Origin of the sequence: Mesorhizobium sp. NZP2234, assembly GCF_013170765.1 — a bacterium.
Classification (GTDB): Bacteria; Pseudomonadota; Alphaproteobacteria; order Rhizobiales; family Rhizobiaceae; genus Mesorhizobium; species Mesorhizobium loti_D.
On record NZ_CP033364.1, the window covers coordinates 4,135,245 to 4,362,842 of the forward strand.

General features: G+C 61.2%; 229 protein-coding genes, 2 tRNA genes and 1 pseudogene (2 of these 232 running past the window's edge). 81 read left to right on the forward strand and 151 right to left on the reverse strand.

What is annotated here, in order from left to right:
- A protein-coding gene (gene dusA, locus EB230_RS20350) for a tRNA dihydrouridine(20/20a) synthase DusA (RefSeq protein WP_172373767.1) crosses the window boundary here: on the forward strand, nt 1-414 show its 3' end. It extends 585 nt beyond the left edge of the window; the window shows 414 of its 999 coding nt (coding positions 586-999); its start codon lies off the left edge, out of view; its stop codon occupies nt 412-414.
- A 15-nt stretch (nt 415-429) separates the two neighbouring features.
- Here the strand turns inward: dusA and EB230_RS20355 are convergent, their stop codons facing one another.
- Complete coding sequence (locus tag EB230_RS20355) at nt 430-1,137, reverse strand: TIGR02281 family clan AA aspartic protease (protein ID WP_056577157.1); 708 nt, start codon at nt 1,135-1,137, stop codon at nt 430-432.
- A 10-nt stretch (nt 1,138-1,147) separates the two neighbouring features.
- Complete coding sequence (locus tag EB230_RS20360) at nt 1,148-1,378, reverse strand: DUF1289 domain-containing protein (RefSeq protein ID WP_010909481.1); 231 nt, start codon at nt 1,376-1,378, stop codon at nt 1,148-1,150.
- 201 nt (nt 1,379-1,579) lie between these two features.
- On the opposite strand from EB230_RS20360, the gene EB230_RS20365 reads away from it, so the two are divergent.
- A complete protein-coding gene (locus EB230_RS20365; protein ID WP_172375137.1) occupies nt 1,580-2,578 on the forward strand; it encodes a nicotinate-nucleotide--dimethylbenzimidazole phosphoribosyltransferase in 999 nt (332 codons plus the stop codon).
- A gap of 35 nt (nt 2,579-2,613) precedes the next feature.
- Here the strand turns inward: EB230_RS20365 and EB230_RS20370 are convergent, their stop codons facing one another.
- Nucleotides 2,614-4,134, reverse strand: coding sequence for a HAMP domain-containing sensor histidine kinase (locus tag EB230_RS20370; protein ID WP_056577164.1), 1,521 nt, complete (start codon nt 4,132-4,134; stop codon nt 2,614-2,616).
- Nucleotides 4,135-4,210: 76 nt separating this feature from the next.
- Here EB230_RS20370 and EB230_RS20375 point away from each other — a divergent pair, with 76 nt between their 5' ends.
- From EB230_RS20375 to EB230_RS20390, 4 genes are all read left to right on the forward strand, one after another.
- Entirely contained in the window at nt 4,211-4,834 is a 624-nt protein-coding gene (locus EB230_RS20375) for a thermonuclease family protein (protein WP_172373768.1), read from the forward strand.
- 31 nt (nt 4,835-4,865) lie between these two features.
- On the forward strand, nt 4,866-5,477 hold the full coding sequence (locus tag EB230_RS20380) for a glutathione S-transferase (RefSeq protein WP_056577170.1): 612 nt from the start codon (nt 4,866-4,868) through the stop codon (nt 5,475-5,477).
- Nucleotides 5,417-6,091, forward strand: a complete 675-nt coding sequence (locus tag EB230_RS20385; protein ID WP_056577173.1) for a uracil-DNA glycosylase family protein — start codon at nt 5,417-5,419, stop codon at nt 6,089-6,091. Before EB230_RS20380 ends, EB230_RS20385 begins: the two co-directional genes overlap by 61 nt.
- Before the next feature lie 108 nt (nt 6,092-6,199).
- Nucleotides 6,200-6,691 (forward strand): Lrp/AsnC family transcriptional regulator, encoded by a 492-nt coding sequence (locus tag EB230_RS20390; RefSeq protein ID WP_006205209.1) that lies wholly within the window; start codon nt 6,200-6,202, stop codon nt 6,689-6,691.
- Nucleotides 6,692-6,702: 11 nt separating this feature from the next.
- Here the strand turns inward: EB230_RS20390 and EB230_RS32685 are convergent, their stop codons facing one another.
- The 14 genes and pseudogenes from EB230_RS32685 to moaA all read right to left on the reverse strand — a co-directional run bounded on the left by EB230_RS32685 (nt 6,703) and on the right by moaA (nt 16,509).
- On the reverse strand, nt 6,703-6,996 hold the full coding sequence (locus EB230_RS32685) for a DUF3299 domain-containing protein (protein ID WP_281410906.1): 294 nt from the start codon (nt 6,994-6,996) through the stop codon (nt 6,703-6,705).
- A 9-nt stretch (nt 6,997-7,005) separates the two neighbouring features.
- Entirely contained in the window at nt 7,006-7,269 is a 264-nt protein-coding gene (locus EB230_RS32690) for a hypothetical protein (RefSeq protein WP_246738824.1), read from the reverse strand.
- Nucleotides 7,270-7,313: 44 nt separating this feature from the next.
- Nucleotides 7,314-7,826: a GNAT family N-acetyltransferase gene (locus EB230_RS20400; protein WP_244494142.1), complete on the reverse strand. Its 513-nt coding sequence runs from the start codon at nt 7,824-7,826 to the stop codon at nt 7,314-7,316.
- 25 nt (nt 7,827-7,851) lie between these two features.
- A pseudogene (locus EB230_RS20405) lies at nt 7,852-8,554 on the reverse strand (DNA alkylation repair protein).
- 8 nt (nt 8,555-8,562) lie between these two features.
- Nucleotides 8,563-9,432 (reverse strand): NAD(P)-dependent oxidoreductase, encoded by an 870-nt coding sequence (locus EB230_RS20410; protein ID WP_056577186.1) that lies wholly within the window; start codon nt 9,430-9,432, stop codon nt 8,563-8,565.
- Nucleotides 9,433-9,647: 215 nt separating this feature from the next.
- Nucleotides 9,648-10,469, reverse strand: coding sequence for an ABC transporter permease (locus EB230_RS20415; RefSeq protein ID WP_172373769.1), 822 nt, complete (start codon nt 10,467-10,469; stop codon nt 9,648-9,650).
- Nucleotides 10,466-11,185 carry an ABC transporter permease gene (locus EB230_RS20420; RefSeq protein WP_056577192.1) on the reverse strand — a complete coding sequence of 240 codons (720 nt, stop codon included), beginning with the start codon at nt 11,183-11,185 and terminating at the stop codon, nt 10,466-10,468. The genes EB230_RS20415 and EB230_RS20420 overlap by 4 nt, the downstream gene beginning before the upstream one ends.
- Nucleotides 11,186-11,265: 80 nt before the next feature.
- Nucleotides 11,266-12,051, reverse strand: coding sequence for an ABC transporter substrate-binding protein (locus tag EB230_RS20425; RefSeq protein WP_056577195.1), 786 nt, complete (start codon nt 12,049-12,051; stop codon nt 11,266-11,268).
- A 157-nt stretch (nt 12,052-12,208) separates the two neighbouring features.
- Entirely contained in the window at nt 12,209-12,712 is a 504-nt protein-coding gene (gene mobB / locus EB230_RS20430; protein WP_065005081.1) for a molybdopterin-guanine dinucleotide biosynthesis protein B, read from the reverse strand.
- Nucleotides 12,712-13,335, reverse strand: coding sequence for a molybdenum cofactor guanylyltransferase MobA (mobA, locus tag EB230_RS20435; protein ID WP_172373770.1), 624 nt, complete (start codon nt 13,333-13,335; stop codon nt 12,712-12,714). Before mobA ends, mobB begins: the two co-directional genes overlap by 1 nt.
- 50 nt (nt 13,336-13,385) lie before the next feature.
- Entirely contained in the window at nt 13,386-14,306 is a 921-nt protein-coding gene (locus EB230_RS20440) for a DMT family transporter (protein WP_056577203.1), read from the reverse strand.
- 181 nt (nt 14,307-14,487) lie between these two features.
- Entirely contained in the window at nt 14,488-14,847 is a 360-nt protein-coding gene (locus EB230_RS20445) for a hypothetical protein (protein WP_056577206.1), read from the reverse strand.
- Nucleotides 14,848-14,984: 137 nt separating this feature from the next.
- Entirely contained in the window at nt 14,985-15,458 is a 474-nt protein-coding gene (locus EB230_RS20450) for a hypothetical protein (RefSeq protein WP_056577210.1), read from the reverse strand.
- A gap of 55 nt (nt 15,459-15,513) precedes the next feature.
- A complete protein-coding gene (gene moaA / locus EB230_RS20455; protein WP_056577212.1) occupies nt 15,514-16,509 on the reverse strand; it encodes a GTP 3',8-cyclase MoaA in 996 nt (331 codons plus the stop codon).
- Between the two features lie 195 nt (nt 16,510-16,704).
- Here moaA and EB230_RS20460 point away from each other — a divergent pair, with 195 nt between their 5' ends.
- Nucleotides 16,705-17,058 carry a DUF971 domain-containing protein gene (locus EB230_RS20460; protein WP_056577214.1) on the forward strand — a complete coding sequence of 118 codons (354 nt, stop codon included), beginning with the start codon at nt 16,705-16,707 and terminating at the stop codon, nt 17,056-17,058.
- Nucleotides 17,059-17,121: 63 nt separating this feature from the next.
- Entirely contained in the window at nt 17,122-17,733 is a 612-nt protein-coding gene (locus EB230_RS20465; protein WP_056577216.1) for a pyridoxamine 5'-phosphate oxidase family protein, read from the forward strand.
- Between the two features lie 147 nt (nt 17,734-17,880).
- Here EB230_RS20465 and EB230_RS20470 read toward each other — a convergent pair whose 3' ends face one another.
- On the reverse strand, nt 17,881-18,333 hold the full coding sequence (locus tag EB230_RS20470; protein WP_027028975.1) for a MarR family transcriptional regulator: 453 nt from the start codon (nt 18,331-18,333) through the stop codon (nt 17,881-17,883).
- 47 nt (nt 18,334-18,380) lie between these two features.
- On the opposite strand from EB230_RS20470, the gene EB230_RS20475 reads away from it, so the two are divergent.
- Nucleotides 18,381-19,292, forward strand: a complete 912-nt coding sequence (locus EB230_RS20475; RefSeq protein ID WP_056577219.1) for an alpha/beta hydrolase — start codon at nt 18,381-18,383, stop codon at nt 19,290-19,292.
- Between the two features lie 69 nt (nt 19,293-19,361).
- On the opposite strand, the gene EB230_RS20480 is transcribed toward EB230_RS20475, so the two are convergent.
- Nucleotides 19,362-19,757, reverse strand: coding sequence for a rhodanese-like domain-containing protein (locus EB230_RS20480; RefSeq protein ID WP_056577222.1), 396 nt, complete (start codon nt 19,755-19,757; stop codon nt 19,362-19,364).
- A 61-nt stretch (nt 19,758-19,818) separates the two neighbouring features.
- Nucleotides 19,819-20,433: a TetR/AcrR family transcriptional regulator gene (locus tag EB230_RS20485; RefSeq protein WP_056577225.1), complete on the reverse strand. Its 615-nt coding sequence runs from the start codon at nt 20,431-20,433 to the stop codon at nt 19,819-19,821.
- 99 nt (nt 20,434-20,532) lie between these two features.
- Between EB230_RS20485 and EB230_RS20490 the strand changes: the two genes are divergently transcribed.
- Both EB230_RS20490 and EB230_RS20495 read left to right on the forward strand, forming a co-directional pair.
- Nucleotides 20,533-21,279: a 3-oxoacyl-ACP reductase family protein gene (locus EB230_RS20490; protein WP_056577456.1), complete on the forward strand. Its 747-nt coding sequence runs from the start codon at nt 20,533-20,535 to the stop codon at nt 21,277-21,279.
- Between the two features lie 210 nt (nt 21,280-21,489).
- Complete coding sequence (locus tag EB230_RS20495; protein WP_056577228.1) at nt 21,490-23,370, forward strand: murein L,D-transpeptidase; 1,881 nt, start codon at nt 21,490-21,492, stop codon at nt 23,368-23,370.
- A gap of 4 nt (nt 23,371-23,374) precedes the next feature.
- Here EB230_RS20495 and EB230_RS20500 read toward each other — a convergent pair whose 3' ends face one another.
- The 4 genes from EB230_RS20500 to EB230_RS20515 form a co-directional block, all read right to left on the reverse strand.
- On the reverse strand, nt 23,375-23,857 hold the full coding sequence (locus tag EB230_RS20500) for a hypothetical protein (RefSeq protein WP_056577231.1): 483 nt from the start codon (nt 23,855-23,857) through the stop codon (nt 23,375-23,377).
- 223 nt (nt 23,858-24,080) lie between these two features.
- On the reverse strand, nt 24,081-24,338 hold the full coding sequence (locus EB230_RS20505) for a PepSY domain-containing protein (protein WP_056577234.1): 258 nt from the start codon (nt 24,336-24,338) through the stop codon (nt 24,081-24,083).
- 150 nt (nt 24,339-24,488) lie between these two features.
- Nucleotides 24,489-24,563: transfer RNA gene (locus EB230_RS20510), tRNA-Val, on the reverse strand.
- Nucleotides 24,564-24,702: 139 nt separating this feature from the next.
- On the reverse strand, nt 24,703-25,386 hold the full coding sequence (locus EB230_RS20515) for a phosphoglycolate phosphatase (protein ID WP_172373771.1): 684 nt from the start codon (nt 25,384-25,386) through the stop codon (nt 24,703-24,705).
- Between the two features lie 210 nt (nt 25,387-25,596).
- On the opposite strand from EB230_RS20515, the gene rpiA reads away from it, so the two are divergent.
- The 3 genes from rpiA (at nt 25,597) to gor (ending at nt 28,426) form a co-directional block, all read left to right on the forward strand.
- A complete protein-coding gene (gene rpiA, locus EB230_RS20520; protein WP_056577240.1) occupies nt 25,597-26,328 on the forward strand; it encodes a ribose-5-phosphate isomerase RpiA in 732 nt (243 codons plus the stop codon).
- Nucleotides 26,315-26,917, forward strand: a complete 603-nt coding sequence (locus EB230_RS20525; protein ID WP_056577241.1) for a DUF2059 domain-containing protein — start codon at nt 26,315-26,317, stop codon at nt 26,915-26,917. The genes rpiA and EB230_RS20525 overlap by 14 nt, the downstream gene beginning before the upstream one ends.
- A 120-nt stretch (nt 26,918-27,037) precedes the next feature.
- The gene (gene gor, locus EB230_RS20530) at nt 27,038-28,426 is read left to right on the forward strand and encodes a glutathione-disulfide reductase (RefSeq protein WP_172373773.1); all 1,389 of its coding nucleotides are present in this window, start codon (nt 27,038-27,040) and stop codon (nt 28,424-28,426) included.
- A gap of 116 nt (nt 28,427-28,542) precedes the next feature.
- Here the strand turns inward: gor and mgtE are convergent, their stop codons facing one another.
- The 4 genes from mgtE to EB230_RS20550 form a co-directional block, all read right to left on the reverse strand.
- Nucleotides 28,543-29,907: a magnesium transporter gene (mgtE, locus tag EB230_RS20535; RefSeq protein ID WP_056577247.1), complete on the reverse strand. Its 1,365-nt coding sequence runs from the start codon at nt 29,905-29,907 to the stop codon at nt 28,543-28,545.
- Nucleotides 29,908-30,178: 271 nt separating this feature from the next.
- Complete coding sequence (locus EB230_RS20540) at nt 30,179-32,071, reverse strand: ABC transporter ATP-binding protein/permease (RefSeq protein ID WP_056577250.1); 1,893 nt, start codon at nt 32,069-32,071, stop codon at nt 30,179-30,181.
- Between the two features lie 492 nt (nt 32,072-32,563).
- Nucleotides 32,564-33,244, reverse strand: coding sequence for a DsbA family protein (locus EB230_RS20545; RefSeq protein WP_172373775.1), 681 nt, complete (start codon nt 33,242-33,244; stop codon nt 32,564-32,566).
- 16 nt (nt 33,245-33,260) lie between these two features.
- Nucleotides 33,261-35,078 (reverse strand): extracellular solute-binding protein, encoded by a 1,818-nt coding sequence (locus tag EB230_RS20550; RefSeq protein ID WP_056577256.1) that lies wholly within the window; start codon nt 35,076-35,078, stop codon nt 33,261-33,263.
- A gap of 233 nt (nt 35,079-35,311) precedes the next feature.
- Here EB230_RS20550 and EB230_RS20555 point away from each other — a divergent pair, with 233 nt between their 5' ends.
- A complete protein-coding gene (locus EB230_RS20555) occupies nt 35,312-35,941 on the forward strand; it encodes an invasion associated locus B family protein (RefSeq protein WP_056577459.1) in 630 nt (209 codons plus the stop codon).
- A 108-nt stretch (nt 35,942-36,049) separates the two neighbouring features.
- On the opposite strand, the gene hspQ is transcribed toward EB230_RS20555, so the two are convergent.
- Nucleotides 36,050-36,373: a heat shock protein HspQ gene (gene hspQ, locus EB230_RS20560; protein ID WP_056577259.1), complete on the reverse strand. Its 324-nt coding sequence runs from the start codon at nt 36,371-36,373 to the stop codon at nt 36,050-36,052.
- Nucleotides 36,374-36,521: 148 nt separating this feature from the next.
- On the reverse strand, nt 36,522-37,736 hold the full coding sequence (locus tag EB230_RS20565) for a UbiH/UbiF family hydroxylase (RefSeq protein ID WP_172373777.1): 1,215 nt from the start codon (nt 37,734-37,736) through the stop codon (nt 36,522-36,524).
- A 70-nt stretch (nt 37,737-37,806) separates the two neighbouring features.
- Here EB230_RS20565 and EB230_RS20570 point away from each other — a divergent pair, with 70 nt between their 5' ends.
- The 8 genes from EB230_RS20570 (at nt 37,807) to EB230_RS20605 (ending at nt 46,056) form a co-directional block, all read left to right on the forward strand.
- Nucleotides 37,807-38,754 carry a DUF2182 domain-containing protein gene (locus tag EB230_RS20570; protein WP_172373779.1) on the forward strand — a complete coding sequence of 316 codons (948 nt, stop codon included), beginning with the start codon at nt 37,807-37,809 and terminating at the stop codon, nt 38,752-38,754.
- Nucleotides 38,751-39,365 (forward strand): DUF1326 domain-containing protein, encoded by a 615-nt coding sequence (locus tag EB230_RS20575; protein WP_056577265.1) that lies wholly within the window; start codon nt 38,751-38,753, stop codon nt 39,363-39,365. Before EB230_RS20570 ends, EB230_RS20575 begins: the two co-directional genes overlap by 4 nt.
- Nucleotides 39,362-40,180, forward strand: coding sequence for a phosphatidylcholine synthase (gene pcsA / locus EB230_RS20580; protein ID WP_056577267.1), 819 nt, complete (start codon nt 39,362-39,364; stop codon nt 40,178-40,180). The genes EB230_RS20575 and pcsA overlap by 4 nt, the downstream gene beginning before the upstream one ends.
- Before the next feature lie 22 nt (nt 40,181-40,202).
- Nucleotides 40,203-41,180 (forward strand): quinone oxidoreductase, encoded by a 978-nt coding sequence (locus tag EB230_RS20585; RefSeq protein WP_172373781.1) that lies wholly within the window; start codon nt 40,203-40,205, stop codon nt 41,178-41,180.
- Between the two features lie 133 nt (nt 41,181-41,313).
- Nucleotides 41,314-42,891, forward strand: coding sequence for an ABC transporter ATP-binding protein (locus EB230_RS20590; protein ID WP_056577274.1), 1,578 nt, complete (start codon nt 41,314-41,316; stop codon nt 42,889-42,891).
- Nucleotides 42,888-44,018: an ABC transporter permease gene (locus EB230_RS20595; protein WP_172373783.1), complete on the forward strand. Its 1,131-nt coding sequence runs from the start codon at nt 42,888-42,890 to the stop codon at nt 44,016-44,018. Before EB230_RS20590 ends, EB230_RS20595 begins: the two co-directional genes overlap by 4 nt.
- Nucleotides 44,018-44,938, forward strand: a complete 921-nt coding sequence (locus tag EB230_RS20600; protein WP_172373785.1) for an ABC transporter permease — start codon at nt 44,018-44,020, stop codon at nt 44,936-44,938. The genes EB230_RS20595 and EB230_RS20600 overlap by 1 nt, the downstream gene beginning before the upstream one ends.
- Before the next feature lie 50 nt (nt 44,939-44,988).
- Nucleotides 44,989-46,056: a BMP family ABC transporter substrate-binding protein gene (locus EB230_RS20605; protein WP_056577282.1), complete on the forward strand. Its 1,068-nt coding sequence runs from the start codon at nt 44,989-44,991 to the stop codon at nt 46,054-46,056.
- Nucleotides 46,057-46,136: 80 nt separating this feature from the next.
- Here EB230_RS20605 and rimO read toward each other — a convergent pair whose 3' ends face one another.
- The 6 genes from rimO to EB230_RS20635 all read right to left on the reverse strand — a co-directional run bounded on the left by rimO (nt 46,137) and on the right by EB230_RS20635 (nt 51,462).
- Nucleotides 46,137-47,450, reverse strand: coding sequence for a 30S ribosomal protein S12 methylthiotransferase RimO (gene rimO, locus EB230_RS20610; RefSeq protein WP_172373787.1), 1,314 nt, complete (start codon nt 47,448-47,450; stop codon nt 46,137-46,139).
- A 164-nt stretch (nt 47,451-47,614) separates the two neighbouring features.
- Entirely contained in the window at nt 47,615-48,301 is a 687-nt protein-coding gene (locus EB230_RS20615) for a TerC family protein (protein ID WP_056577290.1), read from the reverse strand.
- Between the two features lie 186 nt (nt 48,302-48,487).
- Nucleotides 48,488-48,895, reverse strand: coding sequence for a DUF930 domain-containing protein (locus EB230_RS20620; RefSeq protein ID WP_056577293.1), 408 nt, complete (start codon nt 48,893-48,895; stop codon nt 48,488-48,490).
- A 56-nt stretch (nt 48,896-48,951) separates the two neighbouring features.
- A complete protein-coding gene (locus EB230_RS20625) occupies nt 48,952-49,650 on the reverse strand; it encodes a DUF2161 domain-containing phosphodiesterase (RefSeq protein WP_056577296.1) in 699 nt (232 codons plus the stop codon).
- 67 nt (nt 49,651-49,717) lie between these two features.
- The gene (locus EB230_RS20630; protein ID WP_056577297.1) at nt 49,718-50,524 is read right to left on the reverse strand and encodes an alpha/beta hydrolase; all 807 of its coding nucleotides are present in this window, start codon (nt 50,522-50,524) and stop codon (nt 49,718-49,720) included.
- A gap of 140 nt (nt 50,525-50,664) precedes the next feature.
- On the reverse strand, nt 50,665-51,462 hold the full coding sequence (locus tag EB230_RS20635; RefSeq protein WP_172375139.1) for a sterol desaturase family protein: 798 nt from the start codon (nt 51,460-51,462) through the stop codon (nt 50,665-50,667).
- A 708-nt stretch (nt 51,463-52,170) separates the two neighbouring features.
- Between EB230_RS20635 and EB230_RS20640 the strand changes: the two genes are divergently transcribed.
- From EB230_RS20640 to EB230_RS20675, 8 genes are all read left to right on the forward strand, one after another.
- Nucleotides 52,171-53,346, forward strand: coding sequence for a site-specific integrase (locus tag EB230_RS20640; protein WP_172373789.1), 1,176 nt, complete (start codon nt 52,171-52,173; stop codon nt 53,344-53,346).
- A gap of 121 nt (nt 53,347-53,467) precedes the next feature.
- Complete coding sequence (locus EB230_RS33000) at nt 53,468-53,770, forward strand: AlpA family phage regulatory protein (RefSeq protein ID WP_281410907.1); 303 nt, start codon at nt 53,468-53,470, stop codon at nt 53,768-53,770.
- On the forward strand, nt 53,767-54,024 hold the full coding sequence (locus EB230_RS20650) for a hypothetical protein (protein WP_172373791.1): 258 nt from the start codon (nt 53,767-53,769) through the stop codon (nt 54,022-54,024). Before EB230_RS33000 ends, EB230_RS20650 begins: the two co-directional genes overlap by 4 nt.
- 114 nt (nt 54,025-54,138) lie before the next feature.
- Nucleotides 54,139-55,467, forward strand: coding sequence for an AAA family ATPase (locus EB230_RS20655; protein ID WP_172373793.1), 1,329 nt, complete (start codon nt 54,139-54,141; stop codon nt 55,465-55,467).
- 180 nt (nt 55,468-55,647) lie between these two features.
- Nucleotides 55,648-55,875, forward strand: coding sequence for a hypothetical protein (locus EB230_RS20660; RefSeq protein WP_172373795.1), 228 nt, complete (start codon nt 55,648-55,650; stop codon nt 55,873-55,875).
- A 1,275-nt stretch (nt 55,876-57,150) separates the two neighbouring features.
- Entirely contained in the window at nt 57,151-57,756 is a 606-nt protein-coding gene (locus EB230_RS20665; protein WP_172373797.1) for a hypothetical protein, read from the forward strand.
- On the forward strand, nt 57,753-58,538 hold the full coding sequence (locus EB230_RS20670; RefSeq protein ID WP_172373799.1) for an HK97 family phage prohead protease: 786 nt from the start codon (nt 57,753-57,755) through the stop codon (nt 58,536-58,538). The genes EB230_RS20665 and EB230_RS20670 overlap by 4 nt, the downstream gene beginning before the upstream one ends.
- 599 nt (nt 58,539-59,137) lie before the next feature.
- Nucleotides 59,138-59,518, forward strand: coding sequence for a hypothetical protein (locus EB230_RS20675; RefSeq protein WP_172373801.1), 381 nt, complete (start codon nt 59,138-59,140; stop codon nt 59,516-59,518).
- Between the two features lie 5 nt (nt 59,519-59,523).
- Here EB230_RS20675 and EB230_RS20680 read toward each other — a convergent pair whose 3' ends face one another.
- Nucleotides 59,524-60,891, reverse strand: coding sequence for a hypothetical protein (locus EB230_RS20680; RefSeq protein WP_172373803.1), 1,368 nt, complete (start codon nt 60,889-60,891; stop codon nt 59,524-59,526).
- 354 nt (nt 60,892-61,245) lie between these two features.
- Here EB230_RS20680 and EB230_RS20685 point away from each other — a divergent pair, with 354 nt between their 5' ends.
- The 3 genes from EB230_RS20685 to EB230_RS20695 all read left to right on the forward strand — a co-directional run bounded on the left by EB230_RS20685 (nt 61,246) and on the right by EB230_RS20695 (nt 66,187).
- A complete protein-coding gene (locus tag EB230_RS20685) occupies nt 61,246-63,768 on the forward strand; it encodes a phage tail length tape measure family protein (RefSeq protein WP_172373805.1) in 2,523 nt (840 codons plus the stop codon).
- A 125-nt stretch (nt 63,769-63,893) separates the two neighbouring features.
- A complete protein-coding gene (locus EB230_RS20690; RefSeq protein WP_172373807.1) occupies nt 63,894-65,372 on the forward strand; it encodes a hypothetical protein in 1,479 nt (492 codons plus the stop codon).
- Between the two features lie 131 nt (nt 65,373-65,503).
- Nucleotides 65,504-66,187 carry a sialate O-acetylesterase gene (locus tag EB230_RS20695; RefSeq protein WP_172373809.1) on the forward strand — a complete coding sequence of 228 codons (684 nt, stop codon included), beginning with the start codon at nt 65,504-65,506 and terminating at the stop codon, nt 66,185-66,187.
- Between the two features lie 452 nt (nt 66,188-66,639).
- Here the strand turns inward: EB230_RS20695 and EB230_RS20700 are convergent, their stop codons facing one another.
- Together EB230_RS20700 and EB230_RS20705 are read right to left on the reverse strand one after the other, a co-directional pair.
- Nucleotides 66,640-67,770, reverse strand: coding sequence for an acyltransferase (locus EB230_RS20700; RefSeq protein WP_281410908.1), 1,131 nt, complete (start codon nt 67,768-67,770; stop codon nt 66,640-66,642).
- 219 nt (nt 67,771-67,989) lie between these two features.
- Nucleotides 67,990-68,220 carry a hypothetical protein gene (locus EB230_RS20705; RefSeq protein ID WP_172373813.1) on the reverse strand — a complete coding sequence of 77 codons (231 nt, stop codon included), beginning with the start codon at nt 68,218-68,220 and terminating at the stop codon, nt 67,990-67,992.
- A 318-nt stretch (nt 68,221-68,538) separates the two neighbouring features.
- On the opposite strand from EB230_RS20705, the gene EB230_RS20710 reads away from it, so the two are divergent.
- A complete protein-coding gene (locus EB230_RS20710; RefSeq protein WP_172373815.1) occupies nt 68,539-69,300 on the forward strand; it encodes a Stf0 family sulfotransferase in 762 nt (253 codons plus the stop codon).
- An 8-nt stretch (nt 69,301-69,308) separates the two neighbouring features.
- On the opposite strand, the gene EB230_RS20715 is transcribed toward EB230_RS20710, so the two are convergent.
- Nucleotides 69,309-69,446, reverse strand: a complete 138-nt coding sequence (locus EB230_RS20715) for a hypothetical protein (protein ID WP_172373817.1) — start codon at nt 69,444-69,446, stop codon at nt 69,309-69,311.
- A gap of 70 nt (nt 69,447-69,516) precedes the next feature.
- Nucleotides 69,517-69,705, reverse strand: coding sequence for a hypothetical protein (locus EB230_RS20720; RefSeq protein WP_172373819.1), 189 nt, complete (start codon nt 69,703-69,705; stop codon nt 69,517-69,519).
- 52 nt (nt 69,706-69,757) lie between these two features.
- Here EB230_RS20720 and EB230_RS32695 point away from each other — a divergent pair, with 52 nt between their 5' ends.
- Complete coding sequence (locus EB230_RS32695) at nt 69,758-70,231, forward strand: glycoside hydrolase family 108 protein (protein ID WP_246738825.1); 474 nt, start codon at nt 69,758-69,760, stop codon at nt 70,229-70,231.
- Between the two features lie 233 nt (nt 70,232-70,464).
- Here the strand turns inward: EB230_RS32695 and EB230_RS32700 are convergent, their stop codons facing one another.
- On the reverse strand, nt 70,465-70,794 hold the full coding sequence (locus EB230_RS32700; protein ID WP_246738826.1) for a hypothetical protein: 330 nt from the start codon (nt 70,792-70,794) through the stop codon (nt 70,465-70,467).
- On the opposite strand from EB230_RS32700, the gene EB230_RS20730 reads away from it, so the two are divergent.
- From EB230_RS20730 to EB230_RS20740, 3 genes are read left to right on the forward strand one after another with little or no spacing between them, the layout of a single operon-like run.
- Nucleotides 70,784-71,050: a hypothetical protein gene (locus EB230_RS20730; RefSeq protein WP_172373821.1), complete on the forward strand. Its 267-nt coding sequence runs from the start codon at nt 70,784-70,786 to the stop codon at nt 71,048-71,050. The genes EB230_RS32700 and EB230_RS20730 overlap by 11 nt on opposite strands.
- A gap of 48 nt (nt 71,051-71,098) precedes the next feature.
- Complete coding sequence (locus EB230_RS20735; RefSeq protein ID WP_246738827.1) at nt 71,099-71,470, forward strand: DUF1515 family protein; 372 nt, start codon at nt 71,099-71,101, stop codon at nt 71,468-71,470.
- 49 nt (nt 71,471-71,519) lie between these two features.
- Nucleotides 71,520-71,855: a hypothetical protein gene (locus tag EB230_RS20740; RefSeq protein ID WP_172370959.1), complete on the forward strand. Its 336-nt coding sequence runs from the start codon at nt 71,520-71,522 to the stop codon at nt 71,853-71,855.
- A gap of 184 nt (nt 71,856-72,039) precedes the next feature.
- Here the strand turns inward: EB230_RS20740 and EB230_RS20745 are convergent, their stop codons facing one another.
- Nucleotides 72,040-72,789: an outer membrane beta-barrel protein gene (locus EB230_RS20745; RefSeq protein ID WP_172373825.1), complete on the reverse strand. Its 750-nt coding sequence runs from the start codon at nt 72,787-72,789 to the stop codon at nt 72,040-72,042.
- A 920-nt stretch (nt 72,790-73,709) separates the two neighbouring features.
- Nucleotides 73,710-73,928 (reverse strand): hypothetical protein, encoded by a 219-nt coding sequence (locus tag EB230_RS20750; RefSeq protein ID WP_172373827.1) that lies wholly within the window; start codon nt 73,926-73,928, stop codon nt 73,710-73,712.
- A 71-nt stretch (nt 73,929-73,999) separates the two neighbouring features.
- Here EB230_RS20750 and EB230_RS20755 point away from each other — a divergent pair, with 71 nt between their 5' ends.
- The 4 genes from EB230_RS20755 to EB230_RS20770 all read left to right on the forward strand — a co-directional run bounded on the left by EB230_RS20755 (nt 74,000) and on the right by EB230_RS20770 (nt 75,347).
- Nucleotides 74,000-74,590 (forward strand): hypothetical protein, encoded by a 591-nt coding sequence (locus EB230_RS20755; protein WP_246738828.1) that lies wholly within the window; start codon nt 74,000-74,002, stop codon nt 74,588-74,590.
- A 68-nt stretch (nt 74,591-74,658) separates the two neighbouring features.
- Nucleotides 74,659-74,859: a hypothetical protein gene (locus EB230_RS20760; RefSeq protein ID WP_348646670.1), complete on the forward strand. Its 201-nt coding sequence runs from the start codon at nt 74,659-74,661 to the stop codon at nt 74,857-74,859.
- 11 nt (nt 74,860-74,870) lie between these two features.
- Entirely contained in the window at nt 74,871-75,101 is a 231-nt protein-coding gene (locus EB230_RS20765; RefSeq protein ID WP_172373831.1) for a hypothetical protein, read from the forward strand.
- A gap of 24 nt (nt 75,102-75,125) precedes the next feature.
- Nucleotides 75,126-75,347: a DUF768 domain-containing protein gene (locus EB230_RS20770; RefSeq protein WP_172373833.1), complete on the forward strand. Its 222-nt coding sequence runs from the start codon at nt 75,126-75,128 to the stop codon at nt 75,345-75,347.
- Between the two features lie 192 nt (nt 75,348-75,539).
- Here the strand turns inward: EB230_RS20770 and EB230_RS20775 are convergent, their stop codons facing one another.
- The 3 genes from EB230_RS20775 to EB230_RS20785 form a co-directional block, all read right to left on the reverse strand.
- Nucleotides 75,540-76,232, reverse strand: coding sequence for an SOS response-associated peptidase (locus EB230_RS20775; protein ID WP_172373835.1), 693 nt, complete (start codon nt 76,230-76,232; stop codon nt 75,540-75,542).
- Nucleotides 76,233-76,241: 9 nt separating this feature from the next.
- Complete coding sequence (locus tag EB230_RS20780) at nt 76,242-76,487, reverse strand: hypothetical protein (protein WP_172373838.1); 246 nt, start codon at nt 76,485-76,487, stop codon at nt 76,242-76,244.
- Between the two features lie 134 nt (nt 76,488-76,621).
- Complete coding sequence (locus tag EB230_RS20785; protein ID WP_172373840.1) at nt 76,622-77,209, reverse strand: hypothetical protein; 588 nt, start codon at nt 77,207-77,209, stop codon at nt 76,622-76,624.
- A gap of 120 nt (nt 77,210-77,329) precedes the next feature.
- Here EB230_RS20785 and EB230_RS20790 point away from each other — a divergent pair, with 120 nt between their 5' ends.
- Together EB230_RS20790 and EB230_RS20795 are read left to right on the forward strand one after the other, a co-directional pair.
- Nucleotides 77,330-77,542 (forward strand): hypothetical protein, encoded by a 213-nt coding sequence (locus EB230_RS20790; RefSeq protein WP_172373842.1) that lies wholly within the window; start codon nt 77,330-77,332, stop codon nt 77,540-77,542.
- Nucleotides 77,539-78,000, forward strand: coding sequence for a hypothetical protein (locus EB230_RS20795; protein WP_172373844.1), 462 nt, complete (start codon nt 77,539-77,541; stop codon nt 77,998-78,000). The genes EB230_RS20790 and EB230_RS20795 overlap by 4 nt, the downstream gene beginning before the upstream one ends.
- A gap of 164 nt (nt 78,001-78,164) precedes the next feature.
- Here EB230_RS20795 and EB230_RS20800 read toward each other — a convergent pair whose 3' ends face one another.
- Nucleotides 78,165-79,004 (reverse strand): plasmid partitioning protein RepB C-terminal domain-containing protein, encoded by an 840-nt coding sequence (locus EB230_RS20800; RefSeq protein ID WP_172373846.1) that lies wholly within the window; start codon nt 79,002-79,004, stop codon nt 78,165-78,167.
- Complete coding sequence (locus EB230_RS20805) at nt 79,001-80,560, reverse strand: recombinase family protein (protein WP_172373849.1); 1,560 nt, start codon at nt 80,558-80,560, stop codon at nt 79,001-79,003. The genes EB230_RS20800 and EB230_RS20805 overlap by 4 nt, the downstream gene beginning before the upstream one ends.
- A gap of 303 nt (nt 80,561-80,863) precedes the next feature.
- Here EB230_RS20805 and EB230_RS20810 point away from each other — a divergent pair, with 303 nt between their 5' ends.
- Together EB230_RS20810 and EB230_RS20815 are read left to right on the forward strand one after the other, a co-directional pair.
- Complete coding sequence (locus tag EB230_RS20810) at nt 80,864-81,181, forward strand: YMGG-like glycine zipper-containing protein (RefSeq protein ID WP_172349661.1); 318 nt, start codon at nt 80,864-80,866, stop codon at nt 81,179-81,181.
- Between the two features lie 591 nt (nt 81,182-81,772).
- The gene (locus EB230_RS20815) at nt 81,773-83,152 is read left to right on the forward strand and encodes a hypothetical protein (RefSeq protein WP_172373851.1); all 1,380 of its coding nucleotides are present in this window, start codon (nt 81,773-81,775) and stop codon (nt 83,150-83,152) included.
- Between the two features lie 47 nt (nt 83,153-83,199).
- Here the strand turns inward: EB230_RS20815 and EB230_RS20820 are convergent, their stop codons facing one another.
- The 4 genes from EB230_RS20820 to EB230_RS20835 all read right to left on the reverse strand — a co-directional run bounded on the left by EB230_RS20820 (nt 83,200) and on the right by EB230_RS20835 (nt 90,344).
- Nucleotides 83,200-84,993 carry a phospholipase D-like domain-containing protein gene (locus EB230_RS20820; RefSeq protein ID WP_172373853.1) on the reverse strand — a complete coding sequence of 598 codons (1,794 nt, stop codon included), beginning with the start codon at nt 84,991-84,993 and terminating at the stop codon, nt 83,200-83,202.
- Between the two features lies 1 nt (nt 84,994).
- Complete coding sequence (locus EB230_RS20825) at nt 84,995-88,588, reverse strand: ATP-binding protein (protein ID WP_172373855.1); 3,594 nt, start codon at nt 88,586-88,588, stop codon at nt 84,995-84,997.
- Nucleotides 88,589-88,785: 197 nt separating this feature from the next.
- Entirely contained in the window at nt 88,786-89,424 is a 639-nt protein-coding gene (locus EB230_RS20830; RefSeq protein WP_172373857.1) for a hypothetical protein, read from the reverse strand.
- The gene (locus EB230_RS20835; protein ID WP_172373859.1) at nt 89,421-90,344 is read right to left on the reverse strand and encodes a hypothetical protein; all 924 of its coding nucleotides are present in this window, start codon (nt 90,342-90,344) and stop codon (nt 89,421-89,423) included. Before EB230_RS20835 ends, EB230_RS20830 begins: the two co-directional genes overlap by 4 nt.
- Before the next feature lie 712 nt (nt 90,345-91,056).
- On the opposite strand from EB230_RS20835, the gene EB230_RS20840 reads away from it, so the two are divergent.
- The 4 genes from EB230_RS20840 to EB230_RS20855 all read left to right on the forward strand — a co-directional run bounded on the left by EB230_RS20840 (nt 91,057) and on the right by EB230_RS20855 (nt 107,806).
- Nucleotides 91,057-92,244, forward strand: a complete 1,188-nt coding sequence (locus EB230_RS20840; RefSeq protein ID WP_172373861.1) for a DUF3800 domain-containing protein — start codon at nt 91,057-91,059, stop codon at nt 92,242-92,244.
- A gap of 783 nt (nt 92,245-93,027) precedes the next feature.
- A complete protein-coding gene (locus EB230_RS20845) occupies nt 93,028-95,202 on the forward strand; it encodes a type I secretion system permease/ATPase (RefSeq protein WP_172373863.1) in 2,175 nt (724 codons plus the stop codon).
- 3 nt (nt 95,203-95,205) lie between these two features.
- Nucleotides 95,206-96,651, forward strand: a complete 1,446-nt coding sequence (locus EB230_RS20850; protein ID WP_172373865.1) for an HlyD family type I secretion periplasmic adaptor subunit — start codon at nt 95,206-95,208, stop codon at nt 96,649-96,651.
- A 547-nt stretch (nt 96,652-97,198) separates the two neighbouring features.
- Nucleotides 97,199-107,806 (forward strand): DUF4214 domain-containing protein, encoded by a 10,608-nt coding sequence (locus EB230_RS20855; RefSeq protein WP_172373867.1) that lies wholly within the window; start codon nt 97,199-97,201, stop codon nt 107,804-107,806.
- 939 nt (nt 107,807-108,745) lie between these two features.
- Here the strand turns inward: EB230_RS20855 and EB230_RS20860 are convergent.
- The 3 genes from EB230_RS20860 to EB230_RS20870 all read right to left on the reverse strand — a co-directional run bounded on the left by EB230_RS20860 (nt 108,746) and on the right by EB230_RS20870 (nt 110,191).
- Complete coding sequence (locus EB230_RS20860; RefSeq protein WP_172373869.1) at nt 108,746-108,940, reverse strand: hypothetical protein; 195 nt, start codon at nt 108,938-108,940, stop codon at nt 108,746-108,748.
- A complete protein-coding gene (locus EB230_RS20865) occupies nt 108,937-109,254 on the reverse strand; it encodes a hypothetical protein (RefSeq protein ID WP_172373871.1) in 318 nt (105 codons plus the stop codon). The genes EB230_RS20860 and EB230_RS20865 overlap by 4 nt, the downstream gene beginning before the upstream one ends.
- 847 nt (nt 109,255-110,101) lie before the next feature.
- A tRNA-Ser gene (locus EB230_RS20870) sits at nt 110,102-110,191 on the reverse strand.
- Between the two features lie 376 nt (nt 110,192-110,567).
- Here EB230_RS20870 and EB230_RS20875 point away from each other — a divergent pair.
- Nucleotides 110,568-110,810, forward strand: coding sequence for a hypothetical protein (locus tag EB230_RS20875; RefSeq protein ID WP_056577303.1), 243 nt, complete (start codon nt 110,568-110,570; stop codon nt 110,808-110,810).
- Nucleotides 110,811-111,067: 257 nt separating this feature from the next.
- Here EB230_RS20875 and EB230_RS20880 read toward each other — a convergent pair whose 3' ends face one another.
- Entirely contained in the window at nt 111,068-111,358 is a 291-nt protein-coding gene (locus tag EB230_RS20880; protein WP_172373873.1) for a hypothetical protein, read from the reverse strand.
- Nucleotides 111,359-111,785: 427 nt separating this feature from the next.
- Here EB230_RS20880 and EB230_RS20885 point away from each other — a divergent pair, with 427 nt between their 5' ends.
- The 7 genes from EB230_RS20885 to EB230_RS20915 all read left to right on the forward strand — a co-directional run bounded on the left by EB230_RS20885 (nt 111,786) and on the right by EB230_RS20915 (nt 119,454).
- Nucleotides 111,786-113,015 (forward strand): septal ring lytic transglycosylase RlpA family protein, encoded by a 1,230-nt coding sequence (locus tag EB230_RS20885; protein ID WP_172373875.1) that lies wholly within the window; start codon nt 111,786-111,788, stop codon nt 113,013-113,015.
- A 98-nt stretch (nt 113,016-113,113) separates the two neighbouring features.
- The gene (locus EB230_RS20890) at nt 113,114-114,277 is read left to right on the forward strand and encodes a D-alanyl-D-alanine carboxypeptidase family protein (RefSeq protein ID WP_056577312.1); all 1,164 of its coding nucleotides are present in this window, start codon (nt 113,114-113,116) and stop codon (nt 114,275-114,277) included.
- 139 nt (nt 114,278-114,416) lie between these two features.
- Nucleotides 114,417-115,091 carry a dTMP kinase gene (tmk, locus tag EB230_RS20895; protein WP_056577315.1) on the forward strand — a complete coding sequence of 225 codons (675 nt, stop codon included), beginning with the start codon at nt 114,417-114,419 and terminating at the stop codon, nt 115,089-115,091.
- Nucleotides 115,088-116,143: a DNA polymerase III subunit delta' gene (locus EB230_RS20900; RefSeq protein WP_172373877.1), complete on the forward strand. Its 1,056-nt coding sequence runs from the start codon at nt 115,088-115,090 to the stop codon at nt 116,141-116,143. The genes tmk and EB230_RS20900 overlap by 4 nt, the downstream gene beginning before the upstream one ends.
- A 138-nt stretch (nt 116,144-116,281) precedes the next feature.
- Nucleotides 116,282-117,835, forward strand: coding sequence for a methionine--tRNA ligase (gene metG, locus EB230_RS20905; RefSeq protein WP_172373879.1), 1,554 nt, complete (start codon nt 116,282-116,284; stop codon nt 117,833-117,835).
- Nucleotides 117,835-118,629, forward strand: coding sequence for a TatD family hydrolase (locus EB230_RS20910; RefSeq protein WP_172373882.1), 795 nt, complete (start codon nt 117,835-117,837; stop codon nt 118,627-118,629). The genes metG and EB230_RS20910 overlap by 1 nt, the downstream gene beginning before the upstream one ends.
- 3 nt (nt 118,630-118,632) lie before the next feature.
- The gene (locus EB230_RS20915) at nt 118,633-119,454 is read left to right on the forward strand and encodes an MBL fold metallo-hydrolase (protein WP_056577326.1); all 822 of its coding nucleotides are present in this window, start codon (nt 118,633-118,635) and stop codon (nt 119,452-119,454) included.
- Nucleotides 119,455-119,922: 468 nt separating this feature from the next.
- Here the strand turns inward: EB230_RS20915 and EB230_RS32710 are convergent, their stop codons facing one another.
- The gene (locus EB230_RS32710; RefSeq protein WP_172373884.1) at nt 119,923-120,393 is read right to left on the reverse strand and encodes a hypothetical protein; all 471 of its coding nucleotides are present in this window, start codon (nt 120,391-120,393) and stop codon (nt 119,923-119,925) included.
- A gap of 195 nt (nt 120,394-120,588) precedes the next feature.
- Between EB230_RS32710 and EB230_RS20925 the strand changes: the two genes are divergently transcribed.
- Entirely contained in the window at nt 120,589-121,494 is a 906-nt protein-coding gene (locus EB230_RS20925) for an agmatinase (RefSeq protein WP_172373886.1), read from the forward strand.
- A gap of 18 nt (nt 121,495-121,512) precedes the next feature.
- Here EB230_RS20925 and EB230_RS20930 read toward each other — a convergent pair whose 3' ends face one another.
- The 5 genes from EB230_RS20930 to EB230_RS20950 form a co-directional block, all read right to left on the reverse strand.
- Nucleotides 121,513-122,397 carry an aldose 1-epimerase family protein gene (locus tag EB230_RS20930; protein WP_172373888.1) on the reverse strand — a complete coding sequence of 295 codons (885 nt, stop codon included), beginning with the start codon at nt 122,395-122,397 and terminating at the stop codon, nt 121,513-121,515.
- Between the two features lie 177 nt (nt 122,398-122,574).
- Complete coding sequence (locus EB230_RS20935) at nt 122,575-123,291, reverse strand: Bax inhibitor-1/YccA family protein (RefSeq protein ID WP_056577346.1); 717 nt, start codon at nt 123,289-123,291, stop codon at nt 122,575-122,577.
- 21 nt (nt 123,292-123,312) lie between these two features.
- Nucleotides 123,313-124,086: an anti-sigma factor gene (locus EB230_RS20940; RefSeq protein ID WP_056577349.1), complete on the reverse strand. Its 774-nt coding sequence runs from the start codon at nt 124,084-124,086 to the stop codon at nt 123,313-123,315.
- On the reverse strand, nt 124,083-124,634 hold the full coding sequence (locus EB230_RS20945) for a sigma-70 family RNA polymerase sigma factor (protein ID WP_172373897.1): 552 nt from the start codon (nt 124,632-124,634) through the stop codon (nt 124,083-124,085). The genes EB230_RS20940 and EB230_RS20945 overlap by 4 nt, the downstream gene beginning before the upstream one ends.
- Nucleotides 124,635-124,719: 85 nt before the next feature.
- Nucleotides 124,720-125,313, reverse strand: a complete 594-nt coding sequence (locus EB230_RS20950) for a histidine phosphatase family protein (protein ID WP_056577356.1) — start codon at nt 125,311-125,313, stop codon at nt 124,720-124,722.
- Nucleotides 125,314-125,492: 179 nt separating this feature from the next.
- On the opposite strand from EB230_RS20950, the gene EB230_RS20955 reads away from it, so the two are divergent.
- The gene (locus tag EB230_RS20955; protein ID WP_172373898.1) at nt 125,493-126,677 is read left to right on the forward strand and encodes an amino acid aminotransferase; all 1,185 of its coding nucleotides are present in this window, start codon (nt 125,493-125,495) and stop codon (nt 126,675-126,677) included.
- A gap of 79 nt (nt 126,678-126,756) precedes the next feature.
- Nucleotides 126,757-127,581, forward strand: a complete 825-nt coding sequence (mazG, locus tag EB230_RS20960; RefSeq protein WP_172373899.1) for a nucleoside triphosphate pyrophosphohydrolase — start codon at nt 126,757-126,759, stop codon at nt 127,579-127,581.
- Nucleotides 127,582-127,641: 60 nt separating this feature from the next.
- Here mazG and hflX read toward each other — a convergent pair whose 3' ends face one another.
- The 8 genes from hflX to dusB form a co-directional block, all read right to left on the reverse strand.
- Nucleotides 127,642-129,033: a GTPase HflX gene (gene hflX, locus EB230_RS20965; protein WP_172373900.1), complete on the reverse strand. Its 1,392-nt coding sequence runs from the start codon at nt 129,031-129,033 to the stop codon at nt 127,642-127,644.
- Nucleotides 129,034-129,279: an RNA chaperone Hfq gene (hfq, locus tag EB230_RS20970; RefSeq protein ID WP_006202172.1), complete on the reverse strand. Its 246-nt coding sequence runs from the start codon at nt 129,277-129,279 to the stop codon at nt 129,034-129,036.
- A gap of 145 nt (nt 129,280-129,424) precedes the next feature.
- Nucleotides 129,425-130,288, reverse strand: a complete 864-nt coding sequence (locus EB230_RS20975; protein WP_056577368.1) for a D-amino-acid transaminase — start codon at nt 130,286-130,288, stop codon at nt 129,425-129,427.
- A gap of 101 nt (nt 130,289-130,389) precedes the next feature.
- Complete coding sequence (locus tag EB230_RS20980) at nt 130,390-131,751, reverse strand: sigma-54 dependent transcriptional regulator (RefSeq protein WP_010909346.1); 1,362 nt, start codon at nt 131,749-131,751, stop codon at nt 130,390-130,392.
- On the reverse strand, nt 131,741-134,026 hold the full coding sequence (locus EB230_RS20985) for a PAS domain-containing sensor histidine kinase (RefSeq protein ID WP_056577371.1): 2,286 nt from the start codon (nt 134,024-134,026) through the stop codon (nt 131,741-131,743). The genes EB230_RS20980 and EB230_RS20985 overlap by 11 nt, the downstream gene beginning before the upstream one ends.
- Before the next feature lie 129 nt (nt 134,027-134,155).
- The gene (gene ntrC / locus EB230_RS20990) at nt 134,156-135,616 is read right to left on the reverse strand and encodes a nitrogen regulation protein NR(I) (RefSeq protein WP_172373901.1); all 1,461 of its coding nucleotides are present in this window, start codon (nt 135,614-135,616) and stop codon (nt 134,156-134,158) included.
- Nucleotides 135,613-136,755, reverse strand: a complete 1,143-nt coding sequence (locus EB230_RS20995) for a nitrogen regulation protein NR(II) (RefSeq protein WP_056577376.1) — start codon at nt 136,753-136,755, stop codon at nt 135,613-135,615. The genes ntrC and EB230_RS20995 overlap by 4 nt, the downstream gene beginning before the upstream one ends.
- The gene (gene dusB, locus EB230_RS21000) at nt 136,752-137,780 is read right to left on the reverse strand and encodes a tRNA dihydrouridine synthase DusB (protein WP_172373902.1); all 1,029 of its coding nucleotides are present in this window, start codon (nt 137,778-137,780) and stop codon (nt 136,752-136,754) included. Before dusB ends, EB230_RS20995 begins: the two co-directional genes overlap by 4 nt.
- Before the next feature lie 243 nt (nt 137,781-138,023).
- Here dusB and EB230_RS21005 point away from each other — a divergent pair, with 243 nt between their 5' ends.
- Together EB230_RS21005 and EB230_RS21010 are read left to right on the forward strand one after the other, a co-directional pair.
- Complete coding sequence (locus tag EB230_RS21005) at nt 138,024-139,247, forward strand: bifunctional 2-C-methyl-D-erythritol 4-phosphate cytidylyltransferase/2-C-methyl-D-erythritol 2,4-cyclodiphosphate synthase (protein WP_172373903.1); 1,224 nt, start codon at nt 138,024-138,026, stop codon at nt 139,245-139,247.
- The gene (locus EB230_RS21010; RefSeq protein ID WP_056577384.1) at nt 139,244-139,753 is read left to right on the forward strand and encodes a CinA family protein; all 510 of its coding nucleotides are present in this window, start codon (nt 139,244-139,246) and stop codon (nt 139,751-139,753) included. Before EB230_RS21005 ends, EB230_RS21010 begins: the two co-directional genes overlap by 4 nt.
- On the opposite strand, the gene EB230_RS21015 is transcribed toward EB230_RS21010, so the two are convergent.
- The 11 genes from EB230_RS21015 to eno all read right to left on the reverse strand — a co-directional run bounded on the left by EB230_RS21015 (nt 139,729) and on the right by eno (nt 149,872).
- On the reverse strand, nt 139,729-140,187 hold the full coding sequence (locus EB230_RS21015) for a type II toxin-antitoxin system RatA family toxin (RefSeq protein WP_056577387.1): 459 nt from the start codon (nt 140,185-140,187) through the stop codon (nt 139,729-139,731). The genes EB230_RS21010 and EB230_RS21015 overlap by 25 nt on opposite strands.
- A gap of 110 nt (nt 140,188-140,297) precedes the next feature.
- On the reverse strand, nt 140,298-141,263 hold the full coding sequence (gene lipA / locus EB230_RS21020; protein ID WP_056577389.1) for a lipoyl synthase: 966 nt from the start codon (nt 141,261-141,263) through the stop codon (nt 140,298-140,300).
- Nucleotides 141,264-141,400: 137 nt separating this feature from the next.
- On the reverse strand, nt 141,401-141,658 hold the full coding sequence (locus EB230_RS21025) for a GlsB/YeaQ/YmgE family stress response membrane protein (RefSeq protein WP_027142753.1): 258 nt from the start codon (nt 141,656-141,658) through the stop codon (nt 141,401-141,403).
- A gap of 99 nt (nt 141,659-141,757) precedes the next feature.
- Nucleotides 141,758-143,203, reverse strand: coding sequence for a dihydrolipoyl dehydrogenase (gene lpdA, locus EB230_RS21030; RefSeq protein WP_056577392.1), 1,446 nt, complete (start codon nt 143,201-143,203; stop codon nt 141,758-141,760).
- Between the two features lie 16 nt (nt 143,204-143,219).
- Nucleotides 143,220-143,855, reverse strand: a complete 636-nt coding sequence (locus EB230_RS21035; RefSeq protein ID WP_056577395.1) for an SGNH/GDSL hydrolase family protein — start codon at nt 143,853-143,855, stop codon at nt 143,220-143,222.
- Nucleotides 143,856-144,089: 234 nt separating this feature from the next.
- On the reverse strand, nt 144,090-145,049 hold the full coding sequence (locus EB230_RS21040) for a 2-oxo acid dehydrogenase subunit E2 (RefSeq protein ID WP_246738830.1): 960 nt from the start codon (nt 145,047-145,049) through the stop codon (nt 144,090-144,092).
- Between the two features lie 56 nt (nt 145,050-145,105).
- Nucleotides 145,106-145,465, reverse strand: a complete 360-nt coding sequence (locus EB230_RS32715; protein ID WP_246738831.1) for a biotin/lipoyl-containing protein — start codon at nt 145,463-145,465, stop codon at nt 145,106-145,108.
- 18 nt (nt 145,466-145,483) lie between these two features.
- Nucleotides 145,484-146,869 carry a pyruvate dehydrogenase complex E1 component subunit beta gene (locus tag EB230_RS21045; RefSeq protein ID WP_056567935.1) on the reverse strand — a complete coding sequence of 462 codons (1,386 nt, stop codon included), beginning with the start codon at nt 146,867-146,869 and terminating at the stop codon, nt 145,484-145,486.
- 14 nt (nt 146,870-146,883) lie between these two features.
- Entirely contained in the window at nt 146,884-147,921 is a 1,038-nt protein-coding gene (gene pdhA / locus EB230_RS21050) for a pyruvate dehydrogenase (acetyl-transferring) E1 component subunit alpha (RefSeq protein ID WP_056567938.1), read from the reverse strand.
- 193 nt (nt 147,922-148,114) lie between these two features.
- Nucleotides 148,115-148,438, reverse strand: coding sequence for a septum formation initiator family protein (locus EB230_RS21055; RefSeq protein ID WP_019858020.1), 324 nt, complete (start codon nt 148,436-148,438; stop codon nt 148,115-148,117).
- A gap of 159 nt (nt 148,439-148,597) precedes the next feature.
- On the reverse strand, nt 148,598-149,872 hold the full coding sequence (eno, locus tag EB230_RS21060; protein ID WP_056567941.1) for a phosphopyruvate hydratase: 1,275 nt from the start codon (nt 149,870-149,872) through the stop codon (nt 148,598-148,600).
- A gap of 199 nt (nt 149,873-150,071) precedes the next feature.
- Between eno and EB230_RS33005 the strand changes: the two genes are divergently transcribed.
- Nucleotides 150,072-150,197: a hypothetical protein gene (locus tag EB230_RS33005; RefSeq protein ID WP_281410909.1), complete on the forward strand. Its 126-nt coding sequence runs from the start codon at nt 150,072-150,074 to the stop codon at nt 150,195-150,197.
- 57 nt (nt 150,198-150,254) lie between these two features.
- Here the strand turns inward: EB230_RS33005 and EB230_RS21065 are convergent, their stop codons facing one another.
- The 6 genes from EB230_RS21065 to EB230_RS33010 all read right to left on the reverse strand — a co-directional run bounded on the left by EB230_RS21065 (nt 150,255) and on the right by EB230_RS33010 (nt 153,566).
- Nucleotides 150,255-150,620, reverse strand: a complete 366-nt coding sequence (locus EB230_RS21065; RefSeq protein ID WP_056568065.1) for a PRC-barrel domain-containing protein — start codon at nt 150,618-150,620, stop codon at nt 150,255-150,257.
- Between the two features lie 83 nt (nt 150,621-150,703).
- The gene (locus tag EB230_RS21070; protein ID WP_056567944.1) at nt 150,704-150,907 is read right to left on the reverse strand and encodes a dodecin family protein; all 204 of its coding nucleotides are present in this window, start codon (nt 150,905-150,907) and stop codon (nt 150,704-150,706) included.
- Nucleotides 150,908-150,994: 87 nt separating this feature from the next.
- Nucleotides 150,995-151,855 (reverse strand): 3-deoxy-8-phosphooctulonate synthase, encoded by an 861-nt coding sequence (gene kdsA / locus EB230_RS21075; RefSeq protein ID WP_056567947.1) that lies wholly within the window; start codon nt 151,853-151,855, stop codon nt 150,995-150,997.
- Nucleotides 151,852-152,739: a VOC family protein gene (locus EB230_RS21080; protein ID WP_172373904.1), complete on the reverse strand. Its 888-nt coding sequence runs from the start codon at nt 152,737-152,739 to the stop codon at nt 151,852-151,854. The genes kdsA and EB230_RS21080 overlap by 4 nt, the downstream gene beginning before the upstream one ends.
- Before the next feature lie 232 nt (nt 152,740-152,971).
- Entirely contained in the window at nt 152,972-153,262 is a 291-nt protein-coding gene (locus EB230_RS21085; protein WP_056567950.1) for a Dabb family protein, read from the reverse strand.
- A gap of 169 nt (nt 153,263-153,431) precedes the next feature.
- Complete coding sequence (locus tag EB230_RS33010) at nt 153,432-153,566, reverse strand: hypothetical protein (RefSeq protein WP_274534552.1); 135 nt, start codon at nt 153,564-153,566, stop codon at nt 153,432-153,434.
- 136 nt (nt 153,567-153,702) lie between these two features.
- Between EB230_RS33010 and EB230_RS21090 the strand changes: the two genes are divergently transcribed.
- From EB230_RS21090 to EB230_RS21100, 3 genes are all read left to right on the forward strand, one after another.
- Entirely contained in the window at nt 153,703-153,843 is a 141-nt protein-coding gene (locus EB230_RS21090; protein WP_244493995.1) for a DUF1365 domain-containing protein, read from the forward strand.
- Between the two features lie 59 nt (nt 153,844-153,902).
- Nucleotides 153,903-155,159, forward strand: a complete 1,257-nt coding sequence (locus tag EB230_RS21095; RefSeq protein ID WP_056567957.1) for a cyclopropane-fatty-acyl-phospholipid synthase family protein — start codon at nt 153,903-153,905, stop codon at nt 155,157-155,159.
- Between the two features lie 184 nt (nt 155,160-155,343).
- The gene (locus EB230_RS21100; RefSeq protein WP_056567961.1) at nt 155,344-155,649 is read left to right on the forward strand and encodes a hypothetical protein; all 306 of its coding nucleotides are present in this window, start codon (nt 155,344-155,346) and stop codon (nt 155,647-155,649) included.
- A 144-nt stretch (nt 155,650-155,793) separates the two neighbouring features.
- On the opposite strand, the gene EB230_RS21105 is transcribed toward EB230_RS21100, so the two are convergent.
- Both EB230_RS21105 and EB230_RS21110 read right to left on the reverse strand, forming a co-directional pair.
- A complete protein-coding gene (locus EB230_RS21105; RefSeq protein WP_056567963.1) occupies nt 155,794-157,773 on the reverse strand; it encodes a bifunctional 2',3'-cyclic-nucleotide 2'-phosphodiesterase/3'-nucleotidase in 1,980 nt (659 codons plus the stop codon).
- Between the two features lie 148 nt (nt 157,774-157,921).
- Complete coding sequence (locus tag EB230_RS21110; RefSeq protein WP_172373905.1) at nt 157,922-159,187, reverse strand: NAD(P)/FAD-dependent oxidoreductase; 1,266 nt, start codon at nt 159,185-159,187, stop codon at nt 157,922-157,924.
- Between the two features lie 164 nt (nt 159,188-159,351).
- Here EB230_RS21110 and EB230_RS21115 point away from each other — a divergent pair, with 164 nt between their 5' ends.
- On the forward strand, nt 159,352-160,014 hold the full coding sequence (locus EB230_RS21115) for a 5-formyltetrahydrofolate cyclo-ligase (RefSeq protein WP_172373906.1): 663 nt from the start codon (nt 159,352-159,354) through the stop codon (nt 160,012-160,014).
- Nucleotides 160,015-160,147: 133 nt separating this feature from the next.
- Here the strand turns inward: EB230_RS21115 and EB230_RS21120 are convergent, their stop codons facing one another.
- Nucleotides 160,148-160,621, reverse strand: a complete 474-nt coding sequence (locus EB230_RS21120) for an Lrp/AsnC family transcriptional regulator (protein WP_010909317.1) — start codon at nt 160,619-160,621, stop codon at nt 160,148-160,150.
- Nucleotides 160,622-160,778: 157 nt separating this feature from the next.
- On the opposite strand from EB230_RS21120, the gene ald reads away from it, so the two are divergent.
- Both ald and EB230_RS21130 read left to right on the forward strand, forming a co-directional pair.
- Complete coding sequence (gene ald, locus EB230_RS21125) at nt 160,779-161,894, forward strand: alanine dehydrogenase (RefSeq protein ID WP_056567969.1); 1,116 nt, start codon at nt 160,779-160,781, stop codon at nt 161,892-161,894.
- A 212-nt stretch (nt 161,895-162,106) separates the two neighbouring features.
- Nucleotides 162,107-163,381 carry an outer membrane beta-barrel protein gene (locus EB230_RS21130; protein WP_056567972.1) on the forward strand — a complete coding sequence of 425 codons (1,275 nt, stop codon included), beginning with the start codon at nt 162,107-162,109 and terminating at the stop codon, nt 163,379-163,381.
- Nucleotides 163,382-163,608: 227 nt separating this feature from the next.
- Here EB230_RS21130 and EB230_RS21135 read toward each other — a convergent pair whose 3' ends face one another.
- From EB230_RS21135 to EB230_RS21160, 6 genes are all read right to left on the reverse strand, one after another.
- Nucleotides 163,609-164,076: a DUF1203 domain-containing protein gene (locus EB230_RS21135; protein WP_172375145.1), complete on the reverse strand. Its 468-nt coding sequence runs from the start codon at nt 164,074-164,076 to the stop codon at nt 163,609-163,611.
- 179 nt (nt 164,077-164,255) lie between these two features.
- Nucleotides 164,256-164,813 (reverse strand): OmpA family protein, encoded by a 558-nt coding sequence (locus tag EB230_RS21140; protein ID WP_172373907.1) that lies wholly within the window; start codon nt 164,811-164,813, stop codon nt 164,256-164,258.
- A 99-nt stretch (nt 164,814-164,912) separates the two neighbouring features.
- On the reverse strand, nt 164,913-165,476 hold the full coding sequence (locus EB230_RS21145) for a GNAT family N-acetyltransferase (RefSeq protein ID WP_172375147.1): 564 nt from the start codon (nt 165,474-165,476) through the stop codon (nt 164,913-164,915).
- Nucleotides 165,477-165,481: 5 nt separating this feature from the next.
- The gene (sseA, locus tag EB230_RS21150) at nt 165,482-166,363 is read right to left on the reverse strand and encodes a 3-mercaptopyruvate sulfurtransferase (protein ID WP_056567982.1); all 882 of its coding nucleotides are present in this window, start codon (nt 166,361-166,363) and stop codon (nt 165,482-165,484) included.
- A gap of 35 nt (nt 166,364-166,398) precedes the next feature.
- The gene (locus EB230_RS21155) at nt 166,399-167,142 is read right to left on the reverse strand and encodes an alanyl-tRNA editing protein (RefSeq protein ID WP_172373908.1); all 744 of its coding nucleotides are present in this window, start codon (nt 167,140-167,142) and stop codon (nt 166,399-166,401) included.
- Nucleotides 167,142-168,176 (reverse strand): cysteine synthase A, encoded by a 1,035-nt coding sequence (locus tag EB230_RS21160; protein ID WP_172373909.1) that lies wholly within the window; start codon nt 168,174-168,176, stop codon nt 167,142-167,144. The genes EB230_RS21155 and EB230_RS21160 overlap by 1 nt, the downstream gene beginning before the upstream one ends.
- Before the next feature lie 227 nt (nt 168,177-168,403).
- Here EB230_RS21160 and EB230_RS21165 point away from each other — a divergent pair, with 227 nt between their 5' ends.
- Both EB230_RS21165 and EB230_RS21170 read left to right on the forward strand, forming a co-directional pair.
- Nucleotides 168,404-169,225 carry an SDR family oxidoreductase gene (locus tag EB230_RS21165; RefSeq protein WP_172373910.1) on the forward strand — a complete coding sequence of 274 codons (822 nt, stop codon included), beginning with the start codon at nt 168,404-168,406 and terminating at the stop codon, nt 169,223-169,225.
- A 93-nt stretch (nt 169,226-169,318) separates the two neighbouring features.
- Nucleotides 169,319-170,293 (forward strand): alpha/beta fold hydrolase, encoded by a 975-nt coding sequence (locus tag EB230_RS21170; RefSeq protein WP_172373911.1) that lies wholly within the window; start codon nt 169,319-169,321, stop codon nt 170,291-170,293.
- A 109-nt stretch (nt 170,294-170,402) separates the two neighbouring features.
- Here the strand turns inward: EB230_RS21170 and EB230_RS21175 are convergent, their stop codons facing one another.
- The 3 genes from EB230_RS21175 to EB230_RS21185 form a co-directional block, all read right to left on the reverse strand.
- Entirely contained in the window at nt 170,403-171,824 is a 1,422-nt protein-coding gene (locus EB230_RS21175) for a DEAD/DEAH box helicase (protein WP_056567996.1), read from the reverse strand.
- 362 nt (nt 171,825-172,186) lie between these two features.
- Nucleotides 172,187-172,474, reverse strand: coding sequence for a type II toxin-antitoxin system RelE/ParE family toxin (locus tag EB230_RS21180; RefSeq protein ID WP_056567998.1), 288 nt, complete (start codon nt 172,472-172,474; stop codon nt 172,187-172,189).
- A gap of 6 nt (nt 172,475-172,480) precedes the next feature.
- A complete protein-coding gene (locus EB230_RS21185) occupies nt 172,481-172,717 on the reverse strand; it encodes a hypothetical protein (protein WP_056568001.1) in 237 nt (78 codons plus the stop codon).
- Between the two features lie 63 nt (nt 172,718-172,780).
- Here EB230_RS21185 and EB230_RS21190 point away from each other — a divergent pair, with 63 nt between their 5' ends.
- Complete coding sequence (locus EB230_RS21190; RefSeq protein WP_056568004.1) at nt 172,781-174,313, forward strand: acyl-CoA carboxylase subunit beta; 1,533 nt, start codon at nt 172,781-172,783, stop codon at nt 174,311-174,313.
- A gap of 30 nt (nt 174,314-174,343) precedes the next feature.
- Here the strand turns inward: EB230_RS21190 and EB230_RS21195 are convergent, their stop codons facing one another.
- Together EB230_RS21195 and EB230_RS21200 are read right to left on the reverse strand one after the other, a co-directional pair.
- A complete protein-coding gene (locus tag EB230_RS21195; RefSeq protein ID WP_172373912.1) occupies nt 174,344-176,344 on the reverse strand; it encodes a hypothetical protein in 2,001 nt (666 codons plus the stop codon).
- Complete coding sequence (locus EB230_RS21200) at nt 176,341-177,879, reverse strand: NAD(P)H-hydrate dehydratase (RefSeq protein WP_172373913.1); 1,539 nt, start codon at nt 177,877-177,879, stop codon at nt 176,341-176,343. The genes EB230_RS21195 and EB230_RS21200 overlap by 4 nt, the downstream gene beginning before the upstream one ends.
- Before the next feature lie 357 nt (nt 177,880-178,236).
- Here EB230_RS21200 and EB230_RS21205 point away from each other — a divergent pair, with 357 nt between their 5' ends.
- On the forward strand, nt 178,237-178,575 hold the full coding sequence (locus EB230_RS21205; protein ID WP_006205430.1) for a P-II family nitrogen regulator: 339 nt from the start codon (nt 178,237-178,239) through the stop codon (nt 178,573-178,575).
- Between the two features lie 64 nt (nt 178,576-178,639).
- On the forward strand, nt 178,640-180,049 hold the full coding sequence (gene glnA / locus EB230_RS21210) for a type I glutamate--ammonia ligase (RefSeq protein WP_172373914.1): 1,410 nt from the start codon (nt 178,640-178,642) through the stop codon (nt 180,047-180,049).
- Between the two features lie 892 nt (nt 180,050-180,941).
- Here the strand turns inward: glnA and EB230_RS21215 are convergent.
- The gene (locus EB230_RS21215; RefSeq protein WP_065005076.1) at nt 180,942-181,982 is read right to left on the reverse strand and encodes a glutamine synthetase beta-grasp domain-containing protein; all 1,041 of its coding nucleotides are present in this window, start codon (nt 181,980-181,982) and stop codon (nt 180,942-180,944) included.
- A 316-nt stretch (nt 181,983-182,298) separates the two neighbouring features.
- Between EB230_RS21215 and EB230_RS21220 the strand changes: the two genes are divergently transcribed.
- Nucleotides 182,299-182,490, forward strand: coding sequence for a DUF2735 domain-containing protein (locus EB230_RS21220; RefSeq protein ID WP_081294729.1), 192 nt, complete (start codon nt 182,299-182,301; stop codon nt 182,488-182,490).
- An 83-nt stretch (nt 182,491-182,573) separates the two neighbouring features.
- Here the strand turns inward: EB230_RS21220 and EB230_RS21225 are convergent, their stop codons facing one another.
- The 43 genes from EB230_RS21225 to rpsL all read right to left on the reverse strand — a co-directional run bounded on the left by EB230_RS21225 (nt 182,574) and on the right by rpsL (nt 215,003).
- Nucleotides 182,574-184,463: an MFS transporter gene (locus tag EB230_RS21225; protein ID WP_056568018.1), complete on the reverse strand. Its 1,890-nt coding sequence runs from the start codon at nt 184,461-184,463 to the stop codon at nt 182,574-182,576.
- A gap of 181 nt (nt 184,464-184,644) precedes the next feature.
- The gene (locus EB230_RS21230; RefSeq protein ID WP_172373915.1) at nt 184,645-185,436 is read right to left on the reverse strand and encodes an ATP12 family chaperone protein; all 792 of its coding nucleotides are present in this window, start codon (nt 185,434-185,436) and stop codon (nt 184,645-184,647) included.
- Between the two features lie 12 nt (nt 185,437-185,448).
- Entirely contained in the window at nt 185,449-186,321 is an 873-nt protein-coding gene (locus EB230_RS21235) for a DMT family transporter (protein WP_056568077.1), read from the reverse strand.
- Nucleotides 186,322-186,368: 47 nt separating this feature from the next.
- The gene (locus EB230_RS21240; RefSeq protein WP_056568026.1) at nt 186,369-187,349 is read right to left on the reverse strand and encodes an RluA family pseudouridine synthase; all 981 of its coding nucleotides are present in this window, start codon (nt 187,347-187,349) and stop codon (nt 186,369-186,371) included.
- A 62-nt stretch (nt 187,350-187,411) separates the two neighbouring features.
- Nucleotides 187,412-187,786 carry a fluoride efflux transporter CrcB gene (crcB, locus tag EB230_RS21245; protein WP_056568029.1) on the reverse strand — a complete coding sequence of 125 codons (375 nt, stop codon included), beginning with the start codon at nt 187,784-187,786 and terminating at the stop codon, nt 187,412-187,414.
- A gap of 45 nt (nt 187,787-187,831) precedes the next feature.
- Nucleotides 187,832-188,200, reverse strand: coding sequence for a DUF779 domain-containing protein (locus EB230_RS21250; RefSeq protein ID WP_056568080.1), 369 nt, complete (start codon nt 188,198-188,200; stop codon nt 187,832-187,834).
- A 104-nt stretch (nt 188,201-188,304) separates the two neighbouring features.
- On the reverse strand, nt 188,305-189,822 hold the full coding sequence (gene adh, locus EB230_RS21255) for an aldehyde dehydrogenase (protein WP_056568032.1): 1,518 nt from the start codon (nt 189,820-189,822) through the stop codon (nt 188,305-188,307).
- Nucleotides 189,823-189,963: 141 nt separating this feature from the next.
- The gene (locus EB230_RS21260) at nt 189,964-190,935 is read right to left on the reverse strand and encodes a helix-turn-helix domain-containing protein (protein ID WP_172373916.1); all 972 of its coding nucleotides are present in this window, start codon (nt 190,933-190,935) and stop codon (nt 189,964-189,966) included.
- A gap of 400 nt (nt 190,936-191,335) precedes the next feature.
- Nucleotides 191,336-192,166 carry an aspartyl/asparaginyl beta-hydroxylase domain-containing protein gene (locus tag EB230_RS21265; RefSeq protein ID WP_056568035.1) on the reverse strand — a complete coding sequence of 277 codons (831 nt, stop codon included), beginning with the start codon at nt 192,164-192,166 and terminating at the stop codon, nt 191,336-191,338.
- A gap of 176 nt (nt 192,167-192,342) precedes the next feature.
- Entirely contained in the window at nt 192,343-193,014 is a 672-nt protein-coding gene (locus EB230_RS32720) for a DUF930 domain-containing protein (protein WP_246738832.1), read from the reverse strand.
- Between the two features lie 5 nt (nt 193,015-193,019).
- A complete protein-coding gene (locus EB230_RS21275; protein ID WP_172373917.1) occupies nt 193,020-194,327 on the reverse strand; it encodes a replication-associated recombination protein A in 1,308 nt (435 codons plus the stop codon).
- A gap of 39 nt (nt 194,328-194,366) precedes the next feature.
- Nucleotides 194,367-195,860, reverse strand: a complete 1,494-nt coding sequence (locus EB230_RS21280; RefSeq protein ID WP_056568045.1) for a DegQ family serine endoprotease — start codon at nt 195,858-195,860, stop codon at nt 194,367-194,369.
- 181 nt (nt 195,861-196,041) lie between these two features.
- Nucleotides 196,042-196,473 carry a 50S ribosomal protein L17 gene (rplQ, locus tag EB230_RS21285; RefSeq protein ID WP_010909289.1) on the reverse strand — a complete coding sequence of 144 codons (432 nt, stop codon included), beginning with the start codon at nt 196,471-196,473 and terminating at the stop codon, nt 196,042-196,044.
- Nucleotides 196,474-196,577: 104 nt separating this feature from the next.
- Nucleotides 196,578-197,588 (reverse strand): DNA-directed RNA polymerase subunit alpha, encoded by a 1,011-nt coding sequence (locus EB230_RS21290; protein ID WP_006205443.1) that lies wholly within the window; start codon nt 197,586-197,588, stop codon nt 196,578-196,580.
- 104 nt (nt 197,589-197,692) lie between these two features.
- The gene (gene rpsK, locus EB230_RS21295) at nt 197,693-198,082 is read right to left on the reverse strand and encodes a 30S ribosomal protein S11 (protein ID WP_006205444.1); all 390 of its coding nucleotides are present in this window, start codon (nt 198,080-198,082) and stop codon (nt 197,693-197,695) included.
- 140 nt (nt 198,083-198,222) lie between these two features.
- Nucleotides 198,223-198,591 (reverse strand): 30S ribosomal protein S13, encoded by a 369-nt coding sequence (gene rpsM, locus EB230_RS21300; protein WP_006205445.1) that lies wholly within the window; start codon nt 198,589-198,591, stop codon nt 198,223-198,225.
- 218 nt (nt 198,592-198,809) lie between these two features.
- Complete coding sequence (locus tag EB230_RS21305; protein WP_056568048.1) at nt 198,810-199,406, reverse strand: adenylate kinase; 597 nt, start codon at nt 199,404-199,406, stop codon at nt 198,810-198,812.
- Nucleotides 199,403-200,743 (reverse strand): preprotein translocase subunit SecY, encoded by a 1,341-nt coding sequence (gene secY / locus EB230_RS21310; RefSeq protein WP_056568050.1) that lies wholly within the window; start codon nt 200,741-200,743, stop codon nt 199,403-199,405. The genes EB230_RS21305 and secY overlap by 4 nt, the downstream gene beginning before the upstream one ends.
- 194 nt (nt 200,744-200,937) lie before the next feature.
- Nucleotides 200,938-201,411, reverse strand: a complete 474-nt coding sequence (rplO, locus tag EB230_RS21315) for a 50S ribosomal protein L15 (protein ID WP_056568053.1) — start codon at nt 201,409-201,411, stop codon at nt 200,938-200,940.
- Nucleotides 201,412-201,433: 22 nt separating this feature from the next.
- Nucleotides 201,434-201,631, reverse strand: coding sequence for a 50S ribosomal protein L30 (gene rpmD, locus EB230_RS21320; RefSeq protein WP_006205449.1), 198 nt, complete (start codon nt 201,629-201,631; stop codon nt 201,434-201,436).
- Nucleotides 201,632-201,654: 23 nt separating this feature from the next.
- The gene (gene rpsE, locus EB230_RS21325; protein ID WP_032933400.1) at nt 201,655-202,218 is read right to left on the reverse strand and encodes a 30S ribosomal protein S5; all 564 of its coding nucleotides are present in this window, start codon (nt 202,216-202,218) and stop codon (nt 201,655-201,657) included.
- A 77-nt stretch (nt 202,219-202,295) separates the two neighbouring features.
- The gene (rplR, locus tag EB230_RS21330) at nt 202,296-202,655 is read right to left on the reverse strand and encodes a 50S ribosomal protein L18 (protein ID WP_010909284.1); all 360 of its coding nucleotides are present in this window, start codon (nt 202,653-202,655) and stop codon (nt 202,296-202,298) included.
- A 140-nt stretch (nt 202,656-202,795) separates the two neighbouring features.
- Nucleotides 202,796-203,329, reverse strand: coding sequence for a 50S ribosomal protein L6 (rplF, locus tag EB230_RS21335; protein ID WP_013895694.1), 534 nt, complete (start codon nt 203,327-203,329; stop codon nt 202,796-202,798).
- An 88-nt stretch (nt 203,330-203,417) separates the two neighbouring features.
- Nucleotides 203,418-203,816, reverse strand: coding sequence for a 30S ribosomal protein S8 (gene rpsH / locus EB230_RS21340; protein ID WP_006205453.1), 399 nt, complete (start codon nt 203,814-203,816; stop codon nt 203,418-203,420).
- 12 nt (nt 203,817-203,828) lie between these two features.
- A complete protein-coding gene (gene rpsN / locus EB230_RS21345; RefSeq protein WP_056568056.1) occupies nt 203,829-204,134 on the reverse strand; it encodes a 30S ribosomal protein S14 in 306 nt (101 codons plus the stop codon).
- 27 nt (nt 204,135-204,161) lie between these two features.
- Entirely contained in the window at nt 204,162-204,740 is a 579-nt protein-coding gene (rplE, locus tag EB230_RS21350) for a 50S ribosomal protein L5 (RefSeq protein ID WP_056568059.1), read from the reverse strand.
- A complete protein-coding gene (gene rplX, locus EB230_RS21355) occupies nt 204,733-205,047 on the reverse strand; it encodes a 50S ribosomal protein L24 (protein WP_006205456.1) in 315 nt (104 codons plus the stop codon). The genes rplE and rplX overlap by 8 nt, the downstream gene beginning before the upstream one ends.
- A 12-nt stretch (nt 205,048-205,059) precedes the next feature.
- Nucleotides 205,060-205,428: a 50S ribosomal protein L14 gene (gene rplN, locus EB230_RS21360; protein WP_006205457.1), complete on the reverse strand. Its 369-nt coding sequence runs from the start codon at nt 205,426-205,428 to the stop codon at nt 205,060-205,062.
- 72 nt (nt 205,429-205,500) lie between these two features.
- Nucleotides 205,501-205,740, reverse strand: a complete 240-nt coding sequence (gene rpsQ / locus EB230_RS21365; protein ID WP_010909280.1) for a 30S ribosomal protein S17 — start codon at nt 205,738-205,740, stop codon at nt 205,501-205,503.
- 11 nt (nt 205,741-205,751) lie between these two features.
- Nucleotides 205,752-205,952, reverse strand: a complete 201-nt coding sequence (gene rpmC / locus EB230_RS21370; protein WP_006205459.1) for a 50S ribosomal protein L29 — start codon at nt 205,950-205,952, stop codon at nt 205,752-205,754.
- Between the two features lie 13 nt (nt 205,953-205,965).
- Complete coding sequence (gene rplP / locus EB230_RS21375; RefSeq protein WP_010909279.1) at nt 205,966-206,379, reverse strand: 50S ribosomal protein L16; 414 nt, start codon at nt 206,377-206,379, stop codon at nt 205,966-205,968.
- Between the two features lie 27 nt (nt 206,380-206,406).
- Nucleotides 206,407-207,132, reverse strand: a complete 726-nt coding sequence (rpsC, locus tag EB230_RS21380; protein ID WP_010909278.1) for a 30S ribosomal protein S3 — start codon at nt 207,130-207,132, stop codon at nt 206,407-206,409.
- The gene (rplV, locus tag EB230_RS21385) at nt 207,132-207,521 is read right to left on the reverse strand and encodes a 50S ribosomal protein L22 (protein ID WP_010909277.1); all 390 of its coding nucleotides are present in this window, start codon (nt 207,519-207,521) and stop codon (nt 207,132-207,134) included. Before rplV ends, rpsC begins: the two co-directional genes overlap by 1 nt.
- 2 nt (nt 207,522-207,523) lie before the next feature.
- A complete protein-coding gene (gene rpsS / locus EB230_RS21390) occupies nt 207,524-207,802 on the reverse strand; it encodes a 30S ribosomal protein S19 (RefSeq protein WP_006205463.1) in 279 nt (92 codons plus the stop codon).
- A gap of 16 nt (nt 207,803-207,818) precedes the next feature.
- The gene (rplB, locus tag EB230_RS21395) at nt 207,819-208,652 is read right to left on the reverse strand and encodes a 50S ribosomal protein L2 (protein ID WP_010909276.1); all 834 of its coding nucleotides are present in this window, start codon (nt 208,650-208,652) and stop codon (nt 207,819-207,821) included.
- 22 nt (nt 208,653-208,674) lie between these two features.
- Entirely contained in the window at nt 208,675-208,968 is a 294-nt protein-coding gene (locus EB230_RS21400; protein ID WP_010909275.1) for a 50S ribosomal protein L23, read from the reverse strand.
- Nucleotides 208,965-209,585: a 50S ribosomal protein L4 gene (rplD, locus tag EB230_RS21405; RefSeq protein ID WP_019857964.1), complete on the reverse strand. Its 621-nt coding sequence runs from the start codon at nt 209,583-209,585 to the stop codon at nt 208,965-208,967. Before rplD ends, EB230_RS21400 begins: the two co-directional genes overlap by 4 nt.
- A complete protein-coding gene (gene rplC / locus EB230_RS21410) occupies nt 209,585-210,298 on the reverse strand; it encodes a 50S ribosomal protein L3 (protein WP_056568062.1) in 714 nt (237 codons plus the stop codon). The genes rplD and rplC overlap by 1 nt, the downstream gene beginning before the upstream one ends.
- 61 nt (nt 210,299-210,359) lie before the next feature.
- The gene (gene rpsJ / locus EB230_RS21415; protein WP_010909272.1) at nt 210,360-210,668 is read right to left on the reverse strand and encodes a 30S ribosomal protein S10; all 309 of its coding nucleotides are present in this window, start codon (nt 210,666-210,668) and stop codon (nt 210,360-210,362) included.
- Nucleotides 210,669-210,737: 69 nt separating this feature from the next.
- Nucleotides 210,738-211,913 carry an elongation factor Tu gene (tuf, locus tag EB230_RS21420; protein ID WP_010909256.1) on the reverse strand — a complete coding sequence of 392 codons (1,176 nt, stop codon included), beginning with the start codon at nt 211,911-211,913 and terminating at the stop codon, nt 210,738-210,740.
- A 67-nt stretch (nt 211,914-211,980) separates the two neighbouring features.
- Nucleotides 211,981-214,071 carry an elongation factor G gene (fusA, locus tag EB230_RS21425; RefSeq protein WP_056568340.1) on the reverse strand — a complete coding sequence of 697 codons (2,091 nt, stop codon included), beginning with the start codon at nt 214,069-214,071 and terminating at the stop codon, nt 211,981-211,983.
- Between the two features lie 29 nt (nt 214,072-214,100).
- On the reverse strand, nt 214,101-214,571 hold the full coding sequence (rpsG, locus tag EB230_RS21430; protein ID WP_008875664.1) for a 30S ribosomal protein S7: 471 nt from the start codon (nt 214,569-214,571) through the stop codon (nt 214,101-214,103).
- A 60-nt stretch (nt 214,572-214,631) separates the two neighbouring features.
- Nucleotides 214,632-215,003: a 30S ribosomal protein S12 gene (gene rpsL / locus EB230_RS21435; protein ID WP_006333356.1), complete on the reverse strand. Its 372-nt coding sequence runs from the start codon at nt 215,001-215,003 to the stop codon at nt 214,632-214,634.
- Between the two features lie 492 nt (nt 215,004-215,495).
- Between rpsL and EB230_RS21440 the strand changes: the two genes are divergently transcribed.
- Together EB230_RS21440 and EB230_RS21445 are read left to right on the forward strand one after the other, a co-directional pair.
- On the forward strand, nt 215,496-215,777 hold the full coding sequence (locus EB230_RS21440) for a hypothetical protein (RefSeq protein ID WP_056568343.1): 282 nt from the start codon (nt 215,496-215,498) through the stop codon (nt 215,775-215,777).
- Nucleotides 215,778-215,888: 111 nt separating this feature from the next.
- Nucleotides 215,889-216,824 carry a Gfo/Idh/MocA family oxidoreductase gene (locus EB230_RS21445; protein WP_172373918.1) on the forward strand — a complete coding sequence of 312 codons (936 nt, stop codon included), beginning with the start codon at nt 215,889-215,891 and terminating at the stop codon, nt 216,822-216,824.
- Nucleotides 216,825-216,909: 85 nt separating this feature from the next.
- Here the strand turns inward: EB230_RS21445 and EB230_RS21450 are convergent, their stop codons facing one another.
- Nucleotides 216,910-217,308 (reverse strand): hypothetical protein, encoded by a 399-nt coding sequence (locus tag EB230_RS21450; protein WP_056568349.1) that lies wholly within the window; start codon nt 217,306-217,308, stop codon nt 216,910-216,912.
- Nucleotides 217,309-217,408: 100 nt separating this feature from the next.
- Between EB230_RS21450 and EB230_RS21455 the strand changes: the two genes are divergently transcribed.
- On the forward strand, nt 217,409-217,987 hold the full coding sequence (locus EB230_RS21455; RefSeq protein WP_172373919.1) for a DUF2975 domain-containing protein: 579 nt from the start codon (nt 217,409-217,411) through the stop codon (nt 217,985-217,987).
- A gap of 10 nt (nt 217,988-217,997) precedes the next feature.
- The gene (locus EB230_RS21460; protein WP_172373920.1) at nt 217,998-218,210 is read left to right on the forward strand and encodes a helix-turn-helix transcriptional regulator; all 213 of its coding nucleotides are present in this window, start codon (nt 217,998-218,000) and stop codon (nt 218,208-218,210) included.
- 145 nt (nt 218,211-218,355) lie between these two features.
- On the opposite strand, the gene rpoC is transcribed toward EB230_RS21460, so the two are convergent.
- The 4 genes from rpoC to rplJ all read right to left on the reverse strand — a co-directional run.
- Nucleotides 218,356-222,552, reverse strand: coding sequence for a DNA-directed RNA polymerase subunit beta' (gene rpoC / locus EB230_RS21465; RefSeq protein WP_056568394.1), 4,197 nt, complete (start codon nt 222,550-222,552; stop codon nt 218,356-218,358).
- Between the two features lie 129 nt (nt 222,553-222,681).
- Nucleotides 222,682-226,818, reverse strand: a complete 4,137-nt coding sequence (gene rpoB, locus EB230_RS21470) for a DNA-directed RNA polymerase subunit beta (RefSeq protein ID WP_056568373.1) — start codon at nt 226,816-226,818, stop codon at nt 222,682-222,684.
- Between the two features lie 250 nt (nt 226,819-227,068).
- Nucleotides 227,069-227,446 (reverse strand): 50S ribosomal protein L7/L12, encoded by a 378-nt coding sequence (rplL, locus tag EB230_RS21475; RefSeq protein WP_010909265.1) that lies wholly within the window; start codon nt 227,444-227,446, stop codon nt 227,069-227,071.
- A gap of 54 nt (nt 227,447-227,500) precedes the next feature.
- Nucleotides 227,501-227,598, reverse strand: partial view of a 50S ribosomal protein L10 gene (rplJ, locus tag EB230_RS21480; protein WP_019857958.1) — the 3' portion only. It continues 421 nt past the right edge of the window; the window shows 98 of its 519 coding nt (coding positions 422-519); its start codon lies beyond the right edge, outside the window — the gene reads right to left on this strand; the stop codon is at nt 227,501-227,503.

The following is a 227,598-nucleotide window of genomic DNA, read 5'->3' on the forward strand; positions in this document are numbered from 1 at the left end:
AAGGCTGGAAAACCGAGCAAGTTCATAGGCATTAATGGCGGCATTCAGTCGCTTGAAGAGGCGCGGGCGCATCTCGATCAGGTTGACGGCGCCATGCTTGGACGCGCCGCCTACCACACGCCAGGCATTCTGGCCGGCGTCGACGCCGGCTTCTACGGCACAAAGCCCGAGGCGTTCGACTTCGCAACGCTTATCGACGCGATGGCCGGTTATGCCGCGCGCCACATCGAACAGGGCGGGCGGCTCGGTCATGTCACCCGGCATATGGTCGGGCTGTTCCACGGCCTGCCCGGCGCGCGCCGCTACCGCCAGATCCTGTCGACCGACGCAAACCGGCCCGGCGCCGGGCCTGACGTGCTGAAGACGGCTTTCGCGGCAGTCGGTTTTGGTGGGGCAGCCGCCGAAGCCGCCTGACGGGTTGGGTTAACCTCAGTCCCTGAGGATCATCCGGTCGCCGCGCACGTCGAAGCCTGACAGCGAGCCGATGAAGTTCATGCCGAGCAGGCTTTGGCTCAGCATGCCGGGGGCCGCGACCATCACCGACATGTCCTTGCGCACGATGCCGCCGATCGCCACCGCGTCGGTTTTGACCGCCGCGGCGCGCGCCATGCCGTTGGCTGTCGAAACCGGTATCGTGTAGTTGAGCGCCGCCGGGTTGAAGCCGGCGGCTTGCGCGTCTTCCGATGTCAGCACCGTGCTGGTCGCGCCGGTGTCGACAACGGCGCGCACCGGATTGCCGTTGACCAGGATGCGCGCTTCGAAATGGCCATTGTCGGCCTTGTCGAGGGTCACGGTGGCGTGGCCGTCTTCGATGCCAAGCGCCAGCGGACTGCCGGGAACGAGGCCCGCCGTCACCCGGCTGGCGACGTCCTGCAGTTCGTAGCGATACTGGTAGCCGGTGATCAGGGCGAGCACGATTGCCGCCCAGGCGCCAAGGTTGCGGGCCATCGCGCCCAGCGGGCGACCTGACCGCAGCAGGCCGGCGCCGATCAGCGCGCCGAAGGCGCCAAGCCAGATCAGCCGGCCGAAATCGTAATTTTCCACGCCAAGCGTGCTGCCAGCGGAATCGTTGAGCATGAGCAGGACCGCGCCCACGCCGATCACCGCCATCATAATCCAGAACAGCCGGCTGCTCATCCGTGCCTCGCTAAAGTGCGTCGCGTTCGCGCGCCATGCGGGTGCGGCGCGTTTCCCGGCGCGGCCGGCGCTCGACCGTTTCCAGCCGGGCCGGCAGTTCGGCCATCACATTGCGGCGCGTTTCGGGCGTCATCCCCATCCAGGCGCCGATTTCCTCGCGCGTGCGGCCGCAACCGAAGCAGAAGCCGGTTTTCATGTCGATCGAACAGACAAGGATGCAGGGAGATTCGATGGCCGTCATGACTTTCTCACGAGCGACCCGTTCGGATTCCGCTCTTCCATCTCCACATGGTGCAACGGCAAAGCCAATGCAAGCCCTCGCGATCGCGTCTTCTCAGGCCATCTTTGCGGCAATCAAGGCGGATGTTTGGGGGAGGTTGTGCCGATCACCCAACGCGGCTATGCCGCTCACCAACTCTAGGAATGAATGATTGCTCACGACATGACCAGCGCGCTACCTTTTGACGATTTTCGCAACCTGCTCGACAATTTGCCAGCAGCCGACCTCAAGACGCAAGCGCGCGTGCACGCGCTGTTCGCCAAGGCGGACAAGCCAGCGCATTCGCTCGGCCGCATCGAGGAGATCGCCGCGTGGCTTGCTGCCTGGAGCGGTAGGGCTCCGCCCGCAGTGACAAGGCCGCTGATGGCCGTCTTTGCCGGCAATCATGGCGTGGTCAGACATGGCATTTCGCCACGCCCGGTGGCGGCGACAGCCAATGCGGTCGAGCTCTGCGCGGCCGGTGGTGCGGCGATCAACCAGATCTGCATCGCCAACGATCTCGGACTGAAGGTGTTCGATCTTGCCTTGCACATCCCCACAGGCGACATCACCGATGATGCCGCGCTTGATGAGCGCGGTTGCGCGGCGACCATGGCCTTCGGCATGGAAGCGATCGCCGGCGGCACCGACCTGCTTTGCCTCGGCGATCTTGGCGTCGGCAATTCCACTGTCGCCGCGGCGTTGTTTGCGGCACTGTTCGGGGGCAGGGGTGTCGATTGGGTCGGCCCGGGATCCGGCGCGGACGCGGCCATGCAGGCGCGCAAGGCGGAGGTGGTCGATGCGGCGCTGGCGTTTCACAGCGACCATCTAGAGGACCCGCTGGAGGTGTTGCGCCGGGTCGGCGGCCGCGAGTTCGCGGCGATAGCCGGCGCCATCCTCGCCGCGCGGATGCAGAAGATTCCCGTGCTGATCGACGGATTTGCGGCAACGGCCGCCGCGGCGGTGCTTTATGCCGCGAACCCCGCAGCGCTAGAGCATTGTCTTCTCGCCAGCCTGTCGCCCGAGCCCGCGCATACAAGAGCCGCCGAGCTCCTTGGTTTGCGCCCGCTGCTTGACCTCGGCATAAGCCACGGCGAGGGGGCAGGAGCAGCGCTTGGCGCAGGCCTCGTCAAGGCGGCGGCGCTGACCAGTTCGGGCATGGCGGCAGCTGTTCGGGGCTAAGCCGCGAGACGTACGCGGCGTTGACGAGGTGGCTCCTACCGGCGTCGCGCCGCCACTGCCGCGGTCGGCAGTGCCGGCAGCTCTTCCATCACCCGGCTCAGCGGGAAGATGGCAATCGCCTCGGTGCCTTCGCGCAGCTTGGAATGGAGCTCGAATTCGCCGCCATGCATGGCAAGCAGCCCTTGCACGATCGGCAGGCCAAGCCCGGTGCCTTGCTCGGCGCTCTTGATGGCGATCGAGCCCTGGCCGAAGGCTGAAAGCACGATCGGAATCTCGTCCTCGGGAATGCCGGGGCCATTGTCCTTGATCGAAATGTATTGCCCGCCGCCAGCCGTCCAGCCGACGCGGACGCGGATTTCGCCGCCGGTGGCGGTGAATTTTATGGCGTTGGACAAGAGGTTGAGCGCGATCTGGCGCACGGCGCGCTCATCGGCGAACAGACGCGGCAATGTCTGTTCGAAATCCTGGATGACGCGGATGTCCTTGTTGCGCGCCCTCAACTCCATCATATGGCAGCAATCCTCGACGATGTTCAGCAACATCACCGGCTCTTCGTTGAGTTGGTAGCGGCCGGCCTCGATGCGCGACAGGTCGAGGATCTCGTTGATCAGGTCGAGCAGATGCTGGCCGGAATCGTGCACGTCATGGGCGTAGTCGCGATAGGTGGGGTTGCTCATCGGCCCCAGCACTTCGTTCGCCATCACCTCGGAAAAGCCGAGAATGGCGTTGAGCGGCGTGCGCAATTCATGGCTCATCGAGGCAAGGAAGCGCGACTTCGCCAGATTGGCATCCTCGGCCCGCCGCCGCGCCTCGTCCGACATCGATTTGGCCGTCTCGAGTTCGGCGATCAGTGCATCTTTTTCGGAGCGGAACGACAACAGCATCAGGGAGGAGCGGTTGAGTTGACGGGCGACATAGGCGAAGAAAGGCAGTGACACGACAAGCAGCCCGGTCATGATCACCTCTACCGGCATCCACAATTTGGTGCCGACATAGGCATAGAGCGCGACAGGCACGGCAAAGGTCGCCAGCAGTGCTCCGCTGAGCGACGAGGCCATGAGAGCCGTCCCGGCCATGGCAAGCAGCATCACCACCGCCTTGACCACCTGGAACTGGTCGACCTCGCAGGCGGCGCAGCCGAGCAGGACGAACCAGGCCCAGCCGAGGCCGCAAAGGAAGTGGCCGACCAGGAATTCGCGTCGCGTTTGCAAGGGGTTGAGCTCGGAAGCTTCCGTGCGCTCAATGCGCCGGGCCATGAAGGCGACGATGGTATAGCAGGTGAGCGTGAACAGCGCCCAGAGCCCGATCTCGTTGCCGACGCCGGCGAGCCGGCCGGCCGCGGCGATCGCCAGGACCAGCAGCGGGATGGCCACGGCACCGCTTGTCATGGCGCGGGCGTGGAGATTCAGCAGTTCACGGTCGAAATCGGGATTGCCCGCCTGCTGCGAAAGACGGTCGCGCGTCTTGCGCACCGCGCGCGCCACATCGCTGTTGCGATGAGGTTTCCTGCGGTCCACAATGAACTTGTCCGCTGTGTTCGAGCGTTGCAAGGGCATCAAAAACTTCAATTTATGCGTGCAGCGGTTCCAAGGTGTTAAGCTACGTTCGAATGATTAACCAACCGTTTGCCATATGAGCCGTTCCTGGTCGCCAAGATCGCGCCGGCGGTACGCGGCACCGCGCCCGAGAAGCCTGTGGCGCAAGCTCATGGACTACGGGCTGGCCATCATCATTCTGGGGCTGCTGATCCTGCTGGCGGCACGCCTCGACCGGGTCGAGACCCGCCAGACGCAAGGTGCGGCCGTCATCAATGACGGCGATTCGATCACGCTCGGCGCCGAGCGCATCCGCATGCGCGGCATCGACGCGCCCGAATACACCCAGACCTGCCGCAGGAACGGCGCCGATTATGCCTGCGGCACGCTTGCGCGTCAGTCGCTGGTGCGCCTGATCGCAGGCAGGCCGGTCACTTGTAGCGGCTGGCAGCGGGATCGTTATGGGCGGCTGCTTGGCGACTGCAAGGCAGGTGACACGGATCTCAACCGCGCCCAGGTCGAGGCTGGCTGGGCCGTTGCCTATGGCGACTTCGAAAGCGAGGAAGCGATTGCTCGCACGGCAAAGGTCGGTATCTGGGCGGGCACGTTCGATCGGCCGCAGGACTGGCGCGATAGTCATCACGGCGAAGTCGTGGAGCGAAAACACGGCACGCTGGCGTCGATCGGTGATGCCGTGCGGGAGATTTTTCGCTTCTGGTGAAACGCATCTGGCGGAAGGGAAGGAGGATCGAATGAAACTCTTCGACGGTGGCCGGGCACCCAACCCGCGGCGGGTTCGCGTTTTCCTTGCCGAGAAGGGGATCGCGGTTCCAATCGTGTCCGTCGACATGGGCGCGCTGGAGCACAAGAGCCAAACGGTGAGTTCGCGCAACCCTTTACAACGCCTACCGGTTCTGGAACTTGACGATGGCACCATCATCACGGAATCCGTCGCAATCTGCCGCTATTTCGAGGAGTTGCAGCCCGAGCCGGCCCTGTTCGGACGCGGCGCGCTCGGCAAGGCGCAGGTCGAGATGTGGCAGAGGCGGATGGAGCTCAATCTGCTGAGCAGCGTCGCGCAGGCCTTTCGCCATATCCATCCAGCCATGAAGGAATGGGAAATCCCGCAGATCCCGGAATGGGGCGAGGCCAACAAGCCGAAGGCGGTCGAGTTCCTGAAGATACTCGACCGCGAGTTGGCGAGCCGCGAGTTCGCCGCCGGCGACAGCTATTCGATTGCCGATATAACCGGCCTGATCGCGATCGACTTCATGAAGCCGGCCCGCATCAAGGTGCCGGAGGAATGCACCAATGTGTTGCGCTGGCATCAGGCGATCTCCAGCCGGACGAGTGCCGCCGCTTGAGTGTGGAACTGGATAGCTTTGCCGCGACGGTCCGGGCCTGCCGTATCTGCGTCGAAAATCCCGTCGGCAAACCGCTGCCCCATGAGCCAAGGCCGGTCCTGCGGCCGTCGTCCAGCGCGCGCATCCTGATCGCGAGCCAGGCGCCGGGAACCAAGGTGCACCTGTCAGGCATGCCGTTCACCGATGCCTCCGGCGACCGCCTGCGCAACTGGCTTGATGTGACCCGCGACGAATTCTATGACACCGAGAAATTCGCCATCGTGCCGATGGGCTTCTGCTTTCCCGGTCAGGATGCCAAGGGCGGCGACTTGCCGCCAAGGCGCGAATGCGCACCGGCATGGCGCACGCCCTTGATGGCCCTAATGCCGCGAATAGACCTCGTGCTGACGATCGGCATCTATGCGCAGTCCTGGCACATGGGCGCCGCGCGCCGACCCTCGCTGACGGAAACGGTGATGGACTGGCGTGCCATCTGGGAGAATTCGGTCGGTGCGAAAGTGCTGCCGCTGCCGCACCCGTCATGGCGCAACACCGGCTGGCTGAAGCAGAATCCATGGTTTGAAATGGATTTGCTGCCTTTCCTTCGGTCGGAAATCCGCTATCGCATTGGCTAGGCATTCAGCAAGAAATCACTCGCTTTATTGGCGATTGGCAGAATTTCTTTCTTGTGAAAGCCTCGAATAAGAGGGAATATAGATAAACTATTCCCTCAGGAGCCTCCGATGGACCGCCTTGACCGAAAAATTCTACGCCTCCTGCAGGAGGACGCGACGCTCGCGGTCGCCGATGTCGCCAAGAAAGTCGGCCTGTCGACCACGCCGTGCTGGCGCCGGATCCAGAAGCTCGAGGAGGAGGGCGTCATCAAACGGCGCGTCGCCATTCTCGACCATGAAAAGGTCAATGTGCGGGTCACCGTCTTCGTCTCGATCCGCACCAACTCACACAGCCATGAGTGGCTGCGGCGGTTTTCCGAGGTCATCCAGGAATTTCCCGAGGTGGTCGAGTTCTACCGCATGAGCGGCGACGTCGATTATCTCTTGCGCGTCGTGGTGCCCGACATCGCCGCCTACGACGCCTTCTACAAGCGGCTGATCGCCAAGATCGAGATCCGTGACGTGTCGTCGTCCTTCGCCATGGAGCAGATCAAGTACACGACCGAAATCCCGCTCGACTACATGGTGCTGGACAAGGAATCGGGTGCCAATGCCGCGTGAGCGCCAACCCGTTAGTTCTTCTTCTTGTTGAGGAAACTCCAGGGCGAGGTCACCGGTAGGGCAATGGCGTCCGGCACGGTGTCCACGCCGACAACCTCCGCCTTGCGCACGCTATAGCCGGACTGGATGATGCTGACGCCATCCAGAATGAACAGCTGGCTTTTTTCCATGTCCGGCCTCAGGGCGCCGGTGACGGCTACCGGCTGGTAGGCTTGCGACATCTTGTAGGGGTGGGCTGGCGTGACAAGCACGATCTGGTTGGGCGGTGGCGTCGGCATGTGGCTGCAAGCGCCCGTCCACGGCACCAGCAGGAACTAATAGACAAGGTCACCGTCGCGATCGACCGGCAATGCATAGCCGGCTAATTGTATCGTCTTGTCCTGCAGGCCAAGCGACAGCGTCTCGCCATGGTCGGGCAATTTTGCCGCGATCATCGGCAGGCCGGCGTCTTCGGCAACCGCCTGGCTCGCCGGGCGCAGATCCTTCCAGAAGATGTGAATGGTCTCGGCCGAGGCGCCGGCGGCGCAGAGAGACAGCGCGGCCGCGAGCGTCAGGATTGATTTGAAATGGATGCTCATGCCGCTTCCTTTGCGGGCGAGTAAAGACGCCGTGCCCAATGACGTCAATGCTCGAGCCGCATGACATGTCGGCGAGAACTGGCCATGCCGGTCTCGCGGAAGCCACGCGACGCAAACATGTCGCGAAAACCCATGAAACGGTAGCTCGGCGACGCCTCGGCCACTGGATAGGCCTCAATGACACGGGCGCCCTTGGCGAAGGCATGATCAATGGCGGCATCGAGCAACGCCGAAGCAAGGCCACCGCCGCGCAAGACCCTCGGCACATAGAAGCAGACGATCGACCAAACGCCGCTCTCGCCGTCATCCTGCTGCTTTGAAAGCTTGCGATAGGTCCCGCGTGGCGCGACCGAGCACCAGCCGATCGTCTTGCCGTCGAGCTCGGCGACGATGCCGACCGGGGTGCTCGCATCGATGAGCGCCATCATCTGCCGCTTCTTCCCGTCGCCCTGGACGTGCTCGCGGCCGGACTGCCGCCAGGCCATGCACCAGCAGTATTTTGGCGCGCCCGGCCGCTCGAACAAAGTCTCGAAGCCGCCACGGGTCGCCCGCGTCACCTCGGTGAAGCGGATGTTGGCGACGTCAAACGTTTCTGGCGGCGATCCGCGCGAGCGTTTTGGTATCGGTCAGTTCCTTCACGGCATTCCTGCCGTTCCAGCGTGCCGTCTTGTCGGTCGACCGCGCGAGCCTTTCGGCGACAGCAAGGGCAGCGCCGTGCATGGCCATCGATCGCTTGCCGATCGAACGAAGCGCCCAGTTCACGGCTTTCTTCACGAAATTGCGGTCGTCGGTGGCATGCGCCTCGATGATCGGCAGGAAGGTGAGAAAGGTCGCCTCCGGCTCTTTTTTCCGGTGGACGACAGACCAGGCCATCATGGCAAAAGCCGTGCGTCGAACGAATTCCCTTTCATCGGCCGCGAACTCGCTGATCAGTTCCTTCCAGGCGTCGGTGTCGACGAAGAGGTCAGAGACACCGTCGACGATATCCCAGGAATCGAAACTCGACGCCCATTGCCTTGCGTTCGCGGCAGAAAACCGGTTCGGGTCGGCCGTGACGGAAGCGATGAATTGCGCCTCCATAATGCCTGACTCCCACAGCTCAAAAGCGCTCATGGTTGCGTTTGATCTTCCGAGCGATCTGCCGCTGGACGCCATGTGGAATTCCAAGCGCGCGTTCGATCCTGATACCGTAGCGCAGCATGCCAAGGCGATTTTCCTCCGAGCCGATCAAGCGCAGATGCGCGACGATTTCGTCGGCACTGGACTGGGGCGAAAGCTCGGCCATCGCAAATCCTACTTCTCCAGCCGCGCCAGCAGCGAGGACGTGTCCCAGCGCTTGCCGCCCATGGCCTGCACGTCCTTGTAGAACTGGTCGACAAGCGCGGTCACCGGCAGCCTGGCGCCGTTGCGATCGGCCTCCTCCAGGCAAATGCCGAGATCCTTGCGCATCCAGTCGACGGCAAAACCGAAATCATATTTTCCCGCATTCATGGTCTTGTGCCGGTTTTCCATCTGCCAGGATCCGGCCGCGCCCTTGGAAATCACCTCGATCACCTTCTCGATATCGAGCCCGGCCTTCTTGCCGAAATGGATGCCTTCCGACAGGCCCTGCACCAGCCCGGCGATACAGATCTGGTTGATCATCTTGGTCAGTTGGCCGGCGCCCGCCGAGCCCATCAGCCCGACCATGCGGGCATAGGCGTCGATGACCGGCCTGGCCCTGTCGAACGTGGCCTGGTCGCCGCCCACCATGACGGTCAGCACGCCATTCTCGGCGCCGGCCTGGCCACCGGAGACCGGCGCGTCGAGAAACGAGAAGCCGCCGGCTTGCGCGGCCTGCGCCAATTCGCGCGCGACCTCGGCCGAGGCCGTGGTGTTGTCGATGAAGACCGAACCTTTCTTCATCGATTTGAAGGCACCATCCGGGCCTGTCGTAACCGAGCGCAGATCGTCGTCATTGCCGACGCACGAAAAGACAAAGTCCTTGTCCTTGGCTGCCTCCGCCGGCGTAACCGCAAGGCTGCCGCCATGCTGGCCAACCCATTGCTCGGCCTTGGCCTTGGTACGGTTGTAGACAGTGACGTCGTGGCCACCCTTGTTCCTGAGGTGCCCGGCCATCGGATAACCCATCACGCCAAGACCGAGAAATGCCACGGATGCCATAAGCTTGTCCTTCAGACTGAAAATGGAATTTGCTGCGAAAGCTCTAGAGCAATTCCTGGAAAAATGTGAAGCGGTTTCCCACAGGAATTGCGTCAAAACAAAGAGATAGAGCGGTCCGCCGTTATCGCGAAACGATGAACCGTTCTAGACACTGCGTTCAATTCGTCAAGACGCCCGGCACCCGATCGACTGGTGCAGCCGAAGCCGAGAGCGGCTCAGCGTTTCAGGTGAATAGTGATCCGACGCTCGATCCATTCAACGCCATGGCGCAAGATCTCGACCATCACCAGATAGACGATGGCGACCCAGATATAGGCTTGAATGTCGAAGCTGTTGGCGAAGGCGAGCTTTGCATTGCCCATCAGATCATAAACCGTGATGATGGCGACGATGGCGGACGCCTTGACCATCAGGATCAGTTCATTGCCATAGGGTCGCAAGGCGACAATCAAGGCCTGCGGCAGGACGATCTTGCGCAGCGTCTGCAGTTTGTGCAGGCCAAGCGAGGCTGCTCCTTCCCATTGCCCTCTTGGCACGCTCTCGATTGCGCCGCGCAGAATCTCGGCCTGATAGGCGGCGGTGTTGAGCGCAAAGGCAAACACGCCGCAATTGAAGGCGTCCTTGAAAAAATCCCAGAGGCCAACCGACTGGAGTTCGACGCGGAACGAACCCAATCCGTAGTAAACAAGATAGGTTTGGACCAGCAGCGGCGTGCCGCGGAAGAAATAGACGTAGCAATAGGCGAGGCCGGACAGGATCCGGTTCCTGGACATGCGCCCATAGGCGACAGGCACCGACAGCATCGCGCCCAGCGCCATCGATATGGAAACCAGCGCCAGGGTAACGCCAAGGCCTCTCAAATAGGCTGGCGCATATTTGGCGAAGAAGTCGGCATTCCACGCAAAGAAGAGATAGCTGACGATGCCGACGCCGAACAAAATCCACAAGCAGACCAGCGCATAGCCGGCGACACGCTTGCGCGGCCAGCCGCGTGCCCGCGGCGGGGGCCGTTCAACCATGGTGGCCGTGGCGCTCATCGCTGCGCCTCGCGTCGGCCAAGCGAGCGCAGAATCGCGCTGCTTGCAAAGGACGACACTACGGCCAGAGCAAGAAAAACCAGTGCCGCCACACCATAGAAAAGGAATGCGTGCTTGGTGACGCGCGCGGCGGTATAGGCATTGCGCAACGTCTCCGCGAGGCCAACGACGGACACGAGCGACGTGTCCTTGAGCAGGCTGAGCCAGCAGTTTTCCAGTCCGGGAAACGCGATCCGCAACAGTTGCGGCACGATCACCTTACGCATGGTGAGTCCGTAGGAAAGACCGATGGCATAGCCACCCTCATACTGGCCTTTCGGAATGGCGCGGAAGGCCGACAGGAAAACCTCGCTGGCATAGGATGAGAAGATCAGGGCAAGCACGATCATGCCGGCGACGAAGCTGTTGACGTCGATGGTGGCGTCTGGTCGGAAATACCTGACAAGATGCTGCAGCAGGATCGGCATGCCGAAGAAGAACAGGAAAAGCGTCACCAGTTCCGGCAAGCCGCGAAAGACCGTGGTGTAGATGTTGGCGGCGAGACGCAGCGAAGGCTCTTCGGATTGCTTGCCCAGCGCAATGAAAAACCCAATTGTCAAACCAATGGGAAGCGTCGCCAGCGCCAAGAGAACCGTTACTACCGCGCCATAGGCAATATCGTCACTCCAGCCATCGGGTCCCCAACTGAGAAGTGTCCATATGCTTTGGGCTGGCATTGACGGGTCTTATCTCCACGGCATTTCCAGGACGAATAGAAAGACGGCGGGGAAATTCCCCGCCGTCTTGATCCAGTCTATCAGGACTCGGCGCCGTAGACGTCGAACTTGAAGTACTTGTCGTTGATTTCCTTGTATTTTCCGTTGGCTCGTATGGCGTCGATGGCCTCATTGAGCTTGTTGACCAGGTCGGTCTCGCCCTTGCGCACGGCAATGCCGGCGCCCGGTCCGAAGATCTCGACCGGTTGCGGCGAGGGCTGGCCGAGAATCTTGCAACAGGCGCCATCGGGCGAGTCCAGCCACTGCTGCAGCACGACGATATCGTCCTCGATCGCGTCGAGACGGCCATTGGCAAGATCCGCCTGCTCCTCGGGGCTGCTCGGATAGCCCTTCACGGTGCTGTCGGTGTAGGTTTTCGAGGCATAGTTGAAATGCGTGGTCGTGGTGGCGACACCGATGGTCTTGCCGGCGAGATCTTCCTTGGTCACGCCCTTCAGCGTCGAGTCTTTCGGCACGGCGAGAGCCGAAGGCGTGTTGTAGTATTTGTGGGTGAAGTCGACCTTTTCCTTGCGCTCCGGGGTGATCGACATCGACGCGACGATGGCATCGAACTTGCCGGCCTGAAGCGCGGGGATGATGCCGTCCCAATCCTGGGCGACGAAGGTGCACTTGACCTTCATCTGGTCGCAAAGCGCCTGGGCGATGTCGATGTCGAAGCCGACGAGCTTGCCGTCGGAGGTGAGATTGTTGAACGGGGGGTAGGCGCCTTCGGTGCCGATCCGCAGGGTCTTTTCCTGGGCCTGGGCTACGCCGAGCGTCAGCAGCGCGGCCGATGCGGCGAGCGCGATACGCAGTGCAATACGCATGATAGTCCTCTCTTTAGGTCCCGGCCGTCGTTCCGTAACGGCTCTGTGGGGCGGTGCTTTTGACCGCCCGCTGAAGCGATACTCCCACTCTTTCCAAGAAAAAAGCAACTGCAAAACCACCAAAATCGGTAACGGGGTTCTGCCGTTACGTTACATCTCAAGCAACGAGGCCGGTGGTGCGCTCGATGAAGTCGACTATCGATTTTACGTCGTCGAGGTCGAATACCGGCAGGCTCTTGTCCGTGACGGTGAAATCCGCGGCGACGGCGACAATATTGGGATCGTCAGCCGAAAGCGGCGTCCGGTCCTTTGCCGCCAGCCGCCGTGTTTCGATCTTGCGGTGGGACTCGCGCTTGTAGCCTTCGATCAGCACGATGTCGCATGGGGCGAGCCGCGAAAGGATGCCCTCCAGCGGTGGCTCGTCCTCGCCGCGCAATTCGTGCATCAGCGCCCAACGGTTGCCGGACACGATCGCGACCTCCGTGGCGCCGGCCTGCCGGTGGCGGAAGCTGTCGGCGCCAGGCTTGTCGATGTCGAAGTCATGATGGGCATGTTTGACCGTCGAGACCTTCCAGCCGCGCCGCACAAGCTCGGCGACCAGCTTTTCGGTCAATGTGGTCTTGCCGGAGTTTTTCCAGCCGGTGATGCCGAAGATGTTCATCATGTCATGCTCCGCAACAGGCGTCTGGCCTCGGCAAGATCGTCCGGCACGTTGATGTTGAAGAAAGGATCGAGCCCTGTGGATTGCAGGATCGGGAATTCCACCTCGACATGGCCGTGGCGCTCGATGAAGGCCAGTACCCGCCGGCTATGCTCCTCGACCAGGAAATGCCGCAAGGCATCGCGACAATCGGTGGGCCATAGCGCGAAGGTCGGGTGGAGCCTGCCGGCCGAGGACGCGACGGCAATAGAGCCGGGATGTTCGTCGGCCGCTGACGCCAGGCGATCGACGAGATCAAGCGGCAGGAAGGGTGTGTCGCCGGCAGCGGTGACGACCGCCTTGCAAGGTGTACTCGCAGCGGCCCATTCGAGGCCGGTCAGGATTCCGGCAAGCGGGCCGGCAAAGCCTTCGACGGTGTCGGCAAGCACGGCCAGTCCGAAACGGGAGAAGCGTGCCGGATCGCCATTGGCACTGAGCGCCAGGGTTTCAATCTGCGGGCCAAGGCGCGACAGGACCTGGTCAAGCACGCAGCCGGCGCCAAGCGGCAACAGGCTCTTGTCGCCGCCTCCCATGCGCCGTGACTGGCCGCCGGCCAGAATGATCCCCGCGACATCCCGTTTCATGCCGCCCAGCCTCTACGCCAGCCGCCGGAAATCGCAAGCAGCTTCAAGGGTTAGATTCCGTCCGGCGCCATGGCCGGCCCGGTGCTTTCGGCGACGATCCTTCGCCGGCCGACCAGCCGTTCGCGGTAAAGCGTATAAAGACCCGAGCCGACGACTATCGCCGCGCCGACGATCATCGGCATGTCCGGGAAATCGCCGAAGACGATCAAGCCAAGCAGTATGGACCAGAGGAGCGCGGTGTAACGGAATGGCGCGACGAAGGAGATCTCGCCCGAGCGCATCGCCATGATGATGAACTGATAGCCGACAAGCACGAGCACCGCGGCCAGCGCCAGCAGCGTCGTGCTCTTGACGGTCATCGGCGTCCAGCCACCCATCGGCGACAACAGCGCCGCGCCGACGACGGTCATTGCCAGCGCGGTGGCGGTCGAGACCAGCATCGTCGGTATGGCTTGGGGGATACGCTTGGTGGCGAGATCCCGCACGGTGCAACATGCAACGCTGACCAGCGCCACGAGGGAATAGACGCTGAAGCCGTCGAAGCCCGGTCGCACGATGATCAGCACGCCGGCAAAACCGATGGCGATCGCCATCCAGCGTCGCCAGCCGACTGGTTCGCCGAAAAACAGCGCGGCACCCATCGTCACCGCCAGCGGCAGCGCCTGAAGAACCGCCGAGACGCTGCCGATCGGCAAATGGGCCAGCGCCACGAGGAATGACACGGTGGCACCCGCTTCGCCCAAGACTCGGATCGCCACCAATGGCTGCAGCATCAGGCGCGGCTGCAAAAGCGCGCCACGTTGCCAGGCCAGCAAGCCAACGAAGAGTGAGGCAAAAGCCCCCCTGATCAGCATGACCTGCGCCATGTTCATCGATTGCGAAGAGTATTTGGTGATGGCGTCGTTGAGCGTGAAGCCAACCATCGCCACCATCATGAACAACGCGCCGCGAAGATTTGGAGATAAGGGCAAGACATCTACCGATTGCCTGAGCAAGCAAGCATGTACCAGCCCACCGCGAAACAGCAATGGCAAAGGGCTGTGCCAGAACAGGGAGAATCGCCGTGGCCCGGGTTGAAATCACATTCCGGCTTCGTCACGGATCGTTCCGGGAGGCCGCTCCGCCTCCCGGAACCAACCAGCCTGGGCGATGCTATTTCTTCGGCGTCAGCACTTCGGTGCCGTTGCCTTCCTTGCCCGCGATCGTCCACAGGCCATGCAGCGAGCCGTCCTCCTCGACCTTGTAGACAACGAGGCCGATATCCTTGTCCATGACATAGCCGGCGGAGAATGCGTCGTCATTGCGCATGCAGATACCGTCCGAGGAGGAGCCGCCCGTCTCCCAATGGATCGTGCAGGTCGTCCCGCTGGTCAGCGTGATGGTGGCTTCGCCGCCATAGGCCGAGCCATCGAAGTTGGTGCCGGCGACAGTGTAAGTGCCGCCGATCGACTGTGCTGCCGCGGGCAGGGCGGCAAGCCCAAGCAGAGCCAGCGAAAGCAGAAATTTGTGCATGATGTATTCCCCCAAAGAGCGACAGCCGCTACGAAACGAACGCTAGGCGGGAAACCGTCACCAGTAAATCAGATGGACATTGCAGGCAGAGATTTGTTCGCGGTGTGGCTAAAATGCTCTTGGGCGCGCCGCAGTTTTCATGGCCCCTTGAGGCTGCCGGCGATGGCGCCGACCAGTGGATCATATTTCGACCTGAGAGCCGGCGGGTAATCGATCCAGACCGTGCGGATAACACCATCGCGGCCGAACAGGCGCCGCTCGTAGAAGATCTTTCCATCCTTCGTCCCCGACAGCACCGCCCAGTTCCTGCCGGTCTTGCTATAGGTGACGGTATAGCCGGGTTCCTTGCTTGCCTTTTCTTCCGCGACAAAGCCTCTCGGCGTATCGTCGTCGACATTGAGGATGCCGGAGCAGGTCAGGCCGGCGCCGTCCGCGCTCAACCATACCTGTCCGTCGCCATTTTCGGGCTCGGGCTGACGATCGGTGAAGATCTCATCGGGAAAGGTGCAGACGGTGCCGAAGCGCTCATTCACATAGGTGAAGGGTGCCGCGATTGCGCTGCTTGCTGCAATAGTCGCGAAAGCCACAATCACCGAAAAAAGCCGCGGCATCTGCTGCCCCAAAGCCAATGACCGGGAGCAATCCTTGCACAGATCGACAGGAAGGTCAGCCGCCCGTCACGCTCATATGCCGGGACACCGACGGGCGGCTGGTGCGACGGTCGATGATGAAATCGTGGCCTTTCGGCTTGCGGCCGATAGCCTCATCGATAGCATCGGCGACAAGTTCGTCACCTTCGGATGCGCGCAAGGGCGCGCGCAGGTCGGCGGCGTCCTCCTGGCCGAGGCACATGTAGAGCGTGCCGGTGCAGGTCAGCCTGACCCGGTTGCAGCTTTCGCAGAAATTATGCGTCATCGGCGTGATGAAGCCGAGCTTTCCGCCGGTCTCGGCGACGTGGACGTAGCGGGCCGGGCCGCCGGTCTTGAAGGGAATGTCGGTCAGCGTGAACTGGCGCTCCAGCGAAGCGCGCAGCAGCGACAGCGGCAGGTACTGGTCGGTGCGGTCGGCGTCGATCTCGCCCATCGGCATGGTTTCGATGACGGTCAGGTCCATGCCCCGGCCGTGCGCCCAGCGCATCATGTCGGGCAGTTCGGCGTCGTTGAAGTCCTTCAGCGCCACGGCGTTGAGCTTGACTTTCAGCCCGGCCGCCTGAGCGGCGTCGATGCCTTGCATGACCTTGTCGAGATGGCCCCAGCGGGTGATCTGGTGGAATTTGTCGGCGTCGAGCGTGTCGAGCGAGACGTTGATGCGCTTGACGCCGCAATCGGCGAGTTCGGCGGCGAAGCGCGACAGCTGCGAGCCGTTGGTGGTCAGCGTCAGTTCTTCGAGCGCGCCGCTGTCGAGGTGGCGCGAGAGCTGGCGCACCAGATGCATGATGTTCTTGCGCACCAGCGGCTCGCCGCCGGTGAGGCGCAGCCGCCTGACGCCCTTTTGGATGAAGACGGTGCAGAGCCGGTCCAGCTCTTCCAGCGACAACAGGTCCTTCTTCGGCAGGAAGGCCATGTCTTCGGCCATGCAATAGGTGCAACGGAAATCGCAGCGGTCGGTGACCGACACTCTGAGATAGCTGATCGTGCGACCAAAGGGGTCGATCATGTTCATGTTCGAGCGTTTCCGTGGCCGTTATCGGCGTCGTTATATACAGCTATGTGATACGATCCAGCCCGCCATTCAAGATACCGCTTCTCGATCTTTGGTAACATCCCGGAGCCGACACGGTGTGTCGGTCGTCTATCAGGACTTTTCCCCTTTCGCGAAGCGGCGTAGGGAAGGGCAATCGATACGGGATGAAACTGCATGACCGCGCCAAAAGAACTCAGGGTCTCCAAGGACCGCAAACTGCTGTCGGTCACCTTTCCCAATCACCAGCCATTCGAATTGCCGGCGGAGCTGTTGCGGGTTGCCTCGCCATCGGCCGAGGTGCAGGGGCATTCTCCGGAGCAACGGGTGACGGTTCCCGGCAAGCGCAACGTGGCCATCCTGAAGATCGACCCGGTCGGCAACTACGCGGTGCGTATCACCTTCGATGATTTCCACGACACCGGGATTTTCACCTGGAACTACCTCCATACGCTCGGCCATGAGAAGGATGAGCGCTGGAATGCCTACCTTGCCGAGCTTGCGGAAAAGGGGCTGAGCCGTGACCGCTAAGCTGGCGTCGTAAAGGCGTCACACATCTGGAGTAGCGCCGGCAAAGATCCGGAGACGAAAAAGATGTCGCTCATCACCACTGTCGAACAGCTTGAAGCGCTCTATGGCTTTCCCGGCGAAGCCTCGCTGGTCAAGGAACTCGACCACGTCATTCCCGAATATGCCGCTTTTATCGAGGCCTCGCCCTTTGTTGCACTGGCCACCAGCGGCCCGGAGGGGCTGGACTGTTCACCGCGCGGCGATCTCGCCGGCTTCGTGCGCATCGTTGATCCGAAGACGTTGATGATGCCGGACCGGCGCGGCAACAACCGCGCCGATTCGCTGAAAAACATCATCAGGGATCAGCGCGTCGGGCTGCTGTTCCTGGTGCCGGGCTCCGGTACGACGCTGCGCATCAACGGCCGCGCGCACCTCACCACGGATGCCGCCCTTTGCGCATCGTTCATGGTCGACGGCAAGGCGGCGCGTTCGGTGACCGTCATCGACGTCGATTCGGTCTATTTCCAATGCGCTCGCGCCATTGTGCGGTCCGAGTTGTGGAACCCGGCGAAACATGTCGACCCGAAGTCGCTGCCGACGCCCGGAAAAATCCTGGAAATCACCAGCCGCAAGAACATCGACGGCGAAACCTATGACAAGGAATGGCCGGAGCGGGCGAAGAAAACGATGTGGTGACCGGTGCACCGACATTCAGGTCAGGCTGGCCTGCAAATGGCGGCCTCCTGCGCTTCCGGTGCTCACGTACTTTGAGTACGCTCCGCTCCGGCTCTCGAAGCCACCATTTTCGGCGCATCCTGACCTGAATCCCGGCCCACCTTGGTGCTAGGCTTCCTTCAGCACATCGTAAATCTTGCGCATCTGTTCGCCGATCATGTCGCACTGTTCCGGTGTCGACTGGCTCATCGCTTTTTCGATCAGCGCCATATGCACTTTCAGCGCCTGCATCAGCAGCGCCTCGCCGGCCTCGGTCAGGGCCAGCCGCAGGATGCGCTTGTCCTTCTCGTCGCCCTCGCGGCGCAGCAGGCCGCGCGTCTCCAGCTGCGGCAACAGCATTGTGATGTTGGAGCGGCCGACGAGCAGCTTGCGTGCAAGGTCGTGCTGCGACATGCCGGGATGGCGGTAGAGGTTCATCAGCACGTCGAGCTGCGCAGGCTTGAGATCCAGCGGCGCGAGCTTCACCGCCAGCGTGCGCTCCAGCACATGGCAGGCGCGCGCCACCGCGACCCAGTTGCGAAAACGCGGGTTGTCCCAGGGCAGCTCTTGTTTATTGTTCATCTTTGAACTATTATGTTCATGCTTGAACGTATGGATGGATTCCCACTATGGCATCATTCGGGCTGAAGGTCATCCGAGGTGTGTTTGGTGCGGCCGAACATATTGCGCCGCGCATCACCGGGCGGGCGGCCTTCGAACTGTTCTGCCGTACGCCGAGCGCCAGGGCGCTGACCGACGCTGAGCGTCGTGCCATCGGCCGTGCCGCTGAATTCATGACCGAGGCGCGCCATCATCGGCTGAAGACGGCGACCGGCTGCGTGGCGGTGCACGAATTCCGGCCGGAGCCGGGAAGGGCGGCTCCCGGCACCGTGCTCGTCGTCCATGGCTGGCGTTCGCGCACCGAATACATGCGTGCATTGATCGAAGGCTATCGCGCCGCCGGCTACAGGGTCGTTTCGCTGGACCTGCCGGGCCACGGACATTCGCAGGGCCGGCATCTCAACATGGTCAACGCGGTTGACGCGGTGCGGGTCGCCGGCGAATGGTTCGGTCCGTTCGTTGCGGCGGTGGGCCATTCCTTCGGCGGCGCCGTTGCCGCCAACGCCATCGCAGGTTCGGTCAAGAACATTCCGCCGCTGGCGGCCGGGCGTCTTGTGCTGATCGCGGCGCCAAGTTCCTTGCCGGCGATCTTTGCCGACTTCAGCCGCATGCTCAATGTCGGTCCCCGCTCGCAGCTTGCCATGGCGGACCGTGTCGAACACTTGTCCGGCCGGCCCCTGCATGAATTCACCGGCGACCGCCAGCTCGCACAGGCGCCGGTGCCGACGCTTATCATCCACGCGCCTGATGACCGCGAGGTACCGGCTGAGCATGCGAGACGCTATGCCGGCGCCGGCGGTCATGTGCGGCTGCACTGGGCCGACGGGCTCGGCCACCGCCGCATTCTTGCGGACAAGGGTGTTGTCGAACGCGCCGTTGCCTTCGTCGCGGGGAACCACGAGCCGTCATTGCTGCATTGAGCCGCGGTCCTCGTTCCATGCATATCGTTGTCTCAAACCCGGGACCACTTTTGAGCGACATGCATTGGGCTACTTCTTCTTCTCGCCGGGCTCGATCGGCAGTCCGGCCGCCTTCCAGGCTGTGTAGCCGCCAAGGATGTGCTTGACCGGCGTCAGTCCCATGTCCTGCGCGGTCTTGGTGGCGAGCGCCGAGCGCCAGCCGCCGGCACAAAAGAAGACAAAGCTCTTTCCCGAGGCGAAAAACGGCTTGTGATAAGGGCTCTCGGGATCGATCCAGAATTCCAGCATGCCACGAGTGACATGTTTGGCGCCGGGTATTCTCCCATCACGTTCGACCTCGCGAGGGTCGCGCAAGTCGACGAAGATCGTGCCCTCATCTTCGAGCAATCCCGCCGCTTCTTCAGGCGAAACCACTTCGATCTCGGCATTGGCCTCGTCGAGCAGTTCGCGATAACCCTTTTTCACCGTCGTCCCCTCCCGGCCCTTGGTGGCAGGTCCGAATTTCGAGCACACCAGCTTGCGTTTGTCACGCCGCCTCGGTTGCGGCCATCGTCTTCCACGCCGCCATCGCCCCGGCCACGGTCGCCAGCAGGGCGGCGCGCGAGGCACCATCCCGCGCCTGGATCGACATGCCATGCTGAACCGTGGCGAAGAAGGTCGCCACGGCACGACAATCGAATTTCGCCGGCAATTCGCCCTCGGCCACGCCGCGCTCGAGGCGCTTGCGCAGGGCTGTGAGGTTTCCGGCGCGACGCCGGCGCAAATCCGCGCAGATGGCGCCGCTGCTTGAGTCCTCGTGCAGTGCACCCAGTGCAATCAGGCAGCCCTGCGGGCGATCGGTCCGCGAATAAGCCTTGGCTGTCTGCCGCAGGAAGTTCTCGATCGCCTTGCATGCCGTCGATGCCTGGTCCAATGCGGCCCAGATTTCCGTTCCTTCGGCTTGCGTGTAATATTCGGTCGCTTCGAGGAACAGCGCCTCCTTGCTGCCAAAGGCGGCATAGAGGCTGGGCGAATTGATGCCCATCGTCGCGGTCAGCTCGGCAATCGAAGTGCCCTCGTAGCCTTTGGCCCAAAAGAGTTCCATCGCGCGCCGCAGGGCCGCGGTTCGATCGAATGTACGGGGACGGCCTCTTTCCGGCATGGCGCTTTTTCTGTGTTGACCGATACATAAATCAGTTGACGCAACCGGGCAAGACTGCCAGACATTTATGTATTGATCGATACATAAATGGAGAAACGCATGTCTTCCAGCAATTTGAACGACAAGGCCGCCCTCGTCACGGGTGGCAGCCGCGGCATCGGGGCGGCGATTGCACGGCGCCTGGCCACCGATGGCGCGGCCGTCGCACTGACTTATGTGAACGGCGAGGAGCAGGCTCTCTCCGTTGTTGCCGATATAGAGGCCAAGGGCGGCCGTGCCATTGCGATCAGGGCCGACAACCGGGATGCCGTGGCGATAGACAGAGCCGTCGATCAGGCCGTTGGTGCCTTCGGCCGGCTCGACATCCTGGTCAACAGTGCCGGCATCTGGCGCGCGGCACCCATCGATACGCTGTCGCTTGCCGATTTCGATGAGACCATGTCGGTCAACCTGAGAGCTCCGTTCATCGCCTCGAAGGCCGCGGCGGCTCATATGGGCGAGGGCGGCCGGATCATCTCGATCGGCAGCAATCTCGCCGAACGCGTCACCGACACCAGCCTCGGCGCCTATTCCGCCAGCAAGGCGGCGCTGGTCGGGTTGACCAAGGCCCTGGCGCGCGACCTCGGTCCGCGCGGCATCACCGCCAATGTCGTCCACCCTGGCTCGACCGACACCGACATGAACCCGGCGGACGGACCGCATGCCGAGCACCAGCGCCAGAAGATGGCCATGCCGCGATTCGGCAAGGCCGACGACATCGCCGGCATGGTCGCGTGGCTTGCCGGCCCTGAAGGACGTTTCGTGACCGGCGCCGCATTGACCATCGATGGCGGCGCCAACGCCTGAGTTTTGCGGAGTTCCCAGGCGGGAGCTGAAACACCCTCGCTCCCGCCGTCACGATGTTGTGAAACCGTTCTGCAACAGGCTTTCCGAAATTTATGAAAGCTTAACGAAATCGGTATGAATCAGTATAGTCGCGCCTTACATCCGCCATGCGGTGAGCGAGACGGTCTAGCGTGCGGAACGGGAACCGGTTGCGACCGGAGCGGGTGATTGATGAAATTCCTCGGAAACAAAGCAACCGCGATGCCGCTGATGGCGATCGCGGCAACGCTCGCCCTGGGCGCGCCTCAAGCCGGTGCGCAAGGGCTTTTCGACATGCTGTTCGGCGGTGGTGTCAAGCATGAGCCGCAAGGGGAATTTCCGCCTCCGCCCAAGCACAAACCCAAGCCCAAAGTTCCTGCTGGCGGCGGCGTAAAGATCAGCAGCCCGTCCTATTACACCTACAAGGCCGATAGACTGGTGCGCGTCGACTTCTCGACGCTGTCGGCGGCACCCCAGCCCGCAACGCCGCAGGACGCGGCGTTCGTTCCGTCAGCCACTGGAGCTGCTTTCCACGATGCCATTGCAGGTCTCAGCGACTACGAACTCTATGCCGAGCCCGATATCGCCAAGGCGCTGATCGCATACTATTCGGCCAATCCGGACTTCATCTGGGTGAGCGGAACCAGCCTCAACAACCGAGCCCAGGATGCGGTTCGGGTGCTCGGCGAGGCCGCGAGCTATGGCTTGACGCCAGCCGACTATACGGTCGACGTACCGGCCGTGAATTCGGCTTCCGTGGACGACGCAGCCAAGCTGAAGGAACTGGTGCGCTTCGAAATGGCGCTTTCGGCGCGCGTCTTGCGCTACGCCCATGATGCCCAGAGCGGCCGTGTCGAGCCCAACCGGATGACCGGCTATTATGATTTCCCGGCCAAGCCGCTCGACATGGTCGGCGTACTGAAGACCTTGGCGCATACGCAGGAAGTGCGCACTTACCTCGAATCGCGGCATCCGCAGAATGCGGAATATCAGGCGCTGCGCGTCGAGCTGGAATCCCTGCAGGCAAGTGCCGAGAACGAGATCGTCGTCGACCCCAAGCTGCTGCTGAAGCCGGGGCAGACCAGCCCCGAACTGCCGAAGCTGCTGTCGCTGATCGCGCGCAATCTCGATGACGACATGGGCGGCACCTATGGCGAGCTCCTGTCGCGGCTGGCGACCAGCGAGGTCTACGTCCCCGAACTGGTGCCGCTGATCAAGGCGGTGCAGGTCAAGGAAGGCATGAAGGGCGACGGCGTCATCGGTCCGCGCACCGTCGCCTTGCTGGCCGGTACCTCGAAGGCCGACAGGCTGCTCAAGGTACAGGTGGCGCTGGAGGAGCTGCGCTGGCTGCCTTCCGATCTCGGCAGCCCGCGTGTCTTCATCAACCAGCCCGCGTTCACCGCCAGCTACATCGACAATGGCGAGGAAAAGCTGAAGACGCGCGCCGTCGTCGGCCGGGTCACCAACCAGACGGCGTTCTTCTACGACCAGATCAAGCAGGTCGATTTCCATCCCTATTGGGGCGTGCCGCAGTCGATCATCGTCAACGAGATGCTGCCCAGATTGCGCAGTGACCCCGGCTATCTCGACCGGGCGGGCTACGAGGTGACGGACTCGCGCGGGAAGCGCATTCCGTCGTCCGCGGTCAATTGGGGCGCCTATGGCGCCAACATTCCCTACAGCGTGCGCCAGCAGCCGAGCGAGGCCAATGCCCTGGGCGAACTGAAGATCCTGTTCCCCAACAAGCACGCGATCTACATGCACGACACGCCGCAGAAATCATTCTTCAAGCAGGACATGCGCGCGCTCAGCCATGGCTGCGTGCGCCTGCAGGACCCGCGCGGCATGGCAGCCGCTGTGCTAGGCACCTCGGTCGACTATGTCGCCGAGAAGCTTAAGCACGGACATTCGACCGAGGATGTCACGCGCAAGATCCCGGTCTACGTCGCCTATTTCACCGCGTGGCCCGACATGTCCGGCAAGGTCGAGTATTTCGACGATGTCTACGATCGCGACTCGCGGCTGAAACAGGCCCTGGACGCGACCGAGGCGGTGCGTTCGCCGTCCAGCTGATCGTTCAGAGTTGCGACAATGGGCGGCGGAAGCCCGCTTCCCGCCCGGCGATCAGCCAGTAGATCAGGCCAGCGACAAGGCCGGCGGCGGCGATGATGCCGATGTCGGCCCATCGCTCCGGGTCCATGTCCTCCGCCGAACTCGGCCAGATCAGGAAGAAGCCGCCCGCGGCGGCAGCGGCGCCGAAGACCATGTGCATCAGGACATTGCGCAACGAGAAGAACTCCGCGATCAGCGCGAAGATCAGCGTCTGCAGCGCGGTCACGACAATCGTCAGGAAATAGATGAACATGCCAAGCGGCGGCACCACCAGGGCGGCGATCGGTGTAACCCCCATGACGTCGAAATACGCCGGCGCGTTGGGCAAGGAACTGAGCGCGGCATAGATAGCCACCACGGCGACGAGGCCGACCAGTATCGCGACGAGATAGCCGGCCAGCATCATCAGGATGCGCTTCATCACGTGCTTCGCCGTCGCCATGCCCATCCCCCTAAGGCGCAGTCAACCGGTTCAGTCAGCCATCAAAGACGATCCGGCGCAAGGGCAGGCGCCCTTGCCGGCATGCAAGGCTTTCCTCAAACACCAAGCACGACGATCAGGCGCCGCCACACGCACTCCAAGGATAGACAATTTGCGGCACTCCGATCGTCGATCAAGGCGCGTGGAGAAAACGGCAGGCCCGTCGAATGGAGAGTGTCCGGCGCGACTCCTACTTAGGCTCGGCCGACACCGGATCGTAGGTGATTTCGACCTTCGCCTTATCCGACGTGTAGTAGGTGACGGTGTAGGCGCCATTGTCCCAATCGACTTCCTTCACATAGCGGAAGCCGTCGCGTTGCTCGACCTTGGCGATGATCTCCGAAAGCTTCTTGGCATTGGGTGGCGGCAGCGGCTTGTCATCCGCGGCCAGAGCCGGACCGGCAGCAAGAAGAACGGCAACGCTGGTTGCCACGATAAATCTGGACATGGTTTTCCCTCAAGTTTCGACGCAAGGAAACTCGCTGGCGTGGTGGTTGGTTCCAGATGGCCGCGATGCTTGGCAGGTCGCGCTTGCGGACTGCAATTCGCCGGAGCGTCGAAGCAGGGGGCTGAGACTGAAAAACCATTCCGGGGAAAATGGTGGGCGATGCAGGGATTGAACCTGCGACCCCACCCGTGTGAAGGGTGTGCTCTCCCGCTGAGCTAATCGCCCGCTCGTTGCCCGAAGGCCAAGCGAGCCGCGATATAAGGGAGGCCAACCGGTTAAGTCAAGGCGGTGTCTGGCATTCTCACAGCGATCGGATTCTTCACTCTTTCTGGTCTGTTCCGACAGGATGCCGGTCGCTGCCCGCTCAATGTCCAGCGGCGCTGATCAGCCTTTCCGCCAGATCCACGGTCAGCGCATCGAAATGCGAAATTATCGCCGAGGGCTCGAATTCGCGGACGTGGCGGTCGGTGTAGCCGAAATCGACAGCCACCACAGGAATGCCGGCGGCCTTGGCGGTGTCGATGTCGGTCTGCGAATCGCCGACCATCAAGGCGCGGTGGGGATCGCCGCCGGCCAGCCGGATGGTTTCGGTCAGGTGGCGCGGATCGGGCTTGCGGAAGGCGAACGTGTCCTGCCCGGCGATGGCCGCGAAATGCCTGGTCAGGCCGAGCGCTTCGATCAACGCCAGCGAGTTGGCCTGGTATTTGTTGGTGCAGATAGCCAGGAGGTAGCCCGCCTTCTCGAAGCGTGCGATCGCCTCGATGACACCAGGGTAGGGGCGGGACTTGCCGGGAATGTTGTCGGTATAATGATCGAGGAACAGTTTTAGCAGCCGGTCATGCTCGGTGACATCGAGCGAGCGGTGCTGCGCGGCGTGCGCCCGCTCTATCATCACGCGACCGCCATGGCCGACGAAGCGCTTGAAGCCGGCTTCGTCGACGGCCGCGAGCTCACTGGCGGCCAGGCTGTGGTTGAGGCTGTCGAGCAGGTCCGGTGCTGTATCGATCAGCGTGCCGTCGAGGTCGAACACGATTGTCGGGCGAATCATTGTCTGTCCACGCAGGTTTGTACAACTGGCAGGCGATAAAGGCTGGCGCGCGTCAAGGCAAGCAGGGCGGTGGTGGTATGGCCACCAGGGGCTTTGACCGGACCGGCAAAAATGCTAGGAGCCCAAAACACTAAAGCGGGTCGCATGTGGTTCCCAAAACCACGGTTACTTTTGGGCGACATGCATCACATTTCGGGACGGCAAGGCAGCATGGATGCGAGGCAATTGAAGGTCGAGGCCGCGCGGGCGGCTCTTGCCCATGTCGGCGATGGCATGCGTCTGGGCATCGGCACCGGCACCACTGCCGAAGAGTTCGTACGATTGCTCGCCGACAAGGTCGCGACGGGCATGACTGTCATCGGTGTCCCGACGTCGGAGCGCACCGCTGCATTGTGCCGCGAGCTTGGCGTGCCGCTGTCGACATTGGAGGAAACGCCCGAGCTCGACCTCACCATCGACGGCGCCGACGAGGTCGACCCGGAGCTGACCCTGATCAAGGGCGGGGGCGGCGCGCTGCTGCGCGAGAAGATCGTGGCCGCGGCCTCGCAGCGCATGATCGTCATCGCCGACCGGTCGAAGATGGTCGAGACGCTCGGCCGGTTTCCGCTGCCGATCGAAGTCAACCAATTCGGCCTGCGCGCCACCGAGATCGCGGTAGCGGCGGCGGCTGCAAATCTCGGCCTTTCCGGTCCGATTACATTGAGGATGACGGGAGGCCAGGCTTTTGTTACAGACGGCGGCCATTTTATCCTCGATGCATCTTTTGGCCGCATTCCGGATACAAGAGCGCTTTCGAATGCTCTCCACGCCATTCCGGGCGTGGTCGAGCATGGTCTTTTCATCGGGCTGGCGTCAGCGGCCATCATCGCCGGTGGCGACGGCATCCAAACCGTCCATGCCGCCCGAAAACCAGGGAGTTCTACCGATCATGATGTTGCATAACCGGGTTCGCGGCCTTTGCGTCGTTCTGGCGGCCTCGGCCGTTTTCGCCTTCTCCTCGCCGGCGTTCTCGCAGGACGTCACGGAATCGCACCTGAAGGCGGCCCGGGCGGCGGTCTCGGCGATCCATGCGACCGATCCGTTCGACAATATCCTGCCGCAGGCGGCAGCCGCGCTCGAATCGCAGCTCATCCAGAAGAACCCGGACATGCAGGAGCTGATCGGCAAGACCATCAACGAGAAGGCACTGGCGATGGCCTCGCGCCGCGCCGATCTCGAGAAGGAAGCGGCCCTTGCCTATGCGAAGGTGTTTTCCGAAAAAGATCTCAACGACATCGCGGCCTTCTACGGCTCCGAGGCCGGCAAGAAGCTGCTCGACAATGGTCCGGCCGTGACGCGTGATTTGGTCAAGGCAGCCGACATCTGGCAGAACGGCCTGGCCCGCGATCTCGCCCAGCAGGTCGGCGAAACGCTGGCCGCGGCCGCCAAGGCCAAGGCGCCGGCTGCACCGGCGCCCGCTGATGGGGCTGCTCCGGCGGATGGCGCCGCACCCGCCGATGGTTCGGCTCCTGCCGACGGCACGCAGAACTGATCCCGCGTTTTCAAATGTGGCCTTGCGGCCATCTGTGAAGCCCGGCTTGTCCGGGCTTTTCTTTTGGCCTTTGGCGGCCTACCTGTCACCCACATTTTCCGACGTTCAAGGAGCTGCCTCATGGCCGGTTATGATTACGATCTCTTCGTCATCGGCGGCGGCTCCGGCGGGGTAAGGGCGGCACGCGTTGCGGCGGCACTCGGCAAGCGCGTCGGCATCGCCGAGGAATACCGCTTCGGCGGCACCTGCGTCATCAGGGGGTGCGTGCCGAAGAAGCTCTATGTCTACGCCTCGCAATTTCCGGAGCATTTCGCCGACGCGGCCGGCTATGGCTGGACGGTGCCAGAGGCCAGTTTCAACTGGCAGACACTGGTCGCCAACAAGGATCGCGAGATCAGCCGGCTGGAGGCGATCTACAAGAGGAATGTCGAGGGCGCCGGCGGCGAGACCTTTCATTCGCGGGCGATGATCGTCGATCCGCACGTGGTCCATCTTCTGGGCGAGGACCGCACCGTGACCGCCGACCAGATCCTGATCGCCACCGGTGGCCGTCCTGCGGCGCATCCGGCGCTGCCCGGCCACGAACACTGCATCTTCTCCAATGAGGCTTTCGATCTCAAGGCGTTGCCGAAGGCGATCATGATCGAAGGCGGCGGCTACATCGCTGTCGAATTCGCCAACATCTTCCACGGCCTCGGCGTCGACACAACCCTGGTCTATCGCGGCAAGGAGATACTCAGCCGCTTCGACATGGATCTGCGTCACACCCTGCACGAGACGATGGAAAAGAAGGGGATAAAGATACTCTGCCATTCGGTGACCGAACAGGTGCGCAAGCGGCCGGATGGCCGGCTCGACGCCCTCCTGACCAGTGGCAAGACACTGACGGTGGACCAGGTCATGCTGGCTATCGGGCGCATCCCCAACACCGAGAACATGGGCCTGGAAGGCGTCGGCATCGAGATGACCTCGACCGGCGCGATCAAGGTCGACGATTATTCCCGCACCAATGTCGACAATATCTGGGCGATCGGCGACGTCACCAACCGCGTGCAGCTGACGCCGGTGGCGATCCACGAAGCGATGTGCTTCGTGGAGACGGCGTTCAAGAACAACCCGACCGCGCCCGACCACGAAACGATCGCGACCGCCGTCTTCTCACAACCGGAAATCGGTACGGTGGGCTTGTCGGAAGACGAGGCGGTCAAGCGTTTCGCGGATATCGAGATCTACCGCGCCAGCTTCCGCCCGATGCGGCATACGCTGTCGGGCCGCGACGAAAAGATGCTGATGAAGCTGGTGGTCGACGGCACTTCCCGCAAAGTGCTTGGCGCCCACATTCTTGGGCCGGATGCGGGCGAGATGGCGCAACTGCTCGGCATCCCGCTGAAGGCCGGTCTGACCAAGGATGATTTCGATCGCACAATGGCCGTGCACCCGACCGCGGCGGAAGAGCTTGTCACCATGTACAAGCCAACCTACCGCGTGCAGGACGGCCAGCGCGTCTGATTTCGCCCGCCGGAAGCGCGGCCGTCGAGGGAGCAATCAACCCCGGTGACCGCCAGGCATTGGATCTGACGGTGGGGTTCCGACCAGCGCGGCCACGGCCAGCGGCGGAGGGAGTGCTAGAGCAGGGTGCCGCGCAGGATGACGAGCGCCACCGAGAAGTAGATCACCAGCCCGGTGACATCGACCAGCGTCGCGACAAATGGCGCCGATGCGCTGGCGGGATCAAACCCGATCCGTTTCAGGGCGAACGGCAGCATCGACCCCGAGAGGGAGCCAAAGGTGACGATGCCGACCAGCGCTGTGCCAACCGTCGCTGCAATCAGCGGCCAGTGCGGGCCGTAATCGTAGAAACCGAAATACTGCCACAGCGTGATACGGCAGACACCGACAACGCCAAGGATCGATCCCAGCACGAGGCCGGTCGGCAATTCTCGCAGCGCAACCCGCCACCAGTCGCCGAGGCCGATCTCGCGCAGTGCTAGCGCGCGGATAACCAGCGAGGTCGCTTGCGAGCCGGAATTGCCGCCGGAACTCATGATCAGCGGGATGAAAAGGGTGAGCACGATCGCCTTCTCCAACTCGCTCTCGTAGCTCTGCATGGCGTTGGCGGTGAGCATTTCGCTGAGGAACAAGGCGCAGAGCCAGCCGGCCCGCTTCTGGATCATGGCGAGGAAGCTCATCTTCATGTAGGGCTCGTCGAGCGCCTCCATGCCGCCGAAGCGGTGCACGTCCTCCGTCGTTTCCTCGATCATCGTATCGATGATGTCGTCGATGGTGACGATGCCGAGAATCTTGCCATGGTCGACGACCGGGACGGCGAGCAGGTCGTATTTGGAGATCGTCTGCGCCAGGTTTTCGCGATCGGTCAGCGGTGTGACCGTGACCGGCATGCGGTCCGGCGCCACCGACAGGATCGGATCGTCCGGCTCACCGGTGATGAGCCGGCGCAAGCCGGTCGACCGCACCAGAAGGTGCGTCTGCGGATCGACGATGTAGATCGCGTAGACGGTTTCGCGCGTCCGCTCGACCTTGCGGATATAGTCGAGCGTGCGCCCGACGGTCCAGTCCGAGGGAACGCTGACGAACTCCGTCGTCATGATCGATGCGGCGCTGCCTTCGGGATAGCCCAGAATGGAAAGCAACGTCGCGCGCAACGGCGGCGCCAGCGCGCCGAGCAGTTCGGAGCGTGCCGGCTCGTCGAGCTCGCGCAGGATGTCGGCCGCCCGGTCGACAGACATGGCGGTGAGCAGCTTGCTTGCCTTGGAGCGGGGCAGGGCCTCCGCGAGTTCAGGCGCACTCTCGAGTTCGGGCTGATCGAAAATCTCGACCAGCCGCTCGAAGGGTACGGCGCAAAGCAGTTCCGTCGCGGTTTCACGCGATTCATGGTTGAGAGCCTCGACCACGTCGGCGACATGGTCGTTTGCAAGGATGCGGGCGATGGCGACGGCCTCGTCGTCCGCTACAGGGAAGAAATCGTTCATGGCTCACTCCTTGCCGTCCGGCAGGACATGAACCATTCAGGTCACGTCTAGGCGGACGGCGGTTGCGTTCGACTAATACTGTCGCCAGGCATGGCGCGGTGACCTTTCTGCTTGCGGGTTCGCGTTTGACTATCAGCAAGCCGGCGCAACATAGGAGCGCGCCTTGCCGAGTCAATCGCGGTGACGATGGAAAACGGTGCCTGATCGCTCCGATCGCGACACTGTGATCGCCGACTGCCGTTTTGTCCGGCAAGTCGAAGTGAATGCATCGTTATTTCTGTTTCAGCCGACGCGAGAAACGCAACCATTTGTCTTCGACCGCCCGCGGCTGGGCCAGGATCGTGGTGAGTTCGACGGGCAGGGTCGGAACCAGCGGCTTCTTGGTGGCGACACCGTCGGCGATCATGACGAGCGAGTGGTAGAACTCGGTGCCGGCAGCCGATCTGGGCGCTACCGCCTCATGCATGACGCTGATCACCGTGACATCGGGGCAATTGTCCTTGATCGCCTGGTGGAAGGCAATCTTGCCCTCCGGGTCGAGCGCACCGGTCGCCTCGTCGAGGAACAGGAGGCCCGGCTGCTGCAGGATGATGCGGGCCACCACCAGCTTCTGTTTCTGGCCGCCCGACAGGACCTGATCCCAGCTTTTGCCCTCGCGGTTTTCATTGGCCATGTGTTCGATGAAGTCACCAAGGCCAGCCTTGTGCAGCGCCGACGCGACTTGAGCATCGCCGTGGTCGTGTTCGGAGCCCGGCAGGCAGACCAGCTGTTTCAGCGACACCTGCTGCAGCTTGACCTCCTGGGCGGCATAGAAACTCTTCACTCCGTCGGGGAAGACGATGGTGCCGCGGCCATAGGGCCAGAGGCCGTTGATCGCCTTTATCAACGAGGTCTTGCCGCAGCCGGATTCACCTTTCAGGAACGTCCACTCGCCGCGCCGGAAGCGCAGGTTCGCGGCGCTGAGGAACGGCGTCGCATCCTCGCCCTGATGCGCCAATTCGAGTTTCTGGATGGTCAGGCCGAAAACCGGATTCTGGCTGGCATAGTGGAAGTCCGAGCGGCCGGTCTGGCTGTAGAATTCCTGCGGGTGCTGGACGTTCTCGATGGCTCTCGCCAATTCGGTGACACGCTGGCTGTTGGCACGCAGCGTGGCGATGGCAGGCATGACATGGATGAACCACGAACACTGGCTGATAAGTTGGGCGACCATTTCCGAGCCCGTGATGTAGCCCTTGTAGTCCAAGCGGCTGTGGATGAAGGGCACGAGCCCCGGCGCATAGGCCACGATACGGGCGCCGACGAAATTGTAGATCAGTTCGAACGACATATAACTGGTGTTGACGACATTCAGCCGGCCCCACGTGCGATCGATATCGATGTAGAGACGGTCGTGCATCATTTTCTGCACGTCCTCACCGTGCGACGCGGCGACATGGAAGCTGCGGCGCAGGAATGTCGTCAGCTCGCCGCGATAGCTGCCCTCGGCTTTCTGCATGCGGATATTAAGTCGTTCCAGCAGGCTGCCGAGCTTGACGGCGATCCAGGTGTTGAGCGGCACGTAAGTGGCAACAGCCAGAAGCGCGAGGACAGCGCTGCCATAGCTACCCAGGAACTCCAGGCCTTTGACCTCCACCGACGACTGGATCAGGTTCTGACCGATAAAATAGAGCGAAGTTGCCAGGCCCAGCACGCCCATAGCGAGACCTATAGCGCCGCCGGTCATGTCCTTGATCGATTCCTGGATGCGCTGGTCGATGTTGTCGGGCGTGACGGCGCCGCCGGCCACGGACCCATGCTGTGCATGGAAATGGGTATGATTGCCGTCGAGCAAGGCCTGGTTGAACTTGCCGTTCAGCCAGCCACGCCATTTGCGGTGCAAGGTCGCGGAGACGAGATTGCGCACGCCGGTAAAGCCGACGTCCTTGAGAACGACCAGCAACACCAATATGCCGGCATTGGTCAGGATGGTCTCAAGCGGGCGGGTATTGGCGGCATCGTGGAGAAAGGCAATCGAATTGACCAATTCGCCGGAAGCCATGGCAAACCAAACGCTGGCCTTGCTGGATAGGGCGGTCAACAGCGCGATGACGATGGTCAGCGTCCAGGCTTCTTTCCACCGATCCGACAGCCAGTAGGCCCGCATCAGCCCCCAGAAACTGCGCATCGAGGATACCGGCGTCAAATGCGACGGCCCTGTGGCGCCGCTGTGTAGTCCATCCGGTACTGACTCCTGCGATCGTCTGCCGATCCGAATCACGATCCCGCCCAAACCTTTTTTGTTTTGTTACGGATGGTAACACCAATTGATCATTTTCCATTAATTTTTGTAGAGGGGCGGCCGGATAAAGGGCGCCGGCCGTGTCGGCAAGGCAACAGAGCGGGTTTCCAGGACGTCGCGCGCAAGCCTGCTGAAAAGCGATTTAATATAATGATATCATTTGTTTACCGGGTGCGATGACGTGGCACACACACCTTCCCCAGGGGAAGGTATTCACACGATTTCGTGACCTTGTTTTGGCTTGTTGGATTTGCCGATTTTTCATTGCAGGCTAACCAGATTCCGGAAAACAGCCCGTCACAATGTGTCAACGGCCCTGTCCCAAAGGCCGAACAATGACCTGAAAAAGTCTCCGCGGCAGGCGAAGGGAATGACAGGTCAGCCGACTGTGTCCAGCTCGCCGCGGGCCTTGGCCGCCGCCACCTCACGGATGGCATCGGCCAGCGTGTCGACGTCCTGCGCGCCCATCACGGCATATTTGCCTTCAAGCAGAAAACACGGCACGCCTGATATGCCCATGCGCGAAGCCGTGGCGATCTCGGTGCGCACCTCTTCGACATCGGCGTCGGTCGGCAAGAGCGTCGCCACCACGGATGCGTCCATGCCGGCCTCGCGGGCGGCTTCGACCAACACGGCATGGTCGCCAATGTTGACGCCCTCCTCGAAATTCAGCTGGAACAGGCGGCGGACCAGTCTGTTCTGCACCGCTTCACTGGCGGCGCCAGCCCAGCGGATCAGGCGGTGCGCATCCAGCGTGTTGGGCGCCACCTTGATGGCATCGAAGGCAAAGGAAATGCCCTCGGCGTCGCCAAGCGGTTCGATGCGGGCATGGATCTCGCGAATGCGCTCGTCGCTGCCGAACTTGGCCAGCATATACTCCCGGCGGTCCTTGCCCTGCGGCGGAATGGTCGGATCGAGCTGGAACGGCCGCCAGCGTATGTGCACATCTACATCACCGGCCGCGGCAACCGCCTTGTCCAGCCGCTTCTGACCGATGAAGCACCACAGACAGACGACGTCCGACACCACATCAACGGTTATGGCGTTCGCTTCGCTCATCTCGATCTCCGGATTTTCAGTTCGGTTTGCGCCACCATGTCGGCAGCTGATAACCGAATATGGGCGTCTTCCGCGGATGTTCCAGATAATTCCAGTACGCCAGCCACTGCTGCGTGTTGTACTGCATCGGCACCATATAGTTGCCCGAGATCAGCAACCGGTCGAGAACGCGAACGGCGGCGACATAGTCCTCCTTGGTGTGTGCGTTCAGCATGGCGTCGATCGCGGCATCGATTGCCGGGTCGGCGACACCGGCAAGATTGAACGATCCTTCGGTCCTGGCCGCAGTGGACGACCAACGCCCGATCTGCTCGATGCCCGGGGACAAGGAATTGTTGAAGCCGCTCGAGCCGACCAGCACCTCGAAGTCGAAACGTTGCTTGCGCGACTGGATCTGGTCGCCGTCCAGGCTGCGGATGCTGACGTTGATGCCGATCTTTTCCAGTGTGCGCTGGTAGATGCCGGCCAAGCGTTCTTCGTCCTGCGAAGCGGTCAGGATCTCGAATCCGAAAGGTTTGCCGTCAGAATCGAGCATTATGCCGTCCTGCACGCGGTAACCGATGCTTTTCAGGAGATCGAAAGCGGCCTTAAGCACCTTGCGGTCCTGGCCTGAACCGTCGGTGACCGGCGGTTTCCATGTACCGTCCATGATTTCGGCCGGCACGCGGCCGGGGTAGGGGGCCAGCAACGCCCTTTCCCTGTCGTCGGCCGGGTGGCCAAGCGCGGAGAGCTCGGAATTCTGCCAGTAGCTCATCGTGCGCGTGTATTTGCCGCCGAACAGGTTCTTGTTGGCCCATTCGAAATCGTAAAGCATGCCGAGCGCGCGCCGAACCACCGGGTTGGAGAATTTCGGCAGCCTGGTGTTGAACAGGAAACCGGTCACGACAGGCGGGATGCCAGTGTCGAAAGTTTCGGAAACCACCTCACCCCTGTGGAAGGCGGGAAAGTCGAGATCGCGCTCGCGCTTCACCGGATCACCGTCGTCGTCGATGGCGCAAAGGCCCTTCTTGAAGGCTTCGAGCTTGGCGTTGGCATTGAGGAAATATTCGATGGTGATCTGGTCGTAATTGTCGAAGCCGCGCTTGGCGGGTACGTCCTTGCCCCAGTAGTCCGGATTGCGCTTGAAGACGATGCGCTGGCCGGGCGTCACCTGCGCGATCGTGTAGGGTCCGCTGCCGATCAACGGCTTCAGCGTCGTCCTGTCGAATGTGTCCATGTCAAAGGCATGCTTGGGGATGATCGGCGTCAGCGCGATGATCAGGGGAAATTCGCGATCGGCCTTGTCGTTAAAAGTGAAGCGCACGCTGTGGTCGCCGGTCTTTTCGAGCTTGGCGATCCTTGCCATGCGGTCGCTGTAGGGTGGGCGGCCCTTTTGCGTAAAGGCATCATAGGTGAACAGCACGTCTTCCGGTGTCACCGGCTGTCCGTCCGACCATTTGGCCTTCGGGTTGAGATGGAATTCGATGCTCTTGCGCTCCGGGTCCATGTCGGCGGTATCGGCGAGCAGCCCATAGAGCGTGAAAGCCTCATCCGCGCTGCGCTGCATCAGCGGCTCGAAGACCAGATTGCCGAAGATCGTGTCCATCATGCCGCGCGCGGTCGTACGCAGGCTTTTCAGAATGAAAGGGTTGAGGTTGTCGAAGCTGCCGACGACGCAATAGGTGATGCTGCCGCCCTTCGGCGCGTCGGGATTGACGTAGCTGAAATGCGCGTAGTCCGGCGGCAGGGCCGGTTCGCCCTGCATGGCAATCGCGTATCTTGGCTCCGACAGCGCCGGCAGCGACAGGGTGAGAAACGATATCGCGGTGATCAGCCAAACAAGAACGCGGCCCATGACCGTCTCCTTAACAGGTCGGCTTGATGATTCGGTGCGCACCCTAGCATGAGGCAGCTGCGTGCCGGCCAATGGTGTCATCAAGAATTACAAGTGAGCGGGCTGGATTCGGCACCGCTTGCAGTGTAACACGCCGTCCGAAGTCATTCTGTTGCCTCATTTCGGCAACAGGTAGCTGGACCACGCGGCGCAGAGAAGCCGGTTCCGGGATCATTTGAGAGGAAATGCACGACATGACGAGCCTGAACAGCAACGCGTACCGCCTGTCGGTCATGGCCGCTGGCGTGATCGGCTTTCTGGGCGCAGGACTTCCCGCGGCTTCCGCGCAGCAACAGCAGCAGATACCTCAGGGCTGGTTCAAGGCCTGCACCAAGCAGGAAGACGTCGATATCTGCAACGTCCAGAACATCGTCACCGCCGGCAACGGCCAGCTCGTCACCGGTGTCAGCCTGATCGAACTCAAGGGCAAGGTTAACCGCAAGGTATTCCAGGTCACGGTGCCGACCGGCCGCCTCGTGCCTCCCGGCATCGGCCTGCAGATCGACACCGGCAAGACGCAGAAGCTCGACTATGTCATCTGCTTCCCGGATCGTTGCGTGGCGGAAGTGCCGCTGACCGACCAGCTCGTCGCCTCGTTCAAGAAAGGCCAGGGTATCACGCTGACCTCGATCAATTTCCAGAACCAGGCCAACCCGATCAAGATCGCGCTGCAGGGCTTCAGCGGTGCCTATGACGGCCCGCCGCTGCAGCAGTCGGACATCGAGGACCGGCAGAAGAAGCTCCAGGACTTCGTGGCCAAGAACAACCAGGACTTCGCCAAGAAGCTCAAGGACGAGCAGGACAAGGCGAAGACCGCCAACTGATCACCGGCATCCGGCCAAGACCGGCGCCAAAGAAAAAGCGGGGCCATGCCCCGCTTTTTTTCGTTCCCGCCCCTGGATTTCCCGGCGGACGGCTGGAGTGCCGGAAGGTCAGTGCCTGGACTGCCGTTTCGGCTCGTAGCGTCCATCCGGCTTCTTGTCGAACATCTCCTTGATCTGCGGGTGGCGAACGGGCTCGCCCGACCGGTCCTCGAGCAGATTCTGCTCGGACACATAGGCTATGTATTCGGTTTCCGAATTCTCGGCGAGCAGATGGTAGAATGGCTGATCCTTGCGAGGCCGCACGTCGGCGGGGATGGCTTCGTACCATTCGTCGGTGTTGGCGAATTGCGGATCGACGTCGAAAATGATGCCTCGAAACGGAAACAGCCGGTGGCGAACCACCTGTCCGATCGCGAATTTGGCCGTTTTCATCGTACTCACCACTGAATTCCTTGACTTTATTTGGCGCAGACTCCGAGTCAATTCAATCCCGAAGCGTTTGAGCGTCTTCAAGCTACGCAGAATTCGGCGCAAAGGTTTTGATTGATGTCGCGATGTCGCGATAAAGTCCGCAAGATCGCTACCGCTGCCGCGCCGGCTTTCGCAGGCCACCCACAAGTGCTGCAAAGCCGCTGCCTGGACGAAGCCCTTCGCGCATGAAGAAGGCGCGCAGCGGCGCAAAACCGCCGAGCACGCCCAGACCAGCGCCCCGCGCGATCTGCGCCGGCAACATGTCGGAAAGCAGCGACATGTTGAGCAGATTGACTGCACCGCTGCGCGCCAGAATATCGGGGCGACGCTTGAAATCGTAGGCGGCGAGGGCCTTGGCCCCGCCGGGATCCTCACGATTTTCGCTCGCAATACCAACCAGGTCGTCAATATCCCTGATGCCAAGATTGAGGCCTTGCGCACCGATTGGCGGAAACACATGCGCGGCTTCGCCGACAAGTGCGACCCTCTCTCGCGCGAAGCGCAGGGGCGTCACGGTCGAAAGCGGATAGATCTGCCTGCCCGGTTCCACGGTGACCCGACCCAGCATTGACTGCATCTGCTGCTCGACCCGCATTGAAAGCGTTGCGTTGTCCAGGGCGGCAAGTGCCTTGGCTGTCTCGGGCTTGACCACCCAGACGAGACTTGAGCGATTGCCCGGCAGCGGAACCTGGGTGAACGGGCCTGTCTCGGTGTGGAACTCCGTCGAGGTGAAGGCATGGTCTCGGCTGTGGCTGAAATTGAGCACGAGCGCGGCTTGCGGGTAGGAGCGTGCGGCAGTCGAGATATCCGCCGCCTCGCGGGCGGGCGATTGGCGTCCATCGGCGGCGACCGCCAGCGACGCGCCAACCTCACTGCCGTCGGCGAGATCGGCGCGGGCCTTGTCGGCGCCGAGATGCCAGGCGTTGACCATCGACCTGCGCCATTCGATCCCGGAATGCGCGGCCACCTTGGCGGCAAGCGCCGGGCCAAGGACGCTGTTGGGCAGGTTCAGTCCAAACTGCTCCTCGTCGATCTCGGCGGCGCGGAAGGTGACGACGGGACTACGGATCAGCCGGCTGGTCGCATCGACGATGCGCATGACCTTCAACGGCGCGGCCATGGGTTTGATGTCTTCGAGGAGATCAAGCCGCTCAAGCACTTTCAGGGCAGGGTTCATCAGCGCCGTGGTGCGGCCATCGGGGGCCGACGCCTCGGGCCCGACAAGCGTCACCGGAAAGCCGGCATCGGCGAAAGCGAGCGCTGCAATCAGCCCCGCAGGCCCGGTGCCGGCAATCAGTATGCGCGCTGTTTCCTGATGCTCCAAGGTCGGCTTCCGGCTTACGATGCGAGGCGGGCCACCAGACCTGCCAGTCGATAGGCATATAGGTCAGATCATGCCGCTTGATCAACGCGGCGATTCGGCCCATTCGGGTGTCATGACCGGCCACCAGGACGATTTCAGCCATCTCGACCGCGCCGGCCGCGCCATGGCAAATGTCGCGCGCGACCCGCGCTTGACGGTCAACATCGTCGTCGTCGCCGGCATCGTATTCGCCTGGCTGTTACTCGGGGCGATGGCGATTCGCGGCGCCGAGGTCCGAGGCAGAGCGCCCGGCGACACCCTCCTGCACGACTTGCCACAACTGCCGCTGCCCGATTTCCTGGAGCGGTTCTTCGCGCTTTGCCTATCGCCGGCGCCGCTGGACGCAAGCATCGGCTTGCGTGCCGTTGCGCTCGTCGTCATGTGGTTCCTGATGGCGATCGCCGCCATGCTGCCGTCCGCTGCCCCGATGATAAGGACCTATTGCGAGATCGCCGATACAGCCCGGATCAAGGGCGAGCCGGTCGTTCATCCTCTGGTGCTGGTTGCCGGCTATCTCGGCGTCTGGCTCGCTGCCTCGGCCCTGTTCTCGGCACTGACGCTCAGCGTGCACACAGTCGCCGCATCCAGCGAGATCTACGATCCAGTGCTTGGGATTGCCGGCGCGCTCGCGTTGCTGATTGCCGGCCTCTATCAGTTCAGCGGCCTCAAGGAGGCCTGCCTGAAGAAATGCCGCAACCCGTTCTCGATCCTGTTTTCGAACTGGAGCGCCAAAGCCGGCAGCGTCTTCCGGCTCGGTGTCGTGCAAGGCATCTGGTGTTTCGGCTGCTGCTGGGCGCTCATGCTGGTGATGTTCGCCGTCGGCGTGATGAACATCTTCTGGATGGCGCTGATCGGCGTATTCACCCTGATTGAAAAACAGATGACGGGCAGTCTTCCAACCCGACTGGCCGGTGCGATACTGCTTGTCTGGGCAGCCGCGCTGCTAGTAGTCTCGCTTTCAGTGGGGGAAATTCGATGACAGATCAGGGCTGGGCAATGAAAGGAGAGCTCGTACTCTCCTGCAATTGCACGGTTTTTTGCCCTTGCGTGCTGTCGCTCGGCAGTCACCCTCCGACCGAGGGTTATTGCCAGACCTGGGCGGGTTTCCGTATCGATGCCGGTCATTTCGGCGAGGTCGACCTGTCAGGCCTCAACCTTGGGCTGATCATGGAAATCCCCGGCTATATGAGCCGAGGCAACTGGACCGCCGGCCTGTTCATCGACAAGCGCGCCTCGATTTACGCGGTCAAGGCCTTGACGAAGATCTTCACCGGCAAGGCGGGCGGGACCACGTCGCTGCTGTCGATCCTCGTTGGAAAATTCCTGGGTGTGGAACAGGCGCCGATCACCTATGAGACCCGGGACAAGACGCGTATCTTCCAGATACCGAAGATCATCGATGGCGCGGTGACGCCAATCGCCGGCAAGGATCGCGAGAAGGATACGGTGATCACGAATTCCGAATACTGGATCGCGCCGGAGATCATCGTGGCGAGGTCCGACAAGAGCAAGATGCGCGCCTTTGGCCGCAACTGGAATTTTGCTGGCCGCTCGGCCGAGATCTGCAAGCTGGATTGGCGGGGCCCGTGAGCAAGAACACAACGGCCAGAAAGGCCGCCAAGAAGATCGCGGACCGGATTCCGCGACCGAAGAAGAAGGTCACCTGGCCGCAGGCAAGGGCGTTCTCCGTCCACCTGCTGACCGCGTCAGGCTCGTTCCTTGCGTTCCTGTCGCTGGTGGCGGCGAGCGAGGAGCGCTGGACGGCAATGTTCTGGTGGCTGGGACTGGCGCTGTTCGTCGACGGCATCGACGGGCCGATCGCCAGGAAGCTCGAGGTCAAGGAAATCCTGCCGACCTGGTCGGGCGAACTCCTCGACAACATTATCGACTATGTGACCTATGTGCTGATTCCGGCCTTCGCGCTCTACCAGCGCGGCTTCATGGGCGAGGGCCTGTCGTTCCTTTCAGCCGCGATCATCGTCGTTTCCAGCGCGATCTACTATGCCGACACCGGCATGAAGACGAAGGAGAATTTCTTCAAGGGATTCCCCGTGGTCTGGAACATGGTGGTGTTCACATTGTTCGTCATCGAACCGGGGCAATGGGTGTCGTTCGCTGTCGTGGTGGTGGCTGGCATCCTGACCTTCATCCCGATCAATTTCATTCATCCGGTGCGGGTGGTGCGGCTGCGGCGCATCAATCTCACAATGACCCTTTTGTGGTGCGCCTTCGGCGCGCTTGCGCTTGCGCAGGCGGCTCTCGCAGCCTTCTACGATCAGATCGGCGTGCTGGGCGAACAGGTAGGCACTTTCACCAAGATTGGCATTACCGTTACAGGGCTTTATCTGGCCTGCATCGGTGGCATCATGCAGTTCTTTCCAAATCTCGGTGCCAAGAAGGCCTGACCAGCCAGAGGAATCCCAATCCATGTCCAAAGCGATCCGTATCCACGCCCATGGCGGTCCGGAAGTTCTGTCCTATGAGGACGTCGATCCCGGCCAGCCGGGTTCCGGGCAGATCCTGGTCAGGCATACGGCCATCGGGCTCAACTTCATCGACGTCTATCATCGCTCCGGTCTTTATCCGCCGCCCGGAGGTTTTCCGCTTGTTCCGGGCAGCGAGGCCGCCGGCGTGGTGCTGGAGGTAGGGCAGGACGTCGATTGGCTGAAGCCCGGCGACCGGATCGCCTATGCCGTGACGACAGGAGCTTATGCCGAAGAACGCGTCATCGATGCCAGCCGGGTCGTCAAGATTCCGGATGGTATCAGCGACGAACAGGCCGCCGCGATGATGCTGAAGGGCATGACTGCCGAATATTTGCTGCGCCGGACCTTCAACGTGAAAGCGGGTGACACGATCCTGTTCCATGCCGCGGCCGGCGGCGTCGGGCTCATTCTCGGCCAATGGGCGAAACATCTCGGCGCGACCGTGATCGGCACGGCAAGCTCGACCGACAAGATCGAGCTCGCCAAGGCGCACGGCTTCGACCATGTCATCAACTACAAGGAGCAGGATTTCGTCGCCGGCGTCGCCGCCATCACCGGCGGCAGGAAATGCGACGTCGTCTACGATTCGGTGGGCAACGACACATTCCCGGCTTCGCTCGACTGCCTGAGGCCGCTCGGCATGTTCGTCAGTTTTGGCCAGTCGTCGGGACCGATCCCGCCATTTTCCATGTCGCTCTTGGCGCAGAAGGGCTCGTTGTTCGCCACAAGGCCGACGCTGTTCGTCTACAACGCAAAACGCGAGGACCTCGATGCCTCCGCAGCCGCGCTGTTCGACGTGGTTCTCAGCGGCGCCGTCGAGATCAAGATCAACCAGCGCTATGCGCTGAAGGATGCGGGCAAAGCACATTCGGATCTCGAAGGCCGCAGGACAACGGGGACGACTATTCTCGTTCCTTAGTCACGCCTGCCTTGTTATCCCTTGAATTTCCGCTGAAATTCTTGAAGCTCTTTCAAGACGCGTGCCGCTTTGCGTTGAGAGCCGGCGGCGCCTACCATGCTTGCGGGAACACAGAACATATCTGGCGAACCAGATGGGAGGCACTGTGAGTGCAGATCATGACGGGGCGAACCTGCTTGAGGTTCGTGGCCTGACCAAGATATTCGGCACGCTGACCGCGTGCGATCATGTCGATCTCAACATCGCCAAGGGTGAAATCCACGCGCTGCTTGGCGAGAATGGCGCCGGCAAGTCGACGCTGGTCAAGATGCTGTTCGGCTCGCTGGAGCCCAATTCCGGCGAGATTTTCTGGAACGGCCAGGCGGTGCGCATCACCAGCCCGGGTGCCGCCAAGAAGCTCGGCATCGGCATGGTGTTCCAGCACTTTTCGCTGTTCGAGGCGCTGACCGCGGCCGAGAACATCGCGCTGTCGCTCGATGACGGCTCGCCGATCAGCAGCATCGCCGCGAAGGCGAGGGCGCTTTCCTACAGCTACGGCCTGCCGCTCGATCCGGATTCGCTGGTCGGCGACCTGTCGGTCGGCGAACGCCAGCGTATCGAAATCATCCGCTGCCTGCTGCAGACGCCGCAGCTCATCATCCTTGACGAGCCGACCTCGGTGCTGACGCCGCAGGAAGCCGACAAGCTGTTCGAGACGCTGGAGCGGCTGCGCGCGGAAGGCAAATCGATCCTCTACATTTCCCATCGGCTGGAAGAGGTCAAACGGATCTGCGACCGCGCCACCGTGTTGCGGCATGGCAAGGTGGTCGGTCACTGCAATCCGCGCGAGGAGACAGCCGCCTCGCTCGCCCGCATGATGGTCGGCAACGAGGTGCAGGCCGTGGTGCGCGCGCCGGTCGAGGGGATCGAAACCGCAGATCCGCTGCTCGAAATCCGCCGCCTCAGCCGCAAACCGGCGACGCCGTTTTCGATTCCGCTCAAGAACATCAGCCTGAATGTCCGCGCCGGCGAGGTGATCGGCATTGCCGGTGTTGCCGGCAACGGCCAGGGCGAGTTTTTCGAATCCGTTTCCGGCGAGGTGTTGCAGCAGGATGCCGCCTCGGTGCGTATCCGGGGCAAGGATGCAGGTGGTCTCACCATCACCGGACGGCGCCTGCTCGGTGCCGCCTTCGTACCGGAGGAGCGCCTCGGCCATGGTGCCGCGCCGCGCATGAAACTCTCGGAAAACCTTTTGCTGTCGCGCCACGCGACCGACGGCACAGCGTTTGTCGGCGCTGGCGGAATGGTCAAAAGCGGCGCCGTCTACGCTGCCGCGCAACGCATCATCGTGGCGATGGATGTGCGCAAGAGCGCGCCGGATCCGGAAGCGGCCGCACTTTCGGGCGGCAATCTGCAAAAATTCATCGTCGGCCGCGAACTCGACCGCCGCCCAAGCGTCATGGTGGTCAACCAGCCGACCTGGGGCGTCGACGCCGGTGCGGCCGCCCATATCCGGCAGGCCTTGATCGAGCTGTCGCGCAGCGGCTCGGCGGTTCTGGTGATCAGCCAGGATCTCGACGAATTGTTCGAGATATCGGACGCGATCGCGGTCATGCACAATGGCGAATTGTCCAAGCCGATGCCGATCGCGGAGGCGACCTTCGAGAAGGTCGGCCTGCTGATGGGCGGCGCCGAGCCGGGCCACGCCGAACATACGCTGGAGACGGCATGATGCGCCTTGAACTCGTCAAACGCCCGCAGCGCTCGGCGCTGTTTTCGATGCTGTCACCCTTCATCGCCTTCGCGCTCACCATTATCGCCGGCGCCATCATGTTCGCTCTGCTCGGCGTCAATCCGCTGACGGCGTTCCGGATCTACTTCATCGAGCCGATCAGTCAGGTCTGGCAATTGCATGAGCTGGCGATCAAGGCGGCGCCGCTGATCCTGATCGCGGTCGGCCTGTCGGTCTGCTACAAGGCCAACATCTGGAACATCGGCGCCGAAGGCCAGTTCATTTTCGGCGCCATCTTCGGCTCGGCCATTCCGGTCCTGTTTCCTCAGTTCGAAGGCCCGCTGGTGCTGCCGCTGATGCTTCTGCTCGGCATGCTCGGCGGTGCCGCCTATGCGGCGATCCCGGCCTTGCTCAAGACCCGGTTCAACACCAACGAGATCCTGACCAGCCTGATGCTGGTCTATGTCGCCCAACTCTTCCTCGACTGGCTGGTGCGCGGCCCATGGCGCGATCCGCAGGGCCATGGTTTCCCGCAGACGATCCAGTTCGGCGATTCGGCAGTCCTGCCGGAACTGATGCCGGACGCCGGACGCGCCAACTGGGGTTTTGTCTTCGCGCTGGTTGCGGCGGTGCTGATCTGGATCCTCATGGGCCGCATGCTCAAGGGCTTTGAGGTCCGCGTGCTGGGCTCCAGCCCGAGGGCAGGGCGCTTCGCCGGCTTCGGTCTCAGCCGCATGGTGTTCTTCGCCTTCCTGCTGTCGGGCGCACTGGCCGGCCTTGCCGGCATCTCGGAAGTCTCCGGCGCCATCGGGCAATTGCAGCCGGTGATTTCTCCCGGCTACGGCTTCACGGCCATCATCGTGGCGTTCCTCGGCCGCCTCAACCCGCTCGGGATCGTCGCTGCGGGCCTGGTTCTGGCGCTGACCTATCTCGGCGGTGAAGCGGTGCAAAGCGCGCTTGGCATTTCAGACAAGGTGGCGAGGGTGTTCCAGGGCATGCTGCTGTTCTTCGTGCTCGGCTGCGACACGCTCATCCACTACCGCATCCGCCTGATCGGCCTGGCGTTGACGAAGCCGCAGGGCGCGGCACCGCTCGAAGCCGCGCCGAAGTTGAAGGAAGCCCGCTGATGGACATCACCGTCAACATCCTCCTGACCATCGCCACGGCGGCGACGCCGCTTTTGATCGCGGCGATCGGCGAACTGGTGGTCGAACGCTCCGGCGTGCTCAATCTCGGCGTCGAAGGCATGATGATCATGGGCGCGGTCGGCGGCTTCGGGGCCGGCTACATGACCGGATCGCCCTGGATCGGCCTTCTCGCGGCAATCGCCATGGGCGCGCTGTTCTCGCTGCTGTTCGCCGTCATGACGCTGTCGCTGGCCACCAATCAGGTGGCGACCGGCCTGTCGCTGACGCTGCTTGGCCTCGGCCTCTCCGGCATGATCGGAACGAGCTTCGTCGGCCAGCCTGGCGTCAGGCTGCCCAATCTCGACATTCCCGGCCTCAGTTCGATCCCGGTCGTGGGTAGGTTGCTGTTCGGCCAGGATCCGATCTTCTACATCTCGATCGCGCTGACCGCCGCCGTCATGTGGTTCCTGTTCAAGACGCGTACAGGCCTGACGCTCCGCTCTATCGGCGACAGCCATGCTTCGGCGCACGCGCTTGGCATCAAGGTCATCCGCTACCGCTATCTCTCGGTCATCTTTGGCGGCGCCTGCGCGGGTCTGGCCGGCGGCCATCTGTCGCTGGTCTACACGCCGCAATGGGTCGAGAACATGACCGCGGGCCGCGGCTGGATCGCTCTGGCGCTCGTGGTGTTCGCCTCGTGGCGGCCGTGGCGGGTGCTGGCAGGCGCCTACATCTTCGGCGCGGTGTGGATCGGCCAGCTTCATGCACAGGCTTTTGGCATTCCCGTGCCCTCGCAGATGCTTTCTTCTCTGCCCTATCTGGCAACCGTCGTGGTTCTCGTTCTAATCTCGCGCAACAAGCGTCTGACGATGATGAACACGCCGGCATCCCTGGGGCAGCCATTCGTTCCGGATCGTTGACAATAATAACAAACGGGAAGCTCCAAGGCTTAACACAGAGAGGTAACACGATGAAAAAACTGCTTATTGCCCTGATGACGACGACAGCGGCATTGTCGCTGGCCGCGTCCGCGGAGGCTGCCGACAAGTTGAAGGCCTGCTGGGTCTATACCGGTCCGATCGGCGATTTCGGCTACTCCTACCAGCATGACCAAGGCCGCCTTGAGGTCGAGAAAGCGCTCGGCGACAAGGTCGAGACCGCCTATCTGGAGAACGTCTCCGAAGGGCCCGATGCCGACCGCGCCTTCGAGCGCCTGGCACGCGAAGGCTGCAAGATCATCTTCGGCACGTCGTTTGGCTTCATGGACGCGGAAGTGAAGGTCGCCAAGAAGTTTCCCAAGGTGATGTTCGAGCACGCCACCGGCTACAAGACCGGCGACAATCTCGGCATCTACAATGCCCGCTTCTACGAAGGCCGCTACGTACTCGGCCAGATCGCCGCCAAGGAATCGAAGTCGGGCGTCGCCGGCTACATTGTTTCCTTCCCGATCCCGGAAGTGGTGATGGGCATCAACTCCTTCATGCTGGGCGCGCAGTCGATCAACCCGAACTTCAAGGCCAAGATCGTCTGGGTGAACTCGTGGTTCGACCCGGGCAAGGAAGCCGACGCCGCCAAGGCGCTGTTCGACCAGGGTGCCGACATCATCGTCCAGCATACCGATTCGACCGCTGCCCTGCAGGTGGCCGAGGAGCGCAAGCTGCACGGCTTCGGCCAGTCGTCCGACATGATCAAGTTCGCGCCGAATGCGCAGCTGACCTCGCTGACCGACGAATGGGGGCCGTATTACATCAGCCGCGTGCAGGCAGCCATCGACGGCACCTGGAAGCCGGACAATGTCTGGCTCGGCATCAAGGACGGCGCGGTGAAGCTCGCGCCCTACACCAACATGCCCGACGATGTGAAGGCGATGGCCGAGACGACCGAGAAGAAGATCGCCGGTGGCTGGAACCCCTTCACCGGACCGATCGCCAAGCAGGACGGCTCGGCGTGGCTGAAGGACGGCGAGGTCGCCGACGACGGCACGCTGCTCGGCATGAATTTCTACGTGAAGGGCGTCGACGACAAGCTACCGCAGTAAGCGCGGCGCACCACGTTTCAAAATAGGAAAGGGCGCCGCGAGGCGCCCTTTTTATGTGCCCGGAGAAACGGTAGGGAGGCTCAGACAGCCGAACCGTAAAGGTCATAAGCGTCGGCACGCTCAATCTTCACCGTGACGATGTCGCCGGCACGCATAGGGCGGCGCGACTGGATGTGGACCGAGCCGTCGATCTCGGGCGCGTCGTATTTGGTGCGGCCCTTCGCCGAGGTGCCGTGCGCCTCGTCGATCAGCACCGGCAGGCGCTTGCCGACCTTCCTGGCCAGCTGCGTCGCCGAAATCTTCTGCTGGCGCTGCATGAAGCGGTGCCAGCGTGCTTCCTTGACTTCCTGCGGAACCTGTTCGAGGCCGAGGTCGTTGGAACGGGCGCCCTTGACCGGCTCGTATTTGAAGCAGCCGGCACGGTCGATCTTGGCCTCGTCCAGCCAGTCCAGCAGCATCTCGAAATCCTCGTCCGTCTCGCCGGGAAAGCCGACGATGAAGGTCGAGCGGATGGCGAGATCGGGGCATACGTCGCGCCAGCCGCTGATGCGTTCGAGCGTCTTTTCGCCATGCGCCGGACGACGCATGTTCTTCAGCACCTGCGGCGAGGCATGCTGGAATGGAATGTCGAGATAGGGAAGGATCTTGCCGTCGGCCATCAGCGGGATGACGTCGGCGACATGCGGGTAGGGGTAGACATAGTGCATGCGCACCCAGATGCCGAGCTTGCCCAGTTCTTCCGAGAGATCGAGGAGTTTCGCGCGCACTTCGCGATCGCCGAACATCGACGTCTGATACTTGATGTCGATGCCGTAGGCACTTGTGTCCTGCGAGATTACGAGGAGTTCCTTGACGCCGGCCTTGGCCAGTTTTTCAGCTTCGCGCAGCACATCGGCGGCCGGGCGCGAAACGAGATCGCCACGCAGGGCGGGAATGATGCAGAAGGTGCAGCGGTTGTTGCAGCCTTCCGAGATCTTCAGATACGCATAGTGGCGCGGCGTCAGCTTGACCCCTTGCGGCGGCAGCAGGTCGATATAGGGATCGTGCGAAGGCGGAGCTGCCTCATGGACGGCCGCCATCACGCTCTCGTAAGCCTGCGGTCCGGTGATCGCCAGCACGTTGGGATGCTTCTCGCGGATCACGTCCGGCTCGGCACCGAGGCAGCCGGTGACGATGACCCTGCCGTTTTCGGAAAGCGCGGAACCAATGGCATTGAGCGACTCGTTACGGGCGGAATCCAGGAAACCGCAAGTGTTGACCACAACGAGATCGGCACCATCATGCTTGCGGGCGATCTCATAGCCTTCGGCGCGCAGCCGCGTGATGATACGCTCGGAATCCACGAGCGCCTTCGGGCATCCAAGGCTGACGAAACTGACGCGAGGGGCGGACATAGGCTGGTTTCCAATGGGGGTACGGGCCGAACGCTGATCCGGCCTCAAATCGCTGTAAATGTCGGTCTGTGGCGCGTGGCTGAAGCCAATACGCGCGGCGCAATAGCATGGCTTCCGCAATCAAGCAAACCGGCCGACAGGCCGGTCCGGGCCATAAGGCTGCCTCAGTGGCCTCCGGACCCGAACCAGGGTGCCAGGAAAGCGAAGTGTTCGGGGAATTGCTGCACGGCCCCGTCAAGCAGCATTTTGACCGCGACATAGAGGATGATCACCAGGCCGAGATAGGCAATCCAGCGGTACTTGTGCAGCAGGCGCGCAACGAACGAGGCGGCAAACCCCATCAGGGCGATCGACAGCGCGAGCCCGACAATCAGCACCGTCGGATGGTTCATGGCCGCGCCGGCTACCGCCAGAACATTGTCGAGCGACATCGAAACGTCGGCAATGACAATCTGCCAGGCCGCCTGCGAGAAAGTCTTGCTTTGCCCCTTGCCGCCGATGACCCCATCCTTGTTGAAGTCGCCGTTCGACAGCGCTTCCGTTGCGTCACGCTCCTGCTCGTGGCTGACGCGCAATTCGCGCCACATCTTCCAGCAGACCCACAGCAAGAGCAGGCCGCCGCCGATAAGCAACATCGGCCCGATGGTGAGCAGCCATTGCGTGATCAAGGCGAAGAAAATGCGAAGGACGGTGGCCGCTGCGATGCCGACGAGAATGGCCCGTTTGCGCTGGCTGGCCGGCAGTCCGGCCGCGGCGAGGCCGATGACGATGGCATTGTCGCCCGCAAGCGCAAGATCGATGGCGATGACCTGAAGAAGGGCCGATAGGCCCGCGGCGGTAAATATTTCCATCGACCTGGAAGCCCTTCGCCGAGTGTTCGTCGTCGACTATTCCGACGGGCCTAAAGGCATGGTCCGCTGCCGTCAAGGCGCCGCATTGGACAACGCTGGAAAACCACTTTCGTGGCAGTGGCATTACAGGAGATTTTCAGCCGCCGCCGGCTCGTGAACCGAGGCCGATACAAGCCCGCGAAAAAACTAGTCGTAGAGATTGTATTTTGCCCAGTCGGCTTCCGGAATCTCATCGCCGATCCGGTAGCGAAGCTGGAGAACTTCCATATGGTCCGGCCCCGTCTGGCATTTGAACTTCAGCCGGTACCATTGCCCCTTGCTGCGGAACGCCGCACCGGGGCTCCTGATCGCATCGGCGCTCATCTCAGGCGTGGCGAAGGCGTAGGCGACAACACGGTCGGCCTTGAACTTGCGATCGTCGTGGGTGATCCGGTCCAGGACTTCAGCATCGCACCGCTGCTCGAGGCGTGTTTGCGGATCAAGTTTCATCAGCCCGGCACGCAAGGCGTTGTCCATCGCGCTGGCCGGGAAAGCTAGCGTCAAGGACGCCATGGCCATCATGCAGAGTGTCTTCATGGGCGGGACAAGCAGCATGTTTTGTCTGAAAAATCAACCAAGAGGGGCGCTTCATGCCGGGCAAGCGGCCGCATTCAGGGGGTCGACGCAATCAAAATCTCGTGTCGGACATCCTCGTGCGAGGCCTGCGGCCAACGCACCAGCGAGGCGCGGCCGGCATCCGTGAGATCATAGAGGCCGCGGTCCACGCGCGCGAACCAGCCATAGACGTTGTGCTGCAGGATTTTCGGGGCGATCGGCGTCAGCGCCTTCAGATCGCGCGGCCGTTTGGGGCCGTGGACAAGCGCGGCGGCACAGGTGAGGGCGCTCTGGCGGTAGGCGGTCATGATCGGATTGCGCGATCCTCCGCCCGCGACAGGATCGCCGCGGCGGCGCTGGTGTTCGTCGACAAGGCGAGAGCGTCGCCGGGCATTCCTGCGTGGCTCAGGCGCGGCCGGGCTGACAAGCACTTCGACCTTGTCATTCGCGGTCACACCAAGCAAACCGAAACCGAGCCGGCGGCAGAGGTTGCGGAACCGGGCGTCGCTTTCGCGTCCCTTGCCCCGTGCCGACATACGCGCCGCCAGCCACACTTCGTCGCAAGCGGCCGCGCGGTCGACACCCTGCAGCACCAGTTCGAGGTTGAACTGCAGTTTCAGTTCGCAGATGACGACAATCGGCGGCTCGCCCTCGCGCAACGCGACGATGTCGCAGCCGCCAATCTCCCCCTTCACCAGGAAGTCGAGACTTTCGAGGAACCGCTTCACCGGCGCATAAAGGGAGGTTTCGTTCATGTCCCAAGGCTTAGCCGATTCGAGGCAAAAAGCCTTCCTGCTTCAGGGAGCGCAGTGCGCCGGATGCTCAGGAATGGATATTGCCCAGGAAAGCCAAGAGCACGCTGTTGAACTGCCCTGGGCGTTGCAGCGGTGCGAAATGGCTGACGTCAGGCAGGATGATCAATTCCGATGCCGGGACGTTTTGGGACAGATAGTTCGCGTGCTCCCGCTTGATGAATTCGTCATGTTCACTTTGAACGATCGCCACGGGCACGCTCGTCCGTGCCAGGTCGGCGGCGGAATAATTGGGCTCGGTCTTCATCATCAGGCCGACGGCTTTGACGAATGCATCGAACTGGCCCGGCGTTGCCGATAGTTCGGCATAGTCCTTGGCGTGCCGGCCCAAACATCGATCGATGACCGGACCGGGCTCGAATTCCCTGGTGCCGCTCGGATCCATGTTGCAGCCGAAGAAGAACACACCTGTGATCCGATCGGCGGCCTTCATGCCAAGGATGAGCGCAACGCACGCGCCATCGCTCCAACCCACCACAGCCGCCTTTTCCAATTGCAGCGTGTCCATCACGGCCAGGACGTCGGACGCCATCAGCTCGTATTTGTACGGTCGCCCGTCACGGGTGCTGCGCCCATGGCCACGGCTGTCGATCACCACGACCCGATAGCCGGCCTTGACCAGCTCGGGAACCTGAAATCCCCAATTTCCGCTGTGACCAAGGCCGCCATGCAACAAGATTACGGGAAGGCCGGCCCCAAACGTGGCGTACCAGATTTTCGCGCCCTCGTTTTCCACCCGGCCTTCGTGCCTGGCGGCCGGCAGGGGTGCGGCGCCATGCGCTTCGAATCTGCTGAGGTCGTCGTCTTGATAATCCATGCCGAGAACGCTCCGAGGCCAACGCGCAGCACCTATAATTATTGCTGGTGCCCGCCAAAACCAACCCACGACGCAATCTCCTCTGCCGGGCGACACCGCCATTTCGAGCAGCAGATGGCGGTTCCCATTGATATGAGCCGTCAGGTTTCCGTGCTCGGCACTGCCGGTTTCGATAGCTTGCCGCGAGGCATAAGCGGATAGCCGACCTGACCGAAGTAGCTGGACGGGATCGGATCATCGACACCGTATTTTTCCGGCACCTTGTTGCCGGTGGCATTGTAGGTGCCGAACACCATGTCGAGGAGAGGGAGTTGGCCGGCGAAGTTCTTGTCATAAGCCTCGCGCTGGTTGGCATGATGCCAGCGATGGAATTGCGGGCTGGCGATCAGCCACTTCAAGGGCCCAAACGGAATCCGCAGGTTCGAATGCACAAGCAGCGTGTGCCAAAAATATATGACCGAGAAGGCGGCGATCGAGGCATCGGAGAATCCGAGGAAAAAGATCGGCGTCAGCGATATCGCCTTTGTGGCAATCGCGTCGACCGGATGGGAGTGGAAAGCCCCGAGCCAGTCCAGTTCCTCAATGCCGTGGTGTACCGCGTGGAACCTCCAAAGCGCAGGGATTTTGTGGAAGGCCCGGTGCGCCCAATAGACGCCGATGTCGGTGATCAAGATGATTTCGGCGACCTGCAACCAGACGGGCTGACCGCCGACGGCGCGCATCATCGATTGCGGGACCACGAGTGCGGCGGCGTCAAGCGTGTAGGCCGCTATCAGGACGACGGCCACTTTTATGATGAAGCCGTTAAACAGCACATAGATCAGATCCACACCCAAGCCCTTGCGGAAGGTCTTCTGGGGCCGCTCGTGGAACAGATGTTCGAACGGAATGAATATCAACGCGGAGATCAACAGCGCCTTGATGCCAAAAATATCCATTCGCCCGCCTCTATAGCCCGGCCTTTGGCCAGCACCCGCTCGCACTTCAGCTTCTGGACAGAACCATATTTCTCCTTTCCAAAGGCTTGATGCCGACTTTCGTCTTTGCGGCCGGGCAGGTGACGGAGGCGCCCGCCGGCATGTCACACCTGTGTCGCACCCGGGCGATATCGGTGTAGCGCGCGGTGGCGAACGCAGCGCGTCGCGCGTCCTCCCAGGACTAACCCCTCCGGTTCCCTGCCGGCGGGGTTTTCTATTTCAAGTCTTGGCGTCGTCCTTGCTATTGCGACCCCACGGTCAGCACAGGACCTCTATCATGAATGGGTGCGATCGGCGACACCCTCATGAGGATCGGAGACTGGTGCCCTGGATTTGAATCTGCGTCGTGTCACGCCAGGCAGTTGAGCTTAGGCATTGAGGCTCTTCCTTCGGAAAATACCCGGTTTTCGGAAGGACGATACCCGGTTTTGTGCCCGGCTTTCAATGCGATCAACTGGTATTGAAATCGACCGAATTTGGACTCTGGAATTGGACGAATGGTAGCGTTTTCAGTGCCTTATGGTATCAATTTCAATCAAAAGGATGGGCATCTGGCGGAGGGAGTGCCCGCCGCTCCGCCGTTTTTGGTGATTTTTGTGCTCATAACCCGTTGTAAATACTCTAAAATCACCATATTCAATATGGCGGTTATGATAACGGTTACGGTTGATGGCCCGAAACAAGCTTACAGAAACCAAAATCAAGGGTCTGACTAAGCCGGGCATTTATGGTGACGGAGACGGCCTCTACATTCGAGTCCAAGCGGGTGGTAGCCGTAACTGGATATTCATCTGGCGCCGCGGAAAAGCCAGGAACGAAATGGGGCTGGGTGGCTACGGGCAGGGGACTGCCCCGGTGAGCTTGGCGCTAGCTCGAGAAAAGGCCGAAGTCGTTCGCAATCAGATAGCCCGCGGCGAGGATCCGCGAGCAGATCACAAGCCGGCTGCGGTGATCACCTTTGCGCACTGCATGGATGGGCTTCTCGCATCGAAGGCGAATGACTGGAAGAATGCAAAGCATAAGGCGCAATGGGAGATGACCTTGCGCGATTATGCGAAACCACTTCACGACCTCCCTGTTGCGGACATTGTGATGGGCGACGTGAAGGATTGCTTAATGCCGCACTGGCAGGAACGGCCAGAAACGGCCGACAGGCTACGGTCTAGGATCCAGGCAGTCATCGACTACGGCATCGCCCACGAATGGCGTACGGCTGGCAACCCGGCGCGCTGGCGGGGGCTTCTTGACAAGGTGATGCCCGCACGGAAGAAACTCCAGCGAGGTCATCATGCTGCGCTCGCATACGATCATGCGCCGACATTAATCTTGAGGCTTCGGGAGTCGAAAGGTGTCGCGGCCCGGGCGGTGGAGTTCATCGTTCTTACCGTGGCGCGGTCTGGAGAGGCACGGCGAGCCACATTTGCCGAGATCGATCTCGACGCCGCCCTGTGGGTTGTTCCTGCAGACCGGATGAAGGGTGGCGTGGAGCATCGTGTGCCGCTTACGGCGCGAGCTGTAGAAATCGTGCGAGCGATGAAACAGCGCGCAACTGGGGCCTACATCTTCGGCGGCGACCGCGACGAGACGCCGATCTCTGATACGGCTATGACCAAGGCGTTGCGCGCGGCATCTCCTGACAAGACAGTCACGTTGCATGGACTACGATCGATGTTCCGAGACTGGGCTGGGGACAAGACTTCGCACGACCGAGAGGTCGCAGAGGCTGCGCTGGCGCACCAGGTCGGCAATGCAGTCGAACGTGCGTACCGACGCGCCGACGCACTCGAAAAGCGGCGTACGCTAATGGATGATTGGGAATTGTACTGTGGAAAAGCATCTTCCTGATCCTTGAGTGGACGTCAAAGTCGCCTGCCTGTATTGACTTTAGCTTGGTAAAGGGGACTTATTGCTTCCGTTGGCGCTAGTTCGCCACCAAGCGCGATTTCAATCGCCGGGATTGGTGCCCGTGATCGCACCCGCGCCTCGCTGGCGTGACTTAACCTCCACCCTACGCACATTTGCAGCGCCCGCTTTTTTGGCGCCATGGAGGATTGCTTTGCAACCAAACAACGACAATGGCGCACCGCGCTTGATCTCGATCAAAGCGGTGTCGCAACTAACCAGCATGTCCAGAACACTAGTGAAAGCCCTGATAGCGGATGGGCAATTTCCACTACCAGTCAGACTTGGCGAGCGTCGGTTCGCTTTTGTACGCGCTGAGGTCCAAGCCTGGATCGACCGCCGTATAGCTGCGAGGGCCGCAGCATGAACGCACAGCTATCAGTATCAGAGCCGGCACCAGCACCGATACCGATATCAGAATATGACACCAGGCGCCTTTTCTTCATGCTTGGCGTCCTGACTTTCAATGCGATCGCCCTCGAAGAAGAGGAGGTCGTCAGCGTCGAGCATATGCGCGCGCACCTTGGTAAAATGTTTGAGCTCTCCCGAACTGAACTCGAAGCCCGCATCGACGCCTCCAAACTCTTTCGCCAGATTCTGAAGGCATCAAACCCCGATTAAGTCACCGTCAACCGAGCTATTTGGCGCAACAGGAAAGCGCCGGAACCAACCGGCGCCAACCTATCCGCACAACCGGACCAACCACATGAAATCAGAAGCACCGAGGGTGACGCGATGAGCGTCACGGAGGCCTCGCTCGCCTTTCAGAGCGCTGTCATCGACCTTCAGCTTGGCCAGGCGCTGGACAAGCAAGATCTTGACGAACGTGTTGAACGCCTGCGCGCCGCGAGCGAGGCGCTCAACTCCCAGATTATTAGAAGTGCGGCGGGTAAGGCGCGCCGAGCCGATAACGACAACGTACCGGCGACATTTCCCGGCATAATGCCGAGCGGAGAATTCGTGCGGAGCTTCACCCCGCCCGACTACCTGGTAGATGGACTGATTCAGTCCGGCTTTCTGTACTCGATTACCGGCCAGACGGGATCCGGCAAAACTGCAGTTGCCCTGCTCCTTGCAGCCTGCATTGCACTGGGTGCCCCGATTGCCGGCCAAGAGGTCAAGGAGGGGAGAGTCCTCTATTGCGCCGGCGAAAACCCGGACGACGTTCGCATGAGATGGATAGGCCTGTGTCATGAACTTGGCCTCAACCCTGAAGACATCGACGCGCACTTCGTTGAGGGAGTTTTCTCCATCTCGGAATTCGCAGACCGAATAGCCAGCGATGTTGAAAAGCTGGGTGGGGTCGCCGCGATATTTGTGGACACAACGGCTGCCTTTTTTCCTGGCACCGATGAGAACTCAAATGTCGAGATGGGGCACTACGCGCGTTTGTTGCGGTCACTGACCAGGATGGAATGCAGACCTGCCGTGATTGCTGCAAGCCATCCGATCAAGAACGCCTCTTCGGACAATTTGCTGCCTCGGGGCGGTGGCGCGTTTCTGAACGAAGTCGACGGCAATTTATCGTTGGCGAAGAAGGCCGACCGCAGCGCAGAATTGCATTGGCAGGGGAAGTTCCGCGGGCCGGATTTTCGCCCGATAATGTTTGATCTTCCGGAGATCAAGGTGCCGACGCTAATCGACAGCCGCGGGCGGCAAATACCCACGGTCCGCGCCAAGGTCGTCGGAGAAGAAGAGATCGCTGCGCGAGCTCATGCGGCGACCCGTGACGACCAGCGAATGCTTCTAGCCATACGCCAGGATGGCAGCCGATCATTGCGCGAACTGGCCAGTGAACTCGGTTGGAGAGACGCTGAGGGCGATGGCGATAAGAGGCGAGCGCAGACGGTGACTGACCGGCTGAAACGTGGCCAGTTCGCAATTTACGAAGTAGGTGCCTGGAAGTTGACCCGAAAGGGCGAGGAGGCCGCTATCGAGGCGGCAAAACAATTAAACCAAGTTGATCGTGGCGCTACTTTGGCTGCTGGCGTTGTGAAGGCGGCGCGGCGCAAGCGTACCGGGCGCACGTACCGTGCAACCGACGCTGGTGCGGGCGGCGAGTAAATGTTGTTAAATCAATAGCTTAAGCCCGTACCAGAGTTGAAGTCGTACACTACAGAAACCCTTTCCTTGGGTTGGTGGGGGTTTCACCCACCTACCCAAGGGCAAAAATTGAACCGTACCGTACCGTCCTTTTTCCTATGGGGGTGCACGTACGGTACGGCACCGAAAGGAGACTAACAGATGCGTATTGATGCGATGGGCACTGCAGCCCTCGGCGAAGCCGCCTTTGACGCAGCCCACCCTGTCAGCGGCGCGCCGGTTCGCGTTCTGGCCGTCAACGATGACGATCCTCAGCAAATCAAATGGCTAGTTGGATACACAGACGGCGCTGGCAACAAGCGCGTAGAGACGGTGGACGCCGTTGCGCCACGACGTTCTCTGGGTCGCAGGCTTCCTTGGACCTGGTGAAAGAGGGCTAACATGGCCAACATCATCCAACGCCCGTCAGAGCGAGCCGTACCTCGGCGCGTAACCGGCGCCGACGCCGTGGCAGAGAGCGCTCGGCCATCTCGCGGCCGGCGCCTGTCGTGGGAAGAATTCTATTTGCTTCGTCCCGATCGGCGGCCGGCGAACGACAACATCTCCAACGGCAAGCAGGAGGCGGCATGACGACAGCTACCGATCGCGCGAAGCTGCTCCGCGACGCGGACAGGTTACTTGCAGCTAACGACAATAGGCCACAGGAGGCCCGTGTGCGCTTTCGAGGTAGTCGGCCCGCATGGAACTGGCTCGCCAAGCACGACGCGCATGGTGCCGCGTGCCTGTGGCTTGTAATGCGTCAGCGCTTGCCGCAGCCCGCAAACGACAATTGCGCCGACGCGGTCGGCTTGAGCCTTGATCGGCGTAAAGGCGGCAAGGTGCGAGGACGGGATCCGGCGCCCCAGAATCTGGAAGCCTATTTGGCGCTACCTCCGGCCAAACCGCGACTGGGTAGTTCCGAGCCTATTGCGCCGGCGCTGCGCGGTTGGTTCGGATGGTTCGAGATTAAGCCGCAACCCGACGAGGTACCGTTTCACAATGACTGTCGCTTTGGGTTCGGTCCGCCCGCTATCGCGCAGGGTGCGTTCTTCCTCGGCGCGCAAAGCGGGGTAGGCCAGCCGCGACCATACACTCGTCACGGTGATGTAAGGCGGACTGACTCGGTCGAGTTCGCTATGGCTCCGCCTGAAGTCGACACAGTGATCGAGGCCGTGTTGGCACGGGCGACTTTACATGGCGTTGGCGAGGCACTCGGGGCGCGCGGCGGCTATGCCGATAGGCGAGGGCGGAAAGGTCTTATGGAAGCCGCGCGTTGGGCCAAGGCGGCTTCACCAATGCAGCAACAGGTTTAGCATAGTCAGCAATATCGGCATAAGCTTGAACACTTCTTCCCTCGAGAGGTGCCACCATTTTCGCTTCTTGGGAGGTGGTCGGCGCATACAATTCTCCATTTGAAAAACTCAAATCGAGAATCCTTTCGGGCCGATTTCTTATGTAACGCCCGAGATGGTTGGTTTCGCAAGCGGTTTCTTTGGAAAAATTCAGCAGAGCAGCGCTATCTGCAGATTGCCAGGATTAACTGATTGTTTTCAAAGAGATGTCCTGTTCCTACGGGACCGGGAACTGGGCCGTCTCCGGTTTTGAATCTGGTTTAGACCTGGTGTGATGTGCCAAATCGCGCCCGCTCGCGCCCTAAGGATACGAGTGGTTGTCAAGCTAGCCCGGCCGAAGGTGCGCGACGTCGCGCCGCGCATCGCCAACGAGATCGAGCCGAAAATGCAGAAGCTCGGCATCGAAAAAGCGGCTTTAGAAGAGGAGGGCCGACAGATACAGCGCAAGTCCGATCAGCACGATATGGGCGTGGCTGATGCCGCCAGGCAGGCGCGGATCGCCGCCATCCTCGGCCACCGATTGCCGGAGCAGCCCAAGCCGCAACGGACAAGATTGCACGAAATCATTGAGCGCGTTGGCGACATCGAAGCGGCATTGGCCATTATGAATGAAGACGCGAAGGTTGAGCGCAAACAGGCTGCAGCGAAGATCCTTGCTGCCGTCGAGCCCGTCCATCGACGTCTGGCCGAGACGCTCGGAGACGCGTTGTTAAAACTGCAGGCGGCGAACATGGCGCTCTGGCGCTTCTACAACGACCTGGATGGAGATGGCGTCAACATTGGCAGATTGGGCGACTTTCGATCGACCCGCCTCGGCAACCCACAAGACCAATACAGCGCTGTGCCCGCTCTCCTCTGTGAACTCGCTGGCGCCGGCTTTGTTTCGAAGTCTCAACTTCCAGCCGAGGTACGCCCGTGAGACCCAATCCGATCAAAGTACCCGGCGTCAACTTGCACCGGATGGCCGAGCGCGCGGCGTTTGCCGGTCGGGTGTCAGCCCGAGGCTTTGGGGTCGCTCCAACCGGTATGATGCTTGCAAACCATCAGGAGTCGGAATTCGTGCGTCCGGCACTGCGCGGTTTGGCTGTCAGCTACGGACAGGTATTCGAACGCGATGGCGATCTCGTGGCCTTCTTGCAAGGATGTTTTTCTGAGTCGCTGGCAAGCGACGTGATCAAGCTGCAGGTCGATCATATCGCCGACACTGAGGCTGGCGACACGCAGTCCGGATTGCGGTTTGTCGACCATGCAGACGCTCTCGCTTTTGAGTTTGAGGTTCCATCGACCCAGCGCGGTGCAATGCTTGCCAGCATGGTAGCGAGCAACGGACGAACGGACGTTTCGGTGGGCGTTGACGTGCTTGCCCGCACCGAAAAGGAATTCCGCGGTCACAAGGTGCGCTTGGTCACGAAAGCGAAGTTGCGCGAGATCAGCATCTGCAAGTCGGGTGCGGTAAAAAACGCCAGTGTTCGGCTGTTGGATCTTGCTGCAACGAGCCTCACGCTCGAGGACGATTTGAAGCATGGTGTGCTTGGCACCGTCGCCAGGATCAATGAGTCCGTTACAGGCATAAAAGAAGGCGTCGATCGTCTAGCAGCCGCAGTAAATGCCAGGCGTAACGCTGCGCCTTCAACGACACGCAATGCCGAGCATGCCGAGTGGGCGAAACAGATGCGCATCAGGCGCCTGATGCCGAATTAGTCTGAATTGGCGTCCTCAATGAGGGTTGCGAGGGCTAGTGCTTCTTCGCGAACAGATCGTGGCGCTAGCCGGTAGTCTCGTTGGGATACAGCCTCCGCCAACGCCACCCGCTCTGCTAACATCTGGTGACGGGGATTGATTTCTTCGGCTGTCGCCTCGATAGATGAATAAGCTCGCAAGCCAAGACCCATCTTTGCGCTCATGGCTCTCTGGGTTAGCCCCAGTCTCCTGCGCAGTAACGTTAGCTCGCGCCCATCCATTGATGCAGGCTCCAGGTCTTGCTATGTTTGGCGCCGGATGAGGGCTGCAATCCCTCATCCGGCTCCGGCTCATCGGTCGAGGGAGAACGAGATTCTCCATCGGCCTAGCCGGACACGGAAGTTAAGCAGAACGCTCATTTGGACCTCCTGTCCGTCACCGAGGCGTAATTGCCTCGGTGACGGACTCATATCAAATGAGCATTTTGTGCGCAAGGCAAAAGCATTAATTGCATATTTGCCTCGGGGTGGGGGGGTGGTCGGATATCTAGGACCGATGGTCCTAAGGACCGGCGGGGGTACCATCGTACGCAATGCCACAATTCAGGACATGGGGGTGAAATGCCCAGACCAAGAAAAAGTCTCGAGCAGTTGCGGCTTTCAGGTGCCCTTAAAAAGAACCCTGGGCGCTATGCACAACGCACAGAACTAGCGGACGATAGGCCGATCGGCGAGCCCTACGAATGGCTTCCATCGTCCGCTCAGGACGCGTGGGGCGAGATGGTGCCTACACTGCCTTGGCTGCGCTTCTGCCACCGCAGCATCGTTGGTATCACTGCGCTGTTACTTGGAAAGATGCGCAACGGCGATCTGGGCGTGGCGGGTATGACGCTACTGAATCAGTGTCTCGGCAAACTTGGTGCGACACCGGCATCATTCCCGAAGGTTGGATGGTCACCGCAGTCGAGCGCTGAGGATCTAGCGGACGAGTATTTCCGGTAGCTTCCCTACTGCCGATTGTTGTTATCCCGCTCAAGGACGTCAATCACCCACTCAATGTAGGCGCGTAGTTCAGGTGAGTGATTGAAAAATGCGAGCAAATCCGTAGCGTTTGAACGCAGCAGTGGTACTGCGTTTCTTATGAACTCCATGTTCGGATCACCGGCGTATGCAGAGACGGTCATCGCAGCTCCCAGAACTCCCAAAATGCTTAGATCGCCAAGAAGTATCTTCGTGGATGAGACGACGGTATTTCTGACCGCAATGTATGCCGAGTAACCAGCTCGCGATCCCGTCCAGCCAAAGTGAGCAACGTAGTCGGCGACGGGCCGATTTATCTCAATCGTCTCTGCTTCGATGATCTTTTTGTTGACAACAAAACTGTTGAGAAGGGTGTTGCCAGGCGCCTCGATCTCACGAATTCGTTGAGCATCGAGGAGGAACTCATCAGATTTCCTGACAAGATCTGCCCCTTCTTCAAAACCCATAATGAAGGCGCCGTGAATGCGTGATATGGCTTGCAATGCAGCCGCAGTCTGAGGCTCAATTGGTTCCGCTAAGGTGCGATCTATATTTTGCTCACGGTAGGCATCAGCAAAGCTCAACAGTGACGCACCCACGGAGTATACTGACACGATGTCAATTTCGCTTGTGTTCGGCTCCAGCAATAGTGTGTATTCACGAGCGGCCCGAACAAGTTCGGGAAATTTGTTCTCCAACTTAGCAAAATTTGCCGCTGAGCCGGCCAGCGTCGCCCTTAAGCGCTGATGAAGTCCCGATTGCGCTTTTTCGCTGAAATTGCCAAGCGGCAACGCTGTCCCTGCCAGTTTACCATCGCGCAGTTCGAACTGCGGACCCTCCGACAGCTGCGGCTCTGGCGGCTTCGGGTATTGCCTACTTATTGGGAGCGTCCGGTTCGGGCCGCCAAAGCTGAAATGCGCCTTCCCTCCGTCCTGCGTAGGCTTTCCAGTCTCTGGTTGCAGATTTGTAATCGTTGGCTGCTGTGCTTGAGGTTGTGATAAGCCCTGATAGCCGAATGAGGCGAGCTCACTCTCCATCTTGGCGAACTCATCGGCTAGGTCAGGTGCTACAGCCGGCTGCTTGTTGCGGTCGATGGAGGAAGAGATGTGCTCCAGTTCGGCGAGCGGATCCGTTTCCGGCGCGCGATTGGAATAACCTCCCTCGACCATCGAGATGGCGTCTTCCAGCGAGAGCATCTGGCTGGCCTTGTCGGATGCGGGAATCGGCGGCGAAAACTCCGCTAGCTTCCTCGCCAACGTGGCACGAACGCTTTCATAAATGCGCACACGCTTTTCGGACGTCTCGTCGCCGTGCCTAGCGAGTGCCTTTTTCAGAATGCCAATGAAATCTGCCATTTACAAACCCTCCCGGCAATTCGGGATAACAGGTCGGCAGTCTGCTGAATAGCTGGCCATTCCATCCACTGTAACCCTCAGAAAGACTTCGTACCATGATCGACCAACGTGCTTCGGCGCGATCGCCCAACTGTGCGCTTATACAAGAAACCACCGCTCTTGAGCTTCTAGAAAACTACGTGGCATCGGCCGCGACGGCCGACCTTGTTGGCGAGCTTCGCAGCCGCGGGTTCACGGATAGCTACGTTGTGTCAGCGCTGCTCGCCGGCGCCATCACTCTAATCCGCGGCCTCTCGGATCCAACGGCCTGGGCAGCGCTCCTTGAGCAGACTGCGAACGACCTGAGGGATGCCGATGGCCGCTAGTAGCGACGACCTGCTAATTTCGGTCAGCACCGACCTCACCACGGTCAAACGCCAACTCAAGCAGCTTGTTAGCGACATCGGCACCGCTACGGGCGGGATTCAAAAGCAGTTCGACAGCGTCGGACGTGGCATCGACAAGTCCATGACTACCGCGCTGCAGGCGCGCATCAACGACATGGTTGGGATAGGTGCCAAAGCAGGCAAGGAATGGAACGGCGTCCTTGCTGACCAGGGCCGTGAGCTTGAATCGCTGCGCGCGAAATACAGCCCGCTGTTTGCCGCCCAGCAGACCTATCTGAACAATCTCAAGAATATCAAAATGGCGCAGGCCATCGGCGCCATCAGCGGCGACGAGATGTCTGCTGCCATCGCGCGCGAAAAGGCGGCCTTCACAGGCAACGTCATCGCCATCAATACTCACGATGCTGCAATGCAGAAAGTGCGCAGCACGGCAAAGCTCACCGCCAACCAGATGCTCAATCTGTCGCGGCAGGGCAATGACGTGATCACCATGTTCGCGCTTGGTGCGCCTCCGATGCAGATCTTCGCATCGCAGGCCGGCCAGATCTATGACGCGCTCGAGCAAGGCCCGAATGGCGTCAAGGGATCGTTGAAGGCGATTGGCGAGAGCGCGTTAGGGCTTGTCACAAAGTTTCCGTTGGCGACGGCTGCTATAGCTGCGGCTGGCGTGGCGTTCCTGGCCTACCAGGCGTACGGCGGCAGCAGCCTCAAAACGCTAGATGAAATCCTCAAAAACCACGAGGAAAACATCAAGCGCCTTGGCGACGCCTACGACGTGGTGGCAACCAAACAGCACAAGTATGCGAGCGATACCGCAAACACGGTCAACGCCCTCAACGAAAAGAACGTCCAAGACCTAAAGAACCTGCTTGGCGCGCAGGTTAAGGAGGTTTTCGACTCCATCTACAAGACGATTGGCGCTGGCGGTGGCAACCAAGGGCCACTTTCCAAGACGCTGATCTCGACCTTTGAGCCGTTCCAGGCTGCCATCGAAAAACTTGCCGAGGGTACTCGCAACGGCACGCCAGACATCAAGGCGTTTCGAGACGAGGTTACCAACGTCGCCAAGACGGATCCGAGCAATCTAAACGCTGCCCGCGACACGCTTCTTGCCATAACGGCCGAGGCAACAAAGACGGCCGACGCGCTACCGATCGTGAGTGCCGCAGTTTCAGGCACGATAGATGTCGTCGATCAATTCAATCGTGCACTCGCAAACGTAGATTCGAAACCGGTCCAAGACGAGCTGCAGGCCCTGTTCGACAAGGCTTTGGCTGGCAGGGAGCCGATTGAAGGCATCCTCATTGAACTTGCCAAGCTGGAGCAGGCTAATCCGAGTTTCGCGGGAATCCTCTCGGGCTTCCAGGGCATCCTAGCTGCTGCAGCGAATACCGCAGCTGCGCTGGACAATCTCGGCTCCCACTACTTTGCCAATCAGGGCACGCCGACGAATGGCCGTCAGAAGCTGCCTGTTGGGTTGCTGCCAGACACTGCTCCTACCCCAGATTTCGCACCGAACCGGGAAGACCTCGGCCACGAATACGACAAGGCGGTAGAGGCGGCACAGCGCAAGGCAGATGCGGCCGCACGCAGAGCCAACCGTCCGCAGCAAAAGACCTCTGACGACAGGTTTGCCGAGGACATCCAAGCGATCAAGGATCGCACTGCGGCGCTCAACGAGGAAATCTCGACGCTGGGCCTTTCCTTTGAGGAGCAAACCAAGCGCAAGACGTCGCTTGACCTCGAGCAGGAAGCACTAAAGCAGGTCCGCGAAGAAGCTCGCAAGAAGGGCGACGCCGACTGGCAGAGCGTCCAACTGTCACCCCAGCAGGTGCAGGCGATCAACGACGTCTCGGCTGCCTATGCCAAGCAGGCGGAGGAACTGCGCAAGGCGCAGGAAATGTACGACCTTCAGCGCGACGTGCTGAAGGGTGCATTTGACGACATGCGGTCCGCGTTGGACGACGGCAAGTTGTCCTGGCAGGACTTTGGCAACATTGCCATGAACGCCCTCGATAAGATCATCGACAAAATCGAGAATGATCTCATCGACGCAATCATGCAGGCCAACTCGGCCGGTGGCGGCGGAAGCGGCGGCATACTTGGTGGGCTGTTCAGCCTGCTAGGGCTTGGTGGTGGGTCATCATTCAATCCGACATCCGGCGGCTTCGCCCAGATGTTGGGCATCCCTGGCTACGCGAACGGAACGGACAATCATCCCGGCGGTCTAGCCGTTGTTGGCGAAAAGGGGCCGGAGCTTCTTAATCTGCCACGCGGCTCGCAGGTGATCCCGAAGATGCCGATGATACTTGCTCCTGCAAACCAGAATAGCGCTGGATACAACGATAACCGGCAGATCACAATTGATGCCCGTGGTGCTCAGAAGGGTGTTGGCGAGGAAATTAAGCGCGCCCTTGCCGAATACGACAAGAGCTCGATCCCTCGCACGCTATCAGCCATTCGGACAGCCAAGATACGGGGAATGGTGTAATGCCCGACACCAAAGCCGAAGTTGAAGCGGCGGTAGCAAGTATAGCGCCGCTCGGGGCGGCTATCCTGGCGAAAGCCGAAGCCGCCCGTAAGGCCCGCAAGGACAAGAAGTAAGGAATTCCCAAATTGTCGACTTACAAAACCGGCACGGTTTCCGTGACGAACGGCAGCGCTGCGTTTACAGGCACCGGCACCGCATGGGCTATAGCCCTTGTTGCGGGAGGCACGCTCTACGTTGAGGCGCCGGGCAATCCGATGCCCATCGCATCCATAACGGACGACACACATGGCACCGCTGCTATTAAATGGACGGGCGCGACTGGCACGTACAACTACGTCATCGAGTTGGAGAACTCGGCGGCCGCCAACGTCGTAGATATGAATAGCACACTTAGTCGCGTGCTCGTTACGTTGTCGCTGGCTGGCATTACGCCCGACGCCTCCGGCTCCTTGACTGACCGCGCCGCCATTACGCTTACTGTGGCGAACAAAGGCTTTCTGTTCCTACATGCTGAGATCGGCGTTGCGTTCGCGTTCTATCGCTGGACGGGCACCGCCTGGGATGGACCTTTCCCTGTAGCCAGTTCGTCGTCTGGCGGCCCAGTAAGCAGCCTGACCGCAGGCACGGGCATTACAATCGATGCCACCAATCCGACTGTTCCGGTTGTTAGTGCAACTGGTTTTGCCCCTCCGCAAGGCAGGCTGACGCTCACCAGCGGGACCGCGATCACCGCAACTGACGTCAGCGGCGCGACGTCAGTGTACTACATCCCGGCCAGCGGGAACGTCGTTCCTGTGTGGACCGGATCATCGTTCTTCAACAAGGTATTTTCCGAGCTTACCCTCGCCCTAGACGCTACTTCCGGTCACACCGGTTATCACCAGTCGGGTAAGAATTTTGATCTGTTTGTTATCAATGACAGTGGGACGATGAGGCTGGTTAGCGGCCCAGCATGGTCCTCGGATACTACGCGCGGAACCGGTGTAGGAACAACTGAACTGGAGCTCAAGAACGGAATCTGGACGAACAAGAACGCGTTGGCGGCTGCGCGTTTCGGCAGTGCATCAAGTAGCACGCTGGCGGTTGCTGCGAATAGAGCTACGTTCGTCGGGTCAATGCGCATGACGGCGGATGGGACCACCGAGGACAGCGTGGTAAAGCGCTTCATTTCCAATGCATCGAATCTTGCGCAGCGCCGTCTAAGAAGAGCAGACCCAGCGTCACCATGGACTTACTCGCTTGCGACCGAGCGTCAGGCCAACGGCAACACGGCGAACAAGGTCGAGGTGCTTAATTGTCTCGCTGGTCGCATCAGCGACGTGATGCTGATGATTGCAGCCACAAACAGCACCACCACGCCAGCCCTATGTGTGGCTGGCATTGGGTTCGACAGCATCACAGCGCGAAACGGGGCAGTGCAGATGAACGGCCTCACCTATGCCGTTAGCTCGGAAGCTTATCGATCGATTTTCGCCAAGTTCACAGGCGATTGCGGCCTTGGATATCATTACCTGTCCTGGCTTGAACGAGGCGCCGGCACTGCTGACACGCAGACCTGGCAAAACACGCCGGTCTTTGGTTTGTCGGGGTTAACGATCGGATGAGTGTATTCGGAAGTGCGTCGCTAGACCCTTACGTAATCAAAACGCTAGGTATGCCAGCCTCCCAGCCGTACCAGAATACAGATGGGCGCACACTGGTCTATCCCGGCTTGGTTAGTGGCGAGAACACAGCCTTGTTCATCACAGCCGGCCAATCAAACGGTGCCGGCGCCAATCATGTTACCGCAGCCTATACGCCAACAAACGGCGCAAAAAACCAAACCCTGTACCTTTTCAACGGCGGCATCTATCGTACCGCTGACCCCCTGCTGGGCGGGGGGACTGGCTCCCTTGGAAGTTGGGGTGGCCGGCTGGCCGACAAACTCATCGATGCCGGCGTCTTTGCACGAGTAGTTATTTTGCCAACTGACGTCGGGAGTACAGCCGTAGCCGACTGGCAACCTGGCGCGTCGTTTTTCGATCGTCTCATCGTTGCCACGAAACGGGCTTTGTCACTCGGTCTACCCGTCACTGGGTATCTTTGGCATCAAGGAGAAACGGACCAGGCGGCAGGAACATCGCAGGTTGCCTATGCATCTGCACTATCCAGTATCATCACTGGCGTGCGAGCTTATGGCTCTGGTTTCCAGGCTCCGTGGTTCATCGGAAAATGCTCATACAACGGCGGTAACACGAGCGCCGCAGTTCGTGCGGCACAGGCGGCCATCATAGACGGTGCTACGATTTTCGCGGGCGGCGACACAGACAGCCTGACGGGAGCCGGGACAAATCGAGAGGCTGGGAATCTGCATTTTAATGCAACTGGTGCGGACGCGGCGGCGTCCCTCTGGAAAGCCGCGCTCGACGTGGTCTTTTAGGGCGCGCTTATGCTGTCCAGATAGCTGCGCTCGGTCTCGGTCTTGCTCATGGATCGCCACTGCCATCCGTCTGCTGTGCGGCGGCACATCAGAAGTCCTCGCGACACTGAACCGTCAATGAGGCGCCTTCGTTTGAGTGAAAGATGCTCGTGCCAAGATCCGTCGCGACTAATCCTGTACGCGCCATAGTTTAGCGCGATCAGGACCGCGAGCATGCCAGCGAAGAGAAGCGAGCCGTTTGTCATGAAAACTAATATCACTCAAACACCGACAGGCACGCAACCGCTTTATTTCGTATCGACGACTTGTTCGTGGCGGCGGCAAAGCTCTAGTTCGGCTTCCGTAGTGCATTCAACACCATATCGGCATCGTTCGCGTCGCCGCCGTACAGAACTTGGCACACGCCATCCACCAGACTGACGTGCCCGTCCAGGCGGCCCTTGCCGCGAAGACTAGGCAAGGGCAGTGAGCCTGCTGCGGAAACGCTCCTTCATCAGCAGGGCGGGAGTTTCGATGTACCTGAATGACATGCCTGCCATGGCATAGGAGGCGGGCGCCAGGATGAATAAACCGATTGCTTGCTTTTCTCCGACAGACAGCGCGGCTCCGTACTTGTGCACCGTCAAATACCAGATCGGGTAATGGTAGAGGTAAAGACCGTAAGAGATCCTGCCCGTGTAGACGAGCCAGTCAGCCGACATTGCCAAGTGCATGCGCGAGCCTGCATTTGACGAAAGATGGAGCACGATGACGGCGACCGACGCAACAACAAGCGGCTGCTTCCAGGCGAGGTAGTCGGCAGGCAACAGCATCACAAGAACGATTACCATGACGCCAGCAGACGCCGCCGACCAAAGCCACCGCTTGAACTGTTCGGATATCCCGCCGTGGGCGACGATGGCAGGCAGCGCTCCGGCAAATATCGCGTCTGCGCGAGTGTGGAATGCCGCGGAGACCCACATCTCCGGAGCGCCACGGGCCACCAACGTGTAGCGGTTCACCTCTATTGCCAGAACCAAAAACAGCACACCGGCAAAAATCGCGGTGAAGTTCCGGACGCGACCAATCAGGAACAGGAGCGCTATCGGCCAGATAAGATAGAACTGCTCTTCGATTGCCAGCGACCAAGTGTGCCCGAATTCATACATATTCCACAGATCTGTGGCGCGCACCCAGTTGCTCACATAGAAGATAGCGGCAGGAATTGATCGCAGGATGATATTGTGGGGGAATATTCCAAATGCGAGATCGATAGCGCCGAAAAGAAAAACACAGACGAGCAGAGCCGGAGCCAACCGCAGGACGCGGCGGGCATAGAAATTGGCAAGGCTGACGGTGCCTGTGTCGGCAATTTCACGAAGCAGCAGCGACGTGATTAGAAAACCACTCAGTACGAAGAAGATGTCGACGCCGAGATTGCCTTTAGTGATGCCGAAAAGTCCGTCGAAGTGAGAGCACATCACAATCAGCACTGCGCACCCGCGAAGTCCGTCCAGTGACGGATTCCGCTGGCGTTCTACAGTCGCTTGAGCATCGGCTGGCGCTGATCTCGGGAACAGTCTTTTTGCAAGCGACTTAAGCAAGCCGGTCTCTCATTTGGAAAATTGGGCGCAACCTATTCGCAGTCATGCTTCATGACAATTGAAAGAGAACGCAGAGAACAACGTCTGCGGGACCTTAGGCCGGTCGAAATCAAGTCGGCCCCCATATCATCCGAAAGGAAAATTCATGGCTCTTCCCGTGAAAAGGAATCGCTCGCCCGCGTACTCGCGCAATGAGGGCGGCTGCAGCGCTTCAGAAAGCTACCTGAGTGGACCGAACCACTTGGTTCCAAACGTCGCCTCGATGATCGTGATCAGCGAGAAGATTGCGATGAACATGAACATGGCGAAGCTGACCCATTTCAGGACGACAAACTGAAATAGTACGGGTTGCCAAGCGTCATGCAGGCCGTGCAGAAGGGCAAGCGAAATGACGATGGCGGCCAGACTTCCGCATATCGCAAAACCGCGCTCTACCAGTCTTTTCAGCATTACGACCCAGGGGCTCTCCGAGCCGAACTATAGCAAAACTGATAGCAAGACAATCTTCCGCCCAGCTTGATGAGGCTGTCCGCAGCCGAGCTAGTTCGGCTTTCGCAGCGCGTTCAAGATCACGTCGGCCTCATTGCTTTCGCCGTTGCGCCCCACCCGGACTTCCAACGCGGCGCGCCGGTTTGCGCCGGATCGGCCGGTTGTTTATACCGACGAACCAGGCGCCACGACTTTTGTTCTGGCTCCAGGTGAAGGCCCGGCCGTAAAGCTCGCTCCCCAAGCGCTCGGCTTTTGTCGACGATTCCGCAGGAGGTCAGTGTGAAGGGGGTTGCGCTTTTAACAATGCCCAGGAGCGGCTCAGAATGGCTCGGAAGTCTGGCGAATGCCGCCGGCACCATGGGCCGTTTTGGCGAATGGCTGGATCTGTATCACCACTCGGCGAAGCCGCAATCATTTCATGAGTTGGAAACGTCGGTCTTGAAGTTGGGGACTTCGGCAAACCGGCGCTTCGCCATAAAGCTTTTCCCCAACCATCTTCGTGAAACGCACGACAGATTTGGGACGGATTTCTTGTTCGAAATGCTCTCGAAGCATGAAATCGGGCTGGTGTTTCTGGAACGACGGGACCGGCTGAGGCAAGCCATCTCGTACCATCGCGGCAATGTTTCCAAAAAGTGGACAAGCAGGCTTGAAGGGACAGGAGCCTCGGCCGATTACGATTTTGCGGCAATCCTCCGAAGTTACGCCCATCTCGAGGACGGATACCGGTTTTGGTCGAAATATCTCGGCATGATGGGCCTGCCTTTCAAGCATGTTGTCTACGAGCAAGTCCTTGAAGATCCCACGCCTTTTGTGGAAATTGTGGCGGCCTACATGGACGTTGCCCCGCCTGCGCAGGTGGCGCCGTCCGCACTTAAGATCCAGCGTGACGACCTGACAGAAGAATGGGCGGTACGGTTTCGGTCAGATGCAAAAGCTGGCGGAATCATTGACCTGTTGCTGGAGGATGAGAAGCCGGCAGCAAGAACGCTCTCAAATCTCAGTCGATTTTTGAAAAAGCGCCCGCTGAAAAGGGCCTGAGCAAAATTTCAGTTCGGCTTCCGCAGCGCGTTCAACACCATATCGGCATCGTTCGCGTCGCCGCTGAACACGACCTGCCACAACCCATCCACCAGCCCGACATGCCCGCCATCATACGTGTGGATCTCGCCAGCCTTGGCCGCCACCTAATCGCGTAGGCAGGGGCGCAGGTCAGCCCACGGCTTCGGCAACTTTACCCAGTCTCGTTTCATCGGCTTAACGATCCATCTCAAACCAAGTTGTCGTGCAGCCGTCCGGGTGCGTCACCCTGATCCATTCGCCGGTATCGGGCGGGATCGTTACCGGCCCCCAAATCGTCGCGGCCTCGACAACGTTCTCGGCCTCGAAGTCCGCACGCCGCACTGCATTGCAGTCGCGGATCAACTCCACCGTGTAGTCCCCCATCGGCTCGCTCCCGCGCCGACCATAGCCAGATCATCACCCGACAGGAAACATCATGGCAGCGTCCCGTGAAAAGGAATCGCTTGCCCGCGTGCTCGCGCATGAGGGCGGCTACAGCAACCATCCCAAGGATCCTGGCGGCGCCACCATGAAGGGCGTCACCCAGCGGGTCTATGACGGCTATCGCAAGGGCAGGGGCCTTGCCACCAGGTCGGTCAAAGGCATCACCACGGATGAACTGAACGAAATCTATGACAGGCAGTATTGGGATGCCGTGAAGGGCGACCTGGTGCCGGCCGGCGTCGACTATGTCGTGTTCGACGGGGCAGTGAACTCTGGCCCGGCTCGGTCGATCATGTGGCTTCAGCGGGCTCTGGTGCCGCTCTACACAGGCCCGATCGATGGCGTCATCGGAGTTGGCACGCTGGCGGCTATCCAAAGCGTCAATAGCCTGGGTGAGCTCATCAATCGCATCTGCGACGAGCGCATGAGATTTCTCCGGGCGCTGAAGACCTTCCCGACCTTCTGAAAGGGGTGGTCGGCTCGCGTTGCCGAAGTTCGAACCATCGGCAAGGCATGGGCGAGCGGAGCCGCACCGCGAGCAGCGAACTTCATCGATGGCGGTCAGGCCAAGGCGCTAGCCGAAGACGCACAGGCTGCACCATCGACGGCCCCGGCCGACGCGGCGATCGGCGCCGGCATCGGCAGCGGCGGCATCGCGGGCACGCTGCAGGATCTCCAGAACCAGCTTTCCCCGATGTCCTACGGCAGCGAGTTCATCATGAAGGTGGTTTTGGTGCTGGCCGTCCTCAGTGCCGTGCTGCTGCTCGGCAGTGCCGGATATCGCTGGTATGCCAACCGCAAGGCCAAGAGGCTTGCCGCGGCGATGGGCCAGGCCCCAGCATGAGCTAGCTCATCACCTTCCTTGTCGGCCGGCTTGGCGTCTCGCGCCTGGTCGGCGGCGTCATCGGCTGGGCGGCCATCGCCCTTGTCGCCTCGGGCGCCGTGCTCGGGGTCTACGAATTCATCAAGCACAAAGGCGCCGACGAGGTCCGCGCCAAGATCGAGAAGGGAAATCAGAATGCGATTCAAAAGGGGATCGACGCTCGCATGTCTCTTGACGAGTGCATTGACGCTGGCGGCGTGTACGACTTCGGACGTCAGCGGTGTGGCGCCGCTACGACAGGCCGTCGGTAACAGCCTTCCCGGCGCACAGGGCAAGACGCTGGCCGATCAGAACAGGATCGACCGCACCGTGGCGCCCGGCTGCGCCGTGAAGCTCTACACCAGGGCCGAATGCGATCTGCACACGAAGGCCAGCGCCGCGCGCCGGGCCGAACTTAAATAGCGCAGCAAAGGTCGGGACATGCCGGGACCATCCAACAGAAGCCTCGAAATGATGATCGGCGGTCTCCTCGAGGCGACGCAGAACATGCAGCGCGACATCACCGAGATCCGTCGCGACATCAAGGACAGCGATTCCCGTGCCGCCCTGAGCTACGAGCAGTCGGAACAACGCGCCGCCGCCAGCCGCGCGAAGATGTATCAGAAGACCGACGAGCTGGTCGAGCGCGTCAGCGCCACAGAAAGCGCGGTCAGCAAGCTCAATGCCGACATGACCAGCGTCAAGGAAGTGACGGCCGAGGTGACACGCTGGAAGCTCATGGGGCTTGGCGCCCTGGGGGTAACGGGGATGGCGGCGGCGGCGCTGGCATCGCTGGTCACGGCGTACTGGACGGATATATGGCGAGTGCTGCGCGGTGGGTGAGGGAACCTTGAATGTCTGAAGTGGTTTGGCTTCAAAGGAGAACCACGCCATGCAACCCAAATCATCGCGCGATATTCCCGGCACCGATCCCCGCAAGGACACAGACCGGGAGACTCGAGAAGCTGTCGTCAAAACGCCCGACAAGACCAACGACTGGGACCGCGATCAGGTCCACGGTGAGGGCGAGACCATCAACATCGAATCCGAACGCGACGACAATCTCGCAACAGCCGAGACCAATGCCGGTATTCAAGTGGATGGCGAAGTTGCCGAGGAAGACGATGACAATGCGTATCAGAATAGCGACGACGCCTTGCCTGACGATGAAGAAGAGGCCGCCATCGCCCGTCATCCCACCCGAGAAGGTCGGTTTGACGAGATATAGTTACCAGGCAGTCCGTGGTCGCGACCAACCCTGCCGCCGCTCGTTGATCGCTGCTGGATGATCCCAGCGCACTTCCTGGACTTGCCCGCTGTTCCCCCAAGGGACAGCGGGCCTTTTCCGACACGTAAACGCAAAAGCCCGGCTATCTGCCGGGCCTTCTTCTTGTGACTTTGTGGCTAAAAAATTACTGGCCCATTCCGAACTTGTAGGTCAGCCGGGCCATGACGGCATCAACCTTGGCCTTGGTGCGATAGGTCTCGGGATTGTCACCAAGGTGACCGTCATCGAACACGTTGTCACCCGTGCTCGTCTTATGGCCGAGGTCGACGTGGGTATAGTCCACGCCCAGCGAGAGGTTGTTCGTGAGGGCATAGTCGATGCCGGCGCCAAGCGCATAGCCGTTCTGCCACTCATTCTTCTCGTAGGTGACGAGGGCATCGTTGTCTCGGGCGCGGAAGTCCACCTTGCCGCCGGCATAACCCGCCTTGGCGTAGATCAGCACGCGATCGAAGGCGTAGCCGACGCGGCCGACGACCGTCGCATAATTCGAGATTTTGGCGGTCTCTGTGTCCGTGTCCGGGAAGTAGGGGCTCGTGATGGTCTTGCGGATGCCCGTTGCCGTCCAGGTGGCCTCGCCGCCCAGAACCCATTGGCCCCACTGCCATTGCGCGCCTGCATGGATACCGCCGGCTACGCCGCCCTTGTTGAAGTCAAAGCCTTCCGTGCCGGCCGGAACGGCGTCGGTGAAAAATCCACCATTCGGCTCCGTTACGTCCGTCGCCGTGATGTCGCCATTGGCAAAGCCGAGATGGCCGCCGACGTAGAAACCGCTCCAGTCATAGGTCGACCCCGCGATCGGTGCCACCATGTCGGCTGCTGAGGCTGTGCTTGCCGCCAGGGTGGCAACGGCCAGAACTGCTAAGAATTTGTTCACGTATTTTCTCCAGACCCAAGTAAAACCCTCGTTGAGGACAATAGCCGAGATCGTGAGCAAATTGTGTGACGATTGTGCAACCACTTTTATTTTATCTTGGACCAACCCGCTATCGATCGCTGGACCCGCGCTGGCCTCGCGGAAGGCAATAGCCAGTAAAGTTGCCCCGGGGCTTTTGCCGGGTCTCGGTGACCGCTAAGTGAGGTTTGAGGGAACAAGTTCCTGCTGACGAAATTAGAAGGCTGCGCTGCCGCCCATGCAGTGCGAGTTCCAACCTTGTCTGTGCCCGCTGCCGAAAGGTGGCGGGCTTTTTCGTCGTGAGGTGGAACTTCGGTCTTTAGCGCTTGTTTGACTGGAGGCGGCCGTCTTCAGCGAGCGGCCGCTGACCAAAGACCCAAATCTTGGTCGGCCCGCGCTTCCCCGAGAGGCGCGGGCCACTCTATCCCCCATTGGCAAGCCAGCGGATTGTGCTTGTTCTAGTCGGTTATTCCATGCTTTCGATCAGATGGAAGCCCGTCACTGTTTTCGCGGTGGCGGCCTTTTTTGCCTTTATCTGACATGTTACTCAGCAACCGACTCAGGGGCGCAGTATGCGGCTGATAGTATTTGCAATCGTGATCGGGCTTTTTATGGCATCAGGCTTTTGGTTGGCAGCCGAACTGGTGCTTGTCAGCCAAGCAACAGAGCTGCCGGGTTGACAAGCTCTCGTCGCGGAAGGCAGTTTGCCGGCTTGAGCGAAAACGCGGGGAAGTATCCTATGAAGAAGACCTATTTTAAGCCGGTGCTGGTGAAGCGCGAGAAGTTGACGGCTGTTGTCGCCGTTTGCGTTTCTAACTGCCCCACCTGATCCTGGCTTGCCGACATCAAAGCTCGCTGGCTTCGGCCGGCGGGTTTTTTGTTTATCAGGGTGTGCGCGGTAGTTATTTCCGGACGCCGGGGAACATCAGGATTGTTGCTCCATCTTCCGGCTCCAGCGGCTCGTGGCCCGGGCCTTCGTGCCACATCACCTGGCGCAGGTCGCGCTGATCGACCATCTGGCCACAGTAGGGGCACGGATAGAAATTGTCTTCTTGTCGCTCCGGCTCGCCGCCGTGCAGCTTGCCTTGGACGGGCCGGCCCAAGTCTGAAAGTTTCGTCATGTCTGCATGTCCTTGCTCACGTCATCGAGCATTTTGAGTGCGGAACTCCTGTCAGATGGCAGCGATAGTCCTTGATCAATCGCCGCAGCCTTGAACGCTGCAAAAGCGATAGCTGGTTTGCAGGTGCCATCTTTGGCTGCAGCTATGGTCACGATCTGCGAGCCATGCCGCTGGCCGATCGACGCGAGATCCTGCAAGGCATGATCCCGGAAGGCGGGCGAATACAGTTCAGCGAAGCGCTGCCCGGCACTGGCGCGGCGGTCTATCATCTCGTCGACAAGGCCGGCCTTGAAGGCGTGGTGTCCAAGAGGAAGGACAGCGCCTATCGCAGCGGCCCTACGATGGCCTGGCGCAAGATCAAGTGCTTCGAAGAGAAGCAGATGGACATCATTGGCGTGCAGCGAGATCCCGGCAAAGCCGCGCAGGTTATAATGGCTGAAAAGGGCCACTATAAAGGCGGCGCGTTCGTGAGGCTAAGGGCCGACAAGAGGCAAGCCCTGTGGGACCGTGTGCAAGGCAAGGTCGGCGGTCCCGTTCCGAATGGACACAAGAAGGATAAGGCCGAGTGGCTGAAACCTGGCCTGGTCGGCCGCGTGAAGACGCTCAAGGGCGAGGAGAAGCTGCGACACGCGAGACTGCTGGACTATTGGGAAGAGAATTGAGACGGCTTGCCTTGGGCAGACGCTGTGCTTCTATTGCGCATCCGGTTGCTGAGGAGAAACCGATGCCAATGCGACACAAGGCCCGTGAGGCTGGTAACTTTGATCCATCCGAGGTTGAATTGCTGGGGCGTGTTTTCGACCAACTCAAGATGGATTTTCGGACAGAGGAGCGCGACGCGCTCGCGTCCCGCATCATCGCCAATTACATGGCCGGCATCAAAGACGAGACCGAGCTGCTCTCTGTGTCAAAGCAGCCGCTCGGCCGGTAAGGGGAACGCTGATGGCCGTCGCCAAGAAGGACCAGGAGCGCGCGAACTACGCCTGGATGTACGGCGCGCAGGCGCGCAAGGACGGCAAGGAGCGCGTCGTGCCCGAGTTCTGGCAAGAGCATGCCGACGCCTGGTTGCAGGGCTTCGACGGCGTGGCGTTCGGCGAACAGCCAAAGCCTGTGAGCCCCGACATGGAGGCCGAAGTCGATGAAGACGCCGTCGACGGGCCGGCCGGAACCTAAAGCCTTGGTCGAGCTTAAGGCTCAATGAGCACACGCGGCATCAACTTCCTTGATCAGTGGATCGCGAACAATGTTCCCGAAACCGCCAAGGCCGATGTTGTTTCCGTTGATGAGCTGACCCACAAACTCATCGCGGACGCCAAGGCGCTGGGCATCAAGCGCAGCGAGATCGATGAAGAGGTCGACAGTCTCTACCGCACCATCCTCGACGCGATCGTGCATTTCGACCCGGGCCTGTCCGAATAGGGCGCGGCTAAAGATACCGATCTCCGTTGCCGCGGTGCGCGAAGCAAAACCAGTGCGATTCTGCTCGAGGCCGAGCAAATCCCCAGCCGGCAATCTTCCCGCAGCCATCATGCTCGCATGTGTGGCCCAGCACCTTGGCGCGGTCGCGCGGTGCTGGCGTCATGCCTTCGGCAAGCCTCGCGGGTTCGTCACTCACAGCGGGTTGATTGGCCCGACCAGGGCAGGGTGGTCGTTGGGCTGCTTGTTGATGACGGTCGAATTGACGTCACGACCGACGCGATTGAATTGCAGCTGCCCGTCGATGTCGTGGCTGAGGATGTCCTTCAGGTATTCCTTCGGCGTCGACGGGTCGAGCCAGGCATCGTAATAGGCCGGGTCGAGAATGACGGGCTGGCGATCGTGCAGGTTCTTCATCGGCTCGCCGGCGGGCTCGGTGATGATGGTGCAGCTGGTGATGTCGAGATTGGAATTGTGGGCCCACAGGCCGGCGAACGAGAAGGGCGCGTGGCCGGGCTGGTAGATGTGCCAGGGATCCTTCTTGCCGTCGGCCGGCGATATCGTCCACTCGTAGAAGCCATCGGCCGGGATCAGGCAGCGCTTTGATTTGAAGGCGTCACGGAAGGCCGGCGCCGTATCGACACCCTCGATCCTGGCATTGAACATGGCCGCCTTTGGAATTTCCTTCGCCCAGAACGGAACGAGCCACCATCTCCCCTCGCGCAAGCGGTGGTTTCCATTCTCGCCGGCGGTGACGAAAGGGACGTCCTGCGTCGGGGCGATGTTGTAGCGCGGCTCGTCGTTGCGGCCGGTCTCGGCCGGCGCCGTCAGCCGGTAGAGCCGGTGGATCTCCGACCATGAGAGATATCGGGTGTATCGTCCGCACATGATCTGCCTCTAGCTGCGTAGGATCTCGGGGACACGGAGCGGGCCGAGATCGAGGATGCGCCTGTAGTCATCGGTGCGCCGCCAGGAGCCACGTATCTTGCCATTCTCCCGATCGCGCTTCGGATCGAACGCTTCTCCGGCGAAATGATCGCGGAACGTCTTCGCCGCGGCGGCGTCGGCAAAGCAGTGCAGCCGATAGCTTTCATATTTGCCGTTCGGCCACACCGCCTGCACCTGCCTGACCTGGAATGCCATCCCGCGATCCTGGCAGAACCTTGTAATCACCGTGAAGTTCCGATCGGTGCAGATGTCGTCGGGCAGAGCAACCTGGTGAGGCCAATCGCGATCGATGACGGAAGGCGCCGGAATCCTGCGGTTGCGCTTGACCATCAGTGCGACGTCGGTTTCTCTATTGCCGCCTCAAGCGCATCAATGGCGGCATAGACGGCTTGGCGCTTGGGCTCGATCGGCTCTTCGGGCCTGAAGCCTGAAAGCGCCAGTGTGGTATAGGCAACGGTCACGGCTGCAACCAGATCACGCGAATCGTCCAGATCGGCCGCCAACCTGTCCGCCAGTATGCCGATCTGGGAGTTCCAAAATTCGCGTTTGCCGTCTTCAGCAGCCGTAAAGGCGCGGAGCATTGCCAGCGCCGCCGGTCGATCGGCCAATTGGGTTGCAGGATCGAACAGCAATTCCAACCCAAACGCTCTCAGCCTCTTTTCCTCCGCCCAGCCTTCGCAGCATGCCTGCAGCGCCGCATTGTTGGCTTCGTACCAGACGTCGGCAGCGGCATATTCCGCTTCCGACGGCTCCTGGTCCGGCGGGAAGCCCATCTCATCCCAGCCCTCGACGGCAAAAGCGCCGCCTGCGGCCCGTTCAGCCGTCATTCCAGCGCGGTTGAAAACGGCTCTCGCAGCTTCCAAGCCTCGCTGCATTTCTTCGGGTGATGCGCCCCGAGCGCGCATGATGACGTCCATGCCTGCCTCCTGTGGCTATCGCGCCAATAGTGAACGAAAAGAGAACATGGAGTCAAGTCCGTGCTTGACGGCACAGGAATATGTTCCTTATTTCTGACGTGCATCTGAGCAGGAAGGGTAATGGGAAAGCGCCAAAACGCGCCGAACGGCGAAGCTGTGTCCGAATTGGAACGAGCTGCCCAGCGCGCAATAGAGGCGGCCGGCGGCGACGCTGTGGTGGCCTTGCTGAAGGCTCTCGCCAGAAACGCCGTGCTGGAGCACGAGCTTGCCCTGTCGCGCGCGGCCGTCTCGAACGGCTTCTCCCGTGGCTGGCACAGGACGCGGCCACTATGACCAGCAATGAGGACACCTATCGCATCGAGGTTTGGGACAGCGAGGAGGAAAAGACGTTTCTCGAAACCATCAGCCGGTCCTCGGATTTTGCCGTCAGCATCGCTGCCTGGCACGCCGCGATGAGGCGCCGGCCAGGCATGCTGCTGATCCACTACAACAGCCGCCACGTCATGGAGAAGGTTCTGGCGCCAGGCGAGGTCAAGCTCCCGCCGCAGACGATCATTGATGGAAGCGTTCACGCCGGACTGGATGTTGCCCTGGGTGATCTGCGCAGCTGGCACATTTTGCGCGCCCATTGCATCAATTGCTCGCACCATGCGGATGTGAAGCCAGAAGGACTGATCCGGCGCTATGGCAAGCATGCTCTTTTCAGTACGGTCGAACGCGCCCTTTTCTGCACCAGTTGCAAGAAAGGCGGGCCGGTTCGGATGGAGATACACAGCATGCCGCGAAACTGAGGTGATGGCCGAGCGCTTGCGACCCGAAGGCGCCAACTCAGAAGACAAAATGCGTGCGCTTTAGCCCGGTTTTTATCGGTGGCTCGTCAAAGCATCCTGGTCTGCAATGAGCCCACCAGAACTCTCGTCCCGCTTCGCAGTCGACTGATCTTCGGTCCCAGTGCTCAAGCGGTCGGCGGGTTCTTGTATCGAGCCTCGCGGAAGTCGAGCAAGTTCTGAAACACCTCTAGTTGCCCCGTGAAGTTGCGCGCCAGATATCGAACCAGTTTGGGGTTGTTCAGCAGTCGGTCGAAATAGTTCGTAGCGGCGATCAGGTTTAGCATCTCTGAGCCGTGGGTGCTGGCAGCGCTCAGATATTTATGGCTGACCTCGGCAATGTCGGCTTCCATGGCAGCCATTTGCGCTGAGGAAATACCCTCGTATCTTTTTCTACGAGCCAAGGGATTGGTGAGTTGTGATCGTGGGGTGAGTTCGATCAGGACCTTCGCTACTCGAAATTGCACGCGGTCCATCGCGAGCATCAGGCGGACAATTTCAACCTGCCGGCCCGGCACGACCTCTCGTAACAAGCCGAAGATCTTCAAGGGGGCGCCGAAATCCTTCAGCCTGTCGAGAGCTTCGAGGCAGATGCCTTCGACAAGCGGCTCGGCGACGCGCGGCAAGGGGTTCTGCCGGTCTTCGGAGATACCTGTTTTCATCCCGGCATCTGGCGAATTTTGCGTCAAGATCGAAGGAAGCGTTGCGAAGCCACTCGATTGAAGCAACCCTTGAAATGCAGTGATGCGCAGGACATGACGAAAGGCATCGACGACGCTTTCCATCTGGTGTTTCACCGCGTCGGCTTCCCCGATGAATTCCTTCATATTGTCGACCTGGCGCCTATAGGTCTTCAACAAACCGGGGCCACGCAGCGGGTTCATTGGCGCCCGCGAATCTACCGTCAGCCGAATGGCATGCCGGTTGTTTGTGACGAAGTGGCGAAGCTCGGCTTTCGTCGTTCTCATGAGTTTGCCGGAATTGGTTCTCGTCTCGCCATCTCAACCACAGGATCAAGCGAGGCGAAGAGGAAGGCATCAAGGCGCACGCCATTGTCGAACTTGAGCATGCGAAGAGCAGACTGCGCTTCATGAGCGGGTGCGATCAGGAAGTCACGAACGGTCCGATTATCGGGCTCCATCCTGATCAAAATCGTCACGTCTGGCCCAATGAGACCCCGCTTCCAGAACGGCCAGCGTGGATAACCGGTGACCATAATCAGATATTGCGCAATCCAGATCGCCACGGAGAATTCATCATTGACACGCATAATCTTTGTTTGGGGGTCGTACAGCGCTGAACCACCCACCCTGCCGATGTCCGACATCAAGTTCTCGATTGTTTGCTGCCGAATCTGATCGAGCCGCCTTTTGATGTCGAGTCTCCGAAAGTTCGCCGACCCGTCATATCCGATCAACTGGTAGGCGGCGTTCATGCTTCCAAAGCGATGCGCGTAAATGCTGGCTGAATGACAGCTTGGAGCGGCATCAATGATTGGGCTCGACAGCCTCCCCCGTTCTTTCAAAAGCTTGGTCAGATCGGCCAGCAACTCCTCATCGGGTTTGAGGTAAGTGCGCGCCCGCCTGATAGCTTGCGCACTATCGAACAGCGCCCGGGTTACGAGCGGCTCGATGACGTTGTCGGCGCGAACAAATGCGCTTGGCGGATTTCTCACCCGGTTTTGCAGAAGCCTATGGGATATCCGGTTCCATACACTGTTGCCGATATATTTCTCGCTGGCCAGTATCGTGCCTACGCACGCTCCGGTCCAAGGCCGGCCAAACTCGGTGACCAGGCCACGCGCGTTTAGAGCGGCCGCAATTTCGACTGCCGTTTTTCTCCTTTTCACGAACTGGTTGAATATCCATCGGACGGTTGAAACCTCATCTTCAGGCCCGGGAACGAGAACGACGCGGTCGCTGGCCAGACCTTTTCGCTCATCATGATTGAGGATTGCCTTGGGATTTCCAGAGCCGTCGACGAGAAGCCGCCTCAACCCATAGCCGGCGGGACCCCCTCCGCTGAAACCCAGTTTGACTATTCGGCTTTGACCGGAAAAGACCCTATTCGACAGCATTCGGCTGTACTCCGCAGCCATACTGCGCTTGATGGCCTTCAGAACATCGGACCCAATGCTCCCATCGTTGACGAATAGCTCGGCGCAGAATTCGATCCGCACTCCGGCTCTTTGGCATCGGTATTCATAAGACGCGCTTTCATCAGTATTCTGAAAGCGTCCCCATCGGCTAACGTCATAGACCACGACGGTTTCGAAATCCGCCCGCCGGCTTTCGACATCTTCGATCAGCCGCTTCAAACCCGGGCGCCCCCAGAGGTTGAGCCCGCTTCGGCCCGGATCTTCATACGTTGCAACGATCTCGTAACCCATGACTTCTGCATAGTTACGGATCGCGTCCTTTTGATTGTCGATGGAGTAGATTTGCCTCTCCGTCGACATGCGCAGGTACTGAGCAGCGCGAGCCCTTCGCCTTTCAATCTCGGTGGGTGTAGCTGCTTTGTCCATCGCGAGCGCCATGGTACTCAGACCTGATAATAGGGACCTGTACCGCCTGCGATTTGGTTAGGAAAACATCTCCAGTTTGTTTCGAATGCGAGCCGTCGGCCACATCCAGATATATCCGTGCGCAACTATACTGGCCGTTGAGATCGGCGGGCATGCTCGTTCCCTTTCCGCTTTGGAAACCATGGCTTTCAACTCATGGGAAACCCTGACTCACTTCGTGAGAAGCCGCGCCGCCGTTCCGCCGCAATGCAGCCGCACTTGCCTGGGCATCGGCCCGCGTGGCCTCAAAAGGAGGTTCTTCAGATGATCATCAAGAAAGCGATTTTGGCTGTCCTCATGACCGCCGCACTTGCGGGCTGCGAGACGCAAACCGAAGGCCAGCAGCGTGCCACCACCGGCGCCCTGCTCGGCGGCGCCGGCGGCGCTCTTGTCGGCCAGGCCATCGGCGGCAACACCAAGAGCACGGTCATCGGCGCTGCCAGCGGCGCCCTGCTCGGCGCCGTCGTCGGCTCGGCCACCACGCCGCAGCGTCGCGGCGAACAGATGTGCCGCTATCAGGACCGCTATGGCCGCATCTACACGGCGCCTTGCGACGACCGGTATTACAACGGCAATTATTGAGGCCCCGCTGTCGCCTTCTTTGCGAAGGCCCACACCATTAGCGGATATTCTTTGGAGCTGAACACCTTTTGCCGCTTCTAGCATGTCAGTGAAAGAGCAAACCGTTCCCGTCGTGGGACGGTTTGCTTGCTCGGGCGACATTTGGGCCGGCTGGGCATCGTGACCTGACCCGACGCGGATGAGGGAGGTCACGACCGAATGGCGGCTAAGCGCCTCATGTCGGCCGTTCTGGCAACTTTTGTCATTGCCCAAAAGCAGACGCCCCCTTCGAGAATGCATTGTCAAGCCGACACTCGAGAAGTGATAATGCGACAGGCTGCGTCGCGACACTGTCTAGGCCTACGCTGTCGCTGTCGCGTCCAGCATGTCAAGGCTCGATGCCGGAGCCGTTGCTCGAGTTGTTCTCATTTCATTATCGGTCGACCCGGAAGAACCCGCACGGCTAGGCTGCATGGACATCCGATATCGTCGGGCCCGCTTCCCGGTATGACCGTTGTGGATCTATTAGATTACTGTGATGCTGCGACCTGAGGACTGGACAGTGATGGTGCAAATATTTCAACTAGCACCATCATTGGATCGGATTTTCACATGAGCACAAATCGCCGAGTAGTAATTGACAACGCCACTCTGAGTGGCGTCGAACGCATCACAGGCATGAGCCAGACTTTGAATCTGAACAATGTCGATAACGACATTCTCTGCCTCGAAAAGCTGGTCACTGCGATCCTGTTCAGTGACGAATTGATCGGTGTCGACGACTACAAGGATGAGTTTCGCTCAAGCAGGCTGAAAAACTTCGACTTCATTGGATTCACTAAGATCGACCAACCAACGTACGCAGCGCTCGCTGAAGACGCGGCAAAGTTTGCGCGCAGCATGGCGTTTTCATTCGAGGGCTCCAAACCGGCTGGTGATGTCGTCAGTTTTTTCGAGGCTCTTCGGATCGATCCACAGCTGCGATGGGACGTTTGGGTTTCAAGCGAATATTTGACGCTTTCCTACTTGGTGAAAGATACAAAGTACGCTTCTTATGAGACTTCAATTGATAGCGTTTTCCGCAATGAGGATGCTGATCGCGCGCTAGTAGCTGTGGAGACGGATCACCGACCGGCTTTCAGCGTCGCAGACCGCCCAGACATTGCCGACGTCAAGGATCTCGTGGGCGCACTTTCGTCGAACAACTCGCAATACGCGGGTACTGACGGGAAGAGCGCGCTGGACCGCATCCTGTTCGGCTACGGCTGGGCCGCTGAGCGGTCGCATTTCTATAACGCGGTCGCGCATACGCTGGAAGCCGATGCCTATTTGGCGCCTCTTCGAGACGCATTTTGCGAGAGCTGCTGTCGGATTGATTATCCCTCCCAGGTCATCGGCCTGCTCGAAACGCTGAAGGCGAAGTCACAGGAGACACTATCTTCCATTCTTGAGCCAAGCGGGCAGGCCAGGTTTGCAATCCGCTTACCCTTTTTTACTGCCTATCTGATATCGAGAACGAGCAACCCGAACCAGTGCATTGATCTCGCTCTATCAATGCGCAACATGAGCGAATTTCGCGAGTGCCGGACGATATTCCAAAATCTCAATCACCTGTCAGCCGCGGACAAAATCCAGGAAGTCAACGGCATTCTAAAGTATCTTGAACAGTCCTGCGCCAGCCTGATGAAAAAATATGCCGTCTCGACGGACAATGGTTTGCAATTTTCTCTATCACTGGGACTGACGGGTATAACTCTAGGTGCCAGTCTAAAGCTCAATCAGCTTTTTCGTTCCTATAAAAACAAACCATTCGCCCGCATCTTTCGAAATATCGCACAAGATATGCTCAACGTGGAGCGACTTGGCGGGCTGCACGATAAGATTTGCTCCTCGATCCGGAAGCATCCCAAAGCGACTTATCCAAAAATTTCGGCTACTCCAAAATATATGGAACACAAGCAAAGTGGCCACAGCCGCCCTGCTGAGCTGTGAAAACGCCACTCCGCGGGTATGCAAAGCGTCCGGCAGCCAAACCTATGCTAAATTTGCAGTGTCGGCTCTCGCGAAGAGGCAATATCAAATCCGTCGGAGATCTCGGGAAAGATACCCTCCAACTCGTTGATCACGTGCTTTGCGATACCCTGTGAATCAATATGTACCCCAATGTCGGCTTGCGGAAAGTCGACATCGCCGGATGCAGACGCCCAATTGAGACTTGTGATAACAACATTGTCGTCGTCCCAAGCAACGAACTTGCCGTGCAACGGAATCAGACCTGTCTTCACCAGACGAACGCCATTTGTCGCAGCCTCTTCCGCCAGTGTCCTAGCGTGCCGGTTTCTAAGCGGGCCAGATGGCATGGTATAGAGGAGCGTCGTGTCCACTTTCGCGCGTTCTACTGCTGCCTCGGCTTGTATCACCACACCGGGCCTAGCAGTCGAGCCTAACCTATGGCTTCCGACGACGACGCGGCGGTCCGCAGCCCCGCTCGCCGTCCTCATCATAACGTCATGACTGTCACCAAAAATAAGAGAGATTTTGGTAGATCCACCCTTAGGAGTATGTCGCCGCAGGTCGCGTGCGACGATGGCCATCTCCGTTGCGATGTCGTCTGACAGGCCACGGCGGCCAACCATACGCTGCATGGCGACCGCAACATCGGCGACGACGGCTGGGTCGCGAAGTATAGCCGTTAGTTCGACAGCCCGGAATGGTGTAGAAAGCCAGTTACACGATCCGACCGCAGCAATCCAGTCGCCTTCAGCCGTGTCTGCTAGAAGGACTTTTGCATGCGAACCTGTGCTACGCATATGGACACGGAAGCGACGAGCAACATCGCGATCCTCGCGAACCATTTTGGCAATTTCAACAGCAGAGGCACTGTTGCGCGTTTCCTCTTCATCCAACGACTCTGCTCCCCAAAGCATGTCGAAAGTCACGCCACGGAGGCAGGCTGTTCGTATGTCGTCGAACAGATCCTTGAACCGCCGATGGTCGAGAAATGTTGAATGAACGACCACTCGACTAGCGGCATTCGCAAGTAGACTCCGGAGAAACTCAAGCTGAGCCGAACCTCCAACGATGATGTCCGCCGGATCGAAATCGCAGTCATGGACCGTCGGCTCCGGTACTGACTCTTCGGCCGAGCCACCGTAGCCGACGGCAACCTGGGTCGTTCCCTGTGGCAGTGAGGCTGCTTTGTCGATGACTGCTCGCAATCCCTGCGACGCGCTCTCGGGAACATTTCGCGGAACACCATCAACCACGCGAATCATCATGAATTCAGCGCGTAGTGATGACGTCCGGCCGTCGACTAGGGCGACTTGTTCCTCCCAACCCCGGGCTGCAATCTGGGAAAGGCGACTGAGGTTGGCTTCATGTGACATCGACGGTCCGCCGCCCTCGACAATGACAAGCCGAAGATCAGGGTCCGTTTCGTTGGCCAGAGCGGTTTCAGAGATTACCCGCACTTGGCCCGTCGGGAAGAAGCTTCCAGTGGCTCTTTCGATGACAAAACTGACGCGTTTGACTTCGCGCTTGGGGAAAAAGGGAAGCGGGCGACCGCTTGCTACGACCTCTTTGCCATAGTCGCTAGCTCGAAAGCCAGCTCCGTTGCTCTGAACAGTGAGTTCAATCAGGCGAAAGCGCATCAACCTTGCGATGGATGCGACGATGATTTGCCTAGGCAGGCCCGACTCCGTGGAGAGCTGAGCGATCGATCGTTGCTGCTGGGCCGTTGCCCAAAGGATCATTTCGTCGACTACGCTCCATGCACGGCCTCTATCAATACCGACGTTGCACGAGAGCCGAAAGGCGGGAATGGCGATCAGCATGCTAACTGCCCAATCGCAAAATGTTTGGATCGATCACGCTGGCCAGCTTTACATTTTGCCCCCGCGTCTCACGTGCCAGCTGGTCTATCGTATCGGCGACATCAGTGAGAAACGCAAGATCGTGCTTACCGGCGTCTGGATTTACGCCCCGCACGGCTTCGCGAAGAAAAGCTAGACTACCAACAATCACGAGTTTCGACTTGGCTCGGCTCAAGGCGACATTCATACGTCTGCGATCTCGCAAGAAGCCGAGTGCACTAGCCCCCGTTCCCGAGTTGTTTCTTACGAGCGAGAGGATCACCAGGTCGGCTTCATTGCCTTGGAACCCATCAACGGTACTCACCCATTTCTTGCCGCCGAGCACAGGCGCGAAATTCGAAAGATGGCCCAGCAATCCACTTCGGATGCCAGCGTCGATCCGCTCACTAAGCTTCTCCACCTGCGCTTTGTAAAAGGACAAAACCACCAAGGTCGGAGGCTTTTCCGATGTCTTTCGAGCGCGGATATGTCTGAGGACATCGAAGGTGGCGTGCACTTCACTTGGATTATGCCACCGGGGTCGCATCTTCTCCGCACGCGCCCCTGAGCCTGTTGCACTAACGTGCTTGAAATCGACCATCACGACGGGCGATTGTGGCAGCGGCTCTATGACCTCGAATGGTGGCTCCTTCTCTTCTGCCGCCTTTGCCCGATCGGGTTGTGTGTGGAGCTTGTTCTCGTAGAACGCGGCAGACACAATACGCGCAATCGCCGGATCCATACGCCGTTGCTCGGTTAGCGTGGAAGAGATGGGGCGATGATTAGAATTACCAAGGAGGCGGCGCTCATCTTCCACGACGAAAGTCCTGAACGGTTCGAATAGTCGCAACGCCATATCGGCGATTTCGCGTAACGACACAGGGTCGCGGGCAACCTGTTCCAGTTCTCCAATTTCCCCATCTCGCATCAAGGGACCGACGTACTGATCCGACAGTTTCAGTGCTTCTGCCACCAGGCTGTGGTCGCGCAGCACCTTTACGAGACGATCAGCCTCGAAGGGTGGCAACTGGTGGTGATCTCCGATCAGCAACCGCCGACCGGAAAGCATGAGTGGACCGATCAATTCAGGGCCAGTCGCTTTCGCTGCCTCCTCGACAATGACCCAGTCAAACTGCTCACGGGCCTCGACCAGCCGCTCTATGTCGGGCGAATTTGCAGTTGAAATCACTATGTTGGCGGCATCTAGAACCAAGCTCGACACTGCATTCAACGCGACGCGATCATCCTTCTCGAAGGCGTCTTTTGATTTCGACAGCCGGCCGGCGGACGCAGTCAAACTGTGAACTCGATCCCGCAGAGGCCCAGGCGCATCTCGGGTTAATGGGCTTTCGGACAGAATTTTTAAATACTCCAATCCGGCGCGATGAACGTCCTCGTCGCTCGTGGGCCTCCGCTCGGATGCGGTTGACCTGACTATGATGAGATCGTCGAGCTTGTTCTCCTCCAGCATCTCCTTGACTTTCTCCTGAAGGTGGTCGAGCGCATCATGGCCCTGAGCAGTCAGCAAGAGGCGAGCTGAGCGGTCGTCGGAAAAGCGGCGCCTGACAGTTTCAGTCGCCAGACGTGTCTTCCCCACACCGGGCGGACCAACAACAAAATAGGACGGCAAGGTCGACCATAGCCCGACAAGCGCCTCCTGCTTGGGTACGTCCAGGTCCTCAAAGTATTTGTCAGCTTTGTCATCCTCACTAAGGTCTTCGCGGCTCGATCGACGAACGCGCCACGGATCGTCTAGCATCTCCGAGAGGTCGACACGCGTTGTCAGCGCTTTGATATTGCGAAGACGTCGGGCTATCACCCCTTCGGTCCCAGCGTCCCTCTCAGGTCTGAGAAACAATGGTCCGCTGGATGGCAAATCTTCGTCAACCTCAAAACGGTACGCCAAACGGCCGCGATGCTCTTGAATATCGGCAAATGTCGCAGTCACATCGTTGCGGCGACTGGCTCCAAGGCTGGCGGCCTGCGAGAAGCGCCACTGCGCGTCGGCGTCGCGGTGATCATCTTCGAACAGACGCTTCAAGGCGGCGGATGCCTCAGTAAGTCCGATACGTTTTGCGATGGGGTCCCTTTCATTTTGGGGCTGTGCACGCACCACGACATAACGCCTGCCATCTCTGTGCTCAGTACCGAGCAACTCGACGGGATAGACTTCAAGCGACTTCACGACTGCTTCGATGACCTGCACTAGCAGTAGCGACCGTCTGATGAGATCGGTGCGAGTGGGAGCGCCAGTACCGCCGCGGGGAGATGCAAACACGCTCCAATCGAGCGCATCGGGTCCGAGCCGCGCACGAGTATCCACCGCTAGGCGGACCGAACTCACCACCTCGATTGGCTGCACCAGTTCATGCTCGTCTTGGTCGCCTATCCGGAGGGCTTCAGGACGCGGCTCGGCGCGACCGCAGACCGCGACGTCCCAAGCCGCCGAGCCGTCCTGTCGGATCGGTCCTATGCTGTAATTCATCGTCGACGTGACGAGATTTGCTTTGTCCTGCGCCGGATCGAAATTGCGCGGCATCATTAGTGTCGCGCCGCCGTCTAAGTCGGCTCTAACCCAGTCCAGTTGCGCGCGGTATTCATCAATCGGTATCGCACCCTCAGTAACCGTGAACACCGCCTCACCCAGTCCGGAGTTTTGGGCAAACATCAAGATGAAGGTGCCGGAACGGGATGCCACCGACCGACCGACGTCCGCGATGATATCATCGACTGCGCGCGCGATGGAAAGAGCCTCAAGGCTGTCCGTTCTTGTCGGGTTAACCAATCTCTTCAGAAACACGCGCTCGGATGTGCTGAGATTGATCGGAGTTTCTGACCGGCCGGCCGATTGGACGTCGCCAGATAGGCGAACCACCGCGTCGAGGGAATGTGCGGCCAACTTCCCCAATGCTCGCCAGTCTTCAGCAAATGAGTAGCGATCAGTGCGGATCGCAGCGGCAACCTCACCCAGTTTGGCTTGTGCTTTCTCTGATTTGTCAGCGGAGAGCCAGAGACTCCATTCGAACCCGGTAAGCTGAAAGTCAGGGTCTTCGGATCCTTCAGTCATCACACAGCCGGCAGAGATGGTGCCATGAACCAAACCTTGGGCATGCACGATTCCGAGGGCGGTTACCAAACGCCTGATGTTCCGCCAGAAGAGCGTACGAGGCCTCGGCGCACCAAGATTTTTCAACCAGTGCTGACGCGACACCCTGAGCTGCTTCGCAGAGAGCGGCTGACCAGCGTGCTCAAGAAGTACTCCGAAGTTTTCGGAATCTTCGACGAATTCGAGGATATCGACGATTACGTCGCGAGCTCCCGCATAGGACATCACACGCTGAACCTGACGCATTTCATGCAACCAAAGTTGCCGAAGGTCGGCGTCGACGGAGTTCCCAGTCTTACGCCAGAGCTTGAGGTTCCGTTCGAAGCCGGTCGTTTGGTCCAACACCTCAAACTGAGCAGACCGAAGTGCCTTTTTCTCCCCGGGTGCTACGGCGTCACCGAGGAAAACAAATCGAGTTTCGAGTGGAGGTAGAGCGCGACCGGCGCGCCGTTTCGTATTACTTACCGCCATTGTTCATCCAAACCCCTTCGGCAAACTGTAACAGCAATCCTGACTTCATGTCGCGGGTCCCCTTTGCTTTATCTGCCGGGCAGTGAAGCTGCTAGCAAATCTACTGTTTCCAAAAAGCGGACGCTCAGACAGCAGGCGCATGTATTGGCATTCTCTTGGCAATGCGCGCGTAAGTGGGACAGCCGATTTTGCAGCGGCTAGCCATTAGAAGCATCAATTGTCCGTTTGCGCTCAGCTCGGCGACGGAACAATTCGTCAAAAGCCCTGTCCGCGCCCCATGCTTGAGCTGAGGTGTACGCGAGCATACGCTCGTCATCCGGCTCTAACGGCACTTCCCCAGGCTTGTAGCCCAAGTCATGACTACCTTCCGACCATGCGTGCTGGAAAAGTGTCTTCACTTGAAGCTCAAAAAACGCTGGAACTGCCCGCCTATCTTCGGCGGCATCCATTACGTCTTCCGGCATGAGTAATATCAAATGCTTTCCGAAGTACCCAAAGCGCCATTGGCTATCGGGAACCCGATCCTTGCTCTCAATTGGCCGGAAATAGCGGGTCACCGTTGCCGATATCGTATCGACGTCTTGCTTGTAGAAAACGATGATACGCGCGCCGATCTGGTCCTGTATCTGGGCAATCGGATCGGAATATTTTGGTTCACCGCTTTCCGTTAACGCGCCTGCCTTCCCAAGGAAACTGTCGATCCCTTTTGGTCGTGCCGAAATGCGATCGATGTGCGGGGTGCCTTGCATGAGGTCGCTCAGATGGACCTCGAGTGCTCGTGCAACGGGTTGAAGTGCGGTCTTGAATAGTTGAGCGTAGTCAGCTGCGAGGGTCATTTGGTCCTCTCAAGTTTCTGATCTACCACTCGTCCGACTGCCGAAAATCGAACCGCTCGCGTACCCCCCTTGATGACGGTTTCTTGGGTGAAGACCTCGTTGAATTCGGTCGCTTGTGCGGTAAGGATGGCACCAGAGTCCAATTCGACAGTTCGATAGGGCACCTGGCGAGCGAATTCCTCGGCATCAAACCGGAACATTTCTTCGGCCAAACGTGGTGCCGATATTTCCCGTGCAATTGCCTCGCGAGCAGCTGCGGAGAGGCCAAACCGATCCTCAAATCCTAGAACCGTCATGTTCTGCCCGTCGAGTCCGGCTCCCAAGGTGACGGCTGCTACGATTTCATTTTTTACGCCCAAGTCGGTGGTCTTGCGAGCCGCATCTCTTAGTGCAGTGGCGATTCGACGTGTGCCCAAAGCTGCCGTTGTGACAAACTCAGAGTCCAGAAATTTGCGGATCCAGTAGTCCGAAACGTCGAGCTCTCGGCTCTCAACCTGCTTATCAACCGCTCGTCCGACCCAGAAACCCGTATCTAGCGAAACGTCCTGATAGGCCGCGGCTTTGAAGGCCTTCGCATTCCTCATAAAAACCCGCTCGAGGAATTGCACGTTGAGATTGTTCTGGTCTTCGTCGGCCAGAATAGCGTTGTGTGCCGGAAATCGAGACAGAACGACTTTTCGAGCTCTACCCTCCGTTCCAAGAAGCAAGAATACGAGCCCCAAACCCGACCGTTTAGTCGTATAGGACGCCAGCCGGCGAGCGATAGCCCGCCCGGTAGCCAGCGAAGGAGTCCTCACGTAGTCCAGCACTAAGGAGCGGCACGGATTATTCTGCGCGCCATCCGCACCCTGATTGAAGGAAATGCCAATGTTACATTCGGCATCCGTGTTCGCGTAGAGCGTATGCAGCATCTCGAACAATTTGCCCGTGTGCTGAACCGTAGTCCCACCTATCCGGTGGGGCCTCTCCACATTGTGGCTCGGATGAACGAGATAGGTGTGAATGTGCTCTATCGGCACTCGCTACTCCCCCCAGAGCTTTTTCTTCGTCAAACATAATATTCGACTTGGCTTATCACGACCAGTGCTGTTGCTCAAATCTCAGAATTTGCTTGTAAGCTGAAATATTGTCGCCGTGCAGGATGCGTTTGGGCGGGGACGGTACTTTGATCTTTTCGAGCCGGGCCATCTGCTAGATAGCGAAATTGACGGCCTAAACCGACGTCTCGAGTGGCTGCTTTCCTCGCCATTGCGCTTCGAAGCCGACCGTCACCTCTCGGCCCCAGACTGGCCGAGAAAGTCATTTCTCGACGAGACGAGTTTAAAGCGCGCCGACGGCCACATTGGGGTGGGTTTCTGCCTGTCCGCTTCTAGCCATCAGTATTGGGAAAGCGGCCATTCAGACCGCGTACGTCGACGGCAACCGCCCTATCGGCTGTACAAGCAATCCTAATCGACGCCAAAAACAAATAATCTGCGGCGCCAGGCCAATGCGCACGTACTGCGCCACGTTCTGCATAACCGACGGTGGTCGCTTGCGGTCAATGGTAATCTACGGAAGTACATTATGAAAAGAGTTCGTGAATCTGCCGCATGTTATGCTACAAGACGCCCCCCTGACTGGAGAAAAGGAATGTGGGCGTACGTAGATGAGACGGGCAACACGCTGAATAAGCTCTTCGACGAAGAGCAGCCGTTGTTTATCACCGCAGCCTTCATGACGAAGACAAACTTCGATCTCGTTGCGAAGGCGAGCATCGCTGCCATTTCCAAGAAGGTTGGTACGGACGCCTTACATGCGAACGTCCTCGGTGTAGCCAAGATAGAACAGATAGCGCCCGACCTCCTGAAGCTCTTGAAAAAGACGGACTGTCGCTTCTTCGTCTCCCGCGTCGAGAAGAAGTACCTCGCCGTCTGCAAGGTGATCGACGTCTATTTCGATCAGGGTGAGAACAAGGCGGTGCCGTGGTCGGCGTACTGGCTCCGCCATCTGCGCCTTCTGCTTACGTTCAAGATGGCGAGCTTCGTCATTACGCCGGAAATCGCATCGATCGTTTGGGACTGCGTGACGGCCAAAAGTGAGTTTACATCGAAGAAGCACTTCGTTCAGGGCGCAGAAGCGATGCTGGACAATGTTCAGTTCGTACCTGATGCCCGCAGCCGCGAGATCATCACTGACGCGCTTGAGTGGGCCATCGCCAATCCGGAGGAGTTCTCCACCCATATGTCAGAGAAGGCTCGGCGGTATCAGCATTCGCCGAATTTCGTAGCGTTCACGAGCCTGCTGGAGGGTCTGCAGAATGCGTCGGAGCGTTGGAAGCGGGCTGTTCGCGAGATCGTCCACGACAAGCAGGCTGAGGTCGAAGAGGTGTTTGCGACCTGGCATGCGACCGTTTCCAAGCCCGAGCTTGCGAATACAGAGGGACTTTTATGGCCAGGCGAAAGCAAGCCGTTGATGGTCCAGAAGGTGACCGGGAGCACGTTCCGGACGGCCACTGAGGAGGAGAGTGCAGGTCTGCAGGTGGTCGATGTCGTCCTGTGGTGTTTCAAGCGCATCTTCAGCGGAAAGGAAATCGGACAGGACACTGCAAAACTCCTGAACTGGGTTATGCAGCGGGCTTACCAGAACGATTTCTCGTTCGAAGGCGTCGGTAGGCAGGTTGAAGCCGAGCTTGGCAAAATTATGGATGCCGACATGCCTGAGAAGCAACTCGCTGAAGGACGCAAGCTGTCGGCGGACATGGAAGCACAGCGTCAGGCTCTCGTCGCCGCACACGGCATCGAGAAGGCCCGGAGGCTAACCGAGGGTGTGGTCAGTTGACGGCAAATAGTAGCGACCCGTCACGCGATTAAGCCGACAGTAGGGCGTATCGGAAACCGCGGTTTACGCGAAACCGTCGGTGACCTTGGAACGACCGCAATGGGGTCGTTGGCGCCTGCTTGTGAGCGGGGCGCTTCGCTGGTCGGCGGTTGCTTTGGCCCTGATCGACATCGCCACGGATCCGGGTCCAATCCTACGGGCGTTCGAGCGTAGGTTTTTCACCGGCGCCGGATGGGGACCATTCTCGCTCCGATTTGTGCGCCGTCGGCCGCTGGTCGCTGCCATGCTACAAAGCAACCATCCACGCGCGCAGGCCTGGGCGCGCGAGGCCGGGCCTCGACTCGAGGAAAGTATCAGACAATGGGATGAAATGGATCGCGATGGCGACAGTCGGTTCGAATGACCATACGGCACGTCATACATGCCTACTTGCCGACCGAAATCGCCCGTATCACCTCCAAAGCAGCCAGACGGCTTCCGGCCTCATTTGAGCCTCAGTGCGGTCGGACTGGAACGCACCTCATCTCGGTTGTTCAGGGTGACTTGGCGGTGAGATCAGAGCGAACTTTCCAGCGGGCCAAGTGCGGCTTCACTGAAGGTGAGAGGACAAACCGACACCGGAGGAACGGAACCCTGTCATTTATATTAAATATTGCTAATATAAAGCAGTGGTATTTGTCGTTTACATCGAGTTCAAAATATTTCTTTATCCCCTGCTTGCGCGACAAATGAATGCGGCGCATGAATTAGCAAGCGCGATCCCGCGCTTCTTCCGGGGGGAAGGTGAATTCCGGCACGCCCGTAGTGACTGCACTGGACAGTGGCGTCATTTGCTTGACGCTACTCACTCAGTATTTGCGCCATCCTGCAGAACCTGATGCCATCCGCCATGATCTCGGTCTGGGCGAGCGGGTGGCCGATCGAGTCGATATCGTCAGGGCGGCGAAGCGGCTGAAGCTCAAGGCCCGGATCGTCCAGCCTTCCCCGAAGCGGCTAGACCGGTTGCCGCTGCCCGTCATAGTCGAGAAGGGGGACGGGAGCTTTGCCGTCCTGGCGGCCACTTCCGTCGGCAAGGTGCTGTTACAGGACCCGCAGGTCGGTGCGCCCCGTGAGGTGACCCGGGAGGAGTTCGCGGCACTCTGGAGTGGACACGTCATATTGGTGACCAGCCGCGCGTTCGCGCAAGGGTTTGCCAGGCGCTTCGATTTCTCCTGGTTCATTCCGGAAATCATCCGCTATCGCTGGATTTTCGCCGAAGTGCTGCTCGCCTCGTTTTTCGTGCAACTGCTCGGGTTGATCTCGCCGATCTTCTTCCAACTGGTCATCGACAAGGTGTTGGTCCACAACGGCCTGACCACGCTGGAGGTGCTGGTCATTGGCCTGTCGGCGGTGTCGATGTTCGAGGTGCTGCTGACCGGCTTGCGCACCTATACCACCATCCACACCACCAGCCGCATCGATGTCGCGCTGGGCGCCAAGCTGTTCCACCATCTGCTTGGACTGCCGATTGCCTATTTCGAAGCGCGCCAGACCGGCCAGACCGTGGCGCGCGTGCATGAGCTCGAAAACATCCGCGCCTTTCTCACCGGCTCGGCGCTCACCGTGCTGCTCGACGTTCTCTTCCTCTTTGTCTTCCTTGCGGTCATGTATCTCTACAGTCCGTGGCTGACGCTGATCGTGGTCTTGTCCATCCCAGCCTATGTTGCGCTGTCGATGGCGGTAACGCCGGAGTTCCGACGTCGCATCGAGGAAAAGTTCAACCGCGGCGCCGAGAACCAGACCTTCCTGGTCGAATCCATTGTCGGCGTCGAGACGCTGAAGGCGATGGCGGTGGAGCCGCAGATGCAGCGTCGCTGGGAAGACCAGCTTGCGGGCTATGTCGCCGCCGGTTTCCGCACCGCCAGGCTCTCCAATTTCGCCAGCAATACCGCGCAATTCATCTCTAAGGCTGTCATCGTGCTCACCATGTGGTTTGGCGCCAAGGCTGTGCTTGCCGGCGACATGACGGTCGGCCAACTGGTCGCCTTCAACATCATGGCCGGCCGCGTCGCCGGTCCGGTGCTGCGGCTCGCTCAGCTGTGGCAGGACCTGCAGCAGGTGCGCATCTCGGTCGACCGGTTGGGCGACATCCTCAACGCTCCGGTCGAACTCTCCGGCGGCGCCGGGCAGGGATCGCTGCGCAAGGTCGTAGGCCACGCCGCTTTCGACCATGTCACTTTTCGCTACCGACCCGGTGAGCGCGAGATCCTGTCGGATGTCTCCTTCCAGGTCCAGCCCGGCGAGATCATCGGCATTGTCGGTCCGTCCGGTTCGGGCAAGAGCACGATTGCAAAGCTGTTGCAGCGCCTGCATGTGCCGGAGCGCGGCCGCGTGCTGATCGACGGCGTCGACCTGGCGCTTATCGATCCCCGCAGCCTGCGCCGCCAGATCGGCGTCGTGCTGCAGGAAAACATGCTGTTTCGCCGCACGGTTCGCGAAAACATCGCGCTCGCTGATCCGGCGCTGCCGCTGGAGCGCGTCATCGAAGCGGCGAAGCTTTCTGGCGCGCACGACTTCATCGTCCAGCTCAAGTCGGGCTACGACACGGTGCTTGAAGAGCGCGGGGCAAACCTTTCCGGCGGCCAGCGCCAGCGCATCGCCATCGCCCGCGCGCTGGTCAGCAATCCGCGCATCCTGATCTTCGACGAGGCGACCAGCGCACTCGACTACGAGTCCGAATATGTCATCCAGCAGAACATGCGGCAGATGGCCAAGGGGCGCACCGTCTTCATCATCGCGCACCGGCTGGCGGCGCTGCGCGATGCCACCCGCATCATGACCATCGAGGCCGGCCGCATTACCGAACAGGGCACGCATGAGGAACTGCTCGACAAAGGCGGCCGCTACGCCCAGCTCTACCGGCTGCAGGCGCAGCAGCGACCAATCCTGGAAGATGGGGCGGCGGAGGCAGCGGAATAGACCATGGGGCGTTACTGGAACGCGATAAGGGAAGGCGTGGCGCGGGAGGCGGGGACCAAACGCCCGGCGCTGAACAGGCACGAGCGCGAATTCCAGGCCGCCGCGATCGAGATTCTGGAAACGCCGGCGTCACCCGCCGCCCGCATCTTCGCGGCCCTCATCATGGTGTTTGCGTCGGGTGCGCTCGCCTGGTCTTGGTTCGGCCGCATCGACACCTATGCCACCGTGCAGGGCAAGCTGATCCCGCTCGGCAAGGTCCAGGTCATCGAGCCGCTGATCACCGGCACGGTCAAGGCGCTGCATGCCAGGCTTGGCGCCCATGTAGAGGCGGGCGATGTACTGGTCGAGCTCGACCCGTCCGAATATGCGGCCGAGCGGCAGAAACTGTCAGGCAATCTGGAGGCGGCGGAGGTTTCCGAAGCCCGGCTCGAGGCGCTGGTCGATGCGGTGGCGCAGGAGACGCCGTCGGCGCAAGCCAGTTTCACCGCCCCTGAAGGCGCCGCACCCGATGTCGTCGCCCTGCAGCTCCAGCAGATGCGCCAGTCGCTCGCCGCCTATCAAGCCGAGCAGGCCAGCCTTGAGGCGGCAATCGCGCAAAAACAGGTCGAGATCGAGCGTGGCAATCGCACGCTGGCCGAGCGCCGCAGGCTGGTGAGCCTCGCCGGCGACAGGCTCGAAGTCTACGAGCAACTGGAAAGGCGCCAGGTCGGCATCAGGACCAGCACCATCGAGGCCCGCCAGGGCCAGCAGGATCAATTGATGGCGGCGGTCGATGGCGAAGGCCAGGTCGCCGAACTCGAAGCCACGATGCGCACGCTCGCCGCGCAGAAGCGCGAGCGCCGGGAAGCCTATCTCGACAAGGTCAACACCGAACTGATCGAGGTCGACCGCACGATCGGCGGCTTGCAGCAGGACCTCGCCAAGGCCGAACTGTTCGAACGCTCCAGCGTGCTTAAGTCGCCCGTCGCCGGCCGCGTCCAGCAACTGGAGGTCAACACGCTGGGCGAAGTGGTGCAGACCGGGCAACGGCTGATGGTGATCGTGCCTGACGGCACGAAACTCGAGATCGAGGCCATGCTGCTCAACCGCGACAAGGGCTTTGTCCATGAGGGCCAGGAAGCGCGGGTCAAGATCGAGGCCTTCCCCTTCACCCGCTACGGCACGCTCGATGGCAAGGTGCTGACGGTGTCCAACGACGCCATCCCCGCCGGCGCGTCGCAGCAGGCGCCGGGCGCGAAACAGGAAGCGGCGCACGACGCCGCCGGCCCGCTGGTGTTTCCCGTGCGCATTGCGCTGAATGAAACGTCGATACGGGTCGAGGGCCAGGATGTGCTGCTGACGCCCGGTATGTCGGTGACGGCCGAGGCGAAGACGGGCGACCGGCGGGTGCTGGAGTTTTTGCTCGACCCGCTGATCGAGATGACGGACGAGGCGTTCCATGAACGGTAAGTGGGACGCGAATGAAGAAATTGGAATTGCGGAAACGGAAAGGTACGCGAATGTTGGTCGGAATTATACTAATTGTTACGCAGGTCGCGACAGGACATGTCGCGAAGTACAGCCCAGTTGATTACGGAAACACCGCTGCATACGACAAGTGTGTTAAAGATAATTCAAAGTCATATTGTTCGTGTGTGGTGGATGCCTCGAAAGCCCTTGAAGACAACGAAGAGATATTAAATATCTTTTTGAGCGCAAAGGAGGTGGATACCTCAGTCAAGATGGTTCAGGAATTAATAGATAGCGACAAATATAACTCCCACGTATTTTCCTCCAGAAAAGATAAGTCGGAATTTATTAGAGGAAAACTCGCCCTATTCTTAAGCGAAGTGAAACGAAAGTGTGATTAAGTAGTTGAATTTTAATCAAATCTGAACGCAATACCTGGCGCTGAGGGATCGAAATGGTTGGGACTGACAAAACCGGTCGAGTTACGCATACACAGACCCCGGGGGCCGTCACCGCATTTGACAATGGTGTCAGGGCGATAGGTGGCTTGTTCGGTAGTTTTGGCCGGTGGGTCGGTAACCTAACCACTGAGAATCTCAGGGACATTTTTGCGGGACCGTCTTACTACGATATTGCTCGTGACGCTCTGGATGAAGCGAACCGGCAGGAGGACGCCGCCGCGGCTCGAGAGCACAGGCCCTCTCAGGCTCTCAACAAAACTGCCATCGGTCTAGATTTCTTGGATGGGCTGACCAACCGAACTCCTGCGGATGAGCAGGCGGTGCAAAACATGTTGGATGCTCTAGGTGCCATTGAAGACGGCATCAATGCGAAGAATGCTCTGCAAATAGCGAATATTCCAAATAATCCCAACGCGCCCGGCTATTTCGGCGGCGGCTATGTCAGCCCGAACACACCCAACAATCCCAACGCGCCCGGCTATTTCGGCGGCGGCTATGTCAGCCCGAACACACCCAATAATCCCAACGCGCCCGGCTATTTCGGCGGCGGCTATGTCAGCCCGAACACACCCAACAATCCCAACGCGCCCGGCTATTTCGGCGGCGGCTATGTCAGCCCGAACACACCCAACAATCCCAACGCGCCCGGCTATTTCGGCGGCGGCTATGTCAGCCCGAACACACCCAACAATCCCAACGCGCCCGGCTATTTCGGCGGCGGCTATGTCAGCCCGAACACACCCAACAATCCCAACGCGCCCGGCTATTTCGGCGGCGGCTATGTCAGCCCGAACACACCCAACAATCCCAACGCTCCCGGCTATTTCGGCGGCGGATATAATGCGTCGACGGATCGTGATTCTCGTGCCCCAGACAGATCTGGAAGCCCGGCCATGGGTGGCGATCGTACAAACGCAAATACACCCAACAACGTCAACGCCTCTGGTTACTTCGGCAGTAGCGCGACTTCGAGCCCTGCGCCCAGCGCCTTGAGAGACAATCAAGATACGGCACGATACGATTCATGGAGCGCCCCTGCTGCCTCACCACAATACGCTCCTGACCAAAACTTTCTGGGGGGACTGCCGATTTCTGATATTTCTCCGGCGCCCCCTGCCTTTAACGCCGTGCCATCCTGGGATCCCTACAACCCACAAATATACAGCCCAATCGGATACAATCCGGCTCCTAAACCAACTGCTAGGCCGCGCCCTCGTCCTGCTCAAGCTCCCCGTGTTCGCGCGGTGGCCACACTCATAATGGCCCCTGAATTTGTTTACGTCCCGGGTCTGGGTTACACAGATCGCTCTGCACCGATCGATAGAGTTGGCGCGGTTGCACAACAGGCGTTGGCCGAAGGATTGTCGCCTGCGGCAGCTCGGGCGAAGGCTCTAACGTATGCAGCACAGCAAAATTTGAATGTAAAAGACCCGAACTTGAACATGCGGGTTGCTAATGTAACGGCAACGACCGGGGGCAAATCGGATCACACCAACAATGCCGGCTCTAACGGTTCGGGCGACAGCCACAACGGGATTACACCAGTCGGCGACCACTTCGGCCATCCCAGCGGGGTCACCGGAGATAGAGGCAATGGCTGGAACGGCCATCCCGTTCTCCTCGACCTGGACGGCAATGGCCTATCCGTCAATACGTTGGACTCGTCGTCGCAGTTCCTCGACTTGGAAGGCGACGGCTATCAGCATCGCACAGCCTGGGCCGGCGCCGGCAATGGCGTGCTGGTGCTCGATGCCGATGGCGACGGCAAGATCAGCCGCTCCAGCGAATTCGTCTTCACCGAATGGGACCAGACGGCGACCAGCGATCTCGATGCGCTGAAAAGCGTCTTCGACACCAACCACAATGGCCTGCTTGACGCCGGCGACGACCGCTGGTCCGAATTCAGGATCATGGTCAATGGCCAGTTGGTGTCGCTGGCCTCGCTGGGCATTGCCTCAATCGGCCTGACGGCGACGGGCAGCGGACAGAATTTTGCCGATGGTTCGGCCATCACCGGTACGGCGACCTATACAAAAACCGACGGGTCGACCGGCGCTGTCGGCGATGCCTTGCTGGCCTCGGACGCCAATGGCTACATCGTCAAGAGTTCGACGGTCACCAATGGTGACGGCTCGAAGACCACCACGCTAGGTGGCTACGACAAGGACGGCACGCTGGCCTTCCAGAACCGCATCACGGTGAGCGCCGACGGCCTGTCGACGACGACACAGTTCGACGATGACGGCAACGGCACCTATGAGCGCTCGCAGACCGACGTGACGACAATTACGGCGGGCGTGCGTCAGCGTTTCGTCAGTGATTTCAACACCGACGGTTCGCTGGCTCAGCGCACCACCACGACGACCAGCGCCGACAAGATGACAGTGACGACGGCGCTCGACCAGGATGGCGATGGCGTCCCCGACCAGACGCAGGTCTTTGTCAAGAATGCCGACGGCTCGACCACCACCACGGTGTCCGAAAGCAGCATCAACGGCACCTTGCTGCGCAAGGTCATCACCACTTCTTCCGCCGACGGCCTGACGAAGACCGTGCAGAGCGATTCAACTGGAACCGGTACTTATGATCTGACCAGCACCGAGACGACGGTCGTGGCCGGCGACGGCGCCAGGACCGAGACGGTTGCCGATACATCAAGCGGCGGCACGCTGATCGATCGCGAACAGACCGTCACCAGTGGCGATGGCCGCACACGCACCGTCTCGCGCGATCTCGACGGCGACGGCATCTATGAAACCCGCGACGTGACCGCTATCACCAATGGTACCGGCGGCTCAACGGTAACCACGGTCTCAACCTACAGCTCGACCAATGTGCTGATGGGCAAGACTGTCGCCACCACCAGCAGCGACGGGCTGTCCAAGACGGTCTCGACAGATTCGAATGGCGACGGACAAGGTGATCTCGTCTCGACTGATGTGACGGTGGTCGGCGCCGGCGGCAGCCTGACGGAGACCCAGCAGGTCAAGAGCCGCGACGGCACCTTGCTATCCAGCACCGTAACCAACACCAGCGGCGACCTCAAGACGATCTCGATCTCTGGCGACGCCGATGGCGACGGGCATGTCGATTTGACGAAGACGATCGTCATCGACGGCGCGGGCGTGACGACCTCGACCGTCAGCCAATACAATGCGGACGGCTCGCTCGTTGGCAGGACTTACGGCCAGACTTCCTCCGACGGCCTGTCTTTAACCAGCAAGGCCGACATCGATGGCGACGGCACCTATGACACCGTCGTCACCGATGTGACGACCACGGATGCCTCCAGCAATCGCACGCGTACGGTTGCCACAAGGAGTTCCAACGGCACTCTCATCGGCAGTTCCGCTGTCACCACCAGTGCCGATAGCCTGACGCAGACCGAAAAGATCGACATCGACGGCAACGGCACAGTCGACCGTACGACTGTCGCCGCGACAGTTCTCGCCGGCGATGGCAGTCGTACGGTGACGTCCTCGACCACCAGCGCCAGCGGCGCCTTGCTTTCCAAAATCGAGGTCAAGACCAGCGCCGACCGAAAGACAACAACCACGAAGATCGACGCCAATGGCGACACCAAGGTCGACCGCACGGTGGTTGATATCGTCAATGTAAACGGCAGCCAGGTCACGACCGTGTCCGACACCGACAGCAACGGTGTACTGCACGGCAAGACGGAAACCAGTATGTCCAGTGACGGGTTGACCAGGACCGTCAAGCAGGATGTGACTGGCGACGGTGTCTATGACACAATTATCCAAGGCGTGACTGCGATCGCTGCCTCGGGCACCCGCACCACCACCTCCTCGACGACCGCCAGCAACGGCACGTTGCTGGCGAGGAACATCGCCGCTGTGTCGGCGAATGGGCTGCGTGTCGATCTTCAGACCGATGCTGACGGCAACGGCGTCGTCGAAAGCAAATCCAGCGATGTCACCGTTCTCAATGCGGATGGTTCGAAAACCCGCACGGTCTCGGACCTGACCGGCACCGGTGCGCTGATCGACAAGATCGTGACGTTCACCAGTGCAGATGGGCACACGGTGACGACATCAAGCGATCTCGATGGCGACGGGCTTTTCGATATCGTCTCGTCCGACGTGAAACTTCTCGGATCCAATGGCAGCAAGAGCGAGACGCTGCAGGTGAAAAGCCGCGACGGCTCGCTGCTTTCAAGCTTCACCACCAGCACCAGCGCCGACCAAAAGACCGCTTCAATCGCGACCGACGCCGATGGCGACGGTCATCTCGATACCGTCAAGACGATCGTCGTCGATGGCGCCGGCGTCACCGCATCGACAAACAATATCTACAACCCTGATGGCTCATTGGCCGGCAGGACCTTCGACCAGGCGTCAGCCAACGGTCTTTCGTTGACCAGCAAGATCGACATCGATGGCGACGGCACCTATGACACCGTCGTCACCGATGTCACGGCTATCGACGCCTCCGGCAATCGCACACGTACCGTCACGACCAGGAGCGCCAACGGCACGCTGATCGGCAGTTCCGCTGACACCGCCAGCGCAAACGGCCTTACCCAGACCGAAAAGGACGATATCAACGCTGACGGCTCCGTGGATCGCACGACAGTGACCGTGACCGTCCTTGGCAGCGACGGCAGCAAGACTGTGACCTCGACAACTACCAGCGCCAGTGGTGCGGTGCTGGCCAAGACCACGGTGACCACCAGCGCCGATCAAAAGACGGTCACGACAACGATCGATGCCAACGGAGACGGGCATGCCGACCAGACCCAGGTCAGCGTGCGCAACGCCGACGGCTCGACCAAGATTGCTGCGATGGATGTCGCAATGAATGGGGATTATACGAGCAAGCGCACAACGACTGTCAACGCTGATGGACTTACCAAAACGACAGTCTTTGAAGAGAATTCCTTTGACTACGTCAATCAGGGAACGATTTACAGGATCTATCACGCGATCCTTGGTCACGATCCGGATCAAAGTGGCTTCCAGACTCAGCTTTCCGCTTTGGAGAGCGGAACGTCGGAAGCGACTTTGATCAACAGCTTTCTAAATTCCGCTGAATTCCAACAAAGGTATGGGTCGCTCGATAACACACAATTTGTCACGCTGCTTTACCAGAATGCCCTCGGTCGAACTCCTGATTCCGGCGGCCTGACCAATTGGGTCAACGCGCTCAATGGCGGCACATCGCGCGCGGCTGTCGCCCAAGGCATTATTGAATCCGCGGAAGGCCATTCGCACAATGCGAATGCGGAACTTGACTGGGCGTCGGCCAACTCGAGTGTGTCCGGATGCGCACCTGAAACCGTGAACGACTCCACGGTCTTGAACTCCGACGGCTCGAAGACTGAGACGCTACAAGACTTTGCCAGCGATGGCACCTTGCTCACTAAACGCGTCGTCACCACCAGCGGCAACGGCTTGTCGGTGACCAGCCAGAGCGACGCCGATGGTAATGGCATTGTCGAAAGCAAGTCCAGCGACATCACCGTTCTGAACGCCGATGGCTCGACGACCAGGACCGTTTCCGCGCTTGCCGGAACAGGCGCTTTGATTGGCAAGACCATCACTACGACCAGCGCCAATGGCTTGACCTCGACAGTCCAGGCCGACCTCGACGGCAACGGCACGATCGACCGGACCAGCACCGCGACCACAACGCTCGGCGCTGATGGTTCGAAAACCGACACGGTGACCGTCAAGAATGCCAGCAACGCCCAGATCGCCCTCTATCAGACCGTCACCAGCGGCGACGGCAACACGGTGACGATGAGCAGAGACGTCAATGGGGATGGTGTGGTCGATGAAACCAATTCGACTGTTCTCAATGCCAACGGTTCCACCACAACGGTCAATCGCACCTACGCGGCCGGTGTGTTGACGTCGTCCACGACCAAGACCTTGAGCGCCAATGGCCTTTCGACCACGGTTGCCGCCGATCTGGACGGCAATGGCACGATTGACCAATCGACGACCGATGTCATCGTGCTCAACGCCGATGGCAGCAAGACCGAGACCATAACCGATCTCGACGGTGCCGGCGCCGTGAAGGACAAGACCACGGTTGTCACCAGCGCCAACGGGCTGACTAAGACGACAAGCTGGGCGGCAGTCGGCACGACCACCAGCCGCTCGAAAGTCGACACGAGCTTGCTTAACGCTGATGGCAGCACGACGGAGACGATCGACTGCAAAAAGGCAAATGGGACTTTAGAGAGCCGCACAGTTACAACGGTCAGCGCCAACAAGCTAACCACCACAATCACCAAAGACGTCAACGGAGATGGTACGATCGACATCACTACCACCTCAACAGAGGCCCCCGATGGAAGTGTGACGACCACCACGACAGGGCCGAATAGCAATTCAGGAACGTCCTCGACTACCAGCAAGGCCACGACCGTCAGCGTGAACGGGCTGGTTACTTCAACAGTATATGGCGCAACGCTAAACCAATATGTAGCCGGGATCACCGGAAAAATCACTAGCGCGACCACACTTGGGACAGATGGGTCAACAACAAATCTGATCAAGAAGTATGCGTCGGATGGTCTTACCCTAATGGACGAGGCGAGAGTCACCGTTACCGGTAATGGTCTTTCCATCACAACGGAATCTGGTATTCCGACCAACGACGGCAATTTCCCCCAGAGGCAGACGGACCTTACCGCGCTCAACGCCGATGGTTCGAATGTGCGTACCGTTAGCCGTTTCGATGGCTCGGTGTTAACCAGTGCGCTCGCTACGACCACAAGCGCAAACGGCCTTTCGATCACCACCAATTGGGATTTATTTGGCGCCAATCCCCTCAGTGAGGATTCAACCAACGTTACCACGATCAATGCTGACGGAACGAAGACAAGAACCGTCACCAACTTCAAAGCCGATGGTTCGCAGCTGTCGAAATTCATCACCGCCACCAGTGTCGACGGTAGAACTGCAACGACACAGGAGGACATAGACGGCACGGTGGGTATCGACAGAATTACGATCTCTGACCGACGGATACTCTCTGACGCCACAATCATCGAAACGGTCAAGAGGCAAACCACCTCCGGCGTTTTGCTCGATAGCCAGGTTACGACTACCAGCGGTGACGGACGCAAGACATCGATCACACGCGACAGCGATGGTGACGGCACTGTCGACCAGACGGAAGTGACGACCAGGGCGGTCGATGGGTCCGTCACGCTTGTTATCGATGATTTCAGCTCGGCTAATCATAAAACAAGTGAAACCAAGGTTACCACAAGCGCCGATGGCCTTACGACCGTTTCCGACTGGGATTTCAATGGCGACGGAACGGTTGATCAACGGCGAACAAACACCGCGAAAGTGCTGGGTGACGGGGGGTATCAAACTTCGTCAATCGATGTGAACGGAACCGCAGGAAGCGTAATCGCCATCGGCAGGACAATGGATACCGACGATGGTCAGTACTCATTCAATGGCGTCGATTATGACCAGGATAACTACTGGGATATCTCAGATAACAGGTTCACCAATCTCGATGGCTCGGTGGTTGACACTATTCACAATAAGGCTATCGCACGGGATGTTTCAAAGCTTATTCCAGGATTGGTTTATTGGAAGCAGGCGATAGCCAACAATATCGTCATGAAGACAAGCTCGGACGGACTTACAACGACGAGCTATTTTGACTATGACGGCAATGCTACGGACCCGTCGACAGCTCCTAGTAACGCCCCGAATCTGACGGGTTATGAGGTCATAGCTGTTTCCCAACAGCAGATCGACGGCTCAGTATCGACAGCTTTTACCGAGAAAAACTACGGCGGGACCGTCATCGCCAAAGGCACGTTGACCACCAGCGCTGATGGTTTGACGACCACGCTGCTCAAGGATGCCGACAACAACGGCACCTACGAACACCGCGAAACGGCTGTAACCCGCATCGATGGATCGATCCGTAAGGTTGTGACAGATTACAACGCCAGCGGGATTATCACGCAAACGGTGACCACAGATGTGAGCGCCGATCGTAAGTCCACTTCGGTCGTCGTCGCAAATGCAACCACCGGAACTGGGACCACAACCGGCACGGGCGTCGAATTCATCGCCACCGGGACAACCAACGACACCATCACGGGCAGCGCCGGCGACGATCACATCCAGGGTGGAGCCGGCGTCGACACCCTTAACGGCGGAGCGGGAGACGATCTTCTCGACGGCGGCGCCGGTGCCGACATCATGAAGGGCAATGCCGGCAATGACACTTATGTGGTCGACGATGCCGGCGACCAGGTTATCGAGAACGCCAGCGAGGGCACCGACACGGTGCTGAGCTCGGTGACGTACACGATTTCCGATGCCGATGTCGAGAACTTGACGCTCATGGGTACGGCGGCAATCAATGGCTTCGGAAACGGCTCTGCCAACGTTCTGACCGGAAATTCGGCGGCAAACTCACTAAGCGGCGGAAGTGGAAACGATACGCTCAACGGCGGGGCCGGTGATGACTCGCTGGCTGGTGGATCAGGCAATGACACCCTTGTTGGCGGCATTGGCAACGATTACGAAAATGGTCAGGACGGGGACGATACATATGTCTTCGGCCGCGGCGATGGTGCTGACATCATCGAAGACTTCGTAATGACGACCACCACTGCGTCAGCAGATATCAGTGCGGCCCAAGCACTTGGTGTTTCGGCTAGCGGGATCGTCAACACGTGGGTCGGTGGCTACTATTGGCAAACGAGTAGCAACAGCCTGTTGAAGCTGGTGACAGCCGGATCGGATACGCTGGTTCTGCAGGGAGGTATCAAGGCCGAGGATCTTTCCTTCTCCTGGAGCGGCGTTGCCAGCGACAACCTGCGGATAGATATCGCCGGTGGACCAGCTGGCGATAGCATCACGATCAACCAATGGAAGGTGGACGCGGCGCGCGTCGGATTGGTTCAGCTTGACGGGATGGCCGCTATGGATTTCTACGTGGCGCCAGCGTCAGGGGCAATTGTCTACGGTGGTACTGGCAATGACATCATGTTCGGCCTCTCAGGCAATGATTGGCTTAGCACCGGCAGTGGCGATGACATCCTTTATGGCGGTGCCGGGAACGATATCATGCAGGCCTTCGACGGAAACGACCGGCTGGTCGGTGGGAAAGGCAATGACAACATCCAGGGAATGGACGGGAGCAATGAGTATGTCTTCCGTCCCGGTGATGGGGCCGATCTTCTGACCGACTTCACATGGCCCGTCACCACGTCAGCGGCCGATATCGCCGCCGCGAATGCATTGGGGGTGAATGCTAGCGGGACCGTCAACGCATGGATCGGCGGCTACTACTGGCAGACCGCAGCCAACAGCCTTCTGAAAGCCACAGGCAGCGGTACGTCGACCCTTACCCTTCAGGGGGGTATCACACTTGACAATCTATCGTTTGCCTGGACCAGAAACAGCGAGGATCTGACGATCTACACCGGCGGCGCTGGCGATTCCATAACGATCAGCGAATACAAAACCGCGCCTGGTCGTATCGAGAAGCTGGCTCTTGATGGCTTGGCCGCGACCAGTTTCGCGGTTGCCACTGGTGCCGGCGCGACTGTAACTGGCACCGCGAACGCCGACATTTTGTTTGGCTTGGCAGGCAATGAAAGACTCGAGGGCGGTGCCGGCAATGACATCCTTTATGGCGGTGACGGTAGCGATATCCTCTATGCAGGAGATGGCAATGACCGTCTGGTTGGCGGCAAGGGCAATGACTATCTGTGGGGCTGGGGCGGCGACGACCAGTATGTTTTCAGCCGCGGCGATGGCGCTGACAGCATACAAAACTACCAGTGGCCGGTTACAACCGCTGCATCCGATATTGCCGCTGCCAGTGCGATAGGTGTACAGGCGGGCGGGACCGTCAATACCTGGCTCGGGGGCTACTATTGGCAGACTGCCAGCAACAGCCTGCTGAAGGCTACTGGCACTGGAACCTCAACCCTCGTCCTCCAAGGAGGCATCAAAGCCGACGACCTTTCGTTTACGTGGGCTGGTGGACTGAGCGAAGATCTGGCGATCACGATCGGCGGCGGCCCTGTTGGCGACAAAGTTGTCCTGTCACAGCAGGCGCTAGAGCCTGGCCGCGTCGAAAACCTTAAGCTGGATGGATTGGGAGTAATGAACTTCCTTGTCGCGCGGACTGCGGGCGGAACAATCGCCGGCGGCTCGCAGGCGGACATCATGTTTGGACTTACGGGTAATGAGACGCTTAACGGCGGCGCAGGCGACGATGTCCTTTATGGTGGTCTTGGCAGTGACACGCTGGCCGGCGGCGTTGGAAACGATCAGTATCATTTCAGGGCAGGGGACGGCTCAGACACCATCGTTGAATCGGGGTCCTTCACAGACGACGATGAACTGGACTTCGGCTCGGGCATCGACTGGAACGAGCTTTGGTTTGCCCAACAGGGCAGCAACCTTGTTGTCTCGGTACTTGGCACGACTGATCAGGTGACGGTCAGCAACTGGTTCGCGGGACCCGGCAATGTCGTCGAGACCATTAAATCTGGTGACGGCAAGGTGCTGCATTCGTCCGACGTGGCAACTCTGGTCGCCGCCATGGCGGGATTCGATCCCGCGACGTCGCCGACCGGTTCTGGCATGCGTCCCAACGATCCTAGGCTTGGCGATCCGAACCAGGTCGGTACGATCGCTGCGGCCATGCAGCAGACCTGGATGGCGGCTTGAAATGAATGATGCCATTGGCTGAATACCCACGGCATTACGTCCACTGTCCGCCTAAGCACCGCTAGCTGGCGCAAAGGCGCGATGTCGACTTCTCGGTGAATCACTCCGAAAGCGGACGGTCTGGAATCCGCCCCAAAGCTGACTTCAGCGACTTGGAAATACGATTGTTTGAAATGGCCTTCACACCGAGACTGGAGCCACCGAAGATCGATCCAATTTGGAAGAACGGATGTAGCGCCCGTGGCGGGAAAAATGACCATCATAAGTGGAAGATTCTCTGGAATTCGAATTTGTCTCCGCCTCTGTTCTTGAACGGCGCAAAGACCCCAAGAGCCCTGTCACCGTTTTTGCCGCAATGGGGTTGGAGGCCCACCGGGCGTCGGCTGGCCACCCAGTGCCGCTTTAGGATCGGCACGGTTATGCGCCCGCACTCAGGGGGAGGAAGCTTTCATTCATACTGAAACTCTACCGATCGAAGATTTGAACTTCGTACGGTGGCCTTGGATGCAAGCCGCGGTGTGGCGGCACCGCCAAGTACCTAACAAGGAGTTGGTCCCGCGCGCCGATCTGAGCGACTATGATGCGGCCTTAGGTGTAGCTAGCCGCAATCAGCTCTTCTCGGGCTCTGCCGGCGCCAGCCGCGACAAGAACCAGACCAGCGCGCTTTGGCTCCAGCACCTCAAGGTTTCGCCGCCAACCTACTGAAAGATCGAACAGCGGACTACAAACCACCGCACATGGCTTTGCCAGCTATATTAGAGATATGGCGGACAAGCCGGCGACAGCTTAAATCGGCGACGTGTTCGAGAAACCGCATTGGCGCACGGTATTGACCACAAAGGCAAGAAAGAAACGTCTGCACATGCATGAAATTCCCCGCCAAACGCGCAACTTGAAAACACGCGTCATTTCAATCCCCGATGTTGCAGGGGCGCGCCTTTATCCCAACTCGCTTTTGGGCCAGGGCAAGAAATCATCGTCATAGGCATCCTGCGAAAAGTAATCGAGCGCGCGGGTGCCTTCGGCCGTTTCATGCAGGCCGCACTGCCAAAGCAGCGCGCCGATCACTTGGTAGGCTTGGCCGCTCTTATTTTCCAAATCCTCGATACGTTGGAGCATTTCGGCTTCGGTCATTCGCCGAATTCCTCCTTCAATCGCTGCCTCGCCCATGGCCTTTTGGACCGTTCGAGTAACAGCTTGCGCAGCTTTGGCGACGCCGACTGGACTTTGCCTACACGGCCATCCGCGTGGCCGCGTACTGGTGTTGGCATCGGCACTATCGGTGCAGGCCGCATCGCCTGCTTGATGCCTTCGACATCGTCCGCTGTGAACGTCAAAATCCGACCATTGACCATGCACAGTCCGCGACGCTTCGCTACTTTCGCGACGCCGCGGCGGGTCATGAGAAGTGAAGCTGCGACTTCATCCAGAGTGAAGATTTTGTCCATACCGACATGGATTCCATAGCCCGCACGCTAAGTCAACGCACTGATTTTTCTCGCTAAATTGGTAAATTGGTAGCGACAAAAGCTTGCCGGCGCTGGCAAGGCCATCTATCGCGTAGGCGGCCTGCTGGATCGGGGTGGCTGGTTTCGGAAAGCCGACGCCTCGACGGTCAAAGCGTGCTGTGGCGTGGTAACTGCGGCGCGCCTTTTCTTACGGCCGAACCATCACGCCATTTCCGTCGATGAATTCAATCCCGGCCGCCTCGAGCGCGGCGCGCATAGAGCCTGTTGCATCTCCGGATATGGTCTTCCGGCGCTGCCTTTCAAAATCAACAATTGTCGACAGACCGAGCTTTGCCTCTTCAGCTAGCCGGGGTTGTGTCCAATCAAGCAAAGCCCTGGCGGCGCGGCATTGTGCAGGAGTCATTCTATCAACATTTTCTGTTGACGCACGTCGGCGTCGGGGGTATCAACATATTCGGTTGATGGCGAACACGCAACGAGGAGCGAAACTTGAATACGATGTCGGTTAATGTGGAAGCGATGAAGGTAGGGCGCTCGGCATTTGCTTTAAGATCATGCGTCAGCGACGGTACCTGGAAGGCACACGTTATCGCTGGACCGTGCGGTCGCGGGTACTATGTGGTTGAGCGGATTTTTGACGATGAGGCGACGTTCGCAGTGGTGCATGGCAGCAGGCTGGCGCCAGCGCGTCTAACAGCCGAGGAAGCTTACCTCATTGGCGAAATAGACGACTTGCCGACTGCCTAGTCGGCCTTACACCACGGTTAGGGCAGGGGTTATGATAATTCAGAAACAAGCACCTAACTACTTGATTTTGTTATTGTTATGGCGGAGGGAGTGGGATTCGAACCCACGGTGAACTTGCGCCCACGCCGGTTTTCAAGACCGGTGCCTTAAACCGCTCGGCCATCCCTCCAAGCAGCTGCAATCATTGCCCTTTGACAATTTGCGTGGGGTCATGGATTGCCCGTTGATACGCAGTTTGCAGCTGTTTTGCCTTTTCGCTCGCTGCTTATAGCGGCCTGAAGCGCAACGTCAACTTGCTCCGCTCCATCAGCCTGCATGCCTGGCATATCGTGGGAGCAAAGGTCTGGAGTCATCCCGATGTTCGGATGGCCCGCTCGTTCGCCTAGGGGACCGTAGGCTGAAAACATCTGTGTGCGTGGGGGCGTCGAAGGGCGTGGAAGCGTGGCAGCGGCGGGCTGAGGATTAAATATTCTCTTGCGCTAATATAAAAGTGACGTAACGTCACTCCCCAGCATCTTGGGGATGCGCAACCGTGGGGAAGTACGATGAGAGTGGTCATATTTTGCGCGGCACTCGTGATCGCTGCGACCGGTGTCGCCGTTGCCAAGGAGAAGAAGGTCGCGGTCAGCGATGCCGCGGCCCTGTGCTCCACGAAACATTCGAGCAAGAAGCCGAAGCCGGAGCTGGACTGCAACTTGACCGGAACAACTAAATTGCCTGATGGAACGACACCGGGAAGGCCGCGTCTGGGATACGACGCCAATCCGTGGGTCATGACTGGCTTTTAAAGCCGGGTTCAGGCGAACAGCAGAGTAGCGGCCCTTACCTTTGAGGGCCGTCCAGGATATCGCCGGGAGGGAAGTCGCGCTCATCCAGTGGAGCACTCCAGGACCGGGGCGGGCGGCTGGACGAAACGGTTCAAGCCGTACGTCCCTCACGCGCACCCTTACGAATCCGTAAGTCGCGCATATGGGCATTGTCTCGTAGGCTGCATGGTCGGAGCGGCGATGCCCATCGATGCTCCACGGGGTGTGCACAGACCACCCTACAGCCCGTTGCCTTTGCCTGCCCCCCAAGCTTGGCAACGGGCTGATCCCATCACCATCAGAGGCTCCCGATTCTTATCGTCGGCCATCATGCTGCGCCGGGCGATTGTGTAGGCGAACACTCGCCCGCCGTCCGCGTCGATCACGCGGATCCATTCCTTGCCCCATTTCTGGGAGGCGGATCCCCGGCCAGTCATTGCCTCGGCAGCCGCGGCTCGATTGCTTGCTTCGACGGCCTTGGATCTCATTACCCGGTCGTAGCGCATTTCCGCGACATCGTAGACTGGCATCGTACGCCCCCCAACAAACCCACACAAAGGCTAGAATAGGCGCATTAATCTGCACAGTCGTCATTTGACGACTGTGCAGAACTGCCGATGGCGGCGGTTTTGTCTGGTGCCACCCTACAATCCGGGCCGTAGTTGCTCCCCGATGCGACGGCTAAGAAGTCCACACACGCAAGCCCGCTCATCACTGCCCCGTTCGCGCAGTTGGATTGGGGACGTTTTGAGCCCGGAAAGAAGCGGTTGCTCACGCAGCAAGTACTGCCACAATCTTGCCCGGTTCCGGCCACAATCGGTTAATACCGTAATAAGCAATTCCTGCGCACAAAGGATCGGGGTTCAGGGCGTCGTTGATATCGTCGAGTGAGTGCTTTGGCTCCTCTGTTGTTCGAACAACGGCGTCTTGATTGAGACTGTAGGGGATTTCAGGAAAATGCAGGCTACGACGCGCCCGCGTCTTCGTCGCGCTTCAACGCTTACGCTGCTTGCTGCGTCGGCTGCCTTGCTGGCAGCCTGCGCGTCGCAGCCCGAGCCGAAAGCGATGGTGAATCCCAAGCCTCGTTCCAAGGAATATTTCGCCGAGACCGAATATGGCGTGAAGGCGAGCCCGCGCGCCAATTTCATGCGGCGCGGAGGCGGTCGCGACCAGCTCGGCAAGCCCTACCAGGTTCGTGGCAAGTGGTACTATCCCAAGGAAGATCGGCATTACGCCAAGGTCGGCCTGGCTTCGTGGTACGGCGACGCCTTCCATGGCCGGCTGACCGCCAATGGCGAAGTCTACGACATGACGCATCTGACGGCCGCGCATCCGACCATGCCGCTGCCAAGCTATGCCCGCGTCACCAATCTCAAGACCGGCAGCTCCGTCATCGTGCGCGTCAACGACCGTGGGCCGTATCACGAGGGCCGCATCATCGATGTCTCGGAGCGCGCGGCGCAAATGCTCGATTACGCCAATGTCGGCACCGCCGAGGTGAAGGTGGAGTATGTCGGCCGCGCGCCGCTTGATGGCAACGACGACCAGTATCTGATGGCATCCTACCATCCAGGCAACCGGATTCCGGATCCGTCGGATGGCCTGCCAACCGGCGTCATGGTGGCCATGAACGGACCGTCGCCAAGCCTGCCCGTGGGTGCGGCAGCCGTACCGTTTCCGGGTCAGTTGACGACTTCCGGCGGGGCGTTCGCCACGCAGCAGGCTCTGTCTGCGCAGGCGCCGGCCCTGGGCGACCTGGCGCTGCCCGATTTCGGACCGATCGTTCCCGAGCGCCCGGAGATCGGCCTGCCGCCGCAGTCGCCATTCGCGATTGCCTCGCTGTCCTACGCGGATGAACGCGTGCGGCGCGCGGATGTCTTTGCCGCACTCGACGACAACGGCATGTCGCCCGCAGACATTCTGCGGTCGTGGAACAAGTCCAATCCGCAAGTAACGCCGTCCAGCGCCGACTATGTCGCCGCCGGCACGTTTGACGATGCCGCCGAAGCCAAGCGCGTGGCAGCGGCACTTCAACCCTTCGGCAGAACGGAGATCCAGCGTTCCGATCTCGACGGCAATGATTGGTATGCGGTCAATCTCTATCCGAACGGCCATGGCGGCCTGGACGAGTTGCTGGAGGCGGCATGGTCGCATGGCGCGCCCGATGCACTGGCCGTGCGCAACTGATTCACGAGCCGGTTTTCCGCTGAACAGTTGATCCGTCCCGGAAAAAGCCCGATAGTTTCGCGGGCTTGCCGGAGGGACCGGCCAACGGGTCGAATTTCATGCAGTTTCGCTTGCTTCAGCCTTTTGCCGGGTTTTTTCTTCTCGGTCTCCTGATTTCCCTTGCCCCGGCCCACGCGCAGCTGTTCGAGACCAAGGCCACACAGGCCTTCATGATCGATGCCGATACCGGCACGGTGCTGTTCTCCAAAAACGCCGACACGCCCATCCCACCGGCCTCGATGGCCAAGCTGATGACCATGGAAGTGGTTTTCAACGCCATCAAATCCGGGCGGCTCAAGCTCGACGACACGTTCGTGGTGAGCGAAAACGCCTGGCGCAAGGGCGGCGCGCCGTCGGGAACATCGACGATGTTTGCCAAGCTCAAATCGGCGATCCGGCTCGAGGACCTGATCCAGGGCGTGACCGTGCAGGCCGCCAATGACGGCTGCATCGTCATCGCCGAAGGCATGGCCGGGTCAGAGGATAATTTTGCCGCGCAGATGACCGAGCGCGCCCGCCAGATCGGCCTCAAGACATCGACCTTCGTCAATTCGACCGGCCTGCCGGCCGACGGCCAGCAGACGACCGTGCGCGAACTGGCGCAGCTGGCCCTGCATTTGTGGCGCGATTACCCGGATTTCTATCGCTACTATGGCCTGAAGGATTTCACCTGGAACAAGATCTCGCAGAGGAACCGCAATCCGCTGCTGGCCATGGATATCGGTGCCGATGGCCTGGCGGTCGGTGCGAGCGAGGCGTCCGGCTTCGGCATCGTCGCTTCGGCCAGCCACAATGGCGCCCGGGTGGTCGCGGCGATGAGCGGGTTCGCCAATGACAAGGAACGCGCCGAGGAGGCGCGAAAGCTGCTCGACTGGGGCGCGCGCTCCTTCGAGAAGACCGAGATCTTCGCCAAGGACGAGGTGGTTGGCGAGGCCCAGGTTTTTGGCGGCGCGAAATCCGGCGTGACGTTGAAGGCAAAAGGGCCGATCGCCATCTTCCTGCCGATCACCAACCGCGACAAGCTGACGGCCAGGATCGTCTATAATGGCCCGGTCGCCGCACCGGTGGAGGAGGGCCAGCCGGTGGGTGCGCTGCGCGTCTGGATCGGCGACACGCTGAGCCAGGAGACACCGCTTTTCGCCGCCGAATCGATCGGCGTCGGCACGCTGCCGCAGCGCGCGCTCGATGCCGTCAAGGAACTGGCGATCGGCTGGCTGCGCTGATGCATTTCGCTCAAAAGTGGCCACGGTTTTGAGACAAAGACATGCATGAAAGCAAAAATCTGACGGCATGGACGTTTCGCCGAACGCGGACTATCTAGAGCGCAACAATCCACTCCAACATGGACAAAGGCCGTTTCGATTGGCGCGCGGATTTTTCATCACCTTCGAAGGCGGCGAGGGCGCAGGCAAGTCGACGCAGATCGAGCGGCTGGCAAGGAAGATGCGCGCCAAGAAGTACGATGTCCTCGTCACCCGCGAACCGGGCGGTTCGCCAGGCGCGGAAGCGGTCAGGCATGTGCTGCTTTCGGGCGCCGCGGAGCCATTCGGGCCGAAGATGGAAGCACTGCTCTTCGCAGCCGCCCGTTCCGACCATGTCGAACAGGTCATCAGGCCCGCGGTCGAGCATGGCTCCATCGTTCTTTGCGACCGCTTCCTGGATTCTTCGCGCGTCTACCAGGGCGTCACCGGCGGAATCGACCCGGCATTCATGGCTACGCTCGAACAGGTCGCCATCAACGGCATGATGCCCGACATCACGCTGGTCTTCGATATCGATCCGGCCGAGGGCCTCCGGCGCGCGACCCTGCGGCGCGGCAGCGACGCCGGCGCCGACCGCTTCGAAAAGGAGACGCTGGCCATCCATCAGGCCCGGCGCGAAGCCTTCCTGGCGATCGCCGCGGCCGAGCCGGAGCGCTGCATCGTCGTCGACGCATCCGCCGATCCCGATACGGTGGAGCATGTCGTCACCGCCGCCGTGTTCGCGGCACTGGAGGCGAGGGCGCCCGCGCGCAACAGGCAGGCCGCACCGGTATGATCTTCGAACGCATCGCGCCGGAACAGCATGATACGCTGGACGGCGTGCCCGAGCCGGCCGAAACGCCTCGCCTGGTCGGGCACGGACAGGCCGCCGAGATGCTTGCCGCCGCCTATCGATCCGGAAAGCTGCCACATGCGCTGATCTTCGCGGGGCCGGTCGGCATCGGCAAGGCGACGCTGGCCTTCCATCTTGCGCATCACCTGTTGAAGCACCCAGACTTCGCACAGGCGCCGGAAAGCCTTGCCGTTCCCGATCCGGCCTCGTCGCTGTTTCGCCAGATCGCGACCGGAGCGCATCCGGGCGTACTGCATCTGACCCGGCCGCTGAACGACAAGACCAAGAGCTTCAAGACCGTCGTCACGGTCGACGAAATCCGCCGGGTCAGCCGCTTCCTGTCGATGACCTCGCATGACGGCAGCTACCGGGTGGTAATCGTCGATCCAGCCGACGACATGAATGCCAACGCCGCCAATGCCTTGCTCAAAAATCTTGAGGAGCCGCCGGCCCGAACGCTGTTCATTCTCATCGTTCATGCGCCGGGCAGCCTGCTGCCGACGATCCGCTCGCGCTGCCAAGTGGTGCGCCTGACACCGCTCGGCGCCAACGAGTTGCTGGCGGTGCTGGAGACCGCGGAGCCGCCGCCACCGGACGATCCGGCCGCCCGGGCAGCGCTGGTCGAACGGGCAGGGGGCAGTGTGCGCAATGCAATCCTGCTGACGCAATATGGCGGGCTGGAAATCGCCCAGACACTCGATGCGCTGGTGGCGGCCGGAAGGACCGATATCGGCGGAGCCTATCGGCTCGCGGAAGGCGTCGCCGGCCGCGACCAGGCGACTCAGTTCGATATCTTCAACCGCCGCGCGCTCGACCTGTTGTCGGATGCCGCAAGCCAGGCAGCGCTGTCAGGCGACCTCGCACGAGCGAAAACGCTGTCGGACACTTGGCATGAGGCGCTGGACGCGATATCTGAGACCGACACCTACAATCTCGACAAGAAGCAGCACGCCTTGACCATGATCGACCGCCTGAATTCTGCGATGCGAATGTGACGGCCTTTTGGTGCATGCCGTTGGCCCAAAACCGGGGCCACTTTTGGGCGGCATGCATCGGCACCGGGATGGCAATCGCCATTCCGATGCGATATCCACCGCCACGGCTTCCATTCAGACATTCATGACGGTTCATTCATGTCACGCGACACATTCTACATCACGACCGCGATTTCCTATCCGAACGGCAAGCCGCATATCGGCCATGCCTACGAACTGATCGCCACCGACGCGCTGGCGCGCTTCCAGCGGCTCGACGGCAAGCAGGTCTTCTTCCTCACCGGGACTGACGAGCACGGCATCAAGATGCTGCAGACGGCGAAGCGCGAAGGCATTTCGGCGCGCGAACTGGCCGATCGCAACGCGGCCGATTTCAAGCGCATGGCGATCGCGCTCAACGCCTCTAATGACGATTTCATCCGCACCACGGAAGAACGGCACTACGCGTCCTCGCAGGCGATCTGGAAGGCGATGGATGCCAATGGCGATATCTACAAGGGCGGCTATGCCGGCTGGTACTCGGTGCGCGACGAAGCCTATTACGGCGAGGAGGAGACGGAGGTCCGTCCCGACAATGTCCGGTACGGGCCGCAAGGAACGCCGGTCGAATGGGTCGAGGAAGAGAGTTACTTCTTCCGTCTCTCGGCCTACCAGGACAAGCTCATTGCCCTTTACGAAAGTCAGCCCGACTTCATCGGCCCGGCGGAGCGACGCAACGAGGTGATGAGCTTCGTCAAGTCGGGGCTGAAGGACCTGTCAATCTCGCGCACCACCTTTGACTGGGGCGTGCCGGTGCCGGGCGACGAGAAGCACGTCATGTATGTCTGGGTCGACGCCCTGACAAACTACATCACCGGCGTCGGCTATCCCGATGAAAATGATGGGAAATGGCGTTTCTGGCCGGCCGACGCCCACATCATCGGCAAGGACATTGTGCGCTTCCATGCGGTTTACTGGCCGGCCTTTCTGATGTCGGCCGGCATCCCGCTGCCGAAGCGCGTCTTCGGCCATGGCTTCCTGTTCAACCGCGGCGAGAAGATGTCGAAATCAGTCGGCAACGTCATCGACCCATTCACCATGGTCGAGCATTACGGTCTCGACCAAGTGCGCTATTTCTTCCTGCGCGAAGTGCCGTTCGGCCAGGACGGCAGCTACAGCCATGAAGCGATCGTCAACCGCACCAACGCCGACCTCGCCAACGGCCTCGGCAATCTGGCGCAGCGCTCGCTGTCGATGATCGCCAAGAACTGTGGCGGCGTGGTGCCGAAGCGCGGAGACCTGACCGATGCCGATAGCACGATCCTGGATCAGGCGGTGGCCGCTCTGGCCATCGCGCGCAAGGCCATGGCCGAGCAAGGCATCCATCTGGCGCTGGCGGCGATCTTCGCCGTGGTGTCGGAAGCTGATCGCTATTTCGCCGGGCAGGAGCCATGGGCCCTGAAGAAGACCAATCCGGAACGCATGGAAACGGTGCTGTGGACGACAGCCGAAGTGGTGCGGCGCTTGGCGGTGATGTGCCAGCCCTACATTCCAGGTTCGGCGACGAAGCTGCTCGACCTGCTGGCGGTGCCGGCGGACCAGCGTAACTTCGAGCATGTCCACGCCGACTATGCGCTTGTGCCCAGCACGGCACTACCCATGCCGGAAGGCGTATTTCCGCGTTACGTCGAACAGCCAGGCGCGAACGCCTGATGCTCGTTGACAGCCATTGCCACCTGGACTTTCCAGATTTCGCCGAGGAGCGGGCGGCCATTGTCGCCCGCGCCAAAGCGGCCGGTATCGGCCGCATGGTGACGATCTCGACGCGCGTAAAGCGGTTTCAGCAAATCCTTGAAATCACTGAAACTTTTGATGAGGTTTACTGCTCGGTCGGCACCCATCCGCATAATGCCGCCGAAGAACTCGATGTCACCGCATCGGACCTTGTTCGTCTTGCCGATCACCCGAAGGTGGTGGCGATCGGCGAGGCGGGGCTCGATTACTTCTACGACAAGGCGCCGCGCGATGCGCAGGCGCAGGGCTTTCGCAATCACATCGCGGCGGCTCGCGAGACCGGGCTGCCGCTGGTCATCCATTCGCGCGATGCCGATGACGACATGGCGGCCATTCTCGAGGACGAAACAGGGAAGGGCGTCTTCCCCTTCATCCTGCACTGTTTTTCCTCCGGACGCCGGCTGGCCGAGGTGGGCGTCTCGCTCGGCGGCTGTGTGTCGTTCTCGGGCATCCTGACCTTCAAGAACTCTGCCGAATTGCGCGCCGTCGCCGCCGACGTGCCGCATGACCGGCTGCTCGTCGAAACCGACGCGCCATACCTGGCGCCGATCCCATTCCGCGGCAAGCGTAATGAGCCGGCCTATGTCGCGCACACCGCCAAGGTGCTGGCGGAGACGATTGGTGTCAGCGAAGCTGAAATCGCCGATCTGACGACGAACAATTTCTTCCGGCTGTTCGGCAAGATGCCGCGACCTGCCGATCTGAGCGCCTGATCGATGACTGACCGGCTGCGCCTGACCATCCTTGGCTGCGGCTCGTCGCCAGGTACGCCGCGCATCACCGGCGACTGGGGCAATTGCGACCCGGACAACCCGAAGAACCGGCGCATGCGTACGGCCGTTCTGGTTGAACGGATCGCATCGAATGGCAACCGCACGACCGTCGTCATCGACACTGGGCCCGATTTCCGCCAGCAGATGCTGATGGCCTCTGTCAGGCGCATTAACGCGGCCGTCTACACGCATCCGCACGCCGATCACATCCACGGCATCGACGACCTGCGCGGCTTCGTCCTCGATCAGCGCCAGCGGATCGATATTCACGCCGACGAGCCGACAATGCTGCGGCTGCGCCAGGCGTTCGGCTACTGCTTCGAGACACCACCCGGCAGTTCCTATCCGCCGATCGTCAATGCCCATATCATCGACCACGCAAAGCCTGTGGTGATCGAAGGAGAGGGGGGGGCCCTCACCCTTGAACCATTGCCGCAGGTCCATGGCGACATCATCTCGCTCGGGTTTCGCATTGGAGCCCTGGCCTATTGCCCTGACATCAGCGACTTTCCCGACGCCACCGCCGAGCGGCTGTGCGGCCTGGAGATGCTGGTCATCGACGCGTTGCAGTACAAAACCCACCCCAGCCATCTGTCACTCGGCCAGGCGCTCGGCTGGATCGAGAAGCTGGCGCCGAGGAATGCCGTGCTGACCCACATGCACGTGCCGCTCGACTATGCCACCGTAATGGCCGAGACGCCGGCCAACGTAGCGCCTGCCTATGACGGCATGATGATCGAAATCCCTTATGAATCAGCACGATAGATCGATTCTCTCGCGAACCGCAGGTCATGAAATCGTTCGAGCTGGGGTAGAAGCCGGAAAGCCTAGCTAGACCTTTCGGGCATGGAGGTTCCGTGGCAATCGGCGCGGCAAGGCTGACCAAGGCTGATGCAGGCCGAGGCTTTTTCAGCTGGAAGGCCGCAGCCATGAGCGAACGTGACTGACTGGCCCATGGCCACGACGATCTGGTGAGGAAATCCAGGTCGGATGGCGGTGGCATCTGGGCTGCCTCATCTGTCGGTAAGCGCACCGTATGCCGTGCACCGTGGAGCAACATCGCGCTGATTTCCTGCGGCAAACCGGCCTGGCGCCATCAGCGTCGTATCCGGCCGGATTCCGGCCTGCGGTCCTCATTGTCGCGCTGCTCACGTCCGTAAGTTCCATAATCTATCTTATGCGACTTTCAGACATGGCGGTTGCTTCGTATCGCCTTGACATCGATGTACCCCTTTACGCCGCCCTGAAGTCAGCTCGAGCATCCATGTACGCAGATGGACTTGGCCCGCTTTTCATCATCGTCCTTCGCCAGGCCTCTTGCTCGGCGTTTATCAAGGCCAGTTCCCAAACACAGGCGATGACAGGTCTCTTCACCGTATCCATGGGCTCGATGGCCGCATACAGCTTCCTGTAGATATGCTGGCAAAGCACCGAGCCCTGTATCCACCAGTGGGCCGAGATGGAGACGCCGAGCTCGCCAGGATGAATGATGACAAAGCCCATGCCATTGTCGTCGCCCTCATCCGCCACACGCGGCAGAACGTCCTGTCGCACGAATGACTGCGCCAGGGTCACCATCGGCCTATCGACCTTCTTGTTGTCCGCCACCAGACCATAGACTTTGAGCTTGAGACCACCGATGTCCCATTGGCCCAAATTTGAAACACCGCGTGGATGGTAGATCTCGATTGTTGCAGGGTTCATTGCTCACTCCAGTCACTCAAAGTTTGACTTAGGCGCCCCCGATCGGTCGGCGCAACCCCGTTCGAACTTGGCTGCAACCGTCCAGGTGTCGCGTCGGCTCGGCTGGTGATTTCGGTGGTGGTATCGAACCGATGAAGCAACTAGCCTACCCCAAGCCGCTGACGCGCTGGAACGCATATTCAGGACCATCGAAGAATGACCGCATCCTTTCTCGGCCTTCCCGATCGCCTCGCCGACGGCCGCACGCCCCGTGCGGTGATCTTCGGAGCCGGTCATGGCAGCACCTATCCCGGCAAGGACAGCAGCGGCCATGCCTTGGCCGCCGACGCCATACGCGCAGCCAGCCAGGGTGATGCTCCGCTCGTCGAGCACTGGGATTTCGATCTCGGCGGTCCGTTGTTCGACGGCAAGCCGGTCTGCTGCGTCGACGCCGGCGACATCTCGACCATCCTGCACGACAAAGCCGGCAACCGTGCCCGGATCGAGGCGAAGACGCGCGAGGTCCTGGCCTTGCCGGCCATACCGATCCTGCTTGGCGGTGACGATTCCGTCGTCATTCCGTTCCTTGCCGGCTTTGCCGATCACGGACCGGTCTGGATCCTGCAGATCGATGCCCATATCGACTGGCGCGACGAGGTGCATGGCGAGCGCTACGGCTATTCGAGCCCGATGCGGCGGGCGAGCGAGATGGCACATGTCGCGGGCATGGTGCAGGTCGGCCTGCGCAGCGTCGGCAGTGCACGCCTCGCTGAAATCGAAGCGGCGCGGCACTATGGCAGCCGTTTCGTCACCGCCCGCGAAATTCATGCACAAGGCGTGGAAGCGGCGCTCAGGCATATTCCGGAAGGCGCGAGGGTCGTCGTCACCTTCGACTGCGATAGCCTTGATCCCGGCATCATGCCGGGCGTGGCGGCGCGTACGCCCGGCGGCCTCACCTACACGCAGGTGATCGACCTGATCGCGGGCCTCGGCAAGCGGGCCAGGATCGCGGGATTCGACCTTGTCGAACTCTATCCGCCCGCCGATGTCGACGGAATGTCGGCCCTGACCGCCGCGCGCCTTCTCGTCAATGTGATCGGCGCAATCGTCCGGCAGGTTTGAGAACCGGCTTTCCTCTGATCACCGCCGCCCCTGCTCCAGGCTGATCCGGTACCCCAGAGAACGCTTCGCTCCCGGCTCGATCAGCATCACGCCAGGTTTCTCGCTGAACTCGCCGTCGAAATCGGCCGGGCTTGCAATGCCGTGCCAAGGTTCGATGCACAGGAACGGCGCGCCGCCCGGCTTGGACCAGATTCCCAGTTCCTCTGCACCCTGCCATGACATTTCGATCGCAGGACCATGGTCGGCGGCGTAGCGCACCCTGGTGCTGGCGGGGCTGTCCAGAATGACGGCGTCGTCATCGAACAGGCGTTCGGACAGTGGAAGCGTCTTGCCTTCGATGGGTGTCGGCCGCGCTACCGGGAGCAAAAGGCCATCCTTCAGCCGGCGGATCGGCGCTGGCTCGGCCTCCGCAAAGGTCAGCCGATATGCCTCCTTGGGCAATTCCGGCAGCAATGGCCAGTTGAATGCCGGATGCGCGCCGATCGAAGCGGGCAATGGCTCGTCGCCGGTGTTGGTGATCTCGAAGGTCACGCCAAGCTGCTGGCGGTCGAGCGCGTAGGTCACGGCGAGGCGGAAGGAGAAGGGGTAGCGTGTGCGCGTGTCGGCGTCGTCGGTGAGGATCAGCGTGCAGGACCGAGGCCCCCTCTCCTCCCAGGTGAACGGCTTGTCGCGGGCGAAGCCGTGCTGCGTCATCGGATAGGTGCGGCCGCGATGGCGCAGTTGGTCGCCCTTCAGCCTTCCGACGATCGGGAACAGCACCGGCGAATGGCGCCGCCACTCTGGACCGGCCTGCCACAGGAACTCAAAGCCTTGCGCATCCCGCAGCGAAACCAGTTCGGCGCCCTGCCCGACTATGACAGCCGAGATGCCGTCGCCACGAAGCGTTTGGCTGTCCTGTGCCATATGTCCTCGCGGGCCGGCGTTGAAGCTGGCGGCAGACTAGCAAAAGCTCCCGGGGACTCAAGCCGGGTCTTGTCGGAACGGATTGGGCCGGAACGAATTGTGGCCGGAGGATCTCTCCTCCGGCCACCTCTCCGCATCAAGGGCGAGAACCCCACCCTTGCCCACAGCGGACAGTCGTTACTCCCGTTCGCCGGTGAAATTCAGCAGCAGTTGGAAGATGTTGATGAAGTTCAGGTAGAGTGAGAAGGCGCCGAAGACGGCGAGCTTCTGGCGCGATTCCGCGTCGAAATTCTCGGCATACTGTTCCTTGATCGTCTGCGTGTCCCAGGCGGTCAGGCCGATGAAGACGGCGATGCCGATCACCGAGATGGCAAACTGCAGCGCGGTCGAGCCAAGGAAGATGTTGACGATGCTGGCGATCACCACGCCGATCAGGCCCATGATCAGGAACGACGAGAACTGCGTCAGGTCGCGCCTGGTCGTGTAGCCATAGAGGCTGGTGGCGCCGAACATGGTGGCGGCGATGAAGAAGGTGCGCGCGATGCTGGTTCCGGTGAAGACCAGGAACACGGAGGCGAGCGACAGGCCCATCACCGCGCAGAAGGCCCAGAACATCATCTGGGCGCTGGCCGCCGACATGGTCTGCATCTTGAACGAAAACAGCATGACGAAGGCGAGCGGCGCCAGCATCACCACCCACTTCAGCGGGCTGGAGAAGATCGGCACGTAGAGCGCCGGCGTCGACGACACCAAGAAGGCGACAAGGCCGGTGACCACGAGGCCAAGGCCCATATAGTTGTAGACGCGCAGCATGTGCTGACGCAGGCCCTCGTCAAAGACGGCCCCGGTTTGGGCGCCGGTGCCAACGCGATATCCCAGATTGGGCGTGTTCATCTGCAGTCTCCTTTGGATCGGTCAGTAAAGTGTTCTGGCGAGCGTCTCGGCGGCGCGGTCGAGGTCATGAACTCCACTCTTCGCGACCACCGCGTAGGCAACCTCGCCGATCTGAAAATAGGCCGAGGAAATATCGCCCGAGGGCGCGACGGTCGGCTTGACCACGTCGAAGGTTCCCGGCCGGATGGCAAACAGCGACACCAGGCCCATATCCTTGGTGTCGACAGCCATCTCGACGCTCGGGCCGAAGCGCGACGGATAGATCTGCACGTCGCGCACCTTCCAGTCCTTTGGCAGCGACGGCATGACGATCGCCGTGGCGGCGCGGATCTCTCCGGCGTTGTAATTGGGCGCTTCCGGCTGCGAGGGCATGGCTTCGCGCACCAGCGTCGTCCTGTGCGCCCGCACCGCCTCGTCGACATAAGCGGGCGGCTGCGGCGAAGCGACGACCTTGGTCACGGACATCGGGCCAATGATACCGTTCGCCAGCCAGCCGGCGGCAACGAAGGCGGCAACGGCGGCAGCGCGCTGCAACACGCCGAAGATGCGGCCGCGGGCAAGCCCCCTCTCCAGACGTCGCGCCGCGTCAGCGGTCGCCGGCCGCGCCATGCCCTTGGAGCCGGCGAGCGCCACGCGCAGTTCGTCGCGGGTCCGCAGATCCGACATCACGCGTGCGGCAGCCTCCGGACGCGTGGACAGGAATGCTTCCACCTCGATGCGGCGGGCGACGTCCAGTTGCTCGTCGACATAGGCGTCGAGGTCGGTGTCCGTAACGGGGTCGACAAGAGCGGTCATTGCTCACCTCCCACGATCCTGAGATGATTCTTGCCGCGCCCCGGGGCGGCGTCTTCCATCTGGCGCAAGGCGGCGCGCGCCCTGCCGATGCGCGACATCAGAGTACCTAGCGGCACGCCCGTGGCATTGGCCGCCTGCTGATAGGAAAGCCCTTCGATGGCGACCAGATGCAGCGCCGAACGCTGCTCTTCCGGCAGGTTGAAAAAGGCTTCCCGCACCTGCGCCAGGCGTACCGAATGCTCCTGCGGCGCTGGCGTGGCGGCGTCGGCGAGGTATCCTGCCTGTTCGATGCGCGCCGCTTCCGAGCGGCGCGAGCGCATGCGGTCGACAAAGGCGTTGTGGACGATCGAGAGCAGCCACGCCCGCAGGTTTCCGCCGGAGCGGAAAGTGCCGCGTCGCTCATAGGCGCGCACCAGCGCGTCATGCACAAGATCCTCGGCATCCACACTGTCGCGCGTCAGCGACTGCGCGTAGCGCCGCAGTGATCCGAGCTGTCCTATGATGTCAAAGCGTGGCATCGACCGTTTCATGCCCTGTTTACGGAGCATGTGGGGATTTTAATCCCGACCTCGCCATTTTTCTTCGACGGGCTCTTCGGAGGATCGCATTTGCGCCCCTTCGCCCGCCCGGCCCTCAGGGGCGAAGTGGTTTTGCCGGTTTGGGCATGGTCACGCCGCAGGCGCGCAACACCCATCTGCGGCCGTCGCTGCGAAAATCGGTGATGCTCAGCGGCTCGATGTCGATCTTCCAGCTGGCGGCAAGCGGGGCACCAAGAACATGCAGGATCGCTGTGCGAATGACGCTGGCATGGGTCAGCGCGATCGTATGGCCACGCTCGGCGATTAGCCGGTTCATCAAGTCGGAGGCCCGATGGGCAACGTCGGCCAGCGACTCGCCGCCGTGCGGCGCTGCATTTGGGTCTGCGAGCCAAGCAGCGATATCCTCTGGCTGCTCCGCCTGCACCTCCTCAAATCTCTTGCCGGCCCAGCTTCCATGATCCTGGTCCGCCAAAAGCGGTTCGGCCGATGCCTCCAACCCCAGCGCCTCGGCGGTCTGCCGAGCGCGAAGCGCGGGCGCCGTCCACACGCGGTCGGCACGGCGCAAGGTCCCGCGCAGGGCCTTCGCCAGCGTCAGCGATCGCGGCTCCAGCGGCTCGTCCGATGGGAACGCCCCCAGGCGTGTCGCGGCCGTGGCGCCGTTGCAGATCATCGTCAGCCTTACAAGCATGAACCAGTCATCCCTAAGCCGCTTTCGAAGCGGCGCATACGCAGCGATTAGAATAGCGGCTATCGTTTCGATCGAAAGGCCACACTCCTGGGTGCCGCCCTCTGTTTCGCATAACTAAAACCGCTGGTGCATCACGCTCGATTTGCGTATCACTCCGCCGCGCCAACGGAACCATAGTGATGTTTGAAGACCTGCAGCCAGCTCCCGCCGACAAGATCCTGGCCCTGATCGGCCTTTATCGCGCCGACCCACGCCCCAACAAGGTCGACCTCGGCGTTGGCGTCTACAAGGATCGCGACGGCAAGACGCCGGTGATGCGCGCAGTGCGCGAGGCCGAAAAGCGGCTGCTGAACAGCCAGGACACCAAGACCTATCTTGGGTTGGCCGGTGATGTCGGCTTCAACGCGGTGATGGCGAAGCTCGCCTTCGGCCAAGGCGCGGACATGACGCGCATCCGGGCGGCACAGGCGCCTGGTGGCTCCGGCGCCCTGCGCCTGGTGGCGGAGTTGCTGAAGCGGACGCGTTCGGATGCCACCGTCTGGCTGTCGGACCCGACCTGGCCGAACCACATGCCGGTGATGCGTGCCGCCGGCCTGCAGATCCGTGAATACCCCTATTTCGATGCGGCCTCGGGCGCGGTTCGTTTCGACGACATGCTGGCGGCGTTGCGCACGGCCAAGAGCGGCGACGTGGTGCTGCTGCATGGCTGCTGCCACAACCCGACCGGCGCCAACCTCGATGCGTCGCAGTGGGAGGCCGTCACCGCTCTCGTCGTCGAGCGCGGTCTGCTGCCGTTCGTCGACATCGCCTATCAGGGCTTTGGCGACGGCCTCGAGGCCGATGCCCTCGGCTTGCGCCTGCTGGCGGCGAAAGTTCCGGAAATGGTCGTCGCCTCCAGCTGCTCGAAGAATTTTGCCGTCTACCGCGACCGTGTCGGCGCGGCGATGGTCCTGGCCAAGGATGGCGCGCAGGCCGATGTGGCGATGAGCCAGATGCTGTCGGCGGCGCGCGCCATGTATTCGATGCCGCCGGACCATGGCGCGGCGGCCGTGCGTATCGTCCTGGAAGACGCCACCTTGCGTGCCGACTGGGAAGCCGAGCTGGAAGAGATGCGCCTGCGCATGCTTCGGCTTCGCGTGCAGTTCGCCGAGGCATTGCGCCGGCAATCCAACTCCGACCGCTTCGACTTCGTTGCCAGCCATCGCGGCATGTTCTCGCGACTTGGCCTCACGGAGGAGCAGGTCGAGCGGCTGCGCACCGAACATGGCGTCTACATGGTCGGCGACAGCCGCATCAATGTCGCGGGTTTACCCGAGGACGGCATGGATGACCTAGCCAAGGCCATCGTCTCCGTACTCGACTGAAGCGGCTCAGCTGTGGACAAGGCGCTCTCGCCGGCTGACAACATTGGCCGCGCGTCGGGCCGCAGGATAGCATCGCGGCATGACGCCATCGAAAGACATTTCGCGCCTGATCGAGATCATGGCGGCGCTGCGCGCGCCGAAGACAGGCTGTCCATGGGACATCGAGCAGGATTTCTCGACTATCGCCCCCTACACGATCGAGGAAGCCTATGAGGTGGCGGATGCCATCGCCCGTGGTGATCTCGATGACCTGCGCGACGAGCTCGGCGATCTCCTGCTGCAGGTCGTTTATCATGCGCAAATGGCCGAGGAAGCCGGTGAATTCGGCTTCCCGGATGTGGTCCAGGCAATCACGACGAAAATGATCCGTCGCCACCCGCATGTCTTCGGCGACGAGAAGGCCCGCAGCGCCGGCATGGCCAAGGGCATGTGGGAAAAGATCAAGGCACAGGAGAAGGCGGAGAAGCGACAAGCACGCCTCGCGCGCGGCCTCGACCCGGAGGACAATGGCAAGGGGTTCCTGGACAGCGTTCCGGTCGCCCTGCCCGCTTTGACGCGGGCGCTGAAACTTCAGGAGAAAGCTGCCCGTGTCGGCTTCGACTGGAGCGAGGCGGCCCCCATCCTTGACAAGATCGAGGAAGAGATCGGCGAGCTGCGCGAGGCGCTGGCCAAGGGCGAGACGGCCGCGATCCAGGACGAGTTCGGCGACATGCTGTTCGCCGTCGTTAATCTCGGACGGCATCTCAAGCTCGATTCGGAAGCGGCGCTGAGCGGCACGAATGAAAAATTCCGCTCACGCTTCCATTATGTCGAGCAGGCCCTGGAAAAGTCGGGCAATACGCTTGAAAGGGCCACCCTGGCCGAGATGGAAGCGCTCTGGCAGGAAGCGAAGCGCGCGAAGTAGGCCTGTCAACCGGCAACCCCGGACGGAAAGCGCTGCATGCTTTCCTGGAATTTCTCTGGGCTACCCGTTGTTTTTACGACGCAATCGGCTCTCGATCTCTTCGCGCGCGCTTTGGGTGGCCTTGAGCGAGATGGTGGCGCTCCCGTCGTCATTGTCGGTACGCGAAACGACATCGCCATTCCGGTAAAGCCAATCGACAAGACCGAACTGCGCCGGCTCGATCGTCACCGTCAGGTCTTCGAGCTCTCCCGCCATTCGCGTCTCGATGAGCGCCTTCAGCGCGTCGATGCCCTCGCCGGTCACCGCTGACACGGCGATTGGCGGCCCCTTGCCGCCGCCGGCGGCATCGGCGAGCAGCCGGCTCCTGTTGCCTTCGTCCAGCAGATCGACCTTGTTCCAGACCTCGATCACACGCTTGGTATCACTGGCGTCGACGCCGAGGTCGGCCAGGATGCGCTCTACATCCTCTGCCTGTGCGGCCGTGTCGGGATCGGAGATATCGCGCAGATGGATGACGAGATCGGCCTCGACCACCTCTTCCAGCGTCGCGCGAAAAGCCGCGATCAGATGCGTCGGCAGGTCCGAGATGAAACCGACCGTGTCCGACAGGATAATCGGCGTGCCATGCGGCAGGCGAACGCGGCGCAGCGTCGGGTCGAGCGTGGCGAACAGCATGTCCTGCGCCAGTACATCCGCTCCGGTCAGCCTGTTGAACAGTGTCGACTTGCCGGCATTGGTGTAGCCGACGATCGCCACCACCGGGAAAGGCACCTTCTTGCGCTTGGCGCGGTGCAGGTCGCGGGTACGACGAACCGTTTCCAGCTCGTGCTTCAGCTTGATGATCTTTTCCTGCAACTGCCGCCGGTCTGATTCGATCTGGGTTTCGCCGGGGCCGCCGAGGAAGCCGGCACCGCCGCGCTGACGTTCAAGGTGGGTCCAGCTGCGGACAAGGCGGCCTTTCTGGTAGTTGAGATGGGCAAGTTCGACCTGCAGCGTGCCTTCCTTGGTGCGGGCGCGCTCGCCGAAGATCTCGAGGATCAACCCGGTGCGGTCGAGCACCTTGGCATGCAGCTCTTTCTCAAGATTGCGCTGCTGCACCGGGGTCAGGGGATGGTCGACGATGACCAGCTCCGCGTCCTTCTTCTTGACGATCTCGGCGAACTCTTCGACCTTGCCGCTGCCGAGCAAGGTCGCGGGGCGTGGGTCGTTGACGGTCACGACAGCCGTATGGACGGGGTCGAGATTGATGGCCCGGGCAAGGCCGACCGCCTCGTCGTGGCGGGCTTCAGCCGACCGCGTCAACCGAGGACGGTTGGTATCGTCGTCGCCGCGCGGCTGGCGGGTAAGCACAGGTACAATGACGACAGCCCGGGTCGGCCCCTTGGCTTCCGTCCCGGGATGATGCGCTGGTTTTCCGCGAACCGTAGCGTCCGCGTCTTTCTCACGTGCCAATCAGGCGCCCTGGCTTTCCTCGCCATCGAACATCTGAACCGGCTGGCTCGGCATGATCGTGGAAATGGCGTGCTTGTAGACGAGCTGGGAGTGACCGTCGCGGCGCAGCAGCACACAAAAATTGTCGAACGAAGTGACCACGCCGGTCAGCTTCACGCCGTTGATGAGGAAGATGGTGAGCGGGTTCTTGCTCTTGCGAACTGAATTCAGGAACAGGTCCTGAAGGTTTTGCGATCGTTCCGCCATTGTTCTTGTCTTTCGCCGATCCCCTTCGGTTTGCTAGCCAATGCGCCAAATTGTCGGGCACATGTCAAGCGCGCAAACACCGTCTTGTCGTCAGTAACGACAAGCAGAACGAGATATATTGATGTTCATTCCACCTGTGCGGTTATCAGGCTGGACTTTTTTCCGCAACGTCAAAAAAGGCTTGCCGCAACGAAAGTGTTATTGAGCCGGGATGTCCATTGGCGACCGGATCGCCGTCGATCGATACGACCGGCATGGCAATCGTGGTCGCGGAACTGATGAAAGCCTCGCGCGCCGTCTTTGCCTCGGCAACCGAAAAACCGCGCTCCTCGATCTTCAGGCCGAGCTTTGCCGCCACCTCAAACATGGTCGTGCGGGTGATGCCGCGCAGGATGCCATGATCGGCCGGCCTGGTGACCAGGACGCCGTCCCTGGTCACGATCCAGGCATTCGACGACCCGCCTTCCTTGACGTTGCCGTCGGTGTCGACGAACCATGCCTCCTGGGCCCCCGCTTCCTTGGCCTTCTGCTTGGCCAATACGTTGGGCAGCAGTCCGACGCTCTTGATGTCAACCCGGTCCCAGCGATTCTCGGGCACGGTGATGACCGCGATACCTGTTTCGGCTCGCTTTGTGCCGGCGGCGGGGTCGGCCTTCTTGGCTGTCACGACCAGGGACGGCTTGGTGTCCGCCGACGGGAAGACAAAGTCACGGCTTGCGACACCGCGCGTCACCTGGACATAGACCAGACCGTTGGCGACATGGTTGCGGTTGACCACTTCGCGCAGGATGAGCGGCAGCACGTTGCGCGCGACCGGCCAGGCGATCGAGAGTTCGGTCAGCGAGCGGTTCAGCCGAGCGAGGTGGCGCGGCATGTCGACGATGAAGCCGCGCGCCACTTCGCAGACCTCATAGACACCGTCGGCGAATTGATAGCCGCGATCCTCGATATGCACGGAAGCGTCCGCGTGAGCGACGTAGCGCCCGTTGACATAGGCAATGCGCGGCATTGGCGACCCCTGGAGAACTCTCGGGCTTTCTTATGCGATTCCGCCTTGGCCGTAACCGGCAAATGCTTGGCCCAGGCGTGGCTGAACAGACATCGCGCCTGTCAGACGCCCAGCGACTTCAGCTTGCGGTGCAGGGCCGAGCGTTCCATGCCGATGAACTCGGCCGTCTTCGAGATGTTGCCGCCAAAGCGGTTGATCTGGGCGATGAGATAGTCCTTCTCGAACTGTTCACGCGCCTCGCGCAGCGGCAGCGCCATGATGTGCTGGTCGGACTGATTCGGCGTGCGCGGCATGACATCGCCGATCTCGGACGGCAGAAGATCCGCGGTGATCGGCGCATCGACGTCGTCGCCCCGCGCCAGGATCATCAGGCGCTCGACATTGTTGCGCAGCTGGCGCACGTTCCCCGGCCAGTTGTGCGCCTGCAGCACGGCCAGCGCGTCGTCGCCGATGCGACGCGGCTTGATACCGGCCTGGCGGGCGATCTGCTTCATGAAATTGTCGACGAGATAGGGAATATCCTCGCGCCGCTCGGCCAGTCCCGGCACCATCACGGGAACCACCGCCAGGCGATGATAGAGATCCTCGCGGAAACGGCCGTCGGCGATCATGGCTTCCAGGTTCTGCGAGGTCGAGGAGATAATGCGGACGTCGACCTTGACCCGTTTGGTGCCCCCAACCCGCTCGAACTGCTGCTCGACCAGAACGCGCAGGATCTTGTTCTGCGTCTCGCGCGGCATGTCGGCCACTTCGTCGATGTAGAGGATGCCGCGATGGGCCTCCTCCAGCGCGCCGACCTTACGCTCGACACCGTTCGATTCGGTGCCGAACAGTTCGATCTCCATGCGCTCCGGCGTTATGTTGGCGGCGCTCAGCGTCACGAACGGCGCGCCCTTGCGCGCCGACAGCGTGTGGATGGCGCGCGCCGCCAGTTCCTTGCCCGAGCCGGACGGACCGATGATCATGACACGGCTGTTGGTCGGCGCGACGCGCTCGATGGTCTGGCGCAGCTGGCTCATCGCCGACGACATGCCGATCAGGTCGAAGGTCTCGCCGCTGCGCTGCTTGAGGTCGGAGACCTCGCGCCGCAGTTTCGAGGTTTCCAGCGCCCGCTCGGCAATGAGGATCAGCCTGTCGGCCTTGAAAGGCTTCTCGATGAAATCGTAGGCGCCGCGACGGATGGCGGAGACCGCCGTTTCGATGTTTCCGTGGCCGGAGATCATCACCACCGGCAAGGTGGGGTGCATGGTCTTGATCTCGTCCAGCAGCGCCAACCCGTCCAGACGCGAGCCCTGCAGCCAGATGTCGAGGAAAATCAACCTCGGCGCACGATCGGCTATGGCAGCCAGCGCGCTGTCGGCGTCGAACGCCGTGCGGGTTTCGTGACCTTCGTCGCTCAGGATGCCTGCGACGAGCTCGCGGATGTCTTCCTCGTCATCGACGATGAGAATATCAGACGCCATTACCGACCTTTTCAGTTTCTCTTTCGTGTTCCGTTTTGGCCTCACCGCGCGGCGGCGTGGCGGCCGCGGGCGGCAGAATGATGCTGATCATCGCGCCGCGCCCGCCATGGAAGTCCGCAGGTGCATCATGAAGTTCCAGCCTGCCGCCATGGTCCTCCACGATCTTCTTGACGATAGCGAGACCAAGCCCGGTGCCCTTCTCTCGTGTGGTCATATAGGGCTCGAGCAGCCGTTGGCGATTCTCCCGCGGCAGGCCTTTGCCATTGTCGATGACGTCGATTCGAATCGCGCCATTCTGACGTCCGGCTTGAATCCGGATTATGCCGTGCGAACCATCCTTCTGTTCCAGTCCATCGATCGCTTCGGCGGCGTTCTTGATCACATTGCCGAAAGCCTGCGCCAGAAGGCGGCTGTCGAACGTACCCTTGAGCGGTTCGTTGCCAAATATCCGCTCGAAGGTGATGTCGGCGCGGCTGACTTCGACCAGGAACGAAGCCTCGCGCAGCGATTCGCGCAGATCGATGGCCTTCATCTCCGGCTTGGGCATGCGCGCGAAGGCGGAGAATTCGTCGACCATGCGGCCAATATCCTCGACCTGCCGTATGATGGTGTCGGTGCATTGGTCGAAAACCTCGCGGTCCTCGGTGATGACCTTGCCGTAACGGCGCTTGATGCGTTCGGCCGAAAGCTGGATCGGCGTCAGCGGGTTCTTGATCTCGTGGGCGATGCGGCGCGCCACGTCGGCCCAGGCGGAAGAACGCTGTGCCTGGACCAGATCGGTAATATCGTCGACCGTCACGACGTAGGATTTCTCCTCCGAGCCGTCGTCACCGGCCTCGATGGTGATCTGCACGTTGAAGGTGCGCTCGGTGCCGGCGCGGAAGAACGTCACCTGCTCGCGATAGACAGGCTTGCCCGACTGGCGGCCGATCTCGAAGACGCGGCCGACATGCGGCAGGATGGCGGAAAGGTTCTGCCCGAGCGCGGCATTGGCGGAAATGGCCAGCATCGATTCGGCCGAACGGTTGACGATGGTGATGATGCCATAGGGATCGACGCCGATGACGCCGGCGGTGACACCGGCAAGCACGGCTTCGGAAAAGCGCCGCCGCTCGTCGATCAGGTCCTTTGCCGACAGGATCTCGTTGCGTTGCGATTTGAGCTCGAGCAGCATCTTGTTGAAGGTGTCGCCGAGCGAGGCGACATCGCCATCGGAAGGCCTGACGGGGACAGCGACGTCGAGATTGCCTGTGGCTACCTCGTCGGCGGCACCGATGAGCTGGCGAATCGGCCGCACAAGACGGTCTGCGACGGCAATGCCGGTCCAGATCGCCGACAGGATGATGATCAGGGTCAGCGACAGATAGGGCAACGCGAAGGCCACTTGCGAGGTGCGCCTGTTGTCTTCGAGATTGCGGTACTCGTCCGTGTTGGACCTAACGATCTGCCGCGCCTTGATCACCTCGGGATCGACCAATCGGATGGTGTAGAGATAGAGGCCCTCGATCTCACGCAGCTTGACGATGGCGCCCATGATGTTGCGGGTGCGCGGTTCTATCAGCACCGGTCTGCCGTCGGTGGCGCTGCTGACTGAGCCTTCAGGCGGTTCCGGCATGGCGAAATCGGCATCGGTCTGGGCGCTCATGACGAATGAGCCGTCGGGCTTGATCAGCGCCGCGTGGGCTAGCGACCGGCCTACCGCCTCCTTGTTGAGGAGGTCGAGAAAGCCCGTCCGGTCAAGGCCGTAGAGCGTGCGCGACGCATCGAGGTCATAGGCCATCGACAGCGTGGTGCCTTGCAGATTGCGGGCGTTTTCCTGGACATAGGCATCGGCGATCGACAGCGAGGAATTGACGATCGTCTTTGTGCGAATCTCGAACCAGCGGTCGAGGCCGATATCGAGCGTGATCGAGGCGATGATCGCCACCATGATGGCGGGAATGGCGGCAACCAGCGCGAACATCGCAACGATGCGCACATGCAGCCGCGAGGCCGCCTTGCCGTGCCGGCGCGCCATCACTATGCGATGCACCTCGCGTCCGACCAGGGCGCTGAGGAAGAGCACGAAAGCGGCGTTGAGCGCGATCAGCGCCCAGGTCGTCCTGGCGTCAGGCGCGATCGGCGTCGCGCCGACCAGGATGGTGAAGGAGATGGCCGCCATGACCAGCGCGCCGACAACCGCCACCACGCCGGGCAGCGCCAGCAAGCGGCGCCTATCGCGCGCGCCGGGTTCGCTGAAGAGCGGTTGGTTGAGTACAGGTGCCTGCGGAGCCATGTCACCGTCTTGGAGCCAATGATTGCGTCCGATCTATGCAACGCATTGTGGCGATTATGCAACAAGTGTGACAATGGCGGAAATCTTTCGCCTCGCGGTCCCCTGAAAAGAGCGGGATCGGATCAGCGCTCAGGCTGGCCGCGACGATTTATAGACATTGACGCCGAGTTCGCGAATCTTCTTGCGCAGCGTGTTACGGTTCAGGCCCAGCAGCTCCGCCGCCTTGATCTGGTTGCCGCGAGTCGCCGTCATCGAGGCCAGGACCAGCGGATATTCGACTTCGGACAGGATGCGCTGATAGAGCCCGGCAGGCGGCAATTCGCCGGCAAACGAGGCGAAATAGCGCTGCAGGAAATGCTCAACCGCCTGGCCGATGGAGAGGTCGTCGGGGATGAGGTTTCCACCGCCGGGGACCACGGGCCGTTCCCCGGTCTTGAGCTCCGCCTCGATGATCTCGGCGGAAATCTCGTCCTGCGAATAGAGGGCGGCCAGCCGGCGAACGAGGTTTTCCAGTTCGCGCACGTTGCCTGGCCATGGGTAACGCTTCATCAGTTCGATGCCGCCGGAGGAGATGCGCTTGGTCTGCAGCCCCTCCATCTCGCCAAGCTTGAAGAAGTGGCGCACGAGGTCTGGCACGTCCTCCGACCGCTCGCGCAATGCCGGCAGTCTCAGCGGCACGACGTTGAGGCGGTAGAACAGATCCTCGCGGAACAGTCCCTGGTTGATCAGGGTGCGCAGATCCTTGTTGGTGGCCGCGACAATGCGCACGTCGGTCTTGATCGGCGTACGGCCGCCGACCGTTGTGTATTCGCCCTGCTGGAGGACGCGCAGCAGGCGCGTCTGCGCCTCCATCGGCATGTCGCCGATCTCGTCGAGGAACAGCGTTCCGCCCTCGGCTTGCTCGAAACGGCCGGTGGAGCGGTTCTGGGCGCCGGTGAAAGCGCCCTTCTCGTGCCCGAACAGCTCCGATTCGATCAGGTCGCGCGGAATCGCCGCCATGTTGATGGCAACGAACGGGCCGCCGCGACGGCGGCCATACTCATGCAGCGCACGCGCCACCAGTTCCTTGCCGGTGCCGGACTCACCCGAGATCATCACCGTCAGGTCGGTCTGCATCATGCGCGCCAGCATGCGGTAGATGTCCTGCATGGCCGCCGAACGGCCGACCAGCGGCATCGTTTCAGGCTGCTCATCCGGCCGCGCATCGATCTTCGGCCGTCTTGGCTCCGACAGCGCCCGGTTGACGATGTTGAGGAGCTCGGTCAGGTCGAACGGCTTTGGCAGATATTCGTAGGCGCCGGTTTCGGACGCGCGAATCGCCGTCATGAACGTGTTCTGGGCGCTCATGACGATGACGGGCAGCTCCGGCCGCGCCTTCTTGATGCGCGGCAGCATGTCGAACGCGTTTTCGTCCGGCATCACCACGTCGGTGATGACGAGGTCGCCCTCACCCGCCGCCACCCAGCGCCACAAGGTCGAGGCGTTGGAGGTCACGCGCACCTCATGGCCGACGCGAGAGAGGGCCTGATTGAGCACGGTGCGGATCGCCGCATCGTCATCGGCGACGAGAATATTGCCGCGGGCGGTCATTTGCGGTCTCCTTCGCCGTCTTCATCGGCACCGAATGGCGTTTCCTTCCAGGCCGGCATCAGGATGCGGAAGGTGGTTCCGCGCGGGGTCGAGTCGCATTCGATGATGCCGCCATGCTCGCCGACGATCTTGGCGACGAGCGCCAGCCCCAGCCCCGAGCCGTTCGGCTTGGTGGTGATGAAGGGATCGAACAGGATCGGCAGGATGTCCTCCGATACGCCGGAGCCATTGTCGCGCACGCAGAATTCCAGCGGCAGCGATACGCGGTCCTGCGTGCCCGGAACCGAAACGCGGATGCCCGGCCGGAAGGCGGTGGACAGCACGATCTCCCCATGCGGGTCGCTGCCGATCGCCTCAGCGGCGTTCTTGACCAGGTTCAGGAACACCTGGATCAGCTGGTCGCGGTTGGCGAATACCGGAGGCAATGATGGATCATAGTCCTCCAATATCCTGATTTTCTTTGCAAAACCGTTCTTGGCGATCGCCTTGACGTGGTCGAGCACGACATGGATGTTGACGGGGTAACGGTCGATCGGCCGCTCGTCGGAAAACACCTCCATGCGATCGACCAGCGACACGATACGGTCCGTCTCGTCGGTGATCAGCCGGGTCAGCGCGCGATCTTCATCGGAGGCGGACAGTTCGAGTAACTGGGCGGCACCGCGGATGCCGGAGAGCGGGTTTTTGATCTCATGGGCAAGCATCGCCGCCAGGCCGGTCACCGAGCGCGCCGCACCACGATGCGTCATCTGCCGGTCGATCTTGTCGGCCATCGAGCGTTCCTGGAACATGACCACGACGGAGCCCGGGAATTCCGGCACCGGCGCGACATAGAGATCGACGACCTTCTCGATGCCGAGGCGTGGCGACGACACATCGACGCGATACTCGTTGACCGGAGCCCGGCGCTCGCGCACCTGATCGACAAGGGTCAGCAGCGGACTGCCGAAGGGGATCAGCTTGGACAGCGTGTTGCGCGCCAGCATGGTCGCGCTGGAGCGAAAGAAGTCCTCGGCATCGGCGTTGGCGAAGGTGATGAACCCCTCCTCGCTGATCATGATCACCGGACGCCGGATGGTGTTGAGAACGATCTGGGCGGCATCCGCCATTTCAGCGACCTGGCCTGCGGTGGCGTTCATGCGGCGCTCCTCAGGATCAAGGGTTGCGGATCGCGCGAGAAGACATTTCGCAGCAAGGCAATGACGCGGGCCGGCTCGAACGTGGTCAGGATGGCTTTCCGGTCGTCGTCGGCAACGCCAACGGCATGGCGATCGAGATACCAGCCCAGATGCTTGCGCGCCTGCCGCAAGCCGCTCTCGACACCATAAAGCGTCAGCATGTCCTCGTAGTGGGCGACGATATAGTCGGCCAATGCCGCGGGGTCCTGCGGTACGTTGACCGCCGTTTCACCTGCCGCCGCGGCTGCGATGCCACCGGCGGTCCAGGGCGCGCCGTAATGCGCGCGGCCGACCATCACAGCATCGGCGCAGGATTGCTCGAGAATGGTGGCCGCTTCGGCCGGGGAGCAGACGTCACCGTTGGCAACCACGGGAATCGACACCGCTTCCTTGACGCGGGCGATGGCACGCCAGTCGGCCTTGCCCTGATAGAACTGGCAGCGCGTGCGACCGTGCACCGTCACCATGCTGACGCCCGCCTCCTCGGCACGGCGCGCAAGGACGGGCGCATTGAGCGCACCTTCGTCCCAGCCCAGCCGCATCTTGACGGTCACCGGCACCTTGACCGCGCCGACCACGGCCTCGATCAGCGACAGCGCATGATCAAGGTCGAGCATCAATGCCGAACCGGCATAGCCGCCGGTAACCTTCTTGGCCGGGCAGCCCATGTTGATGTCGATGATGTCGGCGCCCTCGCCGGCGGCGATCCGCGCGCCTTCGGCCATATGGACCGCCTCGCGGCCCGCAAGCTGCACCATATGGACGGGCAGGCCGGAATGTCGTATGCGCAGGTCGAAGCCGGCCCTGCCCTTGGCAAGTTCGCCACTTGCCACCATTTCGGACACGACAAGGCCGGCGCCATGGCCATGGGCGCGCTGCCGGAAAGGCTCGTCTGTAATGCCCGACATCGGCGCGAGGAACACGCGATTGCGGATTTCCACGCCGCCGACGTCGAGAGACGCGGCCAATTTGGTCAGGTTAACCATGCACAAAAACCAAGCACATCCATTCGTTGCACATTCTCTAGCCAGAACCGCCGCAATGTGCAACGCGGAATGACGCCACATTAAGGCGCAATTGGGAAAATGCCGGCCTTCGGTTTTGTCGCGACCCCAGGCGCCCTGCGTCCTTGAGGATGCGTCGGGGGACACTTTGGAATTCATATTTGACGCACGATCTTTTCGGAAAACCAATTACACTTTTGGGGATCGTGCGCTAAGCCAATCGCCATGACTGACGGAAGTGAGAACTCGGGCGCGACAGGTGGGGTTGCGGTGGTGATCGTCGCCGCCGGCCGCGGCGCTCGTGCCGGGCAGGCCAACGGACCCAAGCAGTACCAGAACATCGGCGACCGCGCCGTCATTGCGCATACGCTGGAGATGTTTCTTGCCCATCCGCGAACCGGTCAGATCGTCGTCGCCATCCACGCCGACGATCACGAACTGTTCCGGCAAGCGGCGGGCGCCCAGGCCCAGCGTGTCATCGCCGTCATTGGCGGACCGACCAGGCAGGAGTCCGTCCGGCTCGGGCTGCTGGCGCTGAAGGGCCATGCGCCAGACCATGTCCTGATTCACGATGCGGTCCGCCCTTTCGTCGACGCGGACTTGATCGACCGCACCATCGCCGCCATCGGCGAATACGAGGGGGCGTTGCCTGCCCTGCCCGTCGCCGACACGCTGAAGCGCGAGTCGGCATCCGGCGTCGTCGCGGAAACCGTTTCCCGCAGCGGGCTGCACGCGGCGCAAACACCGCAAGGTTTTCCCTACGGGCCGATCCTTGCCGCGCACGACAAGGCCCATCAGCTGGGCAAGCTCGATTTCACCGATGACGCGGCCATCGCCGAATGGGCGCATATTCCGGTCAAGCTCGTTCCGGGCTCGCCGGACAATGTCAAACTCACCTGGGCACGGGACATCGCCATGGCGCACCAGCGACTTTCCAGCGAACGAACGCACTTCCCCGACATCCGCACCGGCAACGGCTATGATGTCCATGCCTTCGAGCCTGGCGATCACGTGACCCTGTGCGGCGTCGCCATTCCGCACGACAAGAAATTGTCCGGCCATTCCGACGCCGATGTCGGCCTGCACGCCTTGACCGATGCGCTGCTGGCGACCTGCGGCGCCGGCGACATCGGCACGCATTTTCCGCCGTCCGATCCTCAGTGGAAGGGTGCCGCGTCCCGAATATTCGTCGAACATGCGGCGAAAGTGGTGCGCGAGCGCGGCGGACGCATCGCCAATGCCGACATCACGCTGATCTGTGAAGCGCCGCGCGTTGGCCCGCACCGCGAGACGATGACATCGGCCCTTTCGCGGATGCTGGGGATTTCCGCCGACCGCATCTCGATCAAGGCGACGACCAACGAAAGACTCGGCTTCGTCGGCCGCGAGGAAGGCATTGCGGCGATTGCCACCGCCAGCGTGGTCTTTCCCGGCGAGGTGCCGGAATGAACAACGGTGAGCTGGCAATTGCCCTGTTCGAGGCCTGCCGCGAGCGCGGCATCATGGTGGCGACGGCGGAAAGCTGCACCGGCGGCATGATCATTGCCGCGCTGACCGACATTGCAGGCTCCTCCGCCGTGGTCGATCGCGGCTTCATCACCTATTCCAACGAAGCCAAGATGGACATGCTTGGCGTTTCCGCCGCCACGCTCGACGCGCATGGCGCGGTTTCCCGCGAGACAGCGATCGAGATGGCGGCCGGTGCGCTTTCCCGCTCGCGCGCAGGGTTGACCCTGGCGGTTACCGGGATCGCCGGGCCCGGCGGCGGTTCGGCGGAAAAACCCGTCGGCCTGGTCTGGTTTAGCGTCGGCCTTGCTGGCCAAACGGTGACCGCCGAACGCCAGCTGTTCGCCGACAAGGGCCGTGCTTTCATCCGCCGCGAAACGGTCAGGCACGCCTTGGAGTTGGGCCTGCGAGCGCTTGGCCAGCATCAGGCCGACGGCGCAACCCCATAGACGGCGTCGGCGCGCTTTTCGAAAGCCTCGGCGAACATGCGAAAGGCGCGGTCGAACATGGTGCCCATCACCGCGCCGAGGATGCGGCTCTTGAACTCATAGTCGATGAAGAAGCGGACGGCACAGCCGGCTCCATCGGGCTCGAAGCGCCAGACATTGCTCAGATATTTGAACGGGCCGTCGATGTACTTCACGTCGATGGCGTTCTCGTCGGGCTTCAGCAGCACCTGCGTCGTGAAGGTTTCGCGGATGGCCTTGTAGCCGATGCTCATGTCGGCGACGAGAACGGTACGCCCATCACGCTCCTTGCGCGAGCGCACCGTCAGCGCTTCGCAAAGCGGCAGGAATTGCGGATAGGCCTCGACATCGGCAACCAGCGCGAACATCTGCTGCGGCGTATGGGTAACGCGGCGGGTGGCTTCGAATTTCGGCATGAACGGCTCTAGAGCGGGTCGCGTCGAAACGGATTCATGCGACACGCTTCAGAATCTTCGTTTTTATGCATGTCGTTCTCCCAAACCGAGGTCACTTTGGGCGACATGCATCAGAGCGATTTCTGGAGCTGCGCTTCCCGCGCCGCGCGCAGCCGGGCGAAATCGTCGCCGGCGTGGTGCGATGAACGCGTCAGCGGGCTCGATGCCACCAGCAGAAAACCCTTGGTCCGGCCGATCGTCTCAAAGGATTTGAATTCCTCCGGGGTGACGAAGCGGATTACCGGGTGGTGCTTTTTCGACGGCTGCAGATATTGGCCGATGGTCATGAAGTCGACATTGGCCGAACGCAGATCGTCCATCAGCTGCAGGATTTCATTCCGCTCCTCGCCCAGCCCGACCATGATGCCGGACTTGGTGAAGATCGACGGATCGAGTTCCTTGACCCGCTGCAACAGCCTGATCGAGTGGAAATAGCGCGCGCCCGGCCGGACCTTCAGATAGTTGGACGGCACGGTTTCAAGATTGTGGTTGAAAACGTCGGGCCTGGCCGCCACGACGATCTCGAGCGCACCGTCCTTGCGCAGGAAATCGGGCGTCAGGATTTCGATCGTGGTCGACGGCGTCGCCGCGCGGATGGCCCGGATAACGTCGGCGAAGTGCTGCGCGCCGCCATCGGCGAGATCGTCACGGTCGACCGAGGTGATGACGACGTGGCTGAGCCCCATCTGCTTGACGGCATGCGCGACGCGGGCAGGCTCATCCGGGTCGAGCGCGGTTGGAATGCCGGTGGCGACATTGCAGAAGGCACAGGCGCGGGTGCAGATCTCGCCCATGATCATGAAGGTGGCGTGCTTCTTTTCCCAGCATTCGCCAATGTTGGGGCACCCAGCCTCTTCGCAGACCGTCACCAGCTTGTGGGATTTGACGATCTCGCGCGTCTCGGCATAGCCCTTCGAGACCGGCGCCTTGACGCGGATCCAATCCGGCTTGCGCAAAACTTCCTGGTCGGGCTTGTGCGCCTTCTCGGGGTGCCGCAACCGCGGCGCGTTGGCGATCGTGTCGAGGACAGTGACCATCTGAACCCTGGCTTTTCTCGCGATCGCCCGTCGGCGATCGTCACTTTTACGTCATCTAGGACTTTTCGGCACAAAGAAAAAGGCTGCAGCGGCGCATGCCGCTACAACCGTTTTCGCATAGCCGCAACGATATGCCTTTAACGGCGCACCAGGCGTCCGACCCAGATCAGCAGGCAGGCACCGATGAAGCCGGTGATCAGATAGGCGGTCCAGCCGACGCCGAACACGCCGATATTGAGAGCCTGCAGGATTGCGTTCAGCACCACCGCGCCGACGATGCCCATGATAATGTTCATGAAAATGCCGGTGTTGCTCTTCATGACCATTTCGGCGAGCCAGCCTGCCAGGCCGCCGATGATGATGGCTGCGATCCAACCCACGCCGTTCAAGTGCATTTGCCTTCTCCTTGCGCACGTAAAAATGCATCCGGAAACGAACTACGCTGCCGAAGAGATCCTGCGGCTTTCGCGGCTGAGTCTCTTGTGGCGAATCTATCATGCGTTCAATGCGCGGCCATAGGCGTCGAGCACGCTTTCCTTCATCATCTCCGACAGCGTCGGATGCGGGAAGATGGTGTGCATCAGTTCTTCCTCGGTCGTTTCGAGGTTCATAGCCACGACAAACCCCTGGATCAGTTCGGTCACTTCGGCGCCGACCATATGGGCGCCGAGCAGCTGACCGGTCTTCTTGTCGAAGATGGTCTTGATGAAGCCCTGGTCCTCGCCCAGCGCGATCGCCTTGCCGTTGGCGGCGAACTGGAAGCGGCCGACGCGGATATCCTTGCCTTCGGCCTTGGCCTTGGCTTCCGTCAATCCGACGGAAGCGACCTGCGGATTGCAATAGGTGCAACCGGGGATCTTGAGCTTGTCGATGGCATGCACGCCAGGGAAATTGGCGATCTTCTCGACACATACGACGCCTTCATGCTCGGCCTTATGGGCAAGCATGGGCGGGCCGGCGACATCGCCGATGGCGTAGATGCCGGGTACATTGGTCTTGCCGTAGCCGTCGACGACGACGCAGCCGCGATCGGTCTTCACCCCAAGGGCTTCAAGGCCGAGATTCTCGATGTTGCCTTGCACGCCGACGGCCGAAATCATGCGGTCGGCGGTGATCTTCTCGACCTTGCCGTCCTTCATCTCGACATGCGCGGTGACCGAGTTGGCACCCTTCTCGACCTTGGTCACCTTGGCCTCGAGGATGATCTTCATGCCTTGCTTCTCGAACTGCTTTTGCGCGAATTTCGAGACTTCGGCATCCTCGACCGGCATCACCGCCGGCAACAATTCGACGACCGTCACGTCGGCACCCATGGTGCAGTAGAAGGAAGCGAATTCGATGCCGATGGCGCCCGAGCCCATCACCAGCAGCGACTTCGGCATCTCCTTCGGCACCATGGCTTCAAAATAGGTCCAGATCAGCTTGCCGTCCGGCTCGATGCCGGGCAGTGCGCGCGGCCGCGCACCGGTCGCCAGGATGATGTGCTTGGCGGTGTAGGTGCCCTCGCCCTTGACGCCCTTCGGCACAGGCGGCTGCGGCTCCATCGGCTTCTTGGCGGTCTTGGAGACGACGACCTCACCGGGCTTCGACAGCTTGGCTTCGCCCCAGATGACGTCGACCTTGTTCTTCTTCATCAGGAAAGCAACGCCGCCATTGAGCCGCAGCGAGACTTTGCGCGACCGGTCAACAACGGCCGATGTGTCGACGCTGACCTTGCCGTCGAGCTTCAGGCCGTAATCCTTCAGATGATCGGAATAGTGCATGATCTCGGCCGAGCGCAGCAGCGCCTTGGTCGGAATGCAGCCCCAATTGAGGCAGATGCCGCCGAGATGCTCGCGCTCGACGATCGCCGTCTTGAAACCAAGCTGGGCGGAACGCACCGCCGTGACATAGCCGCCCGGGCCGGAGCCGATGATGATGACGTCATAGTTCTCAGCCACGATTTTTCTCCTTCAATCACAATTCCAGCATGACGCGCACGACCGGTGTCAGCGCCTTGCCGATGTTTCGCGTGTTTTCGGCGTCGAGATGGACGCCATCGAGCGGTGTGGTTTGCGCCACCGTGCCGGCATCGAAGAAGCCGCAGCCAACCTCGTCGGCGAGCGCCGCATATTGTGGGGCGAGCTGCTTCGATGCCTCTTCGCCGCCGGCAAACATTTCCTTGAAGTCGGCATTTTCGGTGCGGCTTACAACGGGCGGCGACATAATGAGTATCTGCGGCGCCGGCCAGTCGAACGGATAGTCATGGCCGCGCACGATGTCGATCAGCCGCTGGATGCCTTGCTTGGCCGCGACCGGATTGCCGTGGATCCACGGCTTCATGTCGTTGGCACCGAGCATGATGACGATCAGGTCGATCGGCGCGTGTGTCGTCAGCACCGTCGGCAGCAGCCGCGCGCCGTTGCGATCGGCTCCAGCCAGGTGATCGTCGAAGGCCGTGGTGCGGCCATTGAGGCCATCGGCGATGACCTGGACGCCACCGCCAAGCCCGGCCTGCAGCACGCTTGGCCAGCGATCCTGCAGCGCATGGCGGCCACCCTCGGCATCGTAACCCCAGGTCAGCGAATCGCCGTAGCAAAGCACCGTCTTCATCCGTTCACCCCGTCCTTGCTTCAATCAAACCCGCGCCCTGCTCGCCAGCGCACAACGAAAAGACGAGGGTGAAGACAACCGTTGCCAACGCTGAGAGCAAGAACACCAGGATGTATTCTCCCTGTGCGTTGGCGAGGATAGCCGGTTGCCGTGCCCGCCAACGCCGCCGGCGAATCCGGAAAGGATGAAGACGAAAAGGCTGGTGAAGAATTTCCGCACCGCCTCTCCCCTTGCCTAGACCAGCATGCCCATCGGATTCTCGATCAGCCGCTTGAAGGCGACGAGCAGTTCGGCGCCAAGTGCCCCGTCGACGGCACGATGGTCCGTCGACAGCGTCACCGACATCACGGTGGCTATTTTGATCTCGCCGTTCTTGACCACGGCCCGCTCCTCGCCGGCCCCGACCGCCAGGATCGTCGCATGCGGCGGGTTGATGACGGCGGCGAAGTCCTTGATGCCGAACATGCCGAGGTTCGACACCGCCGTGGTGCCGCCCTGATACTCTTCCGGCTTCAGCTTGCGGCTGCGTGCACGGCTCGCCAGATCCTTCATCTCGTTGGAGATGGTGGACAGCGACTTCTCGTCGGCATGCCGGATGATCGGCGTGATCAGCCCACCGGGGATCGAGACGGCGACGCCGACATCGGCATGCTTGTGCTTGACCATGGCGCCTTCGGTCCATGAGGCATTGGCATCCGGCACCGCCTTCAGCGCCATGGCCATCGCCTTGATGACCATGTCGTTGACCGACAGCTTGTAGGCGGGAGCCTCGCCCTTGTCGGTCTTCTTTATCGGTGCGGCGGCATTGATCTGCGTGCGCAGCGCCAACAGCGCGTCGAGTTCGCAGTCGAGCGTCAGGTAGAAATGCGGAATGGTGGTCTTGGCCTCGACGAGGCGGCGCGCGATGGTCTTGCGCATATTGTCGTGCGGGACCAGTTCGTAGGAGCCTTCCTCGAACAGCTTCAGCACCTGGTCGTCCGACATCGCCTTCACGGCAGGAGCGGAAGCAGCAGCCGGTGCGCCGGCCGGAGCCTTGGCCGCGGGCGCCGCCTTGGCGCCGCCACCGGCGATCGCCGCGTCGACGTCCGCCTTCACCACCCGCCCATGCGGGCCGGTGCCGGTCACACCAGACACATCGACGCCGGCTTCCTTGGCGATGCGGCGCGAGCGGCGAGGCGAAAGTGCGTCCTTCACCCTCCCCTTGCGGGAGGTCGGTTGCCCGGCCGGGGTGGGGCGCGGCGGTGTTCACCTCACCCGCGCTCCGGCGCGACCCCATCAGAGGGGGAGGTGGGAGCTTCCGCTTTCGGCGCCTCAATCTTTGCCGGCGCAGCACCACCACCGCTTTTCGCGGCGGTGCTTGCGTCCTCGCCCTCGGCAGCAAGCACCGCTATCAGCGCATTGACCTTGACGCCCTCAGTGCCGGCGGGGACGACGAGCTTGGCGACCGTGCCCTCATCGACGGCTTCGACTTCCATCGTCGCCTTGTCGGTCTCGATCTCGGCTATGACATCGCCCGGCGAAACCTTATCGCCTTCCTTGACCAGCCACTTCGACAGATTGCCCTCTTCCATCGTGGGGGAGAGCGCCGGCATGGTGATGTTGATTGGCATGTTGTCCTCCCGCCCGGTTCAGCGATACGTGACGGCTTTGACCGCCTCGATGACCTCGCCGACATTCGGCAATGCCAGTTTTTCGAGGTTGGCCGCATAAGGCATCGGCACATCCTTGCCGGCAATGGTGATGACCGGCGCGTCGAGGAAATCGAAGGCGCGCTGCGAGACCTGGTTGGCGATGTGGTCGCCGACCGAGTTCTGCGGGAAACCCTCTTCCACCACGACCAGCCGGTTGGTCTTCTTGACCGAGGCGATGATCGTGTCGAGGTCGAGCGGGCGGATGGTCCTGAGATCGATGATCTCGGCGTCGATGCCCATGCCGCGCAACTCGGCTTCCGCCTTCACCGCATAGGTCATGCCGATACCGAACGAGACGATGGTGACGTCCTTGCCTTGCTTGTGGATGCGCGCCTTGCCGATCGGCAGCACGAAATCATCGAGCTTCGGCACGTCGAAAGACTGGCCGTAGAGGATTTCGTTCTCAAGGAAGATGATCGGGTTGGGGTCGCGGATCGCAGCCTTCAGCAAGCCCTTGGCGTCGGCGGCCGTATACGGCATCACAACCTTCAGGCCCGGAATGTGGCTGTACCAGGCGGCGTAGCACTGCGAGTGCTGGGCAGCGACACGGGCGGCAGCGCCGTTCGGCCCGCGAAACACGATCGGCGCCCCCATCTGGCCGCCCGACATATAGAGCGTCTTGGCTGCCGAATTGATGATCTGGTCGATCGCCTGCATGGCGAAGTTGAAAGTCATGAACTCGACGATCGGCTTCAGCCCGGCCATCGCCGCACCCACGCCGACGCCGGCAAAACCGTGCTCGGTGATCGGCGTGTCGACGACGCGGCGCGGTCCGAACTCCTGCAGCAACCCTTGCGTGATCTTGTAGGCGCCCTGGTATTCGGCGACCTCCTCGCCCATGACGAAGACATCGCCGTCGCGGCGCATCTCCTCGGCCATGGCATCGCGCAGCGCTTCACGCACGGTGGTCGAGACCATCTCGGTGCCGGCAGGGATATCCGGATCGGCGGCGATCTCGGTCTTCGGCGCCGCCGCGACTGGTGCCGCGGCCTCGGTCTTGGCCGCAACCGGTGCCGGTGCAGCCGTTTCAGCCTTGGCAGGCTCTTCGCCTATGCCTTCGCCGGCCTTGTCGGTGTCTTCGCCTTCAACCGCAAGCACGGCGATCACCGCGTTGACCTTGACGCCTTCGGTGCCGGCTGGAACCACGATCTTGGCCAGAGTGCCTTCATCGACTGCTTCGACTTCCATCGTCGCCTTGTCGGTTTCGATCTCGGCGATAACATCGCCGGCGACGACCTTGTCGCCCTCGTTCTTCAACCACTTGGAAAGATTGCCCTCTTCCATGGTCGGCGAGAGAGCGGGCATGAGAATTTCGATCGGCATGTCCTGGCCCTCCCTTACAATACGATATCGGTCCAGAGCTCGGACGGATCCGGCTCCGCATCGTTCTGGGCAAACTCGGCGGCGTCGGCGACGATGTCGCGAACTTCCTTGTCGATGGTCTTCAATTCGTCCTCGGTCGCCCACTTCTTCTCGATCAGCCGCGCCTTGACCTGCTCGATCGGGTCATGCTCGGAGCGCATCTTCTGCACTTCTTCCTTCGAGCGGTATTTCGCCGGATCCGACATCGAGTGACCGCGATAGCGATAGGTCTGCATTTCGAGTATCAGTGGGCCATTGCCGGCACGGCACCATTCGGTGGCGAGCTCGCCGGCGGCCTTGACCGCGCGCACATCCATGCCGTCGACCTGGATACCTGGAATTTTGAAGGACGCACCCCGGTGCGAGAAATCCGTCTCCGCGGAAGAGCGCGAAACCGACGTGCCCATTGCGTAGCGGTTGTTCTCGATGATGTAGATCACCGGCAGCTTCCACAGCGAGGCCATGTTGAAGCTTTCATAGACCTGGCCCTGGTTGGCCGCGCCATCGCCGAAATAGGTCAACGAGACATTGTTGTTGTCGCGGTAGCGGTTGGCGAAGGCCAGCCCGGTGCCGAGCGACACCTGCGCGCCGACAATGCCGTGACCACCGTAAAAATGCTTCTCCTTGGAGAACATATGCATGGAGCCGCCCTTGCCCCGTGACAGGCCGCCACGGCGCCCGGTCAGCTCGGCCATGACGCCGCGCGGAGAAAGCTCCATCGCCAGCATGTGGCCGTGGTCGCGATAGGCGGTGATCATCTGATCGCCCTCGATCAGAGCCATCTTCATGCCGGTGACGACCGCTTCCTGGCCGATATAGAGATGACAGAAGCCGCCGATGAAGCCCATGCCGTAGAGCTGGCCGGCTTTTTCCTCGAAGCGGCGGATGAGCAGCATATGCCGGTAGGCGGCAAGCTCTTCGTCCTTGGTGAATTCCGCGGGCTTGGGCGCGGAAAGACCCGATTTGCCGTCGGATTTCGATTTGGCAGGCGCTTTTCTGGCTGCGGTGGCCATGCATCACTCCCTGTTGGCGTCTCTTTGCGGACATTAGGGCAGGATGAAATCCGCCCTGGGAAGATCAGCTCTCCCCACCGATTTATGCAAGGCTAACACGCGTTAAAGCGTTGCGCCATGACGAATTTGCATAGCTGACATGCGCCTAAGCGATTAAAATCATTGAAAATATTGGTGATTAACTGAAATACAGTTATTTCGACGAAGCCGGCAACATGATGGTGATCTCATCAGCCTGGGAAAGATTAAGCGCCCTGCGCGCCTGCTCGTCGAGCATGTCCTTCTCCAGCGTGCCGTCATGCATGAGCCGAACGCGCCGCTCGAGTTCCATCCGGCGTGCCTTGACGGCATCGAGCTGCGCTTGCAGCGCGACAGTCTGGGCTTCCAGCTGATACTTCGAATTGATGCCGAATTCGCCGTGATAGGCATGGAAGCCGAAATAGGCCAGGAACACGACGCAAAGCGAAGGGATGATCAGCCGGCCGGTATTTCTCTGCTTGTGCTGACGCGTCCACATCGCCCGTTCCCTCGCGGCCGCGAACTCAGGCGGCTCACGATCTTTTTCACCCGATTGTGCTTAACGGACGGTTACGGAGCCCTGCCCGGTGACAGCGAAATGAAAAAGGGCGGGAATGACCCCGCCCTTCGTTCAACATCCGCGTTCAATGGCTTTGGATCAGCCCTTGATCACCGACTTGCCGGCGTAGCGCGCCTGCTTGCCGAGTTCTTCCTCGATACGGATCAACTGGTTGTACTTGGCCATGCGGTCGGAGCGCGACAGCGAACCGGTCTTGATCTGCCCGCAATTGGTGGCGACGGCGAGATCAGCGATGGTCGAATCCTCGGTCTCGCCGGAACGATGCGACATGACGGCGGTGTAGCCAGCCTTGTGGGCGGTCTCGACCGCGTCGAGCGTTTCGGTCAGCGAGCCGATCTGGTTGACCTTGACCAGTATCGAATTGGCAACGCCCATGCGGATGCCGTCGCGCAGGCGCGCCGTGTTGGTGACGAAAAGGTCGTCGCCGACCAGCTGCGTTTTCTTGCCGATCAGGTCGGTCAGGTACTTCCAGCCTTCCCAATCATCCTCGGCCAAGCCGTCCTCGATCGAGATGATCGGATAGTCAGCGGCAAGCTTGGCGAGATACTTGGCCTGCGCCTTGGGGTCACGCGTCTTCTTCTCGCCCTCATAGACGTAGTTGCCGTCCTTGAAGAATTCGGTGGCGGCGCAATCGAGGCCGAGCGCGATCTCCTCGCCCGGCTTGAAGCCGGCCTTCTCGATCGACTCCATGATGAAATCGAGCGCCACCGGCGCGCTCTTCAGGTTGGGCGCGAAACCGCCTTCGTCACCGACATTGGTATTGTGGCCGGCATCCTTCAGCTTCTTGCGCAGCGTGTGGAAGATTTCAGAGCCCCAGCGCACGCCTTCGCGCAGCGTCGGCGCGCCGACCGGCAGGATCATGAATTCCTGGAAGTCGATCGGGTTGTCTGCATGCGCGCCGCCATTGATGATGTTCATCATCGGCACAGGCAGGATGTGCGCCTTGGTGCCGCCGACATAACGGTAGAGCGGCAGGCCGGCGGCATCGGCCGCGGCCTTGGCCACCGCCAGCGAAACGCCCAGAATGGCGTTGGCGCCGAGCCGGCTCTTGTTGGGTGTGCCGTCGAGTTCGATCATCGTCTGGTCGATGTGGATCTGGTTTTCGGCTTCCATGCCGCCGATCGCCTCGAACAGTTCGCCGTTGACCGCCTCCACGGCCTTCAGCACGCCCTTGCCGAGATAGCGGGCACCGCCGTCGCGAAGCTCGACGGCCTCATGGGCACCGGTCGAGGCGCCTGACGGCACCGCGGCGCGGCCCATCGAACCGTCTTCGAGTACGACATCGACCTCGACGGTCGGGTTTCCACGGCTGTCCAGGATTTCACGTCCGACAATGTCGATGATGGCGGTCATTGCGATGTCCCCGATTGATCTGACGAAAGGTCGCGCCCGTCTTAGCCAAAGCGACGCAAAAGGCAATCCAGCCATGGCCGAATAGTGCCGCCAGCCCGATTCACGAAGCGCAAATTTCTGTCATCATAAGTCATGCGCCCAGACATCAATTTCGGGTTATGGCTATTGTCGCGCGGGGCGAAACAGGAGGAGTTTCGCCATGTCCGAGTTGAGCGGTATTGTCAGTCTGTTTCTGATCGCGGCCGCGTTGCTGACATCATGCGATAATCAGCAGTCGCCGCCAAAGGCCATCGTTACCTTGCCGGCCTTGAGCATCAGTGAGTGACGTTGGTGCGGAATCAAAAAGGGCCCCGTCGAAACGGGGCCCTTTTTGCATGTGGGGTCAATGCCAGTAGGGCGTGACCTTGTAATACTCATAGGACGCATCGCGCGCCCTCTCACCGTCCGCGCCGGCCAGTTCATTGATCGAATAGGCGGGCGCCGCCTTCAACTGCTCCTTCGAGAACGGCACGACGTAGCCGCCCTTGTCTTCATCATAGTCGAGAGTCGCCCAAGGAATGGCGTGGTACTTCTCGCCGATGCCGAGAAAGCCGCCAAACCCGATCACCGCGAACATGATGCCGTTCGACGTCTTGTCGAGCATGATGTCCTCGATGCTGCCGATGCTCTTGCCCTCGGTGTTGTAGACGGATGTGCCGATGACTCGCGAAGCGGCAATGGCTTCGGTGTGGCCTGTCTGTGTTGTCATGATCTGCTCCTCGTTGTCGTTGAACACTGCTTTGACAATGAGGCGGACGGGCGAAGGTTCCCGACTTTTTAAGCGTCGGACGGTCACTCAGCGAGAATGAAAGTCACCTTCATGTTGACGCGGTAGGCTGAAATCTTGCCGTCCTCGACGACGATTTTCTGATCCTGGATCCAGGCGCCTTCCACGTTCTTCAGGGTTTTCGACGCGCGGGCAATTCCCTTCTCGATGGCGTCCTGAAAACTCTTCTTCGACGACGAGGTAATTTCGGTGACGCGGGCAACAGACATGGCTTTCCTCCTGCCAAGACGCTCATTTGCCGGCCAAGCGTACAACCGGCCCCTGTCCACCACAAGCGGAGGCAGGGGAGCGCCCGCTCAGAGGCCCTTGGCTATCCGGTCGAAGGCCATCAGCCTTTCGAGAAGCGCCGGCATGTCCTTCAGCGGCACCATGTTCGGTCCGTCGGAAGAGGTCGAATTGTCGGGATCCTGATGGGTCTCGATGAAGACGCCGGCAACGCCGACGGCTACGGCCGCGCGAGCCAAGGTTTCGACAAATCGACGCTCGCCGCCTGACGAACCGCCCTGCCCGCCCGGCTGCTGGACCGAATGCGTAGCGTCGAAAATCACCGGAGCGCCGATTTCGGCCATGATCGGCAAGGCCCGCATGTCGGATACCAGCGTGTTGTAGCCGAAGGACGCGCCGCGCTCGGTGGTCAGGACATTGGCATTGCCGGAACCCGTGATCTTGGCGACCACGTTCTTCATGTCCCAGGGCGCAAGGAATTGCCCCTTCTTGACATTGATGACCTTGCCGGTCCTTGCCGCTGCGACCAGCATGTCGGTCTGGCGCGACAGGAAGGCAGGTATCTGCAGCACATCGACATGCGGAGCGACGATCGCGCACTGCTCCTCGGTGTGGACATCGGTCAGCACGGGAAGCGAAAACGCCTTGCGCAGTTCGTCGAAGACGGGAAGCGCGGCATCCATGCCCGCGCCGCGTGTTGCCGACAGCGAGGTGCGGTTGGCCTTGTCGTAACTCGTCTTGTAGACGAGGCCGATGCCGAGCCTGCCGGTCAGTTCCTTCAGCGCGCCGGCCATGTCGAAGGCGTGCTGGCGCGATTCGAACTGACACGGGCCGGCGATCAGCGCCAAGGCCGCATTGTTGTCGAAGACGACATTGCCGACCGTTACCGACGAATTGGGCGTCGTCGAAGTGGACGCTTGGGGCTTGCTCATGGGATCTCCCGGAAGATGAAAGCCGCGCCCTGTCCGGATGCGGGCTGCACGACAATGTCAGAGCCAGCTATATCGTGCTGGATGGCATTGGCTGCAAGCAGGCTCGATGTGGCATCGGCGCTGCGGACCCCGAAGACGACCGCCGCGAAGCGGAGCTTCGTCGGTGAACCGGCCGAAACACCAAAGCGCGCGGTGAAAGACACGGGATCGAGCACGCTCAGCGTTGCATTTGGCAAATGAAACGCTGAGCCCACGCCGGCAGCGGGATTCCCCAACGCCACGGAAATCAGCCGCGACTGTTCGGCAGGGTGGTCGCTGATCGCCACCACTTCCATGATGCCTGTGGCGCCATTGGCGTGGGCCTGCAAAGCCGCGCGGTCCACATCAGGCGCATTGATGCGCTGGCAGGCAAAAAGAAACGCATCGGTTGTGTCATTGGCCGAGGCGAAGGCCAGCTTGAATGACGCTACGTCGCTTTTGCCCGATGTATCGGTGAAAGCGCGTGAAAAGCTCAGCGTGCCTCCCGCCGACAGGCCGGCCTCGACATAGCGCGCATGGTCGGCATCGGCGTTATCGGTTCCCAGCACCACCGCGGAAAATCCCTCATCGCCGCGGCTTTCGCGGTAGAGGCGGTCGCGCGCGACGAAGACATTGCCCTCGACAGCGGCCTTGATCGTGGCCTGTTCGCTGCCAATCGCGAGCGGCTCCAGATAGGTGCCGTCGGCGAGGAAAACGCAGCAGTTTTCCGTTCCAAAGGGATGGATGCCGGTCGGGGCGACGACGAAGCCGAGCGAAGTGAGCCGGGAACGCGCCACATCGAGGTTCTGCGTCGGCAGCACCAGATGATCGAGCGGATGAATGCCGGCTGCTGTTGTTCGGGTCATGCAGGCGGGCATGTGCATCATTCCGCAAAACGGTTCAAGGTCTTCTTCTCATCCGCCACCGCGGGATCTGACGCAGCGGCATCCCCCGCGCGGGGACATAACCCGCTGGCTTGAGTGCATGGCGTTGAGGTCGGCAAATCAAGTCGTCGTCCTGACCGAGACATTCGGCAGGGACGTGTACGGCTATCTGATAGGGCATCGACAACGGCGCCCCGCTGGAGCAGGCGCTGGATCAGCTGCCGGCCACGACATCGGCGGAATAGCGCAGCTCGCGCAAGGGTTTGACCTTGCTGGTGGTCCGCGCATAGAGCGGATGCGCCTTGTAAGCGGCCAGCGCCGCGTCATTGGCGAACTCGGCGTAGACGACGACATCGACTTCATCCGACAACGGGTCGACCTTGGTGTTCAAAGTGACCTCGAAGAGGCTGGAATGAGGAATGTCGCCAAGCGCCAAAAGCCCGCTGCGCACAGCCTCCACATCCTCCTTGCGCCTGGCGCTGAAGAAAACGATATGCCGGATCAATTCCGCCTCCTCGATCTGAATGCCGGGTCTTTAGTGACGGCGGTCCCCTCGCGTCAACCGTTCATGACGCCACGCGTCCTTGCGACGCGCCCGCTCGGCGCCGTACCGCATCTCGCGATGACCAACGCCTGGGATCTTCGGAAGGGACGTCCAGGTCGGGAGGGGCTGCTCAGGCCTTGCCGGTGACGTAACGAACGATATGGGAGAGTTCCCTGACCGACATGTCGAGATACCGGCCCTGATTGTACAGGCCATCCCAGATCAGGAAGAATGCGACGGCGGCAATGACGATTACATAGCGCATGGCTAAAGCTATCGCACAGGCATGGCGGCGGCCATAGCCGTTTTTGAATTCGGGCAGCAACTCGACGCGAGGGAGCAGATACCAAGCGCCACGTGGCACAGCCCAGCCAATGGCCTGCCTCTTGAAGTTCCCCCTCATGACGTGGAAGATTGTGACAGGCATTCGCTGGGAAGCGCTGAAGCTTTGGCTAACAGGCGCGCGCTTTCGTTCGAGCCCGCCTCGCGCCGAACCCATGAGATACCGGGACCAGGCAAGGGCGTTCGAACCTGGCGAATGATCCAACAGAATCGTGGCCCGGCAATTTGCGCCAGAACCACGGAAATCCAGGGGTGTGAAATGGCACATGGGGAACATCACAGCGCAGCGCTGAGCGAAGCGGTCAGGCTCGACGAATTCAATTTCGCCGAGATCGTCAAGGGCCTGCCGGCCAAGGCGCGCATGGTGCTGTCGGCGGCGATGAACCTGCCGCGCGGTTCCCTCAAGGTCAGGATGCCGGACGGCCGCGCCGTTCTGGTCGGCGGCAAGGCGCCCGGCCCCGACGCCGAGCTGGTGCTGAAGAATTGGCGGCTGCCAGGCCGCGCCTTTTCCGGCGGCACGATCGGTGTTGCCGAATCCTATATGGACGGCGATTGGGAAAGCCCGGACGTGACCAGCTTCCTGGAATTGTTCGTGGTCAATTCGGTGATCGGCGAACGCGTCGCCGGCGGCGCCAGCTGGCTCATCAACACCGTCCAGCGCATCCGCCACTGGTTCAACGAGAACACGCACACCGGTTCTAAGCGCAATATCTCGGCGCATTATGATCTCGGCAACGCCTTCTACAAGGAGTGGCTCGATCCGAGCATGACCTATTCCTCGGCGCTCTACGCCAACGGTGCCAATGATCTGGAAAGCGCCCAGGCCGCCAAATACCGGGCACTGGCCAGGGATACGGGTATCGGCGGAAAGGATCATGTGCTGGAGATCGGCTGCGGCTGGGGCGGCTTTGCCGAATTCGCGGCACGCGAAATCGGCTGCCGCGTTACGGGACTGACGATCAGCCGCGAACAGCACGACTTCGCCAAGGCACGCATCGCCAAGGCCGGGCTCGCCGACAAGGTCGACATCAAGCTGCAGGATTACCGGGACGAAACGGGAACTTACGACCGCATCGCGTCTATCGAGATGTTCGAGGCGGTCGGCGAAAAATACTGGCCGGTGTTCTTCTCGAAGATGAAAGCTTGCCTGAAGCCCGGCGGCACCGCGGGTCTGCAGATCATCACCATCAACGAAGCCGCCTACGACACCTATCGCGCCAGGCCGGATTTCATCCAGCGCTACGTATTTCCCGGCGGCATGCTGCCGACACCGTCGATCCTGAAGGCGCTCGGCAAGGATCATGGCCTTGCGCATCTGCGTGAGCGCGTTTTCCCAGACGACTATGCGCGCACGCTCGCCGAATGGCGACATCGTTTCTGGGCGTCGTGGGAGAAGATCGTACCGCTCGGCTTCGACGATCGCTTCAAGAAGCTTTGGGAGTTCTACCTGCACTATTGCGAAGCCGGCTTCCGCGCCAGCTACATCGACGTGCGCCAGGTGGTCTACAAGGCCTAGGTCGATCTGCCTGTGGGCCGCCTTTGGTGAGCGTCCCCGCGTCGAACTCGCGGGTTAAGCCAAAGCGCCAATCGCGGCGTCTTGATGCGACGTGATGAAACCGCGATCGCGCGTCGGCCGTTCTCACTCATCCGACGCCCCGCGCCAAGATTACGCCGAGCGCCTCTGACCATTGGAGGCTTCCATGAAGCGAACACTTACCGCCATTGCCATCCTGCTTGCCGCCATGTCCGCTGCCGATGCACGGCGCATAACCCCACCGACTGTCATGAACGATCCGCTGGGTGTCAGCATCAGCCCGACCATAACGCCTGGTGCCGGCGATCTCATCGACAACACACCAACCTCGACCATCCACGAGGTGCATGCTCCGGCCGGGATGACGCCCTTGACCGTGCCCAGTGATCCGACCGGCACGTCGCTCGAGCCGACGCAGCCAGTCAGCCCGCAAGCCCCCGCGACGGCACTGCCGCTGACGCCCGAAAACTGAGGGCCGCGCTATGCGCACCAGCCGGGGCAATCGCAGGAAACGAGGCAAATCCGGAACCGGTGAAAAAGATCCGGAATTGCCTTCAATCGAGGAGATGGAGCGGTTCGGCTTTTCCGTGAACCGAACCGCTCTGGACGACCCGGATCATAGCAGGATGCGGTATTTCGCAAAACCGGCTTCGCCCTCGCCCGCCGGTTCGATCTTCAGCGCCTTCACTTGGGCGATGAAGTCCTTTGCCTTGACGCCCGTCTCGAACACGACGCTGGTTCCCGGCAGCGGCGCGAACGACCAGTTGCCGTCGGCCGACGGGTTGATCGTGCCCTGGCTCACAATGTAGCGAACGATGACATCGCGGTTGGTGTCCGGCGCCTCGTAGATGATCTTCGAGGCATTGATGTCGGGAAAATTACCACCGCCGCCGGCGCGGTAATTGTTGGTCGCGACGACGAATTTCTGATTGGGATCAATCGGTTTTCCGTCGAACATCAAGTCGACGATGCGATTGGCGCCGGCATTCGCCACGCCGCCCTTGACATCATATTTCGGCGGCCGCGACAGATCGATCTTGTAGGAGACGCCATCGATGACGTCGAAATTGTAGGACGGGAAATCGGTGTTGATGAGCGTCTGGTCGGGCTTCCCTGCCTCGATCCTGTTGAAGATGCCGGCCGACATTTCCAGCCATTCCTTGACCTGCGCGCCGGTGATTTGGACGGCGCGCACGGTGTTGGGATAGAGATAAAGGTCGGCGACGTTCTTGATGGCGATATCGCCGGCAGGCACGTCGGTGTAGTAGTCGGCGCCATTGCGCCCGCCCGCCTTGAAGGGAGCGGCGGCCGACAGCAGCGGCACATCCTTCCACTGCGTGCTCTTGAGTATGTCCTTCAAGTACCAGGTCTGCGCCTGGCTGACGACCTGCACCGACGGATCGTCGGCGACCAGCGCGAAATAGGAATAGAGCGGCGCTGAGGTCTTGCCGACCGGACGGCGCACATAGGCCAGGGTCGCCTGGTGGTCCTGCTCGAGCGCGGCGATGATGCGCTTGTCGTCGGGGACAGTCGGCTTGTTCTTGTTGTCGACACGCTCGAAGATCGGCCGCGCCTCGGAGGTCGCGGACACGACCTTCCATTTCGATCCGTCACGCTCCAGCATGAGGTCGATCAGACCCATATGCGAGCCCCAGAAACCGCCCATCACGGCCGGCTTGCCCCGCAGGGTGCCTTTTTGCGTATCGACGCCTTCGAGCGACTGGAAATCCTTCTTGCCGGGGAACACCAGATGCTGGTGACCGGTGAACACGGCATCGACGCCATCGACGCCGGCGACGAAGAAGGAGGCGTTCTCCATCATGTCGCCCTGCTTCACATCGATGCCGGAATGCGAGAGCGCGATGACGATGTCGGCGCCCTCTTCCTTCATCTGCGGCACCCAGGCCATGGCTGCCTCGACGATGTCGCGCGTCTTGACGTTGCCTTCGAGATTCTTGAGGTCCCAGACCATGATCTGCGGCGGCACGAAACCGATAATGCCGATCCTGATCGGCTGTTCGGCGCCCGACCCGTCCCTGATCTTCTTGTCGAGGATCACATAGGGCTTGAGGTAGAGCTTGTCGTCACGCGGGTTGGCAGCAAGCTCGGTGCCGCGGATCAGATTGGCGCAGACGAAGGGAAAATTGGCGCCGGCCAGCACCTTGTCCAGGAAAGACAGGCCGTAGTTGAACTCGTGGTTGCCGAGCGTCGAGCATTCGTAGCCGAGCAGGTTCATGCCTTTCATGATCGGATGCAGGTCGCCGTCCTTGAGGCCCTTCTCGTAGGCGATGTAGTCGCCCATCGGGTTGCCCTGCAGCAGGTCGCCATTGTCGATCAGCATCGAGTTGACGGCCTCCTTGCGCACCGCGTCGATCAGGGATGCCGTACGCGACAGGCCCATCGTGTCGTTGGCTTTGTCGGCGTAGTAATCATAGGGCAGCACGTTCACATGGATGTCGGTGGTTTCCATGATCCGAAGATGCGCCTGGTTACCTTGAGCGCGGGCGGAGAAGGGATGAAGCACGATCAGCGCCCCTGTGGCTGCGGCGCCAGCGAGAAAACCGCGGCGGGAGACGGGATGGAGCAGTTGCGACATGTTTTCTCCTGTTCGACTAACTGACGCCCTGCCCCGGAGCGAACTTCGCGCCGAAATAGGCTCAAGTCCACTCAAGAAGTCGCGTGCGTCCGGACATCAGTCCATCAGCTGGAGATGACGCGCGGATGAAAGGAACCGTGAAGAAAAGTCAGGTCTTGTCGTCGTCGCCCTGGGTGATCAGCCGGGCGCTGCGCTGGCCCGTGACGTAGATCCATAGCCAGCTCAGGGAAACCGCAAGCCGGTTGCGGAAACCGATCAGGAAATAGATGTGCGCGATGCCCCACAGCCACCAGGCGAGCCAGCCCGTGAGCTTGATCCAGCCGAAATCGATCGCGGCGGCGCGTTTGCCGATCGTCGCTAGGTCGCCGGCGTGCTTGTAGTGGAAGGGACGTGCCGTCGTATCGCCGGCAAGCCTGGCCTTGACGGTGGCCGCGACATGTCGGCCCTCCTGCTTGGCGGAAGGCGCCACGCCAGGCACCGGCCGTCCATCTGGCCTCAGCACAAGGGCGGCATCGCCGATGACAAAAATCTCCGGGCTGCCGGGAACGCTGAGGTCAGGCTCGACGAGCACCCTGCCCGCGCGGTCCGCCTTCGCGCCCAGCCATTCGGCGGCGGGTGAAGCGGCAACGCCGGCCGCCCACAGGATTGTTCGGGCTGCCAGCTGCTTGTCGCCAAACACAACGCTCTCGGCGTCGCAGCGCGTGACGGCGCGGCCGAGCTCAACCGTCACACCAAGACGTTCCAGCGCCTTGCTGGCGTAACCGGACAGTTTCGGCGCGAAATTGGCAAGGATGCGGTCGCCGGCCTCGATCAGCACCACGCGGGTTTGCCGCGTATCGATATTGCGGAATTCGCCGCGCAGCGTGTCGTGCGCCAGTTCGGCGATGGTACCGGCCAGTTCCACGCCGGTCGGGCCCCCGCCGACGATGGCGATCGTCAGCAGCGCCTGGCGCTTGGCGGGATCGGTTTCGCGTTCGGCCTGCTCGAAGGCCAGGAGAATGCGCCGCCGAATGGTGGTCGCATCCTCCAGCGTCTTCAAACCCGGCGCAAAAGGCTCCCATTCGTCATGGCCGAAATAGGCGTGCCGCGCGCCGGTGGCCAGCACCAGCGTGTCGTAGGCGACCGCGCTGCCGTCATCGAGCAGCACGCGTTTGCCGGCACGGTCGACGCCGGTGACATTGGCCAGCAGCGTCGTCACGTCCTTGCGCTTGCGCAGGAGGTGGCGGATCGGCCACGCAACCTCGGAGGTTGCCAGCGCGGTCGTCGCGACCTGGTAGAGCAGCGGCTGGAAAAGATGATGGTTGCGCTTGTCGATCATGGTGATGCGCACCGATGCGCCGGCGAGCGCACGGGTGAATTCGAGGCCGCCGAAACCCGCGCCGACGACGACGACATGATGGCTGGGTCGGGTCATCTCGTTCACCCCTGACGGCAGGATCGCCTGCGCTAGATGTAGGTATTTTTGTGCAATGCAGCAACAGAAGGGTGGTGCCCGGGACTCGTCGTCCCATGTCGTGAATGCACAAGATGTATCGTGTCGCGAGGTATAGCGTCATCGAACACGCGATGAGGTGACGCATGGCTAACGATCATGACGACCAGGGTCCGGCACAATATGCCTCGCCGCCCTGCTTCATGCATGAACTCGATCCCGCATTCCAGGCGCCGCTATCCGACTGGGCCGATGTGAGACGCTGGCGCAAAGCCGAGCGCGAGCGTCTCATCGCAGCGCGGCTGGCAGTTTCGGCCGACGCGCGAACGGGAATGTCCCATCGCATCGCCGAAGGGCTCGACGCGATCATCGGCGATATCGCCGGCCGCATGGTCAGCCTTTACTGGCCGTTTCGCGGCGAACCGGACCTGCGGCCGTGGATGGCGGCGATCAATGAACGAGGCGGCCGCACCGCGCTGCCCATCGTGGTGGAGAAAGCGCAACCGCTGATCTTCCGCGCCTACAAACCAGGCGACCGGCTGGAGAAAGGCGTCTGGAACATCCCGATCCCGGCCGAGGGCGATCCCGTGCTGCCGGACATCGTCATCTCGCCGATCGTCGGCATCGATCCGACGAACTATCGCCTGGGCTATGGCGGCGGCTTCTTCGACCGCACGCTGGCCGCCATGCCGTTCAAGCCACTGGTCATCGGAGTCGGCTACGAACTGCAGCGCATCGCGACCATCTATCCGCAGCCGCACGACATTCCGATGGACCGGATTGTCACGGAAGCCAGCCAGATGTGTTGAGATTCAGGTCGGGCCGCGCCGAGAATGGCTGAGGGTCCGAGAACCGGAACGGAGCGGAAATTTTGGTTCGTGGATGCCGGAAGCGCGGGACCTTGCCGTTCGCAGGCCGGCGTCACCTGAATATCAATGCCATCTAAGCCATTTCCGGCTTCATCCCCATGGCGGTGCGGTCGACGATCTCACGCAAGGCAAAGGACGAGTTGATCTTGGTGACATGCGGCATGGCCGACAGCCATTCCTTGTGGATGCGCTCATAATCGACAAGGTCCTTTGCCGCGATGCGCAGGATGTAATCGTATTCGCCCGACATCAGGTGGCATGACAGCACGTTGGGGCACCGCTTGATCGCCGCCTCGAAATCCGACAGCGTTTTCTCGAACTGGCCCGATAGCGATATATGCACTATCGCCGTCATCTGGTGACCGAGTGCCGCATTGGAAAGCCGGGCGTGGTAGCCGCGGATGGTGCCGGATTTTTCCAGGTTGTCGAGCCGGCGCGAGCAGGCCGATTGCGACAGGCCAACCTTCTCGGCGAGCGCCGCGTTGGGTATCCTGCCATCCTTCTGCAATGTCTCGAGAATGGCGATATCGATCCTGTCGAGCGGCATTTTTCGTGAATCCTGCGAATATCCTGCCATTTTGCGCAACAATTATCGAAACCTGCCTGTCCGCGCAAGCGCATTCGCAAACACTTGCGCGCCGATTCGTGGTTCACTCAGACGATACAGGGAGTGAGCCCAAAAGGGCCCGGATCAGGAGAAGACAATGCGCGTCGGCTGCCCCAAGGAAATCAAGAACCACGAATACCGTGTCGGCCTCACGCCCGGCTCGGTCCGCGAATATGTGGCGCACGGCCACGAAGTGCTGGTCGAGGCCGGTGCCGGTGCCGGCATTGGCGCCGATGACAACGCCTATCGAGCCGCCGGCGCCACCATCGCCAAGACCGCAGCCGACGTGTTCGCAAAGTCGGACATGATCGTCAAGGTCAAGGAGCCGCAGCCCAATGAATGGGTGCAGCTGCGCGACGGCCAGATCCTGTACACCTATCTTCACCTGGCTCCGGATCCGGAGCAGACCAAGGGCCTGCTCGCTTCCGGCGTCACGGCGATAGCCTACGAAACCGTGACCGACGATCGTGGCGGCCTGCCGCTGCTCGCGCCGATGTCCGAAGTCGCCGGTCGCCTGTCGATCCAGGCCGGCGCCACGGCGCTGCAGAAGGCCAATGGCGGCCGTGGCATACTGCTTGGCGGCGTGCCCGGCGTGCTGCCGGGCAAGGTCACCGTGCTCGGCGGTGGCGTCGTCGGCTTGCATGCCGCCCGCATGGCTGCCGGCCTTGGCGCCGACGTCACCATCATCGACCGGTCGATCCCGCGGCTACGCCAGCTCGACGACCTTTTCGCCGGCCGCGTGCACACCCGCTATTCGACCGTCGAGGCGCTCGAGGAAGAATGCTTCTCGGCCGACATCGTCGTCGGCGCCGTGCTGATCCCGGGCGCCGCGGCACCGAAGCTCGTCACCCGCGAAATGCTGTCGGGCATGAAGAAGGGCTCGGTGCTGGTCGACGTCGCCATCGACCAGGGCGGCTGCTTCGAGACCTCGCATGCGACGACTCACGCCGAGCCGACCTACGAGGTTGACGGCGTTATCCATTACTGCGTCGCCAACATGCCAGGTGCCGTGCCGGTCACCTCGGCCCATGCGCTGAACAATGCGACGCTGCACTACGGCCTGCAGCTCGCCGACAAGGGCCTGAAAGCGCTGGTCGACGACCATCATTTGCGCAACGGCCTCAACGTCCACAAGGGCAAGATCACCAACCGGGCGGTCGCCGAGGCGCTCGGCTACGAACTGGCCGAGCCGAAGGCCGTTCTGGCCGCCTGATACACCCAGAAAAAGTCAACTTACGGATTGTTGCCCGCCGGTTCTCTCCGGCGGGCTTTTTGCTGGCCCATCCAGGCCGATAAGCCCGATTACCCGGCAGATCGGTGTCCGCTGCAGAGGCAGGTTGCCCGAGACTGTTGCATTTTTGTCATACCCAAATTGACAGACTCCCTGTTAGGAACAGCCCGGGTTTATTATTAGGGGTACGGGCTATGCTTACTCGCGTTTCCGCGAAATCTTTTCTCCTCGGTGCTGTTTCTGTCGTGGCGCTAATGTCCGCGGCCCACGCGGCAGACGTTGTACAGCCGGTCGAGGCAAGCGGCTTCAACTGGAGCGGCGCCTATATCGGCATCGGCGGCGGCTTTGGCGCGACCGTGCACAAGGTCAGCGCTCCGGGTGCAAGCTTCAACGGCATCGGTGGGAACGGCGTGTTCGGCGAACTGACCGCCGGCTATGACTACATGGTCAACGAGCGTTTCCTGCTCGGCGGTTTCATCGATGCCAACTACGGCAATATCGGCCCTTCGCTGAGCGTTCCAGGTGCCGATATCGACCTCACGAATTCCTATGGCTTCGACGTCGGCCTGCGCGCCGGCTATCTCCTCAATCCGAGCACGCTCGGCTATGTGCTCGGCGGCTACAGCTGGCAGCATTTCAAGCTGGACGGGTCTGGCGACGCCGATGGGCTCGATTTCACCGAGAATCGCGGCGGCTATGTTCTTGGCGTCGGCATGGAAACCGTGCTGCGCGGCAACTGGACGCTCAAGACCGAATATCGTTATGCCGACTACGGCGACAAGTCGGTTCTTGACTTCGGCGCCGGCTCGCTGAACGTGGAGCCGTCAACGCACACGTTCCATGTTGCTGCCAACTATCGCTTTGGCGCTCAGAATGGCGGCGGCGCTTCTTTCGTGGCTCCAGCCTACAACTGGACCGGCTTCTACGTTGGTGGCGCGCTTGGCGCCGGCACAATGGTGCATGATCTGACTCTCGGCGGCGCACTTGAGCTGAATGGCATCGGGGGCGAAGGTGTCTTCGGTGAAGGCAGCATCGGCTACGACCATGATTTCGGCACCTGGGTCGCGGGTGTCCAGCTTGACGGTCGCTACTCAGGCATCCGGACCAAGCTCGATATTTTTGGCGGATCGATCAAGGGTGACGCCGACTATGGATTCGATGCGCTCGCCCGAGTCGGCGCCAAGGTCAATGAGTCGACGCTTGCCTATGTGATCGGGGGCTATAGCTGGCAGCACTTCAACCTCCATGCATCTGCACCTGGCGGCCCCAGCGGCGATATCTATGACTGGGGTTCCAGTGGCTTCTCGGTTGGCGGTGGTCTTGAAACGGCCGTTTCCAACAATATGACCGTTGGCCTCGAATACCGCTATTCGCAGTATGCGAAGGAAGATTTCGGCTCCGACGGCATCTTGGAAGATACCCCTTCGTTCCAGACCGTGCGTCTGGGCTTGAAGTACAAGTTCAACTAAAAGGCCCTCCAGGCAATAGTTGCAGCCCGTCGGCCCAGCCGGCGGGCTTTTTCTTTGCGTTGAAGACTTTCGTGCTGAACAGCAACAAAAAAGCGGAGCCAAAGCCCCGCTTCCTCGATATCGGGATTGCCGCCGGTTCATCCGCGGTCGGCCAATCCATCGACAATCGCTTTCTATCGTATCTATGCGACGGGAGTACGACAGAGCTTTCTGCCGGTCCGCGCGGTTCAGGCCCGTTCGATCCGGCATTGATAGCAGTTGTTGCGCGCCGAGCGGACATGCACATAGGCAATATCGTCGCGCTCGAACAAGATCTCGGCCCTTGCGGCAATCGCCCCGGTCGGGGTCACAGCGCCGCTGCCGTAGACGATACGGTCGTCCCTACCATAGCCGCGCACGATGTAGTCCGGACTTTCGAGGATTTCGGGTAGCGCATTTGTCTCGGCCGCGCGCTCGCACTCTTCCGCATGCAGGAAGATCGGGCCGGTCTCGGCATAGGGTTGAAGACGCGGGAAAGGCCGGAAAGCCAGGACAAGATAGGCGTCGCCGGCTGCGATGTTCTTGAGACAGTGCCTGCAAGGCACGCCATCGCCGTCGGAGATGTTCCGCTCTGGCGTGTGGCCGTAAGCATCGGGTCCACCACGCTGCAGGGCTCTGACATGTTCGGTGGATAGTGCCTTGAACTGAATGGTCATCATGTAAATCTCCGGCTCGTCGACCGGAAATTATGGGCTCTGGCCGATGCGTCCCACCCGATTCTTGCCAAGGATCGAGGGACCGATCCGATGTCTGCGATCGATCCCTCATGCCAACAACACTGATCGCGCCAGATCCATGAGATAAGCCGGCCAGATAAAGCCAGCGAAACCCCGAATCAGCGGATGAAATCGTCGAAGCGCCGCAACGTCACCCTGCGATTCTGCCAGTTTTCGTTCTGCGTCGGCACGAGCAGGAACTCCTCGCCGTAGCCGACGGTCTCAAGGGCATAGCCGGGCACGCCGAATTCGCGCACCAGCGTGCGCTTCAGCGAGGCGGCGCGCTGTTCGGACAGTACCTGGTTCGACTGAAAGGATCCGACGGCATCGGTATGCCCCTCGATCAGCACGCGCGCACCGGGATCGCGGCGCAGGATGCGCCGGAGCGCATTGGCGATAGTCTCGATCTTGTCGTATTGCGAGCTGGAAATCGCTGCCGAGCCGAATGCGAAATTGATCGACTGGATGTCGATCGAGCGCGCCATGCGGCGCAGATCCGGCCGGCGCTTGAATTCGCGGATGGTGACGCGCTCGTTCGGCCGCAGCTTCACCCGGGGCGCCGCCTCCAGCTTGCGCTCGATCGTGGCGGCGGAAGGCGTCGTCGCCTGGGCGGCGGCAAGGCTCGGCATGGCAATCGCAGCGATCAGCGCGGCGGCCAGTGTACGGCGTGTCAGCATATCTTTTCTCCTTCGGCATCTGCCGCATTGACGATGCGGGCAACATGCCAAAGGCAGGCTGAAGCGCCGATGAACGAAAGGTTCAGATTCCCGGTGGCGTTACGGCCGCATGACGCTGGCCGAACGCTCGGCGAAAGGCAACGGGTGCACGACCTCTTTCTTCTGCGCGACCGGCCTGAAACCGAGCTTCTGGTAAAGTGGGAGTGCCGCCGGGTGGTCAAGCGTACAGGTTTGGACCGTCACCCGTTTCGGCCCATATGCCCACGCGGCCGCAATCGCCGAACTCAGGAACCAGCGGCCGAGGCCCTGCCCGGTGGCATGTTCCATCATGCCGAAATAGGCAAGTTCGACTTCCTCCGGCAAATGCGGCTTGATGTCGAAGAAACCCGCCGGCGCGCCGTCGAGATAAAGCACCCTGATGTCGCGATCCTCACGGTGGATGCCGGCCGAAAGTTCATCGTCATTCAGCCTGAGAACATTCACCCAGTGCCATTTGCGTCCAACCCGGTCCATCAGGTAGCGATAAAAATGCAAGGGAATGTCCCTGGTCTTCAATAGCGCAACCTGTCGGTTGTAGGGCACTGGCGGCGAGACGGCAGGAGGGGCATGCATTTCTAGAAAAGTCACCGTGACTTCAATATCCTGCAGCACGCCGTTTTCCATCGCGTTCATTCCTTGCCAGTTTTCGCTGGGCCGGTCTTCGCGGGGCCAGTTGCGACAGGTGTGTCGGAGAGCCCGCCCCACTCGGTCCATGAGCCGTCATAGAGCCTGTTGTCGGTGTGGCCAAGCGTCTCCAGGGCGAGCGTAATCACCGCTGCGGTGACACCGGAGCCGCAAGACGTGACGATGGGCTTCGACAGGTCAATGCCGGCATCCTCGATCACCTTGCGCAAACGGTCCTTCGACAGCAGCGAACCATTCTCCGACAGTGCGGAATACGGCACATTGCGCGCACCCGGCATATGGCCTGAACGGACGCCGGCACGGGGTTCGGGCTCCGCACCGGTGAAGCGGCCGGGTCCACGGGCATCGGCAATCTGGCTGGCGCCGGTTTCGACGATCCGGCGCATGTCCGCGAGGCTGGCGACGCGACCGGGGTCGAAATCGGCGTGGAACACACTCGGCGCGATCCTTGTCGGCTCGGCCGTGACGGGCCGCCCGGCCGCCTTCCAACCGTCGAAGCCGCCGTCGAGAATGTAGACCTGGAAAACACCCATGATGCGGAACATCCACCATGCCCGGGGTGCCGAGAAGAACCCCGGACCGTCATAAATGACGATGGTGTCGTCGGCCGAGACGCCCATCGCTCCGACATATTGCGCGAAATGCCGAGGCGACGGCAGCGTATGCGGCAAGGCGGCGTCAGGATCCGAAACCGCATCCTGGTCCAGAAAGCGGGCGCCGGGGATGTGGGCGGCTTCATACTCGGCACGCGCGTCACGCTTCTGCGCCGGCAAGTACCAGGATGCGTCCACGATTGTCAGGCCGGGCTCGCCCAGGCGTCCCTGCAGCCAGTCCGCATCGACGATAAAAGGACTGTCTTCTGCCATTTTTGGTTCTCCCGGGTAAGGCAAAGGGTTACGTGTCAGGCGGCCGGCATCGGGCCGAAGCGGATGCGGAAGCGCCTGTTCTCACGGCCTTTCTTTTCGATCTTGCCAATGTGGATTTCGCCGATTTCGCGCGTGCTTTTCACATGCGTGCCGCCGCAAGGCTGGCTGTCGACCGTGCCATTCTCACCGATGCAGACCAGACGGATCTTGCCGGTGCCGACCGGCGGCCGGACGTTCTTGGACTTCACCAGGCCGGGATTCGCGGCGAGTTCCTCGTCGCTGATCAGCCTGGTGAAAATCGGATGATCGGCCCGCACCAGATCCATCAGCCTCGCGGTCACCTCTTCCCTGGTGAAGCTGGCGTCCGGAATGTCGAAATCGACACGGCTGTCGTCCTCGGAAACCGCGGCACCCGTGATCGGGAACGGGCAAACGACTGTGAGCAGGTGACAGGCCGCGTGCATGCGCATCAACAGGTGCCGGCGTTCCCAGTCGATGACGAGTTTGACCTTCTCGCCAGCCGCCGGGGCCGCCTGCTCGGGCGCCGGCACATGGATTATCTCGTCCTTGGTCTCACCCGTGATGGTGGCTGCGATGGCGATGCGACTGCCATCGGCACGCTCGAGATAGCCGGTGTCTCCCGGCTGGCCGCCCGAGGTGGCGTAGAAGATCGTCCGATCGAGAACGATGCCGCCGCGATCGTTGACGGCAACGACAGCCGCATCCGCCGTGCGGAGATAGGCATCGTCGCGAAACAGCGCTTCCGTTTTGTGCGCCATCAAGAGACCTTTTCGAACGGCACCGAAATCTTGCTTTGCAGTTCCATCCAGTTCGGCACGGGAAGGTTCTTCTCGCGCAGGAATTCCGGGTTGAACAGCTTCGACTGGTAGCGCGTGCCGTAATCGCAAAGAATGGTCACGATGGTATGGCCGGGGCCTAATTCCCTGGCCAGCCGGATCGCGCCGGCAATGTTGATGCCGGTCGAGCCACCGACGCAAAGACCTTCTTCCTGAATGAGATCGAAGACGATCGGCAGTGCGTCCTCGTCCTTGACCTGAAAGGAGAAGTCCGGCGTGAACCCTTCGAGATTGGCGGTAATGCGCCCCTGCCCGATGCCCTCGGTGATCGAGCTGCCCTCCGATTTCAATTCGCCGCTGGTGTAGAAACTGTAGAGCGCGGCGCCCAGTGGATCAGCGAGCGCGATCTTCACATCCTTGCTCTTGGCCTTCAGCCCGAAGGCAACACCGGCAAGCGTTCCACCGGAGCCCACCGCCGAGACGAAACCATCGACCTTGCCGCCGGTCTGGGCCCAGATTTCCTGCGCCGTGGTGCGGATATGGCCGTCGCGGTTGGCGACATTGTCGAACTGGTTGGCCCATATGGCGCCGTTCGGCTCGCTCCTGGCCATCTGCTCGGCCAGCCGTCCCGACAGTTTCACGTAGTTGTTGGGGTTCTTGTAGGGCACGGCCGGCACCTCGATCAGCTCGGCGCCGAGCAAGCGGATCGTGTCCTTCTTTTCCTGGCTCTGCGTATCCGGGATGACGATGACGGTGCGATAGCCAAGCGCCTTGGCGACCAGCGTCAGGCCGATGCCGGTATTGCCGGCCGTGCCCTCGACGATGACACCGCCCGGCTTCAACAGGCCGCGCCGTTCGGCGTCACGGATGATGAACAGGCCGGCGCGATCCTTGACCGATTGCCCAGGATTCATGAATTCGGCCTTGCCCAGGATTTCGCAGCCGGTTTCTTCGGAAGCCTTGTTGAGGCGGATCAGAGGCGTGTTGCCGATCGCGTCGATCACAGAACGGGGCATTCAGGATTCCTTGTGTGCGTGCGCCGAAACCCTAGAAACCCGAAGCTTCGGTTTCAAGGCAAGAATTTGCCTGGTCCAGTCGCATTTCCGGCTCTGCGGTGTATCTGCATCCCCTAGACCGGGCTCGATGTCGTACAGTTCATTTGCACCCGACGTCGAGAAGCACTCTTTTCATTCGATTTCCTGACCGCTAGAGCAAGGCACCAACAAACTCGGCAGGGCGCAGCATGACACTCTATCGGGCCGATCCGAAACATGGCGTTGCCTGGGTCACGGGCGGCTCGAGCGGCATTGGCCGCTCGCTGGCCAGGGATCTGGCGTCCCAGGGCTACGCGGTGGCGGTAACCGCGCTGGACGACGATCCGATCGACACGCTCATTGTCGAGACAGCGCAGATGCCTGGCAGCGTCACCGCTTTTCCCTGCGACGTGACCGACGAACCGCGCATGGCAAGGACGGTCGCCGCGATCGAGAAGGAGCTCGGCCCGATCGTGCTCGCCGTCTTCAATGCCGGAAACTACATCGCGACGCCCGGAGAGGCTCTTGTCGTCAAGGACTTTCGCAAGTCCTTCGAGGTCAATTATTTCGGCATCATCAACGGGCTGGTGCCGGTCGTGGAACATATGCGCGTGCGATCACGCGGCCATGTCGTGCTGGTTGGATCGGTCACCGCCTATTTCGGCTGGCCGACCACCGCCGCCTATGGCGGCACCAAGGCGGCGATCAACATCCTGGCAGAGTCCCTGAAGTACGATTTCGACAAGATGAACATCCGCGTCCAGGTGATAAACCCCGGTTTTGTCGACACGCCGCTGACTGAAAAGAACATGTTGCCAATGCCGGGCCTGATGCCAGTCAGCCGAGCGACGCGCCGCATGGTGAAGGCAATCAAATCCGGTGGCTTCGAAGTCACCTTTCCGTACCGCACGAGCTGGCCGCTGAAGTTTCTTGCCCTGTTGCCCCGACCCGTGTGCCGATGGGTGATCAGCTTGACGACAAGCTGGAAGGCAAGGCCACTGAACTACGACCGCAAACCGCCGAACGAATAGGATGCCCACAGGATTGGTGGTTTGGCTGCCTGGGCGGCCGTTGCCTGTTCATGGCCACCGCCATAGGCTTGTTGTTGTTGCGTGGAGTCTGCAATGGGGCGACGGATCGTGCTTGCTGTGCTGGGCCTGATCGCCGTCCTTGCACTGGCCATCGTCCTTGGCCCACGCGTTCCCGTAGACACCACGATCCGCTTCGATCCTTCCGCCATCGGCGACGATCCGCAGGCCTATGTGGCGAAGGTGGAAGCCGCCGTGCCCGGTGTACGCGACGGGCTGGAGAAGGAGATCGTCTGGGCCAACCCGATGGTGCATGCCAAGACGCCGCTGTCGATCGTCTATATCCACGGGTTTTCCGCTTCCAAAGGCGAAGTCCGCCCCCTGCCCGACGAGGTGGCGGACCAGCTCGACGCCAACCTCTTCTACACCCGCCTTACCGGTCACGGGCAGGACGGCGCGGCGATGACGCAGGGCAGTGTCAATGCCTGGATCAACGACTATGAGGAGGCGCTCGCCATCGGCCGGGCGATCGGCGACAAGGTGATCGTCATCTCGACCTCGACCGGCGGCTCGCTGGCGGCGTGGGCGGCAACACAGCCCGGTGCGTCGGATGGCGTGGCGGCCATTGCATTCATCTCGCCCAATTTCGGCGTGAAGGCATCAGGCGCCGAGCTCCTGACCATGCCTTGGGGAAAGCAGATCGCCGAACTCGTCATCGGCAAGGAACGCAGTTTCGTGCCGCGCAACGCTCTGCACGAGAAATTCTGGACCACCAAATATCCGGTTGCCGCGACGCTGCCGATGCAGGCGCTGACTGAACTCGCCTATGGAGCGCCGGTGGAGAAAGCTGACATCCCTGCCCTGTTCATCTTCTCGGATTCGGACAGGGTGGTGCGGCCTGACCGCACCCGCGAAATCGCCGGCCGCTGGGGCGCGCCGCACGAGCTGGTTCCGCTCGACGATACCGGCGACCCAGACAACCATGTCATCGCCGGCGACGCGCTGTCGCCATCGACCACGGCCTTCCTGGCGCAACGGATTACCGTCTGGGTCGAGGCGGTGGCGAAGTAAGGTTCAGAAAACAAAGAGGGCGACCGAAGCATCGCTTCAATCGCCCTCTTATCTATCGGTCGGGCAACCACCCAACCACCAAGGTTTGGCCGGTTACCGCGAGGCGTCGTCAGGCAGCCCGCGCTGCCGGCCGCTTGCCGCCGAAGCGGCGCTTGTTGTTGCCCTTGAAGGGTTTCGCGCCTTCCGGCTTGCGCTCGCCGGCAAACGCCGGCTTGTCGCCGAAGCGCTTCTTGCCGAAGCCGTTGCCCTTGTTCTCGCCGCCTGGGCGCCGGCCGTCGCGACGGCCATTGCGGTCGTTGCGGTCATTGGCGGGCTCGAAGCGCTCGTTCTTTTCAGCCGGATTGCGCTGCGGATCGGGGCTGCCGAGATGGTCGGCAACGATCGGCAGCTTGGTGCGGATGATGCGTTCGACCTGGCGCAGCTTGCTGTTTTCCGAAGGATCGCAAAGCGTGATCGCGATGCCATCCATGCCGTTGCGGCCGGTACGGCCGATGCGGTGGACGTAGCTTTCGGCCTCGTCGGGCAGGTCGAAATTCACGACATGGCTGATGCCGGGTACATCGATGCCACGCGCGGCGATGTCGGTCGCGACCAGAATGCGCACCGATCCGTCACGAAAATCGTTCAGCGCCTTCTGACGGGCATTTTGCGACTTGTTGCCATGGATGACGGCGGCCTTGAAGCCATCGCGCTCGAGGTCCTTGGTCACCCGGTCGGCGCCATGCTTGGTGCGCGAAAAGATGATGACGGACCTCATCGCCTCATCGGCGAGCATGGTCGACAGCACCTGGCGCTTCTGCTTGGTGCGGGCGAAGACGACGCCCTGCACGATCTCGGCCGCCGCCGTGCTTTGCGGCGAGACTTCGATGCGGACCGGGTTCTTCAACAGGCCCTTGGCCAGTTCGGCGATCTCGTCCGGCATGGTGGCCGAGAACAGCGCCGTCTGGCGGTCAGGCGCGGTCGCCTTGGCGATGCGCTTGACGTCGTTGATGAAGCCCATGTCGAGCATGCGGTCGCCCTCGTCCAGCACCAGCCATTTGGTGTCGGACAGGATGAGGTCGCCCTCACGCACCAGGTCGGTCAACCGGCCCGGCGTGGCAATGAGGATGTCGACGCCGGGAGCAACCTTCTTCACCTGGCTGAAGCGGGAAACGCCGCCCAACACGAGGGCCGTGGAGACATGCGCGCCCTTGGCGAGGATCTTGATGGTGTCCTCGATCTGCACCGCAAGCTCGCGGGTCGGTGCCAGGATGAGCGCGCGGGTCGTCTTGGCGCGCCGCTTGGTGCCGAGCGCGATGATCTTCGACAGGATCGGCAGCGCAAAGGCCGCGGTCTTGCCGGAGCCTGTCTGCGCGATGCCGAAAATGTCACGGCCTTCCATCTGCGGCGGGATGGCCTGCATCTGGATCGGCTTCGGTTCGGTGAAGCCGGCATTGTGGGTGGCCTTGAGCAGCGCACCGGTAATTCCCAGCGCCGCGAAACCGGAGAGTTCCGCGGATACGTTGCCGGGCAATGTGTTTTCGTTGGTCAAAATAATCTTCTTTCAAGCGGCTTCTCGGCCGCAAACATCAATGGCGGCAGGGCGCAACCTGCCGTCGAAAAATTTGATATGAAACGACAAGGCGGGCGGACGGTGTCGTCCACTCGGCTGCGCTGTCGTGCCCGCAGGCATCATGCCACGGGGCTTTTTCGCCACTTTATGATGTACCGGAAAAAGGGCCGATATACCGGAAAGAGGGAAAACAGACGCAACCAGTCTCATTTGTCGAGAAGGCCGGAATCTCCCGGCCCAAGCGCCTATGGGCTGCATATGGCTGAGTTCGCCCCAGAATGCAAGGGGCGCAATGTTGCAGCGCAGCAAAAACCGACTAGAGAGCGATCGGAAATGTCCGCTCAAACTTCATCCGGCCATTTCCTGGCGCCGTGTTGCACAAATAGAATTTCGATCTGAGTGTCCGCGACCCGATACGCGACCATGTAGGGCGTTCCGGGAATCACCAGTTCACGCGCGCCTTTGATCTCGCCAACCCGTCCGATGAAGGGGTTAGCGGACAACAGCCGGGCGGTCTTTGGATGGATATCATTGACAATCCGGGCACCGGCCCGCGGGTTATGTTGGTTGATGTAGTCGCCGATTGACGCAAGCTCGATCGGATAGTGTCGGGTCCAGACAATTCGCACAGAGGCTCATGCCTGACTGTACCTGTTGAGAACCGTCGCGATTTCTTCCTCATTGGCAAAGTCGCCACGGTCGGCGGCCTCTATTCCCCCCTGAACGCCTGCGACCCACTTTTCCTGCCACGCCAGCGAACGTCCGTGGGAAAGGGCATTCTCGATGATCTGATCGCGTGTCAGCGTCGAGCGCGACGTGAGCATGTCAATCCGGCGGCTCAAATCCTCGGATATTTCTACGTTGTTCTTCATAGGCTTATTCTGCCATATCTGGCGAATGCCTGCCAAGAAGTATGTCGCATGAGGGACCGAGTGATGAAGGATGTGCTGAAGGAACTCGAGCGTCGGCGCGAGATCGCCCGCATGGGCGGTGGCCAGGCCCGCATCGATGCCCAGCACAAGAAGGGCAAGCTGACCGCACGCGAACGCATCGAGGTGTTTCTCGACGAGGGTTCGTTCGAGGAGTTCGACATGTATGTCGAGCATCGCTCGACCGATTTCGGCATGGAGAAGACCAAGATCGCCGGCGACGGCGTCGTCACCGGTTGGGGCACGGTCAACGGCCGTCCGGTCTATCTCTTCGCCAAGGACTTCACCGTGTTCGGCGGCTCGCTGTCGGAAGCCCATGCCGAGAAGGTCATCAAGGTGCAGGAGATGGCGCTGCGCAACCGCGCGCCGATCATTGGTCTCTACGATGCCGGCGGCGCCCGCATCCAGGAGGGTGTGGCAGCCCTCGGCGGCTATGCCGAGATTTTTCAGCGCAACGTGCTGGCCTCCGGCGTCATTCCGCAGATTTCCGTGATCATGGGCCCATGCGCCGGCGGCGACGTCTATTCGCCGGCCATGACCGACTTCATCTTCATGGTGCGCGACACCTCCTACATGTTCGTCACCGGCCCGGATGTGGTGAAGACCGTCACCAACGAGACGGTGACGGCCGAAAGCCTCGGCGGCGCCTCGGTCCACACCACGAAATCCTCGATCGCCGACGGCGCCTATGACAATGATGTCGAGGCACTGCTGCAGATGCGCCGGCTGGTCGATCTTTTGCCCGCTTCGAACACGTCGGAGATTCCCGAGATCGAATGCTACCAGTCGGTGACCGACCATGACCTGTCGCTCGACCGGCTGATCCCCGACAATGCCAACAAGCCCTACGACATCAAGGAACTGATCCTGAAGGTCGCCGACGAGGGCGACTTCTTCGAGATCCAGCAGAATTTCGCCAAGAACATCGTCACCGGCTTCGGCCGTGTCGAGGGCCGCACGGTCGGCTTTGTCGCCAACCAGCCGATGGTGCTGGCGGGCGTGCTCGATTCCGACGCCAGCCGCAAGGCGGCGCGCTTCGTGCGCTTCTGCGATTGTTTTTCGATCCCGATCGTCACCTTCGTCGACGTTCCAGGCTTCCTGCCGGGTACCGCGCAGGAGTATGGCGGGCTGATCAAGCACGGCGCCAAGTTGCTCTTCGCCTATGCCGAGGCGACCGTGCCGAAGATCACCGTCATCACCCGAAAAGCCTATGGCGGCGCCTATGACGTGATGGCCTCAAAACATCTGCGCGGCGACATGAACTATGCCTGGCCAACGGCGCAGATCGCTGTGATGGGCGCCAGGGGCGCGGTGGAAATCATCTACCGCAAGGACATTGGCGACGCCGAAAAGATCGCGGCCCATACAAAGACTTACGAGGATCGCTTCCTGTCGCCCTTCGTCGCCGCCGAGCGCGGTTATGTCGACGAGGTTATCATGCCGCACTCGACCCGCCGCCGTATCGCGCGCGCGCTCAGGATGCTGCGCAACAAGGACATGCAGAACCCCTGGAAGAAGCACGACAACATCCCGCTGTGAAACGGTCTACGGAGGTAGCTGTCGAACAGCTCACTCCTCCTCCGCCGCGCCGAACCCCGCCCCCATCGTGGCGCTGGTAGCGCTTGCCCAGGGCGTCGCATGGTTGTCGATGCGCATCTGGAAAATGAAATAGGTCGGCGAACAGAAGCCGATGCCTTTGACTTTGGCGGCGCCCGGCGTGTCCGGCGGCAGCGACTGGCACATATAATCCTCGCGGCAGAAATGATCGGCCGAACACGCCGGCCGGTTGCCGCGATTGACCGCGCCGCCGAGGCACTGGTCGAAATTGTTGGTCGCCACGCAAGTGTCGAATTTCTTGCCGCCGACCAGCCCACAGATTTCATTCGGCATCGGCTTGCCCTTCTTGAAGGCGGCAAAGTCGCGATCCTTGTCGTCGCAAGCGCGGTAGGCGATGCCGGCCGGCACGCCGATCTTCGGCGGCCGGCAGGTATAGGCGGTGCGCGAAATCCCCGGTGCGAACGCGGCGAACCGGCCTGATATCGTGTAGCGGTCGTTGAAAGGCCGCGACTGGTTGCTGGCGATCGACCCGGTCAGGCAGGGATGGCCGGAGAACATATTTTCGCTCCCCTTGGGCAACAGGCATTGCGCCAGCGTAGTGTGCACGCCAGACGCGGTCGCCAGCGGCGTGCAGACAGTGCCGCCGCCACATTGCCAGGTCGCGCCGAAACGCTTGGCATCCTCGGGCATCAGGCACGGCATCGCCATTTCGGCTGGTGCGTAGTCGACGTCGCCGGTATCAGCCCAGGTGGCTGGCGGCGCAAAGGACAGCGGCCGATAACGGTTCGGCTCCTTGCCTTCCTGCGTTGCGCGCAGCCAGGCCTGACGCCGGGGAATCTCGGCATGGAGATGCGGCGAGATGCCGACCTCGATGCGGTTGAGCGGCGACGTCGTCTTGTCGTCGACGCCGATCAGGTGGAAGCCGGCCGTGGAACCCGCCTGGTGGCAGCCCTGGCAGGCGCCATTGTCCAGCCGCTCGACCAGCGCCTCCGGCGTGCGCACCAGCTTCATGGAGGAATAGTCGAGCGATACGAATTCCTTGGGTTGGAATATTTGCGTAAACGGATGGTTGGCCTGCCGCGCGCTGCCGAAGGTCGACCACGAGACGACCTTTTTGGCCAGGAATTCGTCGGGGATTTCGTAGACGCCGAGATCGACCGCCGCAACATTGGCGCTGACATAATGGGCAAGCTCTTTCTTCAGCGCCGCATCTTGCGAGAGCCGCACGGTATCAGGTGTGTTTTCCAGCGGCTTCTCGCTGACGGTAGCGCCATCGATGCCGAATATCCGCATGAGGTAGGCGGCCTGCCCGCCAAATTCGGTCTCCTGACCGGAGGGAAAGCGCACGACTTGCGCATTGAGTTCGAGCTGCTTGAAGGTGAGCCCGGCCCGCTCCAGCGGCCCGCCGTTCAGCCAGCCAGCGTCGATGCTCTCATCCAGTTGCGGCGTCCAGCGTCCGGCAACACCGACGCAGCCGCCATCGGCATCCGGTGCCGCACTGTAGACCGCGTTGAAATTGAGCGGCAGCCGCGAAGCCAGGACCTTGCCGTCCTTCTTGAAGCTGTAGGCGAGGCGATAGATGAAACGCACCTCGCCGCAGCTCTTGTCGCCTTCCAAGGCAGCGAAATCACGCCGGTCGAGCCGGTTGACGACGCCGACCAGACGGAAGCGTGCCGCCTCCGTCTTCAGCCAGCGCATGTCCATGATGCGGCCGACATTGCCGTCGGTGACCTCGTAGAGCGTGCGCCCGCCTGCCTTCATCTCGGCCCGCAGCGTGGCAATGTCTGATGCCACCGTATCGACGATCGCATGATAGGCCGGCGCCTTGTCATAGAGCGTCTTCAGATCGCCCGCGCCATCGACGGCAAAAATGCCGGCGAAGCCAAAGCCCTTGGCATCGAGTGTAGCGAGAACCGCCGCATCGTCGACGATGGTCACTGGCTGCTCGGCGCGCACGCCATGCGAGATGAGCAGCGTGATGAAGGCCGCAACGGTGAGCGCGAAACGCTTCATCCGTTGGGCACCTTGCGCCGTGCCTCGACCAGTTCGCGCAAAACCGGCACCAGCGCCAGCGGCAGATCCTCGGCAATCAGCCCCGGTCCAAACCGGCTGCCGGCCTCGGCATGGATCCAGACCGCCGCACAGGCTGCTTCGAACGCCGGCATGGCTTGCGCCATCAGGCCGGCTGATATGCCCGACAGCACGTCGCCCGACCCGGCGGTGGCAAGCCAGGCCGCGCCGTTGGCATTGATTGCCGCCCGGCCATCAGGCGCGGCGATCACCGTGTCGGCGCCCTTGTAGACGATAATGGCATTGGCGCGTGCAGCCGCCGCGCGCGCCTTGTCCAGCTTGGACGAGGCGTCATCGCCGGCTATGTCGGGAAACAGCCTGGCAAACTCCCCTTCGTGTGGTGTCATCACCAGCGCCGGCGCATTCTGCCTGCGCGCCGCTTCGAACAAGACGTCCTGCGCCTCACGAAACGAGGTGATCGCGTCGGCATCGAACACAAGGCCGTCGACCTGTGCGGCGGCATTCCGTGGCTGGCCGGCGGCGAGGAGTGCCAGCCCAAAGGTCCGCGTTTTTTCGCCGACGCCAAAGCCGGGCCCAAGCACGAAGGCCGAAGGACGGCGTTCGCCGGCAAATTCCTCGATGTCCGCGAGATCGTCTGCCTTGCGCAGCATGATCGAGGTCAGATGGGCGGCATTGACCTGCATGGCGTTGCCCGGCGACAGCACGGTCACCGCCCCTGCCCCGCTTCGGGCCGCGGCCAGCGCCGACAGCCGCGCCGCGCCGGTGGCGCTCGGTCCGCCTGAAAAGACGCCGACATGGCCGCGTTTGTATTTGTGCGCGTCGACGGCCGGTACCGGAAAATCGCGCAGCCAGCGCGCCGGCCTGTTCTCGAACGCCCGGGACCGGAGCCGTGCAATGATGTCGTCGCCGATGCCGATATCGGCAAGCACGATCTCACCGCATCGCTCGCGGCCCGGCAGCAGCAGATGGCCGGGTTTCTTGCGCGCGAAGGTCACGGTGACGGCCGCGGTGAATGCGATGCCCAGAACCTTGCCGCTGTCGCCGGAGACGCCCGAAGGCAGATCGACCGCGATAACCGGCAAACGTCGGTTGGAGGCGATATCGGCCGCCCTTGCGGCGTCGCCCGATAGCGGCTTGGACAGCCCCGCCCCATAAAGCGCGTCGACCACGATCGAGCCGGGCTCGGCTTCAAAGCCAGACAGTGGCCGAGGCGCGATCGGGCATTCCGCGGCGGCGAGCGCCGCATCGCTTTCCGGCCTCGGCGCTGCGGACGCCCAGATCGTCGTGGCGACGCCGCTGTCGGCCAGGATGCGGGCGACGACATAGCCATCGCCGCCATTGTTGCCCGGCCCGCAAAGCACATGGACATAGGTCGCTTCGGGATAGCGGTTGAAAACCTCGGCCGCGACCGCTTCCCCGGCGCGCCGCATCAAGCCGATGCCGGCGACTGGACCGGAGGCAATCGCCATTCGGTCCGCCTCGCCCATTTCGACGGAAGTAAGAAGTTCATCGCTCATGGATTGCCGATCCGCATTCGATCAAGCATTGTCCAGTTTTCGATCCGAAGCAAACCAAGAGGAGTTGGCGCGACTGCGGCCATAGTGTTCGGATGGGAGGCATTGCAGACGGCAAATGCCTGCTATTTAGGCGACATGCCCAATTATTGTGCCGCAATACCCCTTGGCACTGTGGAGACTCAAGGGACCGGTGCCGCATCCGATGCAGTGAATGACGTGAATTTGCATCCCGGCGCGGTACGGCTTTGAAATCGTATGAGACCGCTTCTGCTCCGCTGAATTGGCACAGTTCGTGCTTGATGGAGGCGCAAGCGGGGCTCACAACCCGTTTTTTTGGCAGTGGAGGCCACTTTTTACATGAAAAAGATCGAAGCGATCATCAAGCCATTCAAGCTGGACGAAGTGAAGGAAGCGCTTCAGGAGGCCGGACTGCAAGGCATCACCGTCACCGAGGCCAAGGGCTTCGGACGCCAGAAAGGCCACACCGAGCTCTACCGTGGCGCCGAATATGTCGTCGACTTCCTGCCCAAGGTGAAGATCGAGGTCGTGCTCGGCGACGATGCGGTCGAAGGCGCCATAGAGGCCATCCGCAAGGCGGCGCAGACAGGCCGTATCGGCGACGGCAAGATCTTCGTCTCCAACATCGAGGAAGTCGTGCGCATCCGCACCGGCGAAACCGGAATGGACGCGGTCTGATCGGACCCGGCCACCGTTCGAAACGTCATCCATCAAAAAACGTCATCACACAGGGATACATGACATGACGACAGCCAAAGACATCATGAAGCAGATCAAGGACAACGACGTGAAATTCGTCGACCTGCGCTTCACCGACCCGAAGGGCAAGCTGCAGCACGTGACGATGGATGTCGTCGAGGTCGAGGAAGACATGTTCGCCGATGGTGTCATGTTCGACGGCTCGTCGATTGCCGGCTGGAAGGCCATCAACGAGTCCGACATGGTGTTGATGCCCGATCCGGACACGGTCCACATGGACCCGTTCTTCGCGCAGTCGACCATGGTCATCCTGTGCGACATCCTCGATCCGGTCTCGGGCGAATCCTATAACCGCGATCCGCGCGGCACGGCCAAGAAGGCCGAGGCCTATATGAAGTCGGAAGGCATCGGCGACACCATCTATGTCGGTCCGGAAGCCGAATTCTTCGTGTTCGATGACGTCAAGTACAAGGCCGATCCCTACAACACCGGCTTCAAGCTCGATTCCACCGAGTTGCCGTCCAATGACGACACCGATTACGAAACCGGCAACCTTGGCCACCGCCCGCGCGTCAAGGGAGGCTATTTCCCGGTACCGCCGATCGATTCCGCGCAGGACATGCGCTCCGAGATGCTGACCGTGCTCGCCGAAATGGGCGTCCGCGTCGAAAAGCATCACCATGAGGTCGCCGCCGCGCAGCACGAACTCGGCATCAAGTTCGACACGCTGGTCCGCAACGCCGACAAGATGCTGATCTACAAGTACGTCGTGCACCAGGTCGCCAACGCCTACGGCAAGACGGCCACCTTCATGCCGAAGCCGATATTCGGCGACAACGGCTCAGGCATGCACGTTCACCAGTCGATCTGGAAGGGCGGCAAGCCGACCTTCGCCGGCAATGAGTATGCAGGCCTCTCCGAAGCCTGCCTGTTCTACATCGGCGGCATCATCAAGCATGCCAAGGCGATCAACGCCTTCACCAACCCGCTGACCAATTCCTACAAGCGCCTGGTGCCTGGCTACGAAGCGCCGGTTCTGCTCGCCTATTCGGCGCGCAACCGCTCGGCCTCCTGCCGCATCCCATTCGGTTCGTCGCCGAAGTCGAAGCGCGTCGAGGTCCGTTTCCCGGATCCGGGCGCGAACCCCTACCTCGCCTTCGCCGCCATGCTGATGGCCGGTCTCGATGGCATCAAGAACAAGATCCACCCTGGCCAGCCGATGGACAAGGATCTCTACGACCTGCCGCCGAAGGAGTTGAAGAAGATCCCGACGGTCTGCGGCTCGCTGCGTGAGGCACTCCAGAGCCTCGACAAGGACCGCGGCTTCCTGAAGGCCGGCGGCGTCTTCGACGACGACCAGATCGACAGCTACATCGAACTGAAAATGGCCGAGGTGATGCGCTTCGAGATGACCCCGCATCCGGTCGAATACGACATGTACTACTCGGTCTAAGAACCCGTTCGGATAGCTTGCAAAGCCCTTGAAGGATTTCCCCTTCAAGGGCTTTTTGCCGCGCTCAACACTCACTGATGGATGTGTGTGGTCAGTCAGATCAGTGAATTGCTTTTGGGTGTTGGGATCGTATGGCCTTGCCCGCTTGTGCCCGCCGGCGAAACACACGGCTTCATGATCGCACTATAAAACCATGGCAGGGCGTTGGCGGATGGCTCCAGGGCGTAGCAAGCCGCCAGGAGCGAGCGGCGCACTGCCTCAGGCTGCAATGCCCGCTCGTCCGGCGCCCCCGCCAATGCCGTCGTTCAAGAAACCCCGCCCCGTTCGAACAGCATCGCTTTGGCGTAACCCCAAAGGCACGATACGCATGCCGCGGCGCGATCTGTCAACGTTGCCAGCCACCGGGGCAGACGGTCGATCCTGGTGTTTTAACAGAGACTTATATAAGAGCCTTTGAGTGCAAAAACACGCTCGAACCGGCGGTTTTCCGGGCTTTTCAGGCAATTTCCGCGCCTACGACGCGGGGTATGGTTGACCAAACGTCAGCCGGGGCTGACCGGTGCCGCGGTTTTGGCCGCCCCTTTTCAACCTGACTTTTTTTGGGGGAATTCATTCCACCCGGCTGGCGCCGCCCAAAACGACCCTGGCAAGGACCAAGGTTCTCACGGAACAGGATGGCGCAAGGAGGCATCTTATCGGCATGGCGGTCGGTGCCGTCGGCTGCGTCCAGAACAAACATCAAGCGGATAGCCGTCGACGCCCTGAATCCCCGTCATGGCGGATTCGTGCGCTGCCCGCACCAAAAGCACAAAAGCCCCGGCGTTTTCCCGCCGGGGCTCTTGTCACTGCAATTGCGGCGCGGGTCATCTCATGGCCCGCGCCGCGAAAACAATCAGGCGGCGGCCGAAACCGACGCGTCGGTCGCAACCTGCGAAATCGTCTTCAGAACCTGCGAGGCGATCTGGTAGGGGTCGCCCTGGGAATTCGGACGGCGGTCTTCGAGATAGCCCTTGTAGTCATTCTTGACGAAGGAATGCGGTACGCGGATAGAAGCCCCGCGGTCGGCGACGCCGTAGCTGAACTTGTTCCACGGCGCGGTTTCGTGCTTGCCGGTCAGGCGCTTGTCATTGTCCGGACCGTAGACGGCGATGTGGTCCATGAGGTTCTTGTCGAACTGTGCCATCAGGGCCTCGAAGTAGGCCTTGCCGCCGACTTCGCGCATGAACTTGGTCGAGAAGTTGCAGTGCATGCCCGAGCCGTTCCAGTCAGTGTCGCCAAGCGGCTTGCAGTGGAACTCGATGTCGATGCCGTAAGTCTCGGTCAGACGCAGAAGCAGATAGCGCGCCATCCAGATCTGGTCGGCGGCCTTCTTGGAGCCCTTGCCGAAGATCTGGAATTCCCACTGGCCTTTGGCCACCTCGGCGTTGATGCCTTCATGGTTGATGCCGGCCGCAAGGCACTGGTCAAGATGCTCTTCGACGATCTTGCGTGCGACGTCGCCGACGTTCTTGTAGCCGACGCCGGTATAGTACGGGCCCTGCGGCGCCGGGTAGCCGCTCTCGGGGAAGCCGAGCGGACGGCCGTCCTTGTAGAAGAAATACTCCTGCTCGAAGCCGAACCACGCATCCTCGTCGTCGAGGATGGTCGCGCGGCTGTTCGATTCATGCGGGGTGACGCCATCGGGCATCATGACTTCGCACATGACCAGAATGCCGTTGGTGCGGGCCGGATCCGGGTAGAGCGCCACCGGCTTCAACACGCAGTCGGAGCTGCGGCCCTCGGCCTGCATGGTCGAGGAACCGTCGAACCCCCACAGCGGCAGCTGTTCGAGCGTCGGGAATTCGGCGAATTCCTTGATCTGCGTCTTTCCGCGAAGGTTGGGGACCGGGGTGTATCCATCGAGCCAAATGTACTCGAGCTTGTATTTCGTCATTCTAGCCTCTCGTTGCTTGATCACCGAACACCAAACGGCGTCAACATGCGTCCGCCGTCGGCAGCCGGCGCTGCCGATCACTAAAATGCAATTCGTGTGCCACTCCGGCATTGGCGGGTGCGGCAAAATGGCTGCGATATCGCGCCGAATTTGCTGTGCCGCCTCATCACTGGATCCTGATCGATCAAACGCGCAGATCGCACAAATATTAGGCAAATAATGATCTTTTCGTAGGCATATTGCCTAAAGGAATCGCAGGACCTATCTTCTGGGAAAGCTGAATCGACAAGCTCCTGAAGAAGAAAGGAGACGGCCCATGGAAATCGCTCCCACCCGTCCGTCGGCGAAAATTCTGATGTTCCCTCTGGCAGCAAGCAAATCTGCCTCAAATTTAGGCGCGAAGGCGAAATTCGCGGCAGAGCTCGCTTCGTTGCGTACCACGTACGCCGATTTTGACGGCTGGTATCACGAAGCAGCCGTCGAGGAAGAAAATCATCGGAAAAGCTGATCCGCTTCTTTCGGCCACTGACATGAAAAGCCCGGCGTGATTGCTCACGCCGGGCTTTTTCGTTGGCACATGGATCCGATCGGCTAATCCTTGGCGTGCAAGTTGGTGCCGAGCGTGTCCTTGACGAAGAGCATGCCGATGACGAGCGTGATCGCCGCGATCACCACCGGATACCAAAGGCCGTAGTAGATGTCGCCCCTATAGGCGCTGAGCGCGAACACCGTCGCAGGCAGCAAGCCACCGAACCAGCCATTGCCGATGTGATAGGGCAGCGACATGCCGGTGTAGCGGATGCGGGTCGGGAACATCTCGACCAGGATCGCCGCGATCGGGCCGTAGACCATGGTAACGAGCAGCACCAGGAGGAACAGGATGCCGATCGTCATCGGCCAGTTCACGGCCGCCGGATCGGCGAACATGGCGAAGGCGCCGCCGCCGGGGATATTATAGACGGTGACCTCTGGCGCGCCCGCCGCCTCATCCGTGGTCAAGAGCTTGTCCTTGACCGCCTGATCGGTCGGCATTGCTGCCTTTTCGCCGCCGCGGATGGCGGCGGCATCAAGTTTCAGCTCAGGGTTGGCTGCGATGAAAGCGTCGAGCTTCTGGTCAGCGACCTTGATCGCTGCCCGCTTCAACGGATAACCGCCGTCCTGCAGCGACATGTTGACCGCCTTGACGAAGGCAGCGTCCTTGGCCTTGGCCTGATCGCCGGCGGCAACCGCGTCGTAGGATGTCACCGTCTCGTTACCGATCTTGACCGACGCAGCCGTCCCGGGCGCGGCCGTCGACACCACGTCATAGGGAACCGAGTTCTTGGTCAGGAACGAAGTCGCGATGTCGCAGGACGTCGTGAACTTGGCTGTACCGACCGGATTGAACTGGAACCTGCAGTCTCCGGGTGCCGCCGTCACCGTTGCCCGCGTGCTCTGCTGCGCCTTCGCAAGCGCCGGATTGGCGGCCCAGGTCAATGCCTTGAACAGCGGGAAGGTGCTGACAATGGCAAGCGCAAGGCCAGCCATGATAATCGGCTTGCGGCCGATCTTGTCGGACAGCCAGCCGAAGACGACGAAGAAGATCGAGCCAAGCGCCAGCGCAACGGCGATCATGATGTTGACCGACTGCGCGTCGACCTTGAGCACGTTCTGCAGAAAGAACAGCGCATAGAACTGACCATTATACCAGACCACGGCCTGGCCGGCGGTAAGGCCGAACAACGCCAGCAGCGCGATCTTGGCATTCTTCCACTGGCCGAAGGCTTCCGAAAGCGGCGCCTTGGATCCCCTTCCTTCGTCCTTCATCTTCTGGAAGGTCGGCGATTCCGAAAGCGACAGCCGAATCCAGATCGAAACGGCGAGCAGCACGAAGGACACGATGAACGGAATGCGCCAACCCCAGGCAGCGTAGGTTTCCTTGCTCAGTGATCCCTGGACGATGAGGATAACGATCAGCGACAGAAACAGCCCGAGCGTCGCCGTCGTCTGAATCCAGGACGTGTAGAAGCCACGGCGATCATCCGGCGAGTGCTCGGCAACGTAGGTCGCCGCCCCACCATATTCGCCGCCGAGCGCCAGACCCTGCAGCATGCGCAGGAATATCAGGATTACCGGAGCGGCGATGCCCAAAGTCGCATAGCCGGGCAGCAAGCCAACCAGGAAGGTCGACAGGCCCATGATCGTCATTGTGACGAGGAATGTGTATTTGCGGCCGACAAGGTCACCAAGGCGGCCGAACACCAGCGCGCCGAACGGGCGCACGAGGAAACCGGCGGCGAAGGCCAGCAGCGCGAAGATGTTGCGTGTCGCCTCGGGAATGGTCGGGCTGAAAAAGGTCGAGCCGATAAAGGCCGCCAGTGAGCCATAGAGATAGAAATCGTACCATTCGAAAACAGTGCCGAGCGAGGAAGCGAAGATGACTTTCTTCTCCTCTCGCGTCATGCCGCGGCTCGTTCCGCCGGCGGTCGATGCCATTGCCATTGATATGTCCTCCCGTGAGACCCTTGCCCTCGATGCCACGCCAACGCCCGCGTTCTCCTCCGAACGCAGACTCAAAAAAGCGGAGCCATCAGGCAAAAAATGGCAGAAAGCACCCGCCGACGGCAGAGCGACGATGGGATTATGACTTTGGTATTAGGTGCGGTGCGGTAACGGTCCGGGCTCAGGCCTTGAGCGCCTCGAGGAGGCCGACCGCGGCCATCATGTCACGCTTGCGGGCAGCGCGGCGCGCGACCGCTTCGGCGTCCTGCCCCCATTGCTCGATCTGCCAGTCCTCGTCGACATGGCCGGCGGTCCAGGCGGCCTCCACGTCGAGCTCACCGAAATCGACGGCCAGCGCCAGCAGCGCCGAACCGGTCAGCGAGGTCATCAGGTGAATCGCGGCCAGGCGCAGCGGCTCGGCGCGCTGATTGAGATGACTGCCCAGAACGGCGATCGTCTCGCGCGGCTGCTCGACATGGATGATGCCCTCGGCAAGGTTGAAGCGCGCCCCGAATGCGGCGCGCGCCCAATCGATGACGGGATCCCACTGCTCGTTCTGCCGGTCAACCAGCCCCTGCGGCGCGTCGGCGCGGTAGCAGAGCAGGTCTGATGAGGCAAAACGCAGTATGTCTTCCAGCACCGCCTGCGGGTCGCTGGCGACGCCATCGATGGCGGTGTTGACCAGGCGCATTACCGGCATCGTCACCGGATTGATCGTCTCGCCCTGTTCGGCGAATTCGGCGGCAACCAGACCGGCTACCGCCTCGGTCGGCAGCGCCAGCAGCGCCTTGCCCGGCGTGCGCACGGGCCTGCCGTCAAGATGCACGGCGAAACCTTCCTCTACCGGCGCAACCGAAACGGTCTTGTAGAAGCGCTTGGGCAGCGGTGTCTTCATCTGGATCTGGGCGCGCCGCACCGGATCCGGATCGGAAAGATACTTACCCGCTTCGAGGTCGTTGAGGATGTCACGCATGAAAAATCTCTCTCACACCGGTGTCAGCTTGCGCGCCGGCCGGTTGACGATGATCAGGCCCGCCGCAATCAGGCCAAGCGCCAGAAAAATGCGAATGGTCAGCGGTTCGTTCAAGATGATTGCACCGCACAAAACACCAAAAACCGGCGACAGGAACGTGAAGCTGGACAGGCTCGACGCGGGATAGCGACGCAGCAGCCAGAACCAAAGGACATAGGTGAAAGCGACAATGTAGATCGCCTGGAAAAGCAGCGCCAATGTCGGCAACAAGGAGGCATCGCGCACTGGCGGACCAGCGAGAGGCAACACCAGTATGCCGACGACCGCCGCGCCGGCGAGTTGATAGAGCAGCAGCTTCTCGGCGCTGGCTTCAACCAGTTTCGAGCGTTTGATGAGAATATTGGTCAAGGCCCAGAAAAATCCGGAGCCGAGACTGAGGAGATCGCCGAACAGCATGTCCCCGCCGCCGCCAAGCTTGTCTGAAAAGACGGCGGCAAGGCCGGCGAAGGCCAGCAGCAGGCCAAGGAACTTGCGCATGGTGATCTGTTCGCCAAGCAGGAGGTGACCGCCAATCAGCATCCAGAACGGCATTGTGTTGACCAGCAGCGTGTTGCGGGCAACCGTCGTATGCTCCAGGCCGACATAGAGGCAGAGGAACTCGACGCCGAAAAGCGCACCCACGACAAGGCCGGCAAGCAATGTGCCATCGCGGGTGAACAGAGCGATGCCACGCCATCGGCACCAGAGGAAGACGCAGAAACCGCCAATGATCGAGCGTGCGATCGACAGGAAGACGGGATCGTAGCCGGCATAGGAGATCTTGGCGGCGACGTAGTTCAGGCCCCAGGAAAAGGTCAGGCCGACCATGATGGCGGCGGCGGCCATGTCGACTGTGTCGCGCCGATCGAGCGCGTCGGTGGCGCCGCTCAAGGTCAGTCCTCCGCGCTGGCGTCGTCGAAGCCGATCAGGTTCCAACTCTGGCGCATATGCGGCGGCATCGGCGCGGTCACATCGATGACGCCCTTGTCCGGGTGCGGAATGATGATGCGGCGCGCATGAAGATGCAGTCGGTTTTGAATACCGCCCGGAAAGTCCCAGTTGGTGTCGGCCTCGAAATATTTCGGGTCGCCGATGATAGGGCAGCCGATATAGGCGGCGTGGACACGGAGCTGATGGGTGCGGCCGGTATAAGGCTCCATCTCCAGCCAGGTCATGGTCTGCGCCGCCTGCTCGATGATGCGGTAGTAGGATACGGCGTGATCGGCGCCCTTTTCACCATGAGCAGCGACCCGGACACGGTCGCCGTCCTCAGTCGGCTCCTTGATCAGCCAGGTCGAGATCTTGTCCTCGCGTTTCGGCGGCACACCCTTGACCAGCGCCCAGTAGGTCTTCTTGGTTTCGCGGGCGCGGAACGATTCCGACAGCTTCATGGCGGCCAGCCTCGTGCGGGCCACGACCAGCACGCCCGAGGTGTCGCGGTCGAGCCGGTGAACCAGTCGCGGCTTTTCGCCCTTCTGGTTGCGCCAGGCTTCCAGCATGTCGTCGACATTGCGGGTGACGCCCGAACCGCCCTGCACCGCAAGGCCCGCCGGCTTGTTGAAGACGAAAACCTTCGGGTCCTCATGGATAAGCATTTTCGCCAGGACGTCGGCATCGCCCTGGTTGCGGATCGAATGGCCGGTCAGCGCGCTTTCGCCCTTCTTGTCGACCTCGAGTGGCGGGATGCGCACCACCTGGCCAGGCTCGACACGGCTGTCAGCCTTGACGCGGCCGCCATCAACGCGGATCTGGCCGGAGCGCAGCAGCTTCTGCAAATGGCCGAAACCAAGGCCCGGGAAATGGGTCTTGAACCAGCGATCGAGCCGCATGCCCGCCTCGCCGGCCTCCACCGTGATCTGTTCAACGCCTGCCATTTTTTCTTCGCTTACCCATTTCCAAAAGCAGGGCTCGGCCTGCGCTTGGCGCGGCAATAGCACTAAGGCAGGCTTCTTGCGAGCCAAAGACCCAAAAACAGGGCGATGATGGCGCCAACGACGCTGGTCAGTGCATATCCAAACGCCGGCAACGTGGCTCCTCGTTCCCACAGCGTGGCGAAATCGAGCGAAAAGGCGGAAAAAGTGGTGAAGCCGCCCAAGATACCAGTGGCGACAAACAGCCTGACTTCGTTCGGCCCGCCGCGACGCGCCATGGTGGCGATGAACAGGCCCATGGCAAAGGAGCCGAGGATGTTGATCGCCATGGTGCCCCAGGGATAGTTGGGGCCGACAAGGCGCAGCGCGCCCATGTTGGCGAGATGGCGGATGCCGGCGCCGATACCGCCGCCGAGGACAACAAGAAGCAGATTGAACATCGCCGTTTACTGCCCTTGCAAGGGCGGCGGCGTCAACCCGTCCCGTCAAGCCCCCGCCGGCGCCTCCGGAACGGCGCAGATGGCCGAGCGTGTCAGGAACCGTCTCTCGCGCCCATTGTCGAGCGAGAACATGCCACCCCTACCCGGCACCACATCGATGGTAAGGTCGGTGTGCTTCCACGCTTCATATTGCGAAGCGCTGATGTAGACCGGCGTTCCGCCGATCTCGCCCAGCATGACGTCATTGTCGCCGACGATGAAGTCACCGCGGGGATAGCACATTGGCGAGGAGCCGTCGCAACAGCCGCCCGATTGATGAAACAGCACCGGGCCGTGGTCGGCGACGATCTCCGCCAGGAAAACAATGGCTTCCGGCGTGGCCGAGACTTTTCCGAGCGAAACCTTGTCGGACATGCCTTTCTCCTTCTCATCCCCAAACCATCCAAGGCGCGGCTGATGGAGCCGCGCCTTGGATCACGCATGATACCCGGGGGATCATGCGCCGCCTCGAGAGGCAATCAGAAGAAACCCAGCTTTTTCGGGCTGTAGCTGACCAGCATGTTCTTGGTTTGCTGATAGTGGTCGAGCATCATCTTGTGGTTTTCCCGTCCGATGCCGGACTGCTTGTAGCCGCCGAAAGCCGCGTGCGCGGGATAGGCGTGGTAGCAGTTGGTCCAGACACGACCGGCCTGGATGGCGCGGCCGAAGCGGTAGCAGCGGTTCGCGTCACGGCTCCAGATACCGGCACCAAGGCCATAGAGCGTGTCATTGGCGATCGACAATGCCTCGTCATCATCCTTGAAGGTCGTCACCGAGACCACCGGCCCGAAGATCTCCTCCTGGAAGATACGCATCTTGTTGTGACCCTTGAACACGGTCGGCTTGACGTAATAGCCGCCGGCCAGATCGCCCGGCAGATGGTTCTGTTCGCCGCCGGCCAGCACTTCGGCGCCTTCCTTGCGGCCGATGTCGAAGTAGCTCAGGATCTTTTCCAGCTGTTCGCTCGATGCCTGTGCGCCGATCATGGTTGCCGGATCGAGCGGGTCGCCCTGGACGATCGCCTCGACGCGCTTCAATGCCTTTTCCATGAACCTGTCGTAGATCTTCTCATGAACCAGTGCCCGGCTGGGACAGGTGCAGACCTCGCCCTGGTTCAGCGCGAACATGACGAAGCCTTCGAGGGCCTTGTCGAAGAAGTCGTCATCTTCCGCGGTCACGTCCTGGAAGAAGATGTTGGGTGACTTGCCGCCGAGTTCGAGCGTCACCGGGATGAGGTTCTGGCTGGCATATTGAGAGATCAGCCGGCCCGTCGTGGTCTCTCCGGTGAAGGCGATCTTGGCGATGCGGTTCGATGAAGCGAGCGGCTTGCCGGCCTCGAGTCCAAAGCCGTTGACGATGTTGAGCACACCATCCGGCAACAGGTCGCCGACCAGGTCCGCCCACAGCATGATGGTGGCGGGTGTCTGTTCGGCGGGCTTCAGCACCACGCAGTTGCCGGCGGCAAGTGCCGGCGCCAGTTTCCACACCGCCATCAACAGCGGGAAGTTCCAGGGAATGATCTGACCAACGACGCCAAGCGGCTCATGGAAATGATAGGCGACGGTGTCGTGGTCGATCTCCGAGATGCCGCCTTCCTGGCTGCGTACGGCACCGGCAAAATAGCGGAAATGGTCGATCGCCAGCGGCAAGTCGGCCGCGGTCGTCTCGCGGATCGGCTTGCCATTGTCCCAGGTTTCGGCAAGCGCCAGGAGGTCGAGATTGTCTTCCATGCGATCGGCGATGCGGTTGAGGATCAGCGCGCGGGCGGCGGCGCTGGTCCTGCCCCACGCATCCTTGGCCTTGTGCGCGGCATCGAGTGCCGCCTCGATGTCCCTGGCGTCCGAGCGAGCGATTTCGCCCAGCGGCCGGCCGGTCACCGGCGATATGTTCTCGAAATATTTTCCGGAAAGCGGGGCAACCCATTTGCCGCCGATATAATTGTCATAGCGCTTGGCGAAGGGAACCTTGGCCGTGCGGGAAAATTCCACCTTGTTCATCGTCTTCCTCCCAAGTGGCAGCGTCACGGGATGTGGCGCCTCGTTGGGAAGAGTTGCGGACGGGGTCAGCTTTGTCAGCCCCGGCTCCGGCATCCGCCAGCGCGGACTGTCGCAGATCTGCGACAGTCACCGGCTCAAAGCTCAGTGCGGACGACGGATGCCGAAGCGGGCAAGCTTGCGGTGCAGGGTCGCCCGCGAAATGCCGAGGCTGCTGGCAGCCGCCGACACGTTGCCCTCGGCGCGCGCCATGGCCCTCTGGACCACGCCACGCTCGGCTTCGTCCAGATCTTCCGCCGCCCTGGCCAGGTTGCCCAGAATGTCCGCGGCGGGGAGACCCCTTGCCAGGATCTGCTGGGTGATGCCGAGGCCAAGACGCGCCGAGCGTGTTGCGCCGATCACCAAATCATCGCCATTGACGGCGATCAATGCGCTGGCGCTGCGCTCGGCGACCGGTGCCAGCAGGATGCGGGCATCCGAAAAAACGATGCGGAAATTCTCGGCCTCGATGCGACGCGCGGCGTCCCCCACCGCGATGGCGATAAGGTTGACGAAGCCTTCGGTCAGGTCCGACCGGCAAGATGAAACATCGAGGGCGGCCGCCAGATTGCCTTCATGATCAAAGATCGGCGCCGTGGTGCAACTGAGCAATGTGTTGCGCGAAAAAAAATGCTGGTCGCGGTGAATGGTGAGCGCACGCTGATCGGCAAGGCAGGTGCCGATGCCATTGGTACCCTCGGAGTCCTCGCTCCATACCGTGCCTGTCCACAACCCCCATTCGTCGAACGTGTCGTCATCCGCAACGGCGCCGCGGCGCTCGACAGGAATGCCGTCCCGGTCCGCAAGCAGCACACAGCAGCCAACGCCGCCCACGGCGAGGTAGAGACGATCGAGGCTCGCATCCGCGGCGCGCAGCAGCGGCTCTATGCGTTGCCGGGCCTCGCTCAACTCGCTTTTGGTGAGACGCTGCGGCGCCTTTCGTTCGGCTGGATCAAGGCCGTGCAATGTGAGCGATCGCCGCCAGGACGCAACCAGCGCCGAACGCGCGGCATCGCTGCCGGCGATGGCTGACTGGATGAAATCCGCATGATGAACCGTAGGCTGCCGTCCGCTCACCTTATCCTCCAAAGGCGATTGTCGCTTCCAACCCGAGCTGCGTTATATCCACTCAGACATATCCGCAGTATGGAGTTGTAGGCACGGAAGCGCGGCGGCGCTATTGGACGATGGTGCAACAGGTGAGAAGGAGGGCGTGATCGTAGTCTGCCCGAAACCGCCAACATGACCGTCACCAGTCAGGCGTTGCCCAGCCCGGATACTTTTTCCTGAACTCACTGTACAGGGCATCGACTTCGGTTCTGCTGACCGGGCGCAGGCGAGCCACGAAGCGTTGGTGTCCAGAATGGCGTGTAGAGGATGGCCGCGATCCAGACCGCAAAAGCGGGCCGCGCACGAGTGGCCTTCAGGCCCAGCCACATAGCCGCCGGCGAAGCCGGCAGCGTCAGCGAATTTCAGTTCAGGTGGTTTCGACCTTCTTCGGCTTGGTCGAGCCGATCATTTTCCAGTTCTTGTAGAACATCGAATTGATGCGTTCGACGCTGACCGACACGACAGCGAGCATGCCGGCGATGAGTCTTGGGAACGGGGACGGCCTGATAATGTCCATGAACACGCAGTAACGGCGGCCGTCATACTCGTTGACCGAACGGTGCAACAGCGTGTCGTCGAAAATGAACTGCGGATTGTCGTACCAGTAGTTCTTGACGTTGCCGCATTCGACGAAGATTTCCGCCTTCACCGGGATCAGATTGTAGAGGATGCGCAGGCTGAGCCGCAGCGGCCCGAAGTGCCAAGAGGTCGATTCGCGCTTGCTGAAAACCGAAACGGCGATGGTCTTGATGTATTTGAAATCCTTGTTGAATTCGGCGACGTTGTCTATTCTGTGCTTGCCGTACCATTGATAGACATACATGCCGCGCCGACCGGCACCGAAATTGGCGTCGATGTCGGCGATGATCTCGTCCTTGCGCGCCTTGAAGATGTCCAGGACCTCATTGACCTCGCGCTGATAGTCCTCCGGAAACTGCTCCAGCTTCCACACGCCGGGGTTCCTGTAGCACAGGAGATCAACCAGCAGGTTGAACGGCGAAAGCAGCCAGGTGAAGAGGCCGTTGCCAAGAAAATAGCCGCTGAACAGCGCCAGATCCTTCCGGTCGTTGCGCAGCACGTCAATCAGCCCGCAAACGATGAAGATCGTCGTGAGGATGGGGATGAAGTAAAAGCCAAGGGCGAGAAGTGGGATGGCGATGGCGAATTTGCGAAGGGATTTGCGAAGGGTTTTTGTCATTTTTCCACGCGCGAAGCGCGATCCTGTTGCGAATGAGTGTGCCAAATCTCGACAACGGCCACCGCCCGGCCGTGCGCCTTGATAAGATTTTTTGGGTCGCCGCACAACGCCACGACTGCGTGGCCTGGCAGCTGCCTGGTGGAATTTGCCAGACTTCGGTCAATGAACCACTGGGGTCAATGCACCGCCGGCAAGCCGAGCTCGTCCCATTTCTCCCTGGCCACGGGATCGCCGACCAGGAACTCAAAGCCGATGACGCTTTCGCCGTCTTGCGCGAGCTGGCATTTGAACTTGAGATTATACCAGTTTTTGCGACTGCGGAAAGCCGCGCCATCCGCGGCGATCGTGGTGCCGCGGACCTTCTCTTCGGCCGTTGCGTAAGCCACGACGCGCTCCGGCTGAAAGTCCGCGCGCCATCGCCGGATCTGGTCCATGGCTTCGAGATTGCACAACTGCACCATGCGCTCATCGGAAGCGAAGGTCGCAAGATCGGCACGCGCCTGCCGGCTGCGCGGATCGGCGAGCGTCTTGCCCGACAGCATGTCGGTCGGCCGGACCATGGCCGGCGCGGTGGGTGATTGAGATCGAGGAGCACTCGGCGGTGGTGACGGCGCTGGCGCCTCTGGTGCCGAAGGTCGTGCTGGCGCTGGCGGCGGCCTTGTCGACGCCTCGAACTGCTGGGGCGTCAGAATGCCGACCGACACCCGCTCCTCTTCCAGCCGCTTCGGCAGCTTCGGCAGCGGCATGAGAGCCAGCGTCGCGGCAAGCAGAGCGTGGAGAACGACGGAGGTCGAGATACCCCATGGCGAGGCCTCGCTTCGAAGCGTGACGACCACCGGGCCGCGCAAGTCAGCTAGTCCCGTTCCTTGCGCAGCTTCGCCCAGTAGTCGAGCCGCTTCCTGATGTCGCGCTCGAAACCACGCTCGGGTGGATCGTAGAAGGTCTGGCGGCCCATCTTCTCCGGAAAATAGTCCTGGCCCGAAAAAGCGTCCGGCTCATCGTGATCGTAGCGATAGCCCGCGCCGTAATCCTCTTCCTTCATCAGCTTGGTCGGGGCGTTGAGGATGTGCTTTGGCGGCAGCAGCGAGCCATGCTCCTTGGCAGCGCGCGTGGCCGCCTTGAAGGCGGTGTAGACGGCGTTGGATTTGGGCGCTGTTGCGAGATAGACAGTGGCCTCGGCAAAGGCCAGTTCGCCCTCCGGCGAGCCCAGATAGTCATAGGCGTCCTTGGCGGCATTGGCGACGACCAGCGCCTGCGGGTCGGCAAGGCCGATGTCCTCCATCGCCATGCGCACCAGCCGGCGGCCGAGATAGAGCGGATCCTCGCCGGCATCGAACATGCGCGCGAGATAGTAGAGCGCGGCGTCCGGGTCCGAGCCGCGCACCGACTTGTGCAGCGCCGAGATCAGATTGTAATGGCCGTCCTGGCCCTTGTCGTAGATCGGCGCGCGGCGCTGGACGATGCGCTGCAGGCCTTCGGGATCGAATATCTCGCCAGGCTTGGCCGCGCGCCAGACCTCCTCGGCGAGTGTCAGCGATGCACGTCCGTCGCCATCGCTCATGCGGATCAGCATCGCCCGCGCCTCGTCGTCGAGCGGAAGCGCCCTGCCCTCCGTGGCCTCCGCGCGCGTCATCAGCTTGGCGATGCTCTCCTCGCCGAGTGAATGAAAGACCATGACGCGCGCGCGCGACAGCAACGCGGCGTTCAATTCGAAGGACGGGTTCTCGGTTGTGGCGCCGACCAGGACGACCGTTCCATCCTCCATGACAGGAAGAAACGAATCCTGCTGGGCGCGGTTGAAGCGATGGATCTCGTCGACGAAAAGCAAGGTTTGGCGGCCGTTGGCGCGGCGCAGCTTCGCCGCCTCGAACACTTTCTTCAGGTCGGCGACGCCGGAAAAGACCGCCGATATCTGTTCGAAGGCCAGGCTGGTCTCGCCGGCAAGCAGCCTTGCCACCGTGGTCTTGCCGGTGCCCGGCGGGCCCCAGAAGATCATCGAGCCCAGCGAGCCGGAGCCGATCAGCCGGGTCAGCGCGCCATCGGGGCCGGTCAGATGCTCCTGGCCGACCACCTCGCCGAGATTTCTGGGCCGCAGCCTGTCGGCCAGCGGCCGTCCGGGCGGCGCCTTTTCCGGTTCATCGACGCTGAACAGATCGGCCATTTATGTCTTCAGGTTGGAGCACGACCGCTCGGGCCGAACTCAGTAACGCAACACCTGGCGCAGTATCTGCCCGCCGCGCTCGACGGTAAAGCGCCACCAGCGCGTATCCTGCTGGGCTACCTGCGCCAGCGTCGCGGCGGTGTCGATGGTGGTGCCGTTGACCTCGCGCACGATATCGCCCGGCTGGAAGCCGAAATCGGCGGCCGGCGAATCGCGGTTGATATCGATCACCGTGACACCTTTGAGATCCGTACGCAGGCCAAGCTTCTGGGCAAGCCTTGGCGACAGTTCCGCGACCTTGGCGCCCGAGAACGGGCTGCGGCCATGCAGCGTCACTTCCGAGGCTTTTGCACCCTCCGGCGCGCGCTCCAGCGCAATGTCCATGGCTGCTTGCTGGCCCTTGGTCAGGATCGCGAAATTCGCCTTGGTGCCGATCGACAGCGTCGCCATGCGATAGTCCAGCGCCTCGATGCTCTCGACGGGCTTGCCGTTGATCTGCAGCACGACGTCGCCCGCCTTCAGCCCAGCCTTACCCGCCGGTCCGGTCGCTTCGACGGAAGAGACAAGAGCTCCTGCCGGTTTCTCCATGCCAAGCGATTCGGCGATCTGCGGCGTCACCGCTTCGAACTCGGCGCCGATATAGGGCCGTTCGAAGAAGTCGAGGCCGGCCTTGGCGGCATCGGCAAAAGCCCGCACCATATTGGCGGGGATGGCAAAGCCGATGCCGATCGAACCGCCGCTGCGGCTGTAGATGGCGGTGTTGATGCCAACCAGTTGGCCACCCATGTTGATCAGCGCGCCGCCGGAATTGCCGGGATTGATGGCGGCGTCGGTCTGGATAAAGTAGCCCGAATCCGAGACGCCGATATGGCTGCGGGCAAGGGCCGAAACGATGCCGCTGGTGGTGGTTTGGCCGACGCCGAACGGGTTGCCGATAGCCAACACAAGATCGCCGACCTCGAGCGCGTCGGAATCGCCGATGGCGATAACCGGGAACGGCTTGTCGGACTCGATCTTGAGCACTGCGAGATCGAGCGTCTCGTCCTTCAGCATCACCTTGCTGGTGAATTCCCGCCCGTCGGCCGTCGCCACCTTGACCTCGTCGGCATCCTTGATGACGTGGAAATTGGTGACGATGACACCGCTCGGATCGACAAGCACGCCAGAGCCGAGTGAGGACTGCGCGCGCGGCTGCGCGCGGCCGAAAAACTCCTCGAAGAACGGATCGCCTTCAAAAGGCGACGTGACCTTGGCCGTCTGCGAAGCATAGACGTTGACCACGGCGGGCGCGGTTTGCTTGACCAGCGGCGCGAACGAAAGCTGCACCTCCTCGCGGCCGAACGGCACGCGCTTGTCGGGCCCAGAGGTGGCATTCTCGCCTTCAACGCCATGCAACAGATCGGTCAGCACGTCCGACAGGCCCGGATCGGCTGGCTTGGCGGCGTCCTCGGCCAGCGCCTGCCGGACTGCCGGTGCGGCTGCGACCACCATGAAGGCGCAGAGCAGAACAAGGGACAGTCTTTTGGCGCGCATTCGCGAATCCTCCAAGGCAAGTTCGGGCGCATTGTCCCGACGATTGTGCAAAATGAAAGGCTAAGCCGCTGAAATCCGATTATTTTCACGCCAGAACATGGTGATGGGCGCGCCCCGACGCATGCAGAACATGAAAAAGGGGCCCGCAGGCCCCTTCAATTCATTCCGGAAAAACGGGGCCTTATGCGGCCGCGGCTTCCGCGTCGGTGCCTTCGGCTTCGAGGCGGGCGCGGTCGCCGGCGCCCTTGGCCGAGGTGTCGCGATCGACGAACTCGATGACAGCCATCGCGGCATTGTCGCCGTGACGGAAGCCCGCCTTCATGATGCGCAGATAGCCGCCGTTGCGGTTGGCGTAGCGCGGGGCGATGGTGTCGAACAGGCGCTTGACGACGCCTTCATTGCCGATCTGCGCGATCACCTGACGGCGGGCATGCAGGTCGCCGCGCTTGCCGAGCGTCACCAGCTTCTCGACGATCGGACGCAGGTCCTTCGCCTTCGGCAGGGTGGTGACGATCTGCTCGTGCTCGAGCAGCGACACGGCGAGGTTGGCGAACATCGACTTGCGATGGCTAATGCTTCGGGCGAAGCGGCGGCCTTTGAAACCGTGGCGCATGGCTCTTTTCCTTCTTCAGTTGTTCAAGAGGCCAAGGCCTCTGATGGTTTTCCGCATGACCGTCGGATCGGGCGGCCCACGCCGCCGATCCTTGGAATTCATGCTCAATATTGATCTTCGTAACGCTTGGCGAGGTCTTCGATGTTCTCCGGCGGCCAGTCCGGCACTTCCATGCCGAGGTGCAGGCCCATCGCCGCCAGGACTTCCTTGATCTCGTTCAGCGACTTGCGGCCGAAGTTCGGGGTGCGCAGCATCTCGGCTTCGGTCTTCTGGATGAGATCGCCGATGTAGACGATGTTGTCGTTCTTCAGGCAGTTGGCCGAACGCACCGAAAGCTCGAGTTCGTCGACCTTCTTGAGCAGCGCCGGGTTGAAGGCGAGCTCGGTGACGGCTTCCGCCGCGACTTCCTTCTGCGGCTCGTCGAAGTTGACGAACAGGCCAAGCTGGTCCTGCAGGATGCGGGCGGCGAATGCCACCGCGTCCTCGCCCGAGATCGAACCGTCAGTCTCGATGGTCATGGTCAGCTTGTCGTAGTCGAGAACCTGGCCCTCGCGGGTGTTCTCGACCTTGTACGAAACCTTCTTGACCGGCGAATAGAGGCTGTCGACTGGGATCAGGCCGATCGGCGCGTCCTCGGCGCGGTTGCGCTCGGCCGGCACGTAGCCCTTGCCAGTGTCGACGGTGAATTCCATGCGGATTTCAGCGCCTTCGTCCAGCGTGCAGATGACGTGGTCGGGATTGAGGATCTCGACATCGCCGACCGTCTGGATGTCGCCGGCGAGAACCGCACCCGGGCCCTGCTTGCGAACGACCATGCGCTTGGGGCCGTCGCCTTCCATGCGGATGGCGATTTCCTTGATGTTCAAGACGATGTCGGTCACGTCCTCGCGCACACCGGCGATGGACGAGAATTCATGCAGAACGCCGTCGATCTGCACGGCGGTAACGGCCGCTCCTCGCAGCGAAGACAGAAGCACGCGGCGCAGCGCGTTGCCGAGAGTGAGGCCGAAGCCACGCTCGAGCGGTTCGGCGACCAGCGTGGTCAGCGTCTTCTTCTTCGACGAGAACTCGATCTTGTTCGGCTTGATCAGTTCCTGCCAATTTTTCTGGATCATGATGCTTTCCTTCCGTTGACCCGCCACCATCCAATCGTGGCGGGCGACCTGGAATGCCGCGGAGGAGCGCCCCGAGGGCGCTCACGCGACGTTCGATAAATTGCTTAGACGCGGCGCTTCTTGCGCGGGCGGCAGCCATTGTGCGGAATCGGCGTCACGTCACGGATGGAAGTGATGGTGAAGCCGGCCGCCTGCAGGGCGCGCAGTGCCGATTCACGACCGGAGCCAGGTCCGCAGACCTCGACCTCGAGCATGCGCATGCCGTGTTCCTGGGCCTTCTTGGCAACGTCCTCGGCAGCCATCTGGGCAGCGAACGGGGTCGACTTGCGCGAACCCTTGAAGCCCTGGGCACCGGCCGACGACCAGGCAATCGAGTTGCCCTGCGCGTCGGTGATGGTGATCATCGTGTTGTTGAAGGTCGAATTGACGTGGGCAACGCCCGACGAGATATTCTTGCGTTCGCGACGGCGAACACGAGCGGCTTCCTTGGCCATGATAGTCCTTTCAGTTGATCTCTACACCGCCGTAATGCCAGCGGCTCCACCTGGAAAGTGAGTAGCAAATTAGTGAGTAGTGACGAGATGCAGCCGTTGACGCTGCTTCTCACTACCCACTACCGGCTACTCACTCCAAATTACTTCTTCTTGCCGGCGATCGACTTGGCCGGGCCCTTGCGGGTACGCGCATTGGTGTGCGTGCGCTGGCCGCGAACCGGCAGCGAGCGGCGGTGACGCAGGCCGCGGTAGCAGCCGAGGTCCATGAGCCGCTTGATGTTCATCGACACTTCGCGGCGCAGGTCGCCCTCGACCTGATAGTCGCGGTCGATAGTCTCGCGGATCTGCAGCACTTCCGCGTCGGTCAGCTGGTTGACGCGGCGCTCGGCCGGGATGCCGACCTTGTCGACGATCTCCTGGGCGAACTTCTTACCAATGCCGTGAATGTACTGTAGCGCGATGACGACGCGCTTGTTGGTCGGAATGTTGACGCCGGCTATACGAGCCATGTTCTTCTCTTCTCCATCTGGGCCGGCCAACCTTCAAAACAAGGAAGACCCGGCGCTGTAAAAGTTGCCCCGCGTCCGGTGGAGGCCGGCCCTTGCGGGAGTTTCCAGTTCAAAGCGACTGCCTTGCCCTTGCGGACAAGCAAAGTTCGCACCTGATAGGAAGACGGGCCGCCATACCGCAGCGGACCGCCCCCGTCAAGCTTAATCTTTAAATTCCCTTACCGCGCCTTGGTGGCCGCCGCCAGCACAGCTTCGATCTCGGCGGTCACCGCATCGATACTGGCCATCCCGTCAACGGTCTTCAGCTTGCCTTTGGCGTAATAATAGCCGGTCAGCGGAGCGGTCTTCTTGTAGTACTCGCGCAGACGCTCCTCGAACACCGCCGGGTTGTCATCCTTGCGCACCGGCTGGCCGGCCGCCTTGGCATCCTCGGCACGCTTGACGATGCGGCCGACCAGGGCCCGGTCGTCGACGACCAGCTCGATGACTGTGTCGAGGCTGATGCCACGTTCGGAAAGCATCGATTCAACCGCATCGGCCTGCACCAGCGTGCGCGGATAGCCATCGAGGATGAACCCCTTGGCGCAATCGGCCTGATCGATCCGCTCGGCGACGATCGCGTTGACGATGGCGTCGGACACCAGTTCACCGGCATCCATCACTGCCTTGGCACGCTTGCCGACTTCGGTACCGGCCTGAACGGCGGCACGCAGCATATCGCCCGTCGAGAGCTGGGGTATGCCGTGTTTTTCTACCAGTCTTTGTGCTTGTGTCCCCTTGCCCGCTCCTGGCGGCCCAAGCAAAATCAACCTCATCTGGCTTTCTTCCCCCCGCGCAGCTTCGACTTCTTGATCAGGCCTTCATACTGATGCGCGATCAGGTGACCCTGAATCTGCGCGACCGTATCGAGCGTGACACTGACCACGATCAGAAGCGATGTGCCACCAAGGTAGAATGGTACGCCAGTCGCCGAGATCAGGAACTCCGGCAGCAGGCACACCAGCACCAGGTAGATGGCGCCGACGACGGTGATGCGGGTGAGAACGTAATCGATATAATCGGCGGTGCGCTCGCCCGGACGATAGCCCGGGATGAAGCCCGAATGCTTCTTGAGCTGGTCGGCGGTGTCCTTCGGATTGAAGACAATCGCTGTGTAGAAGAAGGCGAAGAAAACGATCATCGCCGCGTAAAACAGCATGTAGAGTGGCTGGCCGTGGCCAAGCGAAGCCAGGATGGTGCTTGCCCAGGCCGGCATGTTGGTCGTCTGCGAGAAGCCGGCGATGGTGGCAGGCAGCAAGAGCAGCGACGAAGCGAAGATCGGCGGAATGACGCCCGACGTGTTGAGCTTCAGCGGCAAATGCGAGGTGTCCCCCTGGAACATGCGGTTGCCGACCTGCCGCTTCGGATACTGGATCAGCAGGCGGCGCTGGGCGCGCTCGAAGAACACGATGAGCGCGATGACCACGATGGCCAGAACGATGATGGCCAGGATCAGACCGGTCGACAGGGCGCCGGTGCGGCCGAGTTCCAGCGTGCCGGAGATGGCATGCGGCAGGCCCGCGACGATGCCGGAGAAGATGATCAGCGAAATACCGTTGCCGATGCCGCGCGCGGTGATCTGCTCGCCGAGCCACATCAGGAACATGGTGCCGCCGACCAGCGTGACGACGGTCGAGATGCGGAAGAACATGCCGGGATCGCTGACGATGCCGTTACCGCCTTCCAGGCCCACCGAAATGCCATAGGCCTGCACAAGTGCTAGCAGCACCGTGCCGTAGCGCGTGTACTGGTTGATGACCTTGCGGCCCTGTTCGCCTTCCTTCTTCAGCGCTTCCAGCGACGGGATGACCGAGGTCATCAGCTGCATGATGATGGAGGCGGAGATGTAGGGCATGATGCCGAGCGCGAAGATCGCCATGCGCTGCACGGCGCCGCCCGCGAACATGTTGAACATGCCGAGGACGCCCTTGCTTTGCGAGGAGAAGGCCTGGGCGAAGGCGTCGGGGTTGATGCCGGGAAGCGGGATGTAGGTGCCGAGTCGGTAGACGAGCAACGCGCCGATGGTGAACCATATGCGTTTCTTCAGGTCCTCCGCCTTGGCGAAGGCCGAGAAATTCAGATTCGAGGCTAGTTGTTCAGCAGCCGAAGCCATGCCTGATTCTCCGCTTGGTAACGCTTGATGGCCCGTGAGGTCAGGCGGTGCGTTTCACCGAAGCTCACGAGATAAGCTCCGGGCTGTAAACATGCAAGCGGCCGCGTTGACGCGGCCGCCCAATTGATCAGGTCAAAGCGCAATCGTGAGCAAAAACAGGATCCCACTCTTGCCGGTCGCGCTTCAAATCGCCGTTACTCGGCAGCTGCCTTTTCCGGCAACTTGACCGAGCCGCCGGCCTTCTCGATCTTCTCGATCGCGGCCTTGGAGGCGCCGGCCACGTCGAAGGCGAGCTTTGCCTTGAGCTCGCCGTCGGACAGCACGCGTACGCCATCCTTGACGCGGCGGATGACGCCGGCGGCGACAAGCGCCTCGGCCGTCACGGTTGCCTTGGCGTCAAGCTTCTTGGCGTCGACGGCTTGCTGGATACGAGCCAGCGAGACGACAACGAAGCTCTTGGCGAAGAGGTTGTTGAAGCCGCGCTTCGGCAGCCGCCTGTAGAGCGGCATCTGGCCGCCCTCGAAGCCGTTGATGGCGACGCCGGAGCGTGCCTTCTGGCCCTTGACGCCGCGACCGGCGGTCTTGCCCGAGCCGGAACCGATGCCGCGGCCGAGACGCTTCTTGGAGTGCGTCGCGCCGTCCTTGTCACGCAGATCGTTGAGTTTCATCTGGGTTCTCCTGCGCTTTGGCTCAGCCCTCGTCCACGACGCGGACGAGATGCTGAACGGCGGCGATCATGCCGCGCACGGAAGGCGTATCTTCCAGCGTGCGCTGCTTGTGCATCTTGTTGAGGCCGAGGCCGACCAGCGTCGCGCGCTGTTCCTTCGGACGGCGGATCGGCGAACCGATCTGCTCAACGGTGATGGTCTTGGTTGCTTTCTTGGCCATGGTCAAAATCCCTGGTCAGTCGACTATTCTTCAGCCGCAACGGCGGTGCCGCGGCGGGCCTGAAGGGTCGAATACTTGATGCCGCGAGCGGCAGCGACATCCTTGGGATGCATCTGGCTCTTCAGCGCGTCGAAGGTGGCGCGGACCATGTTGTAGGGGTTCGACGACCCCATCGACTTGGCGACCACGTCATGCATGCCGAGCGTCTCGAAGACGGCGCGCATCGGGCCGCCGGCGATGATGCCGGTACCCTGCTTGGCGGCACGCAGCAGAACGCGTCCGGCGCCCCAGCGTCCCTCGACGTCGTGATGCAGCGTGCGGCCCGAGCGCAGCGGCACGAAGATCATGTCGCGCTTCGCGGACTCGGTTGCCTTGCGGATCGCTTCCGGCACTTCGCGCGCCTTGCCGTGACCAAAGCCGACACGGCCCTTCTGGTCGCCGACGACGACGAGTGCGGCGAAGCCGAAGCGACGGCCACCCTTGACGACCTTGGCGACGCGATTGATGTGGACCAGCTTGTCCACCATGCCGTCGTCGCGCTCTTCACGCTCGCGGCCGCGGCCGCCTTCCCTACGTTCCTGTGCCATATCCTGTTCCTTGTTCTTTTCCGGAAGCACGGGTTGATGATTGTCGACGCCACTTTGGGTCGCCGACGGTGAAAGAATCAGAAGCTGAGACCGCCCTCGCGAGCAGCTTCAGCCAAGGCCTTGACACGGCCGTGATAGATGTACGGGCCGCGGTCGAAGACGACTTCCTTGACGCCGGCCTTGGTCGCGCGCTCGGCGATCAGCTTGCCGATCGCGGCGGCGGCAGCGGTGTCGGCACCGGTCTTGAGCGAACCCTTGAGGTCCTTCTCCAGCGTCGAGGCAGCGGCGATAGTGTGGCCCTTGGCATCGTCGATCACCTGCACATAGATGTTCTTCGAGGTGCGGTGGACCGACAGACGCGGACGCTCGCCGGCGACCTTCCTGATCTGACGACGGACGCGCTGCGCACGACGCTGCGTGGATTCCTTGGTACCCATTGTGGTCTTCCTTGCCTTCAAAAAACGGGGGCCGCCATGTGCGGTAGGCGAAAGCGCCTCCCGCGACCGCTCCCCGCGGCGTTACACTTCCTTGGCTTGGCCCTTTTCGAAAAGTCCGAGACTTTTCGGGGCCAGGCCCACTACTTCTTCTTGCCTTCCTTGCGGACGATCTTCTCGCCAGCGTAGCGGACACCCTTGCCCTTGTAGGGCTCGGGACCGCGGTATTCGCGGATCTCGGCAGCCACCTGACCAACCTGCTGCTTGTCGATGCCGGCCACGGTGATCTCGGTCGGCTTCGGCACGGTGATGGTGATGCCGGCCGGCGTCTCGTAGACGACGTCATGGCTGAAGCCAAGTGCCAGCTGCAGGTTTTTGCCCTGAAGTGCGGCGCGGTAGCCGACGCCGGTGATCTCGAGCTTCTTCTCGAAGCCGTCCTTCACGCCCTGCAGGATGTTGACGATCTGCGTGCGCGACATGCCCCACTTGGAGCGGGCGGTCTTGGTCTGGTCGCGCGGCTGAACAGCGATCTCGCTGCCTTCCATCTTGACCAGGACTTCGTCGTTCACCACGAACTTCAGCTCGCCCTTGGGGCCCTTCGCCGTAACGGTCTGGCCGTTGACGGTCGCGGTCACGCCCTGCGGCAGCGAAACGGGTTTCTTTCCAATACGAGACATTTTGTTGTCCTCGTCACTTCTCTTGTTTCAGGTCTCTGTCTTCGGAACGATCCGAAGACCGGATTCCACTTTGCGCTCAGCTGCCGGATCAGAAGATCTGGCAGAGAATCTCGCCGCCGACGTTCTGTTCGCGTGCTTCGTGATCGGCCATCACGCCCTTCGGTGTCGAAAGGATGGCGATGCCGAGGCCGTTGGCGACGTGCGGGATCGACTTGGCCGAGACGTAAACGCGGCGGCCCGGCTTCGAGACGCGGGCGATTTCGCGCACGACCGGCGCGCCGTCGAAATACTTCAGCTCGATTTCGATTTCGGACTTGCCGTTGTCGAAGTCGGTCTGGCTGTAGTCGCGGATATAGCCTTCAGCCTTCAGCACGTCGAGGACGCGGGTGCGCAGACGCGAGGCCGGCGTCGAGACACTCGACTTCTTGCGGCCGTAGGCGTTGCGGATGCGGGTCAGCATATCGCCGAGAGGATCGCTCAATGACATGTTATGTCCTCCTTACCAGCTCGACTTGACCAGGCCCGGGATCTGGCCGTTGTTGCCGAGATCACGAAGCGCGATGCGCGATACTTTGAGCTTGCGATAGTAGGCACGCGGACGGCCGGTGACTTCGCAGCGGTTGCGGATGCGGATCTTGGCCGAGTTGCGCGGCATGGCAGCAAGCTTGAGCTGAGCGCGGAAGCGCTCTTCCATCGGCTTGGACTGATCCATGATGATCGCCTTCAGGCCAGCGCGCTTGGGACCGTACTGGTCGGCAAGCTTGCGGCGCCTGTTGTTCTTCTCGACTGAGCTGGTCTTTGCCATTTCAGATTTTTCCTTTTCTCGCTGCCGTTACTGGCGGAAGGGGAAGTTGAAGGCCTTGAGCAATGCCCTGGCTTCGTCGTCCGTCTTCGCAGTCGTACAAACGATGACGTCCATGCCCCAGATCTGATCAACCTTGTCGTAGTTGATCTCCGGGAATACGATGTGCTCCTTGATGCCCATGGCGTAGTTGCCACGGCCATCGAAGCTCTTGGGGTTCAGTCCGCGGAAGTCGCGGACGCGCGGCAGCGCGATGTTCACGAGGCGGTCGAGGAACTCGTACATACGTTCCTTGCGCAGCGTGACCTTGGCGCCGATCGGCATGTTCTCGCGGACCTTGAAGCCAGCGATCGAATTGCGGGCGCGGGTGACGACGGCCTTCTGGCCGGCGATCAGCGCCAGGTCTTCGGCCGCAACCGACGGCTTCTTGGAATCGGCGGTCGCTTCGCCAACACCCATGTTCAGCACGATCTTGTCGAGGCGCGGAACCTGCATGTCGTTGTCGTAGCCGAACTGCTCCTGCAGCGCCTTGCGGATGGTCTCGTTGTAGACCTGCTTGAGGCGCGGCGTGTTGGTCGCGGTCGCCTGCTTGGTTTGAGCCTTAGCCATTGATGACTTCTCCCGAGCGCTTGGCGACGCGCACCTTCTTGCCGTCCTTCTGGAAGATGAAACCGACGCGGGTCGGCTTGCCATCCTTGGGGTCGGCCAGCGCGATGTTCGACAGCTGGATCGGCGCTTCCTTGGTGATGATCCCGCCCTCCTGGGACTGGGACTGCTTCTGGTGACGACGGATCATGTTGACGCCGCGCACCAGCGCGGTGTCATCCTTCGGCTGAACCGAGAGGACTTCGCCCGAACGGCCCTTGTCCTTGCCGGCCAGCACGACGACCTTGTCGCCTTTTCTAATCTTTTGCATTGGTCCGGCTCCTTACAGCACTTCAGGCGCGAGCGAGATGATCTTCATGTGGTTCTTGGCGCGGAGTTCGCGCGGAACCGGTCCGAAGATACGCGTGCCGATCGGCTCTTTCTTGTTGTCGACGAGAACGGCCGCGTTCTTGTCGAAACGGATCACGCTGCCGTCCGGACGGCGGATGTCCTTGGCCGTGCGAACCACGACCGCCTTCATCACATCGCCCTTCTTAACGCGGCCGCGCGGAATGGCTTCCTTGATGGACACCACGATGATGTCGCCCACGGAAGCGTATTTCCGCTTCGAGCCGCCCAGCACCTTGATGCACATGACACGACGCGCGCCGGAATTATCCGCCACGTCGAGGTTTGTTTGCATCTGAATCATGACTGGCCGCCTTCTTCTTTTCTAACGGGACGGGTTTTTCACCCCTCCCCGGTCTGTCCAAAATTCGTTTGTTTACGCCTGGTCCGAAGACACAACGATCCAGCGCTTATCCTTGGAAATCGGCTTCGATTCCTGGATGAACACCTGATCGCCAACCTTGTGGGCGTTGTTCTCGTCGTGCGCCTTGTACTTCTTGGTCATGCGCACGGTCTTCTTCATCACGGGATGCGTGAAGCGCCGTTCGACCTTGACGACAACCGTCTTCTCGTTCTTGTCGCTGACGACGGTGCCCTGCAGAATGCGCTTTGGCATGGTTTTCGTCCTTAAGCCTTCTTGGCCGCGGACTTTTCCGCAGCGATGGTCTTGATACGCGCAATGTCCTTGCGGACCTGCCTCACGCGCGCGGTCTTCTCGAGCTGGCCGGTGGCCTTCTGGAAGCGCAGGTTGAACTGCTCCTTCTTCAGGCTGGCCAAATCGTCGGTCAGCTGGTCCTGGGTCTTGGTCCGGATGTCTTCGGCTTTCATGATCAGCCCGTCCTTATTCTGCGATGCGCTGTACGAAGCGCGTCCTGACCGAGAGCTTGGCCGCGCCGAGACGCAGCGCCTCACGGGCGGTTTCTTCACTGACGCCGTCGATCTCGAACATGATGCGGCCCGGCTTGACGCGCGCCGCCCAGTAGTCGACGGCGCCCTTGCCCTTGCCCATGCGGACTTCGGTCGGCTTCGACGTGACCGGCAGATCCGGGAAAATACGGATCCAGACGCGGCCAGCGCGCTTCATTTCACGAGTGATCGCGCGGCGGGCCGCCTCGATCTCACGCGCGGTGACGCGGTTCGGCTCAAGCGCCTTCAGTCCGAAACCACCGAAATCCAGGTTGGTGCCGCCCTTTGCGGTACCATGGATACGGCCCTTGAACTGCTTGCGGAACTTTGTGCGCTTTGGCTGCAGCATCGTTCTAACTCCAAATTCCTAAATGTCTCAGGCGTTTTCGCGACGACGACCGCGTTCGCGATCACCACCACCGCCATGCGCGGCATCACCCTCGGTCGCGCGACGTTCCGAAGCCATCGGATCGTGCTCGAGGATCTCGCCCTTGAATACCCAGACCTTGACGCCGCAGATACCGTAGGCCGTATTCGCCTCGGCCGTGCCGTAGTCGACATCGGCGCGCAGCGTGTGCAGCGGCACGCGGCCTTCGCGGTACCACTCCATGCGCGCGATTTCGGCGCCGCCGAGACGGCCGGAGCAGTTGATGCGGATGCCTTCGGCACCGAGGCGCATCGCCGACTGCACCGCGCGCTTCATGGCGCGGCGGAACGCGATACGGCGCTCGAGCTGCTGGGCGATCGACTGGGCGACCAGGGTCGCGTCGATTTCCGGCTTGCGCACTTCGACGATGTTGAGGTGCGTCTCGGACTTCGTCATCTCCATCAGCTTCTTGCGAAGCTTCTCGATGTCGGCGCCCTTCTTGCCGATGATCAGGCCCGGGCGCGCGGCATGGATGGTGACGCGGCACTTCTTGTGCGGACGCTCGATCACGACCTTGGAGATCGCGGCCTGCTTGAGTTCCTTCTCAAGATACTTGCGGATCTTGATGTCCTCATGCAGCAGCTTGCCGTACTCGCCGGTGTTCGCGAACCAGCGCGAATCCCAGGTGCGGTTGATGCCGAGGCGAAGACCGATCGGATTGACTTTCTGGCCCATTATGCGGCCTCCCCTTTTTCTTCGACTTCACGAACGACGATCGTGAGGTGCGAGAACGGCTTCTCGATACGGCTGGCGCGACCACGGCCACGAGCGTGGAACCGCTTCATGACAATCGACTTGCCGACATAGGCTTCCGCCACCACCAGCGCATCGACATCGAGGTCGTGGTTGTTTTCCGCGTTGGCGATCGCCGATTCCAGCGTCTTCTTGACCGTGCCGGAAATCCGCTTGGCCGAGAATTCGAGGTCGGAAAGCGCTGTCGCGACCTTCTTGCCGCGGATCAGCGCGGCAACGAGGTTCAGCTTCTGCGGGCTGATACGGATCGTGCGCAACACGGCGCGCGCTTCGTTATCAGCAAGCCTGCGCGGAGCTTTGGCCTTGCCCATGATTATTTCCTCTTCGCCTTCTTATCCGCGCCGTGACCGTAATAGGTCCGCGTCGGAGCGAATTCACCGAACTTATGACCGACCATGTCCTCGTTCACCGAAACGGGAACATGCTTCTGGCCGTTGTAGACACCGAAGGTGAAGCCGACGAACTGCGGCAGGATGGTGGAGCGACGGCTCCACATCTTGATCACCTCATTGCGACCACCTTCACGAACCTTGTCCACCTTCTTGAGAAGGTAGCCGTCGATGAAGGGGCCTTTCCAAATAGAACGAGTCACTTGGCGTTACCTCTTCTTAGCTCTTGCGCTGATGGCGCGAGCGCAGGATGAACTTGTCGGTCGCCTTGTTGGACCGCGTCTTCTTGCCCTTGGTCGGCTTGCCCCACGGGCTGACCGGATGACGGCCACCGGAGGTGCGGCCCTCACCACCGCCGTGCGGATGGTCGACCGGGTTCATGGTCACGCCGCGATTGTGCGGGCGCTTGCCGCGCCAGACCGTGCGGCCGGCCTTGCCGTCGTTGATGTTGCCGTGGTCGGGGTTCGACACGGCACCGACGGTGGCCATGCAGGAGCCGTGAACGACACGCTGCTCGCCCGAGTTGAGGCGCAGGATCGCCATGCCCTGGTCGCGGCCCACGAGCTGGGCGTAACCGCCGGCCGAACGGGCAACCTGGCCGCCCTTGCCCGGCTTCAGCTCGATGTTGTGGACGATGGTGCCGACCGGCATCGATGCCAGCGGCATCGCATTGCCCGGCTTCACGTCGACCGCTTCGCCAGCCACGATCTTGTCGCCGGCGGCAAGGCGCTGCGGGGCGATGATGTAGGACAGCTCGCCATCGTCGTACTTGATCAGCGCGATGAAGGCGGTGCGGTTCGGATCGTATTCAATGCGCTCGACCGTGCCGACGACGTCGAACTTGCGGCGCTTGAAGTCGATGATGCGGTACGAACGCTTGTGACCGCCGCCGATGAAGCGGGCGGTGATGCGGCCGTAATTGTTGCGGCCGCCCGACTTGGTCAGGCCCTCGGTCAGGCCCTTGACGGGCTTGCCCTTGTAGAGGCCCGAGCGGTCGACGATGACCAGCTGGCGGGTGCTCGGCGTTACCGGGTTGAATTTTTTCAGTGCCATTGTTCTGTCCTCGCGGCCTTGCTCAGAGACCCGTCGCGACGTCGATCGACTGGCCGTCGGCCAGCGTCACGATCGCCTTCTTGACGTCGCTCTGGCGGCCGATCGTGCCGCGGAAGCGCTTGATCTTGCCCTTGCGGACAAGCGTGTTCACGGCCATCACCTTGACGCCGAACAGCGCTTCGACGGCGGCCTTGATTTCCGGCTTCGACGCCTTCTTGGCGACGTTGAAGACGACCTGGTTCTGCTCGGAAGCCATGGTCGACTTTTCGGTGATCGCCGGGCTGACGATCACGTCGTAGTGACGAAGGTCGGTCATTTAAAGCGCTCCTCGAGAGCCTCGACGGCGGCCTTGGAAAGGACCAGCGTGCCGCGGCGCAGAATGTCGTAGACGTTGATGCCCTGGATGGGCAGCACGTCGATGTTGGGGATGTTGGTCGCGGCCAGCTTGAAGTTCTTGTCAAGCTCGGCACCACCGATCACCAGGGCATTGCTCAGGCCCAGCGTCGCGAAATTCGCGATCAGCGCCTTGGTCTTGGCCTCGGTCAGCTTCAGCTCGTCGATGACGATGATCGACGCGCTCTTGGCCTTGGCCGAGAGAGCATGCTTCAGGCCCAGAGCGCGCACCTTCTTCGGCAAATCGTGCTCGTGGCTGCGAACGACCGGGCCGTGGGCCTTGCCGCCGCCGCGGAACTGCGGAGCGCGTGCCGAATGGTGACGGGCGCGGCCCGTACCCTTCTGCTTGTACATCTTGGCGCCGGTGCGCGCGATTTCGGCGCGGCCCTTGGCCTTGTGCGTGCCCTGCTGCTTCTTGGCGAGCTGCCAGCGCACGACGCGCTGCAGGATGTCCTCGCGCGGATCAAGGCCGAAAATCTCCTCGGAGAGTTTCACCTTGCCGGCGTCCTTGCCGCCAAGCGTTGTGATCTTGAGATCCATTATTCCGCTCCCTCTGTGGCCGGAGCCTCGTTCTTAGCAACAGCGCGGATCGCGGCGGGCTTCGGCGCATTGGCCGGCAGTGCCACCTTGGCCGCATCGCGGACCAGGATCCAGGCGCCCTTCGATCCGGGAACCGCTCCGCGGATCAGGATCAGGCCGCGGTCGGCGTCGGTCGAGACGATCTCGACGTTCTGCGTGGTGACGCGGGTGTCGCCCATATGGCCGGCCATCTTCTTGCCCTTGAACACCTTGCCGGGGTCCTGGCGCTGGCCGGTCGAACCGTGCGTACGGTGCGAGACCGAGTTACCGTGCGTCGCGCGGCCACCACCCATGTGGTGGCGCTTGATGACGCCCTGGAAACCCTTGCCGATCGTCGTGCCCGTCACATCGACCTTCTGGCCGGCGACGAAGTGCTCGACGGTGATCTCGGCACCGACATCGATCATGTTGTCGGCGGAGACGCGGAACTCGGCGACCTTCGCCTTCGGCTCGACGGAAGCGGTCGCGAAATGGCCGCGCATCGCCTTCGACGTGTTCTTCACCTTGGCGAGGCCAACGCCGAGCTGAACGGCGGTGTAGCCATTCTTCTCCTGCGTGCGCTGCGCCACGACCTGGCAGTTCTCCATCTGGAGAACAGTGACGGGAACATGTTCCCCGGCATCGTTGTAGATGCGGGTCATTCCCACCTTCTTTGCAATCACACCTGAACGCATCGGTTCAATTCCTTTAGAGTTCCGGGCCAGGGGCACCGCCCCTTACCGCGCTCTCATTCCCTTAGAGCTTGATCTCGACGTCGACGCCGGCGGCCAGATCGAGCTTCATCAAAGCATCGACGGTCTGCGGGGTCGGATCGACGATGTCGAGCAGACGCTTGTGCGTGCGCATCTCGAACTGCTCGCGGCTCTTCTTGTCGACGTGAGGCGACCGGTTGACCGTGAACTTTTCGATCCGCGTCGGCAGCGGAATGGGGCCGCGGACGTTTGCGCCGGTGCGCTTGGCCGTCGACACGATTTCCTTCGTCGAGGCGTCGAGCACGCGGTGATCAAACGCCTTCAGGCGGATGCGGATATTCTGTCCGTTCATGCGTCACTTCCTTGTTCTGGCGCGGCGCGGGCAACTTCCGCGCCCGCGACAGATCGGTTTAAGTCCAAATTACTCTTTGATGGTGACGACGATGCCGGCACCGACGGTGCGGCCGCCTTCACGGATGGCGAAGCGCAGCTTCTCTTCCATGGCGATCGGCACGATCAGCTCGACATCGACCGTGATGTTGTCGCCAGGCATCACCATCTCGGTGCCGGCCGGCAGCGACACGATGCCGGTCACGTCGGTCGTGCGGAAGTAGAACTGCGGGCGGTAGTTGGTGAAGAACGGCGTGTGACGGCCACCTTCGTCCTTGGTCAGGATGTAGGCTTCGGCCACGAACTTCTTGTGCGGCTTCACCGTGCCCGGCTTGGCCAGAACCTGGCCGCGCTCGACACCTTCACGATCAACGCCGCGCAGCAGCGCGCCGATGTTGTCGCCAGCCTGGCCCTGATCGAGCAGCTTGCGGAACATTTCCACGCCCGTGCAGGTCGTCTTGGTCGTCGGACGGATGCCGATGATCTCGAGTTCCTCGCCAACCTTGACCACGCCGCGCTCGACGCGGCCGGTCACGACCGTGCCGCGGCCCGAGATCGAGAACACGTCCTCGATCGGCATCAGGAACGGCTTGTCGAGCGGACGAACCGGGGTCGGGATGTAGGCGTCGACCTGAGCCATCAGCTCGCGGATCGCGTCCTCGCCGATCGTCTTGTTCGAATCCTCAAGAGCGGCCAGCGCCGAACCCTTGACGATCGGAATGTCGTCGCCGGGGAATTCGTTCTTCGACAGAAGCTCGCGAACCTCGAGCTCGACCAGCTCGAGCAGCTCGGCGTCGTCGACCTGGTCGACCTTGTTCAGGAACACCACGATCGACGGCACGCCGACCTGACGGGCGAGCAGGATATGCTCGCGGGTCTGCGGCATCGGGCCGTCGGCGGCCGAAACGACCAGGATCGCGCCGTCCATCTGCGCGGCGCCGGTGATCATGTTCTTCACATAGTCGGCGTGGCCGGGGCAGTCGACATGGGCGTAGTGGCGGTTGGCCGTCTCGTATTCGACGTGGGCCGTCGAGATCGTGATGCCGCGCGCCTTCTCTTCCGGTGCCGCATCGATCTGGTCGTAGCGCTTGTACTCGCCAAAATACTTCGTGATCGCCGCCGTCAGCGACGTCTTGCCATGGTCAACGTGACCAATCGTGCCGATGTTCACATGAGGCTTAGTGCGCTCGAATTTACCTTTTGCCATGTGATGTCTCCATTTCCTGCTCGCCCATGCGGGCTTTGAATTGCGTTACCGCGGCAGCTCTTTCGAGTTACGCGTACTTTTTCTGGACTTCCTGGGCGACCGCGGTCGGGACCGGCTCGTAGTGATCAAACTGCATCGTGTAGGCCGCGCGGCCCTGGCTCATCGAGCGCAGGTTGTCGACGTACTTGAACATGTTGGCGAGCGGCACCATCGCGTTGATGACGACAGCCACGCCACGCGCTTCCTGGCCCTGGATCTGGCCACGACGGCCGTTCAGGTCGCCGATGACGCTGCCGACGTAGTCTTCCGGCGTCACGACTTCGACCTTCATGATCGGTTCGAGCAGCTGAACGCCAAGCTTGGGTGCGGCTTCACGGAAGCAGGCGCGGGACGCGATTTCGAAGGCCAGGACCGAGGAGTCGACGTCGTGGTAGGCGCCGTCGATCAGCGTCGCACGGACGCCGATCATCGGGAAGCCCGCGAACGGACCAGCGCCCATGACGCTCTGGATGCCCTTTTCGACACCCGGAATGTATTCCTTCGGCACGGCGCCGCCGACGATCTTGGACTCGAACACGAAGTCTTCGCCCTCTGTATTCGGCTCGAACACGACCTTCACGCGGGCGAACTGGCCGGTACCGCCGGTCTGCTTCTTGTGGGTGTAGTCCTGCTCGTGCTTGCGGGTGATCGTCTCGCGATAGGCCACCTGCGGAGCGCCGACATTGGCTTCGACCTTGAACTCGCGGCGCATGCGGTCGACGATGATGTCGAGGTGCAGTTCGCCCATGCCGGAGATGATGGTCTGGCCGCTTTCCTCGTCGGTCTTGACGCGGAAGGACGGGTCCTCGGCAGCCAGGCGGTGAAGGGCGAGGCCCATCTTTTCCTGGTCGTTCTTGGTCTTCGGCTCGATGGCGATCTGGATGACCGGATCGGGGAATTCCATGCGCTCGAGGATGACCGGGTGCAGCGGATCGCACAGCGTGTCGCCGGTGGTCGTATCCTTGAGGCCCGCCAGGGCTACGATGTCGCCGGCGAAAGCCTCCTCGACGTCGGCGCGCGAATTCGCATGCATCTGCAGCATGCGGCCGATGCGCTCCTTCTTGCCCTTGACGGTGTTGTCGACCGAGATGCCCTTGGTGAGCTTGCCCGAATAGATGCGGGCAAAGGTCAGCGAACCGACGAACGGGTCGTTCATGATCTTGAAGGCGAGCATCGAGAGCGGCTCGTCGTCGACCGCATGACGCTCGATCTCGGCGTCGGTCTTGGCATCGACACCCTTGATGGCGGGAACGTCGGCCGGCGACGGCAGGTATTCGACGACGGCGTCGAGCAGCGGCTGCACGCCCTTGTTCTTGAAGGCCGAGCCGCAGAACATCGGGAAGAACTTGACCGCGATCGTGCCCTTGCGGATCAGCGAACGGATCTCGTCATTCGACGGCATCTTGCCTTCGAGGTAGTTCTCGAGGGCCGTCTCGTCCATTTCGACGGCGGCTTCGATCATCTTCTCGCGGTATTCCTCGGCGCGGGCCTTGAGGTCGGCCGGGATCTCGACGATGTCCCAGGCAGCGCCCAGGGTCTCGTCGCGCCAGACAAGCGCGTTCATGTCGACGAGATCGACAACACCCTTGAACTCGGTCTCGGCGCCGATCGGCAGCTGCATGACGACAGCCTGCGCACCGAGGCGCGAACCAATCATCTCGACCGAGCGGTAGAAGTCGGCGCCGATCTTGTCCATCTTGTTACAGAAGATCATGCGCGGCACGCGGTACTTGTCGGCCTGGCGCCAGACGGTTTCCGTCTGCGGCTCGACACCGGCATTGGCGTCGAGCAGCGCGATGGCGCCGTCGAGCACGCGCAGCGAACGCTCGACCTCGATGGTGAAGTCAACGTGTCCGGGGGTGTCGATGATGTTGAAGCGACGCATCTTGCCGTCACGGCCCTTCCAGAAGGTCGTGGTGGCCGCGGACGTGATGGTGATGCCGCGTTCCTGCTCCTGCTCCATCCAGTCCATGGTGGCGGCGCCGTCGTGCACTTCGCCGATCTTGTGCGACTTGCCCGTGTAATAGAGGACGCGCTCGGTGGTCGTCGTCTTGCCGGCGTCAATATGCGCCATGATACCGAAATTGCGGTAGTCTTCGATTTTGTATTCGCGGGCCATCGTAGCTGCCTCTCAGTCCTGTTCGCGCTTTACCAGCGGTAGTGTGCGAAAGCGCGGTTGGCTTCAGCCATCTTGTGGGTGTCTTCACGCTTCTTGACGGCGGTGCCGCGGTTGTTGGCCGCGTCCATCAGCTCGCCCGAGAGGCGGTCGACCATGGTGGTCTCGTTGCGGTTGCGAGCAGCCGCGATCAGCCAACGGATGGCCAACGCCTGGCGGCGCTCGGGACGCACATCGACCGGGACCTGGTAGGTGGCGCCGCCGACGCGACGCGAACGCACTTCCACATGCGGCGCGACATTGTCGAGCGCCTGATGGAAGACGGTGACCGGCTCCTGCTTGGTCTTCGACTGGACCTGATCGAGCGCGCCGTAGACGATGGTCTCGGCGACCGACTTCTTGCCGTCATACATGACGGCGTTCATGAACTTGGTAACGATCAGATCGCCGAACTTCGGATCCGGATTGATCTCACGCTTTTCTGCACTGTGACGACGCGACATGGCTTTTGTCTCTCAATCTCGTAGCCCGACGCGTTGAAGCAGCGCCAGGGCCGGAAAATCTTACTTCGGACGCTTCGCGCCGTACTTCGAACGGCGCTGCTTGCGGTTCTTCACGCCCTGCGTGTCGAGCACGCCGCGGATGATGTGGTAGCGGACGCCCGGAAGATCCTTGACGCGGCCGCCGCGGATCATGACCACGGAGTGCTCCTGAAGGTTGTGACCTTCGCCGGGGATGTAACCGATCACCTCAAAACCATTGGTCAGGCGGATCTTGGCCACCTTGCGCAGCGCCGAGTTCGGCTTCTTCGGCGTCGTCGTGTAGACGCGCGTGCAGACGCCCCGCTTCTGCGGGTTCTGCTGCATGGCCGGGACCTTGTTGCGCTTCACCGGCGCAATGCGCGGCTTGCGGATCAGCTGGTTGACGGTAGGCATTAAACCCTCTTGTCTCTCAATTCCGTGTCTCGCCCGGTCAGGGCCGCTCAAAGCGTCATTTCCATACGCAAATTCGGGCCACAAACCGCGCCTCGCGGTCTTGCCCGAACAAATGGCAGAGGAAGCGGAAGCCGCTTCATGCACGCCGGAAATGTCTTTTCGCTCGTAAAACGAACCCTGTTTGAGGCAAACTCCAAAGCGTGTCGCTTCGGAAAGGAGAGCCTCACATCGGTTCTGACTGGGCGGCTTCTACTCGCAAGCCCGCGAAGCGTCAACCCCGCAACGGCAAATATTGCATTGAAGCCCTGGCTTGGCAGCCATGCGAAAACCGCATGTAATTTTCTTTCGCCAATTTGCAAGGACGAGGAAGAAAGTGCCAAGCCTTTGCCAAAGGGAATGGCTTTTGGCTTTTGCGCGACCCCGCTTCATGCGAAAAGCCGCCTGAGCAACTCAAAATCCCCTCGCCTGCCCTTTGCCAGGAGGAATCAGTCCGTGAACGATAACGAAGAACGGCCGGTCACCATCATTACCGGCCGGGTGTGGAAGCGCAAAGGCGGCAAAGCGGAAGGCGTGCACATCATGCTGGTCGCTCCCGATGACGATTCGGCGGTGCGCCGCGCTCTCGAATCGCTTGCCGCGGAAGGTTACGCGGAGGCCGAGCTCGACCAGATCGGCGACATGGAAGGCGTGCCCGATGACGAGCCGCATCTGTCGGCCTACCAGGGCGCGCTTGAAGGCGAAGTTTCGATCGTCACCTTCGACGCGCCGATCTGAGAATCAGGCGCGGACGCGGCTGAGTCGGCCGGACCGATTCTCCATCCACTGCAACTTGCCCAGCTGTCGCTCACGCCTGGAAAAATCTGCCCTTCCCATTCTGGAGCCCCCATGTCCTCGAACAGCAATCCCATCAAGATAGGCATCGTCGGTGTCGGCAAGATCGTGCGCGACCAGCACCTGCCGGCCCTGGCGAAGGACGAGAACTATCGTCTCGCCGCCGCGGCAAGCCGGCACGGCAAGGTCGACGGCGTCCCGAATTTTCCCACCATCGAGGCGATGCTCGACGCGGTACCGGAACTCCACGCCATCTCGCTCTGCATGCCACCGCAATTCCGTTACGATGCCGCGCGCACCGCGATCGAGGCGAAGAAGCATGTCTTCCTGGAAAAGCCGCCTGGCGCCACGGTCAGCGAGGTCGAGGACCTGAAGGCACTGGCGGCAGAGAACAGCGTCTCATTGTTCGCCAGCTGGCATTCACGCTATGCGCCGGCGGTTGAGGCCGCGCGCACCTTCCTCGGTTCGACCAGGATCAGGTCGGCCGCTATCAACTGGAAGGAAGATGTGCGCCGCTGGCATCCGAACCAGGAGTGGATCTGGCAGCCCGGCGGCTTTGGTGTCTTCGATCCCGGTATCAACGCGCTGTCGATCGCGACCTACATCCTGCCGGCAATGTTCATCAGCTCTGCGGTTCTCGATTTCCCCGAAAACCGTGCGGCCCCGGTCGCGGCGCAAGTGACCTTCCGCACCTCGAATGGATTGCCGGTGACGATGGACCTCGACTGGCTCCAAACAGGTCCACAAAGCTGGGACATCCTGGCCGATACCGACAAGGGCGCCATGGTGCTTTCGGGTGGTGGTTCCAAGCTCATCGTCGATGGCCATGTCGTGCATGATGAACCGGAAGCAGAGTACCCGATGCTCTACAAGCGCTTCGCCGAAATCGTGCGCGCGGGTATCTCCGACGTCGATCTCGCACCGCTGCAACATGTCGCCGACGCGTTCATGCTCGGCAAACGCAATGTGGTCGCGGCGTTTTTCGACTAGGCGGCGACAACGGAACGCCGCACCGCCTTCGTGCGGCGTTCACGGCTGAAGCAGTGGCGTGATCGCTCTCAGGGGATTGGCTGTCTCAATCCTTGATCCGGCAGCCAGCGCGCTTCACCATGTCGGCGACAATCAACGGCGTTGCCGGCGTTTCGGACCAGTTGCTCCGGCTGGGCGCGCCCGTCTCAAGGGCGGCGCGCACGCTCCCGGTATCCAGCCGGAGCGCGGTCTTGCAAGAGACCATATGCGAGCCGCCGATCGTATCGACGATCACACCGGCCGCTTCCCCGACCCCGGCGACATAAGCAACCAATGTCTGCTTCGCTATCGGGCTCGAGTCGACCCTGGCAATCATCTCCATGACCTGTGCGACAGAGACCTGCCCCATCGCGGTGGACGGAAGGGCAACGGCGGCAACGGGCAGTGCGAACGCCACCGTGGCGCCAATAGCCGCCACGGGAATCTGGTGTACGAAGGAACGCATTGAATTCTCCTGTCTGGAATGTCATCTTGACAGAGCGCATCATGACGCATAAATTTATTATTGTAAAATGATAATTGTTTTCTATTTTGCGAGACCTATCATGACCGACTTTACCGTGACGGTTCCAGCCTCCGACCCCAACCGCCTAGCGAGGTTGAACCGCATCCGGCTTTTCAGCCTCGCCCTGGCGAGAGGCTGCATTCTTCTGGCGGCGCTTCTGGCGGCCGGGCTTGTCTTCTATTGGTTTTCAGCATCCCCCAGTTCTATCGCGGCGGACGCGCTGATGCCGCCGGAATGGCTGGCAGGTCTGGGTATGGGGAGACGAGCCGCGGGATTTGCGATCTCATTCGTGCCCCTCGCATGCCTGATCGTGGCGCTGATGTCCGCAAGGCGCTGCTTTGATGCGTTCGCGGCCGGAAATTTCTTTGGCCGGGATGCGGTGAAGGGCCTGCGGGACTTTGCCCTAGGCCTGCTCGCATCCGCATTGCTGAAGCCATTTTCGGCGGCGGCGCTATCTGTCCTTCTGAGTTCAGACGCACCCGCGGGCCAGCATCGCCTGACCCTTGGCTTTGGCAGCGACACGATACTGGCGCTGTTGGCGGCCGGCATAATCGCCGTCATCGCCTGGGTGCTGGCCGAGGCGGCGGCCCTTGCCGACGAAAACGCGCAGTTCATCTGAGGAACCGTTCATGCCCATAAGGGTCAGGCTCAACGTCGTCCTAGCCGAACGCAATGTGAAGTCCAAGGATCTGGCCGAGCATGTCGGCATCACCGAGGCCAATCTCTCCCTGTTGAAGCAGGGAAAGGTCAAGGGCATCCGCTTCGACACGTTGGAGCGTATCTGCGAATATCTCGACTGCGAGCCAGGCGATCTGCTGCGGTTCGAGAAACCATCCAAATAAAGCAACAAAAAAGCCGCCGGGTTACCCCGACGGCCTCGTTGCCTGAGATTTCAAGGCGGCCGTTTCACCGAAACGACCGCCTTATATTTTTATTCTGACGCAGTTCCAGAAGAACGGTTTCTCCCGGATTGCGTTGCCGCCGCGCTTACTGCGCGGCGGTTGTCATATCGGCCAGCATCGGCTCGGCGACTTCCACACCGGAGGCCTTGCGGCGCTCGTCGATGATCAGTTCGTCGCGCGAGGTGGCGATGCGCCGGATCTGGCTCATCGTGCCGCCCGTACCGGCCGGGATCAGCCGGCCGACGATGACGTTTTCCTTCAAGCCCTGCAGCATGTCGGTCTTGCCGGCAACCGCGGCTTCCGTCAGCACTCTGGTCGTCTCCTGGAAGGAGGCGGCCGAGATGAAGGACGGCGTCTGCAGCGAGGCCTTGGTGATGCCGAGCAGCACCGGCTGGCCTTCGGCCGGCTTCTTGCCGTCCTCGATCAGACGCTCGTTGACCTCTTCCAGTTCGATCACGTCGACGTGGTCGCCCGGAATGTAGGTCGAGTCGCCCTGCGTGGTGATCTCGACCTTCTGCAGCATCTGGCGAACGATCACCTCGATGTGCTTGTCGTTGATCGACACGCCCTGCAGGCGGTAGACTTCCTGGATCTCGTTGACGAGGTAGGACGCAAGTGCCTCCACGCCCTTGATCGCCAGGATGTCGTGCGGCGCCGGATTGCCGTCGAGGATGTAGTCGCCCTTCTCGATGACGTCGCCGTCCTGGAGATGGAACGGCTTGCCCTTCGGGATCAGGTATTCGACCGGCTCCAGCGTCGAGTCATGCGGCTCGATGATGATGCGGCGCTTGTTCTTGTAATCGCGGCCGAAACGGATCGTGCCATCGATCTCGGCGATGATGGCGTGGTCCTTCGGACGACGTGCCTCGAACAGTTCGGCAACACGCGGCAGACCGCCGGTGATGTCCTTGGTCTTGGCGCTTTCCATCGGGATACGAGCCAGCACGTCGCCGGGACGAACCTGCGCGCCCGGCTCGACCGACAGAATGGCCTCGACCGAGAGCAGGAAGCGTGCATCGCCACCCTTCGACAGCTTGCCGACCTTGCCCTTGGCGTCCTGAACGACGATCGCCGGCTTCAGATCGTTGCCGCGCGGCGTCGAACGCCAGTCGATGACCTCACGCTTGGTGATGCCGGTCGACTCGTCGGCCGTTTCCTGGACGGAAATACCGTCGACCAGATCCTCGAACGCCACCTTGCCCTCGATTTCGGTGAGGATCGGGCGGGTATAGGGATCCCACTCGGCGATACGCTGACCACGCTTCACCTTGTCGCCATCGTCCACGAAGATACGCGAACCATAGGTGACACGGTGCGTGGCGCGCTCCTTGCCGGCTTCGTCGAGGATCAGCACCGCCATGTTGCGGCCCATGACCATCTGCTGGCCGTCGGAGTTGCGCACCACGTTGCGGTTGCGGATCTCGACCTTGCCCTCATAGGAGGCTTCAAGGAACGAGCTGTCCACCACCTGCGCGGTACCGCCCATGTGGAAGGTACGCATGGTGAGCTGGGTGCCCGGCTCGCCGATCGACTGCGCCGCGATGACGCCGACGGCTTCACCCTGGTTGACCGGGGTGCCGCGCGCCAGATCGCGTCCGTAGCAGACCGCGCACACGCCAACCCTGACCTCGCAGGTCAGTGCCGAGCGGATGCGGACCGACTGGACGCCGGCCTTTTCGATCTGCTCCACGTCGCGCTCGTCCATCAGCGTTCCGGCCTTGACCAGCAGGTCGCCGGTCACCGGATGGTTGATGTCGTCGAGCGCGGTGCGGCCCAGCACGCGCTGGCCGACCGAAGCAACGACCTGACCGGCATCGACGATCGGCTGCATGGTGAGGCCCTTGTCGGTGCCGCAATCCACGGAGTTGACGATGCAGTCCTGCGCCACGTCGACCAGACGGCGGGTGAGGTAACCCGAGTTCGCCGTCTTCAAGGCGGTGTCGGCCAGACCCTTGCGGGCGCCGTGGGTCGAGTTGAAGTACTCGAGCACGGTCAGGCCTTCCTTGAAGTTCGAGATGATCGGCGTCTCGATGATTTCACCCGACGGCTTGGCCATCAGGCCGCGCATGCCGGCAAGCTGACGCATCTGGGTGGGCGAGCCACGCGCACCGGAGTGCGACATCATGTAGATCGAGTTCATCGGCTTCTGACGGCCATTGTCCTCGAACTCGACCGCCTTGATGCGGGCCATCATCTCGTCGGCGACCTTTTCCGAGCACTTGGCCCAGGCATCGACGACCTTGTTGTACTTCTCGCCCTGCGTGATCAGGCCGTCATTGTACTGCTGCTCGTATTCCTTGGCCAAAGCCTCGGTGTCCGACACCAGCTTGATCTTGCTGTCCGGGATCAGCATGTCGTCCTTGCCGAACGAAATGCCGGCACGGCAGGCGTGAGCGAAACCGAGCGCCATGATGCGGTCGCAGAAAATGACCGTCTCCTTCTGACCGCAATGGCGGTAGACGGTGTCGATCATCTTGGAGATGTTCTTCTTGGTCATCTCCTGGTTGGCGGTCTCGTAAGGCACGTTGACGTTCTTCGGCAGAAGCTCGCCGATGATCATGCGGCCAGGCGTGGTGTCATGGATCTTCGACACGACCTTGCCTTCGGCGTCGACCGTGCGGAAGCGGCCCTTGATCTTGGCGTGCAGGGTCACCGCCTTGGTCTCGAGCGCATGCTGGAGTTCGCCCATATCGGCAAACACCATGCCTTCGCCCGGCTCGTTCTGGTTGACGATCGAGAGATAGTAGAGACCCAGAACCATGTCCTGCGACGGAACGATGATCGGCGCGCCGGAAGCCGGGTGCAGGATGTTGTTGGTCGACATCATCAGCACGCGGGCTTCAAGCTGCGCTTCCAGGGACAGCGGCACGTGAACGGCCATCTGGTCACCGTCGAAGTCGGCGTTGAAGGCCGTGCAAACCAGCGGATGCAGCTGGATCGCCTTGCCTTCGATCAGGATCGGCTCGAACGCCTGGATGCCGAGGCGGTGCAGCGTCGGCGCGCGGTTCAACAGCACCGGATGCTCGCGGATGACCTCGTCGAGGATATCCCAGACCTCCGGACGCTCCTTCTCGACCAGCTTCTTCGCCTGCTTGACCGTCGAGGAATAACCCTTGGCGTCAAGACGGGCGTAGATGAAGGGCTTGAACAGTTCGAGCGCCATCTTCTTCGGCAGGCCGCACTGGTGCAGCTTGAGTTCCGGACCGGTCACGATGACCGAGCGGCCGGAATAGTCGACGCGCTTGCCGAGCAGGTTCTGGCGGAACCGGCCCTGCTTGCCCTTGAGCATGTCGGACAGCGACTTCAGCGGACGCTTGTTGGCGCCGGTGATGACGCGGCCGCGACGACCGTTGTCGAACAGCGCGTCAACGGCTTCCTGCAGCATGCGCTTTTCATTGCGCACGATGATGCCGGGAGCGCGCAGCTCGATCAGCCGCTTCAGACGGTTGTTGCGGTTGATGACGCGGCGATAGAGGTCGTTCAGATCGGACGTGGCGAAACGGCCGCCGTCCAGCGGGACGAGCGGGCGAAGGTCCGGCGGGATCACCGGAACCACCTTCATGATCATCCATTCCGGACGGTTGCCGGATTCCATGAAGTTCTCGACGACCTTGAGCCGCTTCAGATACTTCTTCTGCTTGAGCTCGGACGTGGTCGAAGCCAGTTCCGAACGCAGGTCGCCGGCGATCTTCTCAAGGTCCATGCCGGCCAGGAGGTCATGAATGGCCTCGGCGCCGATCATGGCGGTGAAGGAATCCTCGCCATACTCGTCGACGGCGATCATGTACTCTTCCTCGCTGAGCAGCTGGTGCTCCTTCAGCGCGGTGAGGCCAGGCTCGGTGACGATGTAGTTCTCGAAGTAGAGGACGCGCTCGATATCCTTCAGCGTCATGTCGAGCAGCGTGCCGATACGCGAGGGCAGCGACTTCAGGAACCAGATATGGGCGACGGGAGCGGCGAGCTCGATATGGCCCATGCGCTCGCGACGGACGCGCGACAGCGTGACTTCGACGCCGCACTTCTCGCAGATGACGCCCTTGTACTTCATGCGCTTGTACTTGCCGCACAGGCACTCATAGTCCTTGATCGGGCCAAAAATGCGCGCGCAGAACAGACCGTCACGCTCCGGCTTGAAGGTGCGGTAGTTGATGGTCTCCGGCTTCTTGATCTCGCCGAACGACCAGGACAGAATCTTCTCAGGGCTGGCCAGTGATATCCGGATGGAATCGAACACCTGCGCAGGCGCCTGCGGATTGAAGAGATTCATGACCTCTTGGTTCATGCCGTTCTCCTTTTCGGGGTCCTCGAAAACCCCTTGCATCTAGTCGCGGGCCAAACGCCCGCCGCCTTTGTCGGCCACTGGCCGACGAATTGGTTGGCGCGCCACAACTTCGTGCGGCGCGCCGTAGCCTTACTCGGCCGCGTCGGGCAGCCGAACCGGGGCGTCGTCGAGCTTGGTGTTCTCCAGCTCGACATTGAGGCCAAGCGACCGCATTTCCTTGACGAGCACGTTGAAGCTCTCGGGAATGCCGGCCTCGAACGTGTCGTCGCCGCGCACGATCGCCTCGTAGACCTTGGTGCGGCCGGCGACGTCGTCCGACTTCACCGTCAGCATTTCCTGCAGCGTGTAGGCGGCGCCGTAGGCTTCCAGCGCCCAAACCTCCATTTCGCCGAAGCGCTGGCCACCGAACTGCGCCTTGCCGCCCAGCGGCTGCTGGGTGACGAGCGAGTACGGACCGATCGAACGCGCGTGGATCTTGTCGTCCACCAGGTGGTGAAGCTTGAGCATGTAGATATAGCCCATTGTCACCTTGCGATCGAACGGCTCGCCCGTGCGTCCGTCATAGAGCTGCGACTGACCGCTGGTGTGCAGGCCCGCCTGCTCCAGCATGATGTTGATGTCAGCCTCGTGCGCGCCGTCGAACACCGGGGTCGCGATCGAGACGCCGCGGCGCATCTGCTCGCTGAGGCGAACAATGCTCTCGTCGTCATACTCACGGATCGGCTCGTTGCGGTCATTGGCCGGCATGAAGCTTTCCAGCGTCTTGCGCAGCGGCTTGATGTCGCCGGCCGCCTTGTACGTGTCGATCAGCTCGCCGATCTTCTTGCCCATGCCCGCGCAAGCCCAGCCCAGATGCGTTTCCAGGATCTGGCCGACATTCATACGGCTCGGCACACCCAGCGGGTTGAGCACGATATCGGCATGCGTGCCGTCCTCGAGGAAAGGCATGTCCTCGACCGGAACGATGCGCGACACGACACCCTTGTTGCCGTGACGGCCGGCCATCTTGTCGCCCGGCTGCATCTTGCGCTTCACCGCCACGAAGACCTTGACCATCTTCATGACGCCCGGAGGCATTTCGTCGCCGCGCTGCACCTTCTCGACCTTGTCCATGAAGCGCTGCTCGAGCGCCTTCTTGGAGTCGTCGTACTGGCCACGCAGGGCTTCCAGTTCGCTCTGGAGCTTTTCATTCTCCACGGCAAACTGCCACCACTGCGAACGCGGATACTCGTCGAGCGTGTCCTTCGACAGCGTCGAGCCCTTCTTGAAGCCCTTCGGTCCGGCGATCGCTTCCTTGCCAACGAGCACGTCGGAAAGACGCGCATAGACGTTGCGGTCCAGGATGGCCTGCTCGTCGTCACGGTCCTTGGCGAGGCGTTCGATCTCCTCGCGCTCGATCGCCATGGCGCGCTCGTCCTTCTCCACACCGTGGCGATTGAACACGCGCACCTCGACGACGGTGCCGAAAGTGCCCGGAGGCATGCGCATCGATGTGTCACGCACGTCGGAAGCCTTTTCGCCGAAGATGGCGCGCAGAAGCTTCTCTTCCGGCGTCATCGGGCTTTCGCCCTTCGGCGTGATTTTGCCGACCAGGATGTCGCCCGGCTGCACTTCCGCGCCGATGTAGACGATGCCGGCTTCATCGAGGTTCTTCAGCGCTTCTTCCGAAACGTTCGGAATGTCGCGGGTGATTTCCTCCGGACCGAGCTTGGTATCGCGCGCCATGACCTCGAACTCCTCGATGTGGATCGAGGTGAAGACGTCGTCGGCGACGATGCGCTCGGAGAGCAGGATCGAGTCCTCGTAGTTATAGCCGTTCCACGGCATGAACGCGACCAGCACGTTGCGGCCGAGCGCCAGATCGCCGAGCTCCGTCGACGGACCGTCGGCGATGATGTCACCCTTGTTGACCCGATCACCCATACGCACCAGCGGACGCTGGTTGATGCAGGTGTTCTGGTTCGAGCGCTGGAACTTCATCAGCCGGTAGATATCGACGCCGGACTTGCCCGGATCGAGATCCTCGGTGGCGCGGATAACGATACGCGTCGCGTCCACCTGGTCGACGATGCCGCCGCGGCGGGCGCCGATGGCGGCGCCCGAGTCACGGGCGACGATCGGCTCCATGCCGGTGCCGACGAACGGCGCCTCGGCGCGCACCAGCGGCACGGCCTGACGCTGCATGTTCGAGCCCATCAGCGCGCGGTTGGCGTCGTCGTTCTCGAGGAACGGGATCAGGGCCGCGGCCACCGACACCATCTGCTTTGGCGAAACGTCCATAAGGTCGACGTTTTCGCGCGGCGCCATCATCACTTCGCCGGCACTGCGGCAAATGACGAACTCGTCGACGAAACCACCATTCTTGTCGAGCTCGGCATTGGCCTGCGCGACATGGTGCTTGGCTTCTTCCATCGCCGAGAGATAGACGACATCATTGGTCAGCTTGCCGTCGACGATCTTGCGGTACGGGCTCTCGATGAAACCGTACTTGTTGACGCGCGCGAAGGTGGCCAGCGAGTTGATCAGACCGATATTCGGGCCTTCCGGCGTCTCGATCGGGCAGATACGGCCGTAATGCGTCGGGTGCACGTCGCGCACCTCGAAGCCGGCGCGCTCGCGGGTCAGACCGCCCGGTCCAAGCGCCGACAGGCGGCGCTTGTGGGTGATCTCCGACAGCGGGTTGGTCTGGTCCATGAACTGCGACAGCTGCGAGGAACCGAAGAACTCGCGCACGGCGGCGGCGGCCGGCTTGGCGTTGATCAGGTCCTGCGGCATGACCGTGTCGATCTCGATCGAGGACATACGCTCCTTGATCGCGCGCTCCATGCGCAGCAGGCCGACGCGGTACTGGTTCTCCATCAGCTCGCCGACAGAACGCACGCGGCGGTTGCCGAGATTGTCGATGTCGTCGATCTCGCCCTTGCCGTCGCGCAGTTCGACCAGCGTCTTGACCACGGCCAAGATGTCTTCCTTGCGCAGAACGCGCACGGTGTCCTCAGCCTTGAGCTCGAGGCGCATGTTCATCTTGACGCGGCCGACAGCCGACAGATCATAGCGCTCGCTGTCGAAGAACAGCGAGTTGAACATGGCTTCGGCGGTCTCGAGCGTCGGCGGCTCGCCGGGGCGCATGACACGGTAGATGTCGAACAGCGCGTCCTGGCGGCTCTCGTTCTTGTCGACGGCGAGCGTGTTTCTGATATAGGCGCCGACATTGACGTGGTCGATGTCGAGGATCTTGATCTCCTGCTCGCCGGTGCCAAGCAGCACCTTGAGCGTCTTTTCGTCGATCTCGTCGCCGGCCTCGAGGAAGATCTCGCCGGTTGCGTAGTTGACGATGTCCTCGGCCAGATAGTTGCCGAGCAGATCCTCGTCGGTCGCCTTGATCGCCTTCAGACCCTTCTCGCCGAGCTGGCGCGCCTGACGTGCGGTGATCTTCTTGCCGGCTTCGACAACGACCTCGCCCGTATCAGCGTCGACCAGGTCGCCGACGGCCTTGAGGCCGCGGAAGCGCTCGACGTTGAACGGAATGCGCCAGTGGTCGCCGGCGCGCACATAGCTGATCTTGTTATAGAAGGTCGACAGGATCTCTTCGCCGTCCATGCCGAGCGCCATCAGCAGCGACGTCACCGGAATCTTGCGGCGGCGGTCGATGCGGGCGTGCACGACGTCCTTGGAATCGAACTCGATGTCGAGCCAGGAGCCGCGATAAGGAATGACGCGCGCGGCGAACAGAAGCTTGCCCGACGAGTGCGACTTGCCCTTGTCGTGGTCGAAGAAGACGCCCGGCGAACGGTGCATCTGCGAGACGATGACGCGCTCGGTGCCGTTGACGATGAAGGTGCCGTTCAAGGTCATGAGCGGCATGTCGCCCATGTAGACGTCCTGTTCCTTGATGTCCTTGATCGACTTGGCGCCGGTATCCTCGTCAATATCGAACACGATGAGGCGCAGCGTCACCTTCAGTGGCGCGGCATAGGTCAGGTCGCGCTGACGGCATTCGTCAACGTCGAATTTCGGTCCTTCGAACTCGTACTTCACGAACTCCAGCATCGAGGAGCCGGAAAAATCGGAGATCGGGAAGACCGACTTGAAAACAGCCTGCAGTCCCTCGTCCGGACGCCCGCCCTTGGGCTCGTCCACCATCAGGAATTGGTCATAGGATGCCTTCTGAACCTCGATCAGGTTCGGCATCTCCGCAACTTCCGGAATCTTTCCGAAGAACTTGCGTACGCGTCTGCGGCCATTGAAAGTCTGGGTCTGGGCCATCGTCGCTCCTTAGCTCTAAACTCGGGACGGACCTCGCCGCGGTCCGCCTTGCATACCGAGCCGCCTGGGCGGCGGCTCTCTGTCTGTTCTCCGTTCGCCTTTCGGCGGCCGGCTAAAACGGGAGAAAACCCGTTTCCTGAAGGCCGGTCGCGGCCCTCAGGAAAGAGGTTCTCGTACATCTCGCGCTACGCGTCCTCCCTCCAGGCGAAGGGAGTGGCGGACGGCGCGAGGCCGCCCGCCGCTTTTACGCTTACTTCAGGTCGACCTTGGCGCCGGCTGCTTCCAGCTGGGCCTTGAACTTGTCGGCGTCGGCCTTGGAAACGCCTTCCTTGACCGGCTTCGGAGCCGCTTCGACCAGATCCTTGGCTTCCTTGAGGCCAAGACCGGTGATGGCGCGGACTTCCTTGATGACGTTGATCTTCTGAGCGCCAGCGTCGGTGAGGACGACGTCGAATTCCGTCTTTTCCTCGGCCGGAGCAGCAGCAGCGGCAGCGCCGCCGGCAGCGGCAACCGCCACCGGAGCAGCAGCCGAAACGCCCCACTTTTCTTCCAGAAGCTTCGACAGCTCGGCCGCCTCGAGGACGGTCAGCTTCGAAAGGTCGTCTACGATCTTTGCGAGATCAGCCATTGTTGTATTCCTTCGTTAGGTTCGAACGTGTGTTTTTGATAGCGAGGAACGGCCTCATGCCGCCTCGTCCTTCCGGGCGTAAGCGCCGATGACGCGCGCGACCGAGGCCGCTGGCGCATTGACGATCTGGGCGATCCGGGTTGCCGGCGTGG

Coding starts and splice junctions, on each gene's coding strand:
- EB230_RS20355 (WP_056577157.1), bottom strand. CDS start 1,137: ATGAGCAGCCGGCTGTTCTGGATTATGATGGCGGTGATCGGCGTGGGC.
- EB230_RS20360 (WP_010909481.1), bottom strand. CDS start 1,378: ATGACGGCCATCGAATCTCCCTGCATCCTTGTCTGTTCGATCGACATG.
- EB230_RS20365 (WP_172375137.1), top strand. CDS start 1,580: ATGACCAGCGCGCTACCTTTTGACGATTTTCGCAACCTGCTCGACAAT.
- EB230_RS20370 (WP_056577164.1), bottom strand. CDS start 4,134: ATGCCCTTGCAACGCTCGAACACAGCGGACAAGTTCATTGTGGACCGC.
- EB230_RS20375 (WP_172373768.1), top strand. CDS start 4,211: ATGAGCCGTTCCTGGTCGCCAAGATCGCGCCGGCGGTACGCGGCACCG.
- EB230_RS20380 (WP_056577170.1), top strand. CDS start 4,866: ATGAAACTCTTCGACGGTGGCCGGGCACCCAACCCGCGGCGGGTTCGC.
- EB230_RS20385 (WP_056577173.1), top strand. CDS start 5,417: ATGCACCAATGTGTTGCGCTGGCATCAGGCGATCTCCAGCCGGACGAG.
- EB230_RS20390 (WP_006205209.1), top strand. CDS start 6,200: ATGGACCGCCTTGACCGAAAAATTCTACGCCTCCTGCAGGAGGACGCG.
- EB230_RS32690 (WP_246738824.1), bottom strand. CDS start 7,269: ATGAGCATCCATTTCAAATCAATCCTGACGCTCGCGGCCGCGCTGTCT.
- EB230_RS20410 (WP_056577186.1), bottom strand. CDS start 9,432: ATGGCATCCGTGGCATTTCTCGGTCTTGGCGTGATGGGTTATCCGATG.
- EB230_RS20415 (WP_172373769.1), bottom strand. CDS start 10,469: ATGAGCGCCACGGCCACCATGGTTGAACGGCCCCCGCCGCGGGCACGC.
- EB230_RS20420 (WP_056577192.1), bottom strand. CDS start 11,185: ATGCCAGCCCAAAGCATATGGACACTTCTCAGTTGGGGACCCGATGGC.
- EB230_RS20425 (WP_056577195.1), bottom strand. CDS start 12,051: ATGCGTATTGCACTGCGTATCGCGCTCGCCGCATCGGCCGCGCTGCTG.
- mobB (WP_065005081.1), bottom strand. CDS start 12,712: ATGAACATCTTCGGCATCACCGGCTGGAAAAACTCCGGCAAGACCACA.
- mobA (WP_172373770.1), bottom strand. CDS start 13,335: ATGAAACGGGATGTCGCGGGGATCATTCTGGCCGGCGGCCAGTCACGG.
- EB230_RS20445 (WP_056577206.1), bottom strand. CDS start 14,847: ATGCACAAATTTCTGCTTTCGCTGGCTCTGCTTGGGCTTGCCGCCCTG.
- EB230_RS20450 (WP_056577210.1), bottom strand. CDS start 15,458: ATGCCGCGGCTTTTTTCGGTGATTGTGGCTTTCGCGACTATTGCAGCA.
- moaA (WP_056577212.1), bottom strand. CDS start 16,509: ATGAACATGATCGACCCCTTTGGTCGCACGATCAGCTATCTCAGAGTG.
- EB230_RS20460 (WP_056577214.1), top strand. CDS start 16,705: ATGACCGCGCCAAAAGAACTCAGGGTCTCCAAGGACCGCAAACTGCTG.
- EB230_RS20465 (WP_056577216.1), top strand. CDS start 17,122: ATGTCGCTCATCACCACTGTCGAACAGCTTGAAGCGCTCTATGGCTTT.
- EB230_RS20470 (WP_027028975.1), bottom strand. CDS start 18,333: ATGAACAATAAACAAGAGCTGCCCTGGGACAACCCGCGTTTTCGCAAC.
- EB230_RS20475 (WP_056577219.1), top strand. CDS start 18,381: ATGGCATCATTCGGGCTGAAGGTCATCCGAGGTGTGTTTGGTGCGGCC.
- EB230_RS20485 (WP_056577225.1), bottom strand. CDS start 20,433: ATGCCGGAAAGAGGCCGTCCCCGTACATTCGATCGAACCGCGGCCCTG.
- EB230_RS20490 (WP_056577456.1), top strand. CDS start 20,533: ATGTCTTCCAGCAATTTGAACGACAAGGCCGCCCTCGTCACGGGTGGC.
- EB230_RS20495 (WP_056577228.1), top strand. CDS start 21,490: ATGAAATTCCTCGGAAACAAAGCAACCGCGATGCCGCTGATGGCGATC.
- EB230_RS20500 (WP_056577231.1), bottom strand. CDS start 23,857: ATGGGCATGGCGACGGCGAAGCACGTGATGAAGCGCATCCTGATGATG.
- EB230_RS20505 (WP_056577234.1), bottom strand. CDS start 24,338: ATGTCCAGATTTATCGTGGCAACCAGCGTTGCCGTTCTTCTTGCTGCC.
- EB230_RS20515 (WP_172373771.1), bottom strand. CDS start 25,386: ATGATTCGCCCGACAATCGTGTTCGACCTCGACGGCACGCTGATCGAT.
- rpiA (WP_056577240.1), top strand. CDS start 25,597: ATGGATGCGAGGCAATTGAAGGTCGAGGCCGCGCGGGCGGCTCTTGCC.
- EB230_RS20525 (WP_056577241.1), top strand. CDS start 26,315: ATGATGTTGCATAACCGGGTTCGCGGCCTTTGCGTCGTTCTGGCGGCC.
- gor (WP_172373773.1), top strand. CDS start 27,038: ATGGCCGGTTATGATTACGATCTCTTCGTCATCGGCGGCGGCTCCGGC.
- mgtE (WP_056577247.1), bottom strand. CDS start 29,907: ATGAACGATTTCTTCCCTGTAGCGGACGACGAGGCCGTCGCCATCGCC.
- EB230_RS20540 (WP_056577250.1), bottom strand. CDS start 32,071: ATGCGCAGTTTCTGGGGGCTGATGCGGGCCTACTGGCTGTCGGATCGG.
- EB230_RS20545 (WP_172373775.1), bottom strand. CDS start 33,244: ATGAGCGAAGCGAACGCCATAACCGTTGATGTGGTGTCGGACGTCGTC.
- EB230_RS20550 (WP_056577256.1), bottom strand. CDS start 35,078: ATGGGCCGCGTTCTTGTTTGGCTGATCACCGCGATATCGTTTCTCACC.
- EB230_RS20555 (WP_056577459.1), top strand. CDS start 35,312: ATGACGAGCCTGAACAGCAACGCGTACCGCCTGTCGGTCATGGCCGCT.
- hspQ (WP_056577259.1), bottom strand. CDS start 36,373: ATGAAAACGGCCAAATTCGCGATCGGACAGGTGGTTCGCCACCGGCTG.
- EB230_RS20570 (WP_172373779.1), top strand. CDS start 37,807: ATGCCGCTTGATCAACGCGGCGATTCGGCCCATTCGGGTGTCATGACC.
- EB230_RS20575 (WP_056577265.1), top strand. CDS start 38,751: ATGACAGATCAGGGCTGGGCAATGAAAGGAGAGCTCGTACTCTCCTGC.
- EB230_RS20585 (WP_172373781.1), top strand. CDS start 40,203: ATGTCCAAAGCGATCCGTATCCACGCCCATGGCGGTCCGGAAGTTCTG.
- EB230_RS20590 (WP_056577274.1), top strand. CDS start 41,314: ATGGGAGGCACTGTGAGTGCAGATCATGACGGGGCGAACCTGCTTGAG.
- EB230_RS20595 (WP_172373783.1), top strand. CDS start 42,888: ATGATGCGCCTTGAACTCGTCAAACGCCCGCAGCGCTCGGCGCTGTTT.
- EB230_RS20600 (WP_172373785.1), top strand. CDS start 44,018: ATGGACATCACCGTCAACATCCTCCTGACCATCGCCACGGCGGCGACG.
- EB230_RS20605 (WP_056577282.1), top strand. CDS start 44,989: ATGAAAAAACTGCTTATTGCCCTGATGACGACGACAGCGGCATTGTCG.
- rimO (WP_172373787.1), bottom strand. CDS start 47,450: ATGTCCGCCCCTCGCGTCAGTTTCGTCAGCCTTGGATGCCCGAAGGCG.
- EB230_RS20615 (WP_056577290.1), bottom strand. CDS start 48,301: ATGGAAATATTTACCGCCGCGGGCCTATCGGCCCTTCTTCAGGTCATC.
- EB230_RS20620 (WP_056577293.1), bottom strand. CDS start 48,895: ATGCTGCTTGTCCCGCCCATGAAGACACTCTGCATGATGGCCATGGCG.
- EB230_RS20625 (WP_056577296.1), bottom strand. CDS start 49,650: ATGAACGAAACCTCCCTTTATGCGCCGGTGAAGCGGTTCCTCGAAAGT.
- EB230_RS20630 (WP_056577297.1), bottom strand. CDS start 50,524: ATGGATTATCAAGACGACGACCTCAGCAGATTCGAAGCGCATGGCGCC.
- EB230_RS20635 (WP_172375139.1), bottom strand. CDS start 51,462: ATGGATATTTTTGGCATCAAGGCGCTGTTGATCTCCGCGTTGATATTC.
- EB230_RS20640 (WP_172373789.1), top strand. CDS start 52,171: ATGGCCCGAAACAAGCTTACAGAAACCAAAATCAAGGGTCTGACTAAG.
- EB230_RS20650 (WP_172373791.1), top strand. CDS start 53,767: ATGAACGCACAGCTATCAGTATCAGAGCCGGCACCAGCACCGATACCG.
- EB230_RS20655 (WP_172373793.1), top strand. CDS start 54,139: ATGAGCGTCACGGAGGCCTCGCTCGCCTTTCAGAGCGCTGTCATCGAC.
- EB230_RS20660 (WP_172373795.1), top strand. CDS start 55,648: ATGCGTATTGATGCGATGGGCACTGCAGCCCTCGGCGAAGCCGCCTTT.
- EB230_RS20675 (WP_172373801.1), top strand. CDS start 59,138: ATGCCCAGACCAAGAAAAAGTCTCGAGCAGTTGCGGCTTTCAGGTGCC.
- EB230_RS20680 (WP_172373803.1), bottom strand. CDS start 60,891: ATGGCAGATTTCATTGGCATTCTGAAAAAGGCACTCGCTAGGCACGGC.
- EB230_RS20685 (WP_172373805.1), top strand. CDS start 61,246: ATGGCCGCTAGTAGCGACGACCTGCTAATTTCGGTCAGCACCGACCTC.
- EB230_RS20705 (WP_172373813.1), bottom strand. CDS start 68,220: ATGCTGAAAAGACTGGTAGAGCGCGGTTTTGCGATATGCGGAAGTCTG.
- EB230_RS20720 (WP_172373819.1), bottom strand. CDS start 69,705: ATGGGGGACTACACGGTGGAGTTGATCCGCGACTGCAATGCAGTGCGG.
- EB230_RS32695 (WP_246738825.1), top strand. CDS start 69,758: ATGGCAGCGTCCCGTGAAAAGGAATCGCTTGCCCGCGTGCTCGCGCAT.
- EB230_RS20730 (WP_172373821.1), top strand. CDS start 70,784: ATGCGATTCAAAAGGGGATCGACGCTCGCATGTCTCTTGACGAGTGCA.
- EB230_RS20735 (WP_246738827.1), top strand. CDS start 71,099: ATGATGATCGGCGGTCTCCTCGAGGCGACGCAGAACATGCAGCGCGAC.
- EB230_RS20740 (WP_172370959.1), top strand. CDS start 71,520: ATGCAACCCAAATCATCGCGCGATATTCCCGGCACCGATCCCCGCAAG.
- EB230_RS20750 (WP_172373827.1), bottom strand. CDS start 73,928: ATGACGAAACTTTCAGACTTGGGCCGGCCCGTCCAAGGCAAGCTGCAC.
- EB230_RS20760 (WP_348646670.1), top strand. CDS start 74,659: ATGCGACACAAGGCCCGTGAGGCTGGTAACTTTGATCCATCCGAGGTT.
- EB230_RS20765 (WP_172373831.1), top strand. CDS start 74,871: ATGGCCGTCGCCAAGAAGGACCAGGAGCGCGCGAACTACGCCTGGATG.
- EB230_RS20770 (WP_172373833.1), top strand. CDS start 75,126: ATGAGCACACGCGGCATCAACTTCCTTGATCAGTGGATCGCGAACAAT.
- EB230_RS20775 (WP_172373835.1), bottom strand. CDS start 76,232: ATGTGCGGACGATACACCCGATATCTCTCATGGTCGGAGATCCACCGG.
- EB230_RS20780 (WP_172373838.1), bottom strand. CDS start 76,487: ATGGCATTCCAGGTCAGGCAGGTGCAGGCGGTGTGGCCGAACGGCAAA.
- EB230_RS20785 (WP_172373840.1), bottom strand. CDS start 77,209: ATGGACGTCATCATGCGCGCTCGGGGCGCATCACCCGAAGAAATGCAG.
- EB230_RS20790 (WP_172373842.1), top strand. CDS start 77,330: ATGGGAAAGCGCCAAAACGCGCCGAACGGCGAAGCTGTGTCCGAATTG.
- EB230_RS20795 (WP_172373844.1), top strand. CDS start 77,539: ATGACCAGCAATGAGGACACCTATCGCATCGAGGTTTGGGACAGCGAG.
- EB230_RS20800 (WP_172373846.1), bottom strand. CDS start 79,004: ATGAGAACGACGAAAGCCGAGCTTCGCCACTTCGTCACAAACAACCGG.
- EB230_RS20805 (WP_172373849.1), bottom strand. CDS start 80,560: ATGGACAAAGCAGCTACACCCACCGAGATTGAAAGGCGAAGGGCTCGC.
- EB230_RS20810 (WP_172349661.1), top strand. CDS start 80,864: ATGATCATCAAGAAAGCGATTTTGGCTGTCCTCATGACCGCCGCACTT.
- EB230_RS20815 (WP_172373851.1), top strand. CDS start 81,773: ATGAGCACAAATCGCCGAGTAGTAATTGACAACGCCACTCTGAGTGGC.
- EB230_RS20820 (WP_172373853.1), bottom strand. CDS start 84,993: ATGCTGATCGCCATTCCCGCCTTTCGGCTCTCGTGCAACGTCGGTATT.
- EB230_RS20825 (WP_172373855.1), bottom strand. CDS start 88,588: ATGGCGGTAAGTAATACGAAACGGCGCGCCGGTCGCGCTCTACCTCCA.
- EB230_RS20830 (WP_172373857.1), bottom strand. CDS start 89,424: ATGACCCTCGCAGCTGACTACGCTCAACTATTCAAGACCGCACTTCAA.
- EB230_RS20840 (WP_172373861.1), top strand. CDS start 91,057: ATGTGGGCGTACGTAGATGAGACGGGCAACACGCTGAATAAGCTCTTC.
- EB230_RS20850 (WP_172373865.1), top strand. CDS start 95,206: ATGGGGCGTTACTGGAACGCGATAAGGGAAGGCGTGGCGCGGGAGGCG.
- EB230_RS20860 (WP_172373869.1), bottom strand. CDS start 108,940: ATGACCGAAGCCGAAATGCTCCAACGTATCGAGGATTTGGAAAATAAG.
- EB230_RS20865 (WP_172373871.1), bottom strand. CDS start 109,254: ATGGACAAAATCTTCACTCTGGATGAAGTCGCAGCTTCACTTCTCATG.
- EB230_RS20875 (WP_056577303.1), top strand. CDS start 110,568: ATGAGAGTGGTCATATTTTGCGCGGCACTCGTGATCGCTGCGACCGGT.
- EB230_RS20880 (WP_172373873.1), bottom strand. CDS start 111,358: ATGCCAGTCTACGATGTCGCGGAAATGCGCTACGACCGGGTAATGAGA.
- EB230_RS20885 (WP_172373875.1), top strand. CDS start 111,786: ATGCAGGCTACGACGCGCCCGCGTCTTCGTCGCGCTTCAACGCTTACG.
- EB230_RS20890 (WP_056577312.1), top strand. CDS start 113,114: ATGCAGTTTCGCTTGCTTCAGCCTTTTGCCGGGTTTTTTCTTCTCGGT.
- EB230_RS20900 (WP_172373877.1), top strand. CDS start 115,088: ATGATCTTCGAACGCATCGCGCCGGAACAGCATGATACGCTGGACGGC.
- metG (WP_172373879.1), top strand. CDS start 116,282: ATGTCACGCGACACATTCTACATCACGACCGCGATTTCCTATCCGAAC.
- EB230_RS20910 (WP_172373882.1), top strand. CDS start 117,835: ATGCTCGTTGACAGCCATTGCCACCTGGACTTTCCAGATTTCGCCGAG.
- EB230_RS20915 (WP_056577326.1), top strand. CDS start 118,633: ATGACTGACCGGCTGCGCCTGACCATCCTTGGCTGCGGCTCGTCGCCA.
- EB230_RS32710 (WP_172373884.1), bottom strand. CDS start 120,393: ATGAACCCTGCAACAATCGAGATCTACCATCCACGCGGTGTTTCAAAT.
- EB230_RS20925 (WP_172373886.1), top strand. CDS start 120,589: ATGACCGCATCCTTTCTCGGCCTTCCCGATCGCCTCGCCGACGGCCGC.
- EB230_RS20930 (WP_172373888.1), bottom strand. CDS start 122,397: ATGGCACAGGACAGCCAAACGCTTCGTGGCGACGGCATCTCGGCTGTC.
- EB230_RS20935 (WP_056577346.1), bottom strand. CDS start 123,291: ATGAACACGCCCAATCTGGGATATCGCGTTGGCACCGGCGCCCAAACC.
- EB230_RS20940 (WP_056577349.1), bottom strand. CDS start 124,086: ATGACCGCTCTTGTCGACCCCGTTACGGACACCGACCTCGACGCCTAT.
- EB230_RS20945 (WP_172373897.1), bottom strand. CDS start 124,634: ATGCTCCGTAAACAGGGCATGAAACGGTCGATGCCACGCTTTGACATC.
- EB230_RS20950 (WP_056577356.1), bottom strand. CDS start 125,313: ATGCTTGTAAGGCTGACGATGATCTGCAACGGCGCCACGGCCGCGACA.
- EB230_RS20955 (WP_172373898.1), top strand. CDS start 125,493: ATGTTTGAAGACCTGCAGCCAGCTCCCGCCGACAAGATCCTGGCCCTG.
- mazG (WP_172373899.1), top strand. CDS start 126,757: ATGACGCCATCGAAAGACATTTCGCGCCTGATCGAGATCATGGCGGCG.
- hfq (WP_006202172.1), bottom strand. CDS start 129,279: ATGGCGGAACGATCGCAAAACCTTCAGGACCTGTTCCTGAATTCAGTT.
- EB230_RS20975 (WP_056577368.1), bottom strand. CDS start 130,288: ATGCCGCGCATTGCCTATGTCAACGGGCGCTACGTCGCTCACGCGGAC.
- EB230_RS20980 (WP_010909346.1), bottom strand. CDS start 131,751: ATGGCGTCTGATATTCTCATCGTCGATGACGAGGAAGACATCCGCGAG.
- EB230_RS20985 (WP_056577371.1), bottom strand. CDS start 134,026: ATGGCTCCGCAGGCACCTGTACTCAACCAACCGCTCTTCAGCGAACCC.
- ntrC (WP_172373901.1), bottom strand. CDS start 135,616: ATGACCGCCCGCGGCAATATTCTCGTCGCCGATGACGATGCGGCGATC.
- EB230_RS20995 (WP_056577376.1), bottom strand. CDS start 136,755: ATGAACGCCACCGCAGGCCAGGTCGCTGAAATGGCGGATGCCGCCCAG.
- dusB (WP_172373902.1), bottom strand. CDS start 137,780: ATGGTTAACCTGACCAAATTGGCCGCGTCTCTCGACGTCGGCGGCGTG.
- EB230_RS21005 (WP_172373903.1), top strand. CDS start 138,024: ATGACTGACGGAAGTGAGAACTCGGGCGCGACAGGTGGGGTTGCGGTG.
- EB230_RS21010 (WP_056577384.1), top strand. CDS start 139,244: ATGAACAACGGTGAGCTGGCAATTGCCCTGTTCGAGGCCTGCCGCGAG.
- EB230_RS21015 (WP_056577387.1), bottom strand. CDS start 140,187: ATGCCGAAATTCGAAGCCACCCGCCGCGTTACCCATACGCCGCAGCAG.
- lipA (WP_056577389.1), bottom strand. CDS start 141,263: ATGGTCACTGTCCTCGACACGATCGCCAACGCGCCGCGGTTGCGGCAC.
- EB230_RS21025 (WP_027142753.1), bottom strand. CDS start 141,658: ATGCACTTGAACGGCGTGGGTTGGATCGCAGCCATCATCATCGGCGGC.
- EB230_RS21035 (WP_056577395.1), bottom strand. CDS start 143,855: ATGAAGACGGTGCTTTGCTACGGCGATTCGCTGACCTGGGGTTACGAT.
- EB230_RS32715 (WP_246738831.1), bottom strand. CDS start 145,465: ATGCCAATCAACATCACCATGCCGGCGCTCTCCCCCACGATGGAAGAG.
- EB230_RS21045 (WP_056567935.1), bottom strand. CDS start 146,869: ATGCCGATCGAAATTCTCATGCCCGCTCTCTCGCCGACCATGGAAGAG.
- pdhA (WP_056567938.1), bottom strand. CDS start 147,921: ATGGCCACCGCAGCCAGAAAAGCGCCTGCCAAATCGAAATCCGACGGC.
- EB230_RS21055 (WP_019858020.1), bottom strand. CDS start 148,438: ATGTGGACGCGTCAGCACAAGCAGAGAAATACCGGCCGGCTGATCATC.
- eno (WP_056567941.1), bottom strand. CDS start 149,872: ATGACCGCCATCATCGACATTGTCGGACGTGAAATCCTGGACAGCCGT.
- EB230_RS33005 (WP_281410909.1), top strand. CDS start 150,072: ATGTCCGAGTTGAGCGGTATTGTCAGTCTGTTTCTGATCGCGGCCGCG.
- EB230_RS21065 (WP_056568065.1), bottom strand. CDS start 150,620: ATGACAACACAGACAGGCCACACCGAAGCCATTGCCGCTTCGCGAGTC.
- EB230_RS21070 (WP_056567944.1), bottom strand. CDS start 150,907: ATGTCTGTTGCCCGCGTCACCGAAATTACCTCGTCGTCGAAGAAGAGT.
- kdsA (WP_056567947.1), bottom strand. CDS start 151,855: ATGAGCAAGCCCCAAGCGTCCACTTCGACGACGCCCAATTCGTCGGTA.
- EB230_RS21080 (WP_172373904.1), bottom strand. CDS start 152,739: ATGACCCGAACAACAGCAGCCGGCATTCATCCGCTCGATCATCTGGTG.
- EB230_RS33010 (WP_274534552.1), bottom strand. CDS start 153,566: ATGCGCTATGTAATCGTCATTGCCGCCGTCGCATTCTTCCTGATCTGG.
- EB230_RS21090 (WP_244493995.1), top strand. CDS start 153,703: ATGACGTGGAAGATTGTGACAGGCATTCGCTGGGAAGCGCTGAAGCTT.
- EB230_RS21095 (WP_056567957.1), top strand. CDS start 153,903: ATGGCACATGGGGAACATCACAGCGCAGCGCTGAGCGAAGCGGTCAGG.
- EB230_RS21100 (WP_056567961.1), top strand. CDS start 155,344: ATGAAGCGAACACTTACCGCCATTGCCATCCTGCTTGCCGCCATGTCC.
- EB230_RS21105 (WP_056567963.1), bottom strand. CDS start 157,773: ATGTCGCAACTGCTCCATCCCGTCTCCCGCCGCGGTTTTCTCGCTGGC.
- EB230_RS21110 (WP_172373905.1), bottom strand. CDS start 159,187: ATGACCCGACCCAGCCATCATGTCGTCGTCGTCGGCGCGGGTTTCGGC.
- EB230_RS21115 (WP_172373906.1), top strand. CDS start 159,352: ATGGCTAACGATCATGACGACCAGGGTCCGGCACAATATGCCTCGCCG.
- EB230_RS21120 (WP_010909317.1), bottom strand. CDS start 160,621: ATGCCGCTCGACAGGATCGATATCGCCATTCTCGAGACATTGCAGAAG.
- ald (WP_056567969.1), top strand. CDS start 160,779: ATGCGCGTCGGCTGCCCCAAGGAAATCAAGAACCACGAATACCGTGTC.
- EB230_RS21130 (WP_056567972.1), top strand. CDS start 162,107: ATGCTTACTCGCGTTTCCGCGAAATCTTTTCTCCTCGGTGCTGTTTCT.
- EB230_RS21135 (WP_172375145.1), bottom strand. CDS start 164,076: ATGACCATTCAGTTCAAGGCACTATCCACCGAACATGTCAGAGCCCTG.
- EB230_RS21140 (WP_172373907.1), bottom strand. CDS start 164,813: ATGCTGACACGCCGTACACTGGCCGCCGCGCTGATCGCTGCGATTGCC.
- EB230_RS21145 (WP_172375147.1), bottom strand. CDS start 165,476: ATGGAAAACGGCGTGCTGCAGGATATTGAAGTCACGGTGACTTTTCTA.
- sseA (WP_056567982.1), bottom strand. CDS start 166,363: ATGGCAGAAGACAGTCCTTTTATCGTCGATGCGGACTGGCTGCAGGGA.
- EB230_RS21155 (WP_172373908.1), bottom strand. CDS start 167,142: ATGGCGCACAAAACGGAAGCGCTGTTTCGCGACGATGCCTATCTCCGC.
- EB230_RS21160 (WP_172373909.1), bottom strand. CDS start 168,176: ATGCCCCGTTCTGTGATCGACGCGATCGGCAACACGCCTCTGATCCGC.
- EB230_RS21165 (WP_172373910.1), top strand. CDS start 168,404: ATGACACTCTATCGGGCCGATCCGAAACATGGCGTTGCCTGGGTCACG.
- EB230_RS21170 (WP_172373911.1), top strand. CDS start 169,319: ATGGGGCGACGGATCGTGCTTGCTGTGCTGGGCCTGATCGCCGTCCTT.
- EB230_RS21185 (WP_056568001.1), bottom strand. CDS start 172,717: ATGAAGAACAACGTAGAAATATCCGAGGATTTGAGCCGCCGGATTGAC.
- EB230_RS21190 (WP_056568004.1), top strand. CDS start 172,781: ATGAAGGATGTGCTGAAGGAACTCGAGCGTCGGCGCGAGATCGCCCGC.
- EB230_RS21195 (WP_172373912.1), bottom strand. CDS start 176,344: ATGAAGCGTTTCGCGCTCACCGTTGCGGCCTTCATCACGCTGCTCATC.
- EB230_RS21200 (WP_172373913.1), bottom strand. CDS start 177,879: ATGAGCGATGAACTTCTTACTTCCGTCGAAATGGGCGAGGCGGACCGA.
- EB230_RS21205 (WP_006205430.1), top strand. CDS start 178,237: ATGAAAAAGATCGAAGCGATCATCAAGCCATTCAAGCTGGACGAAGTG.
- glnA (WP_172373914.1), top strand. CDS start 178,640: ATGACGACAGCCAAAGACATCATGAAGCAGATCAAGGACAACGACGTG.
- EB230_RS21215 (WP_065005076.1), bottom strand. CDS start 181,982: ATGACGAAATACAAGCTCGAGTACATTTGGCTCGATGGATACACCCCG.
- EB230_RS21220 (WP_081294729.1), top strand. CDS start 182,299: ATGGAAATCGCTCCCACCCGTCCGTCGGCGAAAATTCTGATGTTCCCT.
- EB230_RS21225 (WP_056568018.1), bottom strand. CDS start 184,463: ATGGCAATGGCATCGACCGCCGGCGGAACGAGCCGCGGCATGACGCGA.
- EB230_RS21230 (WP_172373915.1), bottom strand. CDS start 185,436: ATGCGTGACATCCTCAACGACCTCGAAGCGGGTAAGTATCTTTCCGAT.
- EB230_RS21235 (WP_056568077.1), bottom strand. CDS start 186,321: ATGGCCGCCGCCGCCATCATGGTCGGCCTGACCTTTTCCTGGGGCCTG.
- EB230_RS21240 (WP_056568026.1), bottom strand. CDS start 187,349: ATGGCAGGCGTTGAACAGATCACGGTGGAGGCCGGCGAGGCGGGCATG.
- crcB (WP_056568029.1), bottom strand. CDS start 187,786: ATGTTCAATCTGCTTCTTGTTGTCCTCGGCGGCGGTATCGGCGCCGGC.
- EB230_RS21250 (WP_056568080.1), bottom strand. CDS start 188,200: ATGTCCGACAAGGTTTCGCTCGGAAAAGTCTCGGCCACGCCGGAAGCC.
- adh (WP_056568032.1), bottom strand. CDS start 189,822: ATGAACAAGGTGGAATTTTCCCGCACGGCCAAGGTTCCCTTCGCCAAG.
- EB230_RS21265 (WP_056568035.1), bottom strand. CDS start 192,166: ATGACAAAAACCCTTCGCAAATCCCTTCGCAAATTCGCCATCGCCATC.
- EB230_RS21275 (WP_172373917.1), bottom strand. CDS start 194,327: ATGGCCGATCTGTTCAGCGTCGATGAACCGGAAAAGGCGCCGCCCGGA.
- EB230_RS21280 (WP_056568045.1), bottom strand. CDS start 195,860: ATGCGCGCCAAAAGACTGTCCCTTGTTCTGCTCTGCGCCTTCATGGTG.
- rplQ (WP_010909289.1), bottom strand. CDS start 196,473: ATGCGCCACGGTTTCAAAGGCCGCCGCTTCGCCCGAAGCATTAGCCAT.
- EB230_RS21290 (WP_006205443.1), bottom strand. CDS start 197,588: ATGATCCAGAAAAATTGGCAGGAACTGATCAAGCCGAACAAGATCGAG.
- rpsK (WP_006205444.1), bottom strand. CDS start 198,082: ATGGCCAAGGAAGCCGCTCGTGTTCGCCGTCGCGAACGCAAGAATATC.
- rpsM (WP_006205445.1), bottom strand. CDS start 198,591: ATGGCTCGTATAGCCGGCGTCAACATTCCGACCAACAAGCGCGTCGTC.
- EB230_RS21305 (WP_056568048.1), bottom strand. CDS start 199,406: ATGAGGTTGATTTTGCTTGGGCCGCCAGGAGCGGGCAAGGGGACACAA.
- secY (WP_056568050.1), bottom strand. CDS start 200,743: ATGGCTTCGGCTGCTGAACAACTAGCCTCGAATCTGAATTTCTCGGCC.
- rplO (WP_056568053.1), bottom strand. CDS start 201,411: ATGAAACTCAACGATCTGCGTGACAAGGACGGCGCGACGCACTCCAAG.
- rpmD (WP_006205449.1), bottom strand. CDS start 201,631: ATGGCCAAGAAAGCAACCAAGACCATCACCGTTGAGCAGATCGGTTCG.
- rpsE (WP_032933400.1), bottom strand. CDS start 202,218: ATGGCACAGGAACGTAGGGAAGGCGGCCGCGGCCGCGAGCGTGAAGAG.
- rplR (WP_010909284.1), bottom strand. CDS start 202,655: ATGGGTACCAAGGAATCCACGCAGCGTCGTGCGCAGCGCGTCCGTCGT.
- rplF (WP_013895694.1), bottom strand. CDS start 203,329: ATGTCTCGTATTGGAAAGAAACCCGTTTCGCTGCCGCAGGGCGTGACC.
- rpsH (WP_006205453.1), bottom strand. CDS start 203,816: ATGTCATTGAGCGATCCTCTCGGCGATATGCTGACCCGCATCCGCAAC.
- rpsN (WP_056568056.1), bottom strand. CDS start 204,134: ATGGCAAAGACCAGCTCAGTCGAGAAGAACAACAGGCGCCGCAAGCTT.
- rplE (WP_056568059.1), bottom strand. CDS start 204,740: ATGGCTAAGGCTCAAACCAAGCAGGCGACCGCGACCAACACGCCGCGC.
- rplX (WP_006205456.1), bottom strand. CDS start 205,047: ATGCAAAAGATTAGAAAAGGCGACAAGGTCGTCGTGCTGGCCGGCAAG.
- rplN (WP_006205457.1), bottom strand. CDS start 205,428: ATGATTCAGATGCAAACAAACCTCGACGTGGCGGATAATTCCGGCGCG.
- rpsQ (WP_010909280.1), bottom strand. CDS start 205,740: ATGCCAAAGCGCATTCTGCAGGGCACCGTCGTCAGCGACAAGAACGAG.
- rpmC (WP_006205459.1), bottom strand. CDS start 205,952: ATGAAAGCCGAAGACATCCGGACCAAGACCCAGGACCAGCTGACCGAC.
- rplP (WP_010909279.1), bottom strand. CDS start 206,379: ATGCTGCAGCCAAAGCGCACAAAGTTCCGCAAGCAGTTCAAGGGCCGT.
- rpsC (WP_010909278.1), bottom strand. CDS start 207,132: ATGGGCCAGAAAGTCAATCCGATCGGTCTTCGCCTCGGCATCAACCGC.
- rplV (WP_010909277.1), bottom strand. CDS start 207,521: ATGGGCAAGGCCAAAGCTCCGCGCAGGCTTGCTGATAACGAAGCGCGC.
- rplB (WP_010909276.1), bottom strand. CDS start 208,652: ATGGCACTGAAAAAATTCAACCCGGTAACGCCGAGCACCCGCCAGCTG.
- EB230_RS21400 (WP_010909275.1), bottom strand. CDS start 208,968: ATGACCGACCTTCGTCACTACGACGTGATCGTCAGCCCGGCGATCACC.
- rplD (WP_019857964.1), bottom strand. CDS start 209,585: ATGGATCTCAAGATCACAACGCTTGGCGGCAAGGACGCCGGCAAGGTG.
- rplC (WP_056568062.1), bottom strand. CDS start 210,298: ATGCGTTCAGGTGTGATTGCAAAGAAGGTGGGAATGACCCGCATCTAC.
- rpsJ (WP_010909272.1), bottom strand. CDS start 210,668: ATGAACGGACAGAATATCCGCATCCGCCTGAAGGCGTTTGATCACCGC.
- tuf (WP_010909256.1), bottom strand. CDS start 211,913: ATGGCAAAAGGTAAATTCGAGCGCACTAAGCCTCATGTGAACATCGGC.
- fusA (WP_056568340.1), bottom strand. CDS start 214,071: ATGGCCCGCGAATACAAAATCGAAGACTACCGCAATTTCGGTATCATG.
- rpsG (WP_008875664.1), bottom strand. CDS start 214,571: ATGTCGCGTCGTCACAGTGCAGAAAAGCGTGAGATCAATCCGGATCCG.
- rpsL (WP_006333356.1), bottom strand. CDS start 215,003: ATGCCTACCGTCAACCAGCTGATCCGCAAGCCGCGCATTGCGCCGGTG.
- EB230_RS21445 (WP_172373918.1), top strand. CDS start 215,889: ATGTCCTCGAACAGCAATCCCATCAAGATAGGCATCGTCGGTGTCGGC.
- EB230_RS21450 (WP_056568349.1), bottom strand. CDS start 217,308: ATGCGTTCCTTCGTACACCAGATTCCCGTGGCGGCTATTGGCGCCACG.
- EB230_RS21455 (WP_172373919.1), top strand. CDS start 217,409: ATGACCGACTTTACCGTGACGGTTCCAGCCTCCGACCCCAACCGCCTA.
- EB230_RS21460 (WP_172373920.1), top strand. CDS start 217,998: ATGCCCATAAGGGTCAGGCTCAACGTCGTCCTAGCCGAACGCAATGTG.
- rpoC (WP_056568394.1), bottom strand. CDS start 222,552: ATGAACCAAGAGGTCATGAATCTCTTCAATCCGCAGGCGCCTGCGCAG.
- rpoB (WP_056568373.1), bottom strand. CDS start 226,818: ATGGCCCAGACCCAGACTTTCAATGGCCGCAGACGCGTACGCAAGTTC.
- rplL (WP_010909265.1), bottom strand. CDS start 227,446: ATGGCTGATCTCGCAAAGATCGTAGACGACCTTTCGAAGCTGACCGTC.